A 223,043-nucleotide genomic window follows, 5' to 3' on the forward strand; every position below is an offset into this window, starting at 1 on the left:
TCGGCCATCCCTCCGGCACCTTGCGGGTCGGGGCTCAGGCCAGCCAGGTGGAGGGCGAGTGGGCGGTGACCAAGGCAATCATGAGTCGTAGTGCCCGTGTATTGATGGAAGGCTGGGTGAGGGTACCTGGCGACAGCTTCTGACGCACTTGGCGCTTGGCTTTGAATCAGCAAGGCCGCTACGCGGTCCAGCGCCGGCAAGCCGGTTCCTGCATCGACCTTGTGGGAGCCGCATTGCCGGCGCCGGGTGGCGTAGCAGCCCCAATCAAAGGAGCTGCAAATGAGCGCCAACGTAGACCTGAACGAGCGCCCTGACTATGACGGGGTGCTGCAAACCCTTGCCGATTACGTTCTTAGCTACCGCGTCGAGTCCTCCGAAGCGCTGGACACCGCACGCAACTGCCTGATGGACACCCTGGGCTGTGGCCTGTTGGCCCTGCGCTTTCCAGAGTGCACCAAGCACCTCGGCCCGCTGGTGGAGGGTACGGTGGTACCTAATGGCGCCCGGGTGCCGGGCACCAGTTACCGGCTCGACCCGGTCAAGGCCGCCTGGGATATCGGCTGCACCGTGCGCTGGCTGGATTACAACGATACCTGGCTTGCCGCCGAGTGGGCCCACCCTTCCGATAACCTCGGGGGGATCCTTGCGGTAGCTGATCACTTGTCGCAAAAACAGGTGGCCAGGGGTGAAAGCCCGCTGTTGATGCGCGAAGTGCTTGAGGCCATGGTCATGGCCCATGAGATTCAGGGTGTGCTGGCCCTGGAGAACGCCTTCAATCGCGTCGGGCTGGACCACGTGCTGCTGGTCAAGGTGGCGTCCACGGCCGTGTGCGCCAAGCTGATGGGTGCCAACCGTGAACAACTGCTCTCGGCCCTGTCTCATGCCTTCGTCGATGGGCAGGCGCTGCGCACCTACCGCCATGCACCCAATGCCGGCTCGCGCAAGTCGTGGGCTGCCGGCGATGCGTCCAGCCGGGGCGTGCGCCTGGCCGATATCGCGCTGCGTGGCGAGATGGGTGTGCCTGGTGTGCTGACTGCGCCGCAGTGGGGTTTTTACGACGTGTCGTTCAGCCACACCAACAAGGACCTGGCGCTCAAGCCTTCTGCCCAGCAGGCGCTCCGCGTACCGCAAGCGTTGGCCAGTTACGTAATGGAAAACGTGTTGTTCAAGGTCAGCTTCCCGGCCGAGTTCCACGCCCAGACCGCCTGTGAAGCGGCAGTCAGCCTGCATCCGCAAGTGCGTAACCGCCTGCACGAAGTCGACCGTATCGTCATCACCACCCAGGAATCGGCCATTCGCATCATCACCAAGGTCGGCCCGCTGGCCAATGCTGCCGATCGCGACCACTGCCTGCAGTACATGGTGGCGGTGCCGCTCATCTTCGGTCATCTGGTGGCCGAGCATTACGAGGATGCTTTCCACGCTGCGCATCCGAGCATCGATCGTCTACGGGAAAAGATGGAAGTGGTCGAGGACCCTCGTTTCAGCCGCGAATACCTGGAGCCGGACAAGCGCTCGATCGCCAATGGCTTGCAGGTGTTCTTCAAGGATGGCAGCAGTACCGAACAGGTAGTGGTGGAGTACCCGGTCGGGCACCGGCGCCGACGCGGGGAGGGCATCCCCTTGCTTGAGGCCAAGTTCAGGGACAACTTGGCGACGCGGTTTTCGCGTCAGCGTTGCCTGGAGATTTTCGCGCTGTGTGGCGATCAACAACGGCTGGAGGGCACGGCGGTCCACCGCTTTGTGGATTTGTTCGTGATCTGAGGCGAGCACGGGCAATAAAAAACCCGGCATGAATGCCGGGTTTTTTGTGGCTTACAGCTGATTAGGCTTGAACAACCGGGATCTTGGCGTTGGCCGCAGCTTCGCGGAACTCTGCGATCTGGTCGAAGCTCAGGTAGCGGTAAACGTCGGCAGCCATGCTGTCGATGTCTTTCGCGTACTGCATGTACTCCTCGACGGTCGGCAGTTTGCCGATGATCGATGCGACAGCAGCCAGCTCGGCCGATGCCAGGTAGACGTTGGTGGCGTCGCCCAGGCGGTTCGGGAAGTTACGGGTCGAAGTGGAGACCACGGTCGAACCGGTCTGCACACGTGCCTGGTTGCCCATGCACAGCGAGCAGCCTGGCATTTCCATGCGCGCACCGGCCTTGCCGTAGATGCCGTAGTAGCCTTCTTCGGTCAGCTGGTGAGCGTCCATCTTGGTCGGCGGAGCCAGCCACAGACGGGTCGGAATACCGCCCTTGACCTTCTCCAGCAGCTTACCGGCAGCGCGGAAGTGGCCAATGTTGGTCATGCACGAACCGATGAACACTTCGTCGATCTTCTCGCCCTGTACCGACGACAGCAGGCGGGCGTCGTCCGGGTCGTTCGGCGCGCAGAGCACAGGCTCCTTGACGTCGGCCAGGTCGATTTCGATGATTTCGGCGTATTCGGCATCGGCGTCAGCCGACAGCAGCTCAGGCTTGGCCAGCCAGGCTTCCATCGCCTGGGCGCGACGCTCCAGGGTGCGGGCATCGCCGTAGCCTTCGCCGATCATCCAGCGCAGCAGGGTGATGTTCGACTGCAGGTACTCGGCGATGGCCTTCTCTGGCAGCTTGATGGTGCAGCCGGCAGCGGAACGCTCGGCCGAGGCGTCGGACAGCTCGAACGCTTGCTCGACGGTCAGTTCGTCCAGGCCTTCGATTTCCAGGATGCGGCCGGAGAAGGCATTTTTCTTGCCTTTCTTCTCGACGGTCAGCAGGCCCTGCTGGATGGCGTAGTAAGGGATGGCGTGTACCAGGTCACGCAGGGTGATGCCTGGTTGCAGTTTGCCCTTGAAGCGCACCAGGATCGACTCTGGCATGTCCAGCGGCATGACGCCGGTGGCGGCGGCGAAAGCCACCAGGCCGGAACCGGCCGGGAACGAAATGCCGATCGGGAAGCGGGTGTGCGAGTCGCCACCGGTACCGACGGTGTCAGGCATCAGCATGCGGTTCAGCCAGCTATGGATGATGCCGTCGCCTGGGCGCAGCGACACGCCGCCACGGGTGCGGATGAAGTCTGGCAGGGTGTGGTGGGTGGTGACGTCGATCGGCTTCGGATAGGCCGCGGTGTGGCAGAACGACTGCATCACCAGGTCAGCGGAGAAGCCCAGGCACGCCAGGTCTTTCAGCTCGTCGCGGGTCATCGGGCCAGTGGTGTCCTGGGAGCCGACGGTGGTCATCTTCGGCTCGCAGTAAGCACCTGGGCGCACGCCCTGGCCTTCCGGCAGGCCGCACGCACGGCCGACCATTTTCTGGGCCAGGGTGAAGCCCTTGCCGGAATCGGCAGGCTGCTCTGGCTTCTTGAACAGGTCGGATGCACCCAGGCCCAACTCGGCACGGGCTTTTTCGGTCAGGCCACGGCCGACGATCAGCGGGATGCGGCCGCCAGCGCGGACTTCATCCAGCAGTACTTCGGTTTTCAGCTCGAAGCTGGTGACCAGCTCGTCGCTGTCGTGACGGCGTACTTCACCTTTGTAGGGGTAAACGTCGATGACGTCGCCCATGGCCAGGTTGGTGCAGTCGAATTCGATCGGCAGGGCGCCGGCGTCTTCCATGGTGTTGTAGAAGATCGGGGCGATCTTGGTGCCGAAGCAGAAGCCACCGGCGCGCTTGTTCGGTACGTACGGGATGTCGTCGCCGAAGAACCACAGCACCGAGTTGGTGGCGGATTTACGCGAAGAGCCGGTACCGACCACGTCACCGACGTAGGCGACCGGGAAACCCTTGGCCTTGACGGCTTCGATCTGCGCCAGCGGGCCGACCGAGCCAGGCTGCTGCGGCTCGATGCCGTCGCGGGCCATTTTCAGCATGGCCAGGGCGTGCAGCGGGATGTCAGGGCGCGACCAGGCGTCCGGGGCAGGGGACAGGTCGTCGGTGTTGGTTTCGCCGGGCACCTTGAACACGGTCAGGGTGTACTTGTCGGCGATGGCCGGACGCGAGGTGAACCACTCGCCGGCAGCCCAGGATTCCAGCACGGCCTTGGCGTGCGCATTGCCCGCCTTGGCTTTTTCGGCCACGTCGTGGAAGGCATCGAACATCAGCAGGGTGTGCTTGAGCTTTTCGGCCGCGACGGCGCCCAGTTCGGCGTCATCCAGCAGCGCGACCAGCGTTTCGATGTTGTAGCCACCTTGCATGGTGCCCAGCAGCTCGGTGGCGTGCTTGCGGTCGATCAGTGGCGAGGTGGCTTCACCCTTGGCCACGGCAGACAGGAAGGCAGCCTTGACGTAGGCAGCCTCGTCGACTCCTGGTGGAACGCGGTGGGTGATCAGGTCTACGAGGAAGGCTTCTTCGCCGGCCGGCGGGTTTTTCAGCAGCTCGACCAGGCCTGCAGTTTGTTCGGCGTTCAGCGGCTGGGGCACGATACCCAGGGCGGCACGCTCTTCGATGTGTTTGCGGTAGGCTTCAAGCACAGTTATTACCCTCATCAGTGGTCCCTAAAGGGAGTCCGGGACGCTCATCCAGCATTCTCTGCACCCATGCGCCATCACGGCTTCTTGGGCCGCATAGCCAGGGTCGCAGAGAATCCTTACAGAAGCTGCTTTCAAAGTTTTACGCCTGCAGAACGGGGGCTGATGAGGGCTGGCACGGGCATGCGGGGGGTGCATGGCCCGGGCCAACGCCGTTCTACCGGATCAACTGTGCTCGTGACGCTTTGAAAACAGCTTCCAACGGACATTGTTGCCTTGAAAAGGCGGGATGATTCTACGGCAAATTGTCGCAGAAGGTAAGGCGGCGAACGTGACTTTAACGAGTGACCCTGGTTAGACAAAGGGCTAACATGGGCCTGTGTTCCACCGCCAAGCCGTTGTTTTTCCATGCCCAACCAGTCCATCAAGACCCCTTGCGTCGGCCTTTGCTCCACGGTGTATGGAGACACGGTGTGCCGTGGCTGCAAGCGTTTCCATCACGAAGTCATCCACTGGAACGCGTACGACGACGACCAGAAGCGTGCCGTTTTGCTGCGCCTGGAGCAGTTGCTGGTACAGGTGATGATGGCCAAGCTGGAGGTGTTCGATGCCAACCTGCTGCGCCAGCAGCTGCAGCAGCGCGCCATACGCTTCGTCGAGCAGCAGTCCGAGTACTGCTGGGCGTATCAGCTGATTGCCCGCGGTGCCCGCCTGATTCGCGACCTGGAAGCGTACGGGATGGCGTTGCTGCCCGAGTTTCGTGACTGGGAGCTGCCGCAGTTGCGCGATGCCATCGATCGGGAATTCTTTTTGCTGTCCGAGGCGCATTACCAGCGCTACATCGCGCCTGGGTTCCTGCGTGCCGAACTGAGGTAAGCCTTCTACCTGCCCCATGCCTTGAAAGGGCGCCATTGTGCGTTTTTGACGAGCGTACGGAGTAGGGATGATGGCTGAGCTGTATTTTGAACCGCTGCTGTGTTTTACCGCGGCATGCCGCTGGCAATTGCTGGATGAACCGTTGCGGGCCGCCCAGTTTGACGATGATGGCATCACCCGGCCGTTCTGGACCGAATTCGATGACTGGAACGGTGACGATGGCTGGCTGATCACCAGCCTGGACTATGGCGAAGAAATCCTGCAATCGTTCCTGATTGACTCGTTATGGGGGCCCGAGGCTCGTCCGCGCGTGTTTTGTGACAGGTTCTGGTTCGGTGTCTACCGGCTTGCAACAGGCTTCGTCTATGAGATCCGCCTGGCGTATGAGGGCAGAAACGCCGACCTCTGGCCGTCACTGGACTGCTGGCTCGACGTCAGTCGCAACGGTTATCTTGGCTTTTACCCGGCCCGCTCGGCTGCCGGGGTGAGCACGGACGAGCCAGCCAACCTGGCGTTGCGAGACCCCTTCGGGACCTCCGTGGTGCTTCCCGTCGACCCGCCTGTAGACCTGGATACGGCACTGTACAAGTTGACCGCCGGGCGGCGAACGCCTCTATGGCACATCCCTGGCCTGGACCCGCAGCGGTTGCAGGAAGGGCAGTTGTTCTTGAACCTGAAGCTTTACAGCGCGGACGGTCGGCAAGTGAGGCGGCGGGTCGAGCGGGTTGCATACCTTAACAACCGTCAAGGCGAGCGTGGCCGGTTCAGCTTGCAGGTGTCGAACCCTTGCGTGCCGCCCCACCCCCGCCCGCTGGGTGCCAAGGATTGACCCCGTGCCGCTGTAGCGCGGCGCCAATCAATCGCCGCTGTATTCGCAGCCGCTGGTGCAGGTTTCATGAATACGCACCTTGGACAGCTCCGGCAGCAGCGGCTTGACCTGCTCCCAGATCCACTTGGCGATGACTTCGCTGGTGGGGTTTTCCAGGCCAGGAATGTCGTTGAGGTAGTTGTGGTCCAGCTGCTCGTAGATCGGCTTGAAGATCGCCTTGATCTCGGAAAAGTCGCGGATCCAGCCGGTGTGCGGGTCCAGCGGGCCGGTCAGGTGCAGGCCGACCTTGAACGAGTGGCCATGCAGGCGGCCGCATTTGTGCCCGGCAGGGACGTTGGGCAGGCGGTGGGCCGATTCGAAAGTAAATTCCTTGAAGATTTCCACGGTCAGAACTCTGTGTGTATCGAAGATGCGCGCAGTCTACCAGCATGGTCGCTACAAGGCTTGCAGGCGTTCGTGCAGGCGCCCGGTGGCAATCAGTTCCAGCAGTTCGTCTCCCAGCCGTTGGCTTTCTGCAATGGCCTGGTACCAGTAGCGTTTGCGGCTGGGGGCATCGCCCATGAAGCGCTTGAAGTCGTTGCGGTCGGGCAACTTGCCGAAGGGCAGTGCGGCCAGATACTGCGGTGACGGCGTCACCAACAGCACATTGCGCAGGCGTGTGGCATCGCCCTTGCGCCATGGCAGGGCTTTGTCGAACCAGCCCGGCACGACCTTGTCGGTGAAATGCGGGTAAAGCACCAGGTCGTCGCCGCGGTAAGGCAGGTCGAGGTGATAGTCGAGCAAGCCGCCGTCGCGATAGGTGCCCGCACCGGCGCCGGGGATGTCGCGCACACCTTCCATGACCATGGGAATCGAGCCGGACGCGAGCAGGGCATGGCGCAGGTTGCCCAGGCCCAGCGGCAGGTAGCGTGAGGGAAAGTCTGTGAGCGGATCCAGCGGCGGGGTGGTGCGCTCATCGTGCAGGATGACCCGTTCGAAATGCCGCGCCAGGCGGGAGCGCCCCAGCAGGTTGCTGGCGACCACCGAGCCCAGCCCCATCCCCAACCGGCCGCGATGGTCATGGGCAAGATGGCCGTGGCTCTTCACCACCAGGATGTTCAGGCGGTAGTGCGGTGATGCCAGGATCTGCCCATCACGCCCTTGCAGCAGGTCGTCGAGCATCTGCTGGCAGCTGCGGCTGATCTGGGCTGCGGTCACACCTTTGGCAAAGTCCTGCTCGGTATACAGCTCGCCGAGGCGGCGGATGCCTGCGACCGGGTCGTCAAGGCAGGCGCTGGCGAAACGCCAGGAGCCGATCGATGCGCCAATCAAGGCGCGCTGGCGAGGGGCCGATGGCAGCCACTCGCCGAACAGCGCCAGGTCCAAGCCTTGAATCCCCAGTGGCTTGGGCCCGCCAGCGGCGCCCGGCACCACGCCGACATCCGCTGCCTGCAGCCCGCGCTCGCGGATGCGCTGCAGGGCACGTTTGCCGGCCTTGAAGGTCAGAGCCGGGTACTTGATATGGATGGCGCTCATAGACTGCCTCGCAATTCACGGGCGGGCATTATAGGAAACGCATGGTCGATGCGCTGCGCTATCATGACGCCAGCTTTTTTCAGGTTGAGTTAAGGACCGGTGGATAATCTTAACCCCGTAGACAAATTGCACACCCTGATGGAGAGAATCTGATGAAAACTCTGACTGCCTTGTTCACTGTCGCTGCGCTTGCTTTCGGTGCCAACGTCGCCCTGGCCAAGGACGTCCAACCTGACGAAGTGGTCAAGCTGGTGAATGCCAAGACCATCAAATCGCTGGATGAGCTCAAGGCCGCTGCGGTTGCCAAGCACCCCGGCGCCACCGTCACCGATTCGGAGCTGGAAAACGAATACGGTCGCTACATCTACAAGGTCGAAATGCGTGACACCCAGAACGTCGAATGGGACGTCGACCTGGACGCCAAGACCGGTGAAGTGCTGAAGGACGAACAGGACCGCTGATGACCCACGTGACCCGCTCGGCGCGCTACCTGGCTCTCTCGCTGCTGGCGGTCTGTTCCTTGGCCGTTGCGCGCGACCTGGACCAGGATGAGGCCCTGCAGCTGCGTCGCAACGGCGTGATCCTTCCGCTCGAGCAACTGCTCGAGACCGCCCTGGGGCGTCACCCCGGGGCGCGGTTGCTGGAGGCGGAGCTGGAGGAAGACGATGATCGCTACGAATATGAAGTCGAGCTGCTGACCACCGAGGGTGTGGTGCGTGAGATCAAGCTCGATGCCAGCACCGGTGCCCTGCTCAAAGACGAGGAAGATGACTGAATGCGCCTGTTGCTTGTCGAGGACAATGTCCCCCTGGCGGATGAGCTGACCGCTGGCCTGCAGCGCCAAGGCTATGCCGTGGACTGGCTGGCCGACGGCCGCGACGCCGTGTACCAAGGCCAGAGCGAGCCTTACGACCTGATCATTCTGGACCTTGGCCTGCCGGGGTTGCCGGGCCTGGACGTGCTTTCGCAGTGGCGTGCCGCAGGTCTGGCCACGCCGGTGCTGATCCTGACCGCACGGGGCTCATGGGCCGAGCGCATCGAGGGCTTGAAGGCGGGGGCGGACGACTACCTGAGCAAGCCCTTCCACCCGGAGGAGCTGCAACTGCGCATTCAGGCGCTGGTGCGCCGGGCGCGGGGGCTTGCCAACCAGCCCCGGCTCGAAGCTGCCGGGCTGCACCTGGACGAAAGCCGCCAGTGCGTGAGCCGCGAAGGCGTTGATATCCAGCTCACCGCCGCTGAATTTCGCCTGTTGCGTTACTTCATGCTGCACCCGCAGCAGATCCTCTCCAAAAGCCATCTGGCCGAGCACCTGTACGACGGCGAGACCGAGCGTGACTCCAACGTGCTCGAAGTGCACGTCAATCATCTGCGCCGCAAGCTGGGCCGCAGCGTCATCGAAACCCGCCGCGGGCAAGGCTACATCTATGCCGGGAGCGCCGGGTGAAATCGATCCAGGCACGCTTGAGCCTGGGCCTGGTGGCCGTATTGGTAGTGGTCGGGGTGGTGCTTGCGCAGCTTACCTTGTGGCTGTTCGAGGCCGGTTTGCAGCGCTACCTGGAAAACGGCCTGCGCAAGGAAAGCGAGAACCTGCTGGTGGCGCTGGTGCGTGGGCCTTCGGGGTTGCAGCTGGATGAGCGGCGCATTTCCGCCGCCTATCAACGGCCGTTTTCCGGTTACTACTTTCGCATCGATTTCGACAAGGGCACCTGGCGCTCGCGCTCGCTGTGGGACCTGGACATGCCCAAACCAGCCGCGCCCGGGCTCTCCGACAGCCACGAACTGGGCCCGGAAGGCCAGCAGTTGCTTGCACTGCGTGCCGACTACCGGCGGCTAGGCCAGGACATCTCGATCAGCGTCGCTCAGGATTATTCGCCTGTGCGCGAAGGGTTCCGGCGCCTGCAGCAGATTGGCCTGGGCATGGGCCTGGTGGCGCTGATCCTGGTGCTGGTGCTGCAGCGCATCACTGTCACCCGCTCGTTGCGCCCGCTGGAGCGCGCGCGTCAGCAGATTGCCCAATTGCAGCAAGGCCAGCGCTCGCAACTCGACGCCCAGGTACCCAGCGAACTGGCCCCGCTGGTGGGCCAGATCAACCATTTGCTCAGCCATACCGAAGACAGCCTGCGCCGTTCGCGCAACGCCTTGGGTAACCTGGGCCATGCCTTGAAGACGCCATTGGCGGTGCTGCTGAGCCTGGCGTCCAGCGAGCGCCTGAATGACTTGCCCGAGGTGCGTGCGCAACTGCGCGAACAGCTAGAGCAGATTCAGCAGCGCCTGGCACGCGAGCTGAACCGGGCGCGCCTGGCTGGGGATGCGCTGCCTGGCGCCCAATTCGACTGCGATACCGAGCTTCCGGGGTTGCTCGCCACGCTGGGCATGATCCATGGCGAAGGCTTGCTGCTCGAACGCGATGTACCACCCGGGTTGCTGCTGCCTTGGGATCGGGAGGACTTCCTTGAACTGCTGGGCAACCTCTTGGATAACGCCTGCAAATGGGCAGACAGCGAAGTGCGCCTGGGCATTGCCCCGACGGGCGAAGGCTACCGGGTGTGGGTCGACGACGACGGCCCGGGCATACCTGAAAGCCAGCGCCTGCAGGTGCTGGAGCGCGGTTCGCGGCTGGATGAGCAAGTGGATGGCCATGGCCTTGGGCTGGGGATCGTGCGGGATATCGTCGATGCCTGGGGTGGGTCTTTGGCCTTGCAGCAGAGCCCTTTGGGCGGTCTGCGTGTGAGTATCGATCTGCCGCGCAAGGTCCGCTGAAACGCTTTGGCCCTGTCGCGGCAGCGGCACTGCAAAAAAACTGCAGTGCAGGCGCATTTTTTTGAATTGGCCCAAGCCCGGAGCTGCGCGGCACAATCGCCTGAAGAAACCCTGCGGTTTCCATCTCTCCACGGACGGAGCCCCCTAGGGCCCAGGCCAGTTCGGCTGGGCTTTCTTTTGATCAGCACCACGAACACGATTACTTGAATGACTGCCTTGCGTTCCGAAAGTCGTCTGCAGCGGTTGTTGCCGCCGCCCCTGAATATCCCTCCAAAACAATGGCTGCGTGCCGGCATCGGCGCGCTGCTCGGTTTGTTCCTCGCCGGCTGGTTGACCGGTATGGCCTATGGGCCCGGCATCGCCTTGCACCTACTGGGGCCACTGGCGGCCTCGGCCGTGCTGGTGTTCGCCGTGCATTCCGGGCCCTTGGCACAGCCTTGGCCGGTGCTGGGCAGCTACGCGCTGGCCGGCGCAGTGGGCCTTTTCATGCGCGAGGCGTTCGGCCCCCACCTGTGGGTCGCGGCGACGGCCTTGGGCCTCTCGCTTGTGCTGATGTGCCTGTTGCGCTGCCTGCACCCGCCGGGGGGCGGTGTTGCGGTGAGCGCAGTGCTGGCCGATTCAGGGCTGACGGCGCTGGGCGACCACCTGCTGGAGCCCGTGCTGCTCAACGCGCTGATTCTGGTGCTGGTGGCCGTGGTGTACAACCGTCTGACCGGGGTGCATTACCCCAAGGGCGCTGCGCCACGCAAGGACCAGCACCACACCCACGACCCGTTGCCCAGCGAGCGGGTCGGGGTCACGGGTGCGGACCTGGATCAGGCATTGGACGAGTTGGGGGCGTTCGTCGACGTCACCCGCGATGAACTGGAACGCATCATCCTGGCCACCGAGCAGCATGCCCTGCAGCGCAGCCTGGGCGGGATCACTGCAGCGTCGGTGATGTCCCGCGACGTGCAGTTCGCCGCACCCGATACCACCCTGGAGCAGGCCTGGAAGATGCTCGCCAGTCATCATCTGAAAACCCTGCCGGTGCTGCAGCAAGGCAAGCTGGTGGGTATCGTGAGCCTCAGCGATCTGCTCGGCCCAGCCATGCAACGTGGCCGGTTCAGCTGGCGGGGGCTTTTCGGGCGCAAGGCCGTGCGTATGGAGCAGGTGATGAGCCGGCAGGTCATCAGTGTCAGCAGCCAGGACCCCTTGGAACGTCTGTTACCCCTGCTGTGCGAACGAGGGCTGCACTGTCTGCCGGTGATCGATGGCGACCAGATGGTCGGTGTGATCACTCAGACCGACCTGATCGCGGGGCTCAAGCGCCAGTTGCTCAGCGCCGCTGGCAGCGTTTCAGATCAGCGGGTCCCAGCGTTGTGACCAATCGCTGGTGCCGGAGGCTACCAGCCGGCGCAGCAGCGCGAAGGCCTGTTGCAGTGCCTCGCTGTCGCACTTGCGTGGGTATACCAGGAAGGTTGGGTAGGTGAACTCCGGGGCTTGCGGCACCCGTTCGAATACCCCGCTGTCCAGATACGCCTGCACCACGCGGGTACGGAAATAGCCGCTGCCGCCTTTGTCGAGAATGAACTGCAGGGCCAGCGGCCCGAGGTTGAAGCTCAGCGCCGGTCGCGCGCAGTCGGGCAGGGCGGCGTCGTGCTGGCGGCGGAATGCCTCGCCCCAGTCGATGTAGATATACGGGTCGGGTTGCGCGACACGGCGTATGCGGATCAGCTTTTCTTCCATCAACTGTTCCACCTGCAGGCCCGGACCGTAGGTGGGCTGATAGACCAGCGCGGCGTCCAGCAGGCCCATCTCCACCTTGCGCAGCAAGGACTCACCGTCGCTGACCTCGCTGCGGATGGCGTGGCTGGGTAGCGCGCAGTGCAAGGCGCTGACCCAGTCGAGCAGCATCGGGTTGCCCAGGCTCACTTCTGCCCCTACGTGCAGCACTTGCTGGCAGCCTTCGGGCAGCGGCAGATCACGGCGCGCCGCTTCCCACGTCTGCACCAGCTGGTTGGCATAGCTGACGAAGGCTTCGCCATCACTGGTCAGGCTGGCGCCGTTGCGGCTGCGCACGAACAGCTGGCAGCCCAGTTGCTGCTCAAGGCGCTGCACCCGGGCGGTGATCGCGGTCTGTGACACGAACAGGCGCTCGGCGGCGGCGACGAGGCTGCCGCACCGTACGACTTCCAGAAAGGTTCGGGCCTGCTCGATATCCATGGGCTGCTCTGTGGCGGGGAGGGTGGCTTATTCTAGAGGCTTTGCACCGTTGTGGGGCGCTTTTGCCGGCGCTGCAAATCTGCATATGCGTTGTGACTTTAGTCCCATGGCAGCCGGGGCGTGGCGGTCCATACTCAAGGCTCGCCCTTCAATAACAACAAGTACCGGGTTGCCATCGACATGACCTACCAGCACGACTACGCCCATTCCATTGCCGACCCTGCTGCCTTCTGGGCCGAACAGGCCAAACAGCTGGCCTGGTATCGCCAGCCCACCCTGACCCTGCAGGAAAACCCCGACGGCACCCATCGCTGGTTCGCCGACGGTCGCCTGAACAGCTGCTACCTGGCCCTCGATCGGCAAATCGAGCTGGGCCGTGGCGAGCAGGCGGCGCTGATCTACGATTCCCCCGTGACCGGCGTGCAGCAGGTGTTCAGCTACAACCAGCTGCGTGACGAAGTAGCGCGCCTGGCCGGGTTGCTGCGCCAGTTAGGGGTTGGCAAAGGCGATGGGGTGATCATCTACATGCCGATGGTGCCGCAGGCGGCCATGGCCATGCTCGCCTGCGCGCGTATCGGTGCAGTGCACTCGGTGGTGTTCGGTGGCTTTGCAGCCAATGAGCTGGCCCTGCGTATCGATGATGCGCGGCCAAGCGTGTTGCTGACGGCGTCCTGCGGGCTGGAGTTCGACCGGGTGATCGAGTACAAGCCGCTGGTCGACCGCGCGCTGCAACTGGCTCACCACCAGCCGCGCCAGGTGCTGGTGCTGCAGCGGCCCCAGGTTCGCGCCCAGTTGCAGCCAGGGCGCGACCTTGACTGGCAGCAAGCGCTGATGAATGCCGAGCCTGTGCCTGCAGTCGAGCTGGCCGCGGCAGACCCGCTGTACATCATCTACACCTCGGGTACCACGGGCAAACCCAAGGGCATCGTGCGTGAGAACGGTGGCAACGCGGTAGCCCTGTGTTATGCCATGCGCCATATCTACGGCATGCAGGCGGGCGATGTGTGGTGGGGCATTTCCGATGTGGGCTGGGTGGTCGGCCATTCGCTGATCGTCTATGGCCCTCTGATGAGCGGCTGCACCACGGTGTTCTATGAAGGCAAGCCGATCCGCACCCCGGATGCTTCGGCCTATTGGCGTGTGGTCGAGCAGTATCGGGTCAATGCCCTGTTCTGTGCGCCCACCGCCATGCGGGCGATCCGCAAGGAGGACCCGGATGGCGAGTTGATCCGCCGACATGACCTGAGCTCGCTGCGCCAATTGTTCCTGGCCGGGGAAAAACTGGATTCAAGTACCCACCATTGGCTGGAGCGGGTGTCCGGCAAGCCGGTGCACGACCATTGGTGGCAGACCGAGACGGGCTGGCCAGTCACCGCGCCGTGCGTGGGGCTTGAGGGCAGCGCGGCGCGGCCGGGTTCGAGCAACCGCGCAGTGCCGGGCTATCACGTTCGTGTGCTGGATGACGCTGGGCACCTGCTGGGCCCCAACCATCAGGGCGCCATCGTCATCGCGCTGCCGCTGCCACCCGGTTGCAGCCAGACCTTGTGGGGCGATCATGAGCGCTACCTGCAGGCTTATCTGCAGACCTACCCGGGTTACTACCACACCGGTGATGGTGGCTACCTGGATGACGACGGGTTCGTCTACATCATGGGGCGAACCGATGATGTGATCAACGTCTCTGGCCATCGCCTCTCCACCGGCGAGATGGAGGACTTGGTGGCGTGCCACCCTGCGGTGGCCGAATGCGCGGTGATCGGTGTGCATGACCAGATCAAGGGCCAGGTGCCCTTGGCGCTGGTGGTGCTCAAGGACGGTGAGGGTATTGGCGAGGCGCAACTGTCGGTGGAGTTGGTGGGCAAGGTGCGTGAGCAGATCGGCGCGTTGGCGTGCTTCAATCAGGTGCGATTGGTGAAGCGGCTGCCCAAGACCCGCTCGGGCAAGATCCTGCGGGCGGTGTTGCGTAAGATTGCCGATGGCCAGGCGTATGTGCCGCCCTCGACACTGGATGATCCGGCGGTGCTCAGAGAGATCGAAGCGGTGCTGGCGGATCTGCCCAGGGCAGGCTGACCGTTGGCCTGGCCAACGGGCGAATGCGCGTGTTCAGCCGGGGAACGTCTGCGGGCCGACCTGATGCAACTGCCCCAGCCGGCTGCGGGTGCGCATCAGGTCGGCAACGTGGCCGCCCAGGCTCTCCTCCAGCGGCCGCTGCCCGATCACCGTCACCTGGCAGTCCTGATCGTACAGTACGTCCACCAGGTTGACGAAGCGCTGTTGCGCTGCCAATGAGCACTCCGAGAGGTCATCCAGCCCGTCGATGACCCAGGTATCGAACTGCTGGGCAAGCTGCAGATAATCGATCACCGCCGTGGGCTGCTCGCACAGGTCGTCAAAGGCGAACATCACCGTCCTGCCGTCACTGACGAGTGCACGAAGGTTGCGTTTGTTCACCTCCAGCGTGAGCGGTTGCGCGGCCGGCACTTTCAGCGCCTGGCGCTGGGTCGCATCGCCAGGCCATACATAGTGGCCTTGGGTAAAACGCTGGTGTTCACGGTTGGCCGGCAGGCTGCGAAAGTCGGTGTCACCGCCGACTTCAAGTACCTCCATACGGCCATTGATCAGGCGGATCACCGGCAGGAATCGCTCGTGGTACAGCGGATTGGGCAGCAGCCCCTCGGGTGCGTAGTTCGAGGTCACCAGCAGGAAGATGCCACGTGCGAACAAGGCATTGAACAGGCGGGTGAGCAGCATGGCATCACCGATGTCATGCACATGGAATTCGTCGAAACACAGTACCTGGCAGTCGCCCAGTAATTCGTCCAGCGTCGCGCCCAAGGCATCGTCGAGCAGCCTGTGACGGTGCATGCCCTGATGCAAGCGGGCAAAGAAATCATGAAAGTGCAGGCGTTTTTTTGCCTCGACCGGCACTGCCTGGAAGAAGCCGTCCAGCAGCCAGCTCTTGCCGCGGCCCACCGAGCCGTACAAGTACAGGCTGCGGGGTTCGCCCCCTGGCAAGCGGGCAAGCTGCGCGGCCATGGCATGGATGACCCGGCGCTGACCGTCGCTGAGCTGATAGCCACGGCTACGCGCCTTGTCTTCGAACCATGCGAGCAGTTCGCTCTGGTTGGAGGTGGCGGTGCGCAGGCGTTGGCCCAGTTGGCGCAGGGGGGAGGGGATCCAGGCAGACAAAAGCTAAGCTCCTTGGGCAAAGGAAGGTCAGCGCGCAGCTTGCCTGAGGTCAGCCTTTTAAACCAATAGAAAAAGTGCGGTGCTTTTATCAGTTGGCCGGATGACTCAAACCTTGCGCTCCAACTGGCGCTCGATCATGTATTTGATGGTCAGCCGGCGCTCCTTGAGCAGGCGCAGGTCGTCGTCCTGAAAGTTGCCGGCCGAGATCGCCTCAGCTGCAAGGACCTGATTGTCGATGTCGATGTATTCGTCGAGCAGACGGTCGAGGGTCTTGTCTTGCTGACGGCGTTGCTGAACGATTTCGCGGGGGTAGTGCAGGTCTTGATACAGGTCGTGGGAAACAGGCATGGCATCCTCCTTGGTCAATGCAAATTGCTTATCTGATTGGAAGGGCGGAATGCGATTGTGTTGAAGCGAGGCGGTATAAATGCGACGGATGGTCACTTTGGTACGTGTGAAAGGCCTGCAAAACACTAACCTGCTGTTTTAAAGCATTTTTTTTGCGAAAGGGGCTTCCCACGTCCAGAGAATGTTGTTAAAGTGCCGCGCATTCCAAGACAACAACCCAGTTGTCACTCAGTTGGAAAAGTCAGAGCAGCTAACGCTGCATCCGATACAGGGGCGTCGCCAAGCGGTAAGGCAGCAGGTTTTGATCCTGCCATGCGTTGGTTCGAATCCAGCCGCCCCTGCCATTTTCTCTTTGCAATACACCTTCTTGATTCAGTGCAGATGACCATCAGCGCTGGGTTTCGTCGTGTCTGGCGTGCGTAGAAGCCGGTCGCCAGGGTACTGGCGATGGCCTCTGCGCTTAAGCCCTACTGCCTGTTCACCCGCAGCAGTTCATCCAGCACGCGGGCCAGCTCCTCAGCCTGCACCGGCTTCTGCATCACCAGGCTGTCCGGCAACTCCAGGCCCTCCAGCTCGGCATACCCGGTCAGGAACACCACCGGCAAGCGCGGATGCCGTTCCCGTGCGGCCAACGCCAACTGGGCACCGTTGAATTCGGGCATGGCAAAGTCGGTCAGCAACAGGTCGATCTCGTCGTCCAGCTGGGCCAATGCCTGTTCGCCGCTGTGTGCCTGGCGTACCTGATAGCCGTATTGGCGCAACACATCGCCGAGCATGTCGCGCACCAGGTGGTCGTCATCCACCAGCAGCACCGTGCGGTCGCGGCCCGTGTCACTGACCGACTGCGATGCAGCCGGGACCACCGGGTCCACCGCCCGTTCATGCTTCACTGCAGGCAGGTAGACGGCAACCTGAGTGCCATGCCCTGGCGCGGTGTCGATGCGCACACCGCCACCCGACTGCTTGGCAAAGCCGAACACCTGTGCAAGCCCCAGGCCCGAGCCCTTGCCGATGTCCTTGGTGGTGAAGAACGGTTCGAACACCTTGGCCACCACCTCTTCGCTCATGCCGCAGCCGGTGTCGCGAATGCTCAGCATCACGTACTCACCCGGTTCCGGGTCTTCCGGCCGCTGCGGGCGGGCCTTGATCCGCGTATTACGGGTGGACAGCGTCAGTTGGCCGCCGTCGGGCATGGCGTCGCGAGCGTTGATCGCCAGGTTGAGGATGATCATTTCGGTCTGGGTCGGGTCGGTCAGCGCTTGCCACAGGCTGTGGTCCAGGTCCAGGCGCACAGAAATGCTCCCGCCCAAGGTGCGGCGCAGTAATTCCTCCAGGCCGCTCAACGTGCGGTTGAGGTTCAGAGGCACCGGTTCCAGACGCTGGCGACGGGAGAAGGCGAGCAACTGTGAGGTCAGCTTGGCGCCGCGTTCACCGGCCTCGCGGATATGGGTCAGGCGCTTGCGGGCTTTTTCCAGGTCACCTTTGTCCAGGTCACGCTCGAGGAAGCTCGAGCCGGTAAGGATGACGGTCAGCAGATTATTGAAGTCGTGGGCAACACCGGCAGTGAGCTGGCCAACCGCCTCCAGCCGTTGCATCTGCTGCAGCGCCGCTTCGATGCGCTCGCGCTCGGCGATCTGTTCGCGCAGGCGCTCGTTGGCGTCCGCCAGGCCTACGGCCGCTTCGCGCTCGCTGGTGATGTCGCGGGCCACCACATAGAGCAGGGTGTCCTCCGGCACCACCACCCATGACAGCCAGCGCAACTGACCGCCCGCATGCTGGATGCGGCCGACGAAGCGGGCGCTGGTGCGGCCATGGGAGAGGGCGGCCAGTTCGGTCAGCAGCGCTTCCTGGTCCGGTTCAGGCAGCAGATGCAATAACGAGGTCTGGCTCAGGCGCTCGCGGGAGAAGCCCAGGCTGGCCTCCCAGGCAGGGTTCAGGGCGACCGGCGTGAGGTCTTTGTTGAGCACTGCGAGCAGGTCCTGGGACAGTTCCCAGGCCCGGTCGCGCTCGCGGGTGCGCCGCTCCACACGTTCGCCGAGCATTTCGTTGAGTTGCTTGAGCGCCTGGGTGGCCAGGCGCTGTGCGTGGATGTCCTGCAGCACGCCCGAAAAGCGCGTGCAGCGGCCATCGACGAACTGGCTCTGGCCACTGCTGAGCAGCCAGCGCGGTTCCAGGCCGTTGGGTTGGGCAATGCGGAATTCAGCCCGGTAAAGCCCGTCGCTGTCCGGGCGCATGGCGTATTCCACCGCTTCACGTACGCGGGGCACGTCTTCGGGGTAGATGCCTGCATAGAAAACATCGAGGTTCATCTCGGTGTCCACCGGCAGACCGAACAGCGTCTTGCAGCGGGCATCCCACACCAAAAGCCCTTCCTGCGGACGGAAATCCCAGGTGCCCATGCCGGCGGCATCGATGGCGATCCGTGCACGTGCCTCCACATCCGCCAAGGCTTCCTCGGCACGGCGCCGCCGTTGGCGCTCCTGCACTTCGGTAAGCGCCCTGCGCACTGCCTTGGGCAGCATCGGCAGGTTCTTTTTCAGGACATAATCGGTGGCACCCAGGCGGATCATCTCCACCGCGTGCTCTTCACCGTAAATGCCCGAAAGGAAGATGAACGGTGTGTCCGGCGCCAGTCGCTGAGCGATGGCCAGGACGTCGGTGCCGGACGAGCCCGGCAGCACGCAGTCACACAGGATCAGGTCATAGCTGGCTTCGCCCAGGGCGTGCTCGGCGGCGACATGGTCGAACACCAGCTGCGATTGCAGCTGCAAGCCGCTGCGCTCGAGGCTCAGCAGGGTAAGCTCGGCATCCAGCGAGCTGTCTTCAACCATCAGTAATTTGAGCGGCGTTGGCAGCATCTTTGCGGTTGGCCTCAGTTGCTGCCACGCCGGTTAAGGCGCAGTGAGCCGGGTGGTGGTTCATTGAGTACGGCCCAGAACACCCCAAGGTCGGAAATCGCCGCAACGAACTCCTTGAACTCCACAGGTTTGACCACGTAGGCGTTCACCCCCAGCTCATAGGCACGCAGCAGGTCCGGCTCCTCCCGCGAGGACGTCAGCATCACCGTCGGGATGCTGCGCAGTTCGGGGGTGGCGCGTACTTCCCTGAGCACTTCCAGGCCATCGACCTTGGGCAGTTTCAGGTCCAGCAGCAACACCGCAGGGTTGCCGTCGGCGCGCTCGGCATAGGTGTTGCGGCGCAGCAGGTAGTCAAGGGCATCTGCGCCGTCGCGCAGCACGATGACCTCGTTGGCCAACTGGCTACGCTCCAGGGCCAGGAGCGTGAGTTCCAGGTCCCTGGGGTTGTCTTCTACCAGCAGGATAGGCTTGAGCATGATTGTACGGGTGCCTCAGTTTGTTTCTGGATGACGGGGAAGGGTGAAATGGAAGCTGGCGCCCTGGTCGACCTGACCTTGGGCCCAGACTCGGCCATCGTGACGCTCGATGATCCGGCGCACGCTGGCCAGGCCGATCCCGGTGCCCTCGAAGTCCTCCATGCGGTGTAGCCGCTGGAACACACCGAAGAGTTTGTTCGCATAGGCCATATCGAAGCCCACGCCATTATCGCGAATATAGACTTCGATTTCCTCTTCGTGCAGGTGGGCGCCGATGTCGATGCGTGCAGGCTCGCGGCCACGGGTGTATTTGATGGCGTTGGCGATCAGGTTGTGCAGCGCCAGGTTGATGAAGGCCGGGTCACCGATCACCTTGGGCAGCGGCGCCACGTTCCAGATGATCTCACGCCCTTCGTAATCGGGCGCCAGTTCCTGGCGAATGGCTTCGACCAAGGCATTGAGGTCGACATCGGACAGGCGCAGCGCCGAGCGGCCCATCTGCGAGAAATTCAGCAGGTTGTCCACCAGGCTGCCGGCGAACTGCGCGGCCTCCTCGATGTGTTTGAGAAAGCGCCGGCCGCGCTCACTGAGGCCCTGGCCTTCGATTTCGCCGAGCAGTTCGGTGTAGCCGGCGATATGGCGCAACGGTGCGCGCAGGTCGTGGGACACGCTGTAGCTGAAGGCTTCGAGCTCTTTGTTCGAGCGGCGTAGTTCATTTGCCAGCTGCGCCAGTTCTTCTGCCTTGCGCAAGACGATGCCGAGCACTGCAGTGCGCAGTTCGACCACGCCTTCGATCGTCAGCGGGTCCCACGGCTCGCAGTAGCCGCTTAACTGTTCCTGCCAGTGTTCGAAGCTGTGCCGCGGGTTCAGCGCCCCCTGCGGGCCAATCTGTTTATCGGGCCGCCCGGCCCAGTTGACCGTGCGTACCTGCTCGGGGCGGAACCACAGCAGGTAGTGCGAATGAATCTGGGAAATGGCCACCGCCAACACGCCACCGGCATGCTCGGCCAGCTCGGGCAGTTCGTCGATGTCGCGGCGCACGTTGTCACTCTGGAACACCGTCTCGTCATCGCGCTGGGCCAACCAGTGCACCAGCGCAGTGACCTGCGCCGCCGGTGGCGTCTGGCCAATTAGGTCGCAGCGCTCGGCGGAAATGACCGCCGCGCCGCTCGCCCCGGCGAACGCCAGCAGCACCTCGGGCAGCGCGCGCAGGCCCTCGCTGACGCTGTCATGGTCGGCCATCGAGGAGATCATCCGGACGATGTGCTGGCGCAGGTCGAGCAGCTTTCGGGTATTGGCGTGGGACTCACGCGATTCGATCTGCAGCGACAGCACGCTGGCCAACAGCTCGCAGGCCGTGCGGGTGCGCAGATCGACCGGGCGAGGTTGCTGGTGATGGCACGACACCAGCCCCCACAGTTGCCCATCGACCACGATCGACAGTGACATCGACGCCAGGGTGCCCATGTTGCGCATGTATTGCAGGTGCACCGGCGATACGCTGCGCAACGCGGCAAAACTCATGTCCAGCGATTGGCCTGTGCGCGGGTTGGCCGCCGGTACCAAAGGCACGGCCTGGTAATTGGCATCTTCGATCACGCGGATGCGGTTGACCCGATAAAGCTCCCGTGCCTGGCGGGGGATGTCCGAGGCCGGGAAGCATAGGCCCAGGTAGCGGGGATAGCCGGCATCGGCCACTTCAGCCAGCACCTGGCCATTACCTTCCGAATCGAAGCTGTAGGCTTTGACTCGGCCAAAACCTGTGATCTGCTTTATTTGCAGCACGGTCTGCTGCAGCAACTCTTCCAGGCTGGCGGCGTTGTTCAGGCTGCTGACAAAACTACGTACCAGTGGGTAATAGTCGCCTTCAAGGGCCTGGCCCGCGGGCTGGCGAGCGGGTTCGAACTCGGCGATCAGCACCTGGTCATGGCGATGCGTGAGCAGGCGCAGGCGGTCGCTGAAGGGCGCGCCCTGGCGCAGGTACACATCGCCGATGTAGAACGGGAAAACGTCATCCCCGGGCAAGCGCTCAAGATGGGCGCGCAGGTCGAAACTGTCGCTGACCACGTCGGCGAAGGTGCACCCCAGCAGTTCTTGGGCGGGCACGCCTAGCCAGCGGGCGACATTGTCGCTGGCCTGGAGGATACGCAGGTCCTGTTCGTCCAGCACCAGCAGAAAACCGTGGGGTTGGATGCTGCCGGGAACCTGAATGGGCTCCTGGGCACAGCGTTCCACGGCTTCGGCGAGTGCGATGTCTGTGGTCGTCAATGGATACGCTCCTGTCATGTTCGTCCATGCATGGCGCGCATGCGTCTGATGCGGGCTCGGTGGCTGCTGCGCACCGTAACAGAATGCGCAAAGGTTTGCCGGCCTATGGCCATTGGAGGCGCTGGACGGGCATGGGTTCGATGCCGCTCGGAAATTTCTTGGCCGTGACAGGGCAGCCATCTAACCCTTTGTTGTTACTACCAAAGAATGGCGGGCAGCGGCCACGGGCCAGCCACCGGCTGCTACGCTCAGACTCAGGACCTTGAAACAAGGGGCGTGTCAGTGACGGGACGCTGTGTGGTGACGCTGTGGGGCCTGCTGTTGGCTGGCAGTGCCGTAGCAGCGGACTTCCTCGTGGAGGTGCGCGTGCAGGTGCAGCGAGGCTGCATGCTGGTCAACCAGCAGCGCGAGGCGGGGGCGCAGGACCTCGGTCGGCTCGACCTGGGCACTGCCGCACGCCTGGATGGGCCGGGTACGCCCTTGAGCGCAGAGCTGCTCAACCAGCGGCCACCGCGCCTGGAATGCAATCCCGATACGCCCTACCAGGTGCGTGTCGACGGTGGCCAGCACGGTGGTGCCGGTGAACTGCGCTTCTTGGCCAGCAGCGACGCCAGGGCGCGGCCGATCCCCTACCGCCTGTACCGCGACGCGGCCTGGCGCGAGCCTGTGATCGTGGGCCAGCCCCACGCCGCGCGCGTGCCGGACAGCGGGACGGTCGAACTGCCGCTGTACGCACGTATCGACAAGCTGGCCTGGGTGCCGCACGCCGGTGTGTATGCCGACCTGCTCAAAGTCACGGTCACCTGGTAGCGAGCCAACATGCACAAGGACGTCATGCCATGAACCGTACATCCATCCTGCTGCTCAGCCTGGGCCCGCTGCTATTGCCCAGCGGCGCAGCACATGGCACGACCACCGGCTTCATCCAGGCCCGTCTGGTGATCAGCGCCGCGTGCCAGATCAGCAGTGGCGACCAGCCCCCGGCCACGCTCGGCAACCCTGGGCTGATGGACTTCGGCGAGCGTGGCCCGAACTGGGACCAGCCGCTGCGCAGCCGGGTCGACGAAGCGAACGGCGAGGGCAGCCTGCAAATCAGCTGCACGCCCCAGGTCAGGGCCTTCAACGTGCGCATCAACGGCGGCCTCAACGGTAGCGATGGCGTCCGGCGCCTCAGCAATGGCCGTGAAATGATCCCCTATCAACTGGCGCTCGACCCGGGCGGTAATAGCCGTTATGGCATCGGCCAGGCGCGTGCCTTCACCATCAGCAGCACCGAACAGATTCCCATCCCCATCTTCGGCGTAGTGGTGGCGCAACCGCGTGCGCTGCCGGCCGGGTTGTACCGCGACACGCTCAGAGTGACTTTGGACTGGTAATTCCCGCAAGGAGACCCCGATGCGAACGAACCTCACCCACTGCATGCTCGCCGGCCTTGGCCTGGCGATGGCATGCCACGCCCAGGCCGCCACGGTGACCGGGACCATCAACTCCACCCTGACCTTGACTTCGGCGTGCCAGGTCAATGGCACCACAGGCACCTCGGGGTTGAATTTCGGTACCCTCAGCTTCGGCACTCAGGAGGCGTTGTTCACCACCGCCAACGGCGAGGTGCTCGGTGGCGGCGGCGGTGCGATGAGCATCCTCTGCTCCGCAGGTACGGTGCCAGCCATCCGCGTGCGTGCGGGGGCCAACGACGGTGCCTCGACTGGCGGTACCCGGGCGCTGGCAGACGGCAACGGCAACTTCGTGCCCTACGACTTCTATACCGACACTGGGCGTACCCAACTGCTGGCCATCGACGGCACCATCACGCTGCCGACCAGCACCGGGGTTGCTCAGACCGTCAACCTCTATGGTCAGGCGCGCGGCAAGGCCGGCCTGCCAGCGGGGGTATACACCGATACGGTGGCAGTCGAGCTGTCGTTCTGAGCCGCAGCCATGCGCTATTGGCTGGGTGGCTCCCTTGCAGGCCTGGGCATCCTGTTGGCGACGCCACTGGATGCGGCGACCAGCAGCAGCTTCCAGGTCACCGCGACGATCACCGCGGGCTGCCTGGTGGTGGGCGGCGTCAGCCAGTATGGCGTGCTCGATTACGGCACCCAGTCGGCCTTGGCGACCGGGACCCTCAGCACGTCCCTGGGCGGGACCACGGTGACTTTCCAGTGCACGCCCGGCGTTAGCCTGAGCATGAGCCTGAACGGTGGGCAGAACGCGGTGAGCGGCACGCGCTACCTCAAGCGCGGCGGCGGCACGCAGCTACTGGCCTACCAACTGTACCAGGACGCGGCCTACAGCCAGAGCATCGCCGTGGGCCAGAGCGTGGCACTGAACAACAGCGACCCGACGGCGATCAAGCTGTCGGTGTATGGCCGCACGCAGCTCACCGGCCTTGTGCCGGCCGGCACTTACACCGACGTCGTGCAAGTGGCGGTGACCTGGTGAAACGACCGGGCCCCTGACAATCAATCAAGGAGAGCGGTATGCAGGCAGGCGCGAAGTGGGCGCGGGTTTTGATCGGGGCATTGCTGCTGGCGAGCTTGCCGGCGGGGGCTGCCACCTCAGTGCTGATCTGGCCGATCGACCCGGTGCTGGAGGCTGACCAGAAGGCCGGTGCGCTGTGGCTGGAGAACCGCGGCAGCGCCCCGGCGAGCCTCCAGGTACGCGTATTTGCCTGGCGACAGGGCGATAACCAGGAGCAGTTCCAGGCCCAGCGGGAAATCATCGGCAGCCCGCCGGTAGCGACCATCGCCCCCGGCCAGAAACAACTGATCCGCCTCACCCGCACCGGCAGTTCACCGGCCGGCCAGGAACAGGCCTACCGCATCATCATCGACGAAATTCCCTCGCCACTGCCCACGGACAACGCCAACCAGGGCGCCACTGCGGCCATCCGCCTGCAGATGCGCTATTCGGTGCCGTTGTTCGTCTATGGCGAAGGTTTGTGGGGCAAGCCGGATCCGCAAGGCAAGCGCAGCGCCAGCAGCGTGGGCAAGCCGCAACTGAGCTGGCGGCCGGTGACGGTGCAGGGCAAACCCTATGTGGAACTGCGCAACACCGGCCCGGTGCATGCCCGGCTGACCGATGTGGTGGTACAGCAGGGCGGCCAGGCAAGGCCACTGGCCGAGGGCCTGCTGGGGTATGTACTGCCCGGGGCCAGCATGCGCTGGCCGGCACCGGTTGCACCGAACGCCAGCGGCGTACTCAAGGGCAGGGTGAATGGCCAGGAGGTGGCCGAGGCGATCCGCCAAGGGCAATGAAGCCACTATTGAATGAATGTCAGGGGCCAGGGAGGACCCGGCAATGGTTGGAATGCGTGTGTGAAATGGCTGGCGCGGGCGACACGCCGCTGGTACCTGGGGCTGGCGCTCATCGGCCCCGGCCTGGCGGTGGCCGACGAGCTGCCGCCGCCGCCCACCGAGGCCGCCGCCATTGCCGACGCCACACTGTATCTGGACCTGCTGGTGAACCAGGTGCCCAGGGCTGAGCTGGTGCCGGTGCAGCAGCGCGCCGGAGGGCTGTTCCTCGACAGCCAGGTGTTGCGCGCTGCCGGCATCGCCCTGCCGGGCAACCCGCAAGGCGAGGTGGCCCTGGATGCCATCGCGGGCCTGCACAGCGACTACGACAGCCAGAACCAGCGCCTGCTGCTGCAAGTGCCACCGGCCTGGCTCCCGGACCAGCAGGTCGGCGACCGTAACCTGTATCCGGCCAGCGATGCACGCAGCAGTTTCGGCGCGCTGTTCAACTATGACCTGTACCTGAACGACACCGACGAGGGGGGTACTTACCTGGCAGCCTGGAATGAGCTGCGCCTGTTCGACAGTTGGGGCACATTTGCCACCACCGGCCAGTGGCGGCAGTCGTTCAACGGTGCTGCGGCCGACGACAGCCGTCAGGGCTTTTTGCGCTACGACACCACCTGGCGCTTCACCGACGAGCAGCGCCTGCTGACTTACGAAGCGGGCGACTTCGTCACCGGTGCGTTGCCCTGGACCAGTTCGGTGCGGGTGGGCGGCCTGCAACTGTCGCGTGACTTTGCCGCCCGCCCGGACCTGGTCACGTATCCGTTGCCTGCCTTCGCGGGGGAGGCGGCAGTGCCAACCTCGCTGGACTTGTTCATCAACGGCTACAAGTCCAGCACCACGGAGTTGCAGCCTGGCCCTTACACCCTGACCAACGTGCCGTTCATCAACGGTGCCGGCGAGGCGGTGGTGGTCACCACCGATGCCCTGGGGCGCCAGGTGTCCACCACGTTGCCGTTCTACGTCACCAGCAGCCTGCTGCAAAAAGGCCTGTCGGATTTCTCCATGGCCGCCGGCAGCCTGCGCCGTGACTATGCCGTGCGCGACTTCAGCTACGGGCCTGGCGTCGCCTCGGCCAGCCTGCGCCATGGCGTCAGCGATGCCTTCACCCTCGAAAGCCATGTCGAAACCGCAGAATCGTTGCTGCTTGGCGGTTTGGGCGCGAATGTGCGACTGGGCACTTTCGGCGTACTGAACGCTGCCGTAGCCCAGAGCCAGTACGACGGTGAAAAGGGCCACCAGGTCGCCCTCGGCTATCAGTACAACAGCCAGCCCTTCGGTTTCAGCTATCAGCGTTTGCAGCGCCATGATGCGTACGCCGACCTGAGCCGGGTCGACAGCCCGGACCTGCAATTGAGCCAGCGCAGCGAACAGGTCACCCTCAGCCTCAACCTGGAACGCTTCGGCAGCCTTGGCGCGGGCTACTTCGATGTGCGCGCCGGTGACGGCTCACGCACCCGCCTGATCAACCTCAGTTGGAGCAAGCCGCTGTGGGGCAACAGCAGTGTCTACCTGTCGGCCAACCGCGAGGTCGGCGACAGCCAGTGGGCGGTGCAGGCGCAATGGGTGATCCCGATCGACTTCAGCGGCACCCTGGCGGTGAGCATGGAGCGCAGCAAGGAAGGCGAGGACCTGCAGCGGGTCAACTTCAGCCGCGCGGTGCCGGTGGGCGGCGGTGTCGGCTACAACCTTGGCTACGCCACCGGAGGTGATCGTGATGCCTACCGCCAGGCGGACGCCACCTGGCGCCTGCAGTCGGTGCAATTGCAGGCCGGCGCGTATGGCAGCAGCGGTGAGATGACCCGCTGGGCCGACGCCAGCGGCTCGCTGGTGTGGATGGACGCCGGGGTGTTTGCCGCCAATCGTATCGACGATGCCTTTGTGGTGGTCAGCACCGGCGGCTATGCCGATGTGCCCGTGCGTTACGAAAATCAGGAGATCGGCCGCACCGACCGCAACGGCCACCTGCTGGTGCCGTACAGCAGCGGCTACTACCGCGGCAAGTACGAGATCGATCCCATGGATCTGCCGCCCGATGTGCTCGCGTCACAGGTGGAGCAGCGGGTCGCGGTGCGCCGTGGCAGCGGCTACTTGCTGGAATTCCCGCTCAAGCGCGTGCTGGCGGCGAGCATCGAGCTGGTCGATGGCAACCAGCAGCCGCTCAAGCTGGGCAGTACGGTCAGCCACCGTGAAAGTGGCAGCCAGGCGGTGGTGGGTTGGGACGGGCTGGTCTATCTGGAAAACCTCTCGGCGCATAACCAGCTGCAGGTCAGGTTGGAGGGAGGAGGGCAGTGTCAGGTCGAATTCGACTTGCCGCAGGCAGAAGGCTCGATCCCGTTGATCGGCCCTCTGGTGTGCCGATGAGCAAGGGGTTGCGCGGCCTGCTGATCGGCATGCTGGCGCTGCCGGCGGGGTCGGCCTGGGCGTTATGTTCGTCCGTGGCCACTGCACCAGCGGCGTTCGGCACCGTCAACTCGACCCTGGTGCGCACCGCCATCCAGAGTGCCTCCACCACCAATGCGGGTTTGCAGTGCACCGGGTCGTTGTTGTCCCTGCTAGTGAGCAGTGACCACTTCTACCTCACCATCACCTCCGCTACCAGCGGGCTGGTGGGGCCGACCGGGGATGTCATCCCCTATACGATCTATGCCAATAATACGACCAGCTACCCCATCACTCGCGGCGCCCAGTTCGATTTCGCGCGCAACGGCCTGATCGACGCCCTGGGCCTGCTCAATGGCAACTCCCCGAAGTCTGTGCCGGTGTACCTGAAGACTTCGGTTGGCGCCAACGTGGCGGCTGGCGTCTATACCGAGACGCTGAACCTTGCCTGGGTCTGGAACTACTGCTCAGGCATTGGCCTGGGCAATCTGTGCCTGGGGCGCGACACGGGTTCGGGTAACCAGACCCTCACGGTGAGCCTGACGGTGAGTAATGACTGCCAGATATCGACGCCCACCATCAGCTTTGGCAGTGCGCCGGTAGTGGCGGGGTTCGGCACGGTGAACCAGAGCGTGAACCTGTCCTGTACCAAGGGCAGCAGCTACACGGTCGGGCTGGATGACGGACAGAATGCAGCAGGCGGGCGTCGGAGGATGAAGTCTGCTGCCAACAACTACCTGGCCTACGACATCTTCAAAAGCGCGGGCGCCGTACGGTGGGGAGCCGTGGGCAGCGCGCGGCGCTCGAGCAGCGATGCCAATGTCAACCCCGGGGCGGGGACTGGCACGGGTAGCCAGGTGTTCAACTACAACGCCAAGGTCTACACCGACCAGGCGACACCGCCGGCGGCGACCTATACCGACAATGTGATACTCGATGTGCAGTTTTGACTGTGCAGGCCTTTCCGCGGGCTTGCCCCGAGAAAAGGCCTGCACTGATCAGCGCAAGTCGTCAGCCATCTTCAGCAAGGTTTCCAGCACCGCCCCTGCCAATGCCTTGGACCGCGCTCCCGACCAGCCGGTCTTCGGGTTGGGGGCATCGTCATGGTCTTTGAACGGCATCTCCAGGGTCAGCGACAGGCAGTCGTACGCCATGCCCACCGCATTGCACGCCAGTGTCGTATTGGCCTTCCCCGGCTCATCGCGGGTATAGCCATGCACGGTCTGGAAGTCAGGCGTGATGCTGCACAAGGTGCTACGGAACTGCTCCTCCAGCCTGGCCAGGCGCGTCGTATAGCCGGGGTTGCCCTCGCAGGCTGCCGTGAACACATGCGGGATTTCTTCATCCCCATGCACATCGATGAACGCATCCACCCCGTACTGCTTCATCTGCGCCTGGGCAAAGAACACCTCCGGGCTCGCTTCGACGCTGGCGTCCTGCCAGGCCCGGTTGAGGTCCTGGCCCTTGAAGTTGGTGCGCAGGTGGCCGAGAAAGGCGCCATCGGGGTTCATGTTGGGAATCAGGTACAGGTCAGCCTTGGCCAGCAATTGCTGGACGATGGCGTCATTGCTTTGCAGCCGGTCGATCACCCCCTCCATGAACCACTCGGCCATGTGCTCGCCCGGGTGCTGCTGGGCGATCAGCCAGAGCTTGCGCTTGCCTGCGGCCCCGTCGCCTGCGCGCAACAGTGGTATGTCGCGGCCTTGCACGCTACGGCCATGGGCCAGTAACTCGACACCGGGAATCTGCTGGGCACGTTCGATCAACTGGTTGTGGCGGGCACGCGGGTAGGGCTCGAAGTAGGCGAACCAGATCTGCTCTTGCGCGGCTTCCACTTCAAAGGCCAGCGCCTTGCCATCGAACTGGCTGGGCACACGGAACCAGGTTTGCTGGTCGTAGGAAGCCACGGCGTTGTAGCCGTCCCAGGCGTTCTTGTAGGAAGACTCGCTGGCGTTGTCCAAGCTGAAGCGATGAACCTGGCCGGGCGTGAGGCCGCTGACCTTAAAGTGGAACCACTGGAAGTGGCCGCTGTGGGTGTCCGGGCGAATGGCCAGGTGGACCCGGGCAGGGTTGCTGGCATCCAGTACCTGGATGTTGCCGGAATCGAAAGCGCAGTCGATTTGCAGAGGGGACAGCGTCACGGTCATTGGCGTGGCTCCTTGGGCTTTGTTGTGGGGGTACTGTACACCCCTCGTGAGGGAGGCTGTGTACAAAAACAGCACCCACGATGATTTCCTGTTGTTGAAAAGTTAATGGCTGGCTTGAGTACGCAAGTACTTGAACGCGGTCTGACGGGGGCTAATGGCGTAACGGCACGATGTCGGGCTCAAAAGTCCTACACGTTTTTGGGATATTTCATTGAGCAACTCCGCTTGTGTATCTTGCCGGTGTGGTTTCGTATATGGCCTGAAAAAGTGATGCAACGCTTCGGCGTACTGCTCAGCGCCCTGTGGTCAGAAACCGGAGTTTGTGGCGTGCCTGCTAAAACTACTGCCCTATCGATTTTGCTGGTTCTTATTAGTCTGCTGGGTGTATTCCCGCTCGATGTGATTTTGCCTTCTGTTGCGCACATGGCTGAGTATTTTGCAGTCGATACAAAACGCATTGCCTATTCGGTGAGTTTATTTGCACTGGGTGTGGCGTTATCCCAAGCGGTGATCGGCCCGCTTTCCGATTGCGTGGGAAGAAAGCGCTTGCTGATCGCGGGGCTCCTGCTGGGCATCGGGGGGGCAATCGGGTGCCTGCGCGCCGTACACTATGAGACCTTCATGGTGTTCCGCCTGTTGCAGGCCATGGGCTGTGGCTGTTTCGTACTAAGCCAAGCGCTGGTGCAGGACAGTTACAGTGGCCAACAGCGCGATGCGATGCGAATCCTTCTGACCAGTGCAAGCGGTGTCTTTATTGCGTTGTCGCCGTTGGCAGGCAGTGTGCTTCAGCACTATGGCGGGTGGAAGGCAAGTTTTCAGGTGTTTGTCATGCTGGCAACAGGGGTGCTGTTACTTTGTTTTATCTTGTTGGAGGACACTGGAGCCTCTCGTTATCGAGGCGGTTTATTGCAGGGCTATTGCCAGGTGCTGAAAGACAGAACGTTCCTTGTGTATTCGCTGTTTTCCTGTTTGGCATTTGCCTGTCATTTTTCATTTGTCGTCGTATCTCCCTTGTTATTGATGGGGCGGCTAGGGTTGACGGAGTTCGCCTTCTCCGTGGTGTTTCTGCTCTATGGGTTGGCCTACATGGTCGGCGGTGTCATTGCCAATAAGCTGAATCGAAGGCTGAGTACACAGGCGCAGATTGGTTGTGGGTTTGCCCTGATAGGCGCTGCGGGCGTTGCTCTGCACTTTGCTTTGTCAGGCGATGAACGGGTGCTGATCAAACTAGTGTTGCCCTTAACGATCTGCACCATCGGCACGACCATCGTTCGCCCGGCTGCAACCACCTATGCGCTCAGTCGGCACCCCGATCGCGCAGGGACTGCTGCCTCGGTCAGCAACACATTGCTTTTTGCGTGTGGCGGGGGCGTGAGCCTGCTGGTGGCGTCCTCAGGCGAGGTGAGTTTGGCAACGAATCTGGCGGCGAGCTTTATAGCCTCTTGCCTGTCAGGCTGGCTGCTTCTCGCTTACGTGGCCGGGCGATTCAGGCACGAGCCTTGATCTGCAGGTGGGCTGGCTTTGCCTCTGCCGTCCCTGACGGCTTATGCCCAGTAACCAAACAGCACCAGCGCCGCCACGCTCAGCCCTACTGCAATCGAGCAGCCACCCAACGAAATCGCCGCTCGGCCTTGCCGATACCAGCCATCGTGGCCCAGCTCCCGTGCTGGGGCGAGCAGGCTGCGCCAGCGCAGTTCGGTGTCGTGGAAGGCTTGCAGGTGCGTTGGATCGGCGTCCAGCCAGCGTCGAAAATCAATGCGCTCGCAGGTAGTGACCTCGGGGCTCTGCAGCCGCACGTACCATTGGCCGGCAACGCTCGCCACGGCATCACCGTGGGGCCGTGCCGTTTGCAGGGCCTGGTTCATGTGCCGTTCGATGCTCAGCAAGGGCAAATCGAGGCGCGTGGCGATGCTGGCGTAGTCCAGATGGTCCAGGCGGTTGAGCAGGAACACTTGCTGAACCCGGCGTGGCAAGCGCTTGAGCCCATGCAGCAGGGCAGCTTCGGCGTCGTGGCCAGCGGTGGGTGTTGGATGCTCAACAGGCAGCAGCAGGCGGCTCATGGTCAGCTCCTTGCTCAAGAGGGCAGGGGTGGGGGCATCTTCCGTGATGCGGAAACAGAGTAGGCGAAACGAGATTGATTCTCAAGTGCTGATTCCGCAAAGTTTTGTAATGAGCTTTCACGCCCTGAAACATTTTTGCTATCATCGCCGCCATCAACGATCTTCATTAGCCTGAAGAGCCAAAAAAAAGACCCGGCAAAAAGCCGGGTCAAAAACCGTGATTAGCCTGATGAGGAGATAATCTGAGAGCGACCTAAGCTCCAGGTTATCCAGCAGATCTCGCGATCAGCTGAGTGCAATAATAATCGTTATCATTTGCCAGTCAAATGTTTTTTCGCCTATCCGGTGAAAAAAACGGCTGAAGCACTTCCCTGTCCCGGCAATCGGGGCCTTTGCCGTTACCTGGCCATCACGTCTCTCCCTATTCCAGTTCCAGCCTATCGACCGCTCTGTACGGCTCGCTTGTGCTCCAACAGTGCCCTGGCCATGTCCATCATATGCATCAGTGCGAAGGTCAATTCGCGGTGGCTGCCTTCCTGATGGGTGGCGGTTTCGTGGGCGGTGGCGGCAGCGCAGCGCAGCAGGGCGATGGCGTGCTCCTGGGCCTGGTCTGCGGTGACGCCTTCGTGGAGTGTCCAGATCTTGTTGTCGATGCTGGGGCGCGGTGGGTTGGGGTTGAGGTAGTAGTCGAGGGCGCGGCGTGCGGCTTCGCTGTCGAGTTCTGTTTCGTCGTTTTTCGGTGGTTTCATCCTGATACCTGCATAAGCCAAGAGGGAAAAGGTCCGCACTGATCTTAATACCTAAAGTATTTGTGTGCTTTATGAGAAATAATACTGAATGTTTATTGAGCGCTAGAAGGCAGTCCGTATCGTGCCAGCGATGAATATGGATAAATGGATTGCCCTCGTCCGTGACCGGATGGAGGAGCTCGATATCTCCCAAGAGCAGCTCGCCGAACGCGTTGGGGTTTCCCAGGGCAGCGTGGGGCATTGGGTGAACAAGCGGCGCCAGCCCAAGGTCGAGTCGATGAACCGCGTCTTCGTCGAGCTGGGCATGCCCCACTACCACGTGAGCATGCAGCTGCGGGTACTGGGCCAGGTGGGTGAGGACGCTGGCCGCTATGTGCTGGATGAAGAGGATGACGATGTAGACCTGATGCACTACATCGTGTGTTTTCGTTACCCGGTGCGAGGCTGGGATGCGTTGGGTGAATCAGCGCCCGAGCAGGCCATGGTGTACGAGCAGACCGAGTATATGGCGCAAGGCAAAGCGTTCTGGCTGACGGTGGAGAACGATGCCATGAGTACGGCCAGCGGCCGTAGCGTGCCGCAAGGCATGCGCATTCTGGTGGACCCGGGGCTGGAGGCTGAGCCTGGGCGGTTGGTGATTGCGCGCCAACCTGGCAAATCGGCGATTCTCCGCGAACTGGCCGAAGAGGGCGGGCAGCGGTATCTGCGGGCGCTGAACAGCAGCTACCCGGCGTTGGTGTGTGAGGACGGATGTGAGTTTCTTGGGGTAGTCGTGCGGGCGCACGGTACCTACTAGATTGTCGGGGCTGCTGTGCAGCCCAATCGCCGGCAAGCCGGCTCCCACATGGATCGCGCCAGCTTTTAGAAGTTGGGCAGGACGGTGGCTTCCACGGGTAAAGCGCAGGCCTGAAGCACTGCGCGGTCGCGGTGGGAGCCGGCTTGCCGGCGATTGGGCCGCGAAGCGGCCCTTGCTTGCATCACTCCACCAGTTCGACCAGCACCGTCCCTTCGCTGACCATATCCCCTTCCTGGCAGAACAACGCCTTCACCGTCCCGCCGTGCGGAGCGCGAATGCTGTGCTCCATTTTCATCGCCTCCAGCACCACCAGCGCAGTCCCTGCTTCCACCGCCTGGCCAGGCTCCACCAGCACCCGCACGATGCTGCCATTCATGGGCGCACCCAGGCCGCCCTGATGGCTGTGGCTGGCTTCGGCCTCGGCGATCGGGTCGAAGGCCTCGATGGCATGCATTTCACCCTCCCAGCGCAGGTACAGCGTGCCACCTCGGCGCACCGCCAGATATCGCCGGCGCACGCCGCCTTCATCATGCCCGAGCTGTTCGTCGTCCAGCCGCCAGGCCGAGACGGCACCGTGCTCGAACGCAATCGCCTGGCGCTCACCGCCACTGCGCAGGTGCAAGCTGCTATGCGCCGGCAGGCCAAGGCGCAACCCTGAGCGCTCAGCCCACGGCGAGCCGCTGTCGTCGTCACGCTCACGGGGCGCCTGGCCCCGTAGCCAGGCTTCACCTGCGGCTTGCCAGAAGCCTGCGGGCAAAGGCTGCGGCGCCGGCAGCAGTACGTCCTGATGGCGTGGAATGAAGCCTGTATCCAGCTCGGCCGCCGCGAATGCGGGGTGGGCGAGGATGCGGCGCAGGAAGGCGATGTTGGTCTTCAACCCACCGATGGCGAACTCGTCCAGCATCGCCAGCAAGCGCAGGCGGGCCTGTTCGCGGTTTTCGCCCCAGGCGATCAGCTTGCCCAGCATAGGGTCATAGAAAGATGAGACCTCGTCCCCCTCGCTTACCCCGCTGTCCACCCGACGACCTTCGCCAGGTGCCGACTCGCGGTACAGCGTCAGGGTGCCGGTGGCCGGCAGGAAGTCGTTGGCCGGGTCTTCGGCGTAGAGGCGCACTTCGATGGCATGGCCGATCAGCGGCACCTGGGCCTGGGTAATCGGCAGTGGTTCGCCACAGGCGACGCGGATCTGCCAGGCCACCAGGTCCAGGCCGGTGATGGCTTCGGTCACCGGGTGCTCGACCTGCAGGCGGGTATTCATCTCCATGAAGAAGAACTCGCCACGGGCATCGAGCAGAAACTCAACGGTGCCGGCACCGACATAACCGATGGCCTGGGCGGCGCGCACCGCCGCTTCGCCCATGGCTTGCCGCAACTGAGGGGAAAGCCCCGGCGCCGGCGCTTCCTCGACCACCTTCTGATGGCGGCGCTGGATCGAGCAGTCGCGCTCATTCAGGTACAGGCAGTTGCCGTGCTGATCGGCGAACACCTGGATCTCCACGTGGCGGGGCTTGAGCACGTACTTTTCCACCAGCATGCGCGCGTCGCCGAACGAAGACTGCGCTTCACGCTGGGCCGAGGCGAGGGCGTCGGCCAGCTGGCTTTCGTCCTCGACCACTTTCATGCCCTTGCCGCCCCCCCCGGCGCTGGCCTTGAGCAACACCGGGTAGCCGATGCGCTCGGCAGCGGCGCGGAAGGTTTCCAGGTCCTGGGCGTCGCCGTGATAACCCGGCACCAGCGGTACGCCGGCCGCTTCCATCAGTGCCTTGGCCGCTGATTTGCTGCCCATGGCATCGATGGCGCTGGCCGGCGGGCCAAGGAAGATCAGCCCGGCGTCCTCGATGGCACGAGCAAACCCTGCGTTTTCGGACAGAAAACCATACCCCGGGTGAATGGCCTGAGCGCCGCTGGCTTTGGCCGCAGCGAGCAGTTTGTCGATCACCAGGTAGCTGTCAGCGGCCTTGCTGCCCCCCAGCTCGACACGGATATCCGCTTCGCGGCTGTGGCGGGCGTCGCGGTCGGTTGCACTGTGCACGGCCACGGTGGTCAGGCCCATGGCCTTGGCGGTACGCATCACCCGGCAGGCGATTTCGCCACGGTTGGCGACCAGCAGGGTGGTCAATGGCGTGCGGCTCATGGGCGCAGCTCCTTGTTGGGCTCGGTTTGCCAGGCGGGGCGACGTTTTTCCAGGAAGGCGCGCAGGCCCTCCTGGCCTTCGGCGCTGACCCGGATCCGGGCAATGGCGTTTTCGCAGTAGCGGCGCAGGGCAGGGCTGAGCTCACCGTCGTCGACTTCGCGCAGCAGGTCCTTGGTGGCGCGCAGCGCTTGCGGGCTGTTTTGCAGGAGGTTGTCCACCCAGGCCTGGACCTGCACTTCCAGCTCATCGGCCGGGTACACCTCTGCCAGCAGGCCCAACTCCCGGCCCCGTACGCCGCTGAATCGTTCGGCGGTCAAGGCATAACGGCGGGCGCTGCGCTCACCGATGGCCTTGACCACGAACGGGCTGATCACCGCCGGGGCCAGGCCGATACGCACTTCCGACAAGCACAGCTGGGCATCCTCGGCGCCGATGGCCATGTCGCAGCAACTGATCAACCCCAAGGCGCCGCCAAAGGCCGCGCCCTGCACCACGGCCAGGGTGGGAACCTTCAGGCGATGCAGGGCGTACATCAGTTCGCCCAGTTCACGGGCGTCATCCAGGTTGGTGTTGAAGTCCAGCTGTGCCGATTGCTGCATCCACGCCAGGTCTGCGCCGGCGCTGAAATGCCGGCCACGGCCGCGCAGCAGCATGAAGCGCAGGCTGGCGTCGTCGGCCAGTTGGCCAAGGGCGACGATCAGTTCGCGAATCATCTGTGCATTGAATGCGTTGTTCTTGTCCGCCCGGTTTAGCCACAGGGTGGCGAAGCCGCGCGGGTCGCGGATCACTTCGAGGGTGTTGAAAGCGCTCATGGGTCACATCCGGAAAATGCCGAAGCGGCTCTGTTCGATCGGTGCGTTCAGCGCGGCGGACAACGCCAGGCCAAGCACGTCGCGGGTCTGCGCCGGGTCGATGACGCCGTCGTCCCAAAGCCGGGCGCTGGAGTAGTAGGGGTGACCCTGGTGTTCGTACTGGTCGAGAATCGGCTGCTTGAGCCTGGCCTCATCCTCGGCGCTGAAGGCCTGGCCGCTGCGTTCGCTTTGCTCGCGCTTGACCTGGGCCAGCACCCCGGCGGCTTGTTCGGCCCCCATCACGCCAATCCGCGCATTGGGCCACATCCACAAAAAGCGCGGATCGTAGGCGCGGCCACACATGCCGTAGTTGCCAGCGCCAAAGCTGCCACCGATGATCACCGTGAACTTCGGCACCTGGGCGCAGGCCACCGCAGTGACCAGCTTGGCGCCGTGCTTGGCGATGCCGCCTTCTTCGTACTTCTTGCCGACCATGAAGCCGGTGATGTTCTGCAAAAAGAGCAGTGGGATGCCGCGTTGGCAGGCCAGTTCGATGAAGTGCGCGCCCTTTTGCGCGGCTTCGGCGAACAGGATCCCGTTGTTGGCCAGGATCGCCACCGGGTAGCCGTGCAGGTGGGCGAAGCCGCACACCAGCGTGGTGCCGAACAGCGCTTTGAATTCATCGAAAACCGACCCGTCGACCAGGCGCGCGATCACCTCGCGCACATCGAACGGTTGCTTGGCGTCGGCCGGCACCACGCCGTACAGCTCCTGGGCGGCATACAGCGGCGCAGCCGGCGCCTGGCGTTGCAGCGTGCCGAGCTTGTGCCAGTTGAGGTTGGCCACGCTGCGCCGGGCCAACGCCAAGGCGTGTTCATCATTGTCGGCATAGTGGTCGGCCACGCCACTGGTGCGGCAGTGCACATCGGCACCGCCGAGGTCTTCGGCGCTGACCACCTCGCCCGTAGCGGCTTTCACCAGGGGCGGGCCTGCCAGGAAGATGGTCGCCTGCTGGCGGACCATGATCGCCTCGTCGGCCATGGCTGGCACATAGGCCCCACCTGCCGTGCACGACCCCATGACCACGGCGATCTGTGGGATGCCCTGGGCGCTCATGTTGGCCTGGTTGAAGAAGATCCGCCCAAAATGTTCGCGGTCTGGGAACACCTCATCCTGCCGCGGCAGGTTGGCGCCGCCGGAATCCACCAGGTAGATGCAGGGCAGGCGGTTCTGCAAGGCAATGGTCTGCGCGCGCAGGTGTTTCTTCACCGTCAGCGGGTAATACGAGCCGCCTTTAACCGTGGCATCGTTGGCCACGATCATGCATTCCACGCCCTCGATGCGGCCGATGCCGGCGATGACGCCGGCTGCCGGCACATCTTCGCCGTACACCTCGTAGGCGGCCAACTGGCCGATTTCAAGGAAGGGCGAGCCGGGGTCCAGCAGGCGGTCGATGCGCTCGCGCGGCAGCAGTTTGCCACGGGAGGTGTGCCGCTCCTGGGCCTTGGGCCCGCCGCCTTGTGCAATGTGGGTGAGCAGGCCGCGCAGGGCCTGGACCTGTTCGAGCATGGCCGCGCTGTTGTCGGCGAATTGCGCCGAACGCGGGTTGATCTGGGTGTGCAAGGTAGCCATGTGTGCCCGTCCCTTGTGCTCAGCGGGTTTCGTTGAACAGTTCGCGGCCGATCAGCATCCGGCGGATTTCACTGGTGCCGGCGCCGATCTCGTACAGCTTGGCATCACGCAGCAAGCGGCCCGCCGGGAATTCATTGATGTAGCCATTGCCACCGAGAATCTGGATCGCTTCCAGGGCCATCTGCGTGGCGCGCTCTGCGGTGTAGAGGATGACCCCGGCGGCGTCCTTGCGGGTGGTCTCGCCACGGTCGCAGGCCTGGGCCACGGCGTACAGGTAGGCGCGGCTGGCGTTGAGCTGGGTGTACATGTCGGCGATCTTGCCCTGGATCAACTGGAACTCGCCGATGCTCTGGCCGAACTGCTTGCGGTCGTGAATGTAGGGCACCACCAGGTCCATGCAGCTTTGCATGATGCCGGTGGGGCCGCCGGAGAGCACCACGCGCTCGTAGTCCAGGCCGCTCATCAGCACGCGCACGCCGCCGTTGAGCTGGCCGAGGATGTTTTCTTCCGGTACCTCGACGTCATCGAAGAACAGCTCGCAGGTGTTGGAGCCACGCATGCCCAGCTTGTCGAACTTGTTGCTGCGACTGAAGCCTTGCCAGTCGCGCTCGACGATGAAAGCCGTGATGCCGTGCGCGCCCTTGTCCAGGTCGGTCTTGGCGTAGATCACATAGGTGTTGGCATCCGGGCCGTTGGTGATCCAGGTCTTGCTGCCATTGAGCACGTAGCGGTCGCCGCGCTTCTCGGCGCGCAGTTTCATCGACACCACGTCGGAACCGGCATTCGGCTCGCTCATGGCCAGCGCGCCGATGTGTTCACCGCTGATCAGTTTGGGCAGGTACTTCTGCTTCTGCGCGTGGCTGCCGTTGCGGTTGATCTGGTTGACACAGAGGTTGGAGTGGGCGCCGTAGGACAGCGCTACAGAAGCCGAGCCACGGCTGATTTCTTCCATCGACACCACATGGGCCAGGTAGCCCAGGCCGGCGCCGCCGTATTCTTCCGGCACTGTGATGCCAAGCAGGCCCATGTCGCCAAACTTGCGCCACATGTCGGCGGGGAACAGGTTGTCTTGGTCGATCTGTGCGGCGCGTGGCGCCAGCTCGGCGGCAACGAAGGTACGCACCTGGTCACGGAGCATGTCGATGGTTTCGCCCAGGGCGAAGTTCAGGGAGGGGTAATGCATGGGCCACCTTCTTGTTCTTGAAATTAGGAAACACCGTAGCTCACCAAGCGTCAGCCATTGGCAATCAGCGCTGTGTCGTTTTCACCTTTACGTTAACGTAAACCTGCCCCTCGACACTGTCAATCCGTTCGTCACCTTTACGTAAACGTAAATCTGCGCCACAGTAATTGTCGCTGCTTGAGCCGTGCCCAGAACAACCACAAGAAGGGACACCCATGAGTCAAACCAGCTACACCCAAGGTCGTCAGAACCCAGCCTTGCTGACCCAGACCATTGGCCAGGCCTTCGATGCGACCGTGGCCCGTTACGCCGATGGCGAAGCCTTGGTGGTGCGCCACCAAGGCCTGCGTTTCACTTGGCAGCAGTTGGCCGAGCAGGTCGATGTCCATGCCCGGGCGTTGATGGCCCTGGGGCTGGACCGGGGCGACCGGATCGGCATCTGGTCTCCCAACTGCGCCCAGTGGTGCATCTTGCAACTGGCCAGCGCCAAGGTCGGCGCGATTCTGGTCAACATCAACCCGGCCTACCGGGTGGGCGAGCTGGAGTATGTGCTGCGTCAGTCTGGCTGCCGCTGGCTGGTGTGCGCCGACGCCTTCAAGACCTCTGACTATCACGCCATGGTTCGGCAGCTGCTGCCGGAACTGGCGCTGGTGGCGCCCGGTGACCTGGCCAGCGAGCGCCTGCCCGAGCTGCGCGGGGTGATAAGCCTGGCCGGCAACCCGCCACCATGTTTTCTGCCATGGCCTGCGCTGCCAGGGCGGGCAGCGCAGACGGCCCCTGAGGCTTATCAGGCGCGCCAGCGCGGGCTGCAGTTCGACCAGGCGGTGAACATCCAGTACACCTCCGGCACCACCGGCGCCCCCAAAGGGGCCACGCTCAGCCATTACAACATCCTGAACAACGGCTTCATGGTCGGGGAAAGCCTGGGCTTGACCCCTGCCGACCGTATGGTGATCCCGGTGCCGCTGTACCACTGCTTCGGCATGGTCATGGCCAACCTCGGTTGCATCACCCATGGCAGCGCGATGATCTACCCCAGCGACGCCTTCGATGCCGAGCTCACCTTGCGTGCGGTGGCCGAGGAGCACGCCAGCATCCTCTATGGCGTGCCGACCATGTTCATCGCCATGCTCGACCACCCGTCGCGCCCGCAGCTGGACCTTTCGACCCTGCGCAGCGGCATCATGGCTGGGGCCACCTGCCCGATCGAGGTCATGCGCCGGGTCATCGAGCAGCTGCACATGGCCCAGGTGCAGATTGCCTATGGCATGACCGAAACCAGCCCGGTGTCTCTGCAGACCGGCCCCGACGATGATCTGGAATTGCGCGTGACCACGGTTGGCCGCACCCAGCCTCACCTGGAAACCAAACTGGTGGATGCCGATGGCTGCACCGTGCCCAGGGGTGAAATCGGCGAATTGTGCACACGGGGTTACAGCGTGATGCTGGGTTACTGGGGCAACCCGCAGGCCACGGCAGATGCCATAGATCCCGAAGGGTGGATGCACTCGGGCGATCTGGCAGTCATGGACCAAGACGGCCATGTGCGCATCGTCGGGCGCAACAAGGACATGATCATTCGCGGTGGCGAAAATATTTATCCGCGCGAGCTTGAGGAGTTCCTCTATACCCATCCCGCAGTGGCAGACGCCCAGGTGATCGGCATCCCGTGCGATAGGTATGGCGAAGAAGTGGTGGCCTGGATCAAGTTGCATCCCGGCCATAGCGCAACGGGTGAAGAACTGCACGGCTGGTGCAAGGCACGCATCGCCCATTACAAGGTGCCGCGGCACTTTTGCTTCGTCGACGAGTTTCCAATGACGGTGACCGGCAAGGTGCAGAAGTTCAGGATGCGCGAAATCAGCGCAGCCACGCTTTCAGCCGAAAAGGCGCAGTGATGGAGCATGGGTGCTGGCCGCGCCCGTGATAGGGCGAGCAGCACCCATGCACGTGCATCGCTTTCCCTCGTCTATCCTTTAAGCCTTCACCGGTGGCTCCTGGCTCGGCGGGTCGCCGACAGTCGGCGGTTCGGTCGGCTTGACCGGCGTCTCGTCCGGGGCCTCTTCCGGCACGGGCGGCGGCAGGCTCGGGTCGTCGATATTGGGGTCGGGTGTCTCTGGTGGAATGGGAATGTTCATGGCCTGACCTCGCAGGGTGAATGAGAGGGTGGTGCAGGCTTTGATGCGTGGCTGCGCCGTTTTGCTCAATTTTTTTGAACCCCCTGCGTGGACGATGGCTCTGAACCCTTACCGCCAATGCCAACAGGGAGCCAGGACCGATGTCGCGCAACGAGCCCTTCGCAAGCGTACCGATGGCGAACGATCACCCCGACCAGGCCATCAGCCTGTCCCAGGCGCTGCTGGCGCCGCGCATCGTGATCGAGGATACCCAGCCCGCACTCGACGGTGGCGCGTTTGCCACCAAGGCCATCAGCGGCCAGCCGGTTGCGGTCAGCAGCAAGGTGTACAGCGACGGCCACGATCGCCTGGCCGTGATGCTCAACTGGCGGCAGGCCAATAGTCGGCGATGGCACTGCGTGCCGATGCATTCGCCAGGCAACGACCTCTGGTTGGCCGAGTTCACACCCACCGACCTGGGCCCGCACCTTTTCAGCATCGAGGCCTGGATCGACCCGTTCGCCACCTATTGCCACGACCTTGAGAAGAAGTTCCACGCAGGCGTCGAGGTCAAGCTGGAGCTGGAGGAAGGTCGCTTGCTGCTTGGCAAAGGCGCAGAGCGCAGTGAGGGCGAGTTGCGTGAGCAGATCGAGGCGCTGCAGGCGCAACTGCCCACGCTGGCACAGGCCGACCAGGTGGCGCTGCTGCTGGGGGAGCAGGCGTCGCGCCTGATGAGCGAGGCCGAGCACCGCAGCTACCTCACCTGCAGCCGTGAGTTCCCGGTGGATGTCGACCGCCCGGCTGCGCAGTTCGCCAGCTGGTACGAGTTGTTCCCCCGCTCGATCACCGACAGCCCCGAGCGCCACGGCACCTTCAACGATGTGCACGCGCGTTTGCCGATGATTCGCGACATGGGCTTTGACGTGCTGTATTTCCCGCCCATCCATCCGATCGGCAAGCAGCACCGCAAGGGCCGCAATAACGCCTTGAAGGCTGAGCCCAACGACCCGGGCAGCCCCTACGCCATCGGCAGCCCCGAAGGCGGGCACGATGCCATTCACCCGCAGCTGGGCACCCGAGAAGACTTCCGCCGCCTGGTGGCTGCCGCCGCCGAGCACGGGCTGGAGATCGCCCTGGACTTCGCCATCCAGTGCTCCCAGGACCACCCGTGGCTCAAGGAACATCCCGGCTGGTTCAGCTGGCGCCCCGACGGCACCATCCGGTATGCCGAGAACCCGCCGAAGAAGTACCAGGACATCGTCAACGTGGACTTCTACGCCGCTGACGCCGTGCCGTCGCTGTGGCTTGCCCTGCGTGATGTGGTGGTGGGCTGGGTGGAGGAGGGGGTGAGAACCTTCCGCGTCGACAACCCACACACCAAACCGCTGCCGTTCTGGCAATGGTTGATCGCCAATGTGCGCAGCCAGTATCCGGACGTGATCTTCCTCGCCGAGGCGTTCACCAAGCCTGCGATGATGGCGCGCCTGGGCAAGGTCGGTTACGCCCAGAGTTACACCTATTTCACCTGGCGCAACACCAAGCAGGAGCTGCGCGAGTATTTCGAGCAGCTCAATCAGCCGCCCTGGAGCCTGTGCTACCGGCCCAACTTCTTCGTCAACACGCCGGACATCAACCCGTTCTTCCTGCACACCAGCGGGCGTGCCGGCTTTTTGATCCGCGCCGCCCTGGCGACCATGGGCTCGGGGCTGTGGGGCATGTACTCGGGCTTCGAGCTGTGCGAAGGCACCCCTCTGCCGGGCAAGGAAGAATACCTGGACTCGGAGAAGTACGAGATCCGCCCCCGCGACTTCACCCAGCCCGGCAACATCATTGCCGAAATTGCTCAACTCAATCGCATCCGCCGGCAGAACCGTGCCCTGCAGACGCACCTGGGGGTGGCGTTCTTCAACTGTTGGAACGACAACATCCTGTACTTCGCCAAGCGCACGCCGGAGCGCGACAACTACATCCTGATAGCGGTCAGCCTCGACCCGCACAACGCCCAGGAGGCCAGCTTCGAATTGCCGTTGTGGGAACTGGGGCTGGACGATGACGCTGACACCTTGGGCGAAGACCTGATGAACGGCCACCGCTGGACCTGGCATGGCAAGACCCAATGGATGCGCATTGAGCCATGGCATCAGCCATTCGGTATCTGGCGCATCGAGAAGGCCCGCTAAGCCGCTTGGGCGGCGCTGAACCTGCAATTGAAAGGAGTCGCACATGGCCAAGCGTTCCCGCCCGGCAGCCTTCCTCGACGACCCGTTGTGGTACAAGGACGCCGTGATCTACCAGTTGCATATCAAGTCGTTCTTCGATGCCAACAACGACGGCATCGGTGACTTCGCCGGCCTGATCAGCAAGCTCGATTACATCGCCGAACTGGGCGTCAATACGCTCTGGTTGTTGCCGTTCTACCCCTCGCCACGGCGCGACGACGGCTATGACATCGCTGAATACAAAGCCGTGCACCCCGACTACGGCAGCATGGCCGATGCCAGGCGGTTCATCGCCGAGGCGCACAAGCGCGGGCTACGGGTGATTACCGAGCTGGTCATCAATCACACCAGCGACCAGCACCCGTGGTTCCAGCGCGCACGCCATGCCAAGCGTGGCAGCAAGGCCCGCGACTTCTACGTGTGGTCGGACGACGACCAGAAATACGACGGTACGCGGATCATCTTCCTCGACACCGAGAAGTCCAACTGGACGTGGGACCCTGTGGCCGGCCAGTACTTCTGGCACCGCTTCTACTCGCACCAGCCGGACCTGAATTTCGACAACCCGCAAGTGCTCAAGGCGGTGATCGGGGTGATGCGCTTCTGGCTCGACCTGGGTGTCGACGGGCTGCGCCTGGACGCGATTCCCTACCTCATCGAGCGCGATGGCACCAACAACGAGAACCTGCCCGAGACCCACAAGGTGCTCAAGGCGATTCGTGCCGAAATCGATGCCAATTACCCCGACCGCATGCTGCTTGCCGAGGCCAACCAGTGGCCCGAGGACACGCGCCCGTACTTTGGCGAAGGTGACGGCGACGAGTGCCACATGGCGTTTCACTTCCCACTGATGCCGCGCATGTACATGGCCCTGGCCATGGAAGACCGCTTCCCAATCACCGACATCCTGCGCCAGACGCCAGAAATCCCGGCCAATTGCCAATGGGCGATCTTCCTGCGCAACCACGATGAGCTGACCCTGGAGATGGTCACCGATCGTGAGCGCGACTACCTGTGGAACTACTACGCGCAAGACCGCCGCGCGCGCATCAACCTGGGTATCCGCCGTCGCCTGGCGCCGTTGCTGCAACGTGACCGGCGGCGCATCGAACTGCTTACCAGCCTGCTGCTGTCGATGCCCGGCACGCCGACCCTGTACTACGGCGACGAACTGGGCATGGGTGACAACATCTACCTGGGCGACCGCGATGGTGTGCGTACCCCCATGCAGTGGTCGCCGGACCGTAATGGCGGTTTTTCCAAGGCCGACCCGCAGCGCCTGGTACTGCCGCCGATCATGGACCCGCTGTACGGCTACCAGACGGTCAACGTCGAGGCACAGTCCCACGACCCGCATTCGCTGCTCAACTGGAACCGCCGCCTGCTGGCGGTGCGCAACCAGCAGAAAGCCTTCGGCCGCGGCACCTTGCGTACGCTCACCCCGAGCAACCGCCGCATTCTGGCGTACATCCGCGAGTACACCGATGCCGAGGGCAACAGCGAAGTCATTCTGTGTGTTGCCAATGTGTCGCGTGCGGCCCAGGCCGCAGAACTTGAATTGTCCCAGTACGCCGACAAGGTGCCTGTAGAGATGCTCGGCGGCAGCGCCTTCCCGCCGATCGGCCAGCTGCCGTTCCTGCTGACGTTGCCACCTTATGCCTTCTACTGGTTCTTGCTGGCATCGCACGACCGCATGCCCAGCTGGCATGTGCAAGCTACCGAGGGGTTGCCAGAATTGACTACGCTAGTGCTGCGCAAACGTATGGAAGAGCTGCTCGAAGCGCCTTCGAGCGACACATTGCAAGACGCGATCCTGCCGCAATACCTGCCCAAACGGCGTTGGTTTGCCGGCAAGGAAGGGCCTGTCGATCAGGTGCGCCTGTGTTACGGCGTGCGTTTGGGCACCGCCACCACGCCGGTGCTGCTGAGCGAAATCGAAGTGTTGGGCGATGGCCAGCGTAACCGTTACCAGTTGCCGTTCGGGCTGCTGCCTGAAGACCAGATCAACAGCGCGTTGCCCCAGCAACTGGCGCTGTCGCGGGTACGCCGTGGCCGTCAGGTGGGCCTGATCACCGATGCCTTCGTGCTCGAGCCCTTCATCCGTGCGGTGCTGCGCGCCTGCCAGGACGGCCTGCGCCTGCCCTGTGGCAATGGCCAGGGCGAGTTGGGCTTCCACTGTACCGAAGCGTTGGCCGGCCTGGGCCTCGATGAAGACAGCGCGGTGCGCTACCTGAGCGCCGAGCAGTCCAACAGCTCTGTGGTGGTGGGCGACCGTGTGGTGCTCAAGCTGATCCGCCGGGTCAATCCGGGGGTTCACCCGGAGCTGGAAATGAGCGCTTACCTCACCGCCGCCGGGTTCACCAATATCTCGCCGCTGCTGGCCTGGGTCAGCCGCGTGGACGAGCGCCAGGCACCGCACCTGCTGATGATCGCCCAGGGTTACCTGAGCAACCAGGGCGACGCCTGGGCCTGGACCCAGAACACCCTGGAGCGGGCCATCCGCGACGAGATGGAACCGTCCAGTAAAGAGGGCGACGCGCATACCGACGCACTGGCCGAGCTCAACGGTTTTGCTGCCTTGCTTGGCCAGCGCCTGGGCGAGATGCACCTGCTGCTGGCCGCCCCGAGCGATGACCCCGCCTTCCGGCCGCGCAGCAGCGATGGCGAAGACAGCGAGCGCTGGGCCCAACAGATCAGCCGCGAGCTGTGCCATGCCCTGGACTTGCTGGCTCAGCACCGCGACAGCCTGGACGGCGATAGCCAGGCGTTGGTCGACGACCTGCAACAGCGCCGTGAAGGCCTTGCCCAGCACATCGCTACCTTGGCAAGGCAGGCCGAAGGCGGCCTGCTGATGCGTGTTCACGGGGACCTGCACCTGGGCCAGGTACTGGTGGTGCAAGGGGATGCCTACCTCATCGATTTCGAAGGTGAGCCGTCGCGCCCGTTGGACGAGCGCCGGGCCAAACACAGCCCTTACAAGGATGTCAGCGGCGTTTTGCGATCCTTCGACTATGCTGCTGCGATGATCCTGCGCAGCGCCTCGGCGGTAGACGTGTCCGAGGCAGCACGGCAGGCTCGTCAGCGGGTCGCCCGGCAGTACCTGCACCAGTCGCGCCACGCCTTCGTCGAAGCCTACGGCCTGGCCACCGCCGCCATGCCTCACGCCTGGCAGCACGCCGAGGGCGAGCGCGCCGCACTGGAACTGTTCTGCCTGGAAAAGGCCGCCTACGAGATTACTTATGAAGCCGAGAACCGGCCAAGTTGGCTGGCCGTGCCTTTGCATGGCTTGCATGGATTGATCAGTACCTGGGGAGAGTCATAGATGAATGCAACCACGCGTGATAACGGTGGCCTTCGGCAGCGGGAGCTCGATGCCCTTGCCCGCGCCGAGCACGCCGATCCTTTTGCAGTACTTGGCCCCCATGGCGATGGCGCGGGCGGGCTGTGGGTCCGCGCCTATCTGCCAACTGCGCTGAGCGCCCGGGTGTTGAGCCGTGATGACGGGCGAGTGCTGGGCGAAATGCAGCAGGGCAGCCTGCCCGGGCTGTTCACCGCGCACCTGGATGATGCACAGCCCTACCTGCTGCAGATCGGCTGGGCCGGTGGCGAGCAGGTGACCGAAGACCCGTACAGCTTTGGCCCGCAGCTGGGAGACATGGACCTGCACCTGTTCGCCGAGGGCAACCACCGCGACCTGTCGGGGCGCTTTGGCGCCCAGCCGACGCAGGTCGACGGCGTCGCTGGCGTGTGCTTTTCGGTCTGGGCGCCCAACGCCCGGCGCGTGTCGGTGGTGGGCGATTTCAACAATTGGGACGGCCGTCGCCACCCGATGCGCCTGCGGCACGGCGCCGGGGTGTGGGAGCTGTTCGTGCCGCGCCTGGGCGTCGGCGAAACCTACAAATTCGAGGTGCTGGGCAAGGAGGGCGTGCTGCCGCTGAAGGCCGACCCGCTTGCCCGCGCCACTGAGCTGCCGCCCAGCACTGCCTCGAAGGTGGCCGGCGAACTCAGCCATGACTGGCAAGACCACGAGTGGATGGAGCACCGCGCCCAGCGCCATGCCTACAGTGCCCCGCTGTCGATCTACGAACTGCACCCAGGCTCCTGGCAGTGCGAGCTCGACGACCTGGGTGAGGTGTCGCGCTTCTACAATTGGCGCGAACTGGCCGAGCGCCTTGTGCCCTACGTGCAGAAGCTCAACTTCACCCACATCGAGCTGCTGCCCATCATGGAGCACCCGTTCGGTGGCTCCTGGGGCTACCAGCCCTTGTCGATGTTCGCACCGACTTCGCGCTACGGCACGCCAGAAGATTTTGCGGCATTCATCGACGCCTGCCACCAAGGTGGCATCGGTGTGATCCTCGACTGGGTGCCGGCGCATTTCCCCACGGACGAGCATGGCCTGGCGCGCTTCGACGGCACGGCCCTTTACGAGTACGACAACCCTCTGGAGGGCTTCCACCAGGACTGGAACACCTTGATCTACAACCTGGGCCGCAATGAAGTGCGCGGTTTCATGCTGGCTTCGGCACTGCACTGGCTCAAGCACTTCCACATCGATGGCCTGCGGGTCGATGCGGTAGCCTCGATGCTGTACCGCGACTATTCGCGCAAGGCTGGCGAATGGGTGCCCAACCGCCATGGCGGGCGCGAGAACCTGGAGGCCATCGACTTCATCCGCCACCTCAACGGTGTAGCCGCCCATGAGGCCCCGGGCGCGCTGATCATCGCCGAGGAGTCCACCGCCTGGCCGGGTGTCAGCCAGCCCACCCAGCAAGGTGGCCTGGGCTTCGCCTACAAGTGGAACATGGGCTGGATGCACGACACCCTGCACTACATCCAGAACGACCCGGTGCACCGCAGCTATCACCACAATGAGATGAGCTTCGGCCTGATCTACGCCTATTCCGAGCATTTCATCCTGCCGATCTCCCACGACGAAGTGGTGCACGGCAAGCATTCGCTGATCGACAAGATGCCCGGCGATCGTTGGCAGAAGTTCGCCAACCTGCGCGCCTACCTGGCCTTCATGTGGACTCACCCGGGCAAGAAGCTGTTGTTCATGGGCTGTGAGTTCGGCCAATGGCGCGAGTGGAACCATGACCACCAGTTGGACTGGTACCTGCTGCAGTACCCAGAGCACCAGGGCGTGCAACGCCTGGTGGGTGACCTGAACCGGCTGTACCGTGAACTGCCGGCATTGCACGAGCAGGATTGCCAGCCGCAGGGGTTCCAGTGGCTCATCGGTGATGACGCGCAAAATTGTGTGTATGCCTGGCTGCGCTGGAGCAGCAATGGCGAGCCGCTGCTGGTGGTGGCCAACTTCACCCCGGTACCGCGCGAGGGGTATCGGATTGGGGTGCCGTTCGGGGAGCGTTGGCAGGAGCTGCTCAACAGCGATGCCGAGTTGTATGCCGGGTCGAATGTGGGCAACTTGGGCGCGGTGGAGAGTGACGAGGTCGCCAGCCACGGGCAACCGCTGTCGCTGGCACTGAACCTGCCGCCGCTGGGGGTACTGGTGCTCAAGCCTGTTTGATAGCGGGCTAGAGTCGGCCTTTTCGCGGGCTTGCCCCGCGAAAAGGCCACACTGATCACCAGCGCATCCTGACCCCCAGGCTGCCGATCAAACCATTCAGATCATTGTCATCCACATCACTGCTGTAATCGGCACTGACGAACAGCGCCATGGAAGGCGTCACGCGCGCCACCAGGCCCAACCCCAGTTCCACGGTCGTCGAATAGCGCGAGCCGGATATCTTGTCGACCTGGTCCAGCTTGACCTCGTCGGCATTGCTGAAGTCATACCAGACGTTGGTGCGCACATAGGGCTCGACCGGCATGCCCCGCACTTCGTAGCGCCCGGACAACTTGGCACCGACGCGGCCACTCCAGGTGGGTTGGCTATCGAACGCCTGCAGCGTCTCTTCCTGCACCTGGTTGCCCGGGAAGAACTGCTGGTTGATCAACTGTGCCTGTGGCTCGATCACCCAACTGCCACCGAGGCGGATCGGGTAACCACCCTCCACGGAAAAGGTCATCGCATGGCCGCTGTCGTTTACCCGCTGCCCAGTTTCGCCCCGGCCCAGCACATCGATGCGCGAGCCCATGGCGACAGCGTCCACGTGCCAGCCCTGGTCATGAGTCATGCTCCAGTACACCCCCAGGCTTTCGCCGCTGAGGTTGACGGCGTTGCGCTGCTTGTCACCGAGCAGTACCCGGCTGCCCTTCATGCTGCTCTGCAGGTTGTTGTGCCCCACGAATATCCCCGCGCGGTGCACGTTGCCGCCGCTGGTTTCACGCACGAACAGGTCCGGGCCAATGGTCAGTTGCTGGCTGGGTGCTTCCAGCTGTTCCGGGGCCTGGGCGCCCGGGCGGGCAGTGCCCGGGAAGAACTGCGCCCATTGGCTGGCAATCAGGTCGGGCGCCAGCGCGCCATGGCGTTCAGCCATCTTGTTGCTGAAGGCCGTCAGCGTGCCCAGGCTCAGGCCGCTGGCGCTGACCGGGTCCAGCGACAGTTGCGCCAGTGCCGGCTGCTGCAGGAACGAAGGTGAACCGGGATCGTCCAGCACTTCGAAGGCGAAGGTTTCCACCGGGGTTGCCAGAAGCATCGACGTGGAAACCGCGTAGAAAATACGGTCGAAGCGCAACGGGTTCGAGGTGTATTTCATGGCGGATCTCCTGTGTTTTTTTGTTGTACAGCCCAAGGACCTGGCCTGTTGTCACGAGCTGTACGGCAAAACACAGGGCGACCCAAACCAGTACGCCAGCTTTCTCAAGCACGCACGAAGGCGCGAGCTCACGGCCCGGCGCAATTTTTTTACGACTAGATAATCTCTAGCTAAGGAGAGGTAAGGGGTTGCGTCAAGAAAGTGTTAAAAGGGCGGGAAGGGCGGGTGCGCGGCGTTAACGTCATGATTTCTAGCGAAAACATCAATGGCATAGCGGCGTTAGCTATTTCATCCACCCTGGCTATGCCGAATCATTGCAAACGCCGCTGTTACGCCCGGTCTGGGCAGTGCGTCCAAGGTGGCACAGCCGGCCCTGAGATCCGTTCGGTTCAGGGCCGGTTAGCCAACGCCGGGTCAGTCCTCCTCGCGCTGCAGCACCATCAGCAGCATCGAGCGCCCCTGGACCTGGAACGTGCTCTCGAACGGCAAATGCTGGCCCTTGCGCAAGTCCGGCCGGTCGGTGTCCACCAGGCAGCTCCAGTAGTCACCGTCCGGTACCGTCGGCAGCAAGAAAGGCACCACATCGTGGTGACTGTTGACGATCAGCAGTACCGTGGCCTCCGAACCCGGGCGGGCGATGCCACTGACCTGGGCACGGCCGTCGATCAGCATGCCCAGGCAGCGGCCATGGGGGTCTTCCCACTGCTCCACGGTCATCTCGTTGCCGTCAGGCGCCAGCCAGGTCACGTCCTTGACCCCGATCGCCTCGTTGTAGTCGCCGACCAGAAAACGTGAGCGGCGCAGCACCGGATAGGCCAGGCGCAGGCGAGTCAGGCGTTTGACGAAAGCCAGCAGGCTTTTGCCTTCTTCGTCCAGGTCCCAGTTGACCCAGCCGATCTCGCTGTCCTGGCAGTAGGCATTGTTGTTGCCGTGCTGGGTGCGGCTGAACTCGTCGCCAGCGACGATCATCGGGGTGCCCTGGGCCAGCAGGAGGGTGGCGAAGAAGTTGCGCATCTGGCGCATGCGCAGGGCATTGATTTCAGGGTCGTCGGTGGGGCCTTCCGCGCCGCAGTTCCATGACAGGTTGTTGTCGGTGCCGTCCTGGTTGTTCTCGTCGTTGTCTTCGTTGTGCTTGCCGTTGTACGACACCAGGTCGCGCAGGGTGAAACCGTCGTGGGCGGTGATGAAGTTGACCGAGGCATAAGGGCGCCGGCCGCGATTGTTGAACATGTCGCCAGAGGCGGTCATGCGCGAAGCAAAGTCGGCCAGTTGGCCTTCGTCGCCTTTCCAGAAGGCGCGTACGGTGTCACGGAAGCGGTCGTTCCACTCCGCCCAGCCCGGTGCGAAGTTGCCCACCTGATAGCCCCCTGGGCCACAGTCCCATGGCTCGGCGATCAGCTTCACCTGGCTGAGCATCGGGTCCTGGCGGCAGGCGACGAGGAAGCCGTGGCGTTCGCTGTAGCCGTCGTGGTAGCGGCCCAGGATGGTGGCCAGGTCAAAGCGGAAACCGTCCACGTGCATTTCGCCAGCCCAGTAGCGCAGCGAGTCGGTCACCAGTTGCAGCACGCAGGGGTGGCTGAGGTCCAGGGTGTTGCCGGTGCCCGAATCGTTGATGTAGTAGCGTTTGTCATCGGGCATCAGCCGGTAGTACGAGGCGTTGTCGATGCCGCGCATGGACAGGGTCGGGCCGCGCTCGTTGCCCTCGGCGGTGTGGTTGTAGACCACATCGAGGATCACTTCGAGGCCGGCGTCGTGCAGGTGCGCGACCATTTCCTTGAACTCGGCGATCTTGCCACTGGCCAAGTAGCGCGGGTGCGGTGCGAAGAAGGCGATGCTGTTGTAGCCCCAGTAGTTGTTCAGGCCTTTGTCCAGCAGATGCTGGTCATTGACGAAGGCGTGGATCGGCAACAGCTCGATGCTTGAAACGCCTAGGTCCTTGATGTGCTTGAGCAACTCGTCATTGGCAAGGCCGGCGAAGGTGCCGCGCAGTTTTTCCGGCACGGCCGGGTGGCGCATGCTGATACCGCGGGCATGCGCTTCGTAGATGATGGTGCGCTCCCAGGGAATTTGTACGCGCTCATCGCGGCCCCAGGTGAAGGCCGGGTCGATGACTTTGCATTTGGGCACGAAGGGCGCGCTGTCGCGCTCGTCGAACGACAGGTCACCGTCGGGGTGGCCGATGGTGTAGCCGAACAGCGCCTCGGACCATTTCAGGCTGCCGACCAGTTGCTTGGCGTACGGGTCGATCAGCAGTTTATTGGGGTTGAAACGGTGGCCGTTCTCCGGCTCGTAGGGGCCATAGACTCGGTAGCCGTACACCAGCCCAGGGTGGGCGTCAGGCAGGTAGCCGTGGTAGATCTCATCGGTGTACTCCGGCAGCTCGATGCGCTCGAGCTCCTGCTCCCCCGTGGAATCGAACAGGCACAGCTCGACCTTGGTGGCGTTGGCTGAGAACAGGGCGAAGTTGACGCCCAGCCCATCCCAGGTGGCGCCGAGCGGGAACGGCATGCCTTCGCGCAGGCGGGACGGTGCTATGGAACGGGTTTTCTTGGGAATACGGGGGCTCATGGCAGTTCTCGAATAGCCGTAGGGGAGGGGCGGATGGTGCTTGAGGTGCGGCCCTATCGCCGGCTTGCCGGCGCCCGCAGCAATCCCAGGGTGTTGCAGAATTCTGTGGGAGCCGGCTTGCCGGCGATAGGGCCGGGGGCTGGCTTAGCCAGCAGCCGGCTTCTTCGCTGTCTTGGGTTTTTTCGCAGCGGCCGGTTTCACCCCGGGCAGTGCAGCTGCCTTGGGTTCGGCAGGCGCTTTGGGCTGCGCTGCAACCTTGGGCTTGGCGGCAGCCTTCTTGCGCGGCGCAGCCTTGGGCGCCAACGCCTCGGCTTCGGCCAGCTTGCGGGCCATGTCCCAGTGGCGTTGTTCCTCGCCTACAGGCTTACCCTCAGACTCCCAGATCTGGTAGGCAAATTCGCGAATACGTTTTTCATCGACACTCATCATGACGCTCCTGATGCTCAAGATTGTTGTATCAACACATTGACCGGAAATTCCGATAGTACGGCGCTCAACATCAGCTCCTTTGAAGGGCTGACCACCGCGCTAGGGAAAAGTCCCATCGAGTTGGCAGGCGACAAGGCAAACGGCAATATCACCCGGGTGTCGTCCCAGTTCTGTGCCGGGATCAACGGTGTCGAAGCGCCGCCCAACAGGCCGCTGGCCAAGCGCGGGGCAATGACGATGGCGCGGTGGTCCTCACCCAGCCGGGCGAAGGCCAGCACCTTGTCGGCATGGCGCCCCTGCACGGTCAGCGGCAGGTAGGCACCACGGCGGAACAGTTCGGCATGGGCCTGCCGACAATCCAGCAGCCGTGCCAGCAGCGCCTGCTTGATGCGGCCGTCGCGCCAGTGCGCCAGCAGCTCGGTCACCGGCAGGGCGTCATCAAGCGTGCAGCGCCTTTGAGCGTAGTCCACCGGGCGGCGGTTGTCGGGGTCTACCAGGCTGAAATCCCAGTACTCATTGCCCTGATAAAGGTCCGGCACGCCGGGTACGGTGCTGCGCAGCAGCGCCTGGACCAGGCCATTCAGAGCGCCGGGGGTGGCGATCAAGTGTGCGGCGTCGGCCAGGGACTGGCGCAACTGCTGGTTCTCGCGGCCGAGCAGCAGGCCATCGACGTAGGCCGCGCAGGCGCCCTCATACGCCTCGTTAGGGGCGTTCCAGCTGCTGCGCAGCTTGGCTTCACGCAGCGCTTTCTGCTGCCATTGGCGGATGCGCCCGGCATAGTGCTGCAGGGCGTTATCGTCGTGCAGGTCAAGGTCCAGGGGCCAACTGCCCAGCAGCGTCTGCAACAGCAGTAGCTCGTCGCCCGGGCTTGGCGCAATGCCGTCTTCCAGCTGTTCACGCAGCGGTGCAGCCAGCTCGCGCCAATGCTCCACGCGGCTGGCGAACCAAGGGCCGCGCTCACTGAGCACCGCCAGCCGCGCGCGGGTGTCTTCGCCGCGTTTGTGGTCATGGGTGGCGGTGGCCAGCAGGTTGTCGGGGAAGTCGCGCAGGCGGCGCTGGGCCTCGTTGTGGAAGTGTTCGGGGCCGGCACTGAAACGCTCGGCCTCGAAGCCTACGTCGTTGCGCGACAGCAGGCGCGCCGAGCGGTAGAAGGTGGTGTCTTCCACGGCCTTGGCGGCGCTGGGCGCGGTGAGCTGCTGAAAGCGCACGCAGGCATGGCGCAGGTGTTTGCGCTGTCGGCCAGGAGGCAGCCTGCGCCACCCCTGGCCGCCAAGCCACTGCTCAAGCTGCTCGAGCAATGGCCAGTCCGCGTCGCTGAGGTCCTGGCGGGCATTGGCCAGGGCCTGCTGGAAGAATTTCTCGTCTTCGGCCGGGCGGCCGCAGGCATTGAAGTACGTGCGGTACACCGGATAGTGGGCGACCAGAGCTTGCAAGGCGCGGCGTATCGCCCCAAGGGTCAGGTCGCGGGTCATCAGGTCATCGCGCGCGACTTGCAGCAGCGCCTGGGCCACCGACTCACAGTCGCCGGCCAGGCTGGCATTGAGCACCAGATGCCGAGCCTGGCGTACTTCCTCCTCGAAGTCCGGCCGCTCGCTGACAGTGGCCCACAGTTCGGTCAACGGGGCTTCGCCTGCGGGGTCGTGCTGCAGCAGCGAGACCTGGTTCATGAACTCGTAGCCGGTGGTGCCGTCGGTGAACCAATCACGGTGCAGGTGTTCTTCGCTGCCAAGGATCTTCTCGACGTAGATCGGGAAATGCTCGAGCGCTGCATCGAGGGGGCGCTTGGCCAGCAGGCCGTCGACCCGCCGGCGCAGCTTGCGGCAATAGCCGCGAGGGTCGGCCAGGCCGTCGATATGATCGATACGCAGGCCGTCGACCAGGCCGCGCTCGATCAGCTCGAACAGCTTGGCATGGGTCGCCTCGAACACTACCGAGCGCTCTACGCGCAAACCGCCCAGCTCGTTGATGTCGAAGAACCGTCGCCAGTTGATGTCGTCGGCGGCAGTGCGCCAGCTGGCCAGCCGGTAGGTTTGCCGTTCAAGGAGCAGGTGCAGGCGCTGCAGGCCGCTCTCGGTGCGGCTGTCGAAGGCCAGCAGTGCAGACTGCAGGTCAGCGCCGTCGCGCACCAGACGGGCCAGTTCGGCCTGCACCGGCACCGCGGCTGCCAGCGGGTCGGCGGCATCGTTCAGTGCGGTGAAGTGTTCGGCCAGCCGCTGCAGGGCAGGCTCGGGGCTCAGCGAAAGAATCCAGCCATAGTCGACCGGGCAGATCGGGAAGCGGTGCTCGTAATGGGCCACCTGCAGCACGCCAGTGCGCGCGTCGAATTCCAGCGGTATTTCGCCATTTTTCAGCGCGGCGCCATAGTCGCAGCCCAAAAAGGGCAACAACAGCTGGCCGGCCAGCAGTGGGTCGCTGGAGTGCCACTGGATATCGAAGAATTCGGCGTAGGGGCTACGCCGGCCCCACGCCAGCAGGCTCTGCCACCACGGGTTGTCCGCGCCGCCGACGGCCATGTGATTGGACACGGTATCCAGGATCAGCCCCATGCCGTGCTGGCGCAAGGCGGCCACCAGCCGCTGCAGCGCAGCCTCGCCGCCGAGCTCTGGGTTGACTTGGGTCGGGTCGACCACATCGTAGCCGTGACGTGAACCGGCGCGCGCCTTGAGGATGGGCGAGGCGTACAGGTGGGTGATGCCCAATTGGGCAAAGTAGGGCACCAGCGGCAGTGCGTGGTCGAGGGTGAAATCGCTGTGAAACTGCAGGCGCAGGGTGGCGGACAACGGCTTCATTGATCACGCTCCCAGGCTTGCTCGCGGGCCTGGGCCAACAGCTCCAGGCGGCGTGCGGCATCTTCATGGTCGAGCAGTTCGCGCACCGGCAGCGCGAATCGTCGGCGCCAGTTGGGGTGGCCTTCGGTCGTGCCGGGGAAGTTGGGTTGCTCTTCACTGCCGAGCAGGTCTTCGAGCGGGATCAGCACCAGCGGTGCGCGGGTGTGACCAACGTAACGGATGGCAGCATCGATCAAGTGGTCGTTATCCTTTAGTGGGCCGTAATTGGCTTCAAGCGTGCGGCGCAGGCCGTCACGCTCTTTCTGTCGCGCCTGACGCCAGTGCAGCTCGGTGGCGTCATCGATCAGTTGCAGGCGCTGGCTCCAGTCGATGTCGCGGTTTTGCAGCCAGCCGGCCAGCGGCGCCAGGTCGTGGGTGCCGGTGGTGGCCAGGGCTTTGTCTGGCCAGTCGAGGATCGGCGTGAAGTGGCCCGGCTGGGCCTGCTCGAAAGGCAGCACGCGCATGCCCAGCACGGCCTTGTCCGCCAGCTGTTCGCGCAGGCCTTCAGGTACCGTGCCCAGGTCTTCACCCAGGACGACTGCCTGGTGCCGCACCGACTCAAGGGCCAACAGGCGCAGCAGGTCCTGCAGCGGATAATGCAGGTAGGCCCCTTCGTTGGGCTTGCAGCCACGGGGGATCAGCCACAGGCGGCGCAGCCCCATCACATGGTCGATGCGCAAGCCGCCGGCGTGGGCCAGGTTGGCCCGCAACATTTCGATGAAGGCGCGGTAGCCATTGCGTTTGAGGCCTTCGGGCGAGAAGGCGCAGATGCCCCAGTCCTGGCCGCTGCGGTTGAGGATGTCCGGAGGAGCACCCACATTCAGGTCGGCCAGCAGCTCGTCCTGGCGGCTCCAGGCCTGGCTGCCGGCACCGTCGGCGCCCACCGCCAGGTCGGCGATCAGGCCGACCGCCATGCCGTTGCTTCGGGCGGCCTCCTGGGCACGCTGCAGGCTGCGCTCGGTCAGCCACTGGCAGAAGGCATGGAACTCGACCTTGGCTGGATAGGCGCTGGCGAAGGCCTCCACTTCCGGGTGATAGGGGTCGTGCCAGGCGCTCGGCCAGTTGCGCCAATCGGCGCCCAGGCCGTCGTCCACGGCTCGTGCCTGCAGCACTTCGAAGCGGCAGTGGTGCTCCAGCGCCTGGCCAGCGGCCTCGCGGAAGCTCTCGAAGTCCTTGCGCAGCGGGTGCTCGGCCTGGCTGAAATTCTGGTACAGGGCGTCGAGCAGGCGCAGGCGGGCGCCGGCAGCGCGTGGCCAGTCGACCAGCGGGCTCTGCTCGAGGTCTTCCAGGGTTTGCTCCAGGCCGCAGGCCTCCACAGCCATGCGCACGGCACGTTCACCGAGCACGGCAGCGGGGCTGGCATACAGGGGGTTGAGCAGCAGGCGGCTGGAGGGGGAGTAGGGGCTGTAGTGCTGCTGGTCGTGCGCTGACAGGGCGTGGATGGGGCTGATGGCGAGGGCATCGGCACCCCGTTCCGCGGCGCTGCGCGCCAGTTGCTCCAAGGCCAGGCAGTCGCCGTAGCCGCCATCACCAGGGCGGCGCAGGCTGTAGAGCTGCGCCGCAATGCCCCAGCAGCGCGGTGGCGGTTGGTCGACAGCGTCCTCCAGGCTGTGACAACGCAGCGGTGCCACCGCCACTGTGAACGTGCGGCCATCGATGTCCACTTGGTGATAGCCCAAGGGCAGTTCGCCAGGCAGTTGTGCCTGGCTGTCGAGGGTAAGCGCGAGCTGGCTGTGGTCTTCCAGGGTGCAGCGGGCGGCGCTGCCTGCGCTGAAGTAACGTGCCAATTCCAGTGGCCGGCCCAGGTCGGCGGTCAACAGCGGCGGTAAGTGTTCGCTGTCTTGGGCGACGCCCACAGCGTGCAGGCTGTCCTGGATGGCGCTTTCGTCACTGGCGGGGTGCCCAAGCGCCTCGAGGACCTTGCGCAGCACGTCGTCGCTAACCTGTTGTGGCCTGTCGTTGGCGTCGATCCAGTCGCGGGCCAGCCCTACGCGGGCGGCCAGGCGGTGTAATGCAGTGTCACTCATGGGCGCTCCTGGCCAGGTGCAAGCAGGCTGACCACGCAGCTGTACGCAGACAGTGCGGTGTCAGGGTGCGTGGTGTCGCTACTGTCGAACAGGCGGTGCTCGGCAGGAGGCAGGTCGACCGGTTGTGGCGTGGAGGCCAGGTTCAGGTCGATGCGCAGGGTGTCGCCATTGCCAAGGCGCCAGCGTGCGGTAAGTGCCTTCTCGCCCAGTACCTCGGCGCCCAGCGCACGGCTGCCAGGCAGGTGCGGTATGACGTGGCGCCGGCGCAGTTCCAGCAGTTGCTGATAAAGGCCGTGCCAGCCGGCGATGACTTCCTGACGCTGTGGCCTTGAGGCCTGGAATGTCTGCTCGGCATTGGGGTCCGGGATGCGCTCGCGTTGCGCGGGGTCGGCAAAGGCGGTGAAGTGGGCGAATTCGCCACGCCGCCCTTCGCGCACGGCATCCGCCAGCTCGTCATGGAAGTCGGTGAAGAACAGAAATGGCCGGCAACTGCCATCTTCGTCACCCATGAACAGCAGCGGGATCATCGGCGCCAGCAGCAGCAGGCCGGTCGCGGCGCGCAGGGCAGGGGCCGGGCACAGGCGGGTCAGGCGTTCGCCCAAGGCGCGGTTGCCAATCTGGTCGTGGTTTTGTAGGAACAGGACGAACGAACTGGGCTCAAGGTGGCCACTGGGTTCGCCGCGCGGTTGGCCATGGCGGTTGGCCTGGCCCTGGAACACGAAGCCTTCGGACAGGCAGCGGGCCAGCTTCTCGATCGGTTGTTGCTGGTAGTCGGCGTAGTACCCTTCGGTTTCACCCGTGAGCAACACATGCAGGGCATTGTGGCCATCGTCGTTCCATTGGGCGTCGAAGCCCTGTTCCAGCAAGAACGCCTGGTTATGCTCATTCTCCAGCATCAGCCACACCTGCCGGCCAGGCTCCACCGCCGCGCGTACCCGTTGCGCCAGTTCGATGAGGAAGTCGGGCTGGTCGATGGCATGCACGGCATCCAGGCGCAGGCCGTCGCAGCGGTAGTCGCACAGCCACATCAGGGCGTTCTGGATGAAGAACTCACGCACCTCTGGCCGGCGGAAGTCGATGGCTGCGCCCCAGGGCGTCTGCCGGTCTTCACGGAAGAACGGGCTAGCGTACTGGTGCAGGTAGTTGCCGTCCGGGCCGAAGTGGTTATAGACCACATCCACCACCACCATCAGGCCCTGGCCGTGGGCGTCATCGACCAGCGCGCACAATTGCTCAGGGCTGCCGTAGCTGTGCTGCGGCGCGTATGGCAGCACGCCGTCGTAGCCCCAGTTGCGCTCGCCAGGGAACTGCCCGAGTGGCATCAGCTCAACGGCAGTGATGCCCAGCTCGGCCAGGCGAGGCAGGTAACGGCTGACACCCGAGAACCCTTCGAGCACCCCCACATGCAATTCCTGAATGACCGCTTCGTGCCAAGGGCGCCCTTGCCAGGGATGCTGCCAGGCATAGGCCTGGGTATCCACCAATTGGCTTGGACCCTGTACGCCTTCGGGCTGGTAGCGCGAGGCCGGATCGGCCACCTGCAGCTCGCCGTCGATGCGGTAATGGTAACGGTCACCGGGCTGGCACGGGGCAACCCCCGTAAACCAGCCGTTTGCGTCGGGCAGCAGCTCGATCGGCGGCTGCTGCTCCAGTTCCAAGCTCACGCTGCGCGCATCCGGCGCCCATAGGGCGAAGCGCGCCGACGTGGCGTCCAGCATTTGTGCGCCATGCCTGTGCATCTTCGACTCCCCGCTCAGTAGTGGCTCAGCTGTGCCTGTTTGACCAAGTCCTCGTAGAGACGGGCGTAGGGTTCGACCGCCTGGCACCAGTTGAACGGCTGAGTCATCGACAGGCAGCGCATGGCGTTGAGCAGGTTCTTCTTGTCGAACACATAGAAGGCGCGGCTTAGCGCTTCGCGGTAACTGTCCACGGTCGACTCATCGAACAGGAAACCGGTGACGCCATTCTCGATGGTGTCGGCCAGCCCTCCGGTGTTGCGCGCCACGGGCAATGAGCCGAAACGCTGCGCATACATCTGGCTCAAGCCGCAGGGCTCGTAGCGTGACGGCATCAACAGGAAGTCGCTGCCGGCGAACATGCGCCGCGCATCGGTTTCGTTGAAGCCGATGCGCACACCGATGCGGCCGGGGTGACGCAGGGCCAGTTCACGCATGGCTTGCTCTTCTTCAGGCTCGCCACGGCCGATGATTGCAATCTGCCCGCCCTGTTCGACGATGTAGTCGGCCACGCCCAGGGTCAGGTCCAGGCCTTTCTGGAACACCAGCCGCGAGACCACGGCGAACAGCGGCCCTTCGCTTGGGTCGAGTTCGAACAGGCGGCGGACTTCCTCGGCATTGCGCGCCTTGCCATCCCAGTCGTTGATGCTGAAGTTGTGCTGCAAGTGCTTGTCGGTGGCCGAGTCCCAGCTTTCGTCGATGCCATTGGGGATGCCGCCGAGCAGGCCTTGTTGAGCCTTGCTGGCAAGGAACCCGTGCAAGCCGCAGCCGAATTCTGGGGTGGTGATCTCGCGGGCGTAGGTGGCACTGACAGTGGTGATATGGCTGGAGTAGGCCAGGCCGGCCTTGAGGAAGGACAGCTTGCCGTAGAACTCCATGCCTTCCTGCTGCATGGCATGGTCGGGGATCGCCAGTTCCGGGCTGCAGGCGCGGCTGTACACGCCCTGGTAAGCCAGGTTGTGGATGGTGAACAGGGTCGGGGTGCTCAGGCCGCGCCAGTGCATGTAGGCCGGGGCCAGCCCTGCAGGCCAGTCATGGGCGTGCACCACTTCGGGCGTCCAGTGGATCTTGCCTTCACCGGCGGCGATCTCGGCCGCGGCAAGGCCAAGGCGGGCGAAGCGGATGTGGTTGTCGGGCCAGTCGCGACCATTGTTGGCACCATAGGGTGTGCCGTCGCGCTGGTACAGCTCGGGGCAGATCAGCACGTAGATGACCAGGCCGTCAGCCATGTCCATACGGCCGATCTTGCACGGCGGCAGGGCAGCATGGCCGCCCAGTTCGCCGACGATATGAATGGGGTTGTCGCTCTCGACCACCTGGGTGTAGCCAGGGATCAGCACACGAACATCGTGCAGATGGGCCAATGCTCGCGGCAGTGCCGCCGAAACGTCGCCCAAACCGCCGGTCTTGATCAGGTCGGCAATTTCGGAGGTGACGAACAGGATCTTGCGTTTGTTGGGGTTGTGCTGGCGCTGAGCGCCGGGTGCCTTGACTGTCGTTGCGAAATCCGGGGTGATCGGTTCGCGGTTTTCCGGTTTGAATGACTCTACGCGAGGTTCGACAGCGGCACTGATCATACTTCTCTCCGTCCCTATGGTGTGGCCGGGTGCTGGCACCCGTTTGCTTTATTTCGTGCTGGTTATCTCTGCTTCGTATCCAGGTACTGCATCCTTGCCCCATGGTTCGTGCGCGCACGCACGTCGCGATCGGCATTCCGGCCGACGGCGTCTGGTCTGGAAGGAGTGAGCGGGCTGCAGCGAAGGGGGTCCCCATGCTTTGGCCTGCTTAAAGTTCCTGACCCGCCGCCTTTTGTAAAAGTTCGACTTTTTTGATGTCGCCTCTTCCTTGAGCAAATCGCGGGCCGAAAGCTGAGTGTAGGAGACCGGAAGTAAAAAGGGTGACCCACTGGTCACTTTCGTTATGACGCGAGATAGACGCAAACGTTGGCGAGTGATACTGCCATCGAACGAGGGCGTTCCAAGGTTGGGCGGGGGTGTTTTCGAGGGGCGCCATTTTGTAGCGCAATGCTCTAAGCGCACCATTCTGGTGCGAAAAATGGCCCCTTAGCGAGTGTATCCGTGCGTGGCGCTGCCACGATGTCTGCGTGCAGCGGATTTAATCGCGAGAGAGGCCGTTATGAATGGATCAAGCCGTGGGTGAGTTCCGGCGGGAGACTTGGCTCATTGAGTGGGTAGCACAGAGGAGTGGTGATGGGTAATCAGCCACTCGCCGTCGATGCGCCGGTAATTGAAGGTGAAGCGTGCCGGTACCGCCTTGCCCGTGCCGGCGAAGCGGAAGGTGTAGAGGCCGGCCAGGGTTGCTTCGCCGCAACCGGCGAACACATGGGTTTCATCCAAGGTGCCGACGGGGCGGTCGGCAAGGAAGCCACGGAAGTAGTCCATGTGGGCCTGCCGAGTCAGCCGTGGGCTGGCCGAGAGTGTCGGTAAAAGCAGGGCACCGTCCATGTAAAGCGCTGCAACCTGGCCCGGATCGCCACTTTGCAGGCGCGCGTTCCATTGCTCGAACAGCCCAAGTATCTCGTCATGCCGGGCAACATGACATTCGCCTTGGGCATTGGCGAATGCCGACGCGCCGATGAAGCTCAGCGTAGCGAGCGGCAGCCAGATGGGAAAACCGCGCATACAATCAGTCCTCGTGCATAGCAGGCCCCGGAATGGGGCGCTCGAGGCGCATCATGCTTGCTGCAGTACCCGGCTGGATGTCAGGCGCGGTCAGGGCCGGTGTTAGGAAGTTTCTGTACTTCGGGCGTGCGGGGTGAGGCGGTGGGAGCGCTTTGGCCCCCACTGGAGGGATGTTCGATCAGAGGCCGATGGCCTTGTCGTCGCCGGAGCGGGCCTGCTCCAATTGCATGTGCAAGCGGGCGACCTGCTGGCGGAGCTGGTCGCGTTCGTCCTTCAATTTACGCAGTTCATCACGGCGCACAGATACATAGAGGGTCTGGGTTGGAGTGGCAGGCATCAAGGTACCCATGTAAACACCTCGCGGTTTTGGCTGGTGACAATAAAAGCGTAGTCGCTTCACGCGGCGGGCATTCTGAATTCTTTCACTGCTCATTGGAACTTTTTTGTTTAACGTTGTCTCGCCGTTCGTCGCTGAACCCTCGGGCGGTGTGCTGGACTAATCTGAAACGCTGGACTGTGTTGTCATTCATTTTTTCAAGGGGAGCATCGGCTCATGCAACTGGGAATCGTCGGGCTGGGCCGCATGGGCGGCAATATTGCAAGGCGGCTGATGCGCGCCGGACACCGCACGGTCGTGCACGACCGTAACCGTCAGGCGGTAACCGGGCTGGAAGGCGAGGGCGCCCAAGGTGCCCACGACCTTGGCGCGCTGGTGCAGAAGCTGAAGGCGCCACGGGCGGTATGGGTGATGCTGCCGGCGGGCGAACCGACCGAGCAGACCATTGCACAACTGGCCGAGCTGCTGGAGCCGGGCGATGCGATCATCGACGGCGGCAATACCTTCTACAAGGACGACATGCGCCGCGCCGCCGAGCTGGCCAAGCGTGGGCTGCATTACCTGGACGTCGGCACCTCCGGCGGTGTCTGGGGCCTGGACCGTGGCTATTGCATGATGATCGGCGGTGAGAAGGACGTGTTCGAGCGCCTGGAGCCTCTGTTCAAGGCGCTGGCGCCGGGCGTTGGCGACATTCCGCGCACCCAGGGCCGCGAAGGGGAGCACGGCCGCGCCGAACATGGCTACATCCATGCAGGCCCGCCCGGCGCTGGCCACTATGTGAAAATGGTGCACAACGGCATCGAATACGGGTTGATGCAGGCCTACGCTGAGGGCTTTGACCTGCTGCGCAGCAAAGGCGGCGATGAACTGCCGCCAGAACAACGCTTCGACTTGAACGTCGCCGAAATCGCCGAGGTATGGCGCCGTGGCAGCGTGGTCACCTCCTGGCTGCTGGACCTCACCGCCGACGCCCTGGTGGCCGACCCGCAGCTGACGCAGTTCAGCGGCTCGGTATCGGACAGTGGCGAGGGCCGCTGGACGATCGATGCAGCCGTGGAGCAGGCCGTGCCGGTGCCGGTCCTGTCCAGTGCCTTGTTCGCCCGGTTCCGCTCACGCCAGCAGCAAGGCACCTACGGTGACAAGGTCCTCTCGGCCATGCGCCTGGGCTTCGGTGGCCACGTCGAGAAGAAAGGCCAATGACCCGACAGACCATTCCTGCAGCTGGCCCTTGTACCCTGTTCCTGTTCGGTGCCAACGGTGACCTGGTCAAGCGCCTGCTGATGCCGGCGCTGTACAACCTGGGCCGGGACGGCCTGCTTGACCGCAACCTGCGCATCGTGGGTGTGGACCACAACCCAGCCACCGCCGATGAGTTTGCCGAGCGGCTGCACGCGTTCATGCGTGAGCGCGCCGACAAAGGCGGCGAGGGCGCGGGCAAGGGCCTGGACGAAAAGCTTTGGGCACGCCTGGCCAAGCGCCTGGACTACCAGACTGGCGATTTTCTGGACCCTGCCACCTATACCGCGCTGGCCAAGCGCATCGACAAGACCAGCCATGGCAACGCCATCTTCTACCTGGCCACCTCGCCACGCTTTTTCCCCGAGGTTGCCCAGCGCCTGGGTGAGGCCGGCTTGCTTGACGAGTCTGCCGGGGGCTATCGCCGGGTCGTGGTGGAGAAGCCCTTCGGCACCGACCTGGCCAGTGCCGAGGCGCTCAACGCATGCCTGCTCAAGGTGATGAGCGAGCGGCAGATCTACCGCATCGACCATTATCTGGGCAAGGAGACGGTGCAGAACATCCTGGTCAGCCGTTTTTCCAATGGCCTGTTCGAGTCGTTCTGGAACAACCACTACATCGACCATGTGCAGATCACCGCCGCCGAAACGGTGGGGGTCGAGACGCGCGGTGCGTTCTATGACCAGACCGGCGCTTTGCGCGACATGGTCCCCAACCACCTGTTCCAGTTGCTGGCGATGGTTGCCATGGAGCCGCCTGCAGCCTTCGGTGCCGATGCCGTGCGCGGCGAAAAAGCCAAGGTGATCGGCGCTATCCGTCCCTGGTCGGCGAAGATGGCGCTGAAGAACTCCGTGCGCGGCCAGTACACCGCCGGCAAGCAGGGCCGCAAGCGCCTGGCCGGGTATCGCCAGGAACACCGGGTGGCGGCCGACAGCCAGACCGAGACCTACGTGGCCCTGAAGGTGATGATCGACAACTGGCGTTGGGCCGGCGTGCCGTTCTACCTGCGTACCGGCAAACGGATGAGCGTGCGCGACACCGAAATCGCCATCTGCTTCAAACCAGCGCCCTATGCGCAGTTTCGGGAATCGGAGCTGGAGCGGCCCAAGCCTAACTACCTGAAGATCCAGATCCAGCCCAATGAAGGCATGTGGTTCGACCTGCAGGCCAAGCGCCCAGGGCCGGAACTGGTCATGGAAAACGTCGAGCTGGGGTTTGCCTACAAGGACTTCTTCAAGATGACCCCGGCCACGGGGTACGAGACCTTGATCTACGACTGCCTGACCGGTGACCAGACCTTGTTCCAGCGTGCCGACAACATCGAGAACGGCTGGCGCGCGGTGCAGCCGTTTCTCGATGCCTGGGCGCAGGACGGCGAGGTGCATGAGTACCCGGCGGGTGAGGATGGACCAGAGGCTGGCAACGAGTTGCTGGCCCGTGACAAGCGTGAGTGGCACCGGTTGGGGTGACACGCGGCCCGCCTGGCGTGCCAGACAGCTCATAGAGGAGATTCAATGCCCGCCCACATCGAAGACTATGCGCTGCTCGGCAACTGCCGCAGCGCCGCCCTGGTCAGCCGTGACGGCTCCATCGACTGGCTGTGCCTGCCGCGCTTCGATGCCCCCGCGGTGTTCGCCGCGCTGCTGGGCAACGAAGAGAACGGTCGCTGGCGCCTGGCGCCCAGCGATCCGGTCGAACGTACCAGCCGGGCATACCAGGAAGACACCCTGGTGCTGGAAACCACCTGGGTCACGGCCAATGGCCGCGCCCGCGTGCTCGAATTCATGCCGCTGGAGGACGTCAACTCGGTGGTACGCATCGTCGAGGGCATTGCCGGCGAGATCAACTTTGAGATGGACCTGGTGCTGCGCTTCGACTACGGACGCAGCGTACCCTGGGTGGAAAAGCTCGACCCGTTGACCCTGAGCGCCGTCGCCGGCCCCGACCGGCTGATCCTGTGCAGCACGGTGCCCTCGCATGCCCGTGACCACCACACGGTCGCGCGCTTTCGGGTGAGCGCTGGCGAGCGTCAGGTGTTCAGCCTGCGCCATCAACCTTCGCACCTGCCGGTGCAACCTGACTGCGACCTCGAGCACGCCCTGGAACACACCGTCAGCCAGTGGCAGGCCTTTGCCGCCCGCTGCCCCGAGGTTGGCGCTTACAGCGCGAGCGTGCGCCGTTCACTGCTCACCCTCAAGGCCATGACTTACGCCCCTACCGGCGGCATCGTCGCAGCCGTCACCACGTCGCTGCCTGAAAGCATTGGCCGTGAACGCAACTGGGACTATCGCTTCTGCTGGCTGCGCGACGCCACCATGACGCTGCTGGCGTTCATGAACCTGGGCTACTTCGACGAAGCGCAGGCTTGGCGTGAGTGGTTGCTGCGTTCGGTGGCCGGCAACCCGGAGCAGATGCAGATCATGTACGGCCTGGCGGGCGAGCGAGACCTGCAGGAATACACCTTGCCGTGGCTGGCCGGGTATGAGCACTCACAGCCGGTGCGGGTGGGCAACGCGGCCGCTCAGCAGCGGCAGTTGGATATCTACGGCGAGGTCGCCGACGCCATGGCCCAGGCGATCCAGGGTGGTTTGCCCCGGCACCCACGCAGTGCAGCGATTTCCCGCCTGATCATGCCTTACCTGGAGCGCATCTGGCGTGAGCCGGACGAAGGCATCTGGGAGGTGCGTGGTGGCAGGCAGCACTTCGTGCATTCCAAGGTCATGGCCTGGGTCGCGTTCGACCGCGCCGCGGGGCTGGCTGAGACCACCGAGGAGGGCAGTGAGCGCGGGCAGTATTACCGCCAGGTGGCCGATGACATCCGCCGTGAGGTGTGTGAGCAGGGGCTCGATGCCAAAGGCCAGTATTTCGTCCAGGCCTATGGCTCCAGCGAGATGGACGCCAGCCTGCTGCAGATCGCCCTGACCGGGTTCCTGCCGGCGCAGGATGAGCGCTTTCTGCGCACGCTCGAACAGATCGAGCAGCGCCTGCTGAAAAACGGTTTGCTGATGCGCTATGACAGTGACCGCAGCAGTGACGGCCTGACGCCGGGGGAAGGGACATTCCTGGTCTGTTCATTCTGGTTGGCCGATGTGTACGTGCTGCTGGGGCGCCAGAGCGAGGCGCAGGCGCTGTACGAGAAGCTGACCGGGCTGTGCAATGACGTGGGCTTGCTGGCTGAGCAGTACGACCCGGCAGGCGAGCGCATGCTGGGCAATTTCCCCCAGGCGTTCAGCCATATCGGCATCATCAACACGGCGTTGAACCTGTATCGGGCGCAGTGCCCGGCAAGGGATCGGGCCCGGTGCGGTTGACGGCATGCTGCGGGTCTGGGCAAGTTGCTCGTATTCGGCGAAATGACCGGAGTAGACTAGGGCCTAGAGCAAACGACAAGGAATACAGATGAGCGTTCGTCGCCATGAGCTGGCACTGAGGGCATCGCGATTCTGATGGCCAACCACAAGATCGAAATTCGTCGTCGCAACATCGATAAAATCCTCGTGGCCGCAGAAAAGGTGTTCGCCGAGAAAGGCTACGGCGCAACGTCCATGGGTGATATCGCCGAACAGGCCGAGCTGCCGCGCTCCAACCTGCATTACTACTTCAGCACCAAGGACGAACTGTTCCGCGCAGTGCTGCAGGACCTGCTGGATGTGTGGAAGCAGGACGCACTGTGTTTCGAAAACTTCGACGACCCACGGGTGGTGTTGACCAGCTACATTCGCGCCAAGATGGGCCATTCTCGCTCACGGCCGCTGGGTTCGAAGATCTGGGCCGAAGAGATGCTGCATGGCGCGCCGCTGCTGGGGGTGAGCCTGGATGACAGCCTGGTGCCGTGGGCCAAGCTGAAGGTCGACAAGATTCGCCGCTGGGTGGAGGAGGGGCGCATCCTGCCGGTGGAGCCTTCGGCGCTGCTGTACATGATCTGGGCGTCGACCCAGCACTACGCCGACTTCGGTTACCAGGTGGCGGTACTCAATGGCGGTGAACCGTTGTCGGACCTGGCGTTCGAGAGTGCGATCCAGACGGTGACGGGTGTGATCCTGCGGGGTATCGGGCTGGAGCCTTGATGGCGGCGGCCGTTGAGTTTCGGCCGCGCCCACGGTGCATCGCGGTTCATTGCAGGGGCGGCCTTGCGTCGCGAAAGGCTAGCAAGGCGGCCCCAGCAATTTTCACGCGTCAGCTCGCTTCACGGTAGGGGTTGCGCGGGTCCTGGGTCCAGTTCAGGTACGGCTTGCCGGTGTCCTGCGCGACCATATCGATACAGTTTTCCACCGGGCAGGTGATCTGGCACAGGTTGCAGCCCACGCATTCGTCTTCGATCACGCTGTAGGCGTGGGTCCCGTCAGCTTTGAGCGTACTGGCGATGGCCTGGTGCGAGGTGTCCTCGCAGGCGATATGGCAGCGCCCGCAGCCGATGCAGGCATCCTGGTCGATGTGCGCCACCGATTTGTAGTTGATGTCCAGGTACTTCCAGTCGGTGGTGTGCGCCACGGCCTGGCCGCGGAAAGCTTCCAGGCTCTGGTGCCCGTGCTGGTCCATCCAGCGTGCCAAACCGTCCTTCATGTCTTCGACGATACGAAAGCCGTGCAGCATCGCCGCCGTGCACACCTGCACCGCGCCGCTGCCCAGTGCAATGAACTCGGCCGCATCCCGCCAGTTGCCGATACCGCCGATGCCACAGATCGGTAGCCCGCGGGTTTGCGGGTCGCGGGCGATCTCGGCGACCATGTTCAGGGCGATGGGTTTGACCGCCGAGCCGCAGTAGCCACCGTGGGTGCTCTGGTCCCCAACGATCGGGTGGGCGACCATGCGGTCCAGGTCGACGCTGGTGATGGAGTTGATGGTGTTGATCAGTGACACCGCATCGGCGCCACCGCGATGCGCTGCCCGCGCCGACTGGCGGATATCGGTGATGTTGGGCGTGAGCTTGACGATCACCGGCAATGTGCAATGCGTCTTGCACCAGCGGGTGACCATCTCCACATACTCCGGCACCTGGCCGACCGCCGCGCCCATGCCGCGTTCGGGCATGCCATGCGGGCAGCCGAAGTTCAGTTCGATACCGTCGGCACCGGTGGCTTCCACCAGCGGCAGGATGAACTTCCAGGATTCTTCGACGCACGGCACCATCAGCGAGACGATCAGCGCCCGGTCGGGCCAGTCCTTCTTGACCTGGGTGATTTCGCGCAGGTTGATTTCCAGGGAACGGTCGGTGATCAGCTCGATGTTGTTGATGCCCTGCACCAGTCGGTTGGCACCGTAATGCGCCGAGTAGCGCGACGACACGTTGACCGCTGCCGGGTCCTCGCCCAGGGTCTTCCAGACCACGCCACCCCAGCCGGCCTCGAAGGCGCGAACCACGTTGTAGGCTTTGTCGGTCGGCGGCGCGGAGGCCAGCCAGAAGGGGTTGGGCGCCTTGATGCCGGCGAATGCGATAGACAAGTCGGCCATTTATGCAGCCTCCACATTGAGCATGAGTTGGGCATGGATGGCTTCGGCGGCCAGCTTGCCGTGTTGCACGGCCTGGACGGTGAGGTCCTGGCCCAGAGCGGTGCAGTCGCCACCGGCGTAGACGCCCGGCAGGCTGGTGCGCATACCCTCGTCGACGCGAATGCGCTCGCCGTCGCGGGCCAGCTGCGCGGCCAGCGGGTCGTTGAGGCTGTGTTCGTCGAAACCTTGGCCGATGGCTTTGAAGATGGCGTCGGCGGCCAGCTCGAAGGTTTCACCGGTGTCGCGCAGGCGGCCCTTGGCCAGTTCGGTGCGGGCGAAGCGCATGCCCCGCACGCGCTTATCGTCGTCCAGCAGTACGGCGTCGGGGCGGGCCCAGGTGTGCAGGCGCACCTGATTGGCCTTGGCGATGTCCTGCTCGTGGCCGGTGGCGCCCATGTCGGCGTAACCGCGCCGGTAGACCAGGTTGACGTCGCGAGCACCCAGGCGGCTCATTTGCACGGCCATGTCAATGGCGGTGTTGCCTGCGCCGATCACCAGGCAACGCTCTGCCAAGGGCAGTTGCGAAAGATCATCCGCCTGGCGCAGCTCACGGATGTAGTCGGTGGCCGCGAGCATGCCGGGCGCCTCTTCACCAGGCAGGCCGAGCTGGCGTACGGCGGCCAGACCAAGCCCAAGGAATACTGCATCGTATTGCTCACGCAGCTCTGCCAGGCTCAGGTTGCCGCCCAGGCGTTGGCCGTGGCGCATTTCGATGCCGCCGATGCCGAGCAGGAATTCCACTTCGCGCTGGGCATAATCGTCCACCAGCTTGTAGCGGGCGATGCCGTACTCGTTCAGGCCGCCCGCCTTGTCGCTGGCCTCGAACACCACCACCTCATGGCCATGCATGGCCAGGCGATGTGCACACGACAGCCCGGCGGGGCCTGCACCGACCACAGCGATGCGCTTGCCGGTGGCTGGCGAACGTTTGAACGGGTGCTCGGTGAAGCCGGCGTTGTCCAAGGCATAACGCTGCAGCTGGCCGATCAGTACCGGTGCACATTCCTGGGCATTGTTGCGCACGCATGCCTGCTGGCAAAGAATCTCGGTGGGGCACACGCGGGCGCAGCTGCCGCCCAGGATGTTGGCCGACAGGATGCGCTCGGCGGCACCTTGCAGGTTCTCGTCGCTGATGCGGTGGATGAACGAGGGAATGTCGATTTCGCTCGGGCATGCGTTGACACAGGGCGCGTCGTAGCAATACAGGCAGCGGGCGCTTTCCACTGCGGCCTGGCGGGCGGTGAGGGGCGGCGCGAGGTCGCTGAATTGCTCGGCCAGTTGGTCGGCACCGGCGCGGGGGCGCGGCAAGTGGTTCAGGGCGTCGATCACGGTTGTAGCCTCTCTTTTTTTATAGGGCTTGGGGTGGGGCGCCATGCGCCCCAATCGCCGGCAAGCCGGCTCCCACAGGTACGGTGAGGTACCTGGGAGCGTGGGGGGCTGGCTTGCTGGCCAGGGGCTGCGCAGCAGCCCCGACAGTTTCAGCGCTGCACAGGTATCGGGCGCTGCTGCTCGGCGCGGCGGCCCAGCACCTCGTAGACCGAGGGGTACGCCGGGCGCTGCACGTAACGACCCGCGCCAGGTTCGGCGCGCAGGTCGCCATCGGCCCAGACCACGCGGCCCTGGCTGATGGTGTGGCTGGGGATACCGCGCACGGTGCGGCCTTCGAAGATGTTGAAGTCGACACGCTGGTGGTGGGTCTGGGCGGAGATGGTGCGCGTGCCCTGTGGGTCCCACAGCACCAGGTCGGCATCGGCGCCGACGCGGATGGCGCCCTTGCGCGGGAACAGGTTGAAGATCTTCGCGGTGTTGGTGGAGGTCAGCGCGACGAATTCATGCATCGACAGCCGCCCACTGTTGACGCCCGCGTCCCACAACACCGCCATACGGTCTTCGATGCCGGCCGTGCCGTTGGGGATGCGGCTGAAGTCGTTGCGCCCCATGGCTTTCTGCTCGGCGCAGAAGCAGCAATGGTCGGTGGCGGTGGTGTGCAGGTTGCCTGACTGCAGGCCGCGCCACAGGGCGTCCTGATGCTCGCGTGGGCGGAAGGGCGGGCTCATCACATACCCAGCGGCGGTGGCCCAGTCCGGGTCACGGTAGACGCTGTCGTCGATCAGCAGGTGCCCGGGCAGTACTTCACCGTAGACCGGCTGGCCCTTGGCCCGGGCATAGGTGATTTCGTCCAGCGCTTCACGGCTGGAGATGTGTACCACGTACAACGGCGTACCAATGGTTTCGGCGATGCGGATGGCGCGGCTGGCAGCCTCGCCTTCGACTTGCGAAGGGCGCGACAGCGGGTGCGCCTCGGGGCCGGTCAGCCCTTGGGCAAGGAGCTTTTGCTGCAGGTGGTAGACCAGCTCGCCGTTCTCGGCGTGCACGGTGGGTACCGCGCCCAGTTGCAGGCAACGCTCGAAGCTGGCGACCAGGGTGTCGTCGGCGGCCATGATCGCATTCTTGTAGGCCATGAAGTGCTTGAAGCTGTTCACGCCATGTTGGGTGACCAGCTCGCCCATTTCTTCGGCGACCTGCTCGCTCCACCAGGTGATGGCAACGTGGAAGCCGTAATCGGACGCGCTCTTTTGCGCCCAGCCGCGCCAGGTGTGGAAGGCCTCCAGCAGCGATTGCTGCGGGTTGGGGATGACGAAGTCGATGATCGAGGTGGTGCCGCCGGCCAGCCCTGCGGCAGTCCCGCTGAAAAAGTCCTCGCTGGCCACTGTGCCCATGAAGGGCAACTGCATGTGGGTGTGCGGGTCGATGCCGCCGGGCATCAGGTACCGGCCGCTGCCGTCGAGGATCTCGCAGTCGGTAGGCGCTTGTAGGTCTTTGCCAATGGCGCAGATCTGGCCATCGACACACAGGACATCAGCGGGGTAGCTCTCTTCGTGGGTGACCACGGTGGCGCCACGGATCAACAGGGACATGCCGTCTTCCTCGCAGGCTGACCGGTCTTTGCCGGTTCTTCGATTGTTATGCGCCAGTGGCTGGAGGATGAATTTCAATCCTGTCAGACCTGACAAGAATGGAATTTAGATGCTGATTGTGGATTGTTCAAGAAAATATTTAATGGGTTTTTTACTTACATAAGTGACTGATTTTAAAGGATTAATTAAAAAGATCACCAAAATGGTGAGGCCTTTCACCATTTTGACGCACTTGACAACAAGCCAAATTGGTCAAGATTTTCCATGCAAAATCAGCTGCTTGAAACCTGGCTGGGAGGCGCAGGGCGCGCCACTGAAAAACCAGGCTGCACCAGTTTGAAACCTGTTGCAGGGGCCAGGGCCGGTCCCAGGCGCTGAACGTGAAAGGCGATGACATGACCGCGCCGTCGCCTGACGTAGATCAATGCCTTGCAGATCAGTTGATTACCTGCGCTCGGCGGCGGCCGGCCGGGCTGGCGAAGGCCGGCCCGGCACGTATTTTGAGTACGGCCACAACCGCCAGGCCGGACCGCAGGAGCAGTACTGGTGGTGTATGTCCTCCGGCCATCGCGTTAGCCCGATGAGCAGACAATTAGAAAAATCTGGAGAAGGCCCCATGCAACAGAGCAGATCGCAAGTGATCGAGCAGGATGGCCTGTTCGAGCTGTCCGCAGGCAGTGACGTGCTCGACAGCCCGCGCTACAACCACGACATCGCGCCCACAAAGGTGCATCAGCGCACCTGGAACAAATGGCACATCACCGCACTGTGGGTGGGCATGTCCATCTGCGTGCCCACTTACACCCTGGGCGGCGTGCTCACGGCCTACTTTGGCCTCAGCGTGGGCGAGGCGTTGCTGGCGATCCTGCTGGCCAACCTCATCGTGCTGATCCCGCTCACCCTCAACGCCTTCCCCGGCACCCAGTACGGCATTCCCTTTCCTGTGTTGCTGCGTTCATCGTTCGGTATCTTCGGCTCCAACGTACCCTGCCTGATACGCGCGGTGGTTGCCTGTGGCTGGTTCGGCATCCAGACGATGTTCGGCGGCTTGGCCATTCACCTGTTCCTGGGCTCGATCTTCGATGACTGGAAAGCGTTGGGTGGCACCGGTGAAGTGATCGGCTTCATGGTGTTCTGGGCCCTCAACCTGTGGGTGGTGTTGCGCGGTGCAGAATCGATCAAATGGCTCGAAACCCTGTCCGCGCCATTGTTGGTGGCAGTCGGCTTTGGCCTGCTGTTCTGGGCGTTGCCGCACATGTCGATGGCCGAGCTGCTGGCCCAGCCGCCCAAGCGTCCGGAAGGGGCGAGCGTGGTGAGTTATTTCTGTGCCGGGCTTACCGCGATGGTCGGCTTCTGGGCCACGTTGTCGCTGAACATTCCGGATTTCAGCCGCTACGCCAAGAGCCAGAAAGACCAGATTCTCGGGCAGATCTTTGGCCTGCCGTTGACCATGTTCCTGTTCGCCTCCCTGGGCGTGGTGATGACCGCCGCCTCGGCCTCGCTGGTAGGTGAAACGGTCTCCGACCCGGTCAGCCTGATCGGCAAGATCCAGAGCCCGGGCTGGGTGGCACTGGCCATGGCGCTGATCGTGATCGCGACGCTGTCGACCAACACCGCGGCCAACATCGTCTCACCGACCAACGACTTCCAGAACATTGCCCCGCGCCTGATCGGGCGCAGCCGCGCCGTGTGGCTGACAGGCTTCATCGGCCTGGCACTGATGAGCCACGAGTTGCTGAAAAAACTTGGCTGGATCGTTTCCGACATCAGCCTGGAGAGCGTCTATTCCAACTGGCTGCTGGGGTACTCCAGCCTGCTGGGGCCGATTGCCGGGATCATGGTGGTGGACTACTTCCTGATCCGTCGGCAGAAGTTGGATCTGGCCGGCCTGTACCGTGATGACATCTACCCGGCCTGGAACTGGGCAGGCTTCGCCGCCTTTGCATTGCCTGTGGCACTGACCGTGATGGCCATTGGTAACAGCAGTTTCAGCTGGTTCTACGACTATGGCTGGTTCACCGGGTCGCTGCTTGGCGGGGTGCTGTACTACGCCCTGGGCGGCCTGGCGGTGCGTGGGCCAGTGCAGCCTGTGATCAATGCAGACAACAAAAACGCCTGAGGAGACCTAACCCATGACCCCAGCCCAACAAGCCCTGCAATCGACTGAACACCATGTGAACAGTGAGCGCCTGTGGCAATCGCTGATGGACCTCGCCCGCCTCGGTGCCACACCCAAGGGCGGTGTCTGCCGCCTGGCGCTGACCGACCTCGACCGCCAGGCCCGCGACCTGTTCGTCGAGTGGTGCGAGGCTGCCGGTTGCAGCGTCAGTGTCGATGCCGTCGGCAATATCTTTGCCCGTCGGCCAGGGCGCAATCCCAAGCTGCCACCGGTGATGACCGGCAGCCATATCGATACTCAGCCCACCGGTGGCAAGTTCGATGGCTGCTTTGGGGTGATGGCGGGTCTTGAGGTGATCCGCACCCTCAATGACCTGGGCATCGAGACTGAAGCCCCGATGGAGGTGGTGGTCTGGACCAACGAGGAAGGCTCGCGCTTTGCGCCCTGCATGATGGGCTCGGGGGTGTTTGCCGGCAAATTCACCCTGGAGGAAACCTTGGCCAAGCGTGATGCCCAGGGCGTGAGCATGGGCGAGGCGTTGACCGCCATCGGCTACGCCGGCCCGCGTGCAGTGCTTGGCCACCCGGTCGGCGCGTATTTCGAAGCCCATATCGAGCAGGGGCCGATCCTTGAGGACCAGGCCAAGACCATCGGTGTGGTGCTTGGCGCCCTGGGGCAGAAGTGGTTCGACCTGACCTTGCGTGGCGTTGAAGCCCACGCCGGCCCTACGCCGATGCACCTGCGCAAGGATGCACTGGTCGGCGCTGCGGCGGTGGTAGAAGCGGTCAACCGGGCCGCGCTGGGCCATCAGCCGCATGCCTGTGGCACGGTCGGTTGCCTGCAGGCCTACCCCGGTTCTCGCAACGTGATCCCGGGCGAAGTGCGCATGACCCTGGACTTTCGTCACCTCGAAGCCCAGCGGCTGGACTCGATGATCGCTGACGTGCGCGCTGTGATTGAGACCACCTGTGCCAAGCATGGGCTGAGCCATGAATTGACCCCCACGGCCGACTTTCCGGCCCTGTACTTCGACCGCAGTTGCGTCGATGCCGTGCGTGATTCGGCGCGGACACTGGGCTTGCCGCACATGGACATCGTCAGTGGGGCGGGGCATGACGCGATCTTCCTGGCCGAGTTGGGGCCGGCGGGGATGATCTTCGTGCCGTGTGAGAACGGCATCAGCCATAACGAAATCGAGAATGCCACCCCGCAAGACCTGGCAGCGGGCTGCGCGGTATTGCTGCGGGCCATGCTGGCGGCGTCGGAGGCGATCGCCAGCGGGCGGCTGGCGGCGTGATGCCTTGACGGGCCGCCTCGCCGGCTAGCCGGCCGCTGGAGGGTCACTCCGCGGCCATCAGGCCAACGCCTCTCGGCTGCTGCTGGCAACCTTGGTGTGGCGCAGCGTCGGCGAAAGCGAACATTACATTTTCGTTAAGGAAAAAAAACGCTTTCACTCGCTGGAATTGTTGGTTAGTGAAGCGTGCTGCCGGTGTGATTTGCTAAACGCCCGTGACGCGGCCCAGGCACCCATCGCGCCCGATGTGGTAACGCTGCAGGTCCTGGGCCAGAGTCAGGTTGCCGCTGTAATGGGCCTGCGCCTCTTCCCTGACCTGGTCGATGCACGGGCTGCGCCGCGGGTCTGCCTGATAGCGGGCACTGAAATGTGTGAGCACCAGGTTGCGCACGCCGGCCGTTTCGGCAAAGCGCGCCACGGCGGCCGCGCTGCTGTGGCCGAAGCTGACCCCTGTGCGCTCAATGACCGGTTGGGTGAATGTCGCTTCGTGCACCAGCACGTCTACGTCTTTCGCCGCTTCGGCCAACAGGTCGGGAGTGTCGTTGTCGCCGCAGACGATCACCCGCCGTGCCGGACGCGAGGCGCGCAGGTAGTCGCGGCCATGCAGCACTCGGCCCGCGTGCTCGACCGTCTGGCCCTTGGCAAGCTCGCCCCACAGCGGGCCGCGGGGGATACCCTCGGCATCCAGGCGCTGCACGTCAAGGCGCGGTTCGGGGTTCAGCTCGGTGAACACGAAAGCCACGCTGGGCACCCGGTGCGACAGCTGTACGCTGCTGACCGCCAGGGTATCGCTGCGCCATTGATCCCGTTGCTCGACCGCGAGCAAACGCAGTTCGAACGGCAGGAAGGTATCGCTGGCGGCCAGGCTCAGGCGCACCCAGTCGTGCAAGGCGGCCGGCAGCACCAGGTCCAGCGGTGCCGTGCGCCCGCTCATGCCCGCGCTGGCCAGCAGGCCTGGCAGGCCGAAGCAATGGTCGCCGTGCACATGGGTGATGAAGATGGCGCGCAGGTCGCGGACCGACAACGGCGTGTGCAGCAGTTGATGCTGTGTACCTTCGCCGCAATCGACCAGGTACCAGTGGCTGCCGCTGGCTTCGATCACGGCAGTGGCGCTGACGTTGCGCGCTTTGGTGGGCACCCCGGCCGAGGTGCCCAGAAACAGCAGGTCCAATGACTGACTCCAAGTCTGAGTGGGCACTCACCAAAGCCCGATTGAATCGGGGCATCGATGAATCAGGGGGTTACTGCATCATCGCCCTGCCGCCAGATCAGCTCGCGGGTGTCATAGCCCTGTTTCTTGGCAATGGCCAGCATCTGCTCACGGGTCTGGTCGTTGATCACCGGGGTACGCGACAGCAGCCACAGGTACTCGCGGTTCGGGTGCCCGACCAGTGCTACGCGGTAGTCCTTGTCGTGGTACAGCACCCAGTATTCGCCCTTGGTCAAACCTGGCGCCAGGCGGCTGAACCAGTTGTCGAAGGTGACCCACAGCTTGTCGGTCTTGCCCGGCTGCTGGGCTTCGGCGATGCCTTTGGCCTCGTTCCACTGGCCGTCCTTTTCCTTGCAGCGGTTGGTCACATCGATACGACCGTCTTCGCGCAAGCCATAGATGGCTTCGGACTGCACACAGTTGCGTTGAAAGAACATCGGCAAGCGCGCTTGCTCGTACCAGGTGCCTTGGTAGCGCTGCAGGTCGACCTGCTGGGTGGTCGGTGGCGCGCGATGCTCATCGCTCGAACCGGCGCAGCCAACCAGGGCCAGTGTCATGCAGGAAACAATCAGGGCTGTACGCATCGCCATGGCAAACCTCTTGGGAAGGGATGAAGAGCTTACCTGTGTTTCGATACGTGTGAGGCGCAAAAGTTGTACGCTTTTTTCATGCCGGGCAAAGCTATGACGGCGTGGCCCTGGCAACCCCTCGGCAAGTCCCGGTTTTGGCACAAGTACGGCAACCAGGCTGGGTTAACATCCGTGCAGTTAACCTTTCCCCCGCAGGAGTGCAGCCCGTGACCGAGTACAGCGCATTCAAGGTCGAACTGACCGACAACATCGCCCATGTGCAGATCAATCGCCCTGAAAAGATCAACGCCATGAATGCTGCCTTCTGGGAAGAGATCGTCGATATCTTCCAGTGGATCGACGACACCGATGCAGTGCGCGCCGTGGTCATCAGCGGCGCGGGCAAGCATTTTTCTTCGGGTATCGACTTGATGATGCTGGCCTCGCTGGCCGGCCAGATGGGCAAGGACGTTGGCCGTAACGCGCGCTTGCTGCGCCGTACCATCCTGCGCCTGCAGGCCTCCTTCAATGCCGTGGACAACTGCCGCAAGCCGGTGCTGGCGGCCATCCAGGGCTACTGCATTGGCGGTGCCATCGACCTGGTGTCGGCCTGCGACATGCGCTATTGCAGCGCGGACGCGCAGTTTTCGATCAAGGAGATCGACATGGGCATGGCCGCAGATGTGGGCACCCTGCAACGTTTGCCACGCATCATCGGCGACGGCATCATGCGTGAACTGGCCTTCACCGGGCGTCATGTTGCGGCCGACGAGGCGCTGCGCATCGGCCTGGTCAACCGCGTCTATGATGATCAGGCTGCGTTGCTCGACGGGGTCTTTGCCATTGCCCGCGAGATTGCCGCAAAATCACCGATCGCTGTGGCGGGCACCAAGGAGATGCTCAGCTACATGCGTGACCATCGCATCGACGATGGCCTGGAGTACATCGCCACCTGGAACGCTGCCATGCTGCAGTCCGAAGACTTGCGCGTGGCTGTGGCGGCCCATATGAGCAAACAGAAACCGACGTTCGCCGACTGACCGGGTCGGGGGACGCAGTAAAGGAACCCCGACATGTCAGCACGCTGGACTAGCGCAGTACTCGACCCGCAGATCACCGGTGGCTGGGCTGTCGCCCGCAGCCCGGAAGGGTTTCTGGTGGACGCCAATGGCGCGCTGTTCCCCCGCGACTGGCTCAAGCGGCAGGACCTGGATGTGCTGGCCGAGCACGGTATCGGCCATTTCGACGGCGAGCCGGTATTCTTGCTGGAACTGCGCAGCGCTGCCGAGGTGCCCGGTTGCGGCTGGCGCGGCCTGCGGGCGTTCATGCTCGAAGGCGATTTCGATCTTTACAAGGTGCTTGGCTACGCCGCGCAGATCGGCACCTGGGCGCGCGAACACCGGTTCTGTGGCAGTTGCGGCCAACCGATGACGCAGATCCGCTGGGAGCGGGCGATGTACTGCCAGCCTTGCGACCTGCGCAGCTACCCACGCATCTCGCCGAGCATGATCGTGCTGGTGACCCGTGGCGACGAGATCCTGCTGGCCCGGTCGCCGCGCTTCGTCACCGGCGTTTACAGCACCCTCGCAGGCTTTGCCGAACCGGGCGAAGCGGCCGAGGATTGCCTGGTGCGGGAAGTGCGTGAAGAGGTGGCGGTCGAGGTCAGCAACATCCAGTACGTCGGCAGCCAGTGCTGGCCGTTTCCGCACTCGATGATGCTGGGCTTCCACGCCGAGTATGCCGGTGGCGAGATCGTCATGCAGCCGGACGAGATCGAAGACGCCAGGTGGTTCAACGTTCACGACCTGCCACCACTGCCGGCCGGGCGTTCCATCGCCCGGTACCTGATCGATCTGTATGTGGCCCGGCGATTGGGCTTGCCTGAGCCTGTCCTGCCTCGTTGAGGGCGCTTGGGGTAGTGCCTGGGGGCATGCCTGACCTGGTATTTTTGTCAGTTTCAGACTTCGCTGCCCCCGCTTAGCATTCAGTGGTATTTGACGGATCGATGCCACTGTTGGCGCAGGAAGCCTTATGAAACCCACCGTCCGCGAGCATGAACAGGAGACGTTGCGTAATAGTTCGATCGGGCGCGCCCTGGTAGATACGGCGATGGTCCATGAGGCTATCGGTATCGAAAAGCGCATCAGCGCACAGGCAAGTGTCGAGGCGCCTCAGGGTGAGTCGCCCATCGTCACGCTCGAAGGCAGCGGGCAGGTCATCGTGACAGCCCCCCATGCCACCGAGTCCTTTCGTGAAGGCCGGTTTCGCATTTCCGACGGTGGTGGGACGGCTGCCCTGGCACACATGCTCAACAGGCTCGCTTCGGCAACGGTGCTTTACACCCAGTACCGCTCACCGTCCGACCCGAACTATTACGATGACAATGAATTCAAGGAAACGCTGGCTGAACTGATTGACCGGCAAAGGCCGATGTTGGTCCTGGATATTCATGGCAGTCATGACTTCAGGCCCTACGATATCGACATTGGCACGCTCAATGGCAGGTCCCTGCTGGGTGATGCTTCATTGTTGCCGGCCCTGCTCGACAGCCTTCAGCAGGAAGGCATCGGCAACTTTTCGGATAACTACTTCAGCGCCCAGACGCATCAGACCATTACCCGATTTGCTTGCACCCGGGGTGTGCCCACCATTCAGCTGGAAATCAGCAGCACCTGGTTGCGGCCCTCGGAGGGGGGCATGATGGCTCACCGGTTCGCGCAGTTGCTGCAGGGGCTGGCCCGCTATGCAAGCGCTGTCGCTGCCCTCGAATGGGGCCAGCAAGGCGCCGACCCAGGCCCTGCGTCAGGCCTGGCCGAACCAGTGCTGCCAGGCCAGGCGTGCGGTCAGCGCCAGGACCACGGTGATGAATACCGGGCGGATGAACTTGCTGCCGCCGCTGATCGCCGTGCGTGCGCCGAAGAAGGCGCCGACCATCACCGACAGGCCCATGCACAGGCCGACGATGTAATCCACCTGCCCGGAAATGACGAACACCGTCAACGCCGCGATGTTGCTGACGAAGTTCATGCTGCGCGCCACGCCGCTGGCACGGACCAAATCGATGGGGTAGAGCAGCAGGGTGCTCACGGTCCAGAAAGCACCGGTGCCGGGCCCGGCCACGCCATCGTAGAAGCCCAGGGTGAAGCCCTGCGGGAACTGCCACTTCTTCTTGATCGGCGCATCGGCATCCAGCGGCGCTTTGGGCGTACCCCCGAACAGCAGGTAGATGCCGCAGGCGAAGACGATCACCGGCAGCATCTTGTTCAGCCATTCGGCGGGCATGTAGTGGGCAATGACCGCGCCGATCAGCGCGCCGACCAGGGTGGCGAGCAAGGCCGGGCGCCATTGCGCCGGGTGGAAGAGCTTGCGTTTGTAGTAGGTGAACCCCGCGGTAGCCGAGCCGAACGTCGAGCTCAGCTTGTTGGTGCCCAGCACCAGGTGCGGCGGCATGCCAGCGGTGAGCAGTGCCGGGGTGGTGAGCAGGCCACCTCCGCCGGCGATGGCGTCGATGAAACCGGCGACGAAGGCGACCAGGGCGAGGATCAGTAAGGTGAGCGGTTCTACGGTGAGTTCGAAGGGCATGGCTGTCTGGCAGGCAGGGGGCGGCAAAATGCCGCGCTAGAAGGGCAACATGGTAATCCCGGGCGGGGTGGGTTGCCAGTGCCGGCCTCATTCGCTTGCAAGCCCGCCCTCACAGGTTCTGCACAGTGGCCAAGGCCGGTGATGGTCCTGTGAAAACCGCCTTGCCAGCGATGAGGCCAGCGCGGACGATGGCGTCAGCTTCGGATGAAGGCTAGCAAATCCGCATTGATCACATCGGCGTGGGTCGTCGGCATGCCATGCGGGAAGCCCTTGTAGGTTTTCAACGTGCCATTGGGCAGCAGCTTGGCCGACAGTGGGCCTGAGTTTTCATAGGGAACGATCTGGTCATCGTCACCGTGCATCACCAGCACTGGCTGCTGGATCTTCTTCAGGTCTTCGGTGAAGTCAGTCTGGGAAAACGCTACGATCCCGTCGTAGTGCGCTTTGGCGCTGCCGATCATGCCTTGGCGCCACCAATTGGCAATGACCCCTTCGGCAGGCTCGGCGCCTGGCCGGTTGTAACCGTAGAACGGTCCGCTCGGCACATCGCGGTAGAACTGGGCTCGGTTACCTGCCACCTGTGCCTGGAACCCGTCGAACACTGATTTGGGCAAGCCTCCAGGGTTGTCCGGGGTTTGCACCATCAACGGCGGCACGGCGGCGATCAGCACCGCTTTGGCCACCTTGTCGCCTGGGTGGCGGGCCATGTACCGTACCACTTCGCCGCCTCCGGTGGAGTGGCCGACATGCACCGCACCCTGGATCCCCAGATGCTCGACCACGGCAGCCACGTCATCGGCGTAGTGGTCCATGTCATGGCCGTCCCATACCTGGCTGGAGCGGCCGTGGCCGCGGCGGTCGTGGGCGACGACACGGAAGCCTTGGCCAAGGAAGAACAACAGCTGCGCGTCCCAGTCGTCCGCACTGAGCGGCCAGCCGTGGTGGAAGTGGATGACCTGCGCATCGCGCGGGCCCCAGTCCTTGTAGAAGATCTGAACGCCATCCTTCGTGGTCACGTAGCTCATGGTCGAGTCTCCTCAGTGCAGGGGGATTGCCAAGTGAGCTATTCAGAATAGGAGAGTTTTCTGTCTTGTCAGTACCGGCCTCATCGCCGGCAAGCCGGCTCCCACCACGACCGCGCAGCTCTTGCGGCCTGCGTTTTACCTGTGAAAGCAACCGTCTGGCCCAATTTCTGAAAGCTGGCGCGATCCAGGTGGGCCTGCAAGCCGGCTCCCACCACGACCGCGCAGTTCTTCAGGCCTGCGTTTTACCTGTGAAAGCAACCGTCTTGCTCAACTTCTGAAAGCCGGCGCGATCCAGGTGGGAGCCGGCTTGCCGGCGATCACCGGCGCAGCCGGTGCCAGGCACCGCGAATTCAGCGGGCTCACCTACGTGAGCCGGCTTGCCGACGATGTGGCCAGTATCTGCCTCAAAGAAACCACCGGTACTCCCGGGCAGTCACCTCCTGCATGAACGCCAGGTGGTCCTGGCGCTTGTTCTCGCAATACACCATCACGAACGCTTCCCCCAACCCTTCATTCACAGCCGGGTGCCCACGCATGGCTGCGACGGCGCCGAGCATGTCCTTGGGGAAGTCGACCCCGCTGGCGCGATCGTCATTGAGCGGCGCAATCGGCTCCTGCGCGGCATTCAGCCCATGCTCCATGCCGCACAAGATGGCCGCCAGCACCAGGTACGGGTTGGCATCCGCCCCCGCCAGGCGGTGCTCGATACGCACATTGCACGCATCCGACTCGGGGATGCGGATGCATGCGTCACGGTCTTCAAAGCCCCAGCTGGCACGGCTGGCGGCATTGACCATGGCCCCATAACGGCGAAACGCATTGTGGTTGGCGGCGAATATCGGCATGCAGTGCGGCAGCAAGGCCAGGCAACCGGCCACTGCATGGCGCAGCGGGCGCTGCTGGTCAGCCGCCAGCAGGTTGTTGCCGGCCGTGTCGTACAGGCTGACATGCACGTGCATGCCGCTGCCTGGCGCCTGCAGGTAGGGCTTGCTCATGAACGAGGCACGCAGCCCGTGCTTGAGCGCCACGCCGCGGGTACTGCGGCAGAACAAGGCGGCCCAGTCGGCGGCACGCAGGCCGTCATCGCAATGGCCGAAGTTGATTTCGAACTGGCCGGGGCCGAGTTCGGCGGTGATGACGTTGGCGTCGATCCCTTGCGCGTTGGCGGTTGCGACCATGTCGCGCAGCACGTCGCTGAACCGCGACAGCCGTTCGATGTGCATGTTGGGTTGGTCGTCCGCGTCATCGCTGAACGGGTCCCGCGGGAACTGCGGCAACCCCTGCTTGAGTGCCCGGTCGAACAGGTAGAACTCCAGCTCGAACGCCACCACCGGGCGAATGCCGCGCCGCTCCAGGCGCCGCAGCACCCGGGCGAGCACCTCCCTGGGCTCGAACTCGATTGGCGCGGCGGTGCCGTCGGAGCTGATCAGCATCTGGCCCAGCGGTTCGCGCTCCCAGCTCACCGGTTTGAGTGTGCCGGGCACCAGGCGCCGCAGGGCGTCCGGGTCGCCGTCGTTAAAGCAATAGTCGCCAATGGGGAACAGCCCGCCTTGCACGCCCAACAGCACGCAGTTCTGCGGCAGTTTCAGCGGGCTGCCAGCGGCAACCTTTTCGAGCATGTCGATGGGGTAGCGCTTGCCGTAGAAATGCCCGGGGATGTCCAGGCTCAGCAGGTCGACATGGCGCACCTCGGGGTAACGGGTGCGGAAGGCACGTACTTCACTGAGCAAATCGGCAAAGCCTGTCGTTGTCGTTGTCATGCTGTGCTCTCATCGGAATACCCAGAGGACGCGGGTCGTCTGGTCGGTCAGGTTGGCGTAGCGGAAGTGGCTGTGCGGGGGGAGTTGAAAGCTGTCGTTGGGGCCGAGTGTGACGGCGTCCGGGTGGCCATCCAGCCACAGGGTCAGCGCGCCTTCGAGAACGAAACCGCCTTGCTCGGCGCTGTCGTCCAGGTGCCCCTCACCACTGCTGGCACCGGGCGCCAGGTGGCTTTCAAGCATGGCAAAGCGGCCGTTGAGGGTTGGCGAGACCAGTACGTCGCTGATGCCCTCGGCGTAGTAGATCGTGCGCCGTTCACCGGGGCGGGTGACCCAGTCGAGTTCGCGCGGCTGGCTGGTCTGGTAGAAATAGGTGGTGGGTACGTGCAGCGCTTCGCTGATCGCCGTGAGGTCGGCCACGGTCGGCTGCGACAGGCCGCGCTCGACCTGGGACAGAAAGCCCAGCGAGCGCTTGACCTTGATCGCCAGCTCGCCAAGGGTCAGCCCGCGGTGCTTGCGCAGGCCACGAATCAGCAGGGCCAGGCCCTGGGCGTCTTCAGACATGATCGCGCATCCGGTACCAGGCCTTGGCTGCAGCCTCCAGTGGGGCAGCCAACAGGTCGCCGCCCGGGAAGCGGCCATTGGCGATGCCTTGGTACAACGCCAGCAGGTCGTCGTCGCCCAGGATCGCGTCGCTGACCGCGCGCGCCGCTGCCAGGGTCGGCAGCACGCCGTGGCCGGAGAAGCCCTGCAGCCAGTAGCGCTGGCCGTCACGGCCAATGTCCGGGGTGCGCTGGATGCTGCAGTCGATATGCCCGCCCCAGGCATAATCGATGGCAACGCCCGCCAGTTGTGGGAACACACGCTCAAGGTAGGGGCGGGTGGCGCTGGCGACATCCTTCGGAATACCGCCCAGGTAGGTGCAGCCGCCGCCGAACAGCAGGCGGTGGTCAGGCGTGAGCCGGAAGTAGTCGGGTACGAACTGGTTGTCGATCACGCAACTGTTGCGTGGCAACAGCGACCGGGCGAAATCCGCCTCCAGTGGCGCGGTGGCCACTTGATAGGAGCCGACCGGTAGAAGCCGGCGCGACAGGTTGCGGTCAAGGCGGTCGATGTAGGCGTTGCAGGCCAGCACCAGCACATCGCCGTGCACGTGGCCGTGGCCGGTGCGGGCGATATAGCCATTGGCGTTGCGCTGGTAGTCGAGTACCTGGCTTTGCTCGAAAATCTGCCCGCCGGCAGCCTCGATCGCGCTGGCCAGGCCTTGGGCCAGTTTCAGCGGGTTGAGGTGCGCGCCCCGGGCGTCATACAGCGCAGCCTGGTAGCGTGGGCTATCGATCCACTGGGGCAACTCGTCACGGCCGATCAGGCGCAGGGCGTCGTAGCCCCATTTCTGTTCGGCATCGAGCAGGGCCTGTTCCAGCCGTTTCACCCGGCGTGGCAGCACCGATGTCCAGAGGCTGCCGGCCCGGTAATCGATATCGAAGCCGTGACGCTGCGGCAGTTCACGCAGTTCGTCGGCAGCCCAGCACATGCTGGCCCACAGGCGTTGGCTGCGTTCCACACCCAAGGCTTTCTCCAGGGGCGGCATGTCGCATGACCAGCCCAGCAGCGCCTGGCCACCGTTGCGCCCGGAGGCGGCCCAGGCCACCCTGCTGGCTTCCAGCAGCGTCACACGCTTGCCGGCCAAAGCCAGGCGCAGGGCCGTGTGCAGGCCGCTGAAGCCGGCACCGATGAGGATCACATCGGTGTCGTGCCGGCCTTGCAAGGTAGGGCGCAAGGGGATGCTGGCGGGGAAGGTGCGTGCGTAGTAACTGGCGACGTGCTGGGCGGATTGCTTGAACATGCCTTGGCCTCGTGAAATTTTTTATGATTATTTTCATGAAAATTTAGCAGCTGATTTTCATCGCGCCAGTCGAGTCACGTTGGCGCTATGATCGGGTGGCCCTACAGAGGCCCCACGCACCTGCCAGGACTACCTATGCGCCGCCTGCCTTCCCTGACTGCCCTGCGTACCTTCGAGTGCGCTGCCCGCCACGGCCACTTCGGCCGCGCCGCCGCCGAACTGTGTGTGACTGACAGTGCGGTCAGCCACCAGATCCGCCAGCTCGAGGAACAGCTTGGGGTCACTTTGTTCGAACGCGTTGGCCGCCAGGTGCGGCCCAGCGCCGAGGCCGAGCGGCTGTTGCATCACCTGCAGCAGGCCTTCGAACTGATCGGCAAGGCCTGTGACGAGCTGCGCGACCCGGCATCGCAGGCGGTGCTACGGGTGGCGGTGACTGCCGAGCTTGCACAGAAATGGCTGGTGGCGCGGCTCGCCGACTTCAGCGGCCGTTACCCGCACATCACCCTGCATCTGCTCGAGCAGCCGATCGCCGCCGGGGCCCCGGCCTTGGATGTCGACCTGGCCATCACCTATGGCACCAGCACACTCGACGCCAGTACACACTTCGTCAGGCCCTTGCCGCTGCTGCAGTTCTTTCCGGTGTGCAGCCCTGGCCTGTTCAACCAGGGCGGCCTCAAACGCCCACGCGACTTGGTGCGTCATTGCCTGTTGCACGACGACCAGGACGGCCGGACCTGGACCACCTGGCTGGCTACCCATGCCGACGATGCCCTGCCCACGCGCCAGCTCTACTTCCCGCATGCGGCGCTGGCACTGGAGGCGGCGCTGCTGGGGCAGGGCGTGGCCATGGGGGACAACCTGACCTGCCAGGCCGACCTGCAGAGCGGCAGGTTGGTGCGGCCTTTCAGTGCCAGCGTCACCGCGCAGGGGCAATACGCACTGGTGTGCGAGCGCTTGCGCCTGGAACGGGCTGCAGTGGCGCACTTCATCGAATGGTTCATCGAACAGTTGGGTGATAGCTGAATTGAATTCAGCTATCGCTGAGTTTTCATCGTTGGAAGCGTCAGGCCAGTCAGCGTAGCGTGCAGTCATCACTCACCGACACGAGGTTGACTCATGGCACGTTCGCTCTCCACTACGCCCAAGGCCGATGGTTTCCGCTTGCCTGGCGAATTCGAGCCCAAGGCAGGCTGCTGGCTCGGTTGGCCCGAGCGGCCAGATGTGTGGCGCAATGGCGCCAAGCCGGCACAGAAGGTTTGGGTCGAAATCGTCAGCGCCATTGCGTCCAGTGAACCGGTCACGGTTTGCGCGTCCGCTGCCCAGTACGCCAATGCGCGGCGCCTGCTGCCGGCGCAGGTGCGGGTGGTGGAGATGACCTGCAACGACACCTGGTTCCGAGACAGCGGCGCGTGCTTCGTGGTCAACGACGACAGCGGCCAAGTGCGCGGCGTGGACTTTGAATTCAATGCGTACGGTGGCTTGGACGGCGGCCTTTATTACCCGTGGGACAAGGACGACCAGATCGCCCAGAAAATGCTCGAAATCGAAGGTTTGGACCGCTATCGCGCGCCGTTGATTGCCGAACTTGGCGGAATTCAGAGCGACGGCCAGGGCAGCCTGCTGACCACTGAGCAGTGCCTGCTCAACCGTAACCGCAATGCCCACCTGGGCAAGGAGGAGGTCACGCGCCGGCTTGAGGACTACCTGGGCGCCGACCAGGTGATCTGGTTGCCACGCGGTTGCAAGTTCGACGAAACCGATGGCCATGTCGACGACCTGGCGTGTTTCGTGCGGCCGGGTGAAGTGGTGCTGCAGTGGACCGACAACCGGGACGACCCGCAGTGGGAGATCTACCAGGAGGCGTACGACATACTGCGCAGTACCCGCGATGCCCGCGGGCGGGAGTTGAAGGTTCACAAACTGCCCCAGCCCGAGGTGCTGCAGTGGACGGCCGAGGAAGCTGCCGGCCTGGACCAGGTCGAAGGCACTCACGTGCGCAAGGCCGGCACGCAGATCTGTGCGTCGTATATCAACTACTACGCCGGCAACACGGCCATCGTCGTGCCGCTGTTCGGTGACCGCAATGACAGTGTTGCCCAAGCCACCCTGGCCGAGCTGTTCCCTGGCCACCGCATCATTGGCATTGAGAACTCGCGGGAAATCCTGCTAGGTGGCGGCAATGTCGCCTGCATCACCATGCCGCAATATGCTGGAGGCCGTCGCTGATGAAACCGACCCTGCTGGCGGCTGCGCTCGCGCTGGGCTGCGCGGTGTCGGCGGCCCAGGCGGCCGACGCAGAGCAGCCAACCGTCAACCTGTATATCTGGGGCGAATACCTTGCCCCGGACACGCTGACCAACTTCGAGAAAGAAACCGGCATCCGTGTGGTTGCCGACCACTTCGACTCGCTGGAAACCGCAGAGACCAAGTTGCTTACCGGCGGCAGTGGCTACGACGTGGTGCTCAGTGCCGGCCAGCACCTGAGCCGGGCGATAGCCAGCGGTGCGCTGCAGCCTTTGGACAAGGCGCAGCTACCGCACCTGGCGGGTATCGGTGAGGAGTTTCGCCAGCACATGGCGATGTACGACCCTGGCAACCGGTATGCCGGGACCTACGCCTGGGGTACCACCGGCGTCGGTTACCAGCAGCAGGCTGTGACGGCGCGCATGGCTGACGCGCCGGTAGGCAGCTGGGCGATGCTGTTCGACCCGCACGTGGTGGCCAAATTCGCCGACTGTGGGGTCAGCCTGCTCAACGACCCCAACGAGGTGTTCGCCGCGGTGATGCGCTACATGGGCCTGGACATCAACCAGCAGCGCCTGGAGGACCTGAAAGCTGCAGAACTGCAACTGCGAAAGATTCGGCCGTATATCCGCTACTTCGACAACGACCGCAATATCAATGACCTGGCCAACGGCGAAACCTGCGTGGCGATGTCGTGGAACGGCAACGTGGCGATCGCCCAGGCCCAGGCGCAGCAGGCGGGCAAGGCGTTCAACCTGGCGTACAGCATCCCGCAGGAGGGCACGCTGATCTGGCTGGATGCATTGGTGGTGCCCAAGGATGCCCCGCATCCCCAGGCAGCCTGGAAGCTGCTGGACTACCTGATGCGGCCGGAGGTGATTGCGCCGATTACCGATACCATCCATTACGCCAACGCGATCACGGCGGCGGACGGGTTGGTGGACCCGCAGATCCGCAACGCGCCTGGCACTTATCCGCCGGCGCAGGTGAGGGCACGGTTGTATGGCAAGAACGACAACGGCAAGGCGTTCAACCGTGAACTGACGCGAGCGTTCCGCCGGCTGAAAAGCGGCAGGGGTTGACCGGCACCGCTCGCCGGCCCACAGGGGCGCATAGCGCCCCTGCTAACGCTTCAGCGCCCAAGCCAGTCGATCAGGGTGGTGTTGAAGCGCCGTGGCTCCTCGATCTGAGGTGCGTGCCCCATGCCCTCGAAGGTCACCAGCTCGCCTTGGGGAATCAGCTTGGCCACGTGCGGCCCCAGCTCTTTGTACTTGCCGAGCCGCGCCTTGACCTCGGGCGGTGCGATGTCGCTGCCAATGGCCGTGGTGTCCTGGTCGCCGATCAGCAGCAGGGTCGGCATCTTCAAGTCTTTGAACTCGTGGTACACCGGTTGAGTGAAGATCATGTCGTAGATCAGCGCCGAGTTCCACGCCACGGCTTCATGCCCTGGGCCCTTGTTCAGCCCCGCCAGCATCTGCACCCAGCGCTCGTACTCAGGTTTCCAGCGCCCGGCGTAATAGGTCTTGCGCTCGTATTCACGCACGCCGTCGGCATCGAGCTTGAGCTCGCGGGCATACCACTGGTCCACCGTGCGGTAGGGCACGCCGAGGGCTTTCCAGTCTTCCAGGCCGATCGGGTTGACCATGGCCAGGCGCTCGACCTGTTGCGGGTACATCAACGCGTAACGGGTGGCGAGCATGCCGCCGGTGGAATGGCCGAGGATGATCGCTTGCTTGACGCCCAGGTGCTCCAGCAGGGCATGGGTGTTGCTGGCCAGCTGCTGGAAGCTGTATTGGTAATAGCCTGGCTTGCTTGAAGTGCAGAAGCCGACCTGGTCGGGCGCGATGACCCGGTAACCCGCCTGGCTCAACGCATCGATGGTGGTTTCCCAGGTGGCGGCGCAGAAATTCTTGCCATGCATCAGCACCACGCTGCGGCCGTTGGCCTGGCCTTTGGCAGGCACGTCCATGTAGCCCATCTGCAGGCTCTGCCCCTGGGACTGGAAGTCGAAATGCTTGAGGGGGTGGGGGTAGCTGAAGCCTTCGAGCTGCTTGCCGTAAGTGGGGGATTCGGCGGCGATGGCGGGGGCGCCGATGAGGCAGGCCAGGGCCAGGGCGGTTGCGCGTAGCATGGGGGCACTCCGTGTAGGACCATGTAGGAATTGGCGACTGTAACAGCCGTAAAGGCACCTTAAACGTTAAAGGTGTTACCAGGCATGAAACCAACCCAGGGTAATCACCGCTAAGACCAGGTAACGCCCGCCCTTGGCCAGGGTTACCAGGAGTAGGAAACGCCAGAACGGCTCACGCATGATCCCGGCAATCAGCGTCAACGGGTCGCCGATCACCGGCATCCAGCTCAGCAGCAATGACCATTGCCCCCAGCGCTGATAGCGCTGCTGGGCACGTTCCAGTTGGCGGGCGCTGAACGGGAACCAGCGCTTGTCGCGCAGGTGTTCGATGGCCCGCCCCAGCAGCCAGTTGACCACCGAGCCCAGCACGTTGCCCAGGGTGGCGACCAGCAACAGGGGCAGCCAGGCGTCGGGTTGGCGCAGCAGCAGGCCCACCAGCACCGCCTCCGACTGCAGCGGCAGCAGGGTGGCGGCGCCAAAAGCGCTGAGAAACAGCGCCCAGAGGCTCAGCATCAGTAGTTGGCGACAACGCTGTCCTGGCCATCCCGGGTTACCCCGATGACCTGATAGGCGTCCTTGCGATCCCCCATTTCCATGCCTGGCGAGCCCACCGGCATGCCGGGCACGGCCAGGCCGATGAGGTCGTTGCGCTTGGCCAGCAGGCGCACCTGCTCGGCCGGGACATGGCCTTCGACGAACTTGCCGTCGATCACCGCGGTGTGGCACGAAGCCAGCCGCGGCGCCACGCCCAGCCGCTGCTTCACGGCACTCATGTTCGGCTCGACATGGTCGTTGACGGTAAAGCCGTTGTCACGGAGGTGGCTGATCCAGGCCTTGCAGCAACCGCAGTTGGGGTCGCGGTAGACGTCGATGGTTTCGCCAGCCTGGGCCAGCCCGGTGATGGCCAGCAGGCCGAGCGCGATCAGGTGTTTATGCAGCATGGTCAAACGACTCCTGTGGTCAGGCAGGCGCCCGCCCGCCATGCAAATGAGCTGCAGGATAGCGCAGGCGGCTTTCAGGCGCGATGTGCGCTGGCATGATCCTCACCCGCAGCTGTCAGCTGGCTGAACCGGACATTACATTTTTGTCAGCCAGTTCGTCCTGGCACAGGTCGCGCATCAGCAAGCCGTATTCCAGCGCTACCTGCTCCGGGATCGGCAGGTAGACCACATGGCCATCCCCGGGCGCCACGTCGAGGGCCTGCTGCTGGCGGCCGTACAGGTTGTGCAGGTCGAAATGATAATTGCCGCGCGGGGTCATCAGCTCCAGGTGATCGCCTACTGCGAAGCGGTTCTTCACCTTGACTTCGGCACGGCCGTCCACCCGGGCACCGGTCAGTTCGCCGACGAACTGCTGGCGCTCGGACAGCGAATTGCCCCGCTGGTAGTTCTGGTATTCGTCATGCACATGGCGACGCAGGAAACCTTCGGTGTAGCCCCGTTGGGCCAGCGATTCGAGGTTATCCATCAGGGCCCTGTCGAACGGGCGCCCGGCGGCGGCATCGTCTATGGCCTGGCGGTACGACTGCACGGTACGGGCGCAGTAGAAGTGCGACTTGGTGCGGCCTTCGATCTTCAGGGAGTGCACGCCCATGGCCGCCAGCCGCTCGACATGCTGGATGGCGCGCAGGTCCTTGGCATTCATGATGTACGTGCCATGTTCATCTTCGAAGGCCGGCAGCTGGGTACCGGGGCGGTTGCTTTCGTGCAGCAGGAACACCTGATCGGTCGGTGCGCCCAGGCCCAATGTCGGCTCGACCTCGCGCACGATATCGCCGGCCGCGTTTTCAGTAGCTGGGGTGGCGTTGTACTTCCAGCGGCAGGCGTTGGTGCATGTGCCCTGGTTGGCATCGCGCTTGTTGAGGTAGCCCGACAGCAGGCAGCGGCCAGAGTAGGCCATGCACAGGGCGCCGTGGACGAACACTTCCAGTTCCATGTCAGGCACGTGCTGGCGGATTTCGCCTATTTCTTCGAGTGACAGTTCCCGCGACAGGATCACCCGGCTCAAGCCCAGGCGCTGCCAGAACTGCACGCTGGCTCAGTTGACCGTATTGGCCTGTACTGAGAGGTGCACAGCCATCTGCGGGAAGTGCTGGCGCACCAGCATGATCAGGCCGGGATCGGACATGATCAGTGCATCGGGCGCCATGTCGATCACGGGCGCCAGGTCCTTGAGAAAGGTCTTGAGCTTGGCGTTGTGCGGCGCGATGTTGACCACCACGTAAAAGCGCTTGCCCTGTGCATGGGCTTCCTGGATGCCCAGCGCCAGGTTGGCATGGTCGAATTCGTTGTTGCGTACCCGCAGGCTGTAGCGTGGCTGGCCGGCGTAGACCGCGTCGGCGCCATAGGCGAATGCATAGCGCAGGGTCTTGAGGGTGCCGGCAGGGGCCAGCAATTCAGGCTTGGCAGGAGCGTTCATGTGAGCACCGGGACAAAAGGCACGGATGGTAAGGCCCGCATGCGGCGGATGAATTGATTTGAATCAACGCCGGGGTGGCACTTTTGCCCGGGTAGTGTGCACTAATGTCCAGCACTCACGAGGAACCGCCATGAACCAAACCGCTTTGCAGAACAAGGCCCTGGCAGTATTGCTGGCGCTGGTGACCATTGCCTTCGGCTGGATCCTGCTGCCGTACTATGGCGCCATCTTCTGGGCGGTGATCCTCGGCATCCTGTTCGCGCCACTGCAGCGCAACCTGCTGATCCGCTTCGGCAGGCGGCGTAACCTGACGGCGGCGGCCACCTTGCTGATTTGCCTGTTGGTGGCCATCTTGCCAGTGATCGTCACCAGCGCCTTGCTGGTGCAGGAGGGCGCTACCCTTTACCAGCGTATCGAGAGCGGGGAGCTGGATATCGCCGGCTATGTCGAGCGCGGCATGAACATGCTGCCGCCTTTCTTGCAGCACAGCCTGGACAGCATGGGCATGGGCAACCTGGAAGGGCTGCGCGACAAGATCACCAAATGGGCCACCCAGGGCAGCCAGATACTGGCCACTCAGGCCTTCAGTTTTGGCCAGGGCACTTTCGAGTTTCTGATCAGCTTCGGCATCATGCTCTACCTGCTGTTCTTCTTTCTGCGTGAGGGCGCAGAGGTGGCGCGGCGGGTACGCCTGGCCGTACCGCTGCCAGAGCACCAGAAGCGCCGCCTGCAGTTGAAGTTCAACCGTGTGGTGCGCGCCACGGTCAAGGGCAATGTGCTGGTGGCGATCACCCAGGGCGCCCTGGGCGGTTTCATCTTCTGGGTACTGGATATACCCAGCGCACTGGTCTGGGCGGTGCTGATGGCGTTTCTGTCACTGCTGCCGGCAGTGGGCGCGGGGATCATCTGGGCACCGGTGGCGGCGTATTTCCTGTTGACCGGGGCGATCTTGCAGGGGGTGATCCTGACCGCCTTCGGCGTGCTGGTGATTGGCCTGGTGGACAACCTGTTGCGGCCGATCCTGGTGGGCAAGGATACGCGGATGCCCGACTACCTGATTCTGGTGTCCACCTTGGGTGGGCTGGCCGTATTCGGCCTCAACGGGTTCGTGATCGGGCCGCTGATCGCGGCGCTCTTCATTTCCAGCTGGGGGATTTTCGCCGCGACCAAACCGCAGGTGCAGTTGCCTCAATAGGGGGCTGCCGCGCAGCCCATGCCGGCCTCAACGGAAACTGTATGAAACCCCGGCATAGATGCCAAACCCTTCCCCAGGCGTCGACCGGGCGATGTCCTGCCCGGCATCGTCGTACCCCGGCGTGACTGTCGCCGCATAGCGTTCGTTGGTCAGGTTGCGCAGGTCAAGCCAGGTCTGCCAGTCCTGTTTCGGCGAGTCCCAGCCCAGCCGCGCACCGAGCAGTGCATAGGCATCGGCGTGGTAACTGTTGGCGTAATCGACTTGCACCTTGGACGCCATCTGCGTGTTGACCCCGGCATAGAAGCCGCTTGGCCAGTCGTAGCGCAGCTCGGCCTGGTAGTAATGCATGGGAATCCCAGGCAGGCGGTTGTCGCCGAAGGTATCGTCGTCCCGGTAGTGGAAATCGCTGAACGTGTAGGCCTGGCGCAAACTGATCTTACCCGTGCCAGGCTGCTCCCAGAGGGTGCTGTCCAGGCCGGCCTCCACGCCTTGGTGTACCGTGGCGCTGGCATTGACCTCCTTGGCCGGGAGCCCCGCCTCGATTTCGACGGCCAACAGTTCATGGCGCACTTGCGAGTAGTACCAGGCCAGGTCCCAGCGGCCCAGCGCCGAATCGCCGCGGGCGCCCAGCTCCAGCGTGGTGGCGGTCTGGTTTTGCAGTTCGATCGGCTGCGTGGCGACCGTGGAACTCCAGATAAGTGACCATGGGTGAGGTGGCTCCACAGACCGGCTCAGGTTGCCGTACACCTGCAACTGCGGGTCGATGTCATAGCGCAGGCCCAAGCGCGGTGCATAGTCCCAGTCATGTTGGCTCACCTTGCCGCCATCCTGCGGATAGGTGACCGCACTTTCACGGCGTGTGTAGATCATCGCCAGGCCAGTGGTCAGCCACAGGTCAGGGATCAGCTCCAGATCGTTGCCGACGTGCAGGACGGTATCCGACCCCTGGTAGCTGAAATCGCGGCTGCGTGCGCCGAAGTTGTCGCCCGTGCTGCGGGCGAACTGCGAGGCGCCGCTGTTGGGCAGGTGCTTGGTGGTTCGCCAGCCCACGGTGGTGTTGCTCTGGTGACCCAGCAGGGTATCGCGGCGTATGTAGTTCAGCGTGCCGCTGACATCGGTGTAGGCGACCTTCAGGCGCATCGGGCCTTCACGCAGGTCCATGGGGAAGTCGTGGTACACCAGCCCGGCTTCCACACGGGCATCGTCCTCGAGGTAGAAGGTGGTCTTGTTGGCCACCCAGGTGCTGCCCGGTTGCGGCCGGCTGTCGTCACGCGCCAGGTAGGCGGCGTTGGCGGCACGTGGGTGGTGCTTGATCTGGTCCTTGGTCAGGCGCCCGGCCAGCTCGTTCTCGGTTTCCCGGTAGCGCAGGTAGAAGCGCGTTTCCAGGTTGGGGTTGAACCGATAACCAACGTTGGCTGCGATGCCTTTGGCACTGCCGCTGCTGTGCGCCTGGTAGCCGTCGTATTCCGAGTCGGTGAGTGCTACGTAATAGTCGAGGTTGCCCAAAACCTGACCAGAGCTGATGTGCCTGTGCTGATAGCCGCGGCTGCCGGCCTCGTAGCGCACCTGCAACGGCGAGGCATCGTAGCCGGTATGCGTTACGTAGTTGATTGCGCCGCCCAGCGCCAGCGCGCCCTGATCGAAGCCGTTTGCCCCTCGCAACACGTCGGCGCGGCTCAGCCACAGCGGCTCGAACAGCTCGTAAGGGGTACCGCCCGGGCCAGTCAGCGGCAGGCCGTCGAACAGCGTGTACACCCCTGAGCCGTGCGCCCCGGGTGCGCGGTTGATGCCTGAGCCGCGGATGGACAGCTTGATGCCATCGTTACCGGCCGACTGGGCGAACACCCCCGGCTGGTAGGCCAGCACGTCCTGGTTGCTGGCCACCCGTCCTTGCCCCACGCGCTGCATGTCCACCAGGTTGCTGGCGCCAGGCACTGCGTGCAGACGCTCGCGGGCGTCTTCCAGTTCGCTGTGGGCTTCGTCACTGATCAGCACCTCACCCAGTTCGACCGCAGGTGCGGCAGACACGTGCTGGGCGACAGCGAAAAGGGCCGCAAGGCCAATGCAGGGCGAGGGGGGCAACACGGGGCGCATCGTACAACTCCAGGTGAAAAGGGTAGGCAACGGCGTTGTGACGAGCGAAACGCCGCGCAGAGCACGGAGAGTTTCAGTTAATTGAAAGCAGCCATTGAGGACGAGTGTGTAGGACGGCGGTTTACAAAGCGTATGAATGGCACGGGTGTTTTGCGATTCGTATGGTGGAGTCCTACCGCGTCAGTCCCATAGCTGACGTGAACTGGCCATGATTGTTTGGAGTTCGGTGATGAAAGCCAATACGCGACAGAGCGAAGGCAGCCAAGTGGATACGCCTATTCGCCTGACCCCGCGAGAGCAGCAGGTATTGCTGTGGTGTGCCTATGGCAAGAGTTCGTGGGAAATCGGTCAGATCCTGCAGTGCCAGGAATCGACGGTGAATTTCCATGTGGGCAATATCCTGCGCAAATTCGATGTAACCACTCGCGTCGCCGCCGTGATCAAGGCCATTCGCTACGGCATGCTCGCAGAGCAGTGAGGCACTCATGAATGAAGTCGCATTGATTGATGGCGCTTTGTCCAGCGTCGTACCGTGGCTCGAGCGCGACGGGCGGGTGCTTTTCGGTGCAGTGTTGGGCGCTTTGCTGGTCAGCGCGGTGCGGGATCGGCTGGTCATCGTTTCGCGCAAGCGGCTTACGATGGGCAAGCAAGCCTTGCTGGCCCTGCTCAGCGTTGGCGTGGGTTGCCTGTTCGAGCCGCTGTTGCAAGGCTTGGCCCCCATGCTTTCCCGGGGCATGGCTGCTTTCGTGGCGGCGGTCGTGGTGGTGCCGATCAGCCTCAAAGTCATGGTATGGCTCGAATCGGTGGACCTTCGAGAAATCGTCCAGCGTTGGCGCCGTCGCGGTTAACCCTTGGAGGTATCCGGCAGACGGTAGGCGAGTGCATCCAGTTTCTTCTCTAACTCCTGGATGCGCTGCTTGTCCTTGATGTACAGCAGCGTGGCCTCGCGGTCGGTGCGTGACAGGCTGCGCAAGCGTTCGAGCATGTCATCTTCCCAGCCTTCAGCGGTGTGCAAGGTACGCCCGCGCTCACCCATCAGCAGCCAGTCCAGCGAGCAAGCGTGCTGGCGGGCAATATCTACGCATAATGAGTATGGGATGCTGTCCCGTACCTTCCAACTGCTCAGCGTCTGTGGGCTTACACCCAGCGCTCGGGCCAGTTGGGCGTCGCTTTCGGACTGGGTAATTTGCTTGAGGCGAGTCAGCACCGAGGCGAAAAAGCGGCTACTCATAACAGATATCCATAGCTGGTTTAATGACATTCCCTAGGCTTAAACTACTCGTTATGAATAATAACCCTGCAAAATGAGGAACATTATCGGCATGAACAGCAGTTTGATGAAAATCCCTTCTTATACCGTAGGCAATACTGACACAAATGGACGATCAACCTTACAGCCTAGGCCATCGCTCGGCCTTTACAGGTATCTACCGTGAGTACTTACAAGCTGGTCTGCCCCCATTGCCATAGCCGGATGCGCATACGCACCAGCGAAGGGCGCCACATTTTCCTCAGAGTGGCCTATTTGCAATGCACCACAGAGGCCTGTGGCTGGTCGGTGAGGGCCGAGTTCGAAATGACCCATGAACTGTCACCCAGTGGGATGCCTAATCCGGATGTGTACTTGCCATCGGCCAGCAGTGATGTACGCAGGACGGCACTGCGCCGCAGTGAAGATGTTGCGCCAGGCAGGCAAACGGAAGGTTAGCGTAGCCGGCACTGCATGCAGCGCAGATAAAAAAACACCCCGCATAAGCGGGGTGTTTGGTATTGCCGGGTTGATCAGCCGATCAGTTGCAGGCCAGCCTGCTGGACCATGTCCAGCAATGGCTGCGGGTATACGCCCAGGACGAAGGCGAGAATGGCGATCGCCAGCAGCATGACGCCACCAGTGCGCTGTTCCCACTTCAGCGGCGCATCGTGGCGGCGCAGGTTCGGCTCGACCAGGTACAGGGTGACCATCACGCGCAGGTAGTAGTAAACGCCGATGGCGCTACCGACTACCAGGGCACCGACCAGCCACCACAGGTGCGACTCGACGCCAGTGGCGATGATGTAGAACTTGCCGATGAAGCCCGCGGTCAGCGGGATACCGGCCAGCGACAGCATCATCACGGTCAGCACTGCGGTCAGGTACGGGCGGCGCCAGAACAGGCCGCGGTACTCGTACAGCGCATCGGCATCACGGCCGCCGTAAGGCGAGGACATCAGGGTAATGACACCGAAGGCCCCCAGGCTGGTGATCACGTAGGTGACCAGGTACACGCCCATCGCTTCCATGGCCAGGCCCTTGCTGGCGATCAGGGCGATGAGCAGGTAGCCGAAGTGGGCGATGGACGAGTAACCGAGCAGACGCTTGAGGTTGCTCTGGGTCAGCGCCAGCAGGTTACCGACCAGGATCGAGGCGACCGCAATCACCGCCAGCACGGTGCTCAGCACGCCACTGCTGGCAGCAGGGGAGAGCATGAACAGGCGTACCACCACGGCGAACACCGCGACCTTGCTCGCGGTAGCCAGGAACGCGGCGACCGGTGCCGGGGCGCCTTCGTACACGTCCGGGGTCCACAGGTGGAAGGGTACCAGCGACAGCTTGAAGGCCAGGCCGACCAGCATCATGCCCAGGCCCAGTTGCGCCAGCAGGCTTGGCATGCTGGTGGCGGCCAGGGCTTTGCCGATCTGGTCGAAGCTCAGGCTGCCGGCATCGGCATACAGCAGGGCCATGCCGAACAGCAGGAAGGCCGAGCCTGCGGCCGACAGCACCATGTACTTGATACCGGCTTCCAGCGAACGCTTGTTGAAGAAGGCATACGCCACCAGGCCGTAGACCGGCACCGACAGCAGCTCCAGGCCGATGAACAGGCCGGCCAGGTGGTTGGCGCTGACCAGCACCAGGCCACCGAGGGCCGACATCAACAGCAGCAGGTAGAGTTCTTCACGGTTGCCCGGGAAACCCTTGGCGCCTTCACCCAGATAGGCGTGAGCCAGTGTGACGCAGGCCAGCGTGGCCACCAGAACGATCGCCATGTACAGGCAGGCGAACTTGTCGATGGTGACCAGCGAGGTCACCGCCAGCGGCGCGACCTTCAGCGCCGGCAGGATCGACAGCAGGGCCAGGTTCAGGCCCACCGTGGACAGCAGGAAGGTCTGCGAGTGGTTGCGCTTCCAGGCGATCGCCAGCATCACCACCACCGTGGTGATGGTGGTGATCAGCATCGGCGCCAATGCGATGAAGTGTTGAGTGGTGAATTCCATAGCGCTCTTACCGGGCCGAAGCGAGTTGAGTGAAAGCGGAGCCAAGCCACTGCTGCACACCGCTCATGGTGGCGGCAGAAGTGTCGAGGAACGGCTGCGGGTACACACCAAGCACGATCAGCAGCACTGCCAGGCCCAGCACCATGATCAGCTCGCGGCCGTCCATGCCGGCCAGCACGGTGTCGCTCTTGCTTGGGCCGAAGTAGGCACGGTGGATCATGATCAGCGAGTAGACCGAGCCGAAGACCAGGCCGGTGGTGGCGATCACGGTGATCCACGGCACGCTGGCGAAGCTGCCGATCAGGATCAGGAACTCGCCAACGAAGTTGCCGGTGCCTGGCAGGCCCAGCGATGCAGCGGCGAAGAACAGGCTGATAGCGGGCAGGTAGGCGATGCGGTGCCACAGGCCACCCATCTGGCGCATGTCACGGGTATGCAGGCGCTCGTACAGCTGGCCGGACAGGATGAACAGCGCGGCAGCCGACAGGCCGTGGGCCAGCATCTGGATCACCGCGCCTTGCAGGGCCTGCTGGCTGCCGGAGTAGATACCGATCAGCACGAAGCCCATGTGCGAGACGCTGGAGAAGGCGATCAGGCGCTTGATGTCGGTCTGCGCGAAGGCCAGGAAGGCACCGTAGAAGATGCCGATCAGGCCCAGGGTCATGGCGATCGGTGCAAACTCGGCCGAAGCGTTGGGGAACAGCGGCAGGGCGAAGCGCAGCAGGCCGTAGGCGGCTGTCTTCAGCAAGATGCCCGCCAGGTCCACGGAGCCTGCGGTCGGTGCCTGGGCGTGTGCATCAGGCAGCCAGGAGTGGAACGGCACCACCGGCAGCTTTACCGCGAAGGCGATGAAGAAGCCCAACATCAGCAGGTACTCGACGCCCGCCGGCAGTTCGGCCTTGAGCAAGTCGCTGTAGTTGAAGGTCAGCACGCCGGTGGTGTTGTAGTTGACAAGCACCAGGCCAAGGATCGCCACCAGCATGATCAGGCCGCTGGCCTGGGTGAAGATGAAGAACTTGGTGGCGGCGTAGATTCGGGTCTTCTTGCCGTCTGCCGAGCTGTGACCCCAGAGCGCGATGAGGAAATACATCGGCACCAGCATCATTTCCCAGAAGAAGAAGAACAGGAACAGGTCCAGTGCCAGGAACACACCGACCACGCCGCCGAGGATCCACATCAGGTTGAGGTGGAAGAAGCCGACGTGGCGCTGGATCTCTTTCCAGGAGCACAGTACCGAAAGCACACCGAGCAGGCCGGTGAGCAGGATCATCAGCAGCGACAGGCCATCGAGGGCCAGGTGGATGCTGATGCCGAAGCGCTTGATCCACTCGAGCTTGTATTCGAGTGCCCAGGCAGGTTCGGCGCCCGGTGCAGGCGCCAGGGTGTAGTCGCCGGTGCCCCACAGCCACAGGCCGATGCCGAGCAGCAGGGACATGGTCAGCAGCGCGATCCAGCGCGGCAGGGTGGAGCCGAAGCGCTCACCCAGCCAGCACAGGAAGCCGCCGATGAAAGGGATCAGGATCAGCCAAGGCAAAATCATGACGGGTTGGTTTCCTTTGGCAAAGTCGCAAGATTCATAGTCATACCGCAGCCACTACCACCGCACCGAGTACCAGCACGGCGCCGACGGCGATCGAGGCGGTGTACCAGCGCAGCTGACCGGTCTCGGTCTTGCTCATGGCGACGTGGCCGCCACGCGCCATGCGGGGGATCAGGCCGATGCTGCGGTCAACCGGGTCCTTGCGCAGGATGTGGCTGATCAGCAGATAAGGTTTGACGAAGAGCTTGTCGTAGATCCAGTCGAAGCCCCAGGCAGCGAACCACCAGGCCGACAGGACACGGCCGATGCTGCTGTTGGCGACGGCGCTGACGAAGCGGCGCTTGCCCAGGAACAGCAGGGCCGACAGCAGGATACCAGCGATGGCGATGGCGCCCGAGGCGATCTCCAGCGAGTGCTTGGCGTCACCGCCGGCATGGCCTGCGCTTTCAGGCAGCACGCCTGCCAGCGGCGGGTGGATCCAGGCGCCAACGAAGGTCGACAGCACGATCAGTACGCCCAGCGGCAGCCAGTGGCTGATGCCGTGGCCGGCGTGGGCCTCGGTCTTGGCTTCGCCATGGAAGGCGATGAAGATCAGGCGGAAGGTGTACAGCGAGGTCATGAACGCACCGACCAGGCCGGCGTACAGCAGGCCGGTGTTGCCGCTGGCGAAGGCTTCCCAGAGGATCTCGTCCTTGGAGTAGAAGCCGACGGTCAGGATCGGCAGGGCGGCCAGGGCGGCACCACCGACCACGAAGCTGGCGTAGGCCAGCGGCAGTTTCTTCCACAGGCCGCCCATCTTGAAGATGTTCTGCTCGTGGTGGCAGGCAACGATCACCGCACCCGAGGCAAGGAACAGCAGGGCCTTGAAGAAGGCGTGGGTCATCAGGTGGAAGATTGCCGCGTCCCAGGCACCCACGCCCAGCGCCAGGAACATGTAGCCGATCTGGCTCATGGTCGAGTAGGCGAGGATACGCTTGATGTCGGTCTGCACCAGCGCAGCGAAGCCTGCCAGTACCAGGGTCACGCCACCGACCACACCTACAAGGTGCAGGATGTCCGGCGCCAGCAGGAACAGGCCGTTGGTGCGGGCGATCAGGTACACGCCTGCGGTCACCATGGTGGCGGCGTGGATCAGTGCCGAAACCGGGGTAGGGCCTGCCATCGCGTCGGCCAGCCAGGTCTGCAGGGGCAGCTGTGCCGATTTACCCACCGCACCACCGAGCAGCATCAGCGTGGCCAGCACCATCCAGGTGTCGCCAGCCTGGAATTTCTGTGGTGCCAGCACCAGCAGTTCCTGCACGTTCAGGGTGCCCAGCTGGGCGAACAGGATGAACAGGCCGATGGCCATGAACACGTCGCCGATACGGGTGACGATGAAGGCCTTGAGTGCCGCGTTACCGTTGTTGCGGTTGCTGTAGTAGAAACCGATCAACAGGTACGAGCACAGGCCCACGCCTTCCCAGCCGAAGTAGATGAACAGCAGGTTATCGCCCAGGATCAGGAACAGCATGCTGGCGATGAACAGGTTGGTGTAGGAGAAGAAGCGCGAGTAACCGGCTTCGCCACGCATGTACCAGGACGCGAACAGGTGAATCAGGAAGCCGACGCCAGTGACCACGCCGAGCATGGTCACCGACAGGCCGTCCAGGTACAGGGTGAAGTTCGGCGCGAAGCCGTCCACCGACATCCACTGCCACAGCAGCTGGCTGTACGCGCCGCCTTCAGGCGGGGCGACATTGAATTGCCAGATGACGTAGGCCGCCACGGCGGCCGAGAGGCCGACCGAGCCGACGCCGATCAGGGCGGACAGGTTCTCCGAGAACCGCCCGCGCGAGAACGACAGCAGCAAGAAGCCGATCAGGGGGAAGACGAAAGTCAGGAAGAGAAGGTTCATCCGCGCATCTCACTGGCAGCATCGATGTCGAGAGTGTGGAAGCGGCGATACAGCTGCAGCAGGATCGCCAGGCCGATACTGGCCTCGGCGGCTGCCAGGCTGATCACCAGAATGAACATCACCTGGCCGTCGGGCTGGACCCAACGGGCACCGGCGACGACGAACGCCAGGGCAGAGGCGTTCATCATGACTTCCAGGCTCATGAGCACGAAGAGGATGTTGCGGCGGACCATCAGGCCAACCAGACCTAAGCAGAACAGGATGCCGGCGACCGCCAGCCCATGCTCGAGAGGGATAGCACCCATGATTTACTCCTTCGCCTCGTTGCGGCCCAGGTGGAAGGCGGTGACGGCTGCCGCGAGCAGCAGCATCGAGGCCAGTTCGACCACCAGCAGGTACGGGCCGAACAGGCTGATGCCCACTTCTTTCGGGCCCACGGTGGTGCCGCTGATGCCGGCGCCGCTCGGGGTGACGAACAGCACGTACAGCAGTTCCAGCAGCAGCAGGGTGCCAAGTATCACCGGCCCTGCCCAGATACCGGGCTTGAGCCAGCCGCGCTCCTGGGCGACCGAGGCCGGCCCGAGGTTGAGCATCATCACCACGAAGACGAACAGCACCATGATGGCGCCGGCGTAGGCGATCACTTCCAGGGCGCCGGCGAACGGCGCACCCAGAGAGAAGAAGATCATTGCCACGGAAATCAGCGAAATGATCAGGTAGAGCAGGGCGTGCACGGGGTTGGTACCGGTCACCACCCGAAGGGTGGAGACCACGGCGATCCCGGATGCGAAGTAGAAAGCGAATTCCATCTTTCTGTCCTTATGGGAGCAAGCTCTTCACGTTGATCGGCTCGGCTTCGTTCTGTGCAGAGCCTTTCGGCTTGCCAGCGATCGCCATACCCGCAACACGGTAGAAGTTGTAGTCAGGGTTCTTGCCGGGGCCGGAGATCAGAAGATCTTCTTTCTCGTACACCAGGTCCTGACGCTTGAACTCGGCCATTTCGAAATCCGGAGTCAGCTGGATCGCGGTGGTCGGGCACGCTTCCTCGCACAGGCCGCAGAAAATGCAGCGCGAGAAGTTGATGCGGAAGAACTCCGGGTACCAGCGGCCGTCCTCGGTCTCGGCCTTCTGCAGCGAGATGCAGCCGACCGGGCAGGCCACCGCGCAGAGGTTGCACGCCACGCAGCGCTCCTCGCCGTCGGGGTCGCGGGTCAGGACGATGCGGCCACGATAGCGTGGTGGCAGGTACACGGGTTCTTCTGGGTACTGCAGGGTGTCGCGCTTGCGGAACCCGTGGGAGAACACCATTGCCAGGCTGCGCAGCTGAGTGCCGGTGCCCTTAACGATGTCGCCGATATACTTGAACATGGGTCAAATCCTCACTGGGCCGCGACGGCTGGCGTGTTGTAAAGCACGATCGCAGCGGTCACCAGCAAATTGATCAGGGTCAGCGGCAGGCAGAACTTCCAGCTGAAGTCCATCACCTGGTCATAGCGTGGGCGCGGGATCGAAGCGCGCAGCAGGATGAACAGCATGATGAAGAACGCGGTTTTCAGCGCGAACCACAGGAACGGCACTTGCGGCAGGATGCCGAACGGGCCGTGCCAGCCACCGAAGAACAGGGTCACCAGCAGCGCCGAGATGAGGATGATGCCGATGTACTCACCGACGAAGAACATGCCCCATTTCATGCCGGCATACTCGATGTGGTAGCCGTCGGCCAGTTCCTGCTCGGCTTCTGGCTGGTCGAACGGGTGACGGTGGGTCACGGCGACGCCGGCGATGAAGAACGTGCAGAAGCCGAAGAACTGCGGAATGATGAACCACAGGTTCTGGGCCTGGTATTCAACGATGTCACGCATGTTGAACGAGCCCACCTGCACCACCACGCCCATCAGCGCCAAGCCCAGGAACACTTCGTACGACACGGTCTGGGCCGAGGCACGCAAGCTGCCCAGCAGGGCGTACTTGTTGTTCGACGACCAGCCGGCGAACAGCACCGCGTACACCGACAGGCCGGCCATGGCGAAGAAGAACAGCAGGCCGATGTTCAGGTCGGCAACGCCCCAACCTGGGGTGATCGGGATGATCGAGAAGCCGATCAGCAGGGCGCTCATGGCCACGACCGGCGCCAGGGTGAAGATCATCTTGTCGACGAAGGGCGGGTTCCAGTCTTCCTTGAAGAACATCTTCAGCATGTCGGCGGCGATCTGGAACATGCCGAACGGGCCGACACGGTTAGGACCGTAGCGGTCCTGCCACCAGCCCAGCAGGCGGCGCTCGACGAAGCTGAGCAGGGCGCCGCAGACCACGACGGCCAGCAGCACCACGATAGCCTTGACGACCTGGATGATCACATCGATCACTTCGGGGGTGAACCAGCTCATTGTGCTGCCTCCTGCAGACCTTCGACGGGTGCACCGAAGATGGCCGGCGGGATGCCGGCCAGGCCTTTGGGCAGCGCGACCAGGCCAGCGCCCAGTTCTTCATTGATGCGCAGCGGCAGGCGCAGGGCCACACCGGCCACGTTCAGGCTCAGCAGCGCGCCTTCGTTGACGCCCAGGCGGTCGGCCTCGGACTTGGCCAGCGCCACGTAAGCGGCAGGGATGCGCTCCTGAACCGGCGCAGCGCGCGAAGAGCTTTCTTCGCTGCCGAACAGGTGGAAGAACGGTACTGCGGTCCAGGTGCCACGGGCCGGGTTGAAGGCGCCCGGAACGGTATCGAACCAGGACAGGCGATCACCGTGCGATTCGATCAGGCGCACGCCCGGGTCACCGGCACGCAGGTGGCCACCTACCTCGTCCTGGAACTTGTTCCAGGCTTGCGGCGAGTTCCAGCCCGGCGACCAGGCGAACGGCACCTGCTGGCGCGGTTCGGCGGAGCCCGAGTAGCCTTCCATGGAGTAGGCGAACGCGGTGTCCTTGTCCTGCGGGGTACGAGGTTCGTGCACGCTGATGTTGGCGCGCATCGCGGTGCGGCCGGAGTAGCGCAGCGGCTCACGGGCAAGCTTCATGCCCTTGATGCGGAATGCCGCAGAAGGTGCTGCGTTGACGATGCCGGCCAGTTGCGGGGCGGCTTCGGCGCAGGCGCTGGTGACGTGGTCCAGCTGGGTCCAGTCGACGGGCTTGTTCAGCAGCGTGGCACGCAGGGCGTGCATCCAGCGCCAGCCTTCGTGCACCAGGATGCTGCTGTCCAGGTACTGCGGGTCGAACACCTGGAAGAAGCGCTGGGCACGGCCTTCCTGGCTGACCAGGGTACCGTCGCCTTCGGCGAACGAGGCCGCCGGCAGCACCAGGTGGGCGCGCTCCAGGGTGGCGGTGTGGGAGTGGTCGGCTACGATCACGACCTTTGCCGCTGCCAGGGCGGCATCGACCTTGGCGGCCGGTACGCGGGTGTACAGGTCGTTTTCCAGCACCACGATGGCGTCGGCCTTGCCACTGATGACCGCATCCAGCGCGGCATCGACGGACTCGCCGCCGAGCATGGCCAGGCCAAGGCTGTTGGCCTCAGGTACGACCAGGCTCAGCGAGCCGTTTTTCTCGCGCAGCTTCAGGGCTTTGGCGATGTTCGCAGCTGCCTCGATCAGTGCAGGGTCGGCCAGCGAAGTACCGGCAACCACCAGCGGGCGTTTGGCCGCTACCAGGGCGCCGGCGATGCGCTCGGCCAGGGCCTTGGCTTCGTCGTCCAGGCCTGCAACGGCCGGGGCGCTCGGATCGATGGCGTGGGCCACGGCGAAGCCGATACGCGCAAGGTCGGCAGGGGCGGCGTGCACGCATTCTTCGGCAACGTCGTCCAGCTTGGTTTCGGCCAGGCTGGCGATGAACAGTGGATACAGCGCGTGCTGGCCGATGTTCTTCACCGCAGCGTCGAGCCAGGGCTGCACTTTCATGGCCTCGGCCATGGCTTCGGCCTTGCCTTTGGTCGCTTGACGTACGGCCAGGGCGACACGGGCAGCGGTCTGGGTCAGGTCTTCGCCGAGCACGAACACAGCGTCGTGGTCTTCGATGTCGCGCAGGGTCGGCACTGGCAGCGGGCTGCTATTGAGCACGTTCAGGGCCAGGCGTACGCGAGCCAGCTCACCGGCTTCCATACCCGAATAGAAGTAATCGGCACCGACCAGCTCACGCAGGCCGTAGTTGCTTTCCAGGCTGGCACGGGGCGAGCCGATACCCACGATGGTCCGGCCGCGCAGCAGGTCGGCTGCCTTGTCCAGCGCAGCGTCCAGGCCCAGCTTGGTGCCATCGGCCAGGCGTGGCTGGCGTGGGCGGTCGGTGCGGTTGACGTAGCCATAACCGAAGCGGCCGCGGTCGCACAGGAAGTACTGGTTGACCGAGCCGTTGAAACGGTTTTCGATCCGGCGCAGTTCGCCGTAACGCTCGCCCGGGCTGATGTTGCAGCCGCTGGAGCAGCCGTGGCAGATGCTTGGCGCGAACTGCATGTCCCACTTGCGGTTGTAGCGCTCGGAGTGCGTCTTGTCGGTGAACACACCGGTCGGGCAGACCTCGGTCAGGTTGCCGGAGAACTCGCTTTCCAGTACGCCGTCTTCGACGCGGCCGAAGTACACGTTGTCGTGGGCGCCATAGACACCCAGGTCGGTGCCGCCGGCGTAGTCCTTGTAGTAGCGCACGCAGCGGTAGCAGGCGATGCAGCGGTTCATCTCGTGAGCGATGAACGGGCCGAGGTCCTGGTTCTGGTGGGTTCGCTTGGTGAAACGGTAGCGGCGCTCGTTGTGGCCGGTCATTACCGTCATGTCCTGCAGGTGGCAGTGGCCGCCTTCCTCGCACACTGGGCAGTCGTGCGGGTGGTTGGTCATCAGCCATTCGACGACGCTGGCGCGGAACGCCTTGGATTCGTCATCGTCGATGGAAATCCAGGTGCCGTCGGAGGCAGGGGTCATGCAGGACATGACGATACGACCACGGGTGTCGTTCTCGTCGGTGTACTGCTTGACCGCACACTGCCGACAGGCACCAACGCTTCCAAGCGCCGGGTGCCAGCAGAAATAGGGGATGTCGAGGCCGAGCGACAGACACGCCTGTAACAGGTTGTCTGCACCGTTGACTTCGAGCGCTTTGCCGTCTACGTGGATAGTGGCCATTGTTCAAAGTTCTTCGTTGGCCCGCGTGAGCGGGCGTGGCTAATGGAAATCTGTGAGCCTGCGGCCCGCCGCGAATCGTTCGGGCCGGCCTGCAGGCTGGCGGGTGGCACGGACCACCCGCGTTCTATCTTTTTATGCGCCGACTACAATCGGCCCGGCCTGAATAGGCTTGGCCAGGTTCGGGCGCAGGGTGCCAGCGCTTTCAGGCGCCACACCGGCCTCGAACTCCGAGCGGAAGTATTTGATGGCACTGCCCAGCGGCTCGACGGCACCGGGTGCGTGTGCGCAGAAGGTGCGGCCTGGGCCGAGGAAGTTGACCAGACCCAGCAGGGTCTCGATGTCTTCGGCGCGGCCCTGGCCGTTTTCCAGGGAACGCAGCATCTTCACGCTCCACGGCAGGCCGTCCCGGCAAGGGGTGCACCAGCCGCACGATTCGCGGGCGAAGAACTCTTCCATGTTGCGCAGCAGCGAAACCATGTTGACGCTGTCGTCGACCGCCATGGCCAGGCCCGTACCCATGCGGGTGCCAACCTTGGCGATGCCGCCGGCGTACATCTGCGCGTCGAGGTGCTCGGGCAGCAGGAAACCGGTACCGGCGCCACCTGGCTGCCAGCACTTGAGCTTGAAGCCGTCGCGCATACCGCCGGCGTAGTCTTCGAACAGCTCGCGGGCGGTGACGCCGAACGGCAACTCCCAAAGCCCCGGGTTCTTCACCTTGCCGGAGAAGCCCATCAGCTTGGTGCCGTGGTCCTCGCTGCCTTCGCGGGCCAGCGACTTGTACCAGTCGTTGCCGTTGGCGACGATGGCCGGCACGTTGCACAGGGTCTCGACGTTGTTCACGCACGTCGGCTTGCCCCACACACCTACGGCGGCAGGGAAGGGCGGCTTGGAGCGCGGGTTGGCGCGGCGGCCTTCCAGCGAGTTGATCAGTGCGGTTTCTTCACCGCAGATGTAGCGCCCGGCACCGGTGTGCACGAACAGCTCGAAGTCGAAGCCCGAGCCGAGGATGTTCTTGCCCAGCAGGCCGGCAGCCTTGGCTTCATCGATGGCGCGGTTGAGGTTCTTCGCCGCGGTGGTGTACTCGCCACGCAAGAAGATGTAGCCGCGGTAGGCCTTCAGGGCGCGGGCGCTGATCAGCATGCCCTCGACCAGCAGATGGGGCTGTTGCTCCATCAGCATGCGGTCCTTCCAGGTGTTGGGCTCCATTTCATCCGCGTTGCACAGCAGGTAGCGGATGTTCATGGATTCGTCTTTGGGCATCAGGCCCCACTTAACGCCAGTCGGGAAGCCCGCGCCGCCGCGGCCCTTGAGGCCGGAGTCCTTGACGCTCTGCACGATGTCGTCGGCGGACATTTCTGCCAGCGCTTTGCGGGCGGCAGCGTAGCCGTTCTTGGCCTGGTACTCGTCGAGCCACACCGGCTCGCCGTCGTCACGCAGGCGCCAGGTCAGCGGGTGAGTTTCGGCCGAACGCGCGATGCGGTTGGCCGGGCCGAAGGAAGTGATGGTCATACGTAACCCTCCAGCAGCTTGGAAACGCCAGCAGGCTGCACGTCGCCAAAGGTATCGTCATCGATCATCAGCGCCGGGGCCTTGTCGCAGTTGCCCAGGCAGCAGACCGGCAGCAGGGTGAAACGCCCGTCCGCAGTGGTCTGGCCAAGGCCGATGCCCAGTTCGCTCTGGATCTGGCTGACCACCGACTCGTGGCCGCCGATATAGCAGACCATGCTGTCGCACACACGAATGATGTGGCGGCCGACAGGCTGGCGGAAAATCTGGCTGTAGAAAGTGGCCACACCCTCGACGTCGCTGGCCGGGATGCCCAGCACCTCACCGATGGCGTAGATGGCGCCGTCCGGCACCCAGCCGCGCGCCTTCTGGACGATCTTCAAGGCTTCGATGGACGCCGCACGCGGGTCCTCGTAGTGGTGCATTTCGTGCTCGATGGCCGAGCGCTCGGTTTCGCTCAGGGCGAAACGGTCTGTCTGGATAAGCGTGCTGTTCATGCTTAGCGGTCCACGTCAGCCATAACGAAGTCGATACTGCCCAGGTACGCAATGAGGTCGGCGACCATGCTGCCTTTGATCACCGAAGGGATCTGCTGCAGGTGCGGGTAGCTCGGGGTACGGATCCGGGTGCGGTAGCTCATGGTGCCGCCATCGCTCGTCAGGTAGTAACTGTTGATGCCCTTGGTCGCTTCGATCATCTGGAACGACTCGTTGGCCGGCATGACCGGGCCCCACGAGACTTGCAGGAAGTGCGTGATCAAGGTTTCGATGTGCTGCAGGGTGCGCTCTTTCGGCGGCGGCGTGGTCAGCGGGTGATCCGCCTTGTACGGGCCTTCCGGCATGTTGCGCAGGCACTGGTCGATGATGCGGATACTCTGGCGCATCTCCTCGACACGGACCATGCAGCGATCGTAGGCATCGCCGTTGTGGGCCAGCGGCACTTCGAACTCGAAGTTCTCGTAGCCGGAGTAGGGGCGCGCTTTGCGCAGGTCGAAGTCGCAACCGGTGGCGCGCAGGCCGGCACCGGTGGTGCCCCATTCCAGCGCCTCTTTGGTGTTGTAGGCAGCAACGCCAATGGTGCGGCCCTTGAGGATGCTGTTTTGCAGCGCGGCCTTGGTGTATTCGTCCAGGCGCTTGGGCAGCCACTCGACGAAGTCCTTGACCAGCTTGTCCCAGCCACGTGGCAGGTCGTGAGCGACGCCGCCGATGCGGTACCAGGCCGGGTGCAGGCGGAAACCGGTGATCGCTTCGATCACGGTGTAGGCGCGCTGGCGGTCGGTGAAGGTGAAGAACACCGGCGTCATGGCGCCGACGTCCTGGATGTAAGTACCCAGGAACAGCAGGTGGCTGGTGATGCGGAAGAACTCGGCGAGCATGATGCGAATCACGTCGACCTTCTGCGGCACCTGGATACCGGCCAGCTTTTCTACCGCCAATACGTACGGCAGGTTGTTCATCACCCCGCCAAGGTAGTCGATACGGTCGGTGTAGGGGATGAAGCTGTGCCAGGACTGGCGCTCGGCCATTTTCTCGGCACCACGGTGGTGGTAGCCGATGTCCGGTACGCAGTCGACGATCTCTTCGCCGTCCAGCTGCAGCACGATACGGAACGCACCGTGCGCCGAAGGGTGGTTGGGGCCGAGGTTGAGGAACATGTAGTCCTCGTTGGCGCCCTGACGCTTCATACCCCAGGCTTCCGGGTTGAAACGTGCCGATTCCTCTTCAAGCTGCTGCTTGGCCAGGGTCAGGCTGTAGGGGTCGAACTCGGTGGCGCGGGCCGGGTAGTCCTTGCGCAGCGGGTGGCCTTCCCAGGTCGGCGGCATCATGATGCGGCTCAGGTGCGGGTGGCCGGCAAAGTCGATGCCGAACATGTCCCAGACTTCGCGCTCGTACCAGTTGGCGTTCGGCCAGATGCCGGTCACGGTCGGCAGGTTCAGGTCGCCTTCGCTGAGCGACACCTTGATCATCACGTCGCTGTTACGCTCGACCGACAACAGGTGGTAGAACACGCTGAAATCGGCGGCAGGCAGGCCACGGCGCTGGGTGCGCAGGCGTTCGTCCACGCCGTGCAGGTCGTACAGCATGCTGTAAGGCTTGGAAACGCCGCGCAGGAAGCTGAGCACCTCTTTGAGCTGGGCGCGCTTGACCCACAGCACGGGCATGCCGGTGCGGGTTTCCTGGGCGACGAATGCTTCGGCGCCAAAACGGTTGTGCAGTTCGACGACCACATCCTGGTCGTCTGCCTTGTAGGGCGGAATATAAATAGCGTTGTCCGCTGTCATGGTCTCGGTCGCTTTGGGTCAACGTTAAGAATGAAGCCAGGCCGCCGGCTCCAGGGGGAGCGGGCGGCAGGTCGCTGGATCAGACTTCGTCGGGGCTGCGCAGGTTGGTTACTGCAATGCGCTGCTCACGACGCAGGTCTTTCTGGGCTGGCATCTCGGCACGGTAAATACCTTGATCACCAACAACCCAGGAAAGCGGGCGTCGTTCTTGGCCGATCGACTCCTGCAACAGCATCAAGCCTTGCAGGAAAGCCTCAGGGCGTGGCGGGCAGCCAGGCACGTAGACGTCCACGGGGAGGAACTTGTCGACCCCCTGAACGACCGAGTAGATGTCGTACATGCCACCGGAGTTGGCGCACGACCCCATGGAAATGACCCATTTGGGTTCGAGCATCTGCTCATACAGGCGCTGGATGATCGGCGCCATCTTGATGAAGCAGGTACCGGCGATGACCATGAAGTCGGCCTGACGCGGCGAGGCCCGGATGACTTCGGCGCCGAAGCGGGCGATGTCGTGGGGTGCCGTGAAGGCCGTGGTCATTTCCACGTAGCAGCAGGACAGGCCGAAGTTATACGGCCAGAGGGAGTTCTTGCGACCCCAGTTGACCGCGCCACGCAGCACATCTTCGAGTTTCCCCATATAGATGTTCTTGTGGACCTGGTCCTCTAGCAGTTGGTCGGTAACGGTTTCCCGCTCGCCGACCGGGTACTGCTCATTGGGCGCATCCGGATCGATTCTGGTGAGATTGTATTGCATTGCCAAAGCCTCATTGTTTCAGCTTCGCTTGCCGCTTGCGGCGACCTTCGGGAGCCCAATCAAGTGCCCCGACGCGCCAAAGGTAGACAAGACCTGCCAACAGAATTGCTATGAAAACGAGCGCTTCGACGAATCCGGTCCAGCCGCTTTCGCGGACGGACACAGACCATGCAAAGAGGAAGAGGGCTTCGATATCGAAGATCACGAACAGCATCGCGACCAGATAGAATTTGGCGGAAAGACGCAGGCGGGCGCTGCCCACGGGCAGCATGCCGGATTCGAAGGGTTCGTTCTTGGCGCGGCCCCAGGCCTTGCTACCGAGCAGGCTGGACAGGCCGAGCATGAAGGCGCACAGGCCGACGACACCCAGGAGGAAGATGGCAAAGCCCCAGTTGTGGGCGATGAGTCCTGCCGAATCGGACATGCTAGAAATCCTTATACAGAGACCCAGCTCTGCAGTCTGAAATAAGTAGAGCGGCGACGTGGTGTCGCAGGTGCAGTGACCAAATGTCGCAGCTGAATCAATCGCGCTGATTTTATGGGTAAACCTGTTGCAAGTAAAATTTCTGTCGCAAATTTATTCGTAGGATTAAGAACAAAACATGCTCGTAACTGGCTGAAAGCCTTGAAATTCGGGGATTCGGCCTGGTTTTGTCAATTATGTTTCTTGTGCGTGGTAACAGATTGTAGTTTTAGTAATGATAATTAATATCGTTTGCGGCGGCCGATTGGAGTTAATGCGATTGAGCCTTGTTAAGTTCATAGGCCGTTGCCCCCCTCTTGCAATTGCGCGCCGCTATCGTTCTATCAGTGTCGGACACTCGCTGCACCGCTCTGGGTCAATGTTTTTCGAGTGGGTAGAGATGTGCAGGGTGCGGTGGCCAGTGGACAAGTCGGGCGGTGGCTCGCCCGTGCACATGAATGAAAAGCGCCGACACCGATGCAATCGTCCATAGCTGCTGGCCGGGTTGCTCCTGCTACCGGGCTGGTTCAAGCATAGTCCGGATTCTAGGGATTGCCGGGGCTTCGGGTGTCATGCCTGTGTCACGAATGCCTGCTAGCGTGCCGGTCCCGTCCCGCGGCAAAAGGAAAGCCATCCGGTGCACCCCGCCACGCCTCGCAAGCCCTTCCTGCTCCGTTGCGCCGACATGCACAGCGATGATTTCGGCGCCTTGTTCACACAGCTCTACGGCAACCTGTATGCCGACGTACCGCCACTGGGCGAGGGTATTTCCATCAGCGGGGTGTATGGCCGCTTCGAGGGCATGAGCGTAAGGCGCCTGCATTACCAGGGTGACTTTCGCATCGTCCTGCCCAGCCCGCAGGACGAAATCACCTTCGTGCTGCCTACTGCAGGCAAGATCATCTTCGACCATCGCGGCGAGTCAATCGGCGGCGCGCAGGTCGGGCTCGCTGTCGACAAGCTCGAGATACGCTCGGTACGCATCGCCGATGATCATGCCCAGTGTGGCATGTCGATTCGCCGGGGCGTATTTGCCGAGCGGCTGTCGGCACTGCTGGAGCGGCCCTTGGCTGCCCCGATACGTTTCGCGCCGGTAGTGGACCTTGCCGCGCCAGGCTTCCAGGGCATCCGTGCCTTGCTCGAACTGGCCACGGGCACTGAGTTCGATCAATTGATCAATACCGGCCTGCTGATGCCGCTGCGGTTGCAGGAAATGCTGGTCGACGCACTGCTGCAAGCCTGGCCGCACAATTACCGCGAAGCGCTGCACAGGCCGGCTCCATTGCCAGCGCCGCGCCATGTGAAACTGGCCATGGCCTATATCCGTGAACATCCCGCGAGGCTGAGCAGTAGCAGCGAGTTGGCTGGCTTGGCCAATGTCAGCGTGCGGGCGTTACAGGAGGGCTTTCGACGGTTTGCGGGCACTTCGATAGTCGGGTATCAGCGGCAGGTGCGGCTGGAGCAGGCGCGTCAGGTGCTGGCAAGCGAGCAGGGTACGTCGGTGGAGCAGGTGGCGTTACGCTTCGGCTTCACCAATGCGGGGCGGTTTGCCCAGTATTTCAAAGCGGCGTTTGGTTTGCCTCCGGCACAGGTCAGGCGCAGGCATGACCCATGACCTGCGGCAGTGGGCCGTGCTGCGAATCAGATAACGCGCTGCCTGCACTGGATGCGCTCAAGGGAACCTGATCTTGCTGTAGGCGAACTCATTGGCACCCCGTTCGATGCCCGCCTCGGAGGTTTTCACCTCAACCCGGTCATCGTCGTGAACAACGATTATCTGGTGTGCATCCAGCACCTCGACACCTTCGGGCTTGTTGCTGAACCTCAGTGTGGAGCCGTCTTCGCGGGTCACCAGTTGCGGCGTGCCTGGCTTACCCGCTGCAAACGGTACGATCCATAGAAACCCGCCTATGTTGGTAATTGGCTTGTTCGCAGCATCAACGGATTTTTCCTCGTAGCTGGTAACCGCATAAAGCCTGTCTTTGTTGAACCGGTCATACTCGATGCCGGACAGCCCGACTGTGTGGCCTTGGGCTTGGACGTTGAAGTTCTGGACGGATTTGAACGCCTCCACAAGCGCTAGGGTTCCATCTTTGAACTTCACATGCGCTGAGATGAGTGTGAAGCCGAAATGCGCGTCAGTTTTGTCGTTTCCGTGCCTGCGAATGCCGATGATCAGTTGCCCGTCTGCTGTTTTTGCCTTCACCGGCTCGCTCGGCGCCATGGTGATTGCTTCGATTTGATAGTAAGACGCGCCAATCGCATCCTTGATCTGCTTGCGCAGTGAGATCGAGCTTGTGACCCCGCTGCGCGATGTGGGCGACAGGAGCTTTACCGCCTCAGGGTCGTCCACGGGCCAGTACAGGAGCGTGTTGAGAATGTCGCTGCTCGGATCTTCGTCGGTGCTGGCTTTGTTGAAGGCGGTGCTGGCGATCATGTAGCGGCCATCCAGCGTCTTGGTCAGTGCCTCGTATTTATCGGCTTCTCTTAATGCCTTCCCAGGCAGCACGGTAGGCTCACCACTGATTTTGCCCTGCTCGATGTCAAGCGTGAACAGGGCTGGCCCGCCTGGGGCGGGCAAGCGTTTGTCGTTGGCCAAGAGCAGTTTTTCATTGCTTTCAACCACTGCCGACACTTCACAGTTGACGGGGGTTCCAGGGGCAAAACACGCCGCCGTGTGATGTTCGATGGCCGCGATGCGTCCTGGCAGCTCAGCTGCCGGTGCGTGAGGCGCTGCACTGGCCAAGCCGACTACCAGCGTGATGATTGCTCGCTTTTCCATGGGCACTGTCCTTGTGGGAATGGGAAGGTTGCGCAGCAAAGCGTAATCGCGGCAAGCGAGACCGGAAACTGGCATTTTTGGCAGTAGCTGTTCGACATGACCGCCATTGAAGGGGCTGGCATCTTGGCCAGTAGGCACACCCTCAAGAATCGGGGCGGTGCAGCCGTGGGGGCCACGCGGCAGCCCCGGCAACTGTCAGAACGCGTAGCTGGCTTTCAGGCTGCCACTGGCCCCATGGCTGTCACCGCCGCCCAACGCCGCTAGATCGGCGCCAATACTCAGCGCGCCAAGGTTGGCCATCAGGCTCACGCCAGCGTTGAACTGGTCACGATTGTCGAAGGCGGCGCGCTGCTCGATATCCAGCCCCAGCAAGTGGCCCTCGCTTTCGACCTCGTGGTCGCCCAGCGCATGCTCATAGCCCACTTGCACGCCGGGCACCAACTGCCAACGGCCCATGCTGAACGGCATGAAGGACGCCTCGAGTCTGGCCATCGCGCTACGGCGGGTCTGCTGCAGGTCGTCCACCTCTAGCGCCAATTCGCTGCCTTTTTCGCTAAACCCGGCCACGTCCACGTGACTGATGCGTACACCCAGGCTCGGCTCCAGCACCACGCGGTTGTTGTTCAGGCGATAGCCCACCGCCAGGCTGGCACCGGCCAGGGTACCGTGGCTGTCGCCTTTGGCCGTGCCCAGGCCGCCTGTGAGGTCGCGCTTGCTGGAATAGTCGAGGTAGCCGGCGCTGGCATCGGTGTCGATGAACAGGCCTTGTTCCAGGCCGCCCGGCGCGAAGCGGGCGCCCAGGCTCAGGAAAGTCAGGTCCGTATCAACCTCGCCACCTGCGCCGCCAACGTTACCGCTGCTGTAGCCGAAACCTGCGTGGCCGCTGAGCTGCTCGGAGAAACGCTGGGTCATGCCGATCATCAGGCCTTGGCTGTGTTCGTTGCTGCTGGCGGCACTGGAGGAGCCGTCGGTGCCCAGGTAACCGGCCAAGGCGCTGCTCCACAGGCGCGACTGGCCAACCTTCAGGTCGGTACCGTCGGCGAAGGGCGCGGCGGCGCGGTCGATCAGGGCGCCCAGGCGCAGCAGGTAGCTGGCCGCATCGGCATGCACCTGTCCACCCACGGTGGACGCCACGCCGCCCAGCGTGCCGGCATCGATGGCCGACTGCAGGTAATAGTTGTAGGCGCTGTAGGTGCCTGACAGCGACGTGTCCTGCAGTTGGCGCAGCAGTTGCGCGCCCGCCGCGGCGTTACCGAGCAGGCCAGCTTCACCGGGTAACGTGCCATAGCGCACCATTTTGCCGCGCAGCACATAGATCGTTTCCTGGGTAAGCCCCAGGCCTTGCTTGAGGTAGTTGTCCATGCTGCCGTATGCGGCAGTCACTTCATCCAGGCCGGCCTGCAGGTAGCTGGCCTCGACGCCCAGCAGCGGGGCGTAGACTTCGGCCATGCTGGCCGGCATGGATGCCAGTGTGGCCGCCACGCGGGCGGCGGTGTAGTCATTGGTGGCGAGGTAGTTGTCCATGATCGTCGCGTCGTCCACGCCGGCGATGCTCAGCAGCACGGCGGCGGTCCAGCCTGTACGGTCCTTGCCCGCGGTACAGTGGAACAAGGCGGCGCCGTCGGCGTTGGCCAGTTCATTGAACAGCACCGAGAATTGCCCGCGCATGCCGGCATCGCTGACGAAGGCGCGGTTGGTCTCTTGCATCATGGCGCGTGCCTGGGCAGCGCTGGTGAACGACATGTTGGTGATGTCCGCGCCCGAGGTGGTGCTGCCGATGATGTCGATGTTGGTATAGCTGGCGCCAGCGGGCAGGGTGTCGGGCGTGGCGGCGATTTCGCTTGGGGTGCGCAAGTCGTATACATCGCTGATACCAAGGCCGTTGAGCACGGCAAGGTCAGCGGCAGTGGGGGTCAGGGCATTGCTGCGATAGAACACGCCGCTGCGCATCACCCCATCATGGCTTGTGCCGTACGCCGATGTGGTGCCGGCGATGTCGCGGAAGTTGTCAATGCCAGCCAGGCGCGGCGTATCGAGCGCATCGGCGGCATGAGCGGCGGAGATTGCGAGTGTGAGCATGGGCAGGGAGCAGAACAGACGTTGCAGCACGGCAGAGGCCTCGGAGGGGTATGTGGTGTGGCCACTCTCCGTGGGCAATATGAAACTGAATGTTACATATCAAGGCTGCACGCAAAAGCCTGCGCGATCTGGCCGGGGCCTGCGTGTTCTGTCTGGCCTTGCGGCCGCAGTCAGGCACCCGGCCGGGTGGTCAGAGCCCTAGTTCGCTGAGCCCCGGATGGTCGTCCGGGCGGCGCCCCAGGGGCCAGTGGAACTTGCGGTCCGCTTCGGCAATGGGCTGCTCGTTGATGCTCGAATGGCGGTTGTGCATCAGGCCATCGGCGGCGAACTCCCAGTTTTCGTTGCCATAGGCGCGGAACCACTGGCCGCTGTCGTCGCGGTACTCGTAGGCATAGCGCACGGCAATGCGGTTGTCGGTGAATGCCCACAGCTCCTTGATCAGCCGGTACTCCAGTTCATGGTTCCACTTGCGGGTCAGAAGGGCCTGAACCTCGGCACGCCCGCGAGGGAACTCGACGCGGTTACGCCACACGGTATCGGGGGTGTAGGCCAACGATACCTTGGCGGCGTCACGGCTGTTCCAGCCATCCTCGGCCAGGCGGACCTTTTCGATGGCGCTTTCGCGGGTAAATGGCGGCAACGGAGGGCGGGACATGGGTAACTCCTTGGCGGTGGTTGGCGTAGAGGAGAGTACTGCCCCCGCTGCAGGGTGGGGAATGGCTGCGACGGGCACTTCATAATTGCGCCCGGTGGAACAATGCAGCGCCCCGCCAGTGCCTAGACCGCAGCGCCCAGGGCCTTGTCGGCAGCCTTGCCGCGCCCGCCCAGCCATACCAGTACCAGGGCCACCGCCGCCAGCACGCCGCCCGCCATGGGCACTGCTGCATAACCCAGGTCCAGGCTGATCACCGCACCACCCAGGGCCGCGCCAACGGCATTGCCAAGGTTGAAGGCGCCGACGTTTATCGATGATGCCAGCCCTGGTGCCTCTATGGCGGCAGTCATGACGCGCATCTGCAAGGGCGGCACCACGGCGAAGGTGAACACGCCCCAGACCAGCAGCGCGATGGCGGCGCCGATGTGGCTGCCCAGTACCAGCGGCATCAGCAACATGATCAGCGCCAGGGTGGCGAGGAAGATGCGCGCAGCGCCGTCCAGCGACCAGTCGGCCAGGCGCCCACCCAGGCTGTTGCCCAAGGTGAAGCCGACACCGATCAGCACCAGGCCCAGCGTGATGAAGCTGTCTGAAGCGCCCGTCAGCGCCGCCAGTACCGGTGCTACGTAGGTGTACAGGGTGAACATGGCGCCGGCGCCAAGCACCGTGGTCGCCATCGCCAGCAGCACGCTGGGGCGGGCGATGACCGCCAGCTCTTTGCGCACGTGGGGCACGCTGCCACGCTCACCTTTGGGCAGCGCGTACCACAGGGCGGCCATGGCCAGCAGGCCGAGCACTGCAGTACCGGCAAAGGCCATGCGCCAGCCGACTTGCTGGCCGACCCAGGTCGCCGCAGGCACACCGCCGATATTGGCGATGGTCAGGCCCATGAACATGGTCGCCACGGCACTGGCCTGTTTGTCCTTGGGAACCACGCTGGCGGCCACGACCGCGCCCAGGCCGAAGAAAGCACCATGGTTGAGGCTGGTGACCAGCCGCGACGCGAGCAGGGTGTAGTAGTCCGGCGAGAGTGCCGAGAGCAGGTTGCCGAGGGTGAAGATGGCCATCAGCGCCATCAGTGCGGCGCGTTTGCCAAAGCGGCTGAACAGCAGGGTCATGATCGGTGCGCCGACCATTACGCCGATGGCATAGGCGGTGATCAGCATGCCCGCGCTGGGGATACTGACTTCGACGCCTTGGGCGATCACCGGCAGCAGGCCCATCGGGGTGAATTCGGTAGTGCCGATGCCGAAGGCGCCAATCGCCAGGGCAAACAGAACCCGTTTTGGGGAAAGCGTGCTCATCAGGAGCTCCGATTGAAAGGTCAATGAGCAGTCGCACCGGCCGGGAACGGGCCGGTGCCGACCTGCAGGGTTCATCAGTCCCAGGCGGGCGCCAGGCTATCCGGGCTGACTTCACGGCCATTGCGCTCGAGCGAGGCGATGCGCGCCATGTCCTCGGCATCCAGTTTCAGGCTGCAGGCGAGCAGGTTGCTGGCCAGGTTCTCGCGCTTGGTGGAGGAGGGGGTCACTGCGTAACCCAGCTGCATGGCCCAGGCCAGGGCCACCTGGGCGACGGTGGCCTTGTGCTTGCTGGCGATCTCGGCCAGTACCGGATCCTTGAGCACTTTGCCGTAGGCCAGGGTCATGTACGAGGTGACGGTGATGCCCTGGTCCTTGAGGTAGGCAGCCAGCTTGGCGTTTTGCAGGTAGGGGCTGAGCTCCACCTGGTTGGTGGCGATTTCACCTTGGCCGACCACGTCGATGGCTTGGCGGGTGAGTTCGATGTTGAAGTTGGACACGCCGATCTGGCGGGTCAGGCCGAGTTTCTTGGCGTCGGCCATGGCGCTCATGTATTCGGCCAGTTCGATGCCATTCCCTGGGGCTGGCCAGTGGATCAGCAGCAGGTCGACGTAGTCGGTGCGCAGTTTGGCCAGGCTTTCGCGCAAGCTGGGGACCAACCGGTCTGCAGCATAGTTGTCGACCCAGATCTTGGTGGTGATGAACAGCTCGCTGCGCGCTACGCCGCTTTCGGCAATGGCCTGGCCGACGTCGGCTTCGTTCTTGTAGATCTGTGCTGTGTCGATGGCCCGATAGCCCAGCGCCAGGGCCGACTTGACCGAATCGATGACGGCCTGGCCGGTGAGGCGGTAGGTGCCAAGGCCGAAGGATGGAATGCTCATGGGGCTGCTCCTGCTGAGTGATTGGGGTTGAGCCAGAGCTTAGGTGCCCGGGTGCCCAAGTCGTTCGAATGGGGAGCAGTGTGGGGGTTTTGCAGGCGTTGATTAAGACGGGGCAATGCCAAGGTCTTTTGCGCTGAAGTCACGAATCATCCGCTGGCTCGTGAATCAGGTGCGGTAAACACCTTTGCTGGGGCAGGCAGGCACGGCCACCCTGCGGTGGCCATGCCGAGTGACGATCAACGGCGGCGGAACAGCGGCAGCGGCTCGTCGGTGGCGGCCTGGTAGGTCACCGAGAAGTCCTTCAGCCCCTGCAGGGCATCTTCCGGGTCCTTGTCGGCACGGATGGCGAAGGCATCGAAACCGCAGCGGGCCATGTAGAACAGTTGGTCACGGAGCACGTCGCCGATGGCGCGCAGCTCGCCCTTGAACTGGTAGCGGTCACGCAGCAGGCGCGCATTGGAATAGTTGCGCCCGTCGGTGAAGGCCGGGAAGTTCAGGGCGATGACCTGAAAGTGCTGCACGTCGTCGCCGATCTCTTCCGCTTGTTCATCGCTGTCCAGCCACACGCCCAGGCCACCGTCGCGGGCCTTGAGCAGGTGGGCATGGTCACGCCACAGTTGCAGGGGGACGATGTAGTCGTCGCAGTTGGTCAGCTCGTCGATCGTGGTTTCCTTGGGCAGCAGGTGCCAGGTTTCGTCGACGATCTGGTTGTTCTTAATGATTCGCTGCATAGACGCGTTCCTTGAAGGGGTCGATGCCGATACGCTGGTAGGTGTCGATGAAACGCTCTTCCTCGGTACGTTGTTCAACGTACACGGCGATCAGCTTCTCGATCACGTCGGCCATGTCATCCTGGGCGAAGGACGGGCCGAGGATCTTGCCCAGGCTCGCGTCACGTGCGGCGTTGCCACCCAGGGACACCTGGTAGAACTCCTCGCCCTTCTTATCCACGCCAAGGATACCGATGTGCCCGACGTGGTGGTGGCCGCAGGCGTTCATGCAACCGGAGATATTCAGATCGATCTCGCCGATGTCGAACAGGTAGTCCAGGTCGTCGAAGCGGCGCTGGATGGATTCGGCGATCGGGATCGACTTGGCGTTGGCCAGCGAGCAGTAGTCCCCGCCCGGGCAGCAGATGATGTCGGTCAGCAGGCCGATGTTCGGCGTGGCGAAACCACCTTCGCGCAGCTCCAGCCACAGGGCATGCAGCTGACGCTGCTCGACGTCGGCAAGAATGATGTTCTGCTCGTGCGAGGTGCGCAGGAAGCCGAAGCTGTAGCGCTCTGCCAGGTCCGCCACGGCGTCCAGCTGCTTGTCGGTGAGGTCTCCCGGGGCAACGCCGGTGGGCTTGAGCGACAGGGTCACGGCCACGTAGCCAGGGCGCTTGTGGGCACGGGTGTTGCGCGAGCGCCAGCGGGCGAAGCCTGGGTTCTCGGCGTCCTGGGCGCTGTAGTCGACGTTGTCCAGGGCCAGGTAGTCCGGGTCGATGAAGTGGCGCGAAACACGCTGCACTTCTTCTTCGGTCAGGGTCGTGCTGCCGCCACGCAGGTGGGCCATTTCGGCCTCGACCTTCTCGGCAAACACCTCTGGGGTCAGGGCCTTGACCAGGATCTTGATCCGCGCCTTGTACTTGTTGTCACGGCGGCCGTAACGGTTGTACACGCGCAGGATGGCGTCCAGGTAGCTGATCAGGTCCTGCCACGGCAGGAATTCATTGATGAACGAACCGACCACCGGGGTGCGGCCCAGGCCACCACCGACCAGCACACGGAAGCCCAGCTCACCGGCAGCGTTGCGCACCGGTTCCAGGCCGATGTCGTGTACTTCGATGGCAGCGCGGTCTTCCTTCGAGCCGTTGATCGCGATCTTGAACTTGCGCGGCAGGTAGGCGAACTCTGGGTGGAAGGTGGTCCACTGGCGAACGATTTCGCACCAGGGGCGCGGGTCGATGACTTCGTCTGCGGCCACACCGGCGAATTGGTCGGTGGTGGTGTTGCGCAGGCAGTTGCCGCTGGTCTGGATCGCGTGCATCTGCACGGTGGCCAGTTCGGCAAGGATGTCTGGAATATCTTCAAGTGCCGGCCAGTTGAACTGCACGTTCTGGCGGGTAGAGATATGGGCGTAGCCCTTGTCGTAATCGCGGGCGATCTTGGCCAGGGTGCGGACCTGGCGGGCGTTCAGCTGGCCGTAGGGCACGGCGACGCGCAGCATCGGGGCGAAACGCTGGATATAGAGGCCGTTCTGCAGGCGCAGAGGGCGGAATTCTTCTTCGCTCAGCTCACCGGCCAGGTAGCGGCGGGTCTGATCACGGAACTGCTTGACGCGGTCCTCGATGATCCGCTGATCGTACTCGTCGTATACGTACATAAAAGTCCTGTCTCAGGCTGCATGCAGCTATTCGCGCGCACGGCCGCGCACTCCGGTTCGGAGCGGGGAAACGATATCAGGTTGCGTTTATGCGCTAAAGTGATGTTTTTGCATATGAAAAGAACCAAACGAACTAAGTGAGATTGACTGGCATTTGTCCGTCACTCAGTGCCGCAGGTTTATACTCGTGGGTTTGTTGGTAAGGATGTAACCGCATGCTCAAGGCATTGTGCTACAGCTTGTGCCTGAGCCTGCCGCTGGCAGCCAGCGCTCAGGCCGCTTCGGTGGTGTTCCTCAACCCGGGGCTGCCCGGTGAGACGTTCTGGGCCAGCTACTCGCGCTTCATGCAGGCGGCCGCTGACGACTTGGGCATGACGCTGCAGGTGCAATACGGCGCACGCAACGCCGAGCGTGCACTTGGTCAGGCGCGGGCTGTGCTCAAGGGACCGCAGCGCCCGGACTACCTGGTGCTGGTCAACGAGCAATACGTTGCGCCGCAAATCCTCCGCTTGGCGCAAGGTAGCGAGGTCAAGCTGTTGCTGGTCAGCAACGGGCTGACTGCCAGCCAGGCGAGCGGTATTGAGGCTCAGCCCGCAAAATACGGCGCTTTATTGGGGGCCTTGACGGCCAATGACGAGCAGGCCGGCTACCAGATGCTGCACCAGATGGTCGCCTTGCTGCCGCGCAGTAACGCGCCTGTGGACCTGGTAGCTTTCGCCGGGATAAAGACCACGCCCGCCTCGCAGTTGCGTGAACAAGGCATGCGCCGCGCCCTGGCCGACTTCCCTCAGGTGCGACTGCGGCAGGTGGTTTACGGCGGCTGGGACCGGCAGCGCGCCTTTGAACAGGCGCAGCAGTTGTTGCAGCGCTACCCGGGTACCCAACTGGTGTGGTCGGCCAACGACGAAATGGCGTTCGGCGCCATGCGCGCTTTTGAAGCTGCGGGGCGCAAGCCTGGACGAGATGTGGTGTTCAGCGCCATCAACAGTTCCCCCGAGGCCTTGCGCGCGCGCATCGATGGGCGCCTGGGCGTGTTGATGGGTGGGCATTTCAGTCTCGGCGGTTGGGCCATGGTCATGCTGCATGACGATGCCCATGGTGTGGATATCGCTCGGGACGCAAAGCGCGACCATGTGCTGCCTGTTTTGCAGTCGGTCGATCCGCTCAAGGCCAAGCGCTGGCTCAAACTGGCGGAGCAGGACGACTTTGGTGTGGACTTCAAGCGCTTCAGCGCCGAAGGGCGCCCGCCTGCTTACCGTTACCCCTTCCTCACGTCACCTGTCGACTACTGAAAAACCCTGCTTGAGAGAAGGGCATTGCTCGTCTTAACTGCTGGTTGTGAAGTGCATTCCCATAACCACTACAAGAGGCAATGCAATGGGAAATACAACCAAGGCCCGCAAAGCTGACAGCAGCGTCGATGCCTGGGCGATCCTCTGCCTGATCGTCCTGGTGGTGGTCACTGCCGTGTACTGGGTCAGCCACCAATAGCCCTGGCTCCAGACCATGATGCAACCTGAGCCGCCCGCGCAAGGGAATTGCGCGGGCGGGTTGCGTTTCAGCGGGCGGTCAGGTGCAGCGCCAGTTGTACCAGGCCGATCAGGACCAGGATGAACACCAAGGTGAACAGTGCGCCGAGCGCGATGAAATGGCTGGCCTTGCCATGGGTGAAGTCGCGCGCGCGGTTTTTACCGCTCTGTACGCCCAGTGCGGCGGCGAGGATGCTGTGCAGCATCTGCCAGAAGGTAGGAGGTTTGCCTTGGCTGGAATCGTCCATGTTGGCTCCGCTATTCAAGAGGCAATCAGGGACAGTGTAGATGGAAGATGGGGCCGCTAAGCGGCCCCGCACAGGTCAGTTGTCGTAGCCCAGGTTCGGTGCCAGCCAGCGCTCGCTGACGCTGACATCCTGGCCCTTGCGTGTGCTGTAGCTGTCGATCTGGTCTTTGTCGACCTTGCCCACGGCAAAGTACTGCGCCTGTGGGTGAGCGAAGTACCAACCGCTGACCGCGGCGGCCGGGAACATGGCGAAGTGCTCGGTAAGGAACACACCGCTGGGGCCGGTTTCACCGATGGCCGTGCCATCGAGCAGGCGGAACAGCGTGGCTTTTTCGGTATGGTCCGGGCAGGCCGGGTAGCCTGGGGCAGGACGGATGCCGCGGTACTGTTCCTTGATCAGTGCTTCGTTGTCCAGGTGTTCGTCACGCGCATAACCCCAGTGCTCTTTACGCACCTGCTCGTGCAGCCACTCGGCGCACGCCTCGGCCAGGCGGTCGGCAAGGGCCTTGACCATGATCGAGCTGTAGTCGTCGCCCTTGTCCTGGTAAGCCTTTGCCACTTCCTCGGCACCAATGCCGGCGGTCGTGATGAAGCCCCCCATGTAGTCGGTGACGCCGCTGTCCTTTGGCGCGACGAAGTCGGCCAGGGAGAAATTCGGCTTGCCATCGGGCTTGATGGTCTGCTGGCGCAGGTGGTGCAACGTAGCGAGGGTCTGACCATTGTCGCCGTAGACCTGAATATCGTCATCGGCAACCTGGTTGGCAGGCCAGAAACCGAACACGGCGCGCGCGCTGATCAGCTTTTCGTCGATCAGTTTGTCGAGCATCTCGCGAGCATCGTTGTACAGCGAGGTCGCCGCTTCACCCACCACTTCATCGGTGAGGATGCGTGGGAACTTGCCGGCCAGGTCCCAGGAAATGAAGAACGGCGTCCAGTCGATGTACTCGGCCAGGGTGCGCAGGTCGATGTTGTCCAGCACCTTGACGCCTGTGAAGGCAGGGGCGGCCGGCTGATAAGCGGCCCAGTCGTACTTCGGCTTGGCCGCCACTGCCTGCGCATAGCTCAGGCGCTCGGTGCGGGCACTGCGGTTGGCAGTGCGCTCACGCACGTCGACATAGTCCAGGCGGGTTTTTTCAACGAAGTCAGGCTTGAGCTCCTTGGACAGCAACTGGGTGGCCACACCTACCGCGCGGGAGGCGTCGGTCACATAGATCACTGCATCGTTGCTGTACTTAGGCTCGATCTTGACCGCCGTGTGGGCCTTGGACGTGGTGGCGCCGCCGATCATCAACGGCAGCGCGAAGCCCTGGCGCTGCATTTCGCGGGCAACGTGAACCATCTCGTCCAGTGACGGCGTGATCAGGCCGGACAATCCGATGATGTCGCACTTCTCGTCGCGGGCGGTCTGCAGGATCTTCTCTGCCGGTACCATCACGCCGAGGTCGACGATGTCATAGCCGTTGCAGCCCAGGACCACGCCGACGATGTTCTTGCCGATGTCGTGCACGTCGCCCTTGACCGTCGCCATGAGAATCTTGCCCTTGGCTTCGGGCTTGTCACCTTTTTCGGCCTCGATGAACGGGATCAGGTGGGCCACGGCCTGCTTCATCACCCGCGCCGACTTGACCACCTGAGGCAGGAACATCTTGCCCGCACCGAACAGGTCGCCAACCACGTTCATGCCGCTCATCAGCGGCCCTTCGATGACTTCGATCGGGCGCGCACATTGCTGGCGGCACTCCTCGGTGTCTTCGACGATGTGTGCGGTGATGCCTTTGACCAGCGCATGTTCCAGGCGCTTGCCTACCGGCAGTGAGCGCCAGGCCTCGTTTTCGACTTCCTTGGTGGCACCCCCGCCTTTGTAATCATCGGCGATGGCCAGCAGCGCATCGGTACCTTCAGGCGTGCGGTTGAGCACCACGTCCTCGACCCGCTCGCGCAGCTCGGCCGGGATCTCGTCATAGATCTCCAGCTGGCCAGCGTTGACGATACCCATCGTCAGGCCGTTGCGGATGGCGTGGAACAGGAACACCGAGTGGATCGCCTCGCGCACCGGGTTGTTGCCGCGGAACGAGAACGACACGTTGGACACGCCGCCCGAGCTCAACGCATAGGGCAGGTGGTCACGAATGTAGGCGCAGGCCTCGATGAAATCCACGGCATAGTTGTTGTGCTCTTCGATGCCGGTAGCGACGGCGAAGATATTGGGGTCGAAAATGATGTCTTCCGGCGGGAAGCCGACTTCATTGACCAGGATGTCGTAGCTGCGCTGGCAGATTTCCTTCTTGCGGGCGGCGGTGTCGGCCTGGCCGACCTCGTCGAAGGCCATCACCACCACGGCCGCGCCGTAGCGTTTGCACAGGCGAGCGTGATGCTTGAACTGCTCGACGCCCTCTTTCATGGAGATCGAGTTGACGATGCCTTTGCCCTGAATGCATTTGAGGCCCGCTTCGATCACCTCCCATTTGGACGAGTCGATCATGATCGGCACGCGAGAGATGTCTGGCTCGCCTGCAATCATGTTGAGGAAACGGACCATGGCAGCCTGGGAGTCGAGCATCCCTTCGTCCATGTTGATGTCGATCACCTGAGCACCGGCCTCTACCTGCTGCAGGGCGACTTCCAGCGCTTCGGTGTAATTCTCTTCGCGGATCAGCCGGGCAAACTTGGCGGAGCCGGTGATGTTGGTGCGCTCACCGACGTTGACGAACAGCGACTGGCGATCGATGGTGAACGGCTCCAGGCCCGACAGCCGGCAGGCCTTGGCGATCTGCGGAATCTGGCGTGGTTTGTATTTGCCCACGGCCTCGGCGATGGCCTGGATGTGCCCGGGGGTGGTACCGCAGCAACCGCCGATGATGTTGAGGAACCCGCTGGCTGCGAACTCCTCGACTACCGCAGCCATCTCGGCCGGGGTTTCGTCGTACTCGCCGAAGGCGTTCGGCAGGCCGGCATTGGGGTGGGCAGACACGTGGGTGTCGGCTTTGGTCGACAGCTCTTCGAGGTAAGGGCGCAGGTCCTTCGCCCCCAGTGCGCAGTTCAGGCCAACGGAAATCGGCTTGGCATGGCGTACCGAGTTCCAGAACGCTTCGGTGGTCTGGCCGGACAGGGTGCGGCCCGAGGCATCGGTGATGGTGCCGGAGATCATGATCGGCAGTTCGATGCCGTCATCTTCGAACACCTGCTGCACGGCGAAGATCGCCGCCTTGGCGTTGAGCGTGTCGAAGATGGTCTCGATGAGGATCAGGTCGGCGCCACCCTCGATCAGGCCGCGGGTGGCCTCGATGTAGTTTTCCACCAGCTCGTCGAAGGTGACGTTGCGGTAGCCGGGGTCGTTGACGTCTGGGGAAATCGAGCAGGTGCGGCTGGTGGGGCCGAGCACGCCGGCAACGAAACGCGGTTTGTCGGGCGTTTCCAGGGTCTTGGCATCCGCCACCTGGCGGGCGATGCGCGCGCCCTCGACGTTCAGCTCGTAGACCAGCGACTCCATGCCGTAGTCGGCCTGGGAAATCTGCGTGGCGTTGAAGGTGTTGGTTTCCAGAATATCGGCGCCGGCGTCCAGGTACGCCTTCTCGATGGCAGCGATGACATCGGGGCGGCTGAGCAGCAGCAGGTCGTTGTTACCTTTTACATCGCTTGGCCAATCGGCGAAGCGCGTGCCACGATAGTCGTGTTCCTCGAGGCGGTAACTCTGGATCATAGTACCCATGCCGCCGTCGAGGATCAGGATGCGCTCATTGAGTGCGTGCTGGAGTGCTTGGAGACGAGCGCTGCGGTCGGACATAGGAACTACCTGGTCGGGCAAATATCAGAAGGTGCGGAATCATAACAAAGCTGCGCGGTTTTTAGGCGCACCGGCCATTCGCATGAATTTCGTTCATGTTGCGCCATGAAGCACCCAAGCTCGACCCGGCAAAAACGTGATGGCTTTTCTAGAACCCAGGACTTTCGGCACATGGTGCATCGTTTTCTTGTCGGCGCTCTCGCGCTGCTGCTCAGCAGTGTCGCGCTCGCACAAGCCCCCCAATCGAGCGCGGTAATTTCCTACACCCGGGATATTCAACCGATTTTCACCGAGAAGTGCGTGGCCTGCCATGCCTGTAACGACGCTGCTTGCCAGTTGAAGCTGGAGAGCCCGGAAGGGGCTGTGCGCGGTGCAACCAAGGTACCGGTGTACCAGGGTGAAAGGAGCAAGGCAGTCCCGACCACGCGGCTTTTCTACGACGCGCACAGCGAAGAGCAGTGGCGCAAGAAGGGCTTCTATTCGGTGCTCGACAGCCAGGGTAGCCAGGCTGCGTTGATGGCCCGCATGCTGGAGCTGGGGCACAAGGCCCCGCTTACCCCCAACGCCAAGCTGCCCGACGACATCGTCCTGGGGCTTGAGCGCAACAACATGTGCCCATTGCCCCATGAGTTCGATGCCTACGCCGGCGCCCACCCCAAAGAGGGTATGCCACTGGCTGTCACCGGCCTGACCGACAAGCAATACCAGACCCTGCAGGCGTGGCTGGCGGCAGGTGCGCCGGTCGAGTATCAGCCCATTCAACCCAGCGCGGCCGAGGCAAAACAGATCGCCGACTGGGAAGAACTGCTCAATCGACCAGGCTCTACCGAGGCCTTGGTGGGGCGCTGGCTGTACGAGCACCTGTTCCTGGCGCACATCCATTTCGTCGGTGGCGAGCAGGGCCACTTCTTCCAGTGGGTGCGTTCGCGCACGCCCAGCGGCCAGCCGGTCGACGTGATTGCCACGCGTCGCCCCAACGATCCGCCGGGCACCGACTTCTATTACCGGTTGATTCCGGTGCAGGGCGTGATCGTGCACAAGACCCACATCACTTACCCGATGGGGCCGCAAAAGCTCAAGCGCGTGAAGCAGCTGTTCTATGCCGGTGACTGGCACGCCAGTGCGCTGCCAGGCTATGGGCCGCGCCACCGCGCCAACCCGTTCGAGACCTTCGAGGCGATCCCGGCGGTGGCGCGCTACCAGTTCATGCTGGATAACGCCGAGTACTTCGTCCGCACCTTCATTCGAGGGCCGGTGTGCCGTGGGCAGATCGCTACCGATGTGATTCGCGATAACTTCTGGGCGCTGTTCCAGGAGCCGGCGCACGACCGCTACATTACCGATGCCGCGTACCGTGGCCAGGCCACACCGTTGCTCGCCATGCCGGGCCAGATCGACGACGTGGGCAGTGTGCTCAACCTGTGGCATGCCTATCGTGACAAGCGCAACGAGTATGAAAAGCTGCGTCGCCAGGCCTACGCCGAAATGCCAGCGCCTGGCTGGTCGACCCTGTGGGCCGGCAACGACAATGCGCTGCTCAGCATCTTCCGCCACTTCGACAGCGCGTCAGTGACCAAGGGCCTGGTCGGCGATGTGCCGCTGACCCTGTGGCTGTTCGACTACCCGTTGTTCGAACGTACCTATTACCAGTTGGCGGTCAATTTCGATGTCTTCGGCAATGTCTCGCACCAGTTGCAGACGCGGCTGTATTTCGACTTGATCCGCAACGGTGCCGAGGTCAATTTCCTGCGCCTGATGCCGGCGGATGAGCGTGGTGCAATGCTCAGCGACTGGTACCAGAACGGTGGCAAGGTGAAGATGTGGCTCGACTATGAAGACATCGACACCGACACGCCAAGCGGCATCAGGCTCGACCCGCGCGACCCCAAGCGTGACTTCGGCCTCAAGCTGCTGCAACGCACCGGCAGCCTGAATGCCGCACCTGACCCGATCAACCGGTGCCAGGGTGCCTATTGTTCGCGGCCGCAGATGAACGAAGAATTCCGTAACGTCGAGCAGTCGCTCAGCCGCCTGGTATCTCGCCCGGCCGCAGGCCTGAAGGTGATCGATCAGTTACCGGAAGCCACGATGTTGCGCATCGAAGGGCAGGGCGGTCAGCGCCAGGTCTACAGCCTGCTGCGCAACCGTGCCCACAGCAATGTCGCGTTCCTGCTGGGCGAGGCCGCGCGCTACCAGCCGGGGCTCGATACCCTGACCCTGTACCCCGGGGTGCTCAGCAGTTACCCGAACTTCATCTTCAATATCCCGGCGGCGGATGTGCCAGAGTTCGTCGAAGACATGGAACATGCGCGCGATGATCCGGCCAGGTTCGAACGTATCGTCATGCGCTGGGGCGTGCGCCGCAGCCACCCGCAGTTCTGGCGTTACTTCCACGACCTGAGCGCCTATATCAAGGAAACCCAACCGTTGGAAGCCGGGGTGCTGGACATGAACCGCTACGAGAACCTCTGATCGGTTGAGCTGACCTTTCCGGCACACCTGCGGTCGGAAAGGTTGGACGGTCCGGGGCTGCCAGGCAGCCCAACGTGGCCTCAATGCACCAAGGCAATCGCAGGGTGATCCATGCTGTATTCGCTTCAGGCACTGCGGGCGTTCGCCGCCTGGGTGGTGGTCTGCCACCATTTCATGCAGATCTTTTTCGACTTCCATGCCACTGGCCCCGTTGGCCAATTGCTCACTGCCCGCGGCGCCGTGGGTGTCGACATCTTCTTCGTCATCAGCGGGCTGGTGATCTACCTGTCAACCCGCGACAAACCCGTGGAGCCGCGTCAGTTTCTGCTCAACCGCGCGTTGCGAATCGTCCCTGCCTATTGGTTCTACACCCTGCTGATGGCGCTCGTACTGCTGGCCTTCAGCCAATGGATGCCGCACCAGGCATTCACCTGGCATCACCTGTTGCTGTCGTTGCTGTTCATTCCGGCGGAGAACCCAGGTGGCTACGGCCTGTACCCGACCTTGAACGTGGGCTGGACGCTGAACTTCGAGATGTTCTTCTACCTTCTGTTCGGCCTGGCATTCCTGGTCCGCAAGCGCCACCAATTGCTGCTGGTGACCGCTGCGCTGCTGCTGGTCAGTGAAGTGCTGGGCCGCGTTGGCGTGCTCAGCCGCTTCTACAACAACGGCATCATCTACGAATTTCTGCTCGGTATTGGCATCGGTGTGCTGTACCGCCGCGGCTTGGTGCGTGAAGCGCTGTGGTTGCCGCTGGCATTGCTGGGGGTGGCCGTCTATGCGATCTACCACCTGGACGCCTCCCAGCGCCTTTTGCATTGGGGCCTTCCCAGCGCACTGATCGTGCTGGCATTCGTAGCGCTTGAGCCGTACTTCCAGGGCAATCGGGTACTCAAGGCGTTGGGCGACTGCTCGTACTCGGTGTACCTGATCCACGTGCTGGTACTGTACGCGGGCTGGTTCGCCAGCCAGCGCCTGCACCTCAATCCCTACCTGGTCTTTGCCCTGTGCGTGCCGTCCATTGGACTAATGTCGTGGTTCAGCTACCAGTGGCTGGAGCGGGGCCTGTACCGGCGGATGCAGGCGTGGGTGGCGGCCCCTCGGGAGCAAACGCCGGCATTTGCTCTTTCCCGAGTCAAATGCTAGGACTTTGTTCAAAGGCCAGGTTGGCGTACACTTGGCCGCAAGTCTGTGAGGAACTTACATGAGCGCTATAACCATTACCGACGCCGCCCATGATTACCTGGCCGATCTGCTTTCCAAGCAGAACACGCCTGGCATCGGCATCCGCGTATTCATCACCCAGCCGGGCACCCAGTACGCCGAAACCTGCATTGCCTACTGCAAGCCAGGCGAAGAAAAGCCTGACGACACCGCCGTGGGCCTGAAGAGCTTCACGGCCTACCTGGATGCCGTCAGCGTGCCGTTCCTGGAAGACGCGCTGGTCGACTATGCCACCGACCGTATGGGCGGCCAGCTGACCATCAAGGCGCCGAACGCCAAAGTGCCAATGGTCAACGAAGACAGCCCGATCAACGAGCGTATCAACTATTACCTGCAGACCGAGATCAACCCGGGCTTGGCCAGCCACGGTGGCCAGGTCAGCCTGGTGGATGTGGTCGACGACGGCATTGCAGTGCTGCAGTTCGGTGGCGGTTGCCAAGGCTGCGGTCAGGCTGACGTAACCCTCAAGGATGGCATCGAGCGGACCCTGCTCGAACGTATTCCAGAGCTCAAGGGCGTGCGGGATGTGACTGACCACACCCAGAAGGAAAACGCCTACTACTGATCGGTAGTTCGGCGTTGGCAACACCCTGCTAGCAACAAACTGTTACGGATTCAACCCCTGCGACAACAGGCCGCAGCCCGTGTTTAAAGGGCTGCAAGCCACCACCGCCTTGGTCGGGTAGAACCGCTTGGGGTGTCATGCCAGAATGCCCCGGTTTTTCAGCCGGCCCGTCCCGAGGGTCGGCACCTTCCCTCTAAAGGATGGTTCCATGAATGATCTGTTGACCCGGCGCGCAGTTGTCGCCGGGATGGGCGTTCTCGGGCTCGGCCTGCTGGCAGGCTGCAACCCGGCCCGAGGGCTCGAGTTCAAGTACGGCAAGAACATGAGCAACGAAATCCTGGGGCGCAAGTTCCGTCTCAAGGATACCAAGGGCAACGACGTCACCCTGTCGAGCTTCTACGGCAGCATGCCGATGATCTTCTTCGGGTTCACCCAGTGCCCGGCAGTCTGCCCGACCACCCTGGCGCGCGCGGCGCAAATCCGCAAGCTGCTCCGTGGCCGTGACCGCGAGCTGTTCCAGGTGGTGTTCATCACCCTGGACCCTGAGCGCGACACCCCCGAGGTGCTCGACGCCTACGTCAAGGCTTTCGACCCCTCGTTCATGGCCCTTACCGGTACGCCGGAGGAAATCGCCGAGGTGGCCAAGGAGTTCAAGGTGTTCTACGAGAAGGTCCCCGCCGGTGACACGTACACCATCTCTCATTCGTCCACCAGCTACGTCTACGATACGCGTGGCACCCTGCGCCTGAGCCTGGGCCATTCCCTGAACGCCAAGGAATGCGCCGAAGACCTGGTCACCCTGATGGAGATCTGCTAATGGCTGTTTCACTGCACCCATTCAAGCGCGGCCTGGCCGCTATCGCCTTGCTGGGGCTGGCGCTGCCGGCCTTGGCCCAGACCACCGTAAGTGATGCCTGGGTACGTGCCAGCGTACCGCACCAGCAGTCCACCGGTGCGTTCATGACCCTGACTGCCAGCAGCGACAGCAAGCTGACAGGGGTGGCATCGCCCGTGGCCAAGATTGTGCAAGTGCACGAGATGACCATGAACGGTGATGTGATGGGCATGAAGCAGGTCGAGGCCCTGGAGTTGCCCGCCGGCAAGCCGGTGAGCCTGGACCCCAATGGCTATCACGTGATGTTGATGGGTTTGACGAAGCAGGTGAAGGAAGGCGACAAAGTCCCGCTGACCTTGACCGTGGAAGATGCCAAGGGTGGCAAGGAAACCTTGGAAGTGCAGGCAGAGGTACGGGCGCTCAACGCCGAGATGGGCGGCGGGCACGACCACATGCACATGAAGCACTGATTGACCCGGGGCCGCTAAGCGGCCCCACTTCATTCAGCTGCGAAAACGTGGCAAAGGCCTTTCCAGGGTCAGCGAGGTCAAGGTCTTGCGGACCTGGGCTTCGTCGGCCTCCAGGGCCTTGAGGCTCGCGCGGATCTTGCCAGCGGCAGGCACATCACCCTGCCGGTCGATCCAGTCGGCGATCTCTTTGCAGGCACTGCTCAGGCAGGCCTGGCGCTGGTTCATCAACGATATGAGGGTGGTGAGCTCTCTTTCGGACATGGCAGGATCCTCCAATTCAGCCTAGTCAGTGTAGCAGCAGTTACCCGTGCAGGCAGGCGGTGCGATAGGCGCCCGGCGTCACGCCAAAGGCTTGCTTGAATTGCCGGCTGAGGTGGCTCTGGTCCGCGAAGCCCAGGTTGAAAGCCACGTCGGCCGCAGCCAGGCCGCGCTTGAGCATTTCCCGGGCACGGGCCAGGCGCCGTTGCTTGAGCCAGGCATGCGGTGGCAGGCCGGTGGCCTGGCGGAACACCCGGGCGAAATGGAACGGCGATAGATTGACCGCGCCCGCCAGCGCTTCGAGCGATGGCGGCTCTGCCAGTTGGCTCTCCAGCAGCTCGCGGGCGCGGGCTACGGCCAGTGGTTCGTGGCCAGGGGCTGAGGGTTCAGCGCATTGCCCGTGTCGTTGAACCAGGGCCAGAACCGCCTGGCGCCAGGCCGTCTGTTGCTGCAGGGCACTGGCGTTGGCTTCGGACAGCTGATGCAGCTTGCTGAAGGCGATGGCCAGGGCCGGGTCCTGGATCACGCTGTCCTTGAAGCTGGGCATGCCGTGGCGGCCCAGTTCCAGCTCGTCGAGCACCCCGGTCACCCGTTCATGGTCCGGATAGAACCCGCGGTAGCGCCAGCCAGCCTCATGGGCGGTAGCGCCGGTATGCAGCTCGTCCGGGTTGATCAGCACCATGCTGCCCACCGGCGCCAGGTGCTCGCTGCCGCGGTGCCAGAAGCGCTGGGCACCCGACTCGATCACGGTGAACACATAACCTTCGTGAACATGCGGGGCGAAGCGTTGCTGAATGTAGCGCGCATGCAACATCTCGACATCGCCCAGGGCGGGCGCCTGCCAAAGGTGGGTCTGTTCGCGCAGGGGCGTGCTCATGTCAGCCAGCTGCGCAGCAAGAAGAAGATCAACATGCTCACCAGCATGCTCAGCAATACACTGCGGGTCAACAGCACCAGCACGATGGCCACTACAGCCCCCAGCAGGTAGGGATTGAGCGGGCTCAAGTCCAGCTGGTGGCCGGGCAGGAAGACGATTGGCCCGCAAATCGCGGTGAGCATGCCCGGCACGGCATAGCCTAGAAACTGCCGGGCATTGGAGCTCAGGCGCAGCGGTAGGCGCGGCTCCAGGAACGCGTAGCGATTGAGGAAGACGACGGCGCCCATGGCGAAGATCAGTAGCCAGGTCATACGCGGCCTCCGGAAAATTTCTGGCAGACGAAACCGGCAGCCATGCCCAGCAGGCCGGCGGCCACCAGCGCGGTTTCCCAATGCCAGTAGCTGAAAAGCACTGAACAGAACAGCGACACCGCCACGCACACTAGCGTGGCGAGGTTACGCACCAGTGGGGCGATCAGGGCGACAAAGGTGGCGACGATGGAGAAATCCAGGCCCAGCTGGTCCAGGTGCGGGATGTTCTGGCCCAGCACGATCCCGGCCAGGGTGAACAGGTTCCAGGCCACATAGAAGGTCAGGCCGACCCCCAGCGCGTACCAGCGGTTGAATTGCTGTTGGTCATAGTGGCTGGTCAAGGCGAAGAACTCATCGGTCAACAGGAAACCCAAGCCCAGGCGCCAGCGCAGCGGCTGGTTCGACAGCACCGGGCGCATCGACAAGCCGTAAAGCAGATGTTGCGAGGTCAGCAGCAGGGTGGTCAGCAAGATCGACAGCAGGTTGGCGCCGCCCTTGAGCATGCCGATGGCCACCAGTTGCGCGGCGCCCGCGAACACGATCGCCGACAGGCCCTGACCCTCCCAGGCACTGAGGTTGGCCTCGATGGCCATCGAGCCAGCCAGCAGGCCCCAAGGGGCGACGGCCAGTGATAACGGAAGAATGGCGATGGCGCCGTGCAGAAAAGCTTGGCGGGCGATGGGCGGACTGCTTTGCATGATGGCTGCAACACTGTTGTTCGGCAGCGCAGCATGCCAGAGGGTGGGGCAGGTGGCTTGAACGATCTTGCTGGTTTGCCACTGCCGTAGCAATGATCAACGCTGGCTGGTCAATCGCCGTTGTGCTGCTGCGCAACCATTGATTTCCACCGCCTTTTGCAGCAAGTCTCGGCGATGCTGTGGGTCCAGGTCGCCCAGCAACCGATACACCTCAGCCTGGTAGTCGCGTTGGCGGCCCCACTGCATTTCCAGCCCTTGTGGCTGGCTGCGGCTGCAAGCCAGGCGTGTAGCCGGTTGCGGGTAGTAGGGCGCGTACAGCGTGGCCATGCCTGGTATCGCTTCGAGCGCCTCGCGGTAACGAGGGCTGGCGTTATACGGTGGGCACCAGGTGGCGATCGCCGTAGCGGGCGGGGCAAAGCCCTGCTGCAGGCTGGCCTTGAGCAGCGGGCAGGCAGCATCAGGGATTTGCGCCGCAGGCAGGTAGGTCGTGTAGTACAGCGCCAGGCGGTATTGGGCCACGGGATGGCCGAGCTCCACTGACTTTTCAAGCAGGGCTACCGCAGTTGGCAGCGTGCGGGCCATGGCCTGGCCCTGGCGTTTGAGTTCCGGGTCGCCGCCAATGGCAGTGCGCAGCGTGTTGCCGTCATCCTCTGGAGTGTCGGCCTGCTCCAGCAGTGGCAGGGCCTGGCGATACAGCAAGTCGGCATGCGGGTCGATTCGCACGTCGAGCGCTTGTGCGGCAAACGGCATCAGCGAGATGAGCAGTGCGGGCACGCGGGCGAAACCACTCACAGGCAGGCCCCACTGGCACCACAGCCCGGATAAGCAGAAAGATACTGGTAGTCGGCTCGGGTGTTCATCACAAGTACACGTGCGCCTCAGGCGTATCGGAACGATGGCCTATTCTAGCCAACCGGATGGCGCTACCGAAAGGGCAACGCACATTTGTCAGACGAGCTTGACCGGGGCGACCTTGCGTTGGGCATTTTTTTCCTGGGCCAGGCCCAGTTTGGCGGTGATGACCTTGGCCAGGGCATTGTTGCCCAGATCGTTCAGGTGCAAGCGATCGATGAACAACTCGGCCCCGAAGGCAGGGGAGCTGCTCAGCATGCTGTTCATGTCGTAACAGGGCACCGGATCCGCCTGGCTCTTGATGCGCCTGAAGAAGGCCATGTGCAGCTGACTGTCGAAGGCGCCTTCGAGCAGCCGGTCGAAGTTGGTCGGTTGCTGTTCCAGTGCCGATAGCATGGCTCGCTCTCCGGCAGGCAGCGTTTCACGGCACCACGGCAGCAGCGGTTGGAGAATGAAGGTGAGGGTGGCGTGGCTGTCGGCAAGCAAGCGTTCCCATTGACTCAAGGTACGCCCGATGCAGTCGGCAGCGTGTGCCAGGCGTTTCTGTGGGGCGGATAATGGCCAGGCAGGGGGTGGCACCTGCCGGCGCGGGGCCAGGGCCTGGCCAAGGCGTTGCCACAGCGAGTCCCGGCGTGCCGGGCTGGCAGGTAGCGCGCCTTCGTTGAAACTGTTCAGGTAGTTCTGATAGGCCTTGGCATGCAGCGCAGCGTGCGGGCCGCCTAGCATTTCGCCGAGGCCCTCGTGGGCCAAGGTGTTGAGGCCGCTGAGCACCACCACGTGGCCGATTTCGCTGAAGCGATGCTGATGGGTGAGAAACAGCAGCAGTTCCTGGCCGGCATTGAGCCCACAGCCAGCGAGGCTCAACCACACCTCCCCGGTGAGCATCGACAGGTGCGAGGCCACCGTATGCTCATCGGAACTGGCACCGATCCCCAAGGCGGTCGAACCGCCGACGAGCAAATTGACACGGCCGGTGCCGCCATATTCGCCGGCCGAAAATCGCTTGCCGGCGCAATGGCTGTAGCGCAAACCCAGCGCATCGGTGTTGATGGTGCCGGAACGGTAGCCGCTTTCGTGCACATGCAGGGTGTGCGGGGCACGGCGGCTGCCCAGTTGCAGGAAACGCTGGTAGTCGAGCGACAGTGGCGCAGGGAGGCCCGGGCCGAATGTTGCGCTACTGGACGGGTTCATGGGCGCTCCTTGTTGTCCGGCGTGGCGTCGCACCGAGGCGTCAGCCCGCCAGCTCCTTGATGTTGTAGGCCAGGCCACCGACTGCGATGAGCAACAGGGCAACCCCCGAGGCCAGCGAAATCACCCGGTTGCTACGCTGCGAGGCGATCTTGCCGATGGCAAAGATATAAAGGCTGAGCACGGCGAAGTCGATGGCCACCCACAGCAGGGACAGCACCATCATGCTTTTGCCGAACGATTCGGTGATCTGGATGAACTGTGGGAAGAAGGCGATGAAGAAAATGATGTCCTTGGGGTTGGAAATCCCGACCATGAACCCTTGCCACAAACCGCCCCGCCCGGCTCTTGCCGGCTGCTCAAGCGTCTCGCAGGCAGGCGCCTGCAGGCATTCACGCAAGGTGCCTACGGCGATGTAGCCAATGAACAGGCAGCCGAGCAGGCTCATGCCACTGAGCCAGGCCTTGTCGATGGCTGCACTGGTGAGGATGACCCAGGCCGCGGCGCCGATCAGCACCAGGGAAGCCCAGTTGGTGCCGACGGCGGTGAACATGGCCTTGCGTGAGCCAGAGGCCGCGGCGGTGTTGACGATCAATGCCACGACCGGGCCGGGTGTGGCGATCAAAAGCAGTACGGTCAGGGCGTAGGTAGCGGTCAGTGCGGTATTCACGGTCAGTTCTCGATCTGGGTGTCTGGTGTTGCGTGGACGTGGGCATGAAAGGGGCAGCGCGATGGGTTGAGCGAGCCTGCTTCCTGCAGTTGGTATTGCTTCCATTCGAAGTTGTCGGCCTGGCCAAAGAAGCCCAGGCTGTCGGGCATCACGCCGTCGTTGTAGCGCTGCACGCGTTCGCGGATGCGTGCACGGATGCGCTTGCCGCTCTCGGTGGCGGCATTGGCCACTTCGTCGAAGTTTTCCCGCGGGTTGATGACGAAGGTGATGTGATTGCCCAGGTTGCGGCTTTTCATCTGATGGTGGCCGGGAAAATTCATGTTGATGAACAGCGCCATGCCGGCGTAGCAGAACGACCAGCCACTGTCGTGGGGGTCGGCTGGGATCGCTTGCGGCCACGGGTGCGGGTCACGGGCATGAACCCCGCGCAGCACCTTCCAGGCCAGCGCCTGCTGTTCGGCCAGGTTGCTGTCGGCGGCCGTTTCGAGAAACACCACCAGCGGGCTGCCGATGCGTTGCTTGACCGGCACCGGTGCTATGGTGCGCACGTACTCGGCCAGCCCTTGTGCGATGTCATCGGCGAGCTGTTCAGCGCGGGCGAAGAGGATGTGGCAGGATTCACCGGCCACTGCCTTGCGCCCGAACAGGCATGGAAAGTCGGGGTTGGCGAGGATGGTGCGAAAATGTTGTATCGTTTTGTGCGTCCAGTGCTGCGCGTTCCGGACATGTTCAGCGGCCAGCTCTAGCGCGTCCAGGCGATAGCAGTTTCCATAACCCGTAAACATGATTTCCCCAGGCGTTTAATGAGTAGAACGTTCAAGACACATGCAGGCAGGTTATTGGCTTATCTTTGTTGTTTACCTGCATTTTCTGGGGCGTACCTGGCGTTGTAAAACGCGTGGTACTATGACCTGCCATTAGTCTCACTCATGCTTCGGGGGCATCATGTCGGAACGGATTCAGGCCTTGCACGCGCTGCGTGCCTTCGAGGTGGCCTCACGGTACGGGTCGTTCACCCGCGCGGCCGAAGAGCTGGCCCTGACCCAAGGCGCCGTCAGCCACCACATAAAGACCCTCGAAAGCCTGTTCGGCTGCGACCTGTTCGAGCGACGTGGGCCCAAGTTGAGCCTTACCGAGCATGGGCGCCTGCTGTCCCAGGAGCTCAAAGTCGGCTTCAAGATCATCGAGAACGCCTGTGCACTGCTGCGCCAGGACCGCTACGGCCTGCGCTTGAAGGCGCCCTCGACGCTGACGGTGCGCTGGTTGCTGAGGGCCCTGGATGCCTTCAAGAAAGTCGATGACAGCTGCAGCGTCCAATTGTCGAGCGTGTGGATGGACATCGACACGGTGGACTTCTACTCCGAGCCCTACGACTGCGCCTTTCTCCTGTCCAACGGCCAGTTCGCCGCCGACATCGAGAGTTTCAAGCTGTTCGACGAATGGCTGATCCCGGTGTGCCACCCAGACTATATGACGCATGAGCAGCCGGCACTGGGTGACCTGCGCCAGTGTGAACTGCTGCACCCTTCATCGGACCGGCGCGACTGGCGGCGCTGGCTGGCGCGCATGGATGCCCTGGACATAAGCATCGATCAGGGCCAGGTGTTCGACACCCTCGACCAGGGCATTTCTGCGGCACAGCAGGGGCTGGGCATTTCCGTGGTCGACCTGGTGCTGGCCAGTGCCGACCTTACCGCAGGGCGGCTGGTCACGCCGTTCAAGCATGCCGTGGCGACCGGGGACGGGTATTACATGACTTGGCTCAAATCCAGCCCCAAGGCGCGGCAAATGCACAAGCTGCGTGACTTTCTGCTGGGGCAGGTGCCGCCGTTGGCGTACAAGGATATCAACTACCTGTATGGCTGATTGCCCGCACAGCCACCCCGCGCACGGGTAGAATCATCCCATTCGACCTATCCGTAGCACCGAGGACAACGCAGTGGAGTTGCAGCAGGGCTTTGTCCTGACCCGGCACTGGCATGACACGCCCCAAGGTACCTGCGTGGAGTTCTGGCTGGCCACCGACCAGGGGCCGCGGCTGTTGCGTCTGGCCCCGCAGGAGTCGGTGGCGTTCATCCTGCAATCGCAGGTCGAACACGCGCGGCTGTTGCTGGCGGGCGAGGCCGGTGTGGAAATCAGGCCCCTGCGCCTGCAAGACTTCCAACATCGTCCGGTGCTGGGCGTGTATTGCCGTCAGCACCGGCAACTCATGCAACTGGAGCAGCGCTTGCGCGGTGCCGGTGTCGAGGTGTTCGAAGCGGACATCCGCCCGCCCGAGCGCTACCTGATGGAGCGCTTCATCACCGCCGCCGTGCAATTCACCGGTCAGCCTGATGCCCATGGTGTCATCTGCGAGGCCCAGCTCAAACCCTTGGCGCACTTTCGCCCGCCGCTACGCCTGGTGTCACTGGACATCGAGACCAGCGAGCGCGGTGAGTTGTACAGCATCGCGCTGGAAGGCTGCGGGCAGCGGCAGGTATTCATGCTTGGGCCTGCCAATGGCCAGCCCGACGCCGTGGATTTCGACCTGCATTACTGCAACGACCGGGCGGCCATGCTCGACTGCCTGAACCAGTGGATGGTCAGGCACGATCCGGATGCGATCATTGGCTGGAACCTGGTCCAGTTCGACCTGCGCCTGTTGCATGAGCACGCCAAGCTGCTGCAGGTGCCGTTTAACCTGGGACGTAACGGTGCGCCCATGACTGTGCGCGCCCACGCCAACCGGGGCCACGTGTTTGCAGATGCGCCCGGCCGCTTGCTGATCGATGGCATCGAAGCGCTGCGCTCGGCCACCTGGAGCTTCCCTTCCTTCAGCCTGGAAAACGTCGCGCAGACCTTGCTGGGGGAAGGCAAGGCGATTGATACGCCTTACCAGCGCATGGACGAGATCAACCGCATGTTTGCTGAGGACAAGCCGTCGTTGGCGCGTTACAACCTCAAGGATTGCGAGCTGGTGACGCGGATTTTTGCGCATACCCGGCTGTTGGAGTTTCTGCTGGAGCGCTCGTCGGTGACCGGGCTGGCGGTGGACCGCAGCGCTGGCTCGGTGGCCGCGTTCTGTCATCTGTATATCCCGCACATGCATCGGCTGGGCTTCGTCGCGCCCAACCTGGGCAGTCGCCCGGATGAGGCCAGCCCGGGCGGTTTTGTCATGGACTCGCGCCCAGGGCTGTATGACTCGGTGCTGGTGCTCGACTACAAGAGCCTGTACCCCTCGATCATCCGGACGTTCCTGATCGACCCGGTGGGCCTGGTCGAAGGCCTGCGTCAGCCGGATGACGTGCACGCCGTCGAAGGCTTTCGCGGCGGGCGTTTCTCGCGCACCCGGCATTGCCTGCCCGCCATCGTCGAGCGGGTGTGGCAGGGCAGGGAGGAGGCCAAGCGTGAAGGCAACGCACCGCTATCGCAGGCACTCAAGATCATCATGAATGCGTTTTACGGGGTGCTTGGGTCAAGCGGTTGCCGCTTCTTCGACCCGCGCCTGGCGTCTTCGATCACCATGCGCGGGCACCAGATCATGCGCCAGACACGCGCGCTGATCGAGGCACGCGGCTACGACGTTATCTACGGCGACACCGACTCTACCTTCGTCTGGCTCAAGGGTGCACATGATGAAGATGCTGCGGCGCGCACCGGCCGCGCGCTGGTGGCCGAGGTCAACCAGTGGTGGCGCCAGCACCTGCGTGAAACCATGGGCCTGGAAAGCGCCCTGGAGTTGCAGTTCGAGACCCATTATCGGCGGTTTCTGATGCCGACCATCCGCGGCGCCGACGAGGGTAGCAAGAAGCGCTACGCCGGCCTGGTTCAGCGTGCCGACGGCAGCGAAGACATGGTGTACAAAGGCCTGGAATCGGTACGCACCGATTGGTCGCCCTTGGCCCGGCAGTTCCAGCAGGCCTTGTACGGGCGGATTTTCCGGGGCCAGCCCTATCGTGACTATGTGCGCGGGTTCGTCCAGCAGACCCTGGCAGGTGAGCTGGATGAGCTGCTGATCTACCGCAAACGCCTGCGTCGCCCGTTGGCCGACTACCTACGCAATGTCCCGCCGCATGTGCGCGCCGCACGCCTGGCTGATGAGTACAACAGCCGGCTTGGGCGTGCCCGGCAATACCAGAATGGCGGCTGGATCAGTTACGTGATCACCACGGCCGGCCCAGAGCCCATGGAAAACCTGCAGTCGCCGATCGATTACGACCACTACCTCAGCCGCCAGTTACAGCCTGTAGCCGATGCCATCCTGCCCTTTGTCGGTGATGACTTTGCAGCGTTGACCGACCGCCAACTGTTGCTGTTCTAACTGCCGGCTCGAGCGTCCCCTCAGGTGAGCGGAACAGGGCGCGCAGGTTGCCGTTAGTGGCTTTGGGCTATGCTGAATCTGGGCATCGGCTGTTTGCGAAAATTCTGCCATCCTGGCATCGCGCCTCATCGGAAACCGCCAGTTACTTTTCCCTGGCCCTCTGATGTTCGAAGTGGTTTAGGCTCCGGGTCGGATTTTTCTCCGTGATCTGTAGTCATTGGTTTATCGAGACAATAAGGAGATGCGTATGCTCGTCCGGTCACTGACCCTCGCCACCCTGCTCGCCGTCACCGGCCCCCTGTTCGCCGCCGACAGCGACGCTCCGCTGGCCAAGGAACTGGGCAAGGCACGGCCATTGGTGATCATTGCCCCCAGTACGGCCGACCCGACCTTGCGGGGGCTGAACGAGGACTTGAAAGACCCTGCCACTCAGGCCGCGTTCAAGGAGCGTGGCCTGGTGGTTTACAGCGTCGCCAGAATGATGGGCAAGCGTGAGGACAAGAACCTTGAGCAGCAGACCACCATGGCGCTGATACGTGAGCTCAAGCTTGGTGCCAGCAAGGGCACAAAGGTCATCCTGATTGGCAAGGATGGTGAGCGCCACATGCTCAAGGATGACGAAACAAACGAAAAGATCGACGTCAAGGCCATCATCAAAGCAGTCGATGAGTTGCCAGCCAGCGAAAAGGCCATGACTGCACCGGAGCCTGTCGCTGCGGCAGCGGAGCCCAAGGCCAAGGACAGCAAACCCGCCAAACCGGCCAAGCCGGCTGCGCCGCCCAAGCCACTGGAAGACTGATATCCGCCACGGGTATCACGCTTGGCGAAACACAAAGGGCTCGTGAGCTGCACGCTCCGGGCCCTTTGCATTTCATGTTGCCTTGGCCTGCGCCGCGATGTGCCGTTTGATCCAGTGATCAACGCTTAGCCTACCGGCACCTTTGAGCAGCAAGGGCAGCAATGCAACCAGGTAGATCAGAGGCAACTTGTAGGCCCCGAAGCCTAGATCGGTCATGGCGTAACCCTTGGCCAGTTCGGCCAGGTCCGACCAGTGTGCAGGCCAGTGCAGCGCTACGATCGCTACCACGGTTACCAATGCCAGCCCCGCCGCCGCCAGCCGTGTACCAAGGCCTAGCAGCAGGAGCAGCGGCAGGACCAGTTCGGCCCACATCGACAGGTGCCAGTTCAACTCCGCTGGCAGCAGGCTGAAGGGCAGTGGGAAGCGCCCCTGTATATCGCCGAACCAGTTGCTGCCGTTGAATTTTTCCAGGCCGGATTCGAAGAATTCCCAGGCCAGAAACAGCCGTAATGGCAAATCCGCTCCCCAGCCTGCGAGGCAGTCCAGGGGGCTCGAGGTGCGTTTTAGCGTGGTCATGGGCTGTGCTACTCCGTCAGGAAAGAGCGGTGGCGTTGCGGCGCTGGTAAAGCGCCCGTTTGGCGGTGAGCTGGAGGGCGATGGGGGTGAACATCAGGGTGAAGGCCAGGGGATACCAGCCACCCACGGGGATGCGCCACATGCCACCACGCGGGTGGCAGGCCAGGGCCACGGCGGTCATGAGCAGGCCGGCCTGGGCGGCGAACAGCCTCCAGCCAGAGGGAAGGGCGATGGCTCTCATCGAAAAAATCTCCCGGTGTGTCAAAGTGTGACCGGGAGTGTGGCGGTACGACGTACCGGCAGTGTGTCGGTGCAGGCTGCGTTGTGTATCAGAAAGGAGTGACATGTGGTGTAGGGCAATGTCACCCCTGCAGTCAGGCGCGCAGCGCCGCGTCAAGGCCTGCAGGGTTTCACTTCAGCTCGATCTGTGCGCACAGGCCTCCGCCCTGGCGGTTGCTGAGCACCAATTGCCCGCCCATGGCCTGGATCAGTTGGTGGGCGATTGCCAGGCCCAGGCCGGTGCCGCCGGTGCTGCGGTTGCGCGAGCTTTCCACTCGGTAGAATGGTTTGAGCACTTCGCTGAGCGCTTGCTGGGGGATGCCAGGCCCTTCATCCAGTACGCGGATCAGGATACGTCCCTGCTCATGGCTGACCTCCAATTGCGCCTTGCCGGCGAACTTCAGGGCATTGTCCAGCAGGTTGACCAACACCCGGCGCAGCGCATGCGGGCGCGTTTCCAGCAAACGGCCGGTAGTGCCATGGCGCTCGACCTGCGCGCCGCTGTCCTGGTAATCGAACACCACGCTGTCGAGGAACGCGTCGAGGTCGATGCGGCAGGGCGGCTCGGTGTTGATATCCATGCTGCGGGCGTAGGCTACGCCTTCGCGGACCAAATGCTCCATGGCATCCAGGTCATGCCATAACCTGTCCTTTTCCACGCCCTCGTCCATTACCTCGACCCGCAGTTTCATGCGGGTGAGCGGGGTTTGCAGGTCATGGGAAATCGCTGCCAGCAACTGCATGCGCTCCTTGAGGTAGGCAGCGATGCGCGCCTGCAGGGCGTTGAAGGCGACGGCGGCATATTTCACTTCGCGCGGGCCGCTTTCGTCCAGCAACATGCCGGGCTTGTCCGGGTCGAGGTCGTCAAGCGCCTTGACCAGGCGGGTCAGCGGGCCGATGGCCAGGCGCACGGCCAGCCAGGTACAGAACAGCAGCACGGCTAGCTGTATGAGCAACACCAGCGGCAGCCATGTGGCAATCGGCACGGCTGCCGGGGTGACATCGATGGTCAGCGGCGCGCCGTCGGCCAGACGCAGGTGCGCCTGAAAGTGGGCGTTTGGGCCGGGTATCTCCTGGAAGGTCAGGCGATACTGGCTGCCGATGGCCTTGACGATCGAATCGGCAGCCATGGGTGGGTCATCGCTTGGCATCGCCGCGCCGGTCACGCCAGTGTCCAGCCGATAGCGGTAGGTGCGCCGCTCCAGGCGGGGCAGCCAGGCGGGGCGTTCAGCAGCGGGAAGGCGGTCAAGAATGGCCACTGACGTGGCGACGTCCTGCTCCAGGTTGCTGAGCATCATCGAGCGGCTGCTGATATAGCGCTCATAGGCCTGCAGGCTGAACGACAGCCCATAGGCCAGCACTAGCCCGGTGATGAAGATCAGCGCCAGGCGCGAGGCGAGGGTGCGCGGCCACTTCATGATGGCGACTCGAGCAGCTGCACGGGCAGCGAGAACACATAACCTTCACTGCGCACCGTCTTGATGCAGCTGGGTTCGCGCGCGTCGTCGCCCAGGCGCTGGCGCAGGCGGCTGACCAGCAGGTCAATGGAGCGATCGAAGATATCGGCCTCGCGGCCTTGGGTCAGGTTGAGCAACTGTTCGCGGCTGAGCACCCGTTGTGGATGGTCGAGGAATACGCGCAACAGGCGGTATTCGGCGCCACTGAGGGCCACCAGCGTGCCTTCGCTGTCAAGCAGGTGGCGCGCGGTGGTGTCCAGACGCCACTGGCCGAAACCGATCAGGCGGCCGCTTTCGCTGATGGTCAGGTTGGGCGGCAACATGCGGGTGCGGCGCAGCACCGCGTTGATGCGGGCCAGTAATTCGCGGGCTGAGAATGGCTTGGTCAGGTAATCGTCAGCGCCCATCTCCAGGCCGATGATGCGGTCGGTCTCGTCGTTGCGCGCGGTCAGCATCAGCACTGGCGTAGTGCGGTGCTTGCCGGCGCGCAGCTCACGGCACAGCAGCAGGCCGTCATCGCCCGGCATCATGATGTCGAGCACGATCAGGTCGACACTGTTGGCTTCCAGGAAAGCTCGCATCTGCCGGCCGTCGGCGACGATGCTGGTGCGCAGGCCGTTCTTCTTCAGGTAATTGCCGACCAGTTCGCGGATTTCACGGTCGTCGTCGACGATCAGGATGTGATCGACATGTTCCATCGGTGGGGTCCTGTGCAAGGGGAATGAGCGCAGTGTACCGAGCAGGTATGAGCTTGCCTGCAGAGGTTTGTATTGCAGTGTATCTGGCCGCGCGACAGATACAGCAGGAGGCAGGGCGCAGGGTCAGGCGACACATGCCTGATACCTGGCACGCGTGAAATGGCTCTGACCGGGGAGCACCACTCCCCACCCTCAGAAGCTGTCAGGAGAGATGCCATGAACGTGAAAACCCTCGCCAGCGCCAGCCTGTTCGCTGTGCTCAGCCTCGGCGCCCTGGCTGCCCAGGCAACCACACAGCCGATGGAGGATGCCAGCGTCATGCAGTACCGCTATGGCGACCGGCTGGACATACACAAAGTGCTGTCGGTGAAGGATGACCAAAGCGATGCCTGTGGCCTGGTCAATACCCGTATGGACTACCTCGACTCCCAAGGCCAGCGCCAAAGCCTGCAATACCGTACCTATGCCACGAGCGGCTGCCATGACAACTGAGCGCCGCATGCTGCTGAAAGTGGGGGGCGTGGCCTTGGCGCTCCTTGGCCTGGGGCTGGCCGGCCACTTGGCGGCCCGCGACAGTTACGGGGCCATGCCGTCGCTGTCGGGGGCCAGTGAGTGGCTCAACTCGCCAGCGCTGGATGCCGCGCAACTCAAGGGCAAGGTAGTGCTGGTGGACTTCTGGACGTGGGACTGCATCAACTGCCAGCGTAGCCTGCCACATGTAAACGACTGGGCGCGGCGCTACGCCGATCAGGGGCTGGTCGTGGTGGGCGTACATACGCCGGAGTATGACTACGAGCATGACGTCGGTCAGTTGAAAAACAAGGTGGCCAGCCTTCAGATCGCCTACCCGGTGGCGGTGGACAACGATCATCGGGTTTGGAATGCCTGGGGTAATCAGTTCTGGCCGGCGCACTACTTCGTCGATCGCCAGGGCCAGGTGCGGCATGTGCACGTTGGCGAAGGTGACTACGACGGGCAGGAGACGTTGATAAAGGCGTTGCTGGATGAAAAACGCTGAAGTGTTTACCGTCCCTTTCGCGGTTAAAACCCGCAAAAGGGACGGTAACGGGCTCAGCCGAAGCTGGCGAAATGCGCCTGCATGCGCTCGGCATTGGCCTGACGGCCACTGAACAGCTCGAATGCTTTCACTGCCTGGAACACGGCCATGTTGCTGCCATCCAGGGTGCGGCAGCCCAGTGCCCGTGCCGCACGCAACAGCTCGGTTTCCAGTGGAAAATAGATGATCTCCGCCACCCACAGCCGGGCATGCAGCAGCTCGACCGGCAGCGGTGTGCCCGGCAGTTTGGCCATGCCGACCGGCGTGGTGTTGACCAGCCCGTCCGCCTCGGCAATCTCGGCCGCCAGGTCCGTGCCCACAACGGCCCGGCCTGCGCCGAAATGGCCGTTGAGGTTGTCGACCAGCGCCTGGGCGCGCGCTGCATCCACTTCGAACAGCACCAGCCGCTCGACACCTTCGCCCAGCAACGCATGGGCCACAGCCGAGCCAGCACCGCCCGCACCCATCTGCACCACCTGCCGGCGCGCGACGTCGGGCAAGCCGCGGCGCAAGCCTTCGGCGAAGCCCAGGCAGTCGGTGTTATGGCCCACACGCTTGCCGTCCTTGAGCACCACGGTATTGACCGCACCGATACCCCTGGCCTCATCGGACAGCTCGTCGAGCAGCGGCAGGATCGCCTGCTTGAACGGGTAGGTGATATTGAGCCCAGTGAAGCCGGTGTGCTGGGCCGCTTCGAGCAATTGCGCCAAGGCGCTGTCTTGCAGTTGCAGCTGGTCTGCGTCGATCAGGCGATAGAGGTAGCGCAAGTCCTGCGCATCGCCTTCATGTTCATGCAGGGCAGGGGTGCGCGACAGCTGAATGCCACGGCCGATCAGGCCGGCGAGGATGGCCGGCTGAGTCATGCTGGCTGCTCCTGGAACATTTCGGCGAAGTGCGCCAGAGCCATGCGGTAGCCGTGGCTGCCCAAACCGCAGATCACACCCACCGCGATCGAGGAGACGAACGACAGGTGGCGGAACGGCTCGCGCTTGTGCACGTTGGAAAGGTGCACTTCGATCACGGGCACCTCGCTGGCGACCAGCGCGTCGCGGATGGCCACCGAAGTGTGGGTCCAGGCACCGGGGTTGATCACGATACCGGCGCAGCGACCACGGGCAGCGTGGATCCAGTCGATCAGGTCGCCTTCGTGGTTGGTCTGGCGGAATTCGATTTCCAGGCCGTGGGCCTGCGCGGTGTCTGCGCAGCTCTGGGCCAGGTCAGCAAGGGTTTCACGGCCGTACTGCGCAGGCTCGCGAGTACCCAGCATGTTCAAGTTGGGGCCGTTGAGCACGAGGATAAGGGGCTTCATGGCGGGCATCACTTTGTTGTTGTTGAATGCCCGTATGTTTGTACCACCTGGTTAGTTTCGTCAATTGGGTTGAGTGTCGCAGCGTGGAAAGTGGGCGATTATCGAACCCCGAACACGGCGTTTTCAGCGCGGGTGCGCCCCTCGAAAGCGACGCTTTTCGCTGCTATGGGGCTGCAGTGCAGCCCCACTTCTCAGATGCTGTTGGCAACCCCGCGACCCACCTCACCGTCAGGGGTCTCTTCATGCAACGATATTCGCGATGTTTCCGGCAATGCCAACCCGCCCACCAGCGCCACCAGCGCGATGGCCACCAGATAGAACGCCGGTGCCAGGCTGCTGCCGGTCTGCCCGATAAGCCAGGTCGCCACCAACGGTGCGGTGCCGCCAAACAACGTATAGGCCACGTTGTAGGTGATCGCCGAAGCGGTGTAGCGCGTGTGTGTCGGGAAACTCTCCGACAGCAATGCGGCGGTCACCACACCACTGGACAGTGCGCCTACCGCCAACAGGATGACCCCCAGCAGGGCGGCGGGCACTGACCCGGAACTGGCCAGCCAATAGGCCGGGAATACGCACACCATCACCCACAGGCAGGTGAAACCAATGGTCTTGCGCCGCCCGACGCGGTCGGAGAACGCGCCGGCCAGCGGACAACCGATGGCCGCGAACACCAGCGCTACCGTGGTCACCAGCAGCGACTGGGCGCGTGTCAGGTTGCCGACCATCTGCAGGTAGGTGGCGAAGTAGGTGGTGAACATGTAGAAGGACAACGCAGTGAGCGAGATGAAGGCACCCAGGTTGCGGATGGCCCGGCCATGGTTACGCAACGTGTCCTTGAGTGGCGAATGCTCATGGGTCTTGCCTTGGGCGATGGCCTCGCGAAACGCCGGGGTTTCCTCCATGCGCCAGCGCAGGTACAGGCCCACCAGGCCCAGCGGCGCAGCCACCAGGAACGGTATGCGCCAGCCCCAGGCCGCCATCGCTTCGGCCGACAGGCTCGCCTCAAGGCCGAAGGCGATCACCGCCGCGCAGGCGAAGGCCGAGAAGGTCGACACGGGCACGAAGCTGCCATAGAAGGCCCGCTTGTTTTGCGGTGCGTGCTCCATCAGGTAGGCACAGGCACCTGCATACTCACCGCCTGCCGAGAACCCCTGCAGGCAGCGCGCAAGGGTCAATAGCGCGGGCGCGGCAAGGCCGATGCTGGCGTAGGTCGGCAGCAGGCCGATCAGTGTGGTGGAGCCGGCCATCAGCAGGATGGTCAGTGACAAGATACGTTTGCGTCCCAGCCGGTCACCCAGTGCCCCGAACACGATCCCGCCCAATGGCCGCAAGGCGAAGGCCACGGCGAAAACGGCGAAGGTCTTGAGCAAGGCCACGCTGGCATCGCCACTGGCGAAAAACTGGCTGGCGATGATCGTTGCGAGAAAGCCGTAGACGGCAAAGTCGAACCATTCGACGAAGTTGCCGATGGCCGAGGCGGCGATGACCCGGCGCAGGGTGGCGGGGGATACCTCGTGAGATGCGGACATGTGGATACGCTCCGGTTTCAAAGGCAGCCTGGCGGATTAGCGAGGCGGTCTGGCCGCGTCGTCGTTGTTGTTGCAGGCAGTAAACCGGTGTGAGCGAAAGGGCGCTTTTTCGAGGACGACGCCCAGATATCTGTTTTGACCGCGTGAGCCCCTTGGGTGGCCAAGCCTCGGCAGTCAGCGGGGGTTAAACCGAGAACACCACCCCGGTGCGCGAAGCCGCGTTGCGAATATGCTCCTGCATCGCTTTTTGCGCCGCCGCCTGTGAGCGGCGGGCCAGGGCGCGCAGGATCTTGCGATGTTCCTGCCAGGTTTCCATCGCCCGTTCCGGACGGATGAAGGGCAGCTTCTGGCTTTCCAGGAAGATCTCCTGGCTGGCGGTGATCACCTGCAGCATGGCGTGGTTACCGCAGGCTTGCAGCAACTGTTGGTGGAAGGCGAAATCCAGCCGTGCGGCGGCTTCGAAGCGGCCCGCGCGCAACTCCTGATGCATCGCCTCCACGTTCAGCTCCAGGCGATCGATGTCGTCAGCAGTGAGCGCCAGCGCCGCCTGCCCAGCGGCGAAACCTTCCAAGGCGTAGCGCAGTTGGAAGGTGTCGCTCGCCGAAACCTGTTCGGCATAAGGCCAGGCAAATGCCGAAGGCGTTGGCGCTTGCACGAACACCCCTTTACCCGGCTGCACGCTCACCAAGCCCAGCGCGCTGAGCGAGGACAGCGCTTCTCGCAGAGAGGCCCTGCTGACCCCCAGCTGCTCGGCAAGGTCGCGCTGCGAGGGTAGCGCATCGCCGGGCTGATAGCCGCCGTCTTCGATCAATTTGCGGATGCCTTGCAGGGCCTGTTCGGGGACGGCGCGGGGTAGGGTGTCGAGCATACTGTTCAGACCGGTCGGAGGGCGATGACCTTGGCTTTTTACGGCCATTGGCAGGCGCTTGCAAGCATTGCTCCGCCCTGAAGCAGGCGAATGCGGCCTTGCACAAAAGCGGGGCGTGACGACGGCAGGGCAGGCGCACGGCCAGGCAACTGTTCAGACCAGTAAGACCGTTCAGCTCAGGGCTTGAGCACGTTGTACCAGGGCCCGCAGGGTTTTTGGCATGGCCCGTGCACTGGCCAGCCAGCACACTTTCCCTGGTTACCTGCGAGGCCACACCATGAAGACATTCCGCACCTTGTTCCTGGCCAGCCTGTTCTGCAGCAGCGCCCTCGTGCTGCCAGCCGCCCAGGCTGATGCCCTGGCCGACATCAGCGCCCGTGGCGTGCTCAAGGTGGCAGTGCCCCAGGACTTCCCCCCCTTCGGCTCGGTAGGGCCAGACCTCAAACCCCGTGGCCTGGACATCGACACGGCACAACTGCTGGCAGACAAGCTGGGTGTGAAGCTGGCCCTAACCCCGGTAAACAGCACCAACCGCATCCCGTTCCTCACCACCGGCAAGGTCGACCTGGTGATTTCCAGCCTCGGCAAGAACCCGGAACGTGCGGCGGTGATCGATTTCTCCCGGCCCTATGCACCGTTCTACCTGGCCGTGTTCGGCCCGGCCGAGGTGGACATCGCCGGTATCGACGCTGTCGCTGGCAAGACCATCAGCGTTACCCGCGGCTCGATCGAGGACATGGAACTGAGCGCCGTAGCGCCCAAGGGCGCAGTGATCAAGCGCTTTGAAGACAACAACTCGACCATCGCCGCCTACCTCTCCGGCCAGGTCGAACTGATCGCCAGCGGCAGCGTGGTAATGGCCGCCATTGCCCAGAAGAACCCGGCCAAGGTGCCTGTGGTCAAGGTCAAGCTCAAGGACTCGCCTGTCTATGTGGGGCTGGCCAAGAACGAGCCGGCGCTGCTGGACAAAGTGAACGCCACGCTCGAAGCCGCCAAGGCTGACGGCAGCCTCAACCGCAATGCCGAAAAATGGCTGAAGCAGCCGCTGCCGGCCGACCTCTGAGCTGTACCCGGAGCCTGCCACCATGGCCTATGAATTCGACTTCGCCCCTGTGCTGGCCCAGGCCCCCTTGTTGCTCAAGGGCGCCTGGTTCACCCTGCAGCTTACGGCGGTCGGCACCTTGCTGGGCGTGGCCATCGGCGTGCTCGGCGCGGGTGTACGCGCCTGGCGTGTGCGCCCCTTCGACACGCTGTTTGGCTTGTACGTGGAGCTGATCCGCAACACACCCTTCATCGTCCAGCTGTTCTTCATCTTCTTCGGCCTGCCGGCACTGGGCATTCGCCTGACCGAGTGGCAGGCGGCGGTGCTGGCCATGGTGATCAACCTGGGGGCCTACTCCACCGAGATCATCAGGGCGGGCATTCAGGCCATTCCCAAAGGCCAGCTGGAAGCTGCCGCGGCCTTGGCCATGAGCCGCTTCGAGGCCTTTCGGCATGTGGTGCTGCAGCCGGCCCTGGCCAAGGTATGGCCAGCACTGACCAGCCAGATCGTGATCGTCATGCTCGGCTCGGCGGTGTGCTCGCAAATCGCCACCGAGGAGCTGTCGTTCGCCGCCAACTTCATCCAGTCGCGCAACTTCCGCGCATTCGAAACCTACCTGCTGACCACCGTGCTCTACCTGGTCATGGCCATCGCCTTGCGCCAATTGCTGGCATGGCTGGGGCACCGTCTGCTGATGGGGAGACGTTAATGGACTTCACCTTCTGGGACATCCTGCGCAACCTGCTGATCGGCCTGCAATGGACCTTGCTGCTGTCGCTGGTGGCGTTCTTGTGCGGTGGCTTGGCCGGGCTGCTGGTGCTGGTCGCCCGCATTTCTCAATCGCCGTGGCTGCGTGGCCTGGCGCGCGGTTACATCGAGCTGTTTCAAGGCACACCATTGCTGATGCAACTGTTCATGGTGTTTTTCGGCATTGCCTTGTTCGGCCTGGATGTGTCTGCCTGGATGGCGGCAGCCATTGCCCTGACCCTGTTCACCAGTGCGTTTCTTGCCGAGATCTGGCGTGGTTGTGTCGAGTCCATTCCAAACGGCCAGTGGGAGGCGTCCGGTAGCCTGGCAATGAGCCGCATGGAGCAACTGCGCCATGTGATCCTGCCACAGGCGTTGCGCATCGCCGTCGCGCCGACCGTGGGCTTTTCGGTGCAGGTGGTCAAAGGTACTGCCGTCACCTCGATCATCGGTTTCACCGAGTTGACCAAGACCGGCGGCATGCTGGCCAACGCCACCTTCGAGCCGTTCATGGTCTATGGCCTGGTTGCGCTGGGTTACTTCATCCTCTGTTACCCGCTCTCGCTGAGCGCCCGTTATCTGGAAAGGAGGCTGCATGCCCCTGCTTAGAGTGTCCGCGCTGCACAAATACTACGGCGACAACCATGTGCTCAAGGGCGTCGACCTGAGCATCGAAGAGGGCGAGGTGGTCGCGATCATCGGCCGCAGCGGCTCGGGCAAAAGTACCTTGTTGCGCACCCTCAATGGCCTGGAGTCGATCAGCGATGGCGTGATCGAAGTGGACGGTGAGTACCTCGATGCCGGACGCGCCGACCTGCGCTCCCTGCGGCAGAAGGTGGGCATGGTGTTCCAGCAGTTCAACCTGTTCCCGCACCTGAGCGTGGGCGAGAACGTGATGCTCGCCCCCCAGGTGGTGAAGAAGGCCAACAGGGCTCAAGCGCGCCAATTGGCTGAACAGATGCTGGCGCGGGTAGGCCTGGCGGAGAAGTTCGATGCCTACCCTGATCGGCTTTCCGGTGGCCAGCAACAGCGGGTGGCGATCGCGAGGGCGCTGGCCATGTCGCCCAGGGTGCTGCTGTGCGACGAAATCACCTCGGCGCTCGACCCCGAGCTGGTCAACGAAGTGTTGGGCGTGGTGCGCCAGCTGGCGAGCGAAGGCATGACCTTGATCATGGTCACCCATGAGATGCGCTTTGCCCGCGAAGTGGGCGACAAGCTGGTGTTCATGCACCATGGCAAGGTGCATGAAGTGGGTAACCCGCGTGAAGTGTTCGCTGCACCGCAAACGGCCGAGCTGGCCAATTTCATCGGCTCGGTGGTATCGGCCTGAGCCTGCCTCGGCGGCTGCAGCTCAGGCCGCCCGCTCCAGCACGTCCAGCAGGTCGACGAACTCCATCGCCAGTTTGTGCCGCGGTGCCAGGTGTACCAGCGGCACCGACGCCAGGTGCGACTCTCGCATCTTGATCGAGCTGCTCAAATACACCGGCAGCACAGGCATGCCCTCGCTGCGCAGTTGGTCAACCAACGTCTGATGCAATGCTGTGCGGCCGGCGAACTGGTTGACCACCACGCCTTCCACGTGCAGTGCGGGGTTGTGGTCCAGGCGCAGTTCCTCGACCTGGGCCATGACACTGTGCAGCGCCTGGCGCGAGAAGCTGTCGCAGTCGAACGGGATCAACAGGCGCTCAGCCGCCACCAAGGCGCTGAGGGTATAGAAGTTGAGCGCAGGCGGGGTGTCGATGTAGATCCGTTCGTAATCCTCGCTCAGCGCCAGCAGCAGCTTGCGCAGCTTGTTGATCTTGAACTTGCTCTGCAGTTTGCTCTGCAAGTCGCTGAGGTCGGGGCTGGCGGTCACCAGGTGCAGGTTGCGGTAACGGGTTTCGGTGATTGCCACGCGGTGCTTCTTGCCCGCAGCGGTAACGGGCGACAGCGTCTGGCGAAAGAAATCGGCGATGCCGGCGGGGATGGCGTCGTTGGCCAGGCCAGTGAGGTAGTAGGTGGCGTTGGCCTGTGCGTCGAGGTCCACCAGCAACGTGCGGTAACCTTCGGCTGCACTGGCGGCGGCAAGGTTGCAGGCGATGCTTGATTTGCCCACGCCACCTTTCTGATTGAAAACCACACGACGCATTGGACGCTCATCCATGAAGAGAGAAATGTCAGGTTGGGGTCAATCCTATGACCAATACACGACAGTTTTATGACAATAGCTGTTACATCTGGTCACGATAAACCCGGCCTGCGCGGGCCCCGCTCAGCCCCCGCTCCCTGACCCGCTACCACTGCTGCCGCTACCACTACCGCCGCTACCACTGCCGGAGCCTGAAGCCCCACCGGAGCCCTGGGATCCACTGCTCTCCGAGCCTTTGGTAGTGCCATCTCCGCCAGTGTTGTCGGTGTCGTTGCTGCCCGTTCCGCTGCCGGTGGCATCGGCAGGCACACCCGCGCCCGTCGCACCCCCCTTGTCGACTGCCATCGTGCCAGGGCCTGGGGGCGAGTTACCGTTGTCGTTCATGTCGGTCGCCGCCAAGGCGGCGGATGTGCCGGCGCCCAGGCAAAGGGCGAGCAGCAGCGCATGATGGGTCAACCGTTTCATGGTGATCTCCAGTGGAGTGATTACCCAATCTTCGGCTGGCCGGCGGGGTGGGAGGTGCCGTGCAACCGACGGGTGGCCGCCATTGAACGCCTGTCAGCTTCGCTGTGCACCTGCGCCACTCCCAGTGAGAGGGTCGCAGCGCCTACAGTACTGCGCAGTTACAACCCATTCAGCTCGTCCTCCACCTGCTGCAAGCGCTTCTGTGCCAGTGCTTGGGCCTTCTCGTCGCGTGCGGTCTCGCGCATCAGCCGGGTAAGCTTGGCGCTCAGCCGCTGGCCGTCCTCGGTCTGCTCCAGGGCCTGGGCCTTGGCGGGGTCGCGGGTGACCTGGACGATGGTGGCGAACTCGGCGTCGCTGAAGTTCTTTTCGCTGTAGAGCTTGAACAGGTCCTGGCGCTGGTCCTCGACCGAGAGGTGCTTGCGCAGCACCCTGCGGATTGTCTCTTCGTCGAGTTGCGGGTGAGTGCGGGTGAGCAGCGACGCCATGCGGTCTATGTTGTGCTCGTAGGCTTCCTGCAGCGGCAGCATGGCCACGATCTGCTCTTCGCGGGTCGGTTTCTGGTCGCAGGCGGTGAGGGCAGCGGCAAACAACAGCGGCAGCAACAACTTGCAGAGGCGGGGCATGGGCTGGCCTTGGGCGCGTTCTAGGGCGAGGATTATAGCGAGATCGGGCCGGCCATGCATTGGGCCGTCCGATGCGGTAGGGTAGGGAACCTTTTACCAGGCCATCGCTTCGATCCCATGCCCGACTGGACTTTCCAAACACCCGGCCGTGACGCCATCGATGAAGTCGTAGCCTTCGTCGACAAGGCCCGCCGGGAGCTCTTCCCCATGCTCGCCCATTCACCTCTGCCCAAAGACCTGGCCGATTTCGAGGCGACCTACCTCGATGGCGACGGGCATTTTCTGGAAGCCCGGGATAACGGCACCTTGATCGCAACCATCGGCTACCAGCCCTACGACCATCGCTTTCATCAGCTCGATTATCACGGCAAACGCGTCGTTGAAATCGTGCGCCTGTTCGTGCTGCCCGGCTACCGGCGCAACGGCTTGGCCGCGGCGTTGTTCCAGGCCTTGCGTGAGCACGCCGTCGAGGCAGGTGTCGACTGCCTGTACCTGCACACCCATCCGTTTCTGCCGGGTGCGATCTGGTTCTGGGAGCGCCAGGGCTTTGTGGTGGTCGACGTAGAGGATGACCCGGTGTGGCTGACGACGCACATGGAGCAGTGGCAGGCGGTTTAGGAACCGGTCATTGGCCGGCCTCCAACTGCTGCAGTTGAGCTGCCAGGCGCGTGCGTGCCCGGGCAGGCAGCGCCGCTGGCAATTCGGTCAAGCGGGCATCGCCTACCTGAATCAGCATCACCATGCCCATCGCCAGGTGCGGGATGCAATGGATGCCGTACACCCCTGCCACCGTGAAGGTCTGCTCGAAGGGCTGGTTCAGCTTGCTCTTGAACGCCATGGCGCCCTCCGGTAGCAACCCGGGCAGGCTGGCTGCGTTGTGGCCGCTCTGGGTCGGCACGAAACGTACCGTATCACCCGCAGCGATACGCAGGTGGTCGGGCTCGTAGATCATCGAGCCTGCCGCCCCGCGGTTGAGCATCTTCACTTCGTGCACCTCGGCCAGCGCGGCGTGAGGTAGCACAGCGCTGGCGAGCAGCAGGACGGTAGTGCGCAACAGCATGCCGGAGCTTCCTGGTTCAGGGGGCGCGAAAGCGCAGGATGCGCGCGCCGTCGAAGGGGTCGGTGAGGTAGCGGGCGTGTACGCCGAAGGTGCTCAGCAAACGCTCGGGGGTCAGTACCTCAAGCGGATCGCCGAGGGCGACCAGGCGGCCGTGTTCGAGCACCGCCACACGGTCGCAGGTCAGTGCCTGGTTCAGGTCGTGCAGGGCCACCAGGGTGGTGACCGGTAACGCCTGTACCTGTTGCAGCAGGCTCAGCTGATGCTGGATGTCGAGGTGGTTGGTCGGCTCATCGAGCAGCAGCAGCTGCGGGCGCTGGGCCAGGGCGCGGGCAATGTGTACGCGCTGGCGTTCGCCACCGGACAGCGAACCCCAGATACGGCTACGCAGGTGCGAGGCATCGAGGTCGGCCAGGGCCTGCTCGACGATCGCACGATCCTCCTGGGAAAACGGCGCCAGGGCGGACAACCATGGGGTACGCCCTAGCGCCACGGCGTCGAACACGCTGATGGCGTCGAGGGTGTCGGCCTGTTGCTCGACCAGCGCCAAGGCCTGGGCGATGCGCCGACGCGGCAGGCGTGCAAGCGGCTCGCCGAGCAATTGCACGCTGCCGCTATGCGGCGTGCGCAGCCCGGCCAGCAGTTTGAGCAGGGATGATTTACCGGAGCCATTCGGGCCGACGATGCCAAGGGTTTCACCGGCGACGACCGTCAGGTTGATGTCGCGTAGCACGGGGTTGCCCGCCAGTTGCAAACCCAAGCCTTGGCAGGCGAGCGGAGCGACTTTCGGCGGTGTCATGGCCGTCATGCGCGCCCCCTGCGGCTGACCAGGATCAGCGCAAACACCGGTGCGCCGATCAGCGCGGTGACCACCCCTACCGGGATCACCTGGCCCGGGATCAGCGTGCGGGAAAGCATGTCTGCGGCGATCAGGAACAGCGCACCGCCCAGGGCGCTGGCCGGCAGCAGGCGGCTGTGGCCTGGGCCGAGCAACAGGCGCAGGGCATGCGGGATGACCAGCCCGACAAAACCGATGGCGCCGACGATGGACACCATCACTGCCGTCACCAGCGCCGCGCAGCTGATCAGCAGCAATTGGCTGCGCCGCACCGCGATGCCCATCGACGCCGCCGAATCAGCGCCGAAGGTGAAGGCGTCCAGTGTGCGCCGGTGCCACAGGCACACCACCAGCCCGAACAGTGCCACCGGCATGGCCAGCCATACGGATGGCCAACGCACGCCACTGAGGTTGCCCAGCAGCCAGAACAGGATGCCGCGAGCCTGCTCGGCGGTGGCTGATTTGGTGATCAGAAACGCCGTCAGGGCGTTGAACAGTTGCGAGCCGGCAATCCCTGCCAGGATCACTTGGGCGTTGTTGCTGCTCGGGCCAGCTGCGCGGGCCAGCACCAGGACCAGCGCGAAGGCCGCGACGGCGCCGACGAAGGCGCCGCCGGACATGCTCAGGGCAATGCTGCCCAGGCCCATCAGGCCCACCAGCACGGCGCCGGTCGATGCCCCGGCTGACAGGCCCAGCAAGTAGGGTTCGGCCAGCGGGTTGCGCAGCAGTGCCTGCAGGATCACCCCACAGGTCGCCAGCCCTGCGCCGCAGGCGGCGGCGACCAGCGTGCGCGTCAGGCGGTAGTTCCAGACGATACCGGCGTCGATCGGGTCGACCGGGTAACCGGCCTGCCACAGCTGGTTGGCCAGTACCTGGTACACCACGCTGGGTGACACGTTGGTCTCGCCGATGGCAGTGCCGGCGAGCAATGCGCCGAGCAGGGCAATCAGGGCCAGTGCAGAGCAGGGCAACAGACGCTTCATCACGGCGCCGCTTTACCGCTGGCGAAGGCTGCCGACAGGGTTTGCAGGCCCCGGAACAGGCGGATACCGGCCTGCATGGCATCGGCGTCGAGGACGATGATGCGGTTGTTTTTCACGGCATCCATGTGCTTGGTTACCGGGTCGCTGTGCAGGAAGTCGAGCTTCTTCTGGTAGTCGTCGGCCGGAAAGCGGCGGCGATCCATGCGGGCGATGATCAGCCACGTCGGGTTGGCCTTGGCGAGGGTTTCCCAACCCACCGTGGGCCATTCTTCGGTGGACTCGACCACGTTGCGCACACCCAGGGTGCGCAGCATGAAGTCTGCCACGCCCTGGCGGCCCGCGACGTAGGGGTCGATGTCGAGGTCGGCGCTGGAGAACCAGAACAGTGCAGAGGTCTGGCTCAGGTCTTTGCCGGCCAGTTGTTGCCTGGCGCCGTCCAGGCGTGCCTGGAGGTCGCTGTTCAGTGCCGCGCCACGGTCCTGGACGTCGAAGATTTCTGCCAGCTGGCTGACGCTCTTGTAAATGCTCTGGACCTGAAACGCCTGCAGCCGCGTGCCATCGGCCCCCACCAGGTTGTCCTTGCCTTCGCAGTCCGAGGGCAGCAGGTAGGTGGGAATCTTCAGTTCGTTGAACTGCTCACGGGTCGCGACCACGCCCTGGGCGCCAACCATCCATTCGAACTGTACCGCCACAAGCTCGGGGCGCTTGCCCACCACCGCTTCGAAGCTTGGGTCGTTGTCGGCCAGGCGTGGCACCTTGTCATTCTGCGCCTTGTACTCGGGCAAGACGTTGTTGAACCACAGCGATGTGCCGGCCAGCTTGTCGCCCAACCCCAGCGCGTAGAGGATTTCGGTGCCGGCCTGGCCGATGGTCACGGCGCGTGCGGGGGCGTGGGCGAAGGTTTGCGGCATGCCGCAGTTGTCCACGGTCAGCGGATAATGCGTGGCGGCGGCCTGTGCCGCGCCCGTGAGGCTCAGGCCGACAAGCAGGGTGGCGAAACGGGACAGCATGCGGGGCGATCTCCTATCGGACAGTTCACGGAAGGAACGCGCGGACAGGCATCGCCGAGCCCCTCATGCGACAGGGGCAACTCTGATGGCCAATCCCGGACACCCCGCCGGTTGGTAGATGTAAGCCGGCAGGTCTCCTGACTGGTGCGTCATCACCCGGCTCCGGCCTTCCCGGATCAGCGGATCCAGTGGCATCGATGGAGCGGGCTCGGCACCTACAGTTGCGGGGGCAGTTCCGGTTGGCGCGCCTGGGCGGCTTGGGATTCCCTATTGTTTCCGTGGTGGAAACCGGCGGCCCGCATGGTAGACCATCAGGCAGCCGGTGAAAACGCTGAATCAGAAGTACTTGAGCCAGGTGATGTCGCGGCGGCGCGCCTTGAGCCTGGCAAACCAGTGCACCGGCAGGTACAGCGCCACGGCCAGCAGTACAGCGCCCAGCCACACAGCGCCCATGCCGTCGAGCCCGAAGTAATCGCCGTGATTGCGGCCGAACAGGGCGACGCTGGCCAGGTACAGCAGTTTCAGCACGTACAGGTGCAGCAGGTAGAAGAACATCGGCGCCGCGCCGAACACCGCCAGGGCACCGATCCAGCGTGTTTGCCCTGCACGTTCGAAGGCGCGCAGCAGCAGCAGGCCGCAGCCCAGGGTCAGCGCCAGGAACAGCAGCGAGGGCGGATATTTGGTGATGTTGAAGAAACTCATCACGGTCTGGGTAAGCGTCGGGTAGCCGCTCCACGGCGCCTCGCCGTAGCCATTGAGCATGCGCAGCACCATGAAGCCGAGCAGGGCGATGACCCCTGCCAGCAGCAGGCGGTACTGACGCTGGCCGGCATCGCTGCCACGGGCGAACCATGGGCCCAGGCCATAGCCCAAGGCAATCACGCCGATCCACGGCAGTACCGGGTAGGAGGTACGCAGGCGCAGGCTGTCAGAGAGTTCCAGCCAGCCACGGTCATGCAGGATCGCCCACGGCACATGCAGCGCCGACTCGGTGGCAAAGTGCAGGCCGTCGAGCAGGTTGTGGCCGGCGATGATCACTGCGCCCAGCACAATCAGCGCCGGGCGTGGCAGCCACACCAGCAGCGACAGGGCGATCATGCTTACCCCGATGGCCCAGATCACCTGCAGGTAGATGACACTGGGGGGCAGCTGGAAGGTCCAGGCGAAGTTCACCAGGGTGAGCTCCAGCACCACCAGGAACAGACCGCGCTTGAACAGGAACGCCGAGACATCGCTGCGGCCCTGATACTTCTCGCCGTACAGCCAGGCCGACAGGCCGGTCAGCAGTACGAACACCGGGGCGCACAGGTGGGCCAGGGTGCGGCTGAAGAACAGCGACGGGTCGGTGGTGTCGATGCTCATCGGGTCGCTGACCTGGTGGTGCAGGAAGAAGGTTTCGCGAACGTGGTCGAGCAGCATGAACAGGATCACCAGACCGCGCAGGGCATCAATGCTCTGCAGGCGCTGGGTGAGCAGGGTTGGGGTGGCGGCGGAGCTTGTCATGGAGGTGTCGCAGGCAGGTTGTATGTCAAATGAAATGTTATTTTCTAACATTTTTACCTGCGCAAGGTAGTGCTTTTTTGCAGTGGCTGTGCAGCCCTCATCGCCGGTAAGCGGCTCCCACCGCGACCGCGCAGTTCTTCAAGCCTGCGCTTACCTGTGCAAGCAACGGTCTTGCCCAATTTCCAAAAGCCGGCGCAATCCAGGTGGGAGCCGGGCTTGCCGGCGATGGGCCGCACAGCGGCCCCAGATGCTCGCTGCTCCCGTCGAGCGCGCTGGGGCTATTACAGCTCCGCTAAAGACGCTGCGGGTCAGCGCCTGGCACCTGGAACGCGCATGCGAGGATTGGTCACGATGCGCGTCAATCATCCATCTACCGCTGTCCTCAGTGCGCGCCGGCCGACTTGCTCAGGTCGCTTTGCGCCCATTGGGTGTAGATGCAGGCATCTGCAACCGCCCAGCGGACCTTCACGGTATCGCCAGGCTGCATGGACATCCCCGCAGCCGAGAGAGCTTTCACGGTCAGTTCGGTACCGCCTGGGGTCATCACATGGCAGGTCTGGCTTTCGCCGAGGAACAGCACTTCGCCGACCTTGGCAATCACTTCGTTCCAGCCCGCTGGCAACGGTTGGCGTGCCGCTTGCTCGGCGGTGAGTGCCAGGGCCTTTTCCGGGCGTACCATGATCAATGCATCTTGCCCCGCCGCCAGGCCAGGCGTCAGGCGGATCGCCACCGGCTGGCCTTCGAAGCTGCCAGCGCCGTTGCTGGTGGCCGTGATGCGCAGGAAGTTGGAGTTGCCCAGGAACGACGCGACAAAGGCGTTGGGTGGATTCTGGTAGAGGTCATAACCGGTGCCCAGGCCGACGATCTTGCCGTGGCTGAAGATGGCGATGCGCTGGGACAGACGCATGGCTTCTTCCTGGTCGTGGGTGACGTAGACGATGGTGATGCCCAGCCTGCGGTGCAGCTGGCGCAGTTCATCCTGCAGGTCTTCGCGCAGTTTCTTGTCCAGTGCGCCCAGGGGCTCGTCCATCAGCAGGATACGAGGTTCGTATACCAAGGCGCGGGCAATCGCCACCCGCTGTTGCTGGCCGCCCGACATCTGCGAAGGCTTGCGATGGGCGAACGCCTCCAGTTGCACCAGCTTGAGCATGGCATCGACCCGCTTCTTGGTTTCGGCAGCGCTGAGCTTGCGGATGGCCAAGGGGAAAGCGATGTTGTCACGCACATTCAGGTGCGGGAACAGCGAGTAGCGCTGGAACACCATGCCGATGTCGCGCTTGTGTGGTGGCACATTCACCAGCGACTGCCCCTCGACCAGAATCTCGCCGCTGCTGGGCGTCTCGAACCCGGCCAGCATCGACAGCGTGGTGGACTTGCCCGAGCCGCTGGAGCCGAGGAAGGTGAGGAACTCGCCGTCCTGGATTTCCAGGTCCAGATTATCCACTGCGGTGAAGTCACCGTAATGCTTGTTCAGGCCGCGCAGGCTGACCAGGGTCTTGTTGTGCGCGTTGTCTTTGATCACTGCACTCATTGTTGTTTTCTCCGGGCGCTCAGGCGTTCGTTTCGGTGCGCCGGCGCAAGGCGGCGGCAATGACCATGACCAACAGCGACAGGCCGATCAGCAGCGTCGAGGCGACGGCGATCACCGGGCTCAGGTCCTGGCGCAGGGTGGTCCACATCTTGACGGGCAAGGTTTGCAGGTCGGGGCTGGCCATCATCACGCTCAGTACCACCTCGTCCCACGAGACCAGGAAAGCGAACAGCCCGCCGGCGATCATCCCGGGGCGAATGGCCGGGAAGGTCACCTTGAAGATCGCCTGCAGGCGCGAGGCGCCGCAGATCACCGCGGCGTCCTCGATCGATTGGTCGAACAGCTTGAGCGAGTTGATGATCGAAATGATGGTGAAGGGCAGGGCGACGATCACATGGCTGACCACGAAGGCGAACAGCGTGCCGGTGTAGCCGAGCTTCAGAAACAGTGCATACACCGCCACGGCAATGATCACCAGCGGCACGATCATCGGCATGGTGAACAGCCCGTAGAGCATTTCGCGGCCAGGGAAGCGGCCGCGCACCAGGGCGAATGCGGTAGGCAGGCCCAGCAGCACGGCGGCGATGGTGGTCAGCACGGCGACCTTGAAGCTGGCCAGGGCGGCGTCCATCCACTCAGGGTTGGCGAAGAACTGGGCATACCATTTGAAGGTCCAGCCTGGTGGCGGGAATACCAGCCATTGCGAGGAGCCGAACGACAGGAGGATGATGAAAACGACCGGCAGCAGCAGGAAGGCCGCAATCACGCCGGTGGTCAGGTACAAGCCCGTGCGCAGCGGGCGCCCCATGGCATTGGGAGACAGAAGCATGGCGGTTTACCTCGCGTTGCCGACCGGGGACTCCGGTTGCAGCTTCAGGTACAGGTAGAAGAGCACCAGGGTGATGACCACCAGCAGTGCGGCGGCGGCGCTGGCCAGGCCCCAATTGAGGAACGATTGCACCTGCTGGATGATGAATTCGGGCAGCATCATGTTCTGCGCGCCACCCAGCAGGGCTGGGGTGACGTAGTAGCCCAGCGACATGACGAACACCATCAGCGCACCGGAGAACAGCCCCGAGCGGCACAGCGGCAGGAACACCTTCCAGAAGTTGGTCCAGGGGCTTGCGCCGCAGATGGAGCCAGCCTGCAGCACCATCGGGTCGATGGCGTGCATGGTCGCCTGCAGTGGCAGCACGATGAACGGGATCATGATGTAGCTCATGCCGATCACCACGCCGGTCAGGTTGTGCACCATTTCCAGCGGGGCATCGATGATGCCCAGCGCCATCAACGCCTTGTTGATCACCCCCGAACCCTGCAGCAGCACCAGCCACGAGTAAGTGCGCGCCAACAGGCTGGTCCACATCGACAACAGCACGATGTTCAGCAACCAGCGGCCCCAGCCGTTGGGCACCAGGGTAATTGCCCAGGCCAGCGGGAAGCCCAGCAACACGCTGATCAGGGTGACGACGCCGGCAACCGAAAAGGTGTTGAACAAGACCCGCGCATACGCCGAGTTGGCGAACAGCTGCTCGTAGTTGCCCAGCCCCGGCACGGGCTCCAGCACCCCACGCAGCAACAGGCCGATCAGCGGGGCGAAGAAGAACAGGCCAAGGAACAGCAGGGCAGGCAACAGGTTGCGGCTGCCTTTCCAGCGCTGGCCGAGGCTCATGCGGCGCGGGGCCGTCCCGGGGGCGCCAGCGCCCGTGGGGGCACCTTGCGCGTTTTGCAGGGCGTTGATGGCGACTTTCATTTCACCAACCACTCATTCCAGCGCGCGGCGATGGCCTGGCCGTTCTTGGCCCAGTAGGCGAAGTCCAGGGTTACCTGGTCCTGGGCGTAGGCGGTTGGCAGGTTCTGCGCGAGGTCTTTGTCGAGCTTGGCCACGCTGTCCAGGTTCACCGGCGCGTAGGCGGTCTTGTTGGCGAAATCGGCCTGGCCTTCGGCGCTGCTGGCCTGGGCCAGGAACTTCATGGCCGCGTCCTTGTTCTTGGCGCCCTTGGGGATGACCAGGAAATCGGCCATGACCAGGTTCTGCTTCCAGCTCACGCCCACTGGCGCTCCATCTTGCTGCAGGGCGTAGACGCGGCCGTTCCAGAACTGGCCAAGCGAGGCTTCACCGGAGGCCAGCAATTGCTGCGACTGGGCACCACCGCCCCACCAGACGATGTCTTTCTTGATGGTGTCGAGCTTCTTGAAGGCGCGGTCCAGGTCCAGCGGGTAGAGCTTGTCAGCCGGCACGCCGTCAGCCAGCAGGGCCAGTTCCAGTACGCCGGGGCTCGGCCACTTGTACAGGGCGCGTTTGCCGGGGTAGGTCTTGGTGTCGAACAGCGCGGTCCAGTCCACCGGTTTGTTGGCGCCGAGCTTGCCTTCGTTGTAGCCGAGCACGAACGAGAAGAAGAACGAACCGACGCCATGGTCGGAGACGAAGCGTGGGTCGATCTTGTCGCGCGCGATGGTGTTGAAATCGAGGGGTTCGAGCAGGCCCTCACTGGCGGCACGCAGGGCGAAGTCGGCTTCCACGTCGACCACGTCCCACTGCACGTTGCCGCTCTCGACCATGGCTTTGAGCTTGCCGTAGTCGGTCGGGCCGTCCTGTACCACTTTGATGTTGGTCGATTTGCTGAAAGGTACGGCCCATGCTTCTTTCTGGGCGTCCTGGGTGGTACCGCCCCAGCTGACGAAGTTGAGGCTGTCAGCGGCCTGGGTCGCCTGACATGCCAGGGTCAGCAGGCTGGCGGACAGCACTGCGGTTACACGTTTGCTCAACAGCATGGTTACGCCCTCGTTGCTTTTTGTTATTCGAGGCGGGGCTGGTAGTGCGCCCGCCAACAGTATTCGGGGAGCAGCTAAAACAAAGTGTCGGTGGCCGTTGGGTAAGTGTAGGTAGCGGCCTGCGATTTCAAGGTCTACGGGATATCATATTATGGTATTCCAAGATTTTGGCAAGAGGGGAAGGCTACCGGCCATCACTCTTGTCTGCTGTGAGCTGCAAGCTTCAAGCTGCAAGCTGCAAGTAGAAGCGGATCGCGTCGTGCCGCAGGTCGGCTTTTGCTTGCAGCTTGCAGCTTGCAGCTTGCAGCTTGCAGCTTGGAGCTTGGAGCTTTCAGCTCTGGGCTTGGAAGGGGATGCTCTGGACCACTTCCAGCTCATAGCCCGCCAGGCCCGCGTATTTGAGCGGGGGGCCCAGGTGGCGGAGCTTGCCGACGCCCAGGTCCTGGAGAATCTGCGCGCCGGTGCCGACTTCCGAGTACACCTTCGACTGGCCCCGCTGGTACGGACGCAGCGGCTGGGTCAGTTGCGGGATGCGTTCGAGCAGTGCCTGGGATGATTCATGGTTGGCCAGGATCACCACTACCCCGGCACCTTCCTCCGCGACCTTCTGCAGCGCAGCCCACAAGGTCCAGTTCGCCGGCCCGGCATACTCGGCACCGACCAGGTCGCGCAACGGGTCGATGACGTGCACGCGCACCAACGTCGGCTGCTCGCGGCGGATATCGCCCATCACCATGGCCATGTGCACACCGCCTTCGATACGGTCTTCATAGGTCACCAGGCGGAAGGTGCCGTGCACGGTCGGCAGCTCGCGCTCACCGATGCGCTTGATGGTCTGCTCGGTGCTCAGGCGGTAATGGATCAGGTCGGCGATGGTGCCGATCTTGATGCCGTGCCGGGCGGCGAACACTTCCAGGTCCGGTCGGCGAGCCATGGTGCCGTCATCGTTGAGCACCTCGACGATCACCGAAGCCGGGGCAAAACCGGCCAGGCGTGCCAGGTCGCAACCCGCTTCGGTATGGCCGGCGCGGTTCAGCACACCGCCTTCGCGGGCACGCAGTGGGAAGATGTGGCCGGGCTGCACCAGATCCGCCGGGCGGGCATCGGCGGCCATGGCTGCGGCCACGGTGCGCGCCCTGTCAGCCGCAGAAATGCCAGTGGTCACCCCCGTGGCCGCCTCGATGGATACGGTGAAGGCGGTGCTGAACGCGCTGCCGTTGGCCGGTACCATCTGCTCCAGCCCCAAGCGCTGACAATGCTCGTCGGTCAAGGTCAGGCAGATCAGGCCCCGCGCTTCGCGGGCCATGAAGTTGATGGCCTGCGCGTCACAGCGCTCGGCGGCGATCAGCAGGTCGCCCTCGTTCTCCCGATCCTCGTCGTCCACCAGCAGCACCATCTTGCCTTGGCGGTAGTCCTCGAGGAGTGCTTCGATCGTGTTGAAAGCCATGCTGAACGCTCACTGTGAATGGGTGATTATTATGGTATACCATCATACACAAATAGTTTTGCATCAGGAGAGTAGCGGATGAAAGCGTATTGGATTGCCCACGTGGACGTGACCGACCCCGAGCAGTATCAGCAGTACACCCAACGGGCGCCCGCCGCCTTTGCCGCATTCGGCGGGCGGTTCCTGGCCCGGGGCGGGCGCAGCGAGGCGATGGAAGGGCGGTCGACGCCCCAGCGGACCGTGGTGATCGAGTTCCAGACCTACGAACAGGCGCTGGCCTGCTATCGATCCGAGCTGTACCAACAAGCGTGCAGCCATCGTCACGGCGTGGCCAAGGCTGAGGTGATCATCGTCGAAGGGTTCGAGCCCTGAGCGCGGGGCGAAATTGCCTGAGCTGTTGTGCTGGGTCATTCCAAGAGGCTGGCTTTTCCCCTATTGTCGAACCTATGTTCCCACGTGATTTGGCAGGCCCATGGAGAAAGTCATTGTCATCACCGGCGCCAGCCGTGGCATCGGCGCCGCCACCGCGCTGCAGGCTGCCCGTGAGGGTTACCGCATCTGCATCAACTACCACGCCGATGACCAGGCCGCGCACGCCATTCTTGCCCAGGTCCGCGCACTCGGCGCCCAGGCCATTTGTGTGCGTGCAGACGCCAGTGTCGAGGACGAGGTGATCCAGCTGTTCCACCGCGTCGATGAAGCGCTCGGCCCCGTCACCGCACTGGTGAACAACGCGGGCACCATCGGCCAGCAGAGCCGCGTGGAAGACATGTCGGAGTTCCGCCTGCTCAAGGTGATGAAAACCAATGTCGTCGGGCCGATGCTTTGTGCCAAGCACGCCTTGCTGCGCATGGCCCGCCGCCACGGTGGCCAAGGTGGGGCCATCGTCAATGTGTCATCAAGGGCTGCACGCCTGGGCTCACCCAACGAGTATGTGGACTACGCCGCGTCCAAAGGCGCCCTCGACACCTTCACCCTTGGCTTGGCCAAGGAAGTGGCAGGTGAGGGTGTGCGGGTCAATGGCGTGCGCCCAGGCTACATTCATACTGACTTCCACGCCCTGTCCGGCGACCCCGACCGTGTCGCCAAGCTGGAACCTGGCTTGCCCATGGGGCGTGGCGGTCGCCCGGCAGAAGTGGCCGAGGCCATTCTCTGGTTGCTGTCGGACAAGGCGTCCTATTCCACTGGCAGCTTTCTCGACCTTGGCGGCGGGCGCTAATCGCCACCGCTCAGCAGTTGCTGCACGCACTCGGCCAGCACGTCCAGCTCGAACGGCTTGCCCAGCACATGAGCGCCTTGGAGTAGCGGGCCGCCTCCCAGCGCCGCACTGTTGTCATAGCCGGTAATGAACAACACTTTGAGGTCGGGGTGCTGCCGCCGGTAGTGCTCCGCCACATGGCGACCGTTGGGGCCGTCGGGCAGGCCGATGTCGCTTATCAGCAGGTCCGGCCGTTCGCTGTGTTCCAAGTGTTCCAAGTGTGCCAAGGCGCCCCGCCCATTCTCGAAGGCGCTGACCCGGTAACCCTGCTCTTGCAGGACCTCGCTGATCACCACGCGCAGGGCTAGCTGGTCTTCCACCAGCACGATGCGCTGCCCGTTGGCACGGTGTTGATCCAGAGCGCTGGCCTTGGGCGCCTGGGGCTGCGCCGTGGGCTGTTGGTGATGGCGCGGCAGGTACAATTCAACACGTGTACCCATGCCGGGTTGCGAAAGCACGCGTGACTGCCCACCGGACTGGCGCACGAAACCATAGGTCATCGACAGCCCCAGGCCGCTGCCCTTGCCGATGGGTTTGGTGGAGAAAAAAGGGTCGAAGGCACGTGCAATCACTTCCTCGCTCATACCGCAGCCGTTGTCGACAACGCTAAGGCGCACGTAGTCGCCGCTGGGCAACCCCAAAGGGCGTGCCTGATCATTGTCCAGCGCCACGTTGTCACCATGGATGCTGATGACACCCCCGTCAGGCAGCGCGTCACGTGCATTGATGCACAAGTTGAGCAGGGCGCTTTCCAACTGTGGCGGGTCGATGAAGGTGGGCCATAGTTCAGGAGCGAACCGGCTGTGCAGGGAAATGGAGGGGCCGATCGTTCGGCGTAGCAGCTCCTGCATGCCGCCCAGCAGCTCTGCCACCTCCGTGGCGCGTGGTTGCAGGGTTTGTTGGCGCGAGAATGCCAGCAGCCGTTGCACCAGGGATGAGGCGCGTTTGGCCGTGCTGTTGGACATGTCGAGTAAATTTTCCAGCTCGGTATAGCGCTGTTGCTGCAGGCGCAGCTGGATCAGTTCCTGGGTATTGAGGATGCTGCCGAGCAAATTGTTGAAGTCATGTGCGATGCCGCCGCTGAGTTGCCCGACGGCCTCCATCTTTTGCGCCTGGCGCAAGGCCTGCTCTGCGTTGGCAAGGCGTTGTTGCGCCTGCACGCGGTCGCTGATGTCGTAGGCGAACAGGTAAGCGCCCACCGGGGCCCCAGCAGCGTCACGCAGGGCATTGAAGCGCAGTTCATAATGGCGCTGGTCTGGTTGCTGGCCGAATGCACCGATCTCGGTGAACTGCTCGCCCTGCAGTGCCCGTCGCCATAAGGGCAGGATCGTCTCGCGATCTGCGGCATTGTCACCCATCAGCGACGGCATGTAGGCGCCGACTACCGGTGTATGGCCATACAGCAACCGAAAGTCCTCCCTGGCCTTGCGATTGACGGCCAGCCAGTGCATGCCGTTGTCGAGCACGTGCACGTTGGCTGCGCTCTGGTCGATAAGCTCTGCGAACAGGCTGCGCTGTGCCATGGCTTCGCTTGCCCGTTGCTCCAGGCGAGCATTGAGCTGCGCAAGGGCCTGCTCGGTATTGCATCGCTCGGTCACATCCTTGAACAGCACCGCAACCTGCCGGCGCTCCGGCGGCTCGATACGAAAAGAGCTCACTGACAGAACGCGGCCGCTGGCTCGTAGTTCCTGTTCGAATTGCTGGGGGGCACCGGTGTGCAGCACGGGACCGTAACGGGCAACCCACGCGTCGGCTTCATCAGGCAATATGTCGCGCATTTTCTGGCCGGTCGCGTCCGCGATGCCGGCGTGCTTGGTATAGGCGGGGTTGACGAGCACGTGCACGAAATCACTCAGCGGGCCATGGGGGCCGTCAATGAATTCGATGATGCAGAAGCCTTCGTCCATGGTATTGAACAGAAAGCGGTAAACATCCAGGCCTAGCGGCGAATGCTGCTGCAGTTCGGCTTCCAGCTGCGTGATACGTTGGCGCAAGGTGGCGATTTCTTCGCGCAGGGCAAGCATCTCGTTCACAGGCATGGCAGCGTCCGGCAGCAGTGCGTGGCTAAGACTTTAACGCTGCGGCTGTGCTACGCCTACTCGGAATTTTGCCAGATTGCGCCCGAATGCCCATTTTGCTGTCAGAACGAGCGGATGATGCGGCCTAGGGTTGCCATGGCCCGCTCGGCGGTGTCGCTCCACGGGGTGCCGTAGTTCAGGCGGATGCAGTTGCCAAAGCGGCGGGTGGGCGAAAATATAGGCCCCGGCGCGATGCTGATACCTTGGGCCAGGGCCATGTGGAACAGCTTCAGCGCGTCTATCCGTTCGGGCAGTTCCAGCCACAGAAAGTAGCCGCCAGAAGGCTGGCTGACTCGCGTCTGCGCCGGAAAATAGCGCGAGATGGCGGCGAGCATGTTGGCTTGCTGGCCTTCCAAGGCATAGCGCAGTTTGCGCAAGTGGCGGTCATACCCACCGTGTTCCAGGTAGTCGGCAAGGGCCGCCTGGGCCGGCATCGAGGCGCACAGTGAGGTCATCAGCTTGAGCCGTTCGATCTTCTGGGCAAAGCGCCCTGCGGCTACCCAGCCGATCCGGTAACCGGGCGCCAGGCTCTTGGCGAATGAGCCGCAGTGCATGACCAGGCCTTGAGTGTCGAAGGCCTTGGCAGGCTTGGGCGCCTGTTGCGAGTAATACAGCTCGGCGTAGACATCGTCCTCGATCAGCGGCACCTGATGGCGCTGCAGCAATGTTACCAATGCCTGTTTCTTCGCCTCGGGCATGCTCGCGCCCACTGGGTTCTGGAAGTTGGTCATGCACCACACGGCTTTGACCGGGTGCTTTTCCAAGGTCTGGGCGAGGGCGGCCAGGTCCATGCCCTCGCGTGGCTGGACGGGTATTTCCACCGCCTTGAGTTTGAGCCGTTCCAGCACCTGCAGGCAGGCGTAGAAGGCCGGTGCCTCGACCGCCACCAGGTCACCCGGCTCGGTGACCGCCTGCAGGCACAGGTTCAGTGCTTCCAGCGCGCCGTTGGTGATCAGCAACTCCTCCATGGGCAGCATCATCCCGCCAACCATGTAGCGCAGGGCGATCTGCCGGCGCAGTTGCGGGTTGCCCGGCGACAGGTCAGTGACCACCATGCGTGGGTCCATGGCCCGGCTGGCGCTGGCCAGCGAGCGCGACAGGCGCTGCAGCGGGAACAGTTCCGGGCTGGGGAACGCTGAGCCGAACGGCACGGTGTTCGGGTCCTTGATCGATTCGAGTATCGAGAACACCAGGGCGCTGACATCCACGTCAGTCGATTCGCTCAGCGGCTCCAGTGGCTGTGGCTCGCAGAAGTGACGCGGTGCATGGGCAGTGACGAAATAGCCTGAACGCGGCCGTGCGCGGATCAGCCCGCGGCGTTCGAGCAGGTAGTAGGCCTGGAACACGGTCGACGGGCTGACGCCGTGTGTCTGGCTGGCGTAGCGCACCGATGGCACGCGCTGACCGGGGCCGAGCACGCCAGAGCGGATCAGTTCGGCAATGTCATCGGCGAATCGTTCGTAGCGTTTCATGAAGGCTCGGCAGCAGGGTGAACAGGCAAGTCACCCCCACTATGGGCCCGAAGCGGTTTTCAGTACAGGCTCAGGCCATGCACCAAAAACCGGATCAGTTGCTGGTCAGTGCTTCAGCCGCTCTAGATTACCGAGCCAGGAACGCTCGCCTTCAAATGCTTTCGGCTGTCCACGGCGCCGGCTACGGTCAGCGCGTCGGCTTCGGCTTCGGTGATCGGCACGCGCTGGCCTGCCAACAGCGCCACGGACATGCGCAACTGTTCATCGGTGATGATCTCAATGTCCGGGCCATCACCTTCGATGCGCAGGTCTTCGCCTATGAGGGTGCAGCGGCGGGTGCTTTCTTCGATTTCGACGGGCATGGGCTGGTCCTCCGGGTTGCAGTTACAGCTGTGACCGCAGGCACTCACCGGTTGCTGCATCCACCCGCCGGGCGGGGCACTTTGTGGGGGCGACGGCGGTCCACCCTCAAGGAGCCCTGCCGTACGCGGCTCAGAAGCACTGCGCTGTGAGCGCGGATTCAGCCGCGAAACGGCGCCAGGGCCGGCCACCAGTTTGACCGCGAGAAATTTTCCATGGACGTTGTCTGGCAGACGATACAAGCCGAATTCGCCGATATCACGCAAGTGCGTGAAGTCACCCGCATCATCCTGCGCCTGTTGATGGCCGCCATTCTGGGGGCCATTCTGGGCTTCGAGCGTGAGCACAAAGGCAAGTCCGCTGGCGTGCGTACCCATATGCTGGTGTCGATGGGCGCCGCGTTATTCGTGCTGGCGCCAAGCATGGCCGGGGCCGACGAGCAGGCCTTGAGCCGGGTGATCCAGGGTATCGTCGCCGGTATCGGTTTTCTCGGTGCGGGCACCATCCTCAAAGGTAATGGTCGCGACACCAGCCACGTCAAAGGCCTGACCACGGCCGCTGGCCTGTGGATGACGGCCGCCATCGGTACCGCTGCAGGCATGGGGCGTGAAGCGACGGCGCTGATCAGCACAGTGCTTTCGCTGCTGGTGCTGGCCACGATGCCGATGATGGTGGAAAAGGTCGAGGGGCACGACGAGAAGAAGCAGGAGGAGGAGGAGGATGTCAGGAAGCACTGAGGGGAGCCGAAGCTCCCCTCAAAGCGTTGTTGCCTGCTCTTTTCTTATTATTGAAGGCCGACCTTTTATTGTTTTTGTAGGCTTGCCTTGGTGCTGCGAGTGACCCCCAACCGGGGTCAAGAGCAAACGTATTTTTTTGAGCGCTGACCTGCTTTCATCCTAAGGATCCGATGCTGGCTGCCGCTACCTTGAGGTAGTTTTATTGTTCTGTGCCAGACCGCGGGGCAAACCCCTGAAAAGCGTGTCTACTCCAAAAAAATCTGCTTGCTGCGCCTCTGCCGTGTTGTTCTTGTTATGTCAGAGCCGGTACATGTTGTTTTTATTGGGTGTCGCATTTTTTGTTGTTGTTGTACGAAAGATATAGCAGGCGCCGTGCCAACTTTTGAAAACTGTTGTAAATCAATGGCTTGAGCTGAATCGACCAATTCGGGTGGCGTGAAATTCTGTCGAATTGTTTCCCTGTTACCCGATTTTTTGCTGAGGCCTGTGGGGGCGGTAACACTCACCCACACATTTGTGACGACCGTGTGAATCACTGTGCGCTGCGTGCTCGCGCCACACGTGAGCCGTTGGCCCGGCCCAGCACCTCGCTGATCCGCTGCCCCGCCGCGATCAAGCGGTCCAGGTCAATGCCGGTTTCAATCCCCAGCCCCTCTAGCAGGTAAACCACGTCCTCGCTGGCGATATTGCCCGTGGCACCTTTGGCATAGGGGCAACCCCCAAGGCCCGCCACCGAGCTGTCGAACACACTGATACCTTCGAGCAGGCTGGCATACACGTTGGCCAGGGCCTGGCCGTAGGTATCGTGGAAGTGGCCGGCCAGTTGCTCACGCGGCACGTGCGCCGAGACGACTTCGAACAGTTTGCGGGTATCACCTGCGGTGCCAGTGCCGAGGGTGTCACCCAGGGACACTTCGTAGCAGCCCATCTCATGCAGGGCCTTGGCCACGGGGGCGACCTGTTCGGCACTGACTTTGCCTTCATACGGGCAGCCGAGCACGCAGGAAACGTAACCGCGCACCCGCACACCGTGGCTGCGCGCTGCCAGCATGATCGGCTCGAAACGTTTGAGGCTTTCGCTGATCGAGCAATTGATGTTGCGCTGGGAAAACGCCTCGGAGGCAGCGGCGAACACCGCCACTTCCTTCACCCCGGCCGCCAGGGCGTCCTCGAAACCCCGCAAGTTGGGCGCCAGCGCCGCATAGGTAACCCCCTCGCGTTGCTTGATAGCGGCGAACACATCGGCGGAGCCGGCCATCTGCGGCACCCACTTGGGCGAGACGAAACTGCCGACCTCAATGTAGGCCAGCCCGGCGTCGGTAAGGTCGTCGACCAGGCGCACCTTATCAGCAACGCTGATGGGCTGGGCTTCGTTCTGCAGGCCGTCGCGGGGGCCGACTTCGACCAGGCGGACTTTTTCGGGCAAAGGCATGGTGGGGTTCCTGTGGCGGGTCAACGGTTATCGTTATTGTTCAGGGTTGCGGCCAGGGCCTGTTCGCAACGTTCCTGGGCAGTGTCCAGCTCCAGTTGCATCTGGTGAATATCCAGCATCTGTTGTTCAAGCTGGGCGCGGCGCTCGGTGATCTTTGCCAGCATGCTGTTGAGTTGCTTGAGGTTGCCGCTGCTGGGGTCGTAGAGCTCGATCAGTTCACGGCATTCGGCCAGCGAAAAACCGATACGCTTGCCACGCAGGATCAGCTTCAGGCTGACTTTGTCGCGTGCCGAATAGATGCGCTCCAGGCCACGACGCTCCGGGCTGAGCAGGCCCTGCTCCTCATAGAAGCGGATGGCGCGGGTGGTGATGTCCAGCTCGCGGGACAGGTCGGAGATGCTGTAGGTCTGGGTGCTCATGCGTGGGCTCGGCGTGGACTATGACGGTATCCTGAATGCAGGTTGACGTAAACGTCAAGCAGGCTGTTGCGCATGCGTCGCTCTTGGCCTTCCAGTAAAGGCATACGCAGTCAATCGGGCTGGACCGAGCGACGGTAACCATTGGGTGTCTGCCCACTCAAGCGCTTGAAGAACCGCGCAAAGTAGGTCGGGTCACTGAACCCGAGGCTGTCCGACAACTGCCCGATGCTCATCCGCGTGTAGATCAGGTTGCGCTGTGCCTCCAGCAGCAGCCGCTGGTGCACCAGTTGCAGTGCGGTCTGCCCGCTCAAGGCCCGGCACAGTTGGTTGAGCTGCAGGCTCGGGATCTTCAACCGCGCGGCGAAGTCCTCCACCGAAAGGTGCTCACGGTAGTGCGCTTCGACCAGGCGCAGATATTGCCCCAGCAACTGACGGTCACGTTCGTCTCGGTTGCGGGGCGCCTGGCCCAATTGCTGGCGACGGCTGATCCACACCATCAGCGCGGTCACCAGGGCTTCGAGCATGGGCGCGCGTGCCGGGGCATGCCCCTGGTACTCCTGCTGCAGTGTGTCGATCAGGCTGCGCAGGCGCACGCGATCCTTGCCCAGTGGGTAACAGGCAGGCTTGGCCAGCACCCCCAGCGGTGCACCCAAGCGCTGCTCGAGGTTTGCTACCAGCGCGGTGCCGAAGGTCAGCACATGCCCCTGGATATCGGCACTGAAGCGAAACCCGTGCACGGTCAGCGGTGGTACCACCTGGATTGCCGCTTCGCCAATGGCACTGCGCACGCCCTCGATCTCTACCTGCGCCTGGCCACGTTGCACATACAGCAACTGAAACAGCTCGGCGTGCTGGTGCGGTTTGATTTCCCAATGGTGCAGGCGGCTGCGGGCCGGGATCGACTCGCAATGCAGCAGGTCCGTGCCGGGCCATGCCTGGTTTTCGCCATACAGCTGAAACAGCGGGACGCCGGGGAGTGACGATCTCATCAAGAACTGACCTGTCCGTTAATCGAACGCTTTTTAAAAAAGTGCAGTTTTCCCATCGGATAGCACAGCTAATCCACCTGTGCAGCCCGTAAAAATGCAAGTAGAAATCTAATAACACGAGAGAACAACAATGAAAACTCAGGTTGCAATCATCGGTGCAGGTCCGTCTGGCCTACTGCTGGGTCAACTGCTGTACAAGGCTGGGATCGACACAGTCATTCTTGAGCGGCAGACACCTGACTATGTACTTGGCCGCATCCGTGCCGGCGTGCTCGAGCAAGGTACTGTCGACCTGCTGCGTGAGGCAGGTGTTGCCGAGCGCATGGACCGTGAAGGCTTGGTGCACGAGGGTGTCGAGTTGCTTGTCGGGGGCCGCCGGCAACGGCTGGACCTCAAGGGCCTGACCGGAGGCAAGACGGTCATGGTCTATGGCCAGACCGAGGTGACGCGGGACTTGATGCAGGCGCGCGAGGCCAGTGGTGCGCCGATCATCTATTCGGCCAGCAATGTGCGGCCCCACGAGCTCAAGGGCGAACGGCCCTACGTTACCTACGAGAAGGACGGCCAGACCCACCGCCTTGACTGCGATTACATCGCCGGCTGCGACGGCTTCCACGGTGTGTCGCGCCAGAGCATTCCCGAAGGTGTGCTCAAGCATTATGAGTGCGTGTATCCGTTCGGTTGGCTGGGGATGCTGTCCGATACGCCGCCCGTGAACCACGAATTGATCTACGCCCATCACGCGCGTGGTTTTTCGCTGTGCAGTCAGCGTTCACAGACCCGCAGCCGCTACTACCTGCAAGTGCCGCTGGATGAACGCGTGGAGGACTGGTCCGACGAGCGTTTCTGGACCGAACTCAAGGCCCGCTTGCCCGAAGACGTGGCAGAGCGCCTGGTCACCGGCCCGGCGCTGGAAAAGAGCATTGCGCCCTTGCGCAGCCTAGTGGTCGAGCCGATGCAGTACGGGCACCTGTTCCTGGTCGGTGACGCGGCCCATATCGTCCCACCCACTGGGGCCAAGGGCCTCAACCTGGCGGCTTCGGACGTGAATTATCTGTACCGTATCCTGGTCAAGGTCTATCGCGAAGGGCGTACCGACCTGCTGCAGCAGTACTCGCCCTTGGCCCTGCGCCGCGTGTGGAAAGGCGAGCGCTTCAGTTGGTTCATGACCCAATTGCTGCATGACTTTGGTGAACACAAGGATGCCTGGGAGCAGAAGATGCAGGAGGCGGACCGTGAGTACTTCCTGTCTTCGCCTGCGGGGCTGGTGAACATTGCCGAGAACTACGTGGGGTTGCCGTTCGAAGAGGTGGTGTAGGGGCGGGGCATGACTTGAGGGCCCCGCGGGGCTTGCGAGCAAATAAGAGGGCTGCAGACCAATGGCCGTCAGTTAGCGTGATCAGGGCTGCTGCGCAGCCCATCGCCGGCAAGCCGGCTCCTACAGGTACTACGCTGCGGTTGAAGCCAGTGCAAAGCCTGGGCCGCCCCCCAAGGCTGGGCCAGTATCCAGCTTGCGGGGGCAGTCCATACAAGCCGGCTTGCCGGCGATGGGCCTGGGTAATTGCGAAGATCAATGCGCCTGTGCGTGACGGCGCGCCCGATTGATCGGCTGCTGCTTGGCCGGAACCTGCGGTGGCAGGTGGTGGTGCTGTGCATGACGGCGCACGATGCGTAGTACACCCCAGAGCATGGCGGCAGCGACGCTAAGCCACATACCTACCAGCATGAGGATTGCCATGGTCAGGCTCATGTCTACCTCCTTCTCTTGGGTCAGCTTTCGGCTCACCCTCCAGATACTGCATTAGTCTAGCTCTCGCCGCGTGACGTTCCATCTATCGAAGGTCTATTGCTTGGTTCGTTTGGTTCCAAGCCTGCAGCGGGCTATACCCGCGTCGACTGGCATCCTATGATCGTCGGCCAAGGCCGGGCGTTGGCAGCCTGGCGTCAGAACAAGCGAGTGTCCATGGTGCAAATTTCCTTCAAGTCCCGGTTTTTCGAGCCGCGCCGCCTGATAGTGGCCTGCCTGCTGGCCGCCAGCCTCTCAGGTTGTGCCGGCACGCCCCCGGCCGCCGTCAAGGGCGTTGCGCAGCGGGTCGAGATCAGCAGCGTGCCGTTCTACCGAGGCAACGCCAACCACAGTGGGGCCATGGCGCTGGCGGCGTTGCTCTCGCAGCAGGGCGCGCCGATCACCCCGGGGCTGCTGGACAAGCCGCTGAACCTGCCCCAAGGCGCCGAGTCGCTGGGCACCGGCATCCCCCGCGTGGCGCGCGATTACGGCAGGGTCGTGTACCCGCTGGACAAACAGCTGGACGCTCTGTTGACCCAAGTGGCTGCAGGCAACCCGGTGCTGGTGCGTTTTCAGGAAGGTTCGGCGTGGTGGAGCGAGCCGCGCTATGCGGTGCTGATCGGCTTTGACCGTTACAAGCAGCGGGTGCTGCTGCGTGCGGGGATGCACCGGCGGCAGATGATGGCCTTCGACGATTTCAAGTCGGCGTGGGCGCAAGAGGGGAGCTGGGCGATACTGGTTCAGCCGCCGCGGCAACTGCCGGCCCAGGTGGACCGGCAGCGCTGGCTGCAGGCTGCCGATGAACTGGCCCGCGCGGGCCAGGAACTGGCGGCGAAGCAAGCCGTGGACAGCCTGCAAAGGTAAGCCACCAACCCTGGCCTGATCCTCGCTAAGCCGGCGATCAGGCCAGTGATGGCAACAGCATCAGAAGCCCAGGCGGTCGCGCAGGCTGTAGTACCAGGCTCCCAGGGCGCTGAACGGTACGCGCAGCATCTGGCCGCCCGGGAACGGGTAGTGCGGTAGGCCGGCGAACGCGTCGAAGCGCTCGGCCTGGCCACGCAGTGCCTCGGCCAGCACCTTGCCCGCCAGGTGGGTGTAGGTGACGCCGTGGCCCGAGCAACCCTGCGAGTAATAGATGTTGTCGCCGATACGGCCAACCTGTGGCAGACGCGACAGGGTCAGCAGGAAGTTGCCGGTCCAGGCGTAGTCGATCTTGACGTTCTTGAGCTGCGGGAAGGCCTTGAGCATCTTCGGGCGGATGATCGCTTCGATGTTGGCCGGGTCGCGTGCACCGTAGACCACGCCACCGCCGAAGATCAGGCGCTTGTCGCTGGTCAGGCGGTAGTAGTCGAGCAGGTAGTTGCAGTCCTCGACGCAGTAGTCCTGCGGCAGCAGGGTGCGGGCCAGTTCCTCGCCCAAGGGCTCGGTGGTGATCACCTGAGTACCGCAAGGCATTGATTTGGCCGCCAGTTCTGGCACCAGGTTGCCCAGGTAAGCGTTGCCGGCGACGATGATGAACTTGGCGCGCACTTTGCCCTGTGGGGTGTGCACGACCGGGTTGGCGCCACGCTCGATGCGGATGGCCGGGGTCTGCTCATAAATGATGCCGCCCAGTGACTCCACTGCGGCCGCTTCGCCCAAGGCCAGGTTCAGCGGGTGGATGTGGCCGCCGCTCATGTCCAGCATGCCGCCGATATAGCTGTCGCAGGCGACCACTTCACGGATGCGCTTCTGGTCCATCAGCTCCAGCTGATTATGGCCAAAGCGTTCCCACAGGCGCTTTTGCGATTCCAGGTGGCCCATCTGTTTGGACGTCAGCGCAGCGAACACGCCACCGTCCTTCAGGTCGCACTGGATGTTGTACTTGGCTACGCGTTCACGGATGATGCGCGCGCCTTCGAAGGCCATGTGGCCCAGCAGTTGCGCCTGCTTGGGGCCGACCGTGCGCTCGATGACGTCAATGTCACGGCTGTAGCTGTTGACGATCTGGCCGCCGTTACGGCCCGACGCACCGAAGCCGACCTTCGCCGCTTCGACGATGCTCACCTTGAAGCCGTTCTCCAGCAGGAACAGGGCGCTGGACAGGCCGGTATAGCCTGCACCGATGATGCACACATCGGTTTCCACCTCACCCTGCAGCGGCGGACGTGGCGGCACCGGGTTGGCCGAGGCGGCGTAGTAGGACTGGGGGTAGGGGGTATTGGCCATGCTCGAGAAACCTCGTGTTTTATATTTTTAACGAATGTACCGATGCTATCAATAATAATAAACACCCGCTAGTCCGTTGAAAATCCTTAACTGCTCCATGGCCGGCGCTTCTCTATAAAGAGGTTAAGATTCAGTAGGTTAGCGCAAAAAAAAGTGTTGACAGCGGTTTTGGAATGCGTAGAATGCGCACCACACGACAGGCACATAGCTCAGTTGGTTAGAGCACCACCTTGACATGGTGGGGGTCGTTGGTTCGAGTCCAATTGTGCCTACCAAACATCAGAAAAGGCGATCCGAAAGGGTCGCCTTTTTTGTGTCTCGCTTTTATAGGCGGCCGCGTCACCCAGGCCGGCAGGCTGCTGAAAGTTTTTGATTTTTTTGAAAAAAACGCTTTACAGGTACGCATTCGGTGACTAATATGCGCACCACACGACAGGCACATAGCTCAGTTGGTTAGAGCACCACCTTGACATGGTGGGGGTCGTTGGTTCGAGTCCAATTGTGCCTACCAAACATCAGAAAGGGCGATCCGAAAGGATCGCCCTTTTTGCATTGTGCGTTTCTGGCAGATGGCCGGTATGTAGCAAGGTGTAACGTATGGTCGCGGTCCGGGTCAGGGGTCGCCATGCTAGAATTCGCCGCTTCGAAACGGGAGATACACGCGTGCGCAAACTGGCAGTGGTAATGGCAGTGTTGGCCCTGGTGGGCTGTGAGAATGAGGTTGAAGGTGTGCACAAACAGGTGGCCGAGCACCTGCACAACCCCAGCACTGCCAAGTTCGGCAACGTGCGGATCGACACCAAGGGCACCATTTGCGGCCAGGTGCGTGGCAAGGACGATGCCGGGCAGTACGAAGCTTACCGCAGCTACGTCGCCATCAAGGGTGACGATGGCCAGTACGACATCATCGTCGACGACAATGGCAACAACCTGCGTATTCGCGAAATCTGCGGGGGCGCTGAGTTGCAGCGCCGCGCCGAGGCCCTTGCCGATCAGCCTGCGCCTCAAGGCTGGGATGTCGAGGTGATCCAGGGCGCCAACATGGGTGCATTGAGCGACATGACCGCCCGCCTGATCGAGAAGGGCATCCCATCCTCGGTCGAATACCGCAATGGCAAGCCGGTGGTGCTGCTGGGGCCGTTCCCCACCAAAGAGGAAGCCGAGGCACGCAAGGCAGAGGTCATGGCCAAGCTGGGTACGGACTCGGTTGTCATCCAGCACGGCGCGCGGCGCTGATAGCAGCGTACCGCGCCCTTCGTAGCATGGCCTCGGTGGCTGCCGGCTTGCCGGCGAGCACTGGCCCAGCCGCTGCCATGCATGGAGTTGCCTGGCCTGTACAGGGGCGAGCCGCCCCTTGTCACCGCCTGTGAAAGCGCCGGAACAGACGCCTGTCATCTGTAACCCGACCGGTCTATGCTTGTTCTGGGAGACGGCTGAAGCGGGGAGGGCCTCATGTCTACACTGGAGCGGGCCATCCTGGTGGCCACCAGGGCGCATGAAGGGCAATACGACAAAGGCGGTGCGGCGTATATCCTGCACCCGTTGCGGGTGATGATGCGGGTGTCCACGCCCGAGCAGCGCATCGTCGCTGTGCTTCACGATGTGATCGAAGACACGCCGCTTACGCTTTCCGACCTGGCCCGCGAGGGTTTCACGCTCAAGATCCTGGCCGCGTTGCTGGCCTTGAGCCGGCGTGATGGCGAAAGCTACGAGGACTTCGTGGTGCGCCTGGGCTGCGACCCACTGGCGCGTACCGTCAAAATGGCCGACCTGGCCGACAATAGCGACCTTTCACGCATCGCCCGCCCAGGCCCGGCCGACCTGAGGCGGCTGGCCCGTTATCAGCAGGCCAGCGCTTACCTGCAGGCGCTGGCCTAGGCCCAGATTCGCATTGCCCAGGCCAGTGCGAGTCAGTCGTCCTTGGGCACCGTCCAGAAAATCTGCACGCCGCCATCATCGCGGTGGGCGAGGGTGACGTTGTCGTTCTCGGCGATCTCCTCAAGCAGGGTTTCCCAATCGTCGGGCGACTCCTGCTCCAGGCGGAAGATCAGGGCGGCGCGGCTACGTTGAGCGATGGGGCTGTTGATGATCTTCTGGATGCGCGTACCCATCAGTTCATAACTGCTCGGCGTTGCAGGGGCGGTACTGGCCACGGGGCTTTTCCTTGTTTTGCTGTATGCGCATACAGTATTTCACTGTAGGGTATTTCGCAACTGCGTGTAAGGTAAAAAGCGGAGGACCGCGGGTGGCCGATACATGGGGAATGAAGCCGGTTGAAGGGCCGGCTAAGCCAGCCCGCCGGCCCCCGTCATGCCGCGATCAGTATTCCCAGAAAATCCGCTGCAGCTCTTTGCTGTCCTGGGTCTTGGTCATTGCCACCATCGCCAGGATCCGCGCCTTCTGCGGGTTAAGGTCGTGCGCTACAACCCAATCGTTCTTGTCATCCGGCTGCTCAGCGTTGCGCAGCACGAAACCGCCCTGGTTGACGTGGGACGAGCGGATGATCTGCACACCCTCCTTGCGTAGCTCCTGCAGTGCCGGCACCACGCGCGAGGACACCGACCCGTTGCCGGTTCCGGCATGAATCAGGGCTTTTGCGCCGTTCTGTGCCAATGCCTTGTAGGCCGTGTCGGTCACGTTGCCGTAGCCGTAGGCGATGTCGACCTGCGGCAGGCTGCTGATCTGCTTGATGTCGAATTCCGAGTTGACGGTGTGACGCTTGGCCGGCAGGCGGAACCAGTACGATTTGCCTTCCACCACCATGCCCATCGGGCCCCAGGCGCTCTTGAAGGCTTCGGTCTTGATGTTGACCGCCTTGCTCACATCGCGGCCGGACTGGATCTCGTCGTTCATGGTCACCAGTACACCCTTGCCCCGGGACTGCTTGTCGCTGGCCACGGCTACGGCGTTGTACAGGTTGAGCATGCCATCGGCCGACATGGCCGTGCCCGGGCGCATGGAGCCCACCACCACGATCGGCTTGTCGGTCTTTTCTACCAGGTTGAGGAAGTAGGCGGTCTCTTCCAGGGTGTCGGTGCCGTGGGTGATGACGATGCCGTCCACGTCCTTGCTTTCGGCAAGTTCGGCGACGCGTTTGCCCAGCTTGAGCAGGTCGTCGTTGCTGATGCTTTCGGAGGCGATCTGCATCACTTGCTCGCCGCGCACGTTGGCAATGTCGGCAAGCTCCGGCACGCCGGCGATCAACTTGTCGATGCCCAGCTTGGCCGCCTGGTACGTGGCGCTGTTGGCAGCGCTGGCGCCGGCGCCGGCAATGGTGCCGCCGGTGGCGAGGATGACTACGTTGGCCAGCTGCTGCTGGGTTTGGGCTTCTTTGGCCGAAGCGGTGGTGGGCAGAATCAGCAGCAGCGCCAGGGCGCTGGGTGCGAAGGACTTCAGTGCAGCATTCATAATTATTGTTCTCTCTTCCTAAGTGAGATTGTGCTGTGTCGCACAGGGTGCAAGGCAGTTTTCGTACCATCCTTGTCTGGGCGCTTTAATTCGCTGCGCGCCGCGGTGGCTGTGGGCCGGGATTGCCCTCAAGGCGCCGCAGGCGGACCCCTTGGTTCGGAAATCCGAACAAAAATAGGAAAAGCTGTTCGGTTTATCGGAAAAATCCCAGATAATCTGCGGCATAAGTAACGCAGCCATTGCCAGCGAAACGGATTTGACAAAACCTCGTCCTGTTTCCATAGTTAGCCAACGCAAACGTTTGCGATCCGATAAAAACCACAAGATTCGGAGTCATCTCCCATGAAACTGCCGTTCCCCGGTCGTCTGCTGGCGCTCGCCGTCATTTCCTCGCTGTCGCTTGCCCTGCCGCTCGGCGCTGCCCATGCGGAAGACAAACCCAAGGTCGCTCTGGTGATGAAGTCCCTGGCCAACGAATTCTTCCTCACCATGGAAGATGGCGCCAAGGCCTACCAGAAAGACCACGCCAACGAATTCGACCTGGTGGCCAATGGCATCAAGGACGAGACCGACACCAGCAACCAGATCCGCATCGTCGAGCAAATGATCGCCACCGGCGCCAACGCCCTGGTAATCGCACCAGCCGACTCCAAAGCCTTGGTGCCTGTGATCAAGAAAGCCATGGACGCCGGCATCACCGTGGTCAACATCGACAACCGCCTGGACCCTGACGTACTCAAGAGCAAGAACCTCAGCGTACCCTTCGTTGGCCCCGACAACCGCAAGGGCGCACGCCTGGTAGGTGATTACCTGGCCAAAGAGAAGCTCAAGGCCGGTGACCAGGTCGGCATCATCGAAGGCGTGGCGACCACCACCAATGCCCAGCAGCGCACCGCCGGCTTCAAGGACGCCATGGAAGCAGCTCAGATGAAGATCGTCTCGGTGCAATCGGGCAACTGGGAAATCGACAAAGGCAACAACGTCGCCGCCGCGATGCTCAATGAATATCCCGACCTAAAAGCACTGCTGGCCGGTAACGACAGCATGGCCCTGGGCGCCGTATCGGCCGTGCGCGCGGCCGGCAAGACCGGCAAGGTGCAAGTGGTGGGCTACGACAACATCAACGCCATCAAGCCCATGCTCGAGGACGGCCGCGTACTCGCCACTCTCGATCAGGCGGCCAGCCAGCAGGCGGTGTACGGCATCCAGGCGGCATTGCAGATGCTCAAAGGCCAGAAGCCGAACGTGGACGCCGACAACGTCATCCAGACCCCGGTCGAACTCATCACCAAGCCTTGACGGCCAGGAGACATGGCCATGCCTGTAACGGCCAATGAAGTGCTGCTCGCTGCCAGCGGCCTGGGCAAGCGCTACACGCAACCGGTGCTGGGCGACGTCAGCCTGGCCCTGCGCGCCGGCGAGGTGCTGGCCCTTACCGGCGAGAACGGCGCGGGCAAGAGCACCCTGTCCAAGCTCATCAGCGGGCTGGAAGCACCCACCACCGGGCACATGACCTTCCGCGGTCAGCCCTATGCACCTGGCAGCCGCAGCGCCGCCGAGCGTCTTGGCGTGCGCATGGTCATGCAAGAGCTCAACCTGCTGCCGACCCTGACCGTGGCCGAAAACCTGTTCCTCGACAACCTGCCCAGCCGCTTCGGCTGGATCAGCCAGAAGCGCCTGCGCCAGTTGGCCACGGCCGCCATGGCCCAGGTCGGCCTGGACGCCATCGACCCGGACACCCCGGTGGGCGAATTGGGCATCGGCCACCAGCAGATGGTGGAGATCGCACGCAACCTGATCGGCGACTGCCATGTGCTGATCTTCGACGAACCCACCGCCATGCTCACCGCCCGCGAGGTGGAACTGCTGTTCACCCAGATCGAGCGCCTGCGCCAGCGCGGCGTGGCCATCGTCTACATCTCGCACCGCCTGGAGGAGCTCCAGCGCGTGGCCCAGCGCATCGTGGTGCTGCGCGACGGCAAACTCGTGTGCGACGAGCCGATCCAGCGCTACAGCAGTGCCGAGCTGGTCAACCTGATGGTCGGCCGCGAGCTGGGCGAACACATCGACCTGGGCCGCCGCCAGATCGGCGCGCCGTTGCTCAAGGTCGACCGGCTGTGCCGCGGCGACAAGGTGCGAGAGGTGTCGCTGCAGGTCAGGGCAGGGGAGATCTTCGGCATCTCCGGGCTGATAGGTGCCGGCCGCACCGAGTTGCTGCGGCTGATCTTCGGCGCCGACCGCGCCGACAGCGGCAGCATCGAAATCGGCCAGCCACTCAAGGCGGTGACCATCGACTCGCCCAAGGCAGCGGTCGAGGCCGGTATCGCCCTGATCACTGAAGACCGCAAAGGCGAAGGCCTGCTGCTGACGCAATCGATCAGCGCCAACATCGCTTTGGGCAACCTCGCTGCGCTGTCCCGCGCCGGGGTGGTCGACGGCGACGCCGAAAAGGCCCTGGCCGAACGCCAGATCACCGCCATGCGCATCCGCAGCGCCAATGCCGCCCAGGTGGTCGGCGAGCTGTCCGGCGGCAACCAGCAAAAGGTGGTGATCGGCCGCTGGCTGGAGCGTGACTGCCAGGTGCTGCTGTTCGATGAACCCACCCGCGGCATCGATGTGGGCGCCAAGTTCGATATCTATGGCTTGCTGGCCGAGCTGGCGCGCCAGGGCAAGGCCCTGGTGGTGGTGTCCAGCGACCTGCGCGAGCTGATGCTGATCTGCGACCGCATCGCAGTGCTGTCGGCCGGCCGCCTGATCGACACCTTCGAGCGCGACCACTGGAGCCAGGACCAGCTCCTTGCCGCTGCCTTCGCCGGCTACCAGAAACGTGACGCCCTGCTGCACGACGCAGCGCCCAGGATGGATGTATGAAAACCACACCTCTCGACACACAGGCCGGCGCCCCCGTGCGCCGCAGCGGCACCTACTTCGGCCTCGGCACCTACCTGGGCCTGGCGGGCGCCTTGCTGGCGATGATCGTGCTGTTCTCGTTGCTCAGCAGCCACTTCTGGTCATACGCCACCTTCAGCACCCTGGCCAACCAGATCCCTGACCTGATGGTGCTGGCCGTGGGCATGACCTTCGTGCTGATCATCGGCGGTATCGACCTGTCTGTTGGCTCGGTGTTGGCGCTGGCGGCATCGGCCGTCAGCGTGGCCATCCTCGGCTGGGGTTGGAGCGTGCTGTCGGCCGCCTTGCTCGGCATGGCCGTCGCCGCGCTGGCCGGCAGCGTCACCGGCGCGGTCACAGTGGCCTGGCGCATACCCTCGTTCATCGTCTCGCTCGGCGTGCTGGAAATGGCCCGCGGCCTGGCCTACCAGTTCACCGACTCGCGCACCGCCTACATCGGCGATGCCTACGCCTGGTTCTCCAACCCCATCGCCTACGGTATCTCGCCGGCCTTCATCATTGCCTTGCTGGTGATCGTCCTTGCCCAGCTGGTGCTGACCCGGACCGTGTTCGGCCGCCACCTGATCGGCATCGGCACCAACGAAGAGGCCGTGCGCCTGGCCGGCATCGACCCGCGCCCCTACAAGGTGCTGGTGTTCGCCCTGATGGGCCTGCTGGCCGGGCTGGCCGCGCTGTTCCAGATTTCCCGCCTGGAGGCCGCCGACCCCAATGCCGGCGCCGGCCTGGAGCTGCAGGTGATCGCCGCTGTCGTGATCGGCGGCACCAGCCTGATGGGCGGGCGCGGCTCGGTGATCAGCACGTTCTTCGGCGTGCTGATCATCTCGGTGCTGGCCGCAGGCCTTGCACAGATCGGCGCTTCAGAACCCACCAAACGCATCATCACCGGGGCGGTCATCGTCATCGCCGTGGTGCTCGACACCTACCGTAGCCGGCGAGCAGGCCGGCGGAACTGAAAACATGGCAACCATCAAAGACGTCGCGGCACTCGCGGGTATTTCCTACACCACGGTGTCCCATGTACTGAACAAGACCCGCCCGGTCAGCGAACAGGTGCGGCTTAAGGTCGAAGCGGCCATCGTCGAGCTCGACTACGTGCCCAGCGCCGTGGCGCGCTCGCTCAAAGCGCGCACCACGGCCACCATCGGGCTGCTGGTGCCCAACAGCGTCAACCCATATTTCGCCGAGCTGGCGCGCGGCATTGAAGATGCCTGCGAGCGCAACGGCTATTGCGTGATCCTTTGCAACTCCGATGACAACCCACAGAAGCAGCGCAGCTACCTGCGCGTGCTGCTGGAAAAGCGCATCGATGGCCTGGTGGTGGCTTCGGTGGGCGAGGACAGTGACCTGCTGCAGAGCCTGGCCTGCGTGCGTACCCCGATGGTCATCGTCGACCGCGCGCTGGAAGGCGTCGACGCCGACCTAGTGCGCATCGACCACGAGCAGGGCGCGTACCTGGCCACCCAGCACCTGCTGGAGCTTGGCCACCGCGACATCGCCTATATCGGCGGCCCGGCCGCGACCGGCGTCAGCCAACTGCGCCTGGCCGGCTTTCACCGTGCCATGGCCGAGGCGCAGGTGGCCGTGCACGGTGCGCACATCCTGCAGTGCGATTTCACCAGCCCCGGTGGCCATGCGGCGGCCGCGCAACTGCTCGATGGCCAGCGGCCCACAGCCATTTTTGCCGGCAACGACATGATCGGCTTTGGCGTGCTGCGTGCGGCTGCCGAGCGCAATATCAGCGTGCCGGGCGAGCTGTCGGTGATCGGCTTCGACGACATCGAGCTCAGTCGCTATGTGTACCCACCGCTGACCACCGTCGGCCAGTCGATCCGTGAGCTCGGTGAAAGTGCAGCGGCGCTGTTGCTGTCGCGTATCGCCGCACCGCGGCGCGAAGGCGCAGAGCAGCGCATCGTCGCCCCGCGCATCGTGCTGCGTGAGTCCACCGGGCCGCGCCCGGACCTGTTCAATGATTACCGCTAAGGAATGTTCATGAGTGCCAAAGTAGTGGTGGTCGGTAGCCTCAACATGGACCTGGTAGCCCGCACCGAGCGGCTGCCACGTGCAGGCGAAACAGTGGCCGGCGAAAGCTTTTTCACCGTGCCGGGCGGCAAGGGCGCCAATCAGGCGGTGGCCGCAGCACGCCTGGGCGCGAGCGTGGCGATGGTCGGTAACGTCGGCGATGACGCCTACGGCCAGCAGTTGCGCCAGGCCCTGGAAGTGGAAGGCATCGACTGCCAGGCAGTGAGCGCGTGCCCGGGCGTCTCCAGTGGCGTGGCGCTGATTACCGTGGATGCCGCCAGCCAGAACTGCATCGTCATCATCCCCGGCGGCAACGGCCAACTGACGCCGGCAAGCGTGCAGCGTTTCGACGCACTGCTGCAGGCTGCCGAGGTGATCATCTGCCAGCTCGAAGTGCCTGCCGACACGGTGGCCTGGGCCCTGGCCAGGGGGCGTGAGCTGGGCAAGACGGTGATGCTTAACCCGGCCCCGGCGACCGGCCCGTTGCCCGCCCAGTGGCTAGGCCATATCGATTACCTCATCCCCAATGAAAGCGAGGCCGAGGCACTGACCGGCGCGCCAGTGGACGACCTGGCCAGCGCCCGCCGTGCCGGCGAACGCCTGCTGCAGATGGGGGCCGGCAAGGTCATCGTCACCCTCGGCGCGCAGGGTGCGTTGTTCGTCAGCCGTGACGGCAGCCGGCACTTCCCTGCGCCGCAGGTCAAAGCGCTGGACACCACGGCAGCGGGCGACACTTTTGTCGGCGGTTTTGCAGCCGCGCTGGTGCGTGGCCTGGGGGAGGACGATGCGATCACCCTTGGCCAGCGCGCTGCGGCGCTGTCCGTCACTCGCGCCGGGGCACAGCCCTCGATCCCGACCCTGGCGGAGCTGGCCCCATGAAAAAGACCGCGCTGCTCAATATTGCCCTGTCACGCACCATTGCCGGGCTGGGCCATGGCGACATCCTGGTGATCGGCGATGCCGGGTTGCCCGTGCCGCCTGGGGTCGAGCTGATCGACCTGGCCTTGACACCGGGCATTCCCGATTTCGCCAGCGTGCTGCGCGCCGTGCTCAGCGAGATGCAGGTGGAGCGCCATGTGCTGGCCGAAGAGATGCAGAAGGTCGTGCCGCCCGGCCTCGTCGAGATCGAGCGCCTGCGCGGCAAGCTCGGCAAGCGTGAATGGCTGAGCCATGAGCAATTCAAGGGGTTGTCGCGCAGCGCCCGCGCCGTGGTGCGTACCGGCGAGTGCCAGCCCTACAGCAATATCGCCCTTATCGCCGGGGTAACCTTCTAGCTCCCACCGCGACCGCGCAGTTCTTCAGGCCTGCGCTTTACCTGTGCAAGTCACCGACTTGCCCAAAGCCGACGCAATTCCAGGTGGGAGCCGGCTTAGCGGCGATGGGCCGCAAAGCGGCCCCAACCGTTTCACCACAAGGCAACAGGAGTGCCCCATGCTCAAACCCCTGCTACAAGGACTCGCCCTCATGGCCGCAGCTGCCACCACCACGCTCCAGGCCGCACCTCGCGACCTGATCATCGACACCGACCCCGGCGCCGACGATGTGGTCGCGCTGTTCCTGGCCATGGCTTCGCCGGACGAGCTCAACATTCGCGCCATCACCACCGTCGCTGGCAACGTGCGGCTCGACAAAACGTCGCGCAACGCCCGCCTGGCCCGCGAGTGGGCCGGCCGTGAAGACATCCCGGTGTACGCCGGGGCAGGGCGCCCGTTGCTGCGCACGCCGATCTACGCTGCCCAGGTGCATGGCGAAGAGGGCCTGACCGGTGTCCCGGTGCATGAACCGAAAAAGCCCCTGGCCCCAGGCAATGCCGTGCAGTACCTGGTCGACACCCTCGGCGCTGCCGAACCCCACAGCATCACCGTGGCCATGCTCGGCCCGCAGACCAATCTGGCCCTGGCACTGATCCAGCGCCCGGCCATCGCCAAAGGCATCAAGGAAGTGGTGGTAATGGGCGGCGCCCATTTCAACGGCGGCAACATCACCCCGGTGGCAGAATTCAACCTCTACGCCGACCCGCACGCCGCCGAGGTGGTGCTGGCCAGCGGCGTGCCGCTGACCTACCTGCCGCTGGACGTCACCCACAAGCTGCTCACCAGCGACGCCCGGCTCAAGCAGCTGGCAGCCGTGAACAACCAGGCCAGCAAGCGTGTGGTAGACATCCTCAATGCGTACATCAAGCACGACATGGACCTGTACGGCATGCCCGGCGGCCCGGTGCATGACGCCAGCGTCATTGCTTATCTGCTCAAGCCTGAGCTGTTCAGCGGGCGGCGCATCCACATGAGTGTCGACAGCCGCGAGGGCCCGAGCTTCGGCCAGACCGTGGCCGACTGGTACGGCGTGCTCAAGCAGCCGGCCAATGTAATGTGGGTGGCCGAGGGCGATGCCCAGGGCTTTTTCGACCTGCTCAGCGCGCGCCTGGCTCGATTGCCATAGCGGCGTGCGGTGCATAGCGCTCGAACACCTGGTCGATGAAGCTGCGCGCCGCCTCACTGCCCAGGTCGCGCACCAGCAGGTCCAGGGCGATCAATACCAGCTCTTCTGGCGTGCTGGGGCTGTAGGCGCTCTGGCCCTCCGCCCATTTGACCTTGATGTCGGCGTCGATGCTGTGGTGGCTCATGAAAGGCTCTCGTTTGGGCCCGTAGCGGAGGGGCGAACACCTGACCCTGGCGTTCGCAGCAGGCACTGTGCCTACACTTCTTAAAGTAAATCATCACTTTGCGTCAATGGCTCTTCGACTTAAGAATAAAAAGCCTGCCCAAGCAAACCAACTGCGTGGTGCAAAATCCGGTCACGATTGCCTTTCGCCACGCACGGTGAGTTCAGGCAGACTTGGGCGGTTTTGCAACGAATTCAGGGTGGAACTGTCGGAACAGGCAGTTCCCATATCTATTTAGGAGGATTCATGTTCCGTACCCGTGCTTCCCTGGCAACCTTGCTGGTCGCTGCGGTGCTGGCTGGTTGCAGCACTGGTGGCAACTCTGACGGCGGCAGCGCCCCGGCTGCACCTGCAGGCAACGACGGGCGCTGCGAGGCCAGCGGCGCCGATTTCGCCATTGGCAAGCAAGGCAGTGCCGACCTGCTTGAGCAGGCGCGCAAGGCCAGTGGTTCGCAGATGGCGCGTATCCTCAAGCCGCATGACGTGGTGACCCTGGAGTACCGCTCCGAGCGTCTGAACCTGAATGTGGACGAGCAGGGCAAGGTGACCCGCGTCAACTGCGGTTGATGCAACCCCAATGCCGCCCCTGCGCAGGCAGGTGTGCGTTGCCTTGGTAAAGCCCATAAAAAAACCCGCCACAAGGGCGGGTTTTTTTACAGCTATCCGAATTACTCCGGACGAACCTGCGCAGCCTGCATACCCTTCTGGCCTTTTTCGGCAACGAAGGAAACAGTCTGGCCTTCTTTCAGGCTCTTGAAGCCGTCGGATTCGATGGCTTTGAAGTGAACGAACAGGTCGTCGCCGCCGCCTGCTGGGGTGATGAAGCCGTAGCCTTTCTCATCATTGAACCATTTGACGGTGCCTTGTTGGCGATTGGACATGGGTGAATCTCCAGAACATTTAATTTTCAGTGGTGCAATGTGGCCGAGGCTACGGAGCACGGACACCATAATAGTCTAATTCTGCGCCTGTAGCGTCTTTTACCTTCGCAGGATGCTGATCCAGGGCAAATAAAGCCCGGAAAGCCCTCCGCGCATGGCTCATTTCGGCTTGCAGGCCGCTTGCACGATGGTCTGTGCCTTCTGCATCAGCTTGGCGTCAACGCCGTCCTTACTGTCCAGGTCTTCGATCTCCTTATCGGTGAAATTTTCTTTGATGGCTTGCGCGCCGCACGAGCAATGCTTGTCTGCAGCTGCGGCGTCGACACCTTGGCTTTGCGCCACCTGCTTGCATTGCGTCATGTAGGCACCCTCCTTGCCGGCAGGGAAGTTGCCAGCGTTGGCTGCCATGGGCAGCAGCAGGGCGCCAGCGGCCGCCAGGGCCAGAAGAGACGGAACTCGCATAACCAGACACTCCTTGGGTTAAGGTCTCATCAAGAGTAGGTTGCTTCCCAAAGTCTGATTGGAAATTTTCCGTGTAAGTTCACCGCTACCGCGTAAATTCCAAATATTTCTGCGCTGCCATGCAACCCCCGTGCTAGCATGCCCGGCTTGCAGCTACATACGTGCAGCGTGCAACTATCTTTTACTTTCCAGTCACTCAGGTCCCCCTGGCAAGCCGAAAGGCTTCTGCCACTGTGAGGCAGGCTTCCTTCAAGGAAGGCAGGTCGGATCTTGTACTGGCTCATCCCAACCCACGTGACCTTTGGTAGGGGTCACCACTAGGAGAGGAGGCGCCATGCCCACTATTACTCTTCCCGATGGCAGTCAACGCGCGTTTGATCACGCGGTATCCGTAGCCGACGTCGCCGCTTCGATCGGTGCCGGCCTGGCCAAGGCCACCGTTGCCGGCAAAGTCGACGGCAAGCTGGTCGATGCCTGTGAACTGATCACCCACGACGCCACCCTGCAGATCATCACCCCTAAAGATGAAGAGGGACTGGAGATCATCCGTCACTCGTGCGCCCACCTGGTCGGCCACGCGGTGAAACAGCTGTACCCGACCGCCAAGATGGTCATCGGCCCGGTCATCGACGAAGGCTTCTATTACGACATCGCCTACGAGCGCCCCTTCACCCCTGAAGACCTGGCCGCCATCGAAAAGCGCATGCAGCAGCTGATCGAAAAAGATTACGACGTCATCAAGAAGATGACCCCGCGTGCCGAAGTCATCGACGTGTTCAAGGCCCGTGGCGAGGACTACAAGCTGCGCCTGGTCGAAGACATGCCAGACGAGCAGGCCATGGGGCTGTACTACCACGAAGAATACGTCGACATGTGCCGCGGCCCGCACGTGCCCAATACCCGCTTCCTCAAGGCATTCAAGCTGACCAAGCTGTCCGGCGCCTACTGGCGTGGCGATGCCAGGAACGAGCAGCTGCAGCGTGTGTACGGTACCGCCTGGGCTGACAAGAAGCAGCTGGCTGCCTACATCCAGCGCATCGAAGAAGCGGAAAAACGCGACCACCGCAAGATCGGCAAGCAGCTGGACCTGTTCCACCTGCAGGAAGAAGCGCCGGGCATGGTGTTCTGGCACGCCAACGGCTGGACCGTCTACCAGGTGCTCGAGCAGTACATGCGCCAGGTCCAGCGCGAAAACGGCTATTCGGAAATCAAGACCCCGCAGGTTGTCGACCGCATCCTCTGGGAGCGTTCCGGCCACTGGTCCAACTACGCCGAGAACATGTTCACCACGTCGTCGGAAAGCCGTGATTACGCGGTCAAGCCGATGAACTGCCCGTGCCACGTGCAGGTGTTCAACCAGGGCCTGAAGTCGTACCGCGACCTGCCGCTGCGCCTGGCCGAGTTCGGTGCCTGCCACCGGAACGAGCCGTCCGGCGCGCTGCACGGCATCATGCGCGTGCGTGGCTTCGTGCAGGACGACGCGCACATCTTCTGCACCGAAGACCAGGTGAAGAAAGAAGCCGCCGACTTCATCAAGCTGACCCTGGACGTGTACAAGGACTTCGGTTTCACCGACGTCGCCATGAAGCTCTCCACCCGTCCCGCCAAGCGCGTGGGCTCCGAAGAGCTTTGGGACCGTGCCGAAGGTGCACTGGCCGACGCCCTGAACGAATCCGGCCTGGAATGGGAATACCAGCCAGGTGAAGGTGCCTTCTACGGCCCGAAAATCGAATTCACCCTGCGCGACTGCCTGGGCCGTAACTGGCAGTGTGGTACCCTGCAGTACGACCCGAACCTGCCAGAGCGCCTGGATGCCAGCTACATCGCCGAAGACAACGCGCGCAAGCGCCCAGTGATGCTGCACCGCGCCATCCTTGGCTCGTTCGAGCGCTTCATCGGCATGCTCATCGAGCATTATGCCGGCGTGTTCCCGGCGTGGCTGGCACCCACCCAGGCCGTGATCATGAACATCACCGACAAACAGGCGGATTTCGCCCTTCAGGTTGAGAAATCTCTGAACGGTAGCGGTTTCCGTGCCAAGTCGGACTTGAGAAATGAGAAGATCGGCTTTAAAATCCGCGAGCATACTTTGCTCAAGGTCCCGTACCTTTTGGTTATAGGGGACCGCGAAGTCGAAACGCAAACCGTCGCTGTGCGTACTCGCGAAGGTGCAGACCTGGGCTCCATGCCCGTCGCCCAGTTCGTTGAGCTTCTGACACATGCGGTTTCCCGGCGTGGTCGCCAAGAATCGGAGTAATGACTATTAAGCGTGAAATGAGAAACGATAAACGTGCTGCACCGAAGGCCCCGATCAACGAGAATATCTCGGCCCGCGAGGTTCGGTTAATTGGCGCAGACGGCGAGCAGGTTGGCATCGTCTCGATTGATGAAGCGCTGCGTATCGCTGATGAAGCGAAGCTGGACCTGGTTGAAATCTCTGCAGACGCGGTACCGCCTGTCTGCAAGGTCATGGACTACGGCAAGCACCTCTTCGAAAAGAAGAAGCAGGCTAACGAAGCCAAGAAAAACCAGAAGCAGATCCAGATCAAAGAAATCAAGTTTCGTCCAGGGACGGAGGATGGGGATTACCAGGTAAAACTACGCAACCTGGTACGTTTCCTTACCGATGGGGACAAGGCCAAGATCTCTCTGAGATTCCGTGGTCGTGAGATGGCCCACCAGGAGCTGGGTATGGAGCTGTTGAAGCGGGTTGAAGCTGACCTCGCCGAATACGGCACCGTCGAACAGCATCCGAAGATGGAAGGACGCCAACTTATGATGGTCATCGCCCCCAAGAAAAAGAAGTAATCTCCCGGGCACGGCAGGCCTGATGATTATGTGTAATTTTATCGAATGCGGAGTTCCAACATGCCAAAAATGAAAACCAAGAGCGGTGCTGCAAAGCGCTTCCTGAAGACCGCTACCGGCTTCAAGCACAAGCACGCTTTCAAGAGCCACATCCTGACCAAAATGTCGACCAAGCGTAAGCGTCAACTGCGTGGTAGCAGCTTGCTGCACCCGTCTGACGTCGCGAAAGTCGCGCGCATGCTGCGCGTTCGTTAATTCTGGTCAAAGATAGAGGAAGTTACTCATGGCTCGTGTAAAGCGCGGCGTTATCGCTCGTAAGCGTCACAAAAAAATTCTGAAACTGGCTAAAGGTTACTACGGTGCACGCTCGCGCGTATTCCGCGTAGCCAAGCAGGCAGTCATCAAGGCAGGCCAATACGCCTACCGCGACCGTCGCCAGAAGAAGCGTCAGTTCCGCGCACTGTGGATCGCTCGTATCAACGCCGGTGCCCGCACCAACGGTCTGTCTTACAGCCGTCTGATTGCTGGCCTGAAAAAGGCGTCGATCGAAATCGACCGTAAGGTTCTGGCTGACCTGGCAGTGAACGAAAAAGCGGCGTTTGCTGCAATTGTCGAGAAAGCTAAAGCCGTTCTGGCTTAAGTACCCACGACAATCATCCGGCAGCGCTCTGTGCTGTCGGGTGTAAAACGTCATCGATAGGGGAAGAGCCTTCAAAGCTCTTCCCCTATTTTCGTATCTGGAGTCTGTACATGGAAAACCTGGACGCGCTGGTCTCCCAAGCCCTTGAGGCCGTGGAGCGCGCTGAAGACATCAATGCCCTGGAACAGATCCGGGTTCAGTATCTGGGCAAGAAAGGCGAACTGACCCAGGTGATGAAGACCCTGGGCAACCTGCCAGCCGAAGAGCGCCCGAAAGTCGGCGCGCTGATCAATGACGCCAAAGAGCGCGTCACCGAAGTGCTCAACGCACGCAAGGCAGCCTTTGAAGAAGCCGAGCTCAGCGCTCGCCTGGCCGCCGAATGCATTGATGTGACCCTGCCAGGCCGTGGCCAGGCCACCGGTGGCCTGCACCCGATCACCCGTACCCTCGAACGCATCGAGCAGTTCTTCACCCACATCGGCTACGGCATCGCCGAAGGGCCCGAGGTCGAAGACGACTACCACAACTTCGAAGCGCTCAACATCCCTGGCCACCACCCGGCCCGGGCGATGCACGACACCTTCTACTTCAATGCCAACATGCTGCTGCGCACCCACACCTCGCCGGTGCAGGTGCGGACCATGGAGTCCACCCAGCCGCCCATCCGCATTGTGTGCCCGGGCCGCGTTTACCGCTGCGACTCGGATATCACCCACTCGCCGATGTTCCACCAGGTCGAAGGCCTGCTGATCGATCGCGACATCAACTTTGCCGACCTCAAGGGCACCATCGAAGAGTTCCTGCGCGTGTTCTTCGAAAAAGAACTGGCCGTGCGCTTCCGCCCGTCGTTCTTCCCCTTCACCGAGCCGTCCGCCGAAGTCGACATCCAGTGCGTGATGTGTTCCGGCAAAGGCTGCCGCGTGTGCAAGCAAACCGGCTGGCTGGAAGTGCTGGGCTGCGGCATGGTGCACCCGAACGTGCTGCGCATGTCCGGCATCGACCCTGAAGAATTCCAGGGCTTCGCTTTCGGCATGGGTGCCGAGCGGCTGGCCATGCTGCGCTACGGCGTCAACGATTTGCGTCTGTTCTTCGACAACGACCTGCGGTTCTTAGCCCAATTCCGCTAGGCCCAATCGACGCAACTTTCAGGAGAACAGCATGAAATTCAGTGAACAGTGGCTGCGCGGTTGGGTAAACCCGCAAGTCTCCCGTGATGAACTGGTCGCCCGCCTGTCCATGGCCGGCCTTGAAGTCGACAGCGTAACCCCCGCTGCCGGCCAGTTCAGCGGCATCGTCGTGGGCGAAATCCTCGCCACCGAACAACACCCCGACGCCGACAAACTGCGCGTCTGCCAGGTCAGCAACGGCCAGGAAACCTTCCAGGTCGTCTGCGGCGCCCCCAACGCGCGCGCCGGCATCAAGATCCCGTTCGCCATGATCGGTGCCGAACTGCCGGGCGACTTCAAGATCAAGAAGGCCAAGCTGCGCGGCGTCGAATCCTTCGGCATGCTGTGCTCGGCAGCAGAGCTGCAGATCAGCGAAGAAAACGACGGCCTGCTCGAACTGGCTGGCGACGCCCCGGTAGGCGAAGACATTCGCCAGTACTTGAACCTGGACGACGCCAGCATCGAGATCGGCCTGACCCCCAACCGCGGTGACTGCCTGTCGCTGGCCGGCCTGGCCCGCGACGTCAGTGCCCTGTACAACGTACCGGTTACCCGCCCTGTGGTGCCGGCCGTACCGGCTGTCCACGATGAAGTGCGCCCGGTCGAGGTCAGTGCTCCAGCCGTTTGCCCACGCTACCTGGGCCGCGTCATCCGCAACGTCGACCTCAGCAAGCCCACCCCGCTGTGGATGGTTGAACGCCTGCGCCGCAGCGACGTGCGCAGCATCGACGCCGCTGTCGACATCACCAACTACGTGATGCTCGAACTTGGCCAGCCGATGCACGCCTTCGACCTCGCCGAAATCAATGGCGGCATCCGCGTACGCATGGCCGAAGAGGGCGAGAAGCTCGTGCTGCTCGACGGCCAGGAAGTCGCCCTGCGCGCCGACACCCTGGTCATCGCCGACCATACCCGTGCCCTGGCCATTGCCGGCGTGATGGGTGGCGAGCACAGCGGCGTCAACACCGAAAAAACCCGCGACCTGTTCCTCGAAAGCGCCTTCTTCGAGCCGATCGCCGTTGCTGGCAAGGCCCGTTCATACGGCCTGCACACCGACGCCTCGCACCGCTACGAGCGCGGCGTCGACTCGCAACTGGCCCGCGAAGCCATGGAGCGCGCTACCGCGCTGGTGCTGGAGATTGTCGGCGGCGAAGCCGGCCCCATCATCGAAGCCGTCAGTGAACAGCACCTGCCGCAGGTCGCCCCGGTGACCCTGCGCGCCGAACGCATCACCCAGATGCTCGGCATGGAGTTGCAGGCCGCCCAGGTCGAGCAGATGCTCAACGCCCTGGAGCTGACCACCACGGCCAGCGGGGCAGGGGAGTGGACCGTCAAGGTGCCAAGCCACCGCTTCGACATCAGCCTGGAAGTTGACCTGATCGAAGAGCTGGCCCGCCTGTACGGCTACAACAGCCTGCCAGTGCGTTACCCACAAGCGCGCCTGGCGCCCAAGGCCAACCCGGAAACCCGCGGTGAGTTGCCCAACCTGCGCCGCCTGCTGGTCGCCCGCGGCTACCAGGAAGCCATCACCTACAGCTTCATCGACCCGAAGCTGTTCGAGCTGTTCACCCCTGGTGTAGAGCCGCTGCTGCTGGCCAACCCTATCTCCAGCGACATGGCCGCCATGCGCGCCTCGCTGTGGCCAGGCCTGGTCAAAGCCATGCAGCACAACCTCAACCGCCAGCAAGACCGCGTGCGCCTGTTCGAAAGCGGCCTGCGCTTCGTCGGCCAGCTGGGTGACCTGAAGCAGCAGCCGATGATCGCCGGCGTCGTCACCGGCAGCCGTCTGCCAGAAGGCTGGGCCAACGGCCGTGACAGCATCGACTTCTTCGATGTAAAAGCAGACGTCGAAGCCTTGCTGGGCTACTCGGGCGCCCTGTGCGACTTCACCTTCGCCGCCGGCAAACACCCCGCCCTGCACCCAGGCCAGACCGCTGTCATCCAGCGCGACGGCAAGGAAGTCGGCTACCTCGGCGCCCTGCACCCGGAAGTCGCCAAGGCCCTGGGCCTGGACCGCCCGGTGTTCGTCTTCGAGCTGGTATTGGGTGATGTGGTGGAAGGCCGCCTGCCGAAATTCAGCGAGCTCTCCAAGTTCCCGGAAACCCGTCGCGACCTGGCCCTGATCGCCGGCCGTGACGTCGCCGCCAGCGCCGTGCTTGAAGTAATTCGTGACAATGCAGGCGAATGGCTTACAGACCTCAGGCTGTTTGACGTCTACCAGGGTAAAGGTATTGATCCTGATAGAAAAAGCCTGGCCGTCGGCTTGACCTGGCAGCATCCATCGCGCACTCTTAACGACGATGAGGTGAACACTACCCTGCACAATATCCTCACCTCGCTTGAACAAAGGTTGAACACCACGTTAAGGAAATAACGGCATGGGTGCTCTGACGAAAGCTGAGATGGCCGAAAGGCTGTACGAGGAGCTGGGGCTTAACAAGCGTGAGGCCAAGGAGTTGGTCGAGCTGTTTTTTGAAGAAATTCGGCACGCACTTGAAGAGAACGAGCAGGTCAAGTTGTCCGGTTTCGGCAACTTCGACCTTCGCGACAAACGCCAGCGGCCGGGCCGCAACCCCAAGACAGGGGAAGAGATCCCGATCACTGCACGGCGCGTCGTCACCTTTCGTCCAGGGCAGAAGTTGAAGGCCCGGGTTGAGGCCTATGCTGGAACCAAGCCATAACGACGAACTGCCCCCCATACCGGGCAAACGCTACTTCACCATTGGTGAAGTCAGCGAGTTGTGTGCCGTAAAGCCACACGTGCTGCGGTATTGGGAGCAGGAGTTCCCTCAGCTCAACCCTGTGAAGCGGCGGGGCAACCGGCGGTATTACCAGCGCCAAGACGTGCTGATGATCCGCCAGATTCGCGCGCTGCTGTATGACCAGGGGTTCACCATTGGCGGGGCGCGGTTGCGGCTCTCCAGTGATGAGGTGAAGGATGAGTCAAGCCAGTACAAGCAGCTGATTCGGCAGATGATTGTCGAGTTGGAGGATGTGCTGGTGGTGTTGAAGAAGTGAGTTTGGCCGATGAATGGAAATTTTTGAAAAAAAGCTTCCATTTATCAAAAGGTTAGGGTAGATTCTTCATCGTTCTCAGAGGTTATGAGAATGTAGTCGGGGCGTAGCGCAGCCCGGTAGCGCACTTGCATGGGGTGCAAGGGGTCGAGTGTTCGAATCACTCCGTCCCGACCAAAAAACTCCAAAAAATCCAGTCACTTAGCGGTGACTGGATTTTTTTATGGGTCACGATTTTTTCGGAGCGCATTTTTACCCCCACTTTTCTCCCCACCGAATTCAGCGGCCTCAAACTCATGGTGTTAGGGGCGACGACAGGGAGCATCGACCCTAACGACCGTCGTCATCGGTGAGATCGGCGAAAAGCGGACGTTCATATTAGGCCCATGGGTTTTGAGCGGGCAGTTCTCTCAACCGGCATTCCCCACATTCAACCAGGCTGACTCAGCAAGCAGCTGTTTGTAGAGGTCTGGGCTTTGCTTGACTCGGCCGGAGAGCCAAGCCCGGCAGTAACTATCCGCCGATCCTATAATTAGCGAGGGTATGAGCTCGCGCGGCAGATCCCTCAACTCACGTCGATGAACTGGGTCGCTAAACCAATCTTTGATCTGCGCGTTCCTGATGCGATTGGCTTCTTTGAGCTGATCACCGAAGGCACTTTGCGCGACGGCGTAGCGCGCTTGGTATTGAAAACGCGCCCAGTCTGGCTGGCCGACTACCCAATCTACATAGCTGAAGACCAGCGCGAACACCCATTCCCGGGTTGAAACCGCACCTTTCATGTAGCTGTCTCGCAGGTGCGCCTGGTCGTCCAGCGCCGCCATGTAGAGGGCTGCGATCACGCCTTCCTTGTTGCCAAAATGGTGATAGATCGACCCCACACTCGTCTCGCTATCGGCTCGGATGATGTCGATGGTGGTCGCGTCGATTCCGTGCTCATTGAACAGCCGTAGTGCACAGCGAAGAATTTGCCGTTTGGACTCGGCACGTCGCCCGGGGTAACAGCGCTCGAGGAGATCAGCAGGTTCCATTCTTGATTCCGGCCCAAAAGCGCGATGGTAAGTGAAACCGGCAGCGCATACGAGCTGTTGACGGGTTGGATTAAACAGAATATTGTTCTAGAACATGATTCTAATCTGTCATTCGCTAAATCAGAGGTCCCCGTAAATGAGCCAGACACTCAGCATGTACCAAAACGTTGGCGCTTCCGCTTTCAGCAATATCGCCTGCCAAATGGCCCCCTACTTCAGCACCATTACCCCGGAAATCTCTTTGCTGACTCCCGGTCGCGCTGAAGTGAACGTCCCTTTCCGCAAAGAAATCACCAACCACCTCGCCTCTGTTCATGCCATCGCACTATGCAACGCTGCTGAGCTTGCCGGCGGGATGATGACCGAGGTATCTATTCCTAGCGGCGCTCGTTGGATTCCGAAAGGCATGACTGTCGAGTATCTAGCTAAAGCCAAGACCGCCGTTCACGCGGTCGCCGATGGTAGCGAAATTGATTGGGAATCTTCGGGTGACAAAATCGTCCCGGTCGAAATTTTCGACGAAGCTGGGGTGAAAGTCTTCACGGCTCGCATCACCATGAATGTGAAGCTTGGCTAAGTAATTAGTATCGCGAGCGGTTAATTCATCTTTAAACGTGCAGCGATACATTGTGAATCCACGCCCGAGCGAGTTACAGGTGGACCGCGCCCAGTGGGTTCCTCTGCGCTGTAAACCGCTGAAGTTGTCAAGGTTTGGGGTTGGCTTCGCCTGAGCATGTAGGTGGGGAACCTTGCTCAGCGGGCGCGGATACTACGTTTAATCAATTAAGGGGTTACGCCCATTACCATCTGTTGGAGCGCTGATCCAAAGGCTGAATCGAGCGCCTAAACACCTAGGAAGTCGGACAGCCGCTTGAGATACGCCATCAAATGTCCTGCGGAGTTCCGCCCCGAGTTTCGCATTTGAGAAATGCCCAATCGATCAGCGTCTCAATCGATGGGCCGAGCGCGAGACCAAGCTCGGTCAAGGCATACTCCACCTTCGGTGGGACCTGCGCAAAGACCTTGCGGGTGACGATTCCGTCCTTTTCCAGTTCCTTGAGCTGCTGAATCAGCATCTTCTGGTTCACCCCCACAACCCGCTTCTCAAGCTCTGAAAAGCGAATCGGCTCCTTGGCTGCGAAGAGCTGGACAATGATCACAATCTTCCACTTTCCTTCAAGCACTCGCAGGGTTTCGCTCGTCGCGGCCGCCCAGAAGAGTTGCTGATTAGGATCTCCGCTTCGCCAATCTCGCTTCATCTAACTTACCTTTTGGTTAGTAACGCACAAAATAGTGTGTACTTGCTGTTAAGAATGGTAGTGGATACTCTCTTTTTTACGCAAACATTTGCTGGAAAAGGGGGGTGAACCGACGATTCCGCTGGTTCTATGAGTCGGCCCCGCCATGCTGATCAAAGAAGGATAGAGACGATGAAAACTGTTCGATGGACCTCCGACGAGAGGCCGGGCCTTAAGCTGCACGATGAAGCCATGCCAAATCCCGGTCCGCACGAGGTTGTGGTCAGGGTTCATGCAGCATCCTTGAACTTCCGCGACCAAGCGATTCTCGATGGTGCATATGGCGGTCCGACAAAGCCTAATGGCGTCCCCCTTTCGGACGGAGCCGGTGAAGTGATCGCGGTCGGTCGCGACGTCAAACGCACAAAGGTCGGCGACCGTGTGTCAGCATCATGCTGCCAGCACTGGATCGGCGGACCCACGCGTCCGGAGTACCATGCGGACAGCCTGGGCATGACGACTGACGGATGGCTGGCCGAAACTATTCTGCTGCACGAGAACGCCGTCGTTCATCTGCCGGACTACATGACCTATATTGAGGCCGCCTCTCTCCCTTGCGCTGCCGTTACGGCTTGGTCGGCGCTGAACCTATCATCGCCGCTCCAGCCTGGCGAGACAGTGCTGATTCAGGGCACTGGCGGGGTAGCGCTGTTCTCGCTGCAGGTGGCGAAGATGTTCGGCGCGAAGGTGCTCGCCATCACCTCATCGGAGGAAAAGGCGGAACGGCTTCGGGCGCTGGGCGCCGCTGCAGTCGTCAATTACCGGTCCCATCCCGACTGGGACAAGAAAATTCTGGCTCTCACAGACGGGCGTGGGGTCGACAAGACCATCGATATCGCGGGCGAGAAGACGATCGTGCAGTCGGCGGCCGCTACCCGGAACGGCGGCGACATCTCGCTCGTCGGTTTCACCAGCGGTTTCGGTGGCGGGCTGCCGCCAATCGATATTCTCGGCAAGTCGCTTCGCGTCGCCGGCACGTCTATCGGGTCGCGGGCAACCTTCGAGGCGCTGTTGCGAGCCATGGCCTTGCACGAGATGCACCCGGTTGTGGACCAGGTTTTTTCATTCGCGGATTACGAGGCCGCTTATCGGCGCCTCAAAAGCGGCAATCACGTTGGCAAGGTCGTGATCGATGTTGCGCGATGATATGACCGCTGGCATTCGCCGAAGCGCCGCACACAGCAGCGCTTCGGCTGGCAGGAGCCTCGTACGATGATCCCATCGTCGATTCTGGAACTCGGACCCCTTCGGCAAGGATCCGACCGCCGCACAGCGCTCGATAGCGCCCGCACACTTGGCCAGCATGCAGAGCGCTTGGGTTTGCGCCGCATCTGGGTGGCCGAGCATCACAACTCGCCAGCAGTCAGCACGGCTGCGACCTCGGTCGTTGTGTCTCACATCGCGGCTGCTACGACGACGATCCGCGTTGGTGCTGGCGGCGTGATGCTTCCCAACCACGGCCCTTACGTTATCGCAGACCTCGCGGGCACTCCGGCGCGATCCCGGCAACGCGGAGATGCCCTCAGCGAGCGCGTGCGCTCAGTTGAAATTCAGCCCAAGCAGTAACCTGATATAGGGAATACACAATGTACGCGGAAATTACGCAATTCATCAAAATGCTAGACACCCTTTCCCGTCTCTTGGACAAGGCACAACGACACGCTGAGGAAAATGGCTTTGAGGCGGAAGTTCTTTTGAACGCCCGTCTCGCGCCAGATATGCTGCCACTCTCGAGCCAAGTCCAGATGGTGTGCGGTACGGCCATGCTCGCCAGCTCAGTTCTGACTGGCAAATCGGCTCCGGTCTCCGATAACGCTGAGCACACTGTCCCAGAACTCAAAGCGCTGATTGAAAAAACGATCACCTATGTCAGTTCGATGAAAGAAAGCGACTTTTTGGGTTGGGAAGATCGCATTGTCGCTCCTCCCGGTTGGTCCGGCGCTTTTCTTGGCAAGGACTATTTCCACCAGCACGCAGTCCCTAACTTTTACTTTCACATGGTGACGGCCTACGCAATCCTCCGACACGAAGGCGTTCGGATCGGAAAGATGGACTACATCGGAAAATTGCCTTTCCTCATTTAACAACCGATCGCGCCTCGTTACATGATTGCTCTAAACGCTGGAAAGGCCCTGGCTCATTCCAGCTCGCGTTCAAATCGGTCGCTGACAGAGGCTTAACTCCCAGTTCCATTTTGCTGACTGCGAGATTTGGCCGCATGCATCGAGTCTGCCTGATAGCTTTTTTGTTGAACTTGATGAGTGCTGTCATTTTCTCGGTGGCAACTATGCGGTCGTAGGTTGGACAGAGAGCCGCCGTGTCGGCATCCGGCAGATGCCAGGGATGTGCCCGCGTTGTTGCCGCGGATGGCAGTATCGCACCTGCGCAACCTCCGAGTCCGTCGGTTGTCAGGTGGGCATAAGGTAGGCACTCGCATAGGCCGTAGGGTCAGGCAGCAACAGATTTCGTGACGTGCACTCTCCAAGGATCGTTAGCACGAGCAAGTGCAGCCATCGGTGGCGGGCTCACGCTGTTACCGCACATGTGCACCTGCTCGGTCTTGGTGAACGGCTTGCCGTCGGCGCCCCTGTCGATGATGTAGCTAGGCGGGAAGCCTTGGGCCCGGTAGAGCTCGTGTGGCTGCAGCATGCGCAGACAGATGTCGACGATGACGTACGGGGTGCCCTTCACGAAGACGGTGACCAGGCCTTGAGCGGTTCGTGGGCTGACTGGGCCAATTCGCCCGACCAGTTCGCAATCGGCACGATGAAGGGCTGCGGGTTGTCCAGCACGAACTTCTTCATGCCCTTGGCCACACGGCGGAGCGTTGCGGCAGCCAAGTCTTTCTTCCGACCGAAGATACTCTTGCTTGGCACGCTCCAATCAATGCACTCGGCAGCGGTGCGCCACTTCTGCTGGCCCTTGGCTGGGTGTTTGGCGTGGGTCGGATCCGGCCACACGATGGGCTCCCCGTCGCAGCGGGCGATCATGAACAGGCGTTCCCGGCTGGTCGGTGCGCCGAAGCAGTGGGCAAAACAGGCGTCAAATTAACATGCAAAACGGAGCTCTATAGATCGTTTCGACGCCTACTGTGCCGTCATAAAAATGCGGTCGAAAACGCACAGTCGGTTTCGAGTTTTGCAGACGGTGAGGCTGCTGATTTCGAGTTTCGCTCGGTTTGGGAAAAGTATTTGGGTGAGTCGTTTAGGGCCTCTTTGGAGGCAGCGAAAGCGATTGTGGTGTACGAGCTCTCCGACTATAAGCTTGTCGTGTACTACAGCGGCTTGATGGGCTCACTTTATAAAATGCACTATGAAGTTGAGAAATACATGGCCACGACGCCAACTACGGAGGCGACATTCAAGGTTTACGATGATCTGAAGCTGCTGTCATCGATGATCAACTTCGACTGGGATCAATTTCAAGAGCGCGCTGAGCGGAAGCGGATCCGGATGAAGAGGTAGTGTGCCCATTGCAGGCACCGCCCTCGCCGGGGAGGCGTTATCGTTGAATAGGGGAAGGCTCTGGCGGGCAGCGCCGCGCAGTGATTCTTGCTGGTATGCTTCGCCGCTTACCTAACAGGGACAGTGGTAATGGTGCGACGGAACAGATTGAAGGCTCTTTTTGCACGTCTGACGACGAATCGCTGGCGTACCGGATCTTTATTAGGGTTCGTGGCTTGGTGCAGTCTGCTGCGCTACGGTGACCTGGGCATGCTACCCACAGTTTTTAGTATGCCTTTCGGCATCGCCCTCTTTGCTATGGGCCCCTTGGAATTCCTCCCAGACAGATGGTTCTGGGTTGACTCCTTTCTGTCTGCTATGACGGGGCTGTTCTTCCAAGGAAGCTTGATGCTCATATGGGGCGTTTTGGCCTTTGAGCTTACATTGAGCCAATATGCCAGGACCGCATTCGTGGTGCTCTGCATTGTACTGCAGGTCATTATTATCGGCTGGATTCAGCGCCGGATGATGCGTTCGTATATCCGCAAGCGAAGTGAGCAGAGAAATCGCGCGCAATGAACTAAGGCCTTCGTTGAATAGGGGAAGGCGCTGGCGGGCAGCGCTCGGTGTCAGTTTTTGCGAAGGGTTGCGATCTTTGGTATAAAAGCCGGCCATTTCACAGGAAGGAACCTCATGAAACGCACCATCGTAGGCGCAGCCATCGTTGCCATTGCTGCAATTTCCCTCAGCGGATGCTGGGAGTCTGAGGAAGAGAAGAAGGCTCAGGCACAGCAGGAAGCCAGCGAGAATCTCTGGAACATCACTCCGCCTGATGAAAGCCAGGACGAGGGGTTCAAGCCGTGAAGTCATGCTTTGCCCCAATCCTTGCTGCGGCACTCGCTATGAGCTTGGCCGGCTGCAAAGAAGACGCCCTCGACACTGCTGCCTACGAGCCAACGACCGAGCACTGCCAGCCCGACTACCTGAAAACACTTCCAGACAACAAGGCTCGCGAAGACCTGGTCGAGAAGTGCATGACGGGAGGCTCTTACAAGAAGTCAGAGCCGAAGACCTGGTAACGTCCGATCTTCGTCAGTCAGCGCCGCCTTCTCAGGCGGCGTTTTCGTTCGAGGGAGAGGCGCTGGCGGGTAGCGCAGGGGTGTCAGTAGTCGGATTGGCTGTAACGCACTTCGTAGGTAGCGATCTCCTCGAAGTCGAGCTTCACCCCTCCGGTGTATAGGTTCAGCAGCAAAGCCTCGATACCGTAAGTGGCGCCAAGGAAGAGGCTCTTCTTCGGGTCAAACTCGTTGATGGTCAGGTCGAAGCATTCCCCATAGGGGCGCCGAAGTAGCCGCGCTGCTCAGCCAGGCGATAGGCTTCGCGCACGTTGTGCGCGCTGATTTCCTCGATCTGCTCGTCTATCAGCGATTTGGCCGGTGCGGTGCTCATGCCACTCTCCCGTTCGTTTCCATCCACTGCTGGTGAACGCGTTCAATGATCCGATTCAGCCGCTCTGTGTAGGCCCGCTGCGTGTCGATTCCGATGGCGCCTGTAAGGCCGGCCAGATCGATGGCCATAGCCAGCTCGCCGCGCAAGCTATCGCTGAACGAAGCGTTGATAGCATCGAAGCGCGAGTTGATAATGGCGAACACCTTGTCGCGTGTGCCTCTGATCATGCTGTCCTCCGGGCGGCGCCTGTGCCACTCATGGCTTCCATCTTGTCGAGTGCTGACGCGATCGCCGTCCGGCTGCTTGCCTTCTGGTTCTTGTCTTGTTTGCGGATCATGGCGAGCCAAGCCCGGTTTTTAGCCGCAGCCTGCTGTGGCGTAATGCCTTCCGCCCAGTGAACTTCCTGCTCACCAGAGAGACGACGATCCAAGGCCTGGGCCTGGGCGCTGTCGGCATAGAGGTCGTGCTGGGTGGCCATGGTCGCCTCCAGGTGGTGGGCTACTTGGTGGGGAAGGTAGGGGCATCCAATGAGTCGCGTACGGGTCGTACCAGAACCCCCAGCCTTCGGTGTCGTCGTAGACGTACTCGGAAAGCGCGACTTCGCCGGACTCGCAGACGATCAAATAGTCTGCCTTGATCTCCTCTGGCAGCCTGTCGCTGCATTTGATCCAGCCGCTCATGCTGCCTCCGGCCAATGGCGGGTGATGCTCTTTGGCGTAGTGCGTAAGGCGCTCGAAGCTGTTCACGCCGCCACAGCCGGGCATGGTTCCTTCCAGCTCGACGCAGGCCTTGATGTCACAGCGCCGCGAGCAGACCCAACCCCCGTAACGGCAGCGATTCACCTCGCCTTTCGGATCAGGGTGATAGGCCAGACCACCTTTCCAAGAAGGTGAACCACGCAGCTTGAGACCGCAGCCCCGGCACACGGCCTGGGTATCAGTGCAGTTATGCATTTGGTGATCCTCAGGACCGCATTGGCCAGGAGCCAGCCGCGGGTGACCAAACCCACCGTGAAAGGTGGCCTGGCGCCTGCCAATGCGGTCGATGTGAAGGGAAGGGAGGTGTGGTGTTGCAGAAGGGCTACTAAAGGGGGCCGGCGGTGGAGTCTTAGTCCGAGCCGCCGGCAAGGAGAATTACTACTCTACGGTGCAAATCCAGCGGTGGTTTTGTCGGTATGGAGCTCTGGTAAATGCAACGTCTGTTACTAGAGTCATGCCGCGCTCTTGAAGGGCTTCGGCAAGTTGAGCGAGTGTCTCTGCTTCGATAGTCATTGCTGTTACCTCGTCAGATTTACTGCGTTCATAATTCCTGACCAAGCAGGCAACTAGCAGATTCAATTTTTTTGACTGCTTCAGAGCTGCACTGGAGTGTGATCTGGTATTGGGCGCCCCGTCTCCGCGTTTCGGCTCATCCATCTAGACGCTTGGGTTTCAGCGGCCACGCCTCACAGATCACACTCCGATGCACCCTGCGATGGGGCAGGGGATCGGGCCGTCTTTACGGCTGTCACGGGTCAGCGGTGTATCAACGAGAGGCTGCTGATAATGCACATCGACCCATCTTCAGCCGGTGTGGCATCCGTGTAATCGACTTGGTTGTAAACGCCGCCGTGGAAATCCAGCACCGATGAGCGCCAGGAACTGAATAGCACGCCGCATTGGATGACTCTCCGCCGCGACGTACGAGAATTCCTACGCATCCCTGCCAATGATATTGTAGGGCCACAGCAGGCATTCCTACAGGCACCGACACACAGCATGGATGTTTATCTCGACTCTTCCTCCGTTAAAGCTCGCACAGCCCACTCCAACCCCCCGTGGTCCAGTGACGAACTGATACTTGCTCTAGATCTTTACCTGCGGCACCGTCCTTCTCTGCCCTCACCAAAACACCCAGACGTTCAAGAGCTTTCTTTGTTCCTTGGCAAGATGGGTAAGGCCCTGGGTATAGGCCCTGTTACAAACTTCCGTAATGCCAATGGCGTGTGCATGAAGCTCGGCAATTTCAGGCAATGGGATCCGGACTACACCAGCGCTGGCAAAACTGGCCTGGTGAAGGGCAACAAAGGTGAGGCGGTGGTATGGAATGATTACGCCGAGGCGCCCGAGCGTTTAGCTAAGGTTGTCAATGCCATCAGAGTTGCTGTAGAGCATCACCTATCTAGCGCAATCGCAGATCAGGCCTTGGGCGGCGGCGATGAGCCTGAGATCCAGGAGGCGGAGGAGGGTAAGGTGCTGACGAGGTTACATCGGTGCCGTGAGAGAGACCGAAGGCTGGTGGCAAGTAAGAAAAAGCAGGCGATGGCGAAGTTTGGAAAGCTGGTGTGTGAAGCCTGTGGCTTTGACTTCGCTACTCGATACGGTGACGTCGGAGAAGGGCTTATCGACGTGCATCATACGAAGCCTGTCCATACCCTCCAACCCGGTGACAAGACGCACCTCAATGACTTGGCATTGTTATGCGCGAACTGTCATAGGGTCGTCCACTCAACCAAAGGGTGGCTTGAAATCGATCAGCTCAAAGCTGCGTTGGCAAGCGGTAAGATGTAGCGAGGCTATAACCCAGCTCGATGGTGAACATCGTGCGACGCCTCGAGCCGCTCTGGTCGCCTTTGTATTTCGCCGTCGTAATGAGAAATTCTTCGAAACCGTTTCAACTCGAACTGGCCCCTTCCAAGAGGCCAGTAGCGACACTGGGATATCTACCGCTTCATCCCAACTCGGCATCGTCGAGCAGCGCCTTTGCCAGTGCACTCAGGTAGCGGGATGCCCAGATCAATTGCGGGTTTTCTTCCATGAGGCAGGTAAAGGTCAAACCCCCGCACACAGCCCATTAATTCTGAGGCTTGCTCCGTTGCATTCTGGTAGGGGATGCCAGGTGCGATGCAGAACAGCGGTTCGGTTCGACCTTCTGTCTGGTAGAACATGGTTTTGCCCGGTGTGGTTTTCTCAGTAGTGCTGTCTTTTGGCATGGCTTGTTTCCCTGAAAGTCCGGGGGCCTGGGCTGGCCCTATCGCCGGTAAGCCGGGCCCTCACAGATTTCACCGGGTACCTAAGGGCCGTTTACAACCTCAGGGGCAGTGCCGTGGGGGAACGTTTCCCTTCGAAAGAGCCAGGCCAGACTTGACGTGATGCCGCTTAGTGCAGCGTTCCTTTCTCAGTCGGCATCTGCACCTGCGCCAATGCAACCTCAAGCAATTTGCGCAAGGTTTCGAGCTCGTGCATGGAGGTCATGATCAACAAGGAGGACGGCGACTTGGGTTGCATCATCATCGCCTGCTGCGCCACGGCTTCGGCGCACAGTGCGTAATCTGCAGCCAGCATCAGCGTATCTTCGAGGGTGTGGAGGTGGTGGGGTGGATCAGGGACGATTTTTAACATCGGACTGTGTTCTCTGTGGGGCCGCCGCCAATCCGCTGTCAAACGCAAAGGTGGCAGCTGTGCATGGGTTGACAGACCGGCGAACACAGAAACCGGCGCACGCACGCGTGCCCCATACACAACCGCCATGAACGGTAATGCCCTGTATATCGTCGCGGCCTGTCAAAGCCGGTCGTTGATGTGCAACGACTGGCCGAGACTAGGACGCTGATAAACCGACCGCAACGAAAAACAGGCGGCGGCAGTATCTTTGGGAAATGCCCTACAGGAAAGGGGTTCAATCTGATTTTTTCAGCGCTCACCTGTAACTGCTGGTAACGCGCAGGCAGCCGAAAACGTTGCCTCAGCTAGTCGGGTCTTGCCCCAACACCTTGCTCAACGCCACACGCGCATCTTCAAGCTGCACCAGCGAAGCATGCCTTGCACCCAGTGCGTCGCCGTTCTGGATAGCCGTGAGAATCGCTTTGTGCCGGGGCAGGGCGAGTTGGTCGAAGTTTGGCCGCTGGTTGGAATAGCGCACCGATTCGCGCAGGGCCATCGACAACATGTTGCACAGGTAGGCCAGCAGGTCGTTGTGGGTGGCGTCGGCGATGCGGGCGTGGAAGTCCAGGTCGGGTTGCAGGCGCTCTTCATGGGTGCGCGCCGCTTCCATGCGCTGGTAGGCCTCGCCGATCGACGCGACATCCTCGGGGCTGGCGTTGGTGGCGGCCAGCGCGGCGGCGGCCGGTTCGATGACCCAGCGCACGCTGGACAGGGTATTGAAAAAGTCCTTTTGAGGGGTGGCCTGCATCAGCCAGTGCAGCACGTCGGGGTCGAGCATGTGCCAGTCATGGCGGGGCCGCACCAGCGTGCCGACCCGCGGCCGCGCTTCGACCAGGCCCTTGGCGGTCAGGGCGCGCATCGCTTCGCGGAATACCGGCCGGCTGATCGCGTAGCTTTCGCACAGGCTGGCCTCGGAGGGCAGCTTTTGCCCGGGTGCGAGTTGGCCGGATACGATTTGCAGGCCGAGGTCCTGGACCAGGGTGGCGTGCATGCTTTTGCGCGTGGTGGGCTGGCGGTAGTTCATGGGGGGCGCGGGAGGTCCTTCGAGCGGGGTGGGCATCATAGCATTAGTGGTCGAGGGGCGGCCTGTGGGGCGGGGCTGGGCGGGGTGATTTGTCAGTGGGAAGTGTTGCGGTAAAGGGCGTGGGCTTCGCCCTCAAGCGGTACACCGCCGCTACTGCGCGGCGGTGTTGCGGGTTGGTCAGTGCGAATGCTTGGGCACCGCAGCGCCACGGCAGCCAACCAGGAAGTCGAAATCGCAACCTTCGTCAGCCTGCATCACATGGTCCAGATACAGCTTCGCATAACCGCCACTGATCAACTGGGGTGGCGCTTGCAGGTCGGCCAGGCGGCCAGCCAGTTCTTCGGCGCTGATGTCCAGGTGCAGCCGGCCTTCCTTGCAGTCCAGCTCGATCCAGTCACCTTCGCGCACGGCTGCCAATGGCCCGCCCGCAGCAGCCTCGGGTGCCACGTGCAGCACCACGGTGCCGTAGGCAGTACCACTCATGCGGGCGTCGGAAATGCGCACCATGTCGGTCACGCCCTGGGCCAGCAGCTTGGCCGGCAGGCCCATGTTGCCCACCTCGGCCATGCCCGGGTAACCCTTGGGCCCGCAGTACTTCATCACCAGCACCGAATTGGCGTCCACATCCAACTCGGGGTCGTTGATGCGTGCTTTGTAGTCCTCGAAGTTCTCGAACACCACGGCGCGGCCGCGGTGCTGCATCAGCGCTGGTGTGGCGGCTGAGGGCTTGAGCACCGCACCCTTTGGCGCCAGGTTGCCGCGCAGGATGCAGATGCCGCCATCGGCTACCAGTGGTTTATCGAGCGGGCGGATGACTTCTTCGTCATACAGCGGCGCGGCCAGGCAGTTGTCCCACAGGCTTTTGCCGTTGGCGGTCAATGCGGTGGGATTGGGCAGCAGGCCATGCTCGCCCAGGCGGCGGATGACAGCGGGCAGGCCGCCGGCGTAGTAGAACTCTTCCATCAGGAAGCGGCCCGAGGGCTGCAAGTCGACCAAGGTCGGTGTGCCGCGGCCGACGCGGGTCCAGTCTTCCAGTTGTAGGTCTACGCCAATGCGCCCGGCAATGGCCTTGAGGTGGATCACTGCGTTGGTCGAACCACCGATGGCGGCGTTGACGCGGATGGCGTTCTCGAAGGCTTCGCGGGTGAGGATCTTCGACAGGCGCAGGTCTTCGCGGACCATGTCGACAATGCGCATGCCCGACAGGTGGGCCAGAACATAGCGGCGGGCATCCACCGCGGGGATGGCGGCGTTGTGCGGCAGCGAGGTGCCCAGCGCTTCGGCCATGCAGGCCATGGTCGACGCGGTGCCCATGGTGTTGCAGGTGCCTGCCGAGCGCGACATGCCGGCCTCGGCGGAGAGGAATTCGTTGAGGTCGATCTGGCCGGCCTTATAGGCCTCGTGCATCTGCCAGACGATGGTGCCGGCGCCAATGTCCTTGCCTTTGTGCTTGCCGTTGAGCATCGGCCCGCCGGTGACCACGATCGCTGGCACATCGCAGCTGGCGGCGCCCATCAGCAGTGCCGGGGTGGTCTTGTCGCAGCCAGTCAGCAGCACCACGGCGTCCACCGGGTTGCCACGGATCGCTTCTTCCACATCCATGCTCGCCAGGTTGCGCGTCAGCATGGCGGTGGGGCGCAGGTTGGACTCGCCGCTGGAAAACACCGGGAACTCCACCGGGAAGCCACCCGCCTCCAGCACGCCTTTTTTGACGTGCTCGGCAATCTTGCGGAAGTGGGCGTTGCACGGGGTCAGCTCCGACCAGGTGTTGCAGATGCCGATGATCGGCTTGCCCTGGAATTCGTGGTCCGGGATGCCTTGGTTCTTCATCCAGCTGCGGTACATGAAGCCGTTTTTGTCGGCGGTACCAAACCATTGGGCGGAGCGCAGGGGGCGGTTGTTGTCAGACATAAGCGGAACACCTAATTAGTATTACTATTTGTCGTTGTGATGCTGACTCTACCGCCTGAAAAGGCATATGTGAAGGGTTGTTGTTTTAAATAGTAATACTATATTATCGATTTGCCAGGTTAGCGGTCTGCCAAAAAGCCCCGGCCAGGTGCTGTGCCCATTACAAGAACAATTGGAGACATCGCCATGATTCAGGAGCAGCGGCTCGTCCGCCTGATCACACTGAAACTCATCCCTTTTCTGGTTCTGCTTTACCTGGTGGCCTATGTCGATCGCTCGGCAGTAGGCTTTGCCAAGCTGCACATGGGCGCCGACATTGGCCTGGGTGACGCGGCCTATGGCCTTGGCGCCGGGCTATTTTTCATCGGTTATTTTCTTTTCGAAGTGCCGAGCAACCTGTTGCTCGACCGCTTCGGCGCGCGTCGCTGGTTCGCCCGCATCCTGGTGACCTGGGGCGCGATTACCGTAGGCATGGCGTTTGTCACCGGGCCCAACGGTTTCTACGTGATGCGCTTCTTGCTGGGGGCCGCCGAGGCGGGCTTCTTCCCGGGGGTGCTGTACTACATCACCCAGTGGTACCCGGTGCGCCATCGCGGCAAGATCCTCGGTTTCTTCATTCTCTCGCAGCCGCTTGCCATGCTGATCACCGGGCCGCTTTCGGGCGCGCTGCTGGGGCTTGAGGGCAGTTATGGCCTGCATGGCTGGCAGTGGTTGTTCATCTGTATCGGTACCCCGGCAATGCTGCTGGCCTGGCCCACCTTACGCCTGCTGCCGGACGGCCCTGCCAAGGTGCGCTGGCTCAGCGACGAGCAGCGCAACTGGTTGCAGGAGCAGTTGGCCAACGACCTGCGCGAGTTTGGCCAGACCCGCCATGGCAACCCGCTGCATGCCCTGAAAGACAGCCGGGTGCTTTTGCTGGCGCTGTTCTACCTGCCGATGACCCTGAGCATCTATGGCCTGGGCCTTTGGCTGCCAACGCTGATCCATCAGTTTGGCGGCAGTGACCTGGTCACCGGTTTCGTCTCGGCGGTGCCTTACCTGTTCGGCATCATCGGGCTGTTGATCGTGCCGCGTAGCTCCGACCGCCTGAACGACCGCTATGGCCATCTGGGCCTGCTGTACGCCTTGGGTGCAATCGGCCTGTTCTTCAGCGCCTGGCTGACGGTGCCGGTGCTGCAGTTGGCCGCGCTGTGCCTGGTGGCGTTCGCGCTGTTCTCCTGCACGGCCATCTTCTGGACGCTGCCGGGGCGGTTCTTCTCCGGTGCCAGCGCGGCTGCGGGCATCGCCTTGATCAACTCGATCGGCAACCTCGGCGGCTACCTGGGCCCGTTCGGCATCGGCGCGCTGAAGGAGTACACCGGGCAACTGTCGTCGGGCCTGTACTTCCTGGCGCTGGTCATGCTGTGCGGGGTGCTGCTCACGGGCGTGGTCTACAACCGCCTGGAGCGCCGCCAGCGCCTGGCTTCCTCACGGGCGGCCGAAGCCTCCCGCTAACCTTTGCAACCGACAAGCGAGCACAAGCATGCGACTGATCCAATTCGAAACCGCCGCCGGCGCGCGCCACGTGGGCGTGGTGGAAGGCGAGTACGCCCTTGAAGTACTTGGCGCCAGCAGCACCCGTGAACTGGCTCTGCAGGCCATCGCCGCGGGCCGTGACCTGGCCAGCGAAGTGCGGGCCGCCGGGCTCGGTGAGCGCCATGACTACCTGGCACTGCTGGCCGAAGGCCGCGTACTGCCACCGCTGGACCACCCGGACCCGGCCCACTGCCTGGTGACCGGCACCGGCCTGACCCACCTGGGAAGCGCCGCCACCCGCGACAAGATGCACCAGCAGCAAGCCGAAGGCGCCGTCACCGACAGCATGCGCATGTTCCAGTGGGGCCTGGAGGGCGGTCGGCCGGCAGCGGGCGAGGAGGGCGCGCAGCCTGAGTGGTTCTACAAGGGCGACGGCGGCATCGTCGTGCGCCCCGGTGCCGACCTGCCGCTGCCGGCTTTTGCCGAAGATGCTGGCGAAGAGCCGGAGCTGGTCGGGCTGTACCTGATCGGACCCGACGGCACGCCATACCGCCTCGGCTACGCCTTGGGCAACGAGTTTTCCGACCATGTGATGGAGCGGCGCAACTACCTGTACCTGGCGCATTCCAAGCTGCGCGCCTGCAGCTTCGGCCCGGAGCTGCGCCTGGGAGCATTGCCGGCTCACCTTGAAGGCACCAGCCGCATCCTGCGCGATGGCCAGGTGCTGTGGAGCAAGCCGTTCCTGTCGGGTGAGCAGAACATGTGCCACAGCTTCGAGAACCTTGAGTTTCACCACTTCAAGTATGACCAGTTCCTGCGTGCTGGCGATATCCATGTGCACTATTTCGGCACCGCCACGCTGTCGTTTGCCGACGGCGTTCAGGCTCGCCCGGGCGATACCTTCGAGGTCAGCCTCGACGCCTTTGGCCAGCCGCTGCGCAATGGTATTGGCGCAGCGGCCGGGCAGGTTCGCCCCGGGGTAGTGAAAAGCCTTTGAGTGTATTGCCGGCCAGTCGACGAAGTCGGGACCGCTGTGCGGTCCATCGCCGGCAAGCCAGCGCCCACAGGGCCCGCGCAAACCTCAAGGGGCTGGGCGCCATGTGCCACCGAGCCCTCTTTCTTTGTTACAGGAGTCAACCATGTCTGGAAGCAACTTCATTGGCGGCCAGCGCAGCGCTGCCGGCAGCGTCCGCCTGCAAAGCTTCGATGCACGCACCGGCGAAGCATTGCCGGTGGTCTTCACCCAGGCCACCCCTGAGGAAGTGGCCGCCGCCGCCCAGGCCGCCGAAGCGGCATTTGCCGAATACAATGCGCTGGCACCAGAGCGCCGCGCGCAGTTTCTGGATGCCATCGCCGACCAGCTGGACGCGCTGGACGATACCTTCGTCGCCACAGTGTGCCGCGAGACTGCGCTGCCGGCTGCGCGCATCCAGGGCGAGCGTGGCCGTACCAGCAACCAGATGCGCCTGTTCGCCAAGGTGCTGCGCCGTGGCGACTACCTGGGGGCGCGTATCGACCGTGCGCAGCCACAGCGCCAGCCACTGCCACGCCCTGACCTGCGCCAGTACCGTACCGGCCTTGGCCCGGTGGCGGTGTTCGGCGCCAGCAACTTCCCATTGGCCTTCTCCACGGCAGGCGGCGACACCGCTGCGGCGCTGGCTGCCGGCTGCCCGGTGGTGGTCAAGGCACACAGCGGCCATATGGCCACTGCAGAGCAGGTAGCAGAAGCTATCGAGCGTGCGGCAGTGGCCACCGGCATGCCTGCCGGGGTGTTCAACATGATCTACGGCGCCGGTGTCGGTGAAGCGCTGGTGCGCCACCCGGCGATCCAGGCGGTCGGCTTCACCGGTTCGCTCAAGGGCGGCCGTGCCCTGTGCGATCTGGCGGCGGCGCGCCCGCAGCCTATCCCGGTGTTTGCCGAAATGAGCAGCATCAACCCGGTGCTGGTGTTGCCCGCGGCGCTGCAGGCCCGCGGCGAGCAGGTGGCCAAGGAACTGGCCGCCTCGGTGGTGCTGGGCTGCGGGCAGTTCTGCACCAACCCCGGGTTGGTGATCGGCATCGCTGGCGCAGCGTTCGACACCTTCGTCACGGCACTGGCTGCGCAAATGGCCGACCAGCCCGCGCAGACCATGCTCAACGCCGGTACCTTGCGCAGCTACACCAGCGGCGTACAGCGCCTGCAGCGCCACCCGGGCGTGCGCCATCTGGCCGGTGCCGAGCAGGTCGGCGACCAGGCCCGGGCACAGCTGTTCCAGGCTGATGTGAGCGTGCTGCTAAGCGGCGACGAGCTGTTGCAGGAAGAGGTTTTCGGGCCTGCCACGGTGGTGGTCGAGGTGGCCGACGAAGCCGAACTGCGCCGCGCGCTGCAAGCCCTGCACGGGCAACTGACCGCCACCCTGATTGCCGAGCCGGAAGACTTCCAGCGCTTTGCCGCGCTGGTGCCGCTGCTGCAGCGCAAGGCCGGCCGCCTGTTGGTCAACGGCTACCCGACTGGCGTCGAGGTGTGTGATGCAATGGTGCATGGCGGCCCTTACCCGGCCACCTCCGATGCCCGGGGTACCTCCGTCGGCACCCTGGCCATCGACCGCTTTCTGCGCCCGGTGTGCTACCAGGACTACCCAGACGCGCTGTTACCCGACGCCCTGAAAAACGCCAACCCGTTGGGCGTGCAGCGCCTGGTCGACGGCCAGCACAGCCGTGACCCGCTGAGCTGACGCCGGGGCTGGCTATGGCTCGAGGGCTGGGGCGTGCAAGGCCTCCAATGCGTCAGGGTGCGCGTAGGAGCGATCAGCTCCTACGTTGCACGCCTCGGCAGTTGGCGCTTTTGGTGCATCGCAGTCAGTCAACCCACCGCCACAGCGGTTCATCCAGCAACCCAACCCCGCGCAGCTGTGTCTGCCCCTGAACCTTCTCCAGCTCCAGTAAGTTGCACCCGTCACAGGCTGACAGCGCCTCAATCAGCGGCGCACTGTGCGACACCACCCAAACCTGGCTCCGCCGCGAAGCACGAACGATCAACCGCGCCAGCGCGGGCAGCAGGTCGGCATGGAGGCTGGTTTCCGGCTCGTTCAGCACCATCAGCGACGGCGGCCGTGGCGTCAGCAGCGCAGCCATCAACAGCAGATACCGCAACGTACCATCCGACAATTCGCTACCGCCCAGTGGGCGCAACAGCCCATGCTGGTGCAGCCGCACGCTGAACAGCCCGCCCGGCGGTGCATCAATCTCCAAGCGGCTACCGGGAAACGCGTCATCCAATGCCGCTACCAGGTCCTCCACCTCACCAATCTCGATAATGGTCTGCAACGCCGAGGCAAGGTTGCGGCCGTCATGGTGCAGCACCGGCGAGCGGGTCCCCAGCTGGGGTTGGCGGCAAGGGGCGTCGCGGTCGATACGGAAATGATCGTAAAAGCGCCAGCTGTTGATGAACGCCCGCAGCTCACCAATCTCCGGCGCCTGCCGTGGCCGGCCCACGATGTTGAAGAAGCTCTCGCAGCTGTCGGCATGTTGATCGAGTACCGTCCAACCATTGCCCTCCCGCGCACGAACCATGGCGTTCTTGCGCTCCACCAGCAAGGACGATGGGCGATAAGCCCCAGCGCCCCAGATGGCTTCGGTCTTGATCTCAGGGTCGAGCATGAAGGCGGTGGGATAGGGCAGGGGTATCGGCAAGCCCAGCGAGATGGCAAAGCCGAAATCTTCGGTGGCGAACCCCAGGCGCAGACGTTTGGCTTCGCTCGGGTGCTGGCCTTGGATGGGCACTTCACCGCGTTTCATGCGTGCACTCATCTCTGGCCCCGCCCACCAGGTCGAATCCAACCCGCCTTCGCGGGCAAGCGCTTCGATCACGCCACCCTGAGCGGTCTCTGCGAGCAGGCGCAGGGCTTTGTACAGATTGGATTTGCCGCTGCCGTTTGCGCCGGTCACCAGGTTGAGTTGGCTCAAGGGCAACACAAGGTGGTTGATGGAGCGGTAGTTGCCGATGGCGAGGGTGGTGAGCATGCGGTGCGTCCCAGGTTTGACTCAAGGCCTGATTGTGGTTGAACTGCACCTGGCTTACTACCTCTTGGGCGAGGTCCTTTCGCGACACAAGGCCGCTCCGGCGAGGGGCGGCGTAGGTCTGCAGGTAGGGGTAGGGTCACGGGGTTTTCATCGTGCCCAGTTCGGCATCGTCGAGCAGGGCTTTGGCCAGGGCGCAGAGGTAGTGCGAGGCCCACAGCAGCTGAGGTTTATCTTCCATCAGGCCGTCGAGGGTCAGGTCGCGGGCGTAGCCCATCAGTTCCGAGGCTTGTTCGCGGGCGCTTTGGCAGGGGATGCCGGGCTCGATGCGAAAGAGGGGGTGGGTCTGGTTTTCGCCTTGGTAGAAGACGGTTTTGCCCACGGTGAATGCGGTGTGTTCGGTGGCCATGGTGTGATCTCCCTGAAGTTGTAACTGCCTGGGCTGGCCCTATCGCCGGCAAGCCGGCTCCCACCTGGACTTGCGCCAACTTTTAGAAATTGGGCAAGACCTGTGCTTCCACAGGCAAAGCGCAAGCCTGAAGAACTGCGCGATCGTGGTGGGAGCCGGCTTGCCGGCGATGGGCTGCGCAGCAGCCCTTGGGTCCGCGTTGCAGCCCAGCCGAACCCCACAGGTTTCACCGTGCGCCTGAGTGGCGTCTACGACTCAGCGGCGGTGCTGTGCAAGGAAGCTAGCCCGTGAAGAAGCCAGGCCAGGCCGATCATGATGAGGATTAATGCAGCGTTTGTGGATCGGCTGGCTTTTGTATTTGTGCCAGTGCTGACTCGAGCAATTTGCGCAGGGCATCAAGTTCGTGCATCGAGGTCATGATCATCACGGATACGGGGGCTTTCGGCTGCATCAACATCGCCTGCTGGGCCACGATCTCGGCGCAGAGCGCGTAGTCGGCAGCCATCATCAGCGTGTCTTCGAGGGAATGGGGATTGTGAGGCGGATCGGGGACGATCTTGAGCATGATGAAACTCCAACGTCGAAGGGTGGAGCTACCACGGTCTTGCTGTCAAACAATGAGGTGGCAGCTGTACGCGGGTTGACAGACCGAGACGTTGGCACTCGGCGCACCAGAGGTGCCCGCACGTACAGCCACCATAAAAGTGTGCACATGTGGACAACGAAGACGGCCTGTCAAAACCGATCGCTGAATTGGCAGCGACGGGCCGAGACTAGAATCCACGTTGGGCATGTGCAACGAAAAACAGGCGGCGGCAGTATCTTTGGGAAATGCCCTACAGGAAAGGGGTTAAATCTGATTTTTTCAGCCGTTCGATGTAACAGCTTGTATCCCGCGGGCAGTCAAAATCCACATAGCAAAAAATGACCAGTGTGGCGAACAGCGGGATACAAACCTTGGGCTGGGTTCGATGAAAACTGGATAGCGCTACCGGCTAATGCCAAGCAGAGCTGGCACCTGTTCCTGGCTGTTCTGTTCGCCTTGGCATAGAGGCGCGCGAACAATAGAGCTCTAACGACTGTGGGTGCGCAGCCATTCATCAGCGACGTCGCCCATGTTGGCTGGAGCCCCGCTCTTTATCCAGGCCATGAAGGTACGGTCGAACTTGAAAGCCTCCCCGCATTCCCTGAGCAGGAACTGCCGAACCTTCTGCGTGTTCCGGTAGCCGTCGTCTATCGGGGTCGCGCGGGTGATCGGCCCGGCATGCCAGTCAAAGCTCATCCTCATTCCCTTTTATGCAAACCTGCCCGAGAAAACTGGAGAGGGTCATTCAACGTTTGCTGCAACACCCTCGGCTGAAGCCTGGCTCGCCCTTCGGCGAGTGACGAGCAGCATGATCACTGCGGTCAGTCCAGGTATTGGGTAGAACACCACAAAAACCGAATACCACTCCAGTCCACTCGAATCGCTGGCCCAGCCCAATCCCCCTGCCAAGATCAGCCCCCACACAAGCGCAATGATGACTGCAGCGATGACTCGCCTGTCCAGGGGTAATTTCGGCTCGCGAGCCATGGCTGCCGCATAGGCCTTCCAGCAACCCCACAGGCCAACCGTGGAAATCAGAAAGACGGGTACCACGAACTCCGGCACCTTGAAGAGCATGACAGCCAAAAACAGCGTGGCCCCGATGAAGGAGTAGGTGAGCGGGGCGATGCCAATGAGCGCGCCGAGTGTCAGCACAATTCGAAGTTTGGTGAGCTTGGTCATGCCAGTCCTTGTTTGATAAACGGCAGCTGCGTCCGGGCAGCCACACCGAGCGGGAGCATAAAGGCATGCGCCCGCCTCTCAAAGCCCTCATGAACCCATTGGCTGTGAGCCATGACCCTCATGGGTAACGAATGCCCTGTGGCGACGGCCCTCAGGGCACCAGCTTTTCCTGGATTTTCTCACGGCAAACGCTGAGCACTTCGTCAGCAAGTGGAGAGTCGTCCGGGCAGGCTCGAGATAGAACCAACGCGCCGAGGGCGTGGGCGAAGGTATCGATGATTTCAGCACGGCTTGCCCCGGGCTCCCCATCCTTGCCATGCAAAACCTCCAGCAATCTGTGGATCCCGGCTTCATAAGCAGCTTTGATCTCATCGGACTGGCGCGCAGCATCTGCGCCCAGCGCCGCTAGCGTGCAACCTTTGCCTTTCTCATCGCGGTGCTCGCGGGACAGATAGAAATTGACGAAGTCGGCCAGCCGGATGCACTGCATCTGCTCCACCGTCCTGTTGATCCCGCACGTGGCTGCTTCGCCCATCAAATCCGCTTTGGACTTGAAGTGCTTGTAAAACCCGCCGTGGGTGAAGCCGGCGGCAGCCATAAGGTCTGCAACACCGACACCGTCATAGCCGCGCTCGCGAAACAGCATGGAGGACGTTTCCACGATGTGGGCTCGATTAGCTAGTGCCTGGGCCTTTGTGACCTTCATTTCTCTGCTCTCTCTGCCATCACGCCAAGCGATAGCATACATTGATTACGGTCATCATCAAAGGTGTTGACGGTTACGATTACGATCATCATCATTAGGTCGTGTCTTCCACTCACAGAGCGAACCGCCATGAGCCATACCCATCTCACCGTTCCGACCCGCACAGTTGAAGTAGACGGCGACACATTCACCTATCGCCGCTGGGGCAACCCCTCTGGAGTGCCGCTGGTCTTCATCGCCCATTTCCGTGGTGGGCTCGATCACTGGGATCCAATCATCACCGATGGTCTTGCTGCCGGCCGGGAAGTGATCTTGCTGAACGGTAGGGGGGTGGCTTCGTCGTCGGGCACTCCGGCCACCACCATTGAGCAAATGGCGGATGACATTGCAGCAGCCATCAAAGCCCTGGGGCTGAGCCAGGTCGACTTGCTCGGCTTCTCCATCGGTGGTTTGCAGGTTCAGGAAGTGGCACTGCGTCACCCTGCGCTGGTGCGCAAGCTTGTGCTGGTCGGCACCGGCCTGCGTGGCGGTGATCCAAGCATGGCCGAGGGTGTGAGAGAAGCCGCTTCGAACCCCGTCCCCACCCTCGAGAATTTCCTTTTCCTGTTTTTTGGGCGCTCGGAAGCTGCCAAGAAAGCGGGCCTGGCGTTCTGGGAGCGACGCAACCAGCGGCCCGACCAGGACACCCCAAGCTCCGTTGAGGTCGCAATGGCTCAGGGCGCTGCCTTTGCAACCTATGTCCAGTCGGCTCAGGGTGAGAACCGCTTCTCGTACCTCAACAAAATCAAGCAGCCAACCTTGGTGGTCAATGGCGTTGACGACGTCATGATCCCTTCGATCAACTCGTGGAGCCTGGTACAGAACATTCCAGATGCG

212 protein-coding genes, 4 tRNA genes, 4 pseudogenes and 1 riboswitch (2 of these 221 cut by a window edge) are annotated in these 223,043 nt (G+C 62.9%); of the genes and pseudogenes, 96 read left to right on the plus strand and 124 right to left on the minus strand.

From position 1 onward, the window contains the following. Together prpF and prpD are read left to right on the plus strand one after the other, a co-directional pair. Positions 1 to 143: the end of a 2-methylaconitate cis-trans isomerase PrpF gene (gene prpF, locus OSW16_RS09415; protein ID WP_267822527.1), read on the plus strand. The gene continues 1,048 nt to the left of window position 1, outside the view; only the last 143 of its 1,191 coding nucleotides appear in the window; the start codon falls outside the window, past its left edge; it ends in the stop codon at positions 141 to 143. A 136-nt stretch (positions 144 to 279) separates the two neighbouring features. Then, positions 280 to 1,764, plus strand: a complete 1,485-nt coding sequence (gene prpD / locus OSW16_RS09420) for a 2-methylcitrate dehydratase (protein ID WP_267822528.1) — start codon at positions 280 to 282, stop codon at positions 1,762 to 1,764. A 61-nt stretch (positions 1,765 to 1,825) separates the two neighbouring features. On the opposite strand, the gene acnB is transcribed toward prpD, so the two are convergent. Next, complete coding sequence (gene acnB / locus OSW16_RS09425; protein ID WP_241803405.1) at positions 1,826 to 4,435, minus strand: bifunctional aconitate hydratase 2/2-methylisocitrate dehydratase; 2,610 nt, start codon at positions 4,433 to 4,435, stop codon at positions 1,826 to 1,828. A gap of 405 nt (positions 4,436 to 4,840) precedes the next feature. Between acnB and OSW16_RS09430 the strand changes: the two genes are divergently transcribed. Both OSW16_RS09430 and OSW16_RS09435 read left to right on the plus strand, forming a co-directional pair. Next, positions 4,841 to 5,308 (plus strand): DUF1289 domain-containing protein, encoded by a 468-nt coding sequence (locus OSW16_RS09430; protein ID WP_241803263.1) that lies wholly within the window; start codon positions 4,841 to 4,843, stop codon positions 5,306 to 5,308. Positions 5,309 to 5,378: 70 nt separating this feature from the next. Continuing rightward, complete coding sequence (locus OSW16_RS09435) at positions 5,379 to 6,137, plus strand: hypothetical protein (protein ID WP_267822529.1); 759 nt, start codon at positions 5,379 to 5,381, stop codon at positions 6,135 to 6,137. Between the two features lie 27 nt (positions 6,138 to 6,164). Here the strand turns inward: OSW16_RS09435 and queD are convergent, their stop codons facing one another. Next, on the minus strand, positions 6,165 to 6,521 hold the full coding sequence (gene queD / locus OSW16_RS09440; RefSeq protein WP_012313684.1) for a 6-carboxytetrahydropterin synthase QueD: 357 nt from the start codon (positions 6,519 to 6,521) through the stop codon (positions 6,165 to 6,167). A 51-nt stretch (positions 6,522 to 6,572) separates the two neighbouring features. Further along, entirely contained in the window at positions 6,573 to 7,652 is a 1,080-nt protein-coding gene (locus tag OSW16_RS09445; RefSeq protein WP_267822531.1) for a patatin-like phospholipase family protein, read from the minus strand. 152 nt (positions 7,653 to 7,804) lie between these two features. Between OSW16_RS09445 and OSW16_RS09450 the strand changes: the two genes are divergently transcribed. The 5 genes from OSW16_RS09450 to OSW16_RS09470 all read left to right on the plus strand — a co-directional run bounded on the left by OSW16_RS09450 (position 7,805) and on the right by OSW16_RS09470 (position 11,777). Next, the gene (locus OSW16_RS09450) at positions 7,805 to 8,113 is read left to right on the plus strand and encodes a PepSY domain-containing protein (protein WP_267822533.1); all 309 of its coding nucleotides are present in this window, start codon (positions 7,805 to 7,807) and stop codon (positions 8,111 to 8,113) included. Then, the gene (locus OSW16_RS09455) at positions 8,113 to 8,427 is read left to right on the plus strand and encodes a PepSY domain-containing protein (RefSeq protein WP_267822535.1); all 315 of its coding nucleotides are present in this window, start codon (positions 8,113 to 8,115) and stop codon (positions 8,425 to 8,427) included. Before OSW16_RS09450 ends, OSW16_RS09455 begins: the two co-directional genes overlap by 1 nt. After that, the gene (locus tag OSW16_RS09460; RefSeq protein ID WP_241803268.1) at positions 8,428 to 9,096 is read left to right on the plus strand and encodes a response regulator transcription factor; all 669 of its coding nucleotides are present in this window, start codon (positions 8,428 to 8,430) and stop codon (positions 9,094 to 9,096) included. Next, positions 9,093 to 10,412: a sensor histidine kinase gene (locus OSW16_RS09465; protein WP_267822537.1), complete on the plus strand. Its 1,320-nt coding sequence runs from the start codon at positions 9,093 to 9,095 to the stop codon at positions 10,410 to 10,412. Before OSW16_RS09460 ends, OSW16_RS09465 begins: the two co-directional genes overlap by 4 nt. 207 nt (positions 10,413 to 10,619) lie before the next feature. After that, the gene (locus OSW16_RS09470) at positions 10,620 to 11,777 is read left to right on the plus strand and encodes an HPP family protein (RefSeq protein ID WP_267822539.1); all 1,158 of its coding nucleotides are present in this window, start codon (positions 10,620 to 10,622) and stop codon (positions 11,775 to 11,777) included. Here the strand turns inward: OSW16_RS09470 and OSW16_RS09475 are convergent. Beyond that, on the minus strand, positions 11,751 to 12,617 hold the full coding sequence (locus tag OSW16_RS09475; protein WP_267822541.1) for a LysR family transcriptional regulator: 867 nt from the start codon (positions 12,615 to 12,617) through the stop codon (positions 11,751 to 11,753). The two genes, OSW16_RS09470 and OSW16_RS09475, sit on opposite strands and share 27 nt — an antisense overlap. Positions 12,618 to 12,797: 180 nt before the next feature. On the opposite strand from OSW16_RS09475, the gene OSW16_RS09480 reads away from it, so the two are divergent. Beyond that, positions 12,798 to 14,687, plus strand: a complete 1,890-nt coding sequence (locus OSW16_RS09480) for a propionyl-CoA synthetase (RefSeq protein WP_267823929.1) — start codon at positions 12,798 to 12,800, stop codon at positions 14,685 to 14,687. A gap of 33 nt (positions 14,688 to 14,720) precedes the next feature. Here the strand turns inward: OSW16_RS09480 and zapE are convergent, their stop codons facing one another. Both zapE and OSW16_RS09490 read right to left on the minus strand, forming a co-directional pair. Then, on the minus strand, positions 14,721 to 15,806 hold the full coding sequence (gene zapE, locus OSW16_RS09485; RefSeq protein WP_267822543.1) for a cell division protein ZapE: 1,086 nt from the start codon (positions 15,804 to 15,806) through the stop codon (positions 14,721 to 14,723). A 105-nt stretch (positions 15,807 to 15,911) separates the two neighbouring features. After that, positions 15,912 to 16,154, minus strand: coding sequence for a hypothetical protein (locus OSW16_RS09490; RefSeq protein ID WP_267822545.1), 243 nt, complete (start codon positions 16,152 to 16,154; stop codon positions 15,912 to 15,914). A gap of 269 nt (positions 16,155 to 16,423) precedes the next feature. Between OSW16_RS09490 and OSW16_RS09495 the strand changes: the two genes are divergently transcribed. Continuing rightward, positions 16,424 to 16,498 (plus strand) — tRNA-Gln (locus tag OSW16_RS09495). A gap of 123 nt (positions 16,499 to 16,621) precedes the next feature. Here the strand turns inward: OSW16_RS09495 and OSW16_RS09500 are convergent. From OSW16_RS09500 to OSW16_RS09510, 3 genes are read right to left on the minus strand one after another with little or no spacing between them, the layout of a single operon-like run. Continuing rightward, on the minus strand, positions 16,622 to 19,012 hold the full coding sequence (locus OSW16_RS09500) for a hybrid sensor histidine kinase/response regulator (RefSeq protein ID WP_267822548.1): 2,391 nt from the start codon (positions 19,010 to 19,012) through the stop codon (positions 16,622 to 16,624). 14 nt (positions 19,013 to 19,026) lie between these two features. Then, positions 19,027 to 19,488, minus strand: a complete 462-nt coding sequence (locus OSW16_RS09505; protein WP_012313696.1) for a response regulator — start codon at positions 19,486 to 19,488, stop codon at positions 19,027 to 19,029. Positions 19,489 to 19,503: 15 nt separating this feature from the next. Next, positions 19,504 to 21,774 carry an ATP-binding protein gene (locus OSW16_RS09510; RefSeq protein ID WP_267822550.1) on the minus strand — a complete coding sequence of 757 codons (2,271 nt, stop codon included), beginning with the start codon at positions 21,772 to 21,774 and terminating at the stop codon, positions 19,504 to 19,506. 264 nt (positions 21,775 to 22,038) lie between these two features. Between OSW16_RS09510 and OSW16_RS09515 the strand changes: the two genes are divergently transcribed. Genes OSW16_RS09515 through OSW16_RS09545 form a run of 7 tightly spaced genes read left to right on the plus strand, consistent with a single transcriptional unit; the run spans position 22,039 to position 28,387 of the window. Next, a complete protein-coding gene (locus tag OSW16_RS09515) occupies positions 22,039 to 22,566 on the plus strand; it encodes a spore coat U domain-containing protein (RefSeq protein ID WP_267822552.1) in 528 nt (175 codons plus the stop codon). Between the two features lie 29 nt (positions 22,567 to 22,595). After that, positions 22,596 to 23,132 (plus strand): spore coat U domain-containing protein, encoded by a 537-nt coding sequence (locus OSW16_RS09520; RefSeq protein ID WP_267822554.1) that lies wholly within the window; start codon positions 22,596 to 22,598, stop codon positions 23,130 to 23,132. Between the two features lie 19 nt (positions 23,133 to 23,151). After that, positions 23,152 to 23,685: a spore coat U domain-containing protein gene (locus OSW16_RS09525; RefSeq protein ID WP_241803278.1), complete on the plus strand. Its 534-nt coding sequence runs from the start codon at positions 23,152 to 23,154 to the stop codon at positions 23,683 to 23,685. Positions 23,686 to 23,694: 9 nt separating this feature from the next. After that, entirely contained in the window at positions 23,695 to 24,198 is a 504-nt protein-coding gene (locus tag OSW16_RS09530) for a spore coat U domain-containing protein (RefSeq protein WP_267822557.1), read from the plus strand. A gap of 38 nt (positions 24,199 to 24,236) precedes the next feature. Continuing rightward, positions 24,237 to 25,013, plus strand: a complete 777-nt coding sequence (locus tag OSW16_RS09535) for a molecular chaperone (RefSeq protein ID WP_267822559.1) — start codon at positions 24,237 to 24,239, stop codon at positions 25,011 to 25,013. 60 nt (positions 25,014 to 25,073) lie between these two features. Then, entirely contained in the window at positions 25,074 to 27,419 is a 2,346-nt protein-coding gene (locus OSW16_RS09540; protein ID WP_267822561.1) for a fimbria/pilus outer membrane usher protein, read from the plus strand. Next, positions 27,416 to 28,387, plus strand: coding sequence for a spore coat U domain-containing protein (locus OSW16_RS09545; protein WP_241803282.1), 972 nt, complete (start codon positions 27,416 to 27,418; stop codon positions 28,385 to 28,387). The genes OSW16_RS09540 and OSW16_RS09545 overlap by 4 nt, the downstream gene beginning before the upstream one ends. A gap of 48 nt (positions 28,388 to 28,435) precedes the next feature. Here OSW16_RS09545 and OSW16_RS09550 read toward each other — a convergent pair whose 3' ends face one another. Next, positions 28,436 to 29,584 (minus strand): M14 family metallopeptidase, encoded by a 1,149-nt coding sequence (locus OSW16_RS09550; protein ID WP_267822564.1) that lies wholly within the window; start codon positions 29,582 to 29,584, stop codon positions 28,436 to 28,438. A 270-nt stretch (positions 29,585 to 29,854) separates the two neighbouring features. Between OSW16_RS09550 and OSW16_RS09555 the strand changes: the two genes are divergently transcribed. Further along, positions 29,855 to 31,087 carry an MFS transporter gene (locus OSW16_RS09555; protein ID WP_267822566.1) on the plus strand — a complete coding sequence of 411 codons (1,233 nt, stop codon included), beginning with the start codon at positions 29,855 to 29,857 and terminating at the stop codon, positions 31,085 to 31,087. A gap of 41 nt (positions 31,088 to 31,128) precedes the next feature. Here OSW16_RS09555 and OSW16_RS09560 read toward each other — a convergent pair whose 3' ends face one another. Both OSW16_RS09560 and OSW16_RS09565 read right to left on the minus strand, forming a co-directional pair. Next, complete coding sequence (locus tag OSW16_RS09560; RefSeq protein ID WP_267822568.1) at positions 31,129 to 31,644, minus strand: DUF4880 domain-containing protein; 516 nt, start codon at positions 31,642 to 31,644, stop codon at positions 31,129 to 31,131. A gap of 437 nt (positions 31,645 to 32,081) precedes the next feature. Continuing rightward, positions 32,082 to 32,393, minus strand: coding sequence for a DUF6124 family protein (locus OSW16_RS09565; protein WP_241803286.1), 312 nt, complete (start codon positions 32,391 to 32,393; stop codon positions 32,082 to 32,084). Between the two features lie 130 nt (positions 32,394 to 32,523). On the opposite strand from OSW16_RS09565, the gene OSW16_RS09570 reads away from it, so the two are divergent. Next, positions 32,524 to 33,189: a LexA family transcriptional regulator gene (locus OSW16_RS09570; RefSeq protein WP_241803287.1), complete on the plus strand. Its 666-nt coding sequence runs from the start codon at positions 32,524 to 32,526 to the stop codon at positions 33,187 to 33,189. 181 nt (positions 33,190 to 33,370) lie between these two features. On the opposite strand, the gene OSW16_RS09575 is transcribed toward OSW16_RS09570, so the two are convergent. Genes OSW16_RS09575 through OSW16_RS09590 form a run of 4 tightly spaced genes read right to left on the minus strand, consistent with a single transcriptional unit; the run spans position 33,371 to position 38,929 of the window. After that, a complete protein-coding gene (locus OSW16_RS09575; protein WP_267822571.1) occupies positions 33,371 to 35,323 on the minus strand; it encodes an acetyl/propionyl/methylcrotonyl-CoA carboxylase subunit alpha in 1,953 nt (650 codons plus the stop codon). After that, the gene (locus OSW16_RS09580; protein ID WP_267822572.1) at positions 35,320 to 36,135 is read right to left on the minus strand and encodes a gamma-carboxygeranoyl-CoA hydratase; all 816 of its coding nucleotides are present in this window, start codon (positions 36,133 to 36,135) and stop codon (positions 35,320 to 35,322) included. The genes OSW16_RS09575 and OSW16_RS09580 overlap by 4 nt, the downstream gene beginning before the upstream one ends. 3 nt (positions 36,136 to 36,138) lie before the next feature. Beyond that, a complete protein-coding gene (locus OSW16_RS09585; protein ID WP_267822574.1) occupies positions 36,139 to 37,746 on the minus strand; it encodes a carboxyl transferase domain-containing protein in 1,608 nt (535 codons plus the stop codon). Between the two features lie 19 nt (positions 37,747 to 37,765). Beyond that, positions 37,766 to 38,929: an isovaleryl-CoA dehydrogenase gene (locus OSW16_RS09590; RefSeq protein WP_267822576.1), complete on the minus strand. Its 1,164-nt coding sequence runs from the start codon at positions 38,927 to 38,929 to the stop codon at positions 37,766 to 37,768. A 215-nt stretch (positions 38,930 to 39,144) separates the two neighbouring features. On the opposite strand from OSW16_RS09590, the gene OSW16_RS09595 reads away from it, so the two are divergent. Continuing rightward, positions 39,145 to 40,827 carry an AMP-binding protein gene (locus tag OSW16_RS09595; protein ID WP_267822578.1) on the plus strand — a complete coding sequence of 561 codons (1,683 nt, stop codon included), beginning with the start codon at positions 39,145 to 39,147 and terminating at the stop codon, positions 40,825 to 40,827. Between the two features lie 78 nt (positions 40,828 to 40,905). Here OSW16_RS09595 and OSW16_RS09600 read toward each other — a convergent pair whose 3' ends face one another. Beyond that, positions 40,906 to 41,136, minus strand: coding sequence for a hypothetical protein (locus tag OSW16_RS09600; RefSeq protein ID WP_241803408.1), 231 nt, complete (start codon positions 41,134 to 41,136; stop codon positions 40,906 to 40,908). A gap of 71 nt (positions 41,137 to 41,207) precedes the next feature. On the opposite strand from OSW16_RS09600, the gene OSW16_RS09605 reads away from it, so the two are divergent. From OSW16_RS09605 to glgB, 3 genes are read left to right on the plus strand one after another with little or no spacing between them, the layout of a single operon-like run. After that, a complete protein-coding gene (locus tag OSW16_RS09605) occupies positions 41,208 to 43,226 on the plus strand; it encodes an alpha-1,4-glucan--maltose-1-phosphate maltosyltransferase (protein ID WP_267822579.1) in 2,019 nt (672 codons plus the stop codon). Between the two features lie 43 nt (positions 43,227 to 43,269). Further along, positions 43,270 to 46,587 (plus strand): maltose alpha-D-glucosyltransferase, encoded by a 3,318-nt coding sequence (gene treS / locus OSW16_RS09610; RefSeq protein WP_267822581.1) that lies wholly within the window; start codon positions 43,270 to 43,272, stop codon positions 46,585 to 46,587. Then, positions 46,588 to 48,798 carry a 1,4-alpha-glucan branching protein GlgB gene (glgB, locus tag OSW16_RS09615; RefSeq protein WP_267822583.1) on the plus strand — a complete coding sequence of 737 codons (2,211 nt, stop codon included), beginning with the start codon at positions 46,588 to 46,590 and terminating at the stop codon, positions 48,796 to 48,798. Positions 48,799 to 48,853: 55 nt separating this feature from the next. Here glgB and OSW16_RS09620 read toward each other — a convergent pair whose 3' ends face one another. The 9 genes from OSW16_RS09620 to OSW16_RS09660 form a co-directional block, all read right to left on the minus strand. Next, entirely contained in the window at positions 48,854 to 49,930 is a 1,077-nt protein-coding gene (locus OSW16_RS09620) for an autotransporter outer membrane beta-barrel domain-containing protein (protein WP_267822585.1), read from the minus strand. Between the two features lie 414 nt (positions 49,931 to 50,344). Further along, positions 50,345 to 52,498 (minus strand): glycogen debranching protein GlgX, encoded by a 2,154-nt coding sequence (gene glgX / locus OSW16_RS09625; RefSeq protein ID WP_267822588.1) that lies wholly within the window; start codon positions 52,496 to 52,498, stop codon positions 50,345 to 50,347. Positions 52,499 to 52,642: 144 nt separating this feature from the next. Beyond that, positions 52,643 to 52,927 carry a DUF2934 domain-containing protein gene (locus tag OSW16_RS09630; RefSeq protein WP_241803298.1) on the minus strand — a complete coding sequence of 95 codons (285 nt, stop codon included), beginning with the start codon at positions 52,925 to 52,927 and terminating at the stop codon, positions 52,643 to 52,645. A gap of 14 nt (positions 52,928 to 52,941) precedes the next feature. Then, complete coding sequence (locus tag OSW16_RS09635; RefSeq protein ID WP_267822590.1) at positions 52,942 to 55,716, minus strand: malto-oligosyltrehalose synthase; 2,775 nt, start codon at positions 55,714 to 55,716, stop codon at positions 52,942 to 52,944. Next, positions 55,713 to 57,782 carry a 4-alpha-glucanotransferase gene (gene malQ, locus OSW16_RS09640; RefSeq protein WP_267822592.1) on the minus strand — a complete coding sequence of 690 codons (2,070 nt, stop codon included), beginning with the start codon at positions 57,780 to 57,782 and terminating at the stop codon, positions 55,713 to 55,715. Before malQ ends, OSW16_RS09635 begins: the two co-directional genes overlap by 4 nt. After that, positions 57,779 to 59,521 carry a malto-oligosyltrehalose trehalohydrolase gene (gene treZ, locus OSW16_RS09645; protein WP_267822594.1) on the minus strand — a complete coding sequence of 581 codons (1,743 nt, stop codon included), beginning with the start codon at positions 59,519 to 59,521 and terminating at the stop codon, positions 57,779 to 57,781. Before treZ ends, malQ begins: the two co-directional genes overlap by 4 nt. Positions 59,522 to 59,535: 14 nt before the next feature. Further along, positions 59,536 to 61,095: a glycogen synthase GlgA gene (gene glgA, locus OSW16_RS09650; RefSeq protein WP_267822597.1), complete on the minus strand. Its 1,560-nt coding sequence runs from the start codon at positions 61,093 to 61,095 to the stop codon at positions 59,536 to 59,538. Positions 61,096 to 61,698: 603 nt separating this feature from the next. Continuing rightward, complete coding sequence (locus OSW16_RS09655; RefSeq protein WP_267822599.1) at positions 61,699 to 62,160, minus strand: DUF4440 domain-containing protein; 462 nt, start codon at positions 62,158 to 62,160, stop codon at positions 61,699 to 61,701. 178 nt (positions 62,161 to 62,338) lie between these two features. Continuing rightward, on the minus strand, positions 62,339 to 62,509 hold the full coding sequence (locus tag OSW16_RS09660; protein ID WP_241803304.1) for a DUF6026 family protein: 171 nt from the start codon (positions 62,507 to 62,509) through the stop codon (positions 62,339 to 62,341). Between the two features lie 204 nt (positions 62,510 to 62,713). Here OSW16_RS09660 and gnd point away from each other — a divergent pair, with 204 nt between their 5' ends. From gnd to OSW16_RS09680, 4 genes are all read left to right on the plus strand, one after another. Beyond that, the gene (gnd, locus tag OSW16_RS09665; protein ID WP_267822602.1) at positions 62,714 to 63,697 is read left to right on the plus strand and encodes a phosphogluconate dehydrogenase (NAD(+)-dependent, decarboxylating); all 984 of its coding nucleotides are present in this window, start codon (positions 62,714 to 62,716) and stop codon (positions 63,695 to 63,697) included. Further along, complete coding sequence (gene zwf, locus OSW16_RS09670) at positions 63,694 to 65,202, plus strand: glucose-6-phosphate dehydrogenase (RefSeq protein ID WP_267822604.1); 1,509 nt, start codon at positions 63,694 to 63,696, stop codon at positions 65,200 to 65,202. Before gnd ends, zwf begins: the two co-directional genes overlap by 4 nt. Before the next feature lie 45 nt (positions 65,203 to 65,247). After that, on the plus strand, positions 65,248 to 67,044 hold the full coding sequence (locus tag OSW16_RS09675) for a glycoside hydrolase family 15 protein (protein ID WP_267822605.1): 1,797 nt from the start codon (positions 65,248 to 65,250) through the stop codon (positions 67,042 to 67,044). A 135-nt stretch (positions 67,045 to 67,179) separates the two neighbouring features. Further along, positions 67,180 to 67,800, plus strand: a complete 621-nt coding sequence (locus OSW16_RS09680) for a TetR/AcrR family transcriptional regulator (RefSeq protein WP_267822607.1) — start codon at positions 67,180 to 67,182, stop codon at positions 67,798 to 67,800. Positions 67,801 to 67,909: 109 nt separating this feature from the next. On the opposite strand, the gene preA is transcribed toward OSW16_RS09680, so the two are convergent. The 3 genes from preA to hydA form a co-directional block, all read right to left on the minus strand. Then, complete coding sequence (gene preA, locus OSW16_RS09685; RefSeq protein ID WP_267822609.1) at positions 67,910 to 69,184, minus strand: NAD-dependent dihydropyrimidine dehydrogenase subunit PreA; 1,275 nt, start codon at positions 69,182 to 69,184, stop codon at positions 67,910 to 67,912. Next, the gene (locus tag OSW16_RS09690) at positions 69,185 to 70,552 is read right to left on the minus strand and encodes an NAD(P)-dependent oxidoreductase (RefSeq protein ID WP_267822611.1); all 1,368 of its coding nucleotides are present in this window, start codon (positions 70,550 to 70,552) and stop codon (positions 69,185 to 69,187) included. A 149-nt stretch (positions 70,553 to 70,701) separates the two neighbouring features. After that, positions 70,702 to 72,141 carry a dihydropyrimidinase gene (hydA, locus tag OSW16_RS09695; protein WP_267822614.1) on the minus strand — a complete coding sequence of 480 codons (1,440 nt, stop codon included), beginning with the start codon at positions 72,139 to 72,141 and terminating at the stop codon, positions 70,702 to 70,704. Between the two features lie 616 nt (positions 72,142 to 72,757). Between hydA and OSW16_RS09700 the strand changes: the two genes are divergently transcribed. Both OSW16_RS09700 and OSW16_RS09705 read left to right on the plus strand, forming a co-directional pair. Continuing rightward, positions 72,758 to 74,260 carry an NCS1 family nucleobase:cation symporter-1 gene (locus tag OSW16_RS09700; RefSeq protein ID WP_241803312.1) on the plus strand — a complete coding sequence of 501 codons (1,503 nt, stop codon included), beginning with the start codon at positions 72,758 to 72,760 and terminating at the stop codon, positions 74,258 to 74,260. 13 nt (positions 74,261 to 74,273) lie between these two features. Then, complete coding sequence (locus OSW16_RS09705; RefSeq protein WP_267822616.1) at positions 74,274 to 75,557, plus strand: Zn-dependent hydrolase; 1,284 nt, start codon at positions 74,274 to 74,276, stop codon at positions 75,555 to 75,557. 202 nt (positions 75,558 to 75,759) lie between these two features. On the opposite strand, the gene OSW16_RS09710 is transcribed toward OSW16_RS09705, so the two are convergent. Both OSW16_RS09710 and OSW16_RS09715 read right to left on the minus strand, forming a co-directional pair. Continuing rightward, the gene (locus OSW16_RS09710; protein WP_267822618.1) at positions 75,760 to 76,725 is read right to left on the minus strand and encodes an MBL fold metallo-hydrolase; all 966 of its coding nucleotides are present in this window, start codon (positions 76,723 to 76,725) and stop codon (positions 75,760 to 75,762) included. A gap of 62 nt (positions 76,726 to 76,787) precedes the next feature. Then, the gene (locus OSW16_RS09715) at positions 76,788 to 77,354 is read right to left on the minus strand and encodes a lipocalin family protein (protein ID WP_267822620.1); all 567 of its coding nucleotides are present in this window, start codon (positions 77,352 to 77,354) and stop codon (positions 76,788 to 76,790) included. Between the two features lie 206 nt (positions 77,355 to 77,560). Between OSW16_RS09715 and OSW16_RS09720 the strand changes: the two genes are divergently transcribed. Beyond that, on the plus strand, positions 77,561 to 78,373 hold the full coding sequence (locus OSW16_RS09720; protein WP_267822622.1) for a crotonase/enoyl-CoA hydratase family protein: 813 nt from the start codon (positions 77,561 to 77,563) through the stop codon (positions 78,371 to 78,373). 33 nt (positions 78,374 to 78,406) lie between these two features. Further along, complete coding sequence (nudC, locus tag OSW16_RS09725) at positions 78,407 to 79,237, plus strand: NAD(+) diphosphatase (protein ID WP_267822624.1); 831 nt, start codon at positions 78,407 to 78,409, stop codon at positions 79,235 to 79,237. An 898-nt stretch (positions 79,238 to 80,135) separates the two neighbouring features. On the opposite strand, the gene OSW16_RS09730 is transcribed toward nudC, so the two are convergent. From OSW16_RS09730 to OSW16_RS09750, 5 genes are all read right to left on the minus strand, one after another. Then, the gene (locus OSW16_RS09730) at positions 80,136 to 80,915 is read right to left on the minus strand and encodes a TSUP family transporter (RefSeq protein WP_267822626.1); all 780 of its coding nucleotides are present in this window, start codon (positions 80,913 to 80,915) and stop codon (positions 80,136 to 80,138) included. A 194-nt stretch (positions 80,916 to 81,109) separates the two neighbouring features. Continuing rightward, entirely contained in the window at positions 81,110 to 81,940 is an 831-nt protein-coding gene (locus OSW16_RS09735) for an alpha/beta fold hydrolase (RefSeq protein WP_241803319.1), read from the minus strand. A gap of 404 nt (positions 81,941 to 82,344) precedes the next feature. Further along, positions 82,345 to 83,700 (minus strand): glutamine synthetase family protein, encoded by a 1,356-nt coding sequence (locus OSW16_RS09740; protein WP_267822629.1) that lies wholly within the window; start codon positions 83,698 to 83,700, stop codon positions 82,345 to 82,347. A 9-nt stretch (positions 83,701 to 83,709) separates the two neighbouring features. After that, on the minus strand, positions 83,710 to 84,261 hold the full coding sequence (locus OSW16_RS09745) for a helix-turn-helix domain-containing protein (protein ID WP_267822631.1): 552 nt from the start codon (positions 84,259 to 84,261) through the stop codon (positions 83,710 to 83,712). Then, a complete protein-coding gene (locus tag OSW16_RS09750; protein ID WP_267822633.1) occupies positions 84,254 to 85,543 on the minus strand; it encodes an NAD(P)/FAD-dependent oxidoreductase in 1,290 nt (429 codons plus the stop codon). The genes OSW16_RS09745 and OSW16_RS09750 overlap by 8 nt, the downstream gene beginning before the upstream one ends. 135 nt (positions 85,544 to 85,678) lie before the next feature. Here OSW16_RS09750 and OSW16_RS09755 point away from each other — a divergent pair, with 135 nt between their 5' ends. From OSW16_RS09755 to OSW16_RS09765, 3 genes are all read left to right on the plus strand, one after another. Further along, positions 85,679 to 86,566: a LysR substrate-binding domain-containing protein gene (locus OSW16_RS09755; RefSeq protein WP_241803323.1), complete on the plus strand. Its 888-nt coding sequence runs from the start codon at positions 85,679 to 85,681 to the stop codon at positions 86,564 to 86,566. A 93-nt stretch (positions 86,567 to 86,659) separates the two neighbouring features. Next, on the plus strand, positions 86,660 to 87,769 hold the full coding sequence (gene aguA, locus OSW16_RS09760; RefSeq protein WP_267822636.1) for an agmatine deiminase: 1,110 nt from the start codon (positions 86,660 to 86,662) through the stop codon (positions 87,767 to 87,769). After that, positions 87,769 to 88,869, plus strand: coding sequence for an extracellular solute-binding protein (locus OSW16_RS09765; protein ID WP_267822638.1), 1,101 nt, complete (start codon positions 87,769 to 87,771; stop codon positions 88,867 to 88,869). The genes aguA and OSW16_RS09765 overlap by 1 nt, the downstream gene beginning before the upstream one ends. Before the next feature lie 50 nt (positions 88,870 to 88,919). Here the strand turns inward: OSW16_RS09765 and OSW16_RS09770 are convergent, their stop codons facing one another. The 4 genes and pseudogenes from OSW16_RS09770 to yegQ form a co-directional block, all read right to left on the minus strand. Further along, on the minus strand, positions 88,920 to 89,918 hold the full coding sequence (locus OSW16_RS09770) for an alpha/beta fold hydrolase (RefSeq protein WP_267822640.1): 999 nt from the start codon (positions 89,916 to 89,918) through the stop codon (positions 88,920 to 88,922). Between the two features lie 75 nt (positions 89,919 to 89,993). Then, complete coding sequence (locus tag OSW16_RS09775; protein WP_267822642.1) at positions 89,994 to 90,431, minus strand: YqaA family protein; 438 nt, start codon at positions 90,429 to 90,431, stop codon at positions 89,994 to 89,996. Next, complete coding sequence (locus OSW16_RS09780; RefSeq protein ID WP_267822644.1) at positions 90,431 to 90,859, minus strand: DUF411 domain-containing protein; 429 nt, start codon at positions 90,857 to 90,859, stop codon at positions 90,431 to 90,433. The genes OSW16_RS09775 and OSW16_RS09780 overlap by 1 nt, the downstream gene beginning before the upstream one ends. Positions 90,860 to 90,974: 115 nt before the next feature. After that, positions 90,975 to 92,336 (minus strand): annotated as a pseudogene (gene yegQ, locus OSW16_RS09785) (tRNA 5-hydroxyuridine modification protein YegQ). A 130-nt stretch (positions 92,337 to 92,466) separates the two neighbouring features. Here yegQ and OSW16_RS09790 point away from each other — a divergent pair. Then, positions 92,467 to 93,531 (plus strand): AI-2E family transporter, encoded by a 1,065-nt coding sequence (locus OSW16_RS09790; RefSeq protein WP_267822646.1) that lies wholly within the window; start codon positions 92,467 to 92,469, stop codon positions 93,529 to 93,531. A 27-nt stretch (positions 93,532 to 93,558) separates the two neighbouring features. Here the strand turns inward: OSW16_RS09790 and OSW16_RS09795 are convergent, their stop codons facing one another. Next, the gene (locus tag OSW16_RS09795) at positions 93,559 to 95,625 is read right to left on the minus strand and encodes a TonB-dependent receptor family protein (protein ID WP_267822648.1); all 2,067 of its coding nucleotides are present in this window, start codon (positions 95,623 to 95,625) and stop codon (positions 93,559 to 93,561) included. 229 nt (positions 95,626 to 95,854) lie between these two features. On the opposite strand from OSW16_RS09795, the gene OSW16_RS09800 reads away from it, so the two are divergent. Together OSW16_RS09800 and OSW16_RS09805 are read left to right on the plus strand one after the other, a co-directional pair. Next, positions 95,855 to 96,103 (plus strand): response regulator transcription factor, encoded by a 249-nt coding sequence (locus OSW16_RS09800; protein WP_241803332.1) that lies wholly within the window; start codon positions 95,855 to 95,857, stop codon positions 96,101 to 96,103. A 7-nt stretch (positions 96,104 to 96,110) separates the two neighbouring features. Continuing rightward, positions 96,111 to 96,473, plus strand: a complete 363-nt coding sequence (locus OSW16_RS09805; protein ID WP_267822650.1) for a hypothetical protein — start codon at positions 96,111 to 96,113, stop codon at positions 96,471 to 96,473. Here OSW16_RS09805 and OSW16_RS09810 read toward each other — a convergent pair. Further along, complete coding sequence (locus OSW16_RS09810) at positions 96,470 to 96,856, minus strand: helix-turn-helix domain-containing protein (protein WP_267822652.1); 387 nt, start codon at positions 96,854 to 96,856, stop codon at positions 96,470 to 96,472. The two genes, OSW16_RS09805 and OSW16_RS09810, sit on opposite strands and share 4 nt — an antisense overlap. 201 nt (positions 96,857 to 97,057) lie before the next feature. On the opposite strand from OSW16_RS09810, the gene OSW16_RS09815 reads away from it, so the two are divergent. Then, the gene (locus OSW16_RS09815; RefSeq protein WP_241803335.1) at positions 97,058 to 97,333 is read left to right on the plus strand and encodes an ogr/Delta-like zinc finger family protein; all 276 of its coding nucleotides are present in this window, start codon (positions 97,058 to 97,060) and stop codon (positions 97,331 to 97,333) included. 74 nt (positions 97,334 to 97,407) lie between these two features. Here OSW16_RS09815 and nuoN read toward each other — a convergent pair whose 3' ends face one another. The 13 genes from nuoN to OSW16_RS09880 all read right to left on the minus strand — a co-directional run bounded on the left by nuoN (position 97,408) and on the right by OSW16_RS09880 (position 112,377). After that, the gene (gene nuoN, locus OSW16_RS09820) at positions 97,408 to 98,877 is read right to left on the minus strand and encodes an NADH-quinone oxidoreductase subunit NuoN (RefSeq protein WP_241803336.1); all 1,470 of its coding nucleotides are present in this window, start codon (positions 98,875 to 98,877) and stop codon (positions 97,408 to 97,410) included. A 7-nt stretch (positions 98,878 to 98,884) separates the two neighbouring features. After that, the gene (gene nuoM, locus OSW16_RS09825; RefSeq protein WP_012313762.1) at positions 98,885 to 100,417 is read right to left on the minus strand and encodes an NADH-quinone oxidoreductase subunit M; all 1,533 of its coding nucleotides are present in this window, start codon (positions 100,415 to 100,417) and stop codon (positions 98,885 to 98,887) included. A gap of 40 nt (positions 100,418 to 100,457) precedes the next feature. Next, a complete protein-coding gene (nuoL, locus tag OSW16_RS09830; protein WP_267822656.1) occupies positions 100,458 to 102,311 on the minus strand; it encodes an NADH-quinone oxidoreductase subunit L in 1,854 nt (617 codons plus the stop codon). After that, positions 102,308 to 102,616 carry an NADH-quinone oxidoreductase subunit NuoK gene (gene nuoK, locus OSW16_RS09835; RefSeq protein ID WP_003251446.1) on the minus strand — a complete coding sequence of 103 codons (309 nt, stop codon included), beginning with the start codon at positions 102,614 to 102,616 and terminating at the stop codon, positions 102,308 to 102,310. Before nuoK ends, nuoL begins: the two co-directional genes overlap by 4 nt. Positions 102,617 to 102,619: 3 nt before the next feature. Further along, entirely contained in the window at positions 102,620 to 103,120 is a 501-nt protein-coding gene (gene nuoJ / locus OSW16_RS09840; RefSeq protein ID WP_086978409.1) for an NADH-quinone oxidoreductase subunit J, read from the minus strand. Between the two features lie 10 nt (positions 103,121 to 103,130). Further along, the gene (nuoI, locus tag OSW16_RS09845; RefSeq protein WP_003251442.1) at positions 103,131 to 103,679 is read right to left on the minus strand and encodes an NADH-quinone oxidoreductase subunit NuoI; all 549 of its coding nucleotides are present in this window, start codon (positions 103,677 to 103,679) and stop codon (positions 103,131 to 103,133) included. Positions 103,680 to 103,690: 11 nt separating this feature from the next. Then, positions 103,691 to 104,698, minus strand: coding sequence for an NADH-quinone oxidoreductase subunit NuoH (gene nuoH / locus OSW16_RS09850; protein WP_012273297.1), 1,008 nt, complete (start codon positions 104,696 to 104,698; stop codon positions 103,691 to 103,693). After that, on the minus strand, positions 104,695 to 107,409 hold the full coding sequence (gene nuoG, locus OSW16_RS09855) for an NADH-quinone oxidoreductase subunit NuoG (protein WP_267822661.1): 2,715 nt from the start codon (positions 107,407 to 107,409) through the stop codon (positions 104,695 to 104,697). Before nuoG ends, nuoH begins: the two co-directional genes overlap by 4 nt. Positions 107,410 to 107,541: 132 nt before the next feature. Then, positions 107,542 to 108,918 (minus strand): NADH-quinone oxidoreductase subunit NuoF, encoded by a 1,377-nt coding sequence (gene nuoF / locus OSW16_RS09860; protein ID WP_012313766.1) that lies wholly within the window; start codon positions 108,916 to 108,918, stop codon positions 107,542 to 107,544. Beyond that, on the minus strand, positions 108,915 to 109,412 hold the full coding sequence (gene nuoE, locus OSW16_RS09865; RefSeq protein ID WP_241803339.1) for an NADH-quinone oxidoreductase subunit NuoE: 498 nt from the start codon (positions 109,410 to 109,412) through the stop codon (positions 108,915 to 108,917). The genes nuoF and nuoE overlap by 4 nt, the downstream gene beginning before the upstream one ends. 2 nt (positions 109,413 to 109,414) lie before the next feature. Beyond that, the gene (gene nuoC / locus OSW16_RS09870) at positions 109,415 to 111,196 is read right to left on the minus strand and encodes an NADH-quinone oxidoreductase subunit C/D (RefSeq protein WP_241803340.1); all 1,782 of its coding nucleotides are present in this window, start codon (positions 111,194 to 111,196) and stop codon (positions 109,415 to 109,417) included. 79 nt (positions 111,197 to 111,275) lie between these two features. Then, complete coding sequence (locus OSW16_RS09875; RefSeq protein ID WP_012313769.1) at positions 111,276 to 111,953, minus strand: NuoB/complex I 20 kDa subunit family protein; 678 nt, start codon at positions 111,951 to 111,953, stop codon at positions 111,276 to 111,278. 10 nt (positions 111,954 to 111,963) lie between these two features. After that, positions 111,964 to 112,377, minus strand: a complete 414-nt coding sequence (locus OSW16_RS09880) for an NADH-quinone oxidoreductase subunit A (RefSeq protein WP_003251427.1) — start codon at positions 112,375 to 112,377, stop codon at positions 111,964 to 111,966. A gap of 676 nt (positions 112,378 to 113,053) precedes the next feature. On the opposite strand from OSW16_RS09880, the gene OSW16_RS09885 reads away from it, so the two are divergent. After that, positions 113,054 to 114,031, plus strand: coding sequence for an AraC family transcriptional regulator (locus OSW16_RS09885; RefSeq protein WP_267822665.1), 978 nt, complete (start codon positions 113,054 to 113,056; stop codon positions 114,029 to 114,031). Positions 114,032 to 114,088: 57 nt separating this feature from the next. Here OSW16_RS09885 and OSW16_RS09890 read toward each other — a convergent pair whose 3' ends face one another. The 7 genes from OSW16_RS09890 to OSW16_RS09920 all read right to left on the minus strand — a co-directional run bounded on the left by OSW16_RS09890 (position 114,089) and on the right by OSW16_RS09920 (position 122,481). Further along, complete coding sequence (locus tag OSW16_RS09890; RefSeq protein WP_267822667.1) at positions 114,089 to 115,198, minus strand: hypothetical protein; 1,110 nt, start codon at positions 115,196 to 115,198, stop codon at positions 114,089 to 114,091. A gap of 195 nt (positions 115,199 to 115,393) precedes the next feature. After that, positions 115,394 to 117,307 (minus strand): tyrosine-protein phosphatase, encoded by a 1,914-nt coding sequence (locus tag OSW16_RS09895; RefSeq protein ID WP_267822670.1) that lies wholly within the window; start codon positions 117,305 to 117,307, stop codon positions 115,394 to 115,396. Positions 117,308 to 117,467: 160 nt separating this feature from the next. Next, positions 117,468 to 117,932: a DUF1348 family protein gene (locus tag OSW16_RS09900; RefSeq protein WP_267822672.1), complete on the minus strand. Its 465-nt coding sequence runs from the start codon at positions 117,930 to 117,932 to the stop codon at positions 117,468 to 117,470. Between the two features lie 122 nt (positions 117,933 to 118,054). Then, on the minus strand, positions 118,055 to 119,236 hold the full coding sequence (locus OSW16_RS09905; RefSeq protein ID WP_267822674.1) for an MFS transporter: 1,182 nt from the start codon (positions 119,234 to 119,236) through the stop codon (positions 118,055 to 118,057). Between the two features lie 74 nt (positions 119,237 to 119,310). Further along, positions 119,311 to 120,114: a 2,5-didehydrogluconate reductase DkgB gene (gene dkgB, locus OSW16_RS09910; protein ID WP_267822677.1), complete on the minus strand. Its 804-nt coding sequence runs from the start codon at positions 120,112 to 120,114 to the stop codon at positions 119,311 to 119,313. 236 nt (positions 120,115 to 120,350) lie between these two features. Beyond that, complete coding sequence (locus OSW16_RS09915) at positions 120,351 to 120,845, minus strand: DUF934 domain-containing protein (protein ID WP_241803348.1); 495 nt, start codon at positions 120,843 to 120,845, stop codon at positions 120,351 to 120,353. Continuing rightward, on the minus strand, positions 120,829 to 122,481 hold the full coding sequence (locus OSW16_RS09920; RefSeq protein ID WP_241803349.1) for a nitrite/sulfite reductase: 1,653 nt from the start codon (positions 122,479 to 122,481) through the stop codon (positions 120,829 to 120,831). Before OSW16_RS09920 ends, OSW16_RS09915 begins: the two co-directional genes overlap by 17 nt. 215 nt (positions 122,482 to 122,696) lie before the next feature. Between OSW16_RS09920 and OSW16_RS09925 the strand changes: the two genes are divergently transcribed. Next, positions 122,697 to 123,773 carry an ABC transporter substrate-binding protein gene (locus tag OSW16_RS09925; RefSeq protein WP_267822681.1) on the plus strand — a complete coding sequence of 359 codons (1,077 nt, stop codon included), beginning with the start codon at positions 122,697 to 122,699 and terminating at the stop codon, positions 123,771 to 123,773. Positions 123,774 to 124,039: 266 nt separating this feature from the next. Here OSW16_RS09925 and OSW16_RS09930 read toward each other — a convergent pair whose 3' ends face one another. After that, on the minus strand, positions 124,040 to 124,258 hold the full coding sequence (locus tag OSW16_RS09930) for a DUF2970 domain-containing protein (RefSeq protein WP_241803351.1): 219 nt from the start codon (positions 124,256 to 124,258) through the stop codon (positions 124,040 to 124,042). Between the two features lie 75 nt (positions 124,259 to 124,333). Then, positions 124,334 to 128,041 carry a methionine synthase gene (gene metH / locus OSW16_RS09935; protein WP_267822684.1) on the minus strand — a complete coding sequence of 1,236 codons (3,708 nt, stop codon included), beginning with the start codon at positions 128,039 to 128,041 and terminating at the stop codon, positions 124,334 to 124,336. A 171-nt stretch (positions 128,042 to 128,212) separates the two neighbouring features. Here metH and OSW16_RS09940 point away from each other — a divergent pair, with 171 nt between their 5' ends. From OSW16_RS09940 to OSW16_RS09960, 5 genes are all read left to right on the plus strand, one after another. Further along, complete coding sequence (locus OSW16_RS09940) at positions 128,213 to 130,513, plus strand: fatty acid cis/trans isomerase (protein WP_267822686.1); 2,301 nt, start codon at positions 128,213 to 128,215, stop codon at positions 130,511 to 130,513. Between the two features lie 111 nt (positions 130,514 to 130,624). After that, the gene (locus tag OSW16_RS09945) at positions 130,625 to 131,659 is read left to right on the plus strand and encodes an acyltransferase family protein (RefSeq protein ID WP_267822688.1); all 1,035 of its coding nucleotides are present in this window, start codon (positions 130,625 to 130,627) and stop codon (positions 131,657 to 131,659) included. A 58-nt stretch (positions 131,660 to 131,717) separates the two neighbouring features. Next, the gene (gene nfuA / locus OSW16_RS09950; protein WP_012313787.1) at positions 131,718 to 132,302 is read left to right on the plus strand and encodes a Fe-S biogenesis protein NfuA; all 585 of its coding nucleotides are present in this window, start codon (positions 131,718 to 131,720) and stop codon (positions 132,300 to 132,302) included. Positions 132,303 to 132,510: 208 nt separating this feature from the next. Beyond that, a complete protein-coding gene (locus tag OSW16_RS09955; RefSeq protein ID WP_267822690.1) occupies positions 132,511 to 133,119 on the plus strand; it encodes an SCO family protein in 609 nt (202 codons plus the stop codon). Continuing rightward, the gene (locus OSW16_RS09960; RefSeq protein ID WP_267822692.1) at positions 133,119 to 133,607 is read left to right on the plus strand and encodes a copper chaperone PCu(A)C; all 489 of its coding nucleotides are present in this window, start codon (positions 133,119 to 133,121) and stop codon (positions 133,605 to 133,607) included. The genes OSW16_RS09955 and OSW16_RS09960 overlap by 1 nt, the downstream gene beginning before the upstream one ends. Positions 133,608 to 133,640: 33 nt before the next feature. Here OSW16_RS09960 and OSW16_RS09965 read toward each other — a convergent pair whose 3' ends face one another. From OSW16_RS09965 to OSW16_RS10000, 8 genes are all read right to left on the minus strand, one after another. Beyond that, complete coding sequence (locus tag OSW16_RS09965) at positions 133,641 to 133,868, minus strand: hypothetical protein (RefSeq protein WP_012313790.1); 228 nt, start codon at positions 133,866 to 133,868, stop codon at positions 133,641 to 133,643. A gap of 40 nt (positions 133,869 to 133,908) precedes the next feature. Next, positions 133,909 to 134,742, minus strand: a complete 834-nt coding sequence (locus OSW16_RS09970; protein ID WP_267822694.1) for an AraC family transcriptional regulator — start codon at positions 134,740 to 134,742, stop codon at positions 133,909 to 133,911. Further along, on the minus strand, positions 134,739 to 135,053 hold the full coding sequence (locus OSW16_RS09975) for an AzlD domain-containing protein (protein ID WP_267822696.1): 315 nt from the start codon (positions 135,051 to 135,053) through the stop codon (positions 134,739 to 134,741). Before OSW16_RS09975 ends, OSW16_RS09970 begins: the two co-directional genes overlap by 4 nt. Beyond that, positions 135,050 to 135,751, minus strand: coding sequence for an AzlC family ABC transporter permease (locus tag OSW16_RS09980; RefSeq protein WP_241803358.1), 702 nt, complete (start codon positions 135,749 to 135,751; stop codon positions 135,050 to 135,052). The genes OSW16_RS09975 and OSW16_RS09980 overlap by 4 nt, the downstream gene beginning before the upstream one ends. A 96-nt stretch (positions 135,752 to 135,847) precedes the next feature. Next, positions 135,848 to 136,501, minus strand: coding sequence for a sel1 repeat family protein (locus tag OSW16_RS09985; RefSeq protein WP_277818026.1), 654 nt, complete (start codon positions 136,499 to 136,501; stop codon positions 135,848 to 135,850). Between the two features lie 198 nt (positions 136,502 to 136,699). After that, positions 136,700 to 137,794 carry a hypothetical protein gene (locus OSW16_RS09990; protein WP_267822699.1) on the minus strand — a complete coding sequence of 365 codons (1,095 nt, stop codon included), beginning with the start codon at positions 137,792 to 137,794 and terminating at the stop codon, positions 136,700 to 136,702. Positions 137,795 to 137,834: 40 nt separating this feature from the next. After that, positions 137,835 to 138,461, minus strand: a complete 627-nt coding sequence (locus tag OSW16_RS09995; protein WP_241803361.1) for a LysE family translocator — start codon at positions 138,459 to 138,461, stop codon at positions 137,835 to 137,837. Positions 138,462 to 138,463: 2 nt separating this feature from the next. Further along, entirely contained in the window at positions 138,464 to 139,246 is a 783-nt protein-coding gene (locus tag OSW16_RS10000) for a YqcI/YcgG family protein (protein ID WP_267822702.1), read from the minus strand. Positions 139,247 to 139,406: 160 nt separating this feature from the next. On the opposite strand from OSW16_RS10000, the gene OSW16_RS10005 reads away from it, so the two are divergent. The 3 genes from OSW16_RS10005 to OSW16_RS10015 all read left to right on the plus strand — a co-directional run bounded on the left by OSW16_RS10005 (position 139,407) and on the right by OSW16_RS10015 (position 143,560). Beyond that, a complete protein-coding gene (locus OSW16_RS10005; protein ID WP_267822704.1) occupies positions 139,407 to 140,327 on the plus strand; it encodes a LysR substrate-binding domain-containing protein in 921 nt (306 codons plus the stop codon). Positions 140,328 to 140,400: 73 nt separating this feature from the next. Then, positions 140,401 to 142,761, plus strand: coding sequence for a DNA polymerase II (locus tag OSW16_RS10010; RefSeq protein ID WP_267822706.1), 2,361 nt, complete (start codon positions 140,401 to 140,403; stop codon positions 142,759 to 142,761). A gap of 247 nt (positions 142,762 to 143,008) precedes the next feature. Beyond that, positions 143,009 to 143,560: a DUF4174 domain-containing protein gene (locus OSW16_RS10015; protein WP_267822708.1), complete on the plus strand. Its 552-nt coding sequence runs from the start codon at positions 143,009 to 143,011 to the stop codon at positions 143,558 to 143,560. Between the two features lie 72 nt (positions 143,561 to 143,632). On the opposite strand, the gene OSW16_RS10020 is transcribed toward OSW16_RS10015, so the two are convergent. The 4 genes from OSW16_RS10020 to OSW16_RS10035 all read right to left on the minus strand — a co-directional run bounded on the left by OSW16_RS10020 (position 143,633) and on the right by OSW16_RS10035 (position 146,570). Then, positions 143,633 to 144,136, minus strand: coding sequence for a DoxX family protein (locus tag OSW16_RS10020; protein ID WP_267822710.1), 504 nt, complete (start codon positions 144,134 to 144,136; stop codon positions 143,633 to 143,635). A 16-nt stretch (positions 144,137 to 144,152) separates the two neighbouring features. Next, a complete protein-coding gene (locus OSW16_RS27070; RefSeq protein ID WP_418942229.1) occupies positions 144,153 to 144,377 on the minus strand; it encodes a hypothetical protein in 225 nt (74 codons plus the stop codon). 169 nt (positions 144,378 to 144,546) lie between these two features. After that, on the minus strand, positions 144,547 to 145,833 hold the full coding sequence (locus tag OSW16_RS10030; protein ID WP_267822712.1) for a sensor histidine kinase: 1,287 nt from the start codon (positions 145,831 to 145,833) through the stop codon (positions 144,547 to 144,549). Further along, positions 145,830 to 146,570: a response regulator gene (locus tag OSW16_RS10035; RefSeq protein WP_267822714.1), complete on the minus strand. Its 741-nt coding sequence runs from the start codon at positions 146,568 to 146,570 to the stop codon at positions 145,830 to 145,832. The genes OSW16_RS10030 and OSW16_RS10035 overlap by 4 nt, the downstream gene beginning before the upstream one ends. 216 nt (positions 146,571 to 146,786) lie before the next feature. On the opposite strand from OSW16_RS10035, the gene OSW16_RS10040 reads away from it, so the two are divergent. Both OSW16_RS10040 and OSW16_RS10045 read left to right on the plus strand, forming a co-directional pair. After that, on the plus strand, positions 146,787 to 147,062 hold the full coding sequence (locus OSW16_RS10040; protein WP_267822716.1) for a DUF2790 domain-containing protein: 276 nt from the start codon (positions 146,787 to 146,789) through the stop codon (positions 147,060 to 147,062). Next, positions 147,052 to 147,588 carry a thioredoxin family protein gene (locus tag OSW16_RS10045; RefSeq protein WP_267822718.1) on the plus strand — a complete coding sequence of 179 codons (537 nt, stop codon included), beginning with the start codon at positions 147,052 to 147,054 and terminating at the stop codon, positions 147,586 to 147,588. The genes OSW16_RS10040 and OSW16_RS10045 overlap by 11 nt, the downstream gene beginning before the upstream one ends. A gap of 53 nt (positions 147,589 to 147,641) precedes the next feature. Here the strand turns inward: OSW16_RS10045 and OSW16_RS10050 are convergent, their stop codons facing one another. From OSW16_RS10050 to OSW16_RS10065, 4 genes are all read right to left on the minus strand, one after another. Next, on the minus strand, positions 147,642 to 148,490 hold the full coding sequence (locus OSW16_RS10050; RefSeq protein ID WP_241803371.1) for a shikimate dehydrogenase: 849 nt from the start codon (positions 148,488 to 148,490) through the stop codon (positions 147,642 to 147,644). After that, positions 148,487 to 148,936, minus strand: a complete 450-nt coding sequence (aroQ, locus tag OSW16_RS10055) for a type II 3-dehydroquinate dehydratase (protein WP_241803372.1) — start codon at positions 148,934 to 148,936, stop codon at positions 148,487 to 148,489. Before aroQ ends, OSW16_RS10050 begins: the two co-directional genes overlap by 4 nt. 191 nt (positions 148,937 to 149,127) lie before the next feature. Further along, positions 149,128 to 150,465: an MFS transporter gene (locus tag OSW16_RS10060; RefSeq protein ID WP_241803373.1), complete on the minus strand. Its 1,338-nt coding sequence runs from the start codon at positions 150,463 to 150,465 to the stop codon at positions 149,128 to 149,130. 184 nt (positions 150,466 to 150,649) lie between these two features. Then, complete coding sequence (locus OSW16_RS10065) at positions 150,650 to 151,333, minus strand: FadR/GntR family transcriptional regulator (protein WP_267822721.1); 684 nt, start codon at positions 151,331 to 151,333, stop codon at positions 150,650 to 150,652. Between the two features lie 277 nt (positions 151,334 to 151,610). On the opposite strand from OSW16_RS10065, the gene OSW16_RS10070 reads away from it, so the two are divergent. Genes OSW16_RS10070 through OSW16_RS10085 form a run of 4 tightly spaced genes read left to right on the plus strand, consistent with a single transcriptional unit; the run spans position 151,611 to position 154,452 of the window. Next, on the plus strand, positions 151,611 to 152,396 hold the full coding sequence (locus tag OSW16_RS10070; RefSeq protein WP_267823931.1) for a transporter substrate-binding domain-containing protein: 786 nt from the start codon (positions 151,611 to 151,613) through the stop codon (positions 152,394 to 152,396). A 22-nt stretch (positions 152,397 to 152,418) separates the two neighbouring features. Beyond that, positions 152,419 to 153,084: an amino acid ABC transporter permease gene (locus tag OSW16_RS10075; RefSeq protein WP_241803376.1), complete on the plus strand. Its 666-nt coding sequence runs from the start codon at positions 152,419 to 152,421 to the stop codon at positions 153,082 to 153,084. Beyond that, entirely contained in the window at positions 153,084 to 153,731 is a 648-nt protein-coding gene (locus OSW16_RS10080) for an amino acid ABC transporter permease (RefSeq protein WP_267822723.1), read from the plus strand. Before OSW16_RS10075 ends, OSW16_RS10080 begins: the two co-directional genes overlap by 1 nt. Further along, a complete protein-coding gene (locus OSW16_RS10085; protein ID WP_267822725.1) occupies positions 153,718 to 154,452 on the plus strand; it encodes an amino acid ABC transporter ATP-binding protein in 735 nt (244 codons plus the stop codon). Before OSW16_RS10080 ends, OSW16_RS10085 begins: the two co-directional genes overlap by 14 nt. Before the next feature lie 21 nt (positions 154,453 to 154,473). On the opposite strand, the gene OSW16_RS10090 is transcribed toward OSW16_RS10085, so the two are convergent. The 3 genes from OSW16_RS10090 to OSW16_RS10100 form a co-directional block, all read right to left on the minus strand. Beyond that, positions 154,474 to 155,250 (minus strand): ParA family protein, encoded by a 777-nt coding sequence (locus tag OSW16_RS10090; RefSeq protein WP_267822727.1) that lies wholly within the window; start codon positions 155,248 to 155,250, stop codon positions 154,474 to 154,476. 123 nt (positions 155,251 to 155,373) lie between these two features. Beyond that, positions 155,374 to 155,715, minus strand: coding sequence for a hypothetical protein (locus tag OSW16_RS10095; protein WP_267822729.1), 342 nt, complete (start codon positions 155,713 to 155,715; stop codon positions 155,374 to 155,376). Positions 155,716 to 155,873: 158 nt separating this feature from the next. Continuing rightward, entirely contained in the window at positions 155,874 to 156,338 is a 465-nt protein-coding gene (locus tag OSW16_RS10100; RefSeq protein WP_267822731.1) for a hypothetical protein, read from the minus strand. Between the two features lie 117 nt (positions 156,339 to 156,455). On the opposite strand from OSW16_RS10100, the gene OSW16_RS10105 reads away from it, so the two are divergent. Continuing rightward, positions 156,456 to 156,956, plus strand: coding sequence for a GNAT family N-acetyltransferase (locus tag OSW16_RS10105; protein ID WP_267822733.1), 501 nt, complete (start codon positions 156,456 to 156,458; stop codon positions 156,954 to 156,956). Between the two features lie 7 nt (positions 156,957 to 156,963). On the opposite strand, the gene OSW16_RS10110 is transcribed toward OSW16_RS10105, so the two are convergent. The 10 genes from OSW16_RS10110 to ribBA all read right to left on the minus strand — a co-directional run bounded on the left by OSW16_RS10110 (position 156,964) and on the right by ribBA (position 167,482). Beyond that, a complete protein-coding gene (locus tag OSW16_RS10110) occupies positions 156,964 to 157,398 on the minus strand; it encodes a pseudoazurin (RefSeq protein WP_267822735.1) in 435 nt (144 codons plus the stop codon). 16 nt (positions 157,399 to 157,414) lie between these two features. Beyond that, the gene (locus tag OSW16_RS10115) at positions 157,415 to 158,203 is read right to left on the minus strand and encodes an ABC transporter ATP-binding protein (RefSeq protein WP_267822737.1); all 789 of its coding nucleotides are present in this window, start codon (positions 158,201 to 158,203) and stop codon (positions 157,415 to 157,417) included. Next, positions 158,200 to 159,216 (minus strand): FecCD family ABC transporter permease, encoded by a 1,017-nt coding sequence (locus tag OSW16_RS10120; protein ID WP_267822739.1) that lies wholly within the window; start codon positions 159,214 to 159,216, stop codon positions 158,200 to 158,202. Before OSW16_RS10120 ends, OSW16_RS10115 begins: the two co-directional genes overlap by 4 nt. Further along, a complete protein-coding gene (locus tag OSW16_RS10125) occupies positions 159,216 to 160,226 on the minus strand; it encodes an ABC transporter substrate-binding protein (protein ID WP_267822741.1) in 1,011 nt (336 codons plus the stop codon). Before OSW16_RS10125 ends, OSW16_RS10120 begins: the two co-directional genes overlap by 1 nt. Positions 160,227 to 160,335: 109 nt before the next feature. Further along, positions 160,336 to 160,534: riboswitch (cobalamin riboswitch) on the minus strand. A gap of 28 nt (positions 160,535 to 160,562) precedes the next feature. Then, positions 160,563 to 161,729 (minus strand): DUF1624 domain-containing protein, encoded by a 1,167-nt coding sequence (locus tag OSW16_RS10130; RefSeq protein WP_267822743.1) that lies wholly within the window; start codon positions 161,727 to 161,729, stop codon positions 160,563 to 160,565. A gap of 382 nt (positions 161,730 to 162,111) precedes the next feature. Continuing rightward, positions 162,112 to 163,260 (minus strand): ABC transporter ATP-binding protein, encoded by a 1,149-nt coding sequence (locus OSW16_RS10135; protein WP_267822745.1) that lies wholly within the window; start codon positions 163,258 to 163,260, stop codon positions 162,112 to 162,114. A 19-nt stretch (positions 163,261 to 163,279) separates the two neighbouring features. Continuing rightward, the gene (locus OSW16_RS10140; RefSeq protein WP_012313829.1) at positions 163,280 to 164,089 is read right to left on the minus strand and encodes an ABC transporter permease; all 810 of its coding nucleotides are present in this window, start codon (positions 164,087 to 164,089) and stop codon (positions 163,280 to 163,282) included. 6 nt (positions 164,090 to 164,095) lie between these two features. Beyond that, positions 164,096 to 165,013 carry an ABC transporter permease gene (locus tag OSW16_RS10145; protein ID WP_267822748.1) on the minus strand — a complete coding sequence of 306 codons (918 nt, stop codon included), beginning with the start codon at positions 165,011 to 165,013 and terminating at the stop codon, positions 164,096 to 164,098. Beyond that, on the minus strand, positions 165,010 to 166,035 hold the full coding sequence (locus OSW16_RS10150) for a polyamine ABC transporter substrate-binding protein (protein WP_267822750.1): 1,026 nt from the start codon (positions 166,033 to 166,035) through the stop codon (positions 165,010 to 165,012). The genes OSW16_RS10145 and OSW16_RS10150 overlap by 4 nt, the downstream gene beginning before the upstream one ends. 331 nt (positions 166,036 to 166,366) lie before the next feature. Then, positions 166,367 to 167,482 carry a bifunctional 3,4-dihydroxy-2-butanone-4-phosphate synthase/GTP cyclohydrolase II gene (ribBA, locus tag OSW16_RS10155; RefSeq protein ID WP_267822752.1) on the minus strand — a complete coding sequence of 372 codons (1,116 nt, stop codon included), beginning with the start codon at positions 167,480 to 167,482 and terminating at the stop codon, positions 166,367 to 166,369. Positions 167,483 to 167,560: 78 nt separating this feature from the next. Between ribBA and OSW16_RS10160 the strand changes: the two genes are divergently transcribed. Next, the gene (locus tag OSW16_RS10160; RefSeq protein WP_241806506.1) at positions 167,561 to 167,854 is read left to right on the plus strand and encodes a DUF1330 domain-containing protein; all 294 of its coding nucleotides are present in this window, start codon (positions 167,561 to 167,563) and stop codon (positions 167,852 to 167,854) included. Positions 167,855 to 167,954: 100 nt separating this feature from the next. Continuing rightward, entirely contained in the window at positions 167,955 to 168,701 is a 747-nt protein-coding gene (locus tag OSW16_RS10165) for an SDR family oxidoreductase (protein ID WP_267822754.1), read from the plus strand. On the opposite strand, the gene OSW16_RS10170 is transcribed toward OSW16_RS10165, so the two are convergent. The 3 genes from OSW16_RS10170 to OSW16_RS10180 all read right to left on the minus strand — a co-directional run bounded on the left by OSW16_RS10170 (position 168,698) and on the right by OSW16_RS10180 (position 172,652). After that, positions 168,698 to 170,779 carry a hybrid sensor histidine kinase/response regulator gene (locus OSW16_RS10170; protein WP_267822756.1) on the minus strand — a complete coding sequence of 694 codons (2,082 nt, stop codon included), beginning with the start codon at positions 170,777 to 170,779 and terminating at the stop codon, positions 168,698 to 168,700. The genes OSW16_RS10165 and OSW16_RS10170 overlap by 4 nt on opposite strands. Positions 170,780 to 170,880: 101 nt before the next feature. Then, positions 170,881 to 172,290: a GntR family transcriptional regulator MpaR gene (gene mapR / locus OSW16_RS10175; RefSeq protein WP_267822758.1), complete on the minus strand. Its 1,410-nt coding sequence runs from the start codon at positions 172,288 to 172,290 to the stop codon at positions 170,881 to 170,883. Between the two features lie 122 nt (positions 172,291 to 172,412). Continuing rightward, the gene (locus OSW16_RS10180) at positions 172,413 to 172,652 is read right to left on the minus strand and encodes a DUF3203 family protein (RefSeq protein WP_241806502.1); all 240 of its coding nucleotides are present in this window, start codon (positions 172,650 to 172,652) and stop codon (positions 172,413 to 172,415) included. Between the two features lie 213 nt (positions 172,653 to 172,865). Here OSW16_RS10180 and OSW16_RS10185 point away from each other — a divergent pair, with 213 nt between their 5' ends. Beyond that, complete coding sequence (locus tag OSW16_RS10185; protein WP_267822760.1) at positions 172,866 to 173,387, plus strand: MgtC/SapB family protein; 522 nt, start codon at positions 172,866 to 172,868, stop codon at positions 173,385 to 173,387. 532 nt (positions 173,388 to 173,919) lie between these two features. Here the strand turns inward: OSW16_RS10185 and OSW16_RS10190 are convergent. From OSW16_RS10190 to OSW16_RS10200, 3 genes are all read right to left on the minus strand, one after another. Beyond that, positions 173,920 to 174,819: a hydroxymethylglutaryl-CoA lyase gene (locus tag OSW16_RS10190; RefSeq protein ID WP_267822762.1), complete on the minus strand. Its 900-nt coding sequence runs from the start codon at positions 174,817 to 174,819 to the stop codon at positions 173,920 to 173,922. Between the two features lie 20 nt (positions 174,820 to 174,839). After that, a complete protein-coding gene (locus OSW16_RS10195; protein ID WP_012313840.1) occupies positions 174,840 to 175,238 on the minus strand; it encodes a MerR family transcriptional regulator in 399 nt (132 codons plus the stop codon). 110 nt (positions 175,239 to 175,348) lie between these two features. Next, positions 175,349 to 176,227: a helix-turn-helix domain-containing protein gene (locus OSW16_RS10200; RefSeq protein ID WP_267822766.1), complete on the minus strand. Its 879-nt coding sequence runs from the start codon at positions 176,225 to 176,227 to the stop codon at positions 175,349 to 175,351. Positions 176,228 to 176,357: 130 nt separating this feature from the next. Between OSW16_RS10200 and pobA the strand changes: the two genes are divergently transcribed. After that, the gene (gene pobA / locus OSW16_RS10205) at positions 176,358 to 177,545 is read left to right on the plus strand and encodes a 4-hydroxybenzoate 3-monooxygenase (protein ID WP_267822768.1); all 1,188 of its coding nucleotides are present in this window, start codon (positions 176,358 to 176,360) and stop codon (positions 177,543 to 177,545) included. A 252-nt stretch (positions 177,546 to 177,797) separates the two neighbouring features. On the opposite strand, the gene OSW16_RS10210 is transcribed toward pobA, so the two are convergent. Next, a complete protein-coding gene (locus tag OSW16_RS10210; protein ID WP_241806497.1) occupies positions 177,798 to 177,977 on the minus strand; it encodes a hypothetical protein in 180 nt (59 codons plus the stop codon). 156 nt (positions 177,978 to 178,133) lie between these two features. On the opposite strand from OSW16_RS10210, the gene OSW16_RS10215 reads away from it, so the two are divergent. After that, positions 178,134 to 178,877, plus strand: coding sequence for a peptidase C39 family protein (locus OSW16_RS10215; protein WP_267823933.1), 744 nt, complete (start codon positions 178,134 to 178,136; stop codon positions 178,875 to 178,877). Positions 178,878 to 178,937: 60 nt separating this feature from the next. On the opposite strand, the gene OSW16_RS10220 is transcribed toward OSW16_RS10215, so the two are convergent. Then, on the minus strand, positions 178,938 to 180,221 hold the full coding sequence (locus tag OSW16_RS10220; protein ID WP_267822771.1) for an NAD(P)/FAD-dependent oxidoreductase: 1,284 nt from the start codon (positions 180,219 to 180,221) through the stop codon (positions 178,938 to 178,940). Positions 180,222 to 180,419: 198 nt separating this feature from the next. Here OSW16_RS10220 and OSW16_RS10225 point away from each other — a divergent pair. From OSW16_RS10225 to OSW16_RS10240, 4 genes are all read left to right on the plus strand, one after another. After that, positions 180,420 to 180,496, plus strand: a tRNA-Val gene (locus OSW16_RS10225). 159 nt (positions 180,497 to 180,655) lie between these two features. After that, a tRNA-Val gene (locus OSW16_RS10230) sits at positions 180,656 to 180,732 on the plus strand. 152 nt (positions 180,733 to 180,884) lie between these two features. Further along, positions 180,885 to 181,457 (plus strand): SPOR domain-containing protein, encoded by a 573-nt coding sequence (locus OSW16_RS10235; RefSeq protein ID WP_267822773.1) that lies wholly within the window; start codon positions 180,885 to 180,887, stop codon positions 181,455 to 181,457. Between the two features lie 216 nt (positions 181,458 to 181,673). Further along, a complete protein-coding gene (locus OSW16_RS10240; protein WP_241806495.1) occupies positions 181,674 to 182,099 on the plus strand; it encodes a GTP pyrophosphokinase in 426 nt (141 codons plus the stop codon). Between the two features lie 32 nt (positions 182,100 to 182,131). Here the strand turns inward: OSW16_RS10240 and OSW16_RS10245 are convergent, their stop codons facing one another. After that, positions 182,132 to 182,374, minus strand: a complete 243-nt coding sequence (locus OSW16_RS10245; RefSeq protein ID WP_241806494.1) for a DUF1654 domain-containing protein — start codon at positions 182,372 to 182,374, stop codon at positions 182,132 to 182,134. Between the two features lie 166 nt (positions 182,375 to 182,540). Beyond that, positions 182,541 to 183,629, minus strand: a complete 1,089-nt coding sequence (locus OSW16_RS10250) for an asparaginase (RefSeq protein WP_241806493.1) — start codon at positions 183,627 to 183,629, stop codon at positions 182,541 to 182,543. 342 nt (positions 183,630 to 183,971) lie between these two features. On the opposite strand from OSW16_RS10250, the gene OSW16_RS10255 reads away from it, so the two are divergent. The 7 genes from OSW16_RS10255 (at position 183,972) to OSW16_RS10285 (ending at position 190,997) form a co-directional block, all read left to right on the plus strand. After that, positions 183,972 to 184,928 (plus strand): sugar ABC transporter substrate-binding protein, encoded by a 957-nt coding sequence (locus OSW16_RS10255; protein WP_267822776.1) that lies wholly within the window; start codon positions 183,972 to 183,974, stop codon positions 184,926 to 184,928. Between the two features lie 18 nt (positions 184,929 to 184,946). Then, positions 184,947 to 186,500, plus strand: a complete 1,554-nt coding sequence (locus OSW16_RS10260; protein ID WP_267822778.1) for a sugar ABC transporter ATP-binding protein — start codon at positions 184,947 to 184,949, stop codon at positions 186,498 to 186,500. Next, positions 186,497 to 187,492 carry an ABC transporter permease gene (locus OSW16_RS10265; RefSeq protein ID WP_267822780.1) on the plus strand — a complete coding sequence of 332 codons (996 nt, stop codon included), beginning with the start codon at positions 186,497 to 186,499 and terminating at the stop codon, positions 187,490 to 187,492. Before OSW16_RS10260 ends, OSW16_RS10265 begins: the two co-directional genes overlap by 4 nt. Before the next feature lie 4 nt (positions 187,493 to 187,496). Continuing rightward, positions 187,497 to 188,519, plus strand: a complete 1,023-nt coding sequence (locus tag OSW16_RS10270) for a LacI family DNA-binding transcriptional regulator (protein WP_267822782.1) — start codon at positions 187,497 to 187,499, stop codon at positions 188,517 to 188,519. Positions 188,520 to 188,528: 9 nt separating this feature from the next. Beyond that, on the plus strand, positions 188,529 to 189,437 hold the full coding sequence (gene rbsK / locus OSW16_RS10275) for a ribokinase (protein ID WP_267822784.1): 909 nt from the start codon (positions 188,529 to 188,531) through the stop codon (positions 189,435 to 189,437). Continuing rightward, on the plus strand, positions 189,434 to 189,832 hold the full coding sequence (gene rbsD, locus OSW16_RS10280) for a D-ribose pyranase (protein WP_241806487.1): 399 nt from the start codon (positions 189,434 to 189,436) through the stop codon (positions 189,830 to 189,832). Before rbsK ends, rbsD begins: the two co-directional genes overlap by 4 nt. A gap of 157 nt (positions 189,833 to 189,989) precedes the next feature. Next, positions 189,990 to 190,997, plus strand: a complete 1,008-nt coding sequence (locus OSW16_RS10285) for a nucleoside hydrolase (protein ID WP_267822788.1) — start codon at positions 189,990 to 189,992, stop codon at positions 190,995 to 190,997. Here OSW16_RS10285 and OSW16_RS10290 read toward each other — a convergent pair. Beyond that, positions 190,969 to 191,181 carry a hypothetical protein gene (locus OSW16_RS10290; protein ID WP_241806485.1) on the minus strand — a complete coding sequence of 71 codons (213 nt, stop codon included), beginning with the start codon at positions 191,179 to 191,181 and terminating at the stop codon, positions 190,969 to 190,971. The two genes, OSW16_RS10285 and OSW16_RS10290, sit on opposite strands and share 29 nt — an antisense overlap. Before the next feature lie 285 nt (positions 191,182 to 191,466). On the opposite strand from OSW16_RS10290, the gene OSW16_RS10295 reads away from it, so the two are divergent. Continuing rightward, entirely contained in the window at positions 191,467 to 191,787 is a 321-nt protein-coding gene (locus tag OSW16_RS10295) for an I78 family peptidase inhibitor (RefSeq protein WP_267822791.1), read from the plus strand. 101 nt (positions 191,788 to 191,888) lie between these two features. Here OSW16_RS10295 and OSW16_RS10300 read toward each other — a convergent pair whose 3' ends face one another. Continuing rightward, on the minus strand, positions 191,889 to 192,101 hold the full coding sequence (locus OSW16_RS10300; RefSeq protein WP_012313861.1) for a cold-shock protein: 213 nt from the start codon (positions 192,099 to 192,101) through the stop codon (positions 191,889 to 191,891). 159 nt (positions 192,102 to 192,260) lie between these two features. Next, positions 192,261 to 192,563 carry a hypothetical protein gene (locus OSW16_RS10305; RefSeq protein ID WP_267822794.1) on the minus strand — a complete coding sequence of 101 codons (303 nt, stop codon included), beginning with the start codon at positions 192,561 to 192,563 and terminating at the stop codon, positions 192,261 to 192,263. A gap of 334 nt (positions 192,564 to 192,897) precedes the next feature. On the opposite strand from OSW16_RS10305, the gene thrS reads away from it, so the two are divergent. The 9 genes from thrS (at position 192,898) to OSW16_RS10350 (ending at position 200,369) form a co-directional block, all read left to right on the plus strand. Beyond that, complete coding sequence (thrS, locus tag OSW16_RS10310) at positions 192,898 to 194,820, plus strand: threonine--tRNA ligase (RefSeq protein ID WP_241806482.1); 1,923 nt, start codon at positions 192,898 to 192,900, stop codon at positions 194,818 to 194,820. Further along, entirely contained in the window at positions 194,820 to 195,371 is a 552-nt protein-coding gene (gene infC, locus OSW16_RS10315) for a translation initiation factor IF-3 (protein ID WP_012313864.1), read from the plus strand. The genes thrS and infC overlap by 1 nt, the downstream gene beginning before the upstream one ends. A gap of 60 nt (positions 195,372 to 195,431) precedes the next feature. Further along, complete coding sequence (gene rpmI, locus OSW16_RS10320; RefSeq protein WP_012313865.1) at positions 195,432 to 195,626, plus strand: 50S ribosomal protein L35; 195 nt, start codon at positions 195,432 to 195,434, stop codon at positions 195,624 to 195,626. 28 nt (positions 195,627 to 195,654) lie between these two features. Continuing rightward, positions 195,655 to 196,011: a 50S ribosomal protein L20 gene (rplT, locus tag OSW16_RS10325; protein ID WP_003250671.1), complete on the plus strand. Its 357-nt coding sequence runs from the start codon at positions 195,655 to 195,657 to the stop codon at positions 196,009 to 196,011. A gap of 110 nt (positions 196,012 to 196,121) precedes the next feature. Further along, the gene (gene pheS / locus OSW16_RS10330; RefSeq protein WP_012313866.1) at positions 196,122 to 197,138 is read left to right on the plus strand and encodes a phenylalanine--tRNA ligase subunit alpha; all 1,017 of its coding nucleotides are present in this window, start codon (positions 196,122 to 196,124) and stop codon (positions 197,136 to 197,138) included. Positions 197,139 to 197,169: 31 nt separating this feature from the next. Continuing rightward, positions 197,170 to 199,551: a phenylalanine--tRNA ligase subunit beta gene (gene pheT, locus OSW16_RS10335; protein ID WP_267822798.1), complete on the plus strand. Its 2,382-nt coding sequence runs from the start codon at positions 197,170 to 197,172 to the stop codon at positions 199,549 to 199,551. A 4-nt stretch (positions 199,552 to 199,555) separates the two neighbouring features. After that, positions 199,556 to 199,858 (plus strand): integration host factor subunit alpha, encoded by a 303-nt coding sequence (gene ihfA / locus OSW16_RS10340; protein ID WP_003250679.1) that lies wholly within the window; start codon positions 199,556 to 199,558, stop codon positions 199,856 to 199,858. After that, on the plus strand, positions 199,839 to 200,195 hold the full coding sequence (locus OSW16_RS10345) for a MerR family transcriptional regulator (RefSeq protein ID WP_008100384.1): 357 nt from the start codon (positions 199,839 to 199,841) through the stop codon (positions 200,193 to 200,195). Before ihfA ends, OSW16_RS10345 begins: the two co-directional genes overlap by 20 nt. A gap of 97 nt (positions 200,196 to 200,292) precedes the next feature. Further along, positions 200,293 to 200,369, plus strand: a tRNA-Pro gene (locus OSW16_RS10350). Positions 200,370 to 200,602: 233 nt separating this feature from the next. Here OSW16_RS10350 and OSW16_RS10355 read toward each other — a convergent pair. After that, the gene (locus OSW16_RS10355) at positions 200,603 to 201,223 is read right to left on the minus strand and encodes a TetR/AcrR family transcriptional regulator (protein WP_267822801.1); all 621 of its coding nucleotides are present in this window, start codon (positions 201,221 to 201,223) and stop codon (positions 200,603 to 200,605) included. A gap of 136 nt (positions 201,224 to 201,359) precedes the next feature. Between OSW16_RS10355 and OSW16_RS10360 the strand changes: the two genes are divergently transcribed. Beyond that, on the plus strand, positions 201,360 to 201,800 hold the full coding sequence (locus tag OSW16_RS10360; RefSeq protein WP_267822803.1) for a hotdog fold domain-containing protein: 441 nt from the start codon (positions 201,360 to 201,362) through the stop codon (positions 201,798 to 201,800). Positions 201,801 to 202,107: 307 nt separating this feature from the next. On the opposite strand, the gene OSW16_RS10365 is transcribed toward OSW16_RS10360, so the two are convergent. Then, the gene (locus OSW16_RS10365) at positions 202,108 to 202,482 is read right to left on the minus strand and encodes a winged helix-turn-helix transcriptional regulator (RefSeq protein ID WP_267822805.1); all 375 of its coding nucleotides are present in this window, start codon (positions 202,480 to 202,482) and stop codon (positions 202,108 to 202,110) included. A 171-nt stretch (positions 202,483 to 202,653) separates the two neighbouring features. Here OSW16_RS10365 and OSW16_RS10370 point away from each other — a divergent pair, with 171 nt between their 5' ends. The 3 genes from OSW16_RS10370 (at position 202,654) to OSW16_RS10375 (ending at position 204,605) form a co-directional block, all read left to right on the plus strand. Continuing rightward, the gene (locus OSW16_RS10370) at positions 202,654 to 203,667 is read left to right on the plus strand and encodes a zinc-dependent alcohol dehydrogenase family protein (RefSeq protein ID WP_267822807.1); all 1,014 of its coding nucleotides are present in this window, start codon (positions 202,654 to 202,656) and stop codon (positions 203,665 to 203,667) included. 66 nt (positions 203,668 to 203,733) lie between these two features. Beyond that, complete coding sequence (locus tag OSW16_RS27075; RefSeq protein ID WP_349974438.1) at positions 203,734 to 204,087, plus strand: LLM class flavin-dependent oxidoreductase; 354 nt, start codon at positions 203,734 to 203,736, stop codon at positions 204,085 to 204,087. A gap of 20 nt (positions 204,088 to 204,107) precedes the next feature. Then, positions 204,108 to 204,605, plus strand: coding sequence for a DUF1993 domain-containing protein (locus tag OSW16_RS10375; protein ID WP_267822809.1), 498 nt, complete (start codon positions 204,108 to 204,110; stop codon positions 204,603 to 204,605). A gap of 364 nt (positions 204,606 to 204,969) precedes the next feature. Here OSW16_RS10375 and OSW16_RS10380 read toward each other — a convergent pair. Continuing rightward, positions 204,970 to 205,544: pseudogene (locus OSW16_RS10380) on the minus strand (DNA cytosine methyltransferase); the annotation flags it as partial. Positions 205,545 to 205,547: 3 nt separating this feature from the next. Between OSW16_RS10380 and OSW16_RS10385 the strand changes: the two are divergent. The 4 genes from OSW16_RS10385 (at position 205,548) to trbK (ending at position 207,043) form a co-directional block, all read left to right on the plus strand. Then, positions 205,548 to 205,985: a hypothetical protein gene (locus tag OSW16_RS10385; RefSeq protein WP_267822811.1), complete on the plus strand. Its 438-nt coding sequence runs from the start codon at positions 205,548 to 205,550 to the stop codon at positions 205,983 to 205,985. A 129-nt stretch (positions 205,986 to 206,114) separates the two neighbouring features. Beyond that, positions 206,115 to 206,543 carry a hypothetical protein gene (locus OSW16_RS10390; RefSeq protein ID WP_267822813.1) on the plus strand — a complete coding sequence of 143 codons (429 nt, stop codon included), beginning with the start codon at positions 206,115 to 206,117 and terminating at the stop codon, positions 206,541 to 206,543. A 114-nt stretch (positions 206,544 to 206,657) separates the two neighbouring features. Next, positions 206,658 to 206,828: a hypothetical protein gene (locus OSW16_RS10395; protein WP_241806479.1), complete on the plus strand. Its 171-nt coding sequence runs from the start codon at positions 206,658 to 206,660 to the stop codon at positions 206,826 to 206,828. 38 nt (positions 206,829 to 206,866) lie between these two features. Beyond that, positions 206,867 to 207,043, plus strand: coding sequence for an entry exclusion lipoprotein TrbK (gene trbK / locus OSW16_RS10400; RefSeq protein WP_241806478.1), 177 nt, complete (start codon positions 206,867 to 206,869; stop codon positions 207,041 to 207,043). Between the two features lie 235 nt (positions 207,044 to 207,278). On the opposite strand, the gene OSW16_RS10405 is transcribed toward trbK, so the two are convergent. The 5 genes and pseudogenes from OSW16_RS10405 to OSW16_RS10420 form a co-directional block, all read right to left on the minus strand. Beyond that, on the minus strand, positions 207,279 to 207,413 hold the full coding sequence (locus OSW16_RS10405; RefSeq protein ID WP_267822817.1) for a hypothetical protein: 135 nt from the start codon (positions 207,411 to 207,413) through the stop codon (positions 207,279 to 207,281). Further along, positions 207,410 to 207,640, minus strand: a complete 231-nt coding sequence (locus tag OSW16_RS10410) for a hypothetical protein (RefSeq protein ID WP_267822818.1) — start codon at positions 207,638 to 207,640, stop codon at positions 207,410 to 207,412. Before OSW16_RS10410 ends, OSW16_RS10405 begins: the two co-directional genes overlap by 4 nt. Next, positions 207,637 to 207,891, minus strand: a complete 255-nt coding sequence (locus tag OSW16_RS10415) for a hypothetical protein (protein WP_267822820.1) — start codon at positions 207,889 to 207,891, stop codon at positions 207,637 to 207,639. Before OSW16_RS10415 ends, OSW16_RS10410 begins: the two co-directional genes overlap by 4 nt. Then, positions 207,821 to 208,366 carry a DUF551 domain-containing protein gene (locus OSW16_RS27080; protein WP_418942092.1) on the minus strand — a complete coding sequence of 182 codons (546 nt, stop codon included), beginning with the start codon at positions 208,364 to 208,366 and terminating at the stop codon, positions 207,821 to 207,823. Before OSW16_RS27080 ends, OSW16_RS10415 begins: the two co-directional genes overlap by 71 nt. Positions 208,367 to 208,926: 560 nt before the next feature. Next, positions 208,927 to 209,034 (minus strand): annotated as a pseudogene (locus OSW16_RS10420) (polysaccharide lyase family 7 protein); the annotation flags it as partial. A gap of 136 nt (positions 209,035 to 209,170) precedes the next feature. On the opposite strand from OSW16_RS10420, the gene OSW16_RS10425 reads away from it, so the two are divergent. Further along, entirely contained in the window at positions 209,171 to 209,962 is a 792-nt protein-coding gene (locus OSW16_RS10425; RefSeq protein ID WP_267822823.1) for an HNH endonuclease, read from the plus strand. 160 nt (positions 209,963 to 210,122) lie between these two features. Here OSW16_RS10425 and OSW16_RS10430 read toward each other — a convergent pair. The 4 genes and pseudogenes from OSW16_RS10430 to OSW16_RS10445 form a co-directional block, all read right to left on the minus strand. Further along, positions 210,123 to 210,384: pseudogene (locus tag OSW16_RS10430) on the minus strand (DUF3077 domain-containing protein). 166 nt (positions 210,385 to 210,550) lie between these two features. After that, complete coding sequence (locus OSW16_RS10435; protein ID WP_267822825.1) at positions 210,551 to 210,793, minus strand: hypothetical protein; 243 nt, start codon at positions 210,791 to 210,793, stop codon at positions 210,551 to 210,553. A 343-nt stretch (positions 210,794 to 211,136) separates the two neighbouring features. Next, positions 211,137 to 211,859 carry a FadR/GntR family transcriptional regulator gene (locus OSW16_RS10440; RefSeq protein WP_267822827.1) on the minus strand — a complete coding sequence of 241 codons (723 nt, stop codon included), beginning with the start codon at positions 211,857 to 211,859 and terminating at the stop codon, positions 211,137 to 211,139. A 177-nt stretch (positions 211,860 to 212,036) separates the two neighbouring features. Next, on the minus strand, positions 212,037 to 213,770 hold the full coding sequence (locus OSW16_RS10445; protein ID WP_241806474.1) for an IlvD/Edd family dehydratase: 1,734 nt from the start codon (positions 213,768 to 213,770) through the stop codon (positions 212,037 to 212,039). Between the two features lie 186 nt (positions 213,771 to 213,956). Between OSW16_RS10445 and OSW16_RS10450 the strand changes: the two genes are divergently transcribed. The 3 genes from OSW16_RS10450 to OSW16_RS10460 all read left to right on the plus strand — a co-directional run bounded on the left by OSW16_RS10450 (position 213,957) and on the right by OSW16_RS10460 (position 217,999). Further along, entirely contained in the window at positions 213,957 to 215,264 is a 1,308-nt protein-coding gene (locus tag OSW16_RS10450) for an MFS transporter (protein WP_241806473.1), read from the plus strand. A 28-nt stretch (positions 215,265 to 215,292) separates the two neighbouring features. Further along, on the plus strand, positions 215,293 to 216,282 hold the full coding sequence (gene araD1, locus OSW16_RS10455; protein WP_267822830.1) for an AraD1 family protein: 990 nt from the start codon (positions 215,293 to 215,295) through the stop codon (positions 216,280 to 216,282). A gap of 142 nt (positions 216,283 to 216,424) precedes the next feature. Next, entirely contained in the window at positions 216,425 to 217,999 is a 1,575-nt protein-coding gene (locus OSW16_RS10460; RefSeq protein WP_267822832.1) for an aldehyde dehydrogenase (NADP(+)), read from the plus strand. Positions 218,000 to 218,123: 124 nt separating this feature from the next. Here OSW16_RS10460 and OSW16_RS10465 read toward each other — a convergent pair whose 3' ends face one another. Further along, entirely contained in the window at positions 218,124 to 219,287 is a 1,164-nt protein-coding gene (locus OSW16_RS10465; protein ID WP_267822834.1) for an AAA family ATPase, read from the minus strand. Positions 219,288 to 219,423: 136 nt separating this feature from the next. Then, positions 219,424 to 219,693, minus strand: a complete 270-nt coding sequence (locus OSW16_RS10470; RefSeq protein WP_267822836.1) for a DUF3077 domain-containing protein — start codon at positions 219,691 to 219,693, stop codon at positions 219,424 to 219,426. Positions 219,694 to 219,795: 102 nt separating this feature from the next. Here OSW16_RS10470 and OSW16_RS10475 point away from each other — a divergent pair, with 102 nt between their 5' ends. Beyond that, the gene (locus OSW16_RS10475) at positions 219,796 to 219,984 is read left to right on the plus strand and encodes a hypothetical protein (protein WP_267822838.1); all 189 of its coding nucleotides are present in this window, start codon (positions 219,796 to 219,798) and stop codon (positions 219,982 to 219,984) included. 31 nt (positions 219,985 to 220,015) lie between these two features. Here OSW16_RS10475 and OSW16_RS10480 read toward each other — a convergent pair whose 3' ends face one another. The 4 genes from OSW16_RS10480 to OSW16_RS10495 form a co-directional block, all read right to left on the minus strand. Beyond that, complete coding sequence (locus OSW16_RS10480; protein ID WP_241806468.1) at positions 220,016 to 220,258, minus strand: hypothetical protein; 243 nt, start codon at positions 220,256 to 220,258, stop codon at positions 220,016 to 220,018. 507 nt (positions 220,259 to 220,765) lie between these two features. Next, positions 220,766 to 220,975 (minus strand): DUF6434 domain-containing protein, encoded by a 210-nt coding sequence (locus tag OSW16_RS10485; protein WP_267822840.1) that lies wholly within the window; start codon positions 220,973 to 220,975, stop codon positions 220,766 to 220,768. 45 nt (positions 220,976 to 221,020) lie between these two features. Further along, positions 221,021 to 221,461, minus strand: a complete 441-nt coding sequence (locus tag OSW16_RS10490; protein WP_267822842.1) for a hypothetical protein — start codon at positions 221,459 to 221,461, stop codon at positions 221,021 to 221,023. Between the two features lie 151 nt (positions 221,462 to 221,612). Continuing rightward, positions 221,613 to 222,167: a TetR/AcrR family transcriptional regulator gene (locus tag OSW16_RS10495; RefSeq protein ID WP_267822844.1), complete on the minus strand. Its 555-nt coding sequence runs from the start codon at positions 222,165 to 222,167 to the stop codon at positions 221,613 to 221,615. A gap of 129 nt (positions 222,168 to 222,296) precedes the next feature. Here OSW16_RS10495 and OSW16_RS10500 point away from each other — a divergent pair, with 129 nt between their 5' ends. After that, positions 222,297 to 223,043 carry the 5' portion of an alpha/beta fold hydrolase gene (locus tag OSW16_RS10500; RefSeq protein ID WP_267822846.1) on the plus strand. It continues 93 nt past the right edge of the window, so 747 of the gene's 840 nt are visible here — the first part of the coding sequence; it begins with the start codon at positions 222,297 to 222,299; its stop codon lies beyond the right edge, outside the window.

Origin of the sequence: Pseudomonas putida (assembly GCF_026625125.1) — a bacterium.
Taxonomy (GTDB): Bacteria; Pseudomonadota; Gammaproteobacteria; order Pseudomonadales; family Pseudomonadaceae; genus Aquipseudomonas; species Aquipseudomonas putida_X.

Excerpts from the sequence above, each read along its gene's own strand:
- OSW16_RS27075 (WP_349974438.1), top strand. The coding sequence starts at position 203,734 with ATGATCCCATCGTCGATTCTGGAACTCGGACCCCTTCGGCAAGGATCC.
- OSW16_RS10255 (WP_267822776.1), top strand. The coding sequence starts at position 183,972 with ATGAAACTGCCGTTCCCCGGTCGTCTGCTGGCGCTCGCCGTCATTTCC.
- OSW16_RS10220 (WP_267822771.1), bottom strand. The coding sequence starts at position 180,221 with ATGGCCAATACCCCCTACCCCCAGTCCTACTACGCCGCCTCGGCCAAC.
- OSW16_RS10040 (WP_267822716.1), top strand. The coding sequence starts at position 146,787 with ATGAACGTGAAAACCCTCGCCAGCGCCAGCCTGTTCGCTGTGCTCAGC.
- gnd (WP_267822602.1), top strand. The coding sequence starts at position 62,714 with ATGCAACTGGGAATCGTCGGGCTGGGCCGCATGGGCGGCAATATTGCA.
- OSW16_RS27080 (WP_418942092.1), bottom strand. The coding sequence starts at position 208,366 with ATGCATAACTGCACTGATACCCAGGCCGTGTGCCGGGGCTGCGGTCTC.
- OSW16_RS10410 (WP_267822818.1), bottom strand. The coding sequence starts at position 207,640 with ATGATCAGAGGCACACGCGACAAGGTGTTCGCCATTATCAACTCGCGC.
- OSW16_RS09875 (WP_012313769.1), bottom strand. The coding sequence starts at position 111,953 with ATGCAATACAATCTCACCAGAATCGATCCGGATGCGCCCAATGAGCAG.
- OSW16_RS10130 (WP_267822743.1), bottom strand. The coding sequence starts at position 161,729 with ATGACAAGCTCCGCCGCCACCCCAACCCTGCTCACCCAGCGCCTGCAG.
- zwf (WP_267822604.1), top strand. The coding sequence starts at position 63,694 with ATGACCCGACAGACCATTCCTGCAGCTGGCCCTTGTACCCTGTTCCTG.
- OSW16_RS10390 (WP_267822813.1), top strand. The coding sequence starts at position 206,115 with ATGGTGCGACGGAACAGATTGAAGGCTCTTTTTGCACGTCTGACGACG.
- OSW16_RS10425 (WP_267822823.1), top strand. The coding sequence starts at position 209,171 with ATGGATGTTTATCTCGACTCTTCCTCCGTTAAAGCTCGCACAGCCCAC.
- rbsD (WP_241806487.1), top strand. The coding sequence starts at position 189,434 with ATGAAAAAGACCGCGCTGCTCAATATTGCCCTGTCACGCACCATTGCC.
- OSW16_RS09940 (WP_267822686.1), top strand. The coding sequence starts at position 128,213 with ATGGTGCATCGTTTTCTTGTCGGCGCTCTCGCGCTGCTGCTCAGCAGT.
- OSW16_RS10075 (WP_241803376.1), top strand. The coding sequence starts at position 152,419 with ATGGCCTATGAATTCGACTTCGCCCCTGTGCTGGCCCAGGCCCCCTTG.
- OSW16_RS10030 (WP_267822712.1), bottom strand. The coding sequence starts at position 145,833 with ATGAAGTGGCCGCGCACCCTCGCCTCGCGCCTGGCGCTGATCTTCATC.
- OSW16_RS10355 (WP_267822801.1), bottom strand. The coding sequence starts at position 201,223 with ATGGAACCTGCTGATCTCCTCGAGCGCTGTTACCCCGGGCGACGTGCC.
- OSW16_RS09980 (WP_241803358.1), bottom strand. The coding sequence starts at position 135,751 with ATGCAAAGCAGTCCGCCCATCGCCCGCCAAGCTTTTCTGCACGGCGCC.
- OSW16_RS10300 (WP_012313861.1), bottom strand. The coding sequence starts at position 192,101 with ATGTCCAATCGCCAACAAGGCACCGTCAAATGGTTCAATGATGAGAAA.
- OSW16_RS09595 (WP_267822578.1), top strand. The coding sequence starts at position 39,145 with ATGAGTCAAACCAGCTACACCCAAGGTCGTCAGAACCCAGCCTTGCTG.
- OSW16_RS10115 (WP_267822737.1), bottom strand. The coding sequence starts at position 158,203 with ATGACGGCCATGACACCGCCGAAAGTCGCTCCGCTCGCCTGCCAAGGC.
- OSW16_RS27070 (WP_418942229.1), bottom strand. The coding sequence starts at position 144,377 with ATGAGAGCCATCGCCCTTCCCTCTGGCTGGAGGCTGTTCGCCGCCCAG.
- OSW16_RS10405 (WP_267822817.1), bottom strand. The coding sequence starts at position 207,413 with ATGAGCACCGCACCGGCCAAATCGCTGATAGACGAGCAGATCGAGGAA.
- OSW16_RS09880 (WP_003251427.1), bottom strand. The coding sequence starts at position 112,377 with ATGTCCGATTCGGCAGGACTCATCGCCCACAACTGGGGCTTTGCCATC.
- OSW16_RS09715 (WP_267822620.1), bottom strand. The coding sequence starts at position 77,354 with ATGGCGATGCGTACAGCCCTGATTGTTTCCTGCATGACACTGGCCCTG.
- OSW16_RS09555 (WP_267822566.1), top strand. The coding sequence starts at position 29,855 with ATGCAACGCTTCGGCGTACTGCTCAGCGCCCTGTGGTCAGAAACCGGA.
- OSW16_RS09435 (WP_267822529.1), top strand. The coding sequence starts at position 5,379 with ATGGCTGAGCTGTATTTTGAACCGCTGCTGTGTTTTACCGCGGCATGC.
- OSW16_RS10150 (WP_267822750.1), bottom strand. The coding sequence starts at position 166,035 with ATGCTGTTGAGCAAACGTGTAACCGCAGTGCTGTCCGCCAGCCTGCTG.
- OSW16_RS09765 (WP_267822638.1), top strand. The coding sequence starts at position 87,769 with ATGAAACCGACCCTGCTGGCGGCTGCGCTCGCGCTGGGCTGCGCGGTG.
- OSW16_RS10470 (WP_267822836.1), bottom strand. The coding sequence starts at position 219,693 with ATGGCCACCGAACACACCGCATTCACCGTGGGCAAAACCGTCTTCTAC.
- OSW16_RS09955 (WP_267822690.1), top strand. The coding sequence starts at position 132,511 with ATGAATGATCTGTTGACCCGGCGCGCAGTTGTCGCCGGGATGGGCGTT.
- OSW16_RS10180 (WP_241806502.1), bottom strand. The coding sequence starts at position 172,652 with ATGCCCGTCGAAATCGAAGAAAGCACCCGCCGCTGCACCCTCATAGGC.
- OSW16_RS10200 (WP_267822766.1), bottom strand. The coding sequence starts at position 176,227 with ATGAGATCGTCACTCCCCGGCGTCCCGCTGTTTCAGCTGTATGGCGAA.
- metH (WP_267822684.1), bottom strand. The coding sequence starts at position 128,041 with ATGTCCGACCGCAGCGCTCGTCTCCAAGCACTCCAGCACGCACTCAAT.
- OSW16_RS10295 (WP_267822791.1), top strand. The coding sequence starts at position 191,467 with ATGTTCCGTACCCGTGCTTCCCTGGCAACCTTGCTGGTCGCTGCGGTG.
- OSW16_RS09745 (WP_267822631.1), bottom strand. The coding sequence starts at position 84,261 with ATGTCTGAAGACGCCCAGGGCCTGGCCCTGCTGATTCGTGGCCTGCGC.
- preA (WP_267822609.1), bottom strand. The coding sequence starts at position 69,184 with ATGGCCGACTTGTCTATCGCATTCGCCGGCATCAAGGCGCCCAACCCC.
- OSW16_RS09510 (WP_267822550.1), bottom strand. The coding sequence starts at position 21,774 with ATGACAGGAGCGTATCCATTGACGACCACAGACATCGCACTCGCCGAA.
- glgA (WP_267822597.1), bottom strand. The coding sequence starts at position 61,095 with ATGATCAGTGCCGCTGTCGAACCTCGCGTAGAGTCATTCAAACCGGAA.
- OSW16_RS10445 (WP_241806474.1), bottom strand. The coding sequence starts at position 213,770 with ATGTCTGACAACAACCGCCCCCTGCGCTCCGCCCAATGGTTTGGTACC.
- infC (WP_012313864.1), top strand. The coding sequence starts at position 194,820 with ATGACTATTAAGCGTGAAATGAGAAACGATAAACGTGCTGCACCGAAG.
- rpmI (WP_012313865.1), top strand. The coding sequence starts at position 195,432 with ATGCCAAAAATGAAAACCAAGAGCGGTGCTGCAAAGCGCTTCCTGAAG.
- OSW16_RS10370 (WP_267822807.1), top strand. The coding sequence starts at position 202,654 with ATGAAAACTGTTCGATGGACCTCCGACGAGAGGCCGGGCCTTAAGCTG.
- OSW16_RS09740 (WP_267822629.1), bottom strand. The coding sequence starts at position 83,700 with ATGACAACGACAACGACAGGCTTTGCCGATTTGCTCAGTGAAGTACGT.
- OSW16_RS09735 (WP_241803319.1), bottom strand. The coding sequence starts at position 81,940 with ATGAGCTACGTGACCACGAAGGATGGCGTTCAGATCTTCTACAAGGAC.
- OSW16_RS10285 (WP_267822788.1), top strand. The coding sequence starts at position 189,990 with ATGCTCAAACCCCTGCTACAAGGACTCGCCCTCATGGCCGCAGCTGCC.
- glgB (WP_267822583.1), top strand. The coding sequence starts at position 46,588 with ATGAATGCAACCACGCGTGATAACGGTGGCCTTCGGCAGCGGGAGCTC.
- OSW16_RS09505 (WP_012313696.1), bottom strand. The coding sequence starts at position 19,488 with ATGCTCAAGCCTATCCTGCTGGTAGAAGACAACCCCAGGGACCTGGAA.
- OSW16_RS10170 (WP_267822756.1), bottom strand. The coding sequence starts at position 170,779 with ATGCCTGTGAACGAGATGCTTGCCCTGCGCGAAGAAATCGCCACCTTG.
- OSW16_RS09620 (WP_267822585.1), bottom strand. The coding sequence starts at position 49,930 with ATGAAATACACCTCGAACCCGTTGCGCTTCGACCGTATTTTCTACGCG.
- OSW16_RS10305 (WP_267822794.1), bottom strand. The coding sequence starts at position 192,563 with ATGCGAGTTCCGTCTCTTCTGGCCCTGGCGGCCGCTGGCGCCCTGCTG.
- OSW16_RS10270 (WP_267822782.1), top strand. The coding sequence starts at position 187,497 with ATGGCAACCATCAAAGACGTCGCGGCACTCGCGGGTATTTCCTACACC.
- OSW16_RS10360 (WP_267822803.1), top strand. The coding sequence starts at position 201,360 with ATGAGCCAGACACTCAGCATGTACCAAAACGTTGGCGCTTCCGCTTTC.
- OSW16_RS10085 (WP_267822725.1), top strand. The coding sequence starts at position 153,718 with ATGCCCCTGCTTAGAGTGTCCGCGCTGCACAAATACTACGGCGACAAC.
- OSW16_RS09500 (WP_267822548.1), bottom strand. The coding sequence starts at position 19,012 with ATGCTGCCAACGCCGCTCAAATTACTGATGGTTGAAGACAGCTCGCTG.
- prpD (WP_267822528.1), top strand. The coding sequence starts at position 280 with ATGAGCGCCAACGTAGACCTGAACGAGCGCCCTGACTATGACGGGGTG.
- nuoG (WP_267822661.1), bottom strand. The coding sequence starts at position 107,409 with ATGGCCACTATCCACGTAGACGGCAAAGCGCTCGAAGTCAACGGTGCA.
- OSW16_RS09730 (WP_267822626.1), bottom strand. The coding sequence starts at position 80,915 with ATGCCCTTCGAACTCACCGTAGAACCGCTCACCTTACTGATCCTCGCC.
- nfuA (WP_012313787.1), top strand. The coding sequence starts at position 131,718 with ATGAGCGCTATAACCATTACCGACGCCGCCCATGATTACCTGGCCGAT.
- OSW16_RS10110 (WP_267822735.1), bottom strand. The coding sequence starts at position 157,398 with ATGCTGTTGCGCACTACCGTCCTGCTGCTCGCCAGCGCTGTGCTACCT.
- OSW16_RS10240 (WP_241806495.1), top strand. The coding sequence starts at position 181,674 with ATGTCTACACTGGAGCGGGCCATCCTGGTGGCCACCAGGGCGCATGAA.
- OSW16_RS10265 (WP_267822780.1), top strand. The coding sequence starts at position 186,497 with ATGAAAACCACACCTCTCGACACACAGGCCGGCGCCCCCGTGCGCCGC.
- OSW16_RS09565 (WP_241803286.1), bottom strand. The coding sequence starts at position 32,393 with ATGAAACCACCGAAAAACGACGAAACAGAACTCGACAGCGAAGCCGCA.
- treS (WP_267822581.1), top strand. The coding sequence starts at position 43,270 with ATGGCCAAGCGTTCCCGCCCGGCAGCCTTCCTCGACGACCCGTTGTGG.
- OSW16_RS09450 (WP_267822533.1), top strand. The coding sequence starts at position 7,805 with ATGAAAACTCTGACTGCCTTGTTCACTGTCGCTGCGCTTGCTTTCGGT.
- OSW16_RS10450 (WP_241806473.1), top strand. The coding sequence starts at position 213,957 with ATGATTCAGGAGCAGCGGCTCGTCCGCCTGATCACACTGAAACTCATC.
- OSW16_RS09755 (WP_241803323.1), top strand. The coding sequence starts at position 85,679 with ATGCGCCGCCTGCCTTCCCTGACTGCCCTGCGTACCTTCGAGTGCGCT.
- OSW16_RS09920 (WP_241803349.1), bottom strand. The coding sequence starts at position 122,481 with ATGTACGTATACGACGAGTACGATCAGCGGATCATCGAGGACCGCGTC.
- pheS (WP_012313866.1), top strand. The coding sequence starts at position 196,122 with ATGGAAAACCTGGACGCGCTGGTCTCCCAAGCCCTTGAGGCCGTGGAG.
- OSW16_RS09525 (WP_241803278.1), top strand. The coding sequence starts at position 23,152 with ATGCGAACGAACCTCACCCACTGCATGCTCGCCGGCCTTGGCCTGGCG.
- OSW16_RS10440 (WP_267822827.1), bottom strand. The coding sequence starts at position 211,859 with ATGAACTACCGCCAGCCCACCACGCGCAAAAGCATGCACGCCACCCTG.
- OSW16_RS09535 (WP_267822559.1), top strand. The coding sequence starts at position 24,237 with ATGCAGGCAGGCGCGAAGTGGGCGCGGGTTTTGATCGGGGCATTGCTG.
- OSW16_RS09810 (WP_267822652.1), bottom strand. The coding sequence starts at position 96,856 with ATGAGTAGCCGCTTTTTCGCCTCGGTGCTGACTCGCCTCAAGCAAATT.
- rbsK (WP_267822784.1), top strand. The coding sequence starts at position 188,529 with ATGAGTGCCAAAGTAGTGGTGGTCGGTAGCCTCAACATGGACCTGGTA.
- OSW16_RS10215 (WP_267823933.1), top strand. The coding sequence starts at position 178,134 with ATGATCGTCGGCCAAGGCCGGGCGTTGGCAGCCTGGCGTCAGAACAAG.
- OSW16_RS10140 (WP_012313829.1), bottom strand. The coding sequence starts at position 164,089 with ATGCTTCTGTCTCCCAATGCCATGGGGCGCCCGCTGCGCACGGGCTTG.
- OSW16_RS09805 (WP_267822650.1), top strand. The coding sequence starts at position 96,111 with ATGAATGAAGTCGCATTGATTGATGGCGCTTTGTCCAGCGTCGTACCG.
- OSW16_RS10260 (WP_267822778.1), top strand. The coding sequence starts at position 184,947 with ATGCCTGTAACGGCCAATGAAGTGCTGCTCGCTGCCAGCGGCCTGGGC.
- OSW16_RS09900 (WP_267822672.1), bottom strand. The coding sequence starts at position 117,932 with ATGTCCCGCCCTCCGTTGCCGCCATTTACCCGCGAAAGCGCCATCGAA.
- trbK (WP_241806478.1), top strand. The coding sequence starts at position 206,867 with ATGAGCTTGGCCGGCTGCAAAGAAGACGCCCTCGACACTGCTGCCTAC.
- OSW16_RS10160 (WP_241806506.1), top strand. The coding sequence starts at position 167,561 with ATGAAAGCGTATTGGATTGCCCACGTGGACGTGACCGACCCCGAGCAG.
- OSW16_RS10195 (WP_012313840.1), bottom strand. The coding sequence starts at position 175,238 with ATGAGCACCCAGACCTACAGCATCTCCGACCTGTCCCGCGAGCTGGAC.
- nuoF (WP_012313766.1), bottom strand. The coding sequence starts at position 108,918 with ATGACCATCACTTCCTTCGGCCCGGCCAACCGCATCGCGCGTTCGGCC.
- OSW16_RS10480 (WP_241806468.1), bottom strand. The coding sequence starts at position 220,258 with ATGCTCAAGATCGTCCCCGATCCGCCTCACAATCCCCATTCCCTCGAA.
- OSW16_RS09455 (WP_267822535.1), top strand. The coding sequence starts at position 8,113 with ATGACCCACGTGACCCGCTCGGCGCGCTACCTGGCTCTCTCGCTGCTG.
- nuoM (WP_012313762.1), bottom strand. The coding sequence starts at position 100,417 with ATGATTTTGCCTTGGCTGATCCTGATCCCTTTCATCGGCGGCTTCCTG.
- OSW16_RS09460 (WP_241803268.1), top strand. The coding sequence starts at position 8,428 with ATGCGCCTGTTGCTTGTCGAGGACAATGTCCCCCTGGCGGATGAGCTG.
- OSW16_RS10005 (WP_267822704.1), top strand. The coding sequence starts at position 139,407 with ATGTCGGAACGGATTCAGGCCTTGCACGCGCTGCGTGCCTTCGAGGTG.
- OSW16_RS10290 (WP_241806485.1), bottom strand. The coding sequence starts at position 191,181 with ATGAGCCACCACAGCATCGACGCCGACATCAAGGTCAAATGGGCGGAG.
- OSW16_RS09700 (WP_241803312.1), top strand. The coding sequence starts at position 72,758 with ATGCAACAGAGCAGATCGCAAGTGATCGAGCAGGATGGCCTGTTCGAG.
- treZ (WP_267822594.1), bottom strand. The coding sequence starts at position 59,521 with ATGCACAGGCATGGCGCACAAATGCTGGACGCCACGTCGGCGCGCTTC.
- OSW16_RS10185 (WP_267822760.1), top strand. The coding sequence starts at position 172,866 with ATGGACGTTGTCTGGCAGACGATACAAGCCGAATTCGCCGATATCACG.
- OSW16_RS10070 (WP_267823931.1), top strand. The coding sequence starts at position 151,611 with ATGAAGACATTCCGCACCTTGTTCCTGGCCAGCCTGTTCTGCAGCAGC.
- OSW16_RS10375 (WP_267822809.1), top strand. The coding sequence starts at position 204,108 with ATGTACGCGGAAATTACGCAATTCATCAAAATGCTAGACACCCTTTCC.
- aguA (WP_267822636.1), top strand. The coding sequence starts at position 86,660 with ATGGCACGTTCGCTCTCCACTACGCCCAAGGCCGATGGTTTCCGCTTG.
- OSW16_RS09550 (WP_267822564.1), bottom strand. The coding sequence starts at position 29,584 with ATGACCGTGACGCTGTCCCCTCTGCAAATCGACTGCGCTTTCGATTCC.
- OSW16_RS09905 (WP_267822674.1), bottom strand. The coding sequence starts at position 119,236 with ATGAGCACGCTTTCCCCAAAACGGGTTCTGTTTGCCCTGGCGATTGGC.
- OSW16_RS10415 (WP_267822820.1), bottom strand. The coding sequence starts at position 207,891 with ATGGCCACCCAGCACGACCTCTATGCCGACAGCGCCCAGGCCCAGGCC.
- OSW16_RS10080 (WP_267822723.1), top strand. The coding sequence starts at position 153,084 with ATGGACTTCACCTTCTGGGACATCCTGCGCAACCTGCTGATCGGCCTG.
- OSW16_RS09985 (WP_277818026.1), bottom strand. The coding sequence starts at position 136,501 with ATGCCGTTTGCCGCACAAGCGCTCGACGTGCGAATCGACCCGCATGCC.
- OSW16_RS09475 (WP_267822541.1), bottom strand. The coding sequence starts at position 12,617 with ATGGATATCGAGCAGGCCCGAACCTTTCTGGAAGTCGTACGGTGCGGC.
- OSW16_RS09890 (WP_267822667.1), bottom strand. The coding sequence starts at position 115,198 with ATGGAAAAGCGAGCAATCATCACGCTGGTAGTCGGCTTGGCCAGTGCA.
- OSW16_RS09930 (WP_241803351.1), bottom strand. The coding sequence starts at position 124,258 with ATGGACGATTCCAGCCAAGGCAAACCTCCTACCTTCTGGCAGATGCTG.
- OSW16_RS09780 (WP_267822644.1), bottom strand. The coding sequence starts at position 90,859 with ATGCTGCATAAACACCTGATCGCGCTCGGCCTGCTGGCCATCACCGGG.
- OSW16_RS09775 (WP_267822642.1), bottom strand. The coding sequence starts at position 90,431 with ATGCTGAGCCTCTGGGCGCTGTTTCTCAGCGCTTTTGGCGCCGCCACC.
- aroQ (WP_241803372.1), bottom strand. The coding sequence starts at position 148,936 with ATGAAGCCCCTTATCCTCGTGCTCAACGGCCCCAACTTGAACATGCTG.
- OSW16_RS09635 (WP_267822590.1), bottom strand. The coding sequence starts at position 55,716 with ATGAAGCCGTTGTCCGCCACCCTGCGCCTGCAGTTTCACAGCGATTTC.
- OSW16_RS09470 (WP_267822539.1), top strand. The coding sequence starts at position 10,620 with ATGACTGCCTTGCGTTCCGAAAGTCGTCTGCAGCGGTTGTTGCCGCCG.
- OSW16_RS09430 (WP_241803263.1), top strand. The coding sequence starts at position 4,841 with ATGCCCAACCAGTCCATCAAGACCCCTTGCGTCGGCCTTTGCTCCACG.
- OSW16_RS10020 (WP_267822710.1), bottom strand. The coding sequence starts at position 144,136 with ATGACCACGCTAAAACGCACCTCGAGCCCCCTGGACTGCCTCGCAGGC.
- OSW16_RS10460 (WP_267822832.1), top strand. The coding sequence starts at position 216,425 with ATGTCTGGAAGCAACTTCATTGGCGGCCAGCGCAGCGCTGCCGGCAGC.
- nuoK (WP_003251446.1), bottom strand. The coding sequence starts at position 102,616 with ATGGGTGCTATCCCTCTCGAGCATGGGCTGGCGGTCGCCGGCATCCTG.
- OSW16_RS09575 (WP_267822571.1), bottom strand. The coding sequence starts at position 35,323 with ATGAGCCGCACGCCATTGACCACCCTGCTGGTCGCCAACCGTGGCGAA.
- OSW16_RS10145 (WP_267822748.1), bottom strand. The coding sequence starts at position 165,013 with ATGAAAGTCGCCATCAACGCCCTGCAAAACGCGCAAGGTGCCCCCACG.
- OSW16_RS10490 (WP_267822842.1), bottom strand. The coding sequence starts at position 221,461 with ATGACCAAGCTCACCAAACTTCGAATTGTGCTGACACTCGGCGCGCTC.
- hydA (WP_267822614.1), bottom strand. The coding sequence starts at position 72,141 with ATGTCCCTGTTGATCCGTGGCGCCACCGTGGTCACCCACGAAGAGAGC.
- OSW16_RS09990 (WP_267822699.1), bottom strand. The coding sequence starts at position 137,794 with ATGAACCCGTCCAGTAGCGCAACATTCGGCCCGGGCCTCCCTGCGCCA.
- OSW16_RS09945 (WP_267822688.1), top strand. The coding sequence starts at position 130,625 with ATGCTGTATTCGCTTCAGGCACTGCGGGCGTTCGCCGCCTGGGTGGTG.
- OSW16_RS10250 (WP_241806493.1), bottom strand. The coding sequence starts at position 183,629 with ATGAATGCTGCACTGAAGTCCTTCGCACCCAGCGCCCTGGCGCTGCTG.
- nuoH (WP_012273297.1), bottom strand. The coding sequence starts at position 104,698 with ATGAGCTGGTTCACCCCCGAAGTGATCGATGTGATCATCCAGGTCGTC.
- OSW16_RS10090 (WP_267822727.1), bottom strand. The coding sequence starts at position 155,250 with ATGCGTCGTGTGGTTTTCAATCAGAAAGGTGGCGTGGGCAAATCAAGC.
- OSW16_RS09545 (WP_241803282.1), top strand. The coding sequence starts at position 27,416 with ATGAGCAAGGGGTTGCGCGGCCTGCTGATCGGCATGCTGGCGCTGCCG.
- OSW16_RS10435 (WP_267822825.1), bottom strand. The coding sequence starts at position 210,793 with ATGTTAAAAATCGTCCCTGATCCACCCCACCACCTCCACACCCTCGAA.
- OSW16_RS10190 (WP_267822762.1), bottom strand. The coding sequence starts at position 174,819 with ATGCCTTTGCCCGAAAAAGTCCGCCTGGTCGAAGTCGGCCCCCGCGAC.
- OSW16_RS09585 (WP_267822574.1), bottom strand. The coding sequence starts at position 37,746 with ATGGCTACCTTGCACACCCAGATCAACCCGCGTTCGGCGCAATTCGCC.
- ribBA (WP_267822752.1), bottom strand. The coding sequence starts at position 167,482 with ATGGCTTTCAACACGATCGAAGCACTCCTCGAGGACTACCGCCAAGGC.
- OSW16_RS09960 (WP_267822692.1), top strand. The coding sequence starts at position 133,119 with ATGGCTGTTTCACTGCACCCATTCAAGCGCGGCCTGGCCGCTATCGCC.
- nuoN (WP_241803336.1), bottom strand. The coding sequence starts at position 98,877 with ATGGAATTCACCACTCAACACTTCATCGCATTGGCGCCGATGCTGATC.
- OSW16_RS10485 (WP_267822840.1), bottom strand. The coding sequence starts at position 220,975 with ATGAGCTTTGACTGGCATGCCGGGCCGATCACCCGCGCGACCCCGATA.
- OSW16_RS10060 (WP_241803373.1), bottom strand. The coding sequence starts at position 150,465 with ATGTCCGCATCTCACGAGGTATCCCCCGCCACCCTGCGCCGGGTCATC.
- OSW16_RS09790 (WP_267822646.1), top strand. The coding sequence starts at position 92,467 with ATGAACCAAACCGCTTTGCAGAACAAGGCCCTGGCAGTATTGCTGGCG.
- nudC (WP_267822624.1), top strand. The coding sequence starts at position 78,407 with ATGTCAGCACGCTGGACTAGCGCAGTACTCGACCCGCAGATCACCGGT.
- OSW16_RS09480 (WP_267823929.1), top strand. The coding sequence starts at position 12,798 with ATGACCTACCAGCACGACTACGCCCATTCCATTGCCGACCCTGCTGCC.
- OSW16_RS09800 (WP_241803332.1), top strand. The coding sequence starts at position 95,855 with ATGAAAGCCAATACGCGACAGAGCGAAGGCAGCCAAGTGGATACGCCT.
- OSW16_RS09680 (WP_267822607.1), top strand. The coding sequence starts at position 67,180 with ATGGCCAACCACAAGATCGAAATTCGTCGTCGCAACATCGATAAAATC.
- OSW16_RS09795 (WP_267822648.1), bottom strand. The coding sequence starts at position 95,625 with ATGCGCCCCGTGTTGCCCCCCTCGCCCTGCATTGGCCTTGCGGCCCTT.
- dkgB (WP_267822677.1), bottom strand. The coding sequence starts at position 120,114 with ATGAGCATTCCATCCTTCGGCCTTGGCACCTACCGCCTCACCGGCCAG.
- OSW16_RS09705 (WP_267822616.1), top strand. The coding sequence starts at position 74,274 with ATGACCCCAGCCCAACAAGCCCTGCAATCGACTGAACACCATGTGAAC.
- OSW16_RS10135 (WP_267822745.1), bottom strand. The coding sequence starts at position 163,260 with ATGAGTGCAGTGATCAAAGACAACGCGCACAACAAGACCCTGGTCAGC.
- OSW16_RS10105 (WP_267822733.1), top strand. The coding sequence starts at position 156,456 with ATGCCCGACTGGACTTTCCAAACACCCGGCCGTGACGCCATCGATGAA.
- OSW16_RS09520 (WP_267822554.1), top strand. The coding sequence starts at position 22,596 with ATGAACCGTACATCCATCCTGCTGCTCAGCCTGGGCCCGCTGCTATTG.
- OSW16_RS10395 (WP_241806479.1), top strand. The coding sequence starts at position 206,658 with ATGAAACGCACCATCGTAGGCGCAGCCATCGTTGCCATTGCTGCAATT.
- OSW16_RS10125 (WP_267822741.1), bottom strand. The coding sequence starts at position 160,226 with ATGCTGTCCCGTTTCGCCACCCTGCTTGTCGGCCTGAGCCTCACGGGC.
- malQ (WP_267822592.1), bottom strand. The coding sequence starts at position 57,782 with ATGAGTGACACTGCATTACACCGCCTGGCCGCCCGCGTAGGGCTGGCC.
- OSW16_RS10345 (WP_008100384.1), top strand. The coding sequence starts at position 199,839 with ATGCTGGAACCAAGCCATAACGACGAACTGCCCCCCATACCGGGCAAA.
- nuoI (WP_003251442.1), bottom strand. The coding sequence starts at position 103,679 with ATGTTCAAGTATATCGGCGACATCGTTAAGGGCACCGGCACTCAGCTG.
- OSW16_RS10000 (WP_267822702.1), bottom strand. The coding sequence starts at position 139,246 with ATGTTTACGGGTTATGGAAACTGCTATCGCCTGGACGCGCTAGAGCTG.
- OSW16_RS09490 (WP_267822545.1), bottom strand. The coding sequence starts at position 16,154 with ATGCCTGTTTCCCACGACCTGTATCAAGACCTGCACTACCCCCGCGAA.
- OSW16_RS09590 (WP_267822576.1), bottom strand. The coding sequence starts at position 38,929 with ATGCATTACCCCTCCCTGAACTTCGCCCTGGGCGAAACCATCGACATG.
- pheT (WP_267822798.1), top strand. The coding sequence starts at position 197,170 with ATGAAATTCAGTGAACAGTGGCTGCGCGGTTGGGTAAACCCGCAAGTC.
- OSW16_RS09975 (WP_267822696.1), bottom strand. The coding sequence starts at position 135,053 with ATGACCTGGCTACTGATCTTCGCCATGGGCGCCGTCGTCTTCCTCAAT.
- OSW16_RS09530 (WP_267822557.1), top strand. The coding sequence starts at position 23,695 with ATGCGCTATTGGCTGGGTGGCTCCCTTGCAGGCCTGGGCATCCTGTTG.
- OSW16_RS09965 (WP_012313790.1), bottom strand. The coding sequence starts at position 133,868 with ATGTCCGAAAGAGAGCTCACCACCCTCATATCGTTGATGAACCAGCGC.
- araD1 (WP_267822830.1), top strand. The coding sequence starts at position 215,293 with ATGCGACTGATCCAATTCGAAACCGCCGCCGGCGCGCGCCACGTGGGC.
- nuoJ (WP_086978409.1), bottom strand. The coding sequence starts at position 103,120 with ATGGAATTCGCTTTCTACTTCGCATCCGGGATCGCCGTGGTCTCCACC.
- OSW16_RS09630 (WP_241803298.1), bottom strand. The coding sequence starts at position 52,927 with ATGATGAGTGTCGATGAAAAACGTATTCGCGAATTTGCCTACCAGATC.
- mapR (WP_267822758.1), bottom strand. The coding sequence starts at position 172,290 with ATGAAACGCTACGAACGATTCGCCGATGACATTGCCGAACTGATCCGC.
- OSW16_RS09445 (WP_267822531.1), bottom strand. The coding sequence starts at position 7,652 with ATGAGCGCCATCCATATCAAGTACCCGGCTCTGACCTTCAAGGCCGGC.
- OSW16_RS09750 (WP_267822633.1), bottom strand. The coding sequence starts at position 85,543 with ATGTTCAAGCAATCCGCCCAGCACGTCGCCAGTTACTACGCACGCACC.
- rplT (WP_003250671.1), top strand. The coding sequence starts at position 195,655 with ATGGCTCGTGTAAAGCGCGGCGTTATCGCTCGTAAGCGTCACAAAAAA.
- OSW16_RS10035 (WP_267822714.1), bottom strand. The coding sequence starts at position 146,570 with ATGGAACATGTCGATCACATCCTGATCGTCGACGACGACCGTGAAATC.
- OSW16_RS09925 (WP_267822681.1), top strand. The coding sequence starts at position 122,697 with ATGCTCAAGGCATTGTGCTACAGCTTGTGCCTGAGCCTGCCGCTGGCA.
- OSW16_RS10120 (WP_267822739.1), bottom strand. The coding sequence starts at position 159,216 with ATGAAGCGTCTGTTGCCCTGCTCTGCACTGGCCCTGATTGCCCTGCTC.
- OSW16_RS09655 (WP_267822599.1), bottom strand. The coding sequence starts at position 62,160 with ATGCGCGGTTTTCCCATCTGGCTGCCGCTCGCTACGCTGAGCTTCATC.
- OSW16_RS10045 (WP_267822718.1), top strand. The coding sequence starts at position 147,052 with ATGACAACTGAGCGCCGCATGCTGCTGAAAGTGGGGGGCGTGGCCTTG.
- nuoL (WP_267822656.1), bottom strand. The coding sequence starts at position 102,311 with ATGAACCTTCTCTTCCTGACTTTCGTCTTCCCCCTGATCGGCTTCTTG.
- OSW16_RS10065 (WP_267822721.1), bottom strand. The coding sequence starts at position 151,333 with ATGCTCGACACCCTACCCCGCGCCGTCCCCGAACAGGCCCTGCAAGGC.
- OSW16_RS09605 (WP_267822579.1), top strand. The coding sequence starts at position 41,208 with ATGTCGCGCAACGAGCCCTTCGCAAGCGTACCGATGGCGAACGATCAC.
- OSW16_RS10050 (WP_241803371.1), bottom strand. The coding sequence starts at position 148,490 with ATGACTCAGCCGGCCATCCTCGCCGGCCTGATCGGCCGTGGCATTCAG.
- OSW16_RS09970 (WP_267822694.1), bottom strand. The coding sequence starts at position 134,742 with ATGAGCACGCCCCTGCGCGAACAGACCCACCTTTGGCAGGCGCCCGCC.
- OSW16_RS09660 (WP_241803304.1), bottom strand. The coding sequence starts at position 62,509 with ATGGGTACCTTGATGCCTGCCACTCCAACCCAGACCCTCTATGTATCT.
- OSW16_RS10365 (WP_267822805.1), bottom strand. The coding sequence starts at position 202,482 with ATGAAGCGAGATTGGCGAAGCGGAGATCCTAATCAGCAACTCTTCTGG.
- nuoC (WP_241803340.1), bottom strand. The coding sequence starts at position 111,196 with ATGACAGCGGACAACGCTATTTATATTCCGCCCTACAAGGCAGACGAC.
- glgX (WP_267822588.1), bottom strand. The coding sequence starts at position 52,498 with ATGAGCCCCCGTATTCCCAAGAAAACCCGTTCCATAGCACCGTCCCGC.
- OSW16_RS10100 (WP_267822731.1), bottom strand. The coding sequence starts at position 156,338 with ATGCCCCGCCTCTGCAAGTTGTTGCTGCCGCTGTTGTTTGCCGCTGCC.
- OSW16_RS09560 (WP_267822568.1), bottom strand. The coding sequence starts at position 31,644 with ATGAGCCGCCTGCTGCTGCCTGTTGAGCATCCAACACCCACCGCTGGC.
- nuoE (WP_241803339.1), bottom strand. The coding sequence starts at position 109,412 with ATGAACAGCACGCTTATCCAGACAGACCGTTTCGCCCTGAGCGAAACC.
- OSW16_RS09915 (WP_241803348.1), bottom strand. The coding sequence starts at position 120,845 with ATGCAGCGAATCATTAAGAACAACCAGATCGTCGACGAAACCTGGCAC.
- pobA (WP_267822768.1), top strand. The coding sequence starts at position 176,358 with ATGAAAACTCAGGTTGCAATCATCGGTGCAGGTCCGTCTGGCCTACTG.
- OSW16_RS09580 (WP_267822572.1), bottom strand. The coding sequence starts at position 36,135 with ATGAGCGCTTTCAACACCCTCGAAGTGATCCGCGACCCGCGCGGCTTC.
- thrS (WP_241806482.1), top strand. The coding sequence starts at position 192,898 with ATGCCCACTATTACTCTTCCCGATGGCAGTCAACGCGCGTTTGATCAC.
- OSW16_RS10495 (WP_267822844.1), bottom strand. The coding sequence starts at position 222,167 with ATGAAGGTCACAAAGGCCCAGGCACTAGCTAATCGAGCCCACATCGTG.
- OSW16_RS10015 (WP_267822708.1), top strand. The coding sequence starts at position 143,009 with ATGCTCGTCCGGTCACTGACCCTCGCCACCCTGCTCGCCGTCACCGGC.
- OSW16_RS09675 (WP_267822605.1), top strand. The coding sequence starts at position 65,248 with ATGCCCGCCCACATCGAAGACTATGCGCTGCTCGGCAACTGCCGCAGC.
- OSW16_RS10210 (WP_241806497.1), bottom strand. The coding sequence starts at position 177,977 with ATGAGCCTGACCATGGCAATCCTCATGCTGGTAGGTATGTGGCTTAGC.
- OSW16_RS10165 (WP_267822754.1), top strand. The coding sequence starts at position 167,955 with ATGGAGAAAGTCATTGTCATCACCGGCGCCAGCCGTGGCATCGGCGCC.
- OSW16_RS10095 (WP_267822729.1), bottom strand. The coding sequence starts at position 155,715 with ATGAAACGGTTGACCCATCATGCGCTGCTGCTCGCCCTTTGCCTGGGC.
- OSW16_RS10465 (WP_267822834.1), bottom strand. The coding sequence starts at position 219,287 with ATGCTCACCACCCTCGCCATCGGCAACTACCGCTCCATCAACCACCTT.
- OSW16_RS09570 (WP_241803287.1), top strand. The coding sequence starts at position 32,524 with ATGAATATGGATAAATGGATTGCCCTCGTCCGTGACCGGATGGAGGAG.
- OSW16_RS09770 (WP_267822640.1), bottom strand. The coding sequence starts at position 89,918 with ATGCTACGCGCAACCGCCCTGGCCCTGGCCTGCCTCATCGGCGCCCCC.
- ihfA (WP_003250679.1), top strand. The coding sequence starts at position 199,556 with ATGGGTGCTCTGACGAAAGCTGAGATGGCCGAAAGGCTGTACGAGGAG.